Origin of the sequence: Pseudomonas rhodesiae (assembly GCF_007858255.1) — a bacterium.
GTDB lineage: Bacteria > Pseudomonadota > Gammaproteobacteria > Pseudomonadales > Pseudomonadaceae > Aquipseudomonas > Aquipseudomonas rhodesiae.
Map to the genome: position 1 here is coordinate 173,014 of NZ_VFEU01000006.1, position 185,342 is coordinate 358,355.

The 185,342-nt window shown below is 61.3% G+C and carries 150 protein-coding genes, 2 pseudogenes and 2 riboswitches; of the genes and pseudogenes, 71 read left to right on the plus strand and 81 right to left on the minus strand.

The window, feature by feature from the left end; all coding sequences use genetic code 11:
• The first annotated feature begins 312 nt into the window (after positions 1–312).
• The 6 genes from FIV35_RS11510 to FIV35_RS11535 all read left to right on the plus strand — a co-directional run bounded on the left by FIV35_RS11510 (position 313) and on the right by FIV35_RS11535 (position 5,894).
• A complete protein-coding gene (locus FIV35_RS11510) occupies positions 313–762 on the plus strand; it encodes a hypothetical protein (RefSeq protein ID WP_052198948.1) in 450 nt (149 codons plus the stop codon).
• 128 nt (positions 763–890) lie between these two features.
• Positions 891–1,907, plus strand: coding sequence for an ABC transporter substrate-binding protein (locus tag FIV35_RS11515; RefSeq protein ID WP_034137890.1), 1,017 nt, complete (start codon positions 891–893; stop codon positions 1,905–1,907).
• 84 nt (positions 1,908–1,991) lie between these two features.
• Complete coding sequence (locus tag FIV35_RS11520; protein ID WP_034137891.1) at positions 1,992–2,429, plus strand: DUF3995 domain-containing protein; 438 nt, start codon at positions 1,992–1,994, stop codon at positions 2,427–2,429.
• Between the two features lie 147 nt (positions 2,430–2,576).
• Complete coding sequence (locus FIV35_RS11525) at positions 2,577–5,066, plus strand: TonB-dependent siderophore receptor (RefSeq protein WP_034137892.1); 2,490 nt, start codon at positions 2,577–2,579, stop codon at positions 5,064–5,066.
• 141 nt (positions 5,067–5,207) lie between these two features.
• Positions 5,208–5,537 carry a hypothetical protein gene (locus FIV35_RS11530; RefSeq protein ID WP_034138000.1) on the plus strand — a complete coding sequence of 110 codons (330 nt, stop codon included), beginning with the start codon at positions 5,208–5,210 and terminating at the stop codon, positions 5,535–5,537.
• A gap of 96 nt (positions 5,538–5,633) precedes the next feature.
• Positions 5,634–5,894 carry a hypothetical protein gene (locus FIV35_RS11535; RefSeq protein WP_034138001.1) on the plus strand — a complete coding sequence of 87 codons (261 nt, stop codon included), beginning with the start codon at positions 5,634–5,636 and terminating at the stop codon, positions 5,892–5,894.
• 270 nt (positions 5,895–6,164) lie between these two features.
• On the opposite strand, the gene FIV35_RS11540 is transcribed toward FIV35_RS11535, so the two are convergent.
• Positions 6,165–7,103 carry a sensor domain-containing diguanylate cyclase gene (locus tag FIV35_RS11540; RefSeq protein WP_034137893.1) on the minus strand — a complete coding sequence of 313 codons (939 nt, stop codon included), beginning with the start codon at positions 7,101–7,103 and terminating at the stop codon, positions 6,165–6,167.
• A 151-nt stretch (positions 7,104–7,254) separates the two neighbouring features.
• Complete coding sequence (locus FIV35_RS11545) at positions 7,255–7,617, minus strand: NUDIX hydrolase (RefSeq protein WP_034097015.1); 363 nt, start codon at positions 7,615–7,617, stop codon at positions 7,255–7,257.
• Positions 7,618–7,741: 124 nt separating this feature from the next.
• On the opposite strand from FIV35_RS11545, the gene FIV35_RS11550 reads away from it, so the two are divergent.
• The 4 genes from FIV35_RS11550 to FIV35_RS11565 all read left to right on the plus strand — a co-directional run bounded on the left by FIV35_RS11550 (position 7,742) and on the right by FIV35_RS11565 (position 11,827).
• Positions 7,742–8,722: a Gfo/Idh/MocA family protein gene (locus FIV35_RS11550; RefSeq protein ID WP_034137894.1), complete on the plus strand. Its 981-nt coding sequence runs from the start codon at positions 7,742–7,744 to the stop codon at positions 8,720–8,722.
• Between the two features lie 36 nt (positions 8,723–8,758).
• Positions 8,759–9,388 carry a ribonuclease T2 family protein gene (locus tag FIV35_RS11555; RefSeq protein WP_034137895.1) on the plus strand — a complete coding sequence of 210 codons (630 nt, stop codon included), beginning with the start codon at positions 8,759–8,761 and terminating at the stop codon, positions 9,386–9,388.
• Between the two features lie 78 nt (positions 9,389–9,466).
• The gene (locus FIV35_RS11560; protein ID WP_034137896.1) at positions 9,467–11,155 is read left to right on the plus strand and encodes a phospholipase D-like domain-containing protein; all 1,689 of its coding nucleotides are present in this window, start codon (positions 9,467–9,469) and stop codon (positions 11,153–11,155) included.
• Positions 11,156–11,239: 84 nt separating this feature from the next.
• Complete coding sequence (locus tag FIV35_RS11565) at positions 11,240–11,827, plus strand: LysE family translocator (protein ID WP_034137897.1); 588 nt, start codon at positions 11,240–11,242, stop codon at positions 11,825–11,827.
• Here FIV35_RS11565 and FIV35_RS11570 read toward each other — a convergent pair.
• From FIV35_RS11570 to gloB, 9 genes are all read right to left on the minus strand, one after another.
• On the minus strand, positions 11,769–12,644 hold the full coding sequence (locus FIV35_RS11570) for an AraC family transcriptional regulator (protein ID WP_034137898.1): 876 nt from the start codon (positions 12,642–12,644) through the stop codon (positions 11,769–11,771). The genes FIV35_RS11565 and FIV35_RS11570 overlap by 59 nt on opposite strands.
• Positions 12,645–12,707: 63 nt before the next feature.
• Positions 12,708–16,142 carry a hypothetical protein gene (locus tag FIV35_RS11575; protein ID WP_034137899.1) on the minus strand — a complete coding sequence of 1,145 codons (3,435 nt, stop codon included), beginning with the start codon at positions 16,140–16,142 and terminating at the stop codon, positions 12,708–12,710.
• A 102-nt stretch (positions 16,143–16,244) separates the two neighbouring features.
• Positions 16,245–17,873, minus strand: coding sequence for an ABC transporter ATP-binding protein (locus FIV35_RS11580; RefSeq protein ID WP_034137900.1), 1,629 nt, complete (start codon positions 17,871–17,873; stop codon positions 16,245–16,247).
• Position 17,874: 1 nt separating this feature from the next.
• Positions 17,875–18,894 carry an ABC transporter permease gene (locus FIV35_RS11585; RefSeq protein WP_034137901.1) on the minus strand — a complete coding sequence of 340 codons (1,020 nt, stop codon included), beginning with the start codon at positions 18,892–18,894 and terminating at the stop codon, positions 17,875–17,877.
• 1 nt (position 18,895) lies between these two features.
• Complete coding sequence (locus FIV35_RS11590) at positions 18,896–19,969, minus strand: microcin C ABC transporter permease YejB (RefSeq protein ID WP_034097024.1); 1,074 nt, start codon at positions 19,967–19,969, stop codon at positions 18,896–18,898.
• On the minus strand, positions 19,970–21,805 hold the full coding sequence (locus FIV35_RS11595) for an extracellular solute-binding protein (protein ID WP_034137902.1): 1,836 nt from the start codon (positions 21,803–21,805) through the stop codon (positions 19,970–19,972).
• Positions 21,802–23,631 carry an extracellular solute-binding protein gene (locus FIV35_RS11600; RefSeq protein ID WP_034137903.1) on the minus strand — a complete coding sequence of 610 codons (1,830 nt, stop codon included), beginning with the start codon at positions 23,629–23,631 and terminating at the stop codon, positions 21,802–21,804. The genes FIV35_RS11595 and FIV35_RS11600 overlap by 4 nt, the downstream gene beginning before the upstream one ends.
• Positions 23,632–23,841: 210 nt before the next feature.
• Positions 23,842–25,254, minus strand: coding sequence for a lytic transglycosylase domain-containing protein (locus FIV35_RS11605; RefSeq protein WP_034137904.1), 1,413 nt, complete (start codon positions 25,252–25,254; stop codon positions 23,842–23,844).
• A gap of 98 nt (positions 25,255–25,352) precedes the next feature.
• Positions 25,353–26,120, minus strand: a complete 768-nt coding sequence (gloB, locus tag FIV35_RS11610; protein WP_034137905.1) for a hydroxyacylglutathione hydrolase — start codon at positions 26,118–26,120, stop codon at positions 25,353–25,355.
• Positions 26,121–26,185: 65 nt separating this feature from the next.
• Between gloB and FIV35_RS11615 the strand changes: the two genes are divergently transcribed.
• The 5 genes from FIV35_RS11615 to FIV35_RS11635 all read left to right on the plus strand — a co-directional run bounded on the left by FIV35_RS11615 (position 26,186) and on the right by FIV35_RS11635 (position 31,195).
• On the plus strand, positions 26,186–26,944 hold the full coding sequence (locus FIV35_RS11615) for a methyltransferase domain-containing protein (RefSeq protein WP_034137906.1): 759 nt from the start codon (positions 26,186–26,188) through the stop codon (positions 26,942–26,944).
• A 31-nt stretch (positions 26,945–26,975) separates the two neighbouring features.
• Positions 26,976–27,428, plus strand: a complete 453-nt coding sequence (gene rnhA, locus FIV35_RS11620) for a ribonuclease HI (RefSeq protein ID WP_034097030.1) — start codon at positions 26,976–26,978, stop codon at positions 27,426–27,428.
• 69 nt (positions 27,429–27,497) lie between these two features.
• A complete protein-coding gene (dnaQ, locus tag FIV35_RS11625; protein WP_167389906.1) occupies positions 27,498–28,238 on the plus strand; it encodes a DNA polymerase III subunit epsilon in 741 nt (246 codons plus the stop codon).
• A gap of 111 nt (positions 28,239–28,349) precedes the next feature.
• Entirely contained in the window at positions 28,350–30,605 is a 2,256-nt protein-coding gene (locus FIV35_RS11630; RefSeq protein WP_034137907.1) for an arginine/lysine/ornithine decarboxylase, read from the plus strand.
• 8 nt (positions 30,606–30,613) lie between these two features.
• Positions 30,614–31,195 carry a GNAT family N-acetyltransferase gene (locus tag FIV35_RS11635; RefSeq protein WP_034097033.1) on the plus strand — a complete coding sequence of 194 codons (582 nt, stop codon included), beginning with the start codon at positions 30,614–30,616 and terminating at the stop codon, positions 31,193–31,195.
• Here FIV35_RS11635 and FIV35_RS11640 read toward each other — a convergent pair whose 3' ends face one another.
• Entirely contained in the window at positions 31,196–32,086 is an 891-nt protein-coding gene (locus FIV35_RS11640) for a LysR substrate-binding domain-containing protein (protein WP_034137908.1), read from the minus strand.
• Between the two features lie 180 nt (positions 32,087–32,266).
• Here FIV35_RS11640 and FIV35_RS11645 point away from each other — a divergent pair, with 180 nt between their 5' ends.
• Positions 32,267–32,611, plus strand: a complete 345-nt coding sequence (locus FIV35_RS11645; RefSeq protein ID WP_034137909.1) for a hypothetical protein — start codon at positions 32,267–32,269, stop codon at positions 32,609–32,611.
• Positions 32,612–32,671: 60 nt separating this feature from the next.
• On the opposite strand, the gene FIV35_RS11650 is transcribed toward FIV35_RS11645, so the two are convergent.
• A complete protein-coding gene (locus FIV35_RS11650) occupies positions 32,672–32,908 on the minus strand; it encodes a hypothetical protein (RefSeq protein ID WP_016979714.1) in 237 nt (78 codons plus the stop codon).
• A gap of 227 nt (positions 32,909–33,135) precedes the next feature.
• On the opposite strand from FIV35_RS11650, the gene FIV35_RS11655 reads away from it, so the two are divergent.
• Entirely contained in the window at positions 33,136–33,693 is a 558-nt protein-coding gene (locus FIV35_RS11655) for an NADPH-dependent FMN reductase (RefSeq protein WP_034097035.1), read from the plus strand.
• Positions 33,694–33,748: 55 nt separating this feature from the next.
• Here the strand turns inward: FIV35_RS11655 and poxB are convergent, their stop codons facing one another.
• Positions 33,749–35,473: a ubiquinone-dependent pyruvate dehydrogenase gene (poxB, locus tag FIV35_RS11660; RefSeq protein WP_034113166.1), complete on the minus strand. Its 1,725-nt coding sequence runs from the start codon at positions 35,471–35,473 to the stop codon at positions 33,749–33,751.
• 77 nt (positions 35,474–35,550) lie between these two features.
• A complete protein-coding gene (locus FIV35_RS11665; protein ID WP_034137910.1) occupies positions 35,551–36,783 on the minus strand; it encodes an NADH:flavin oxidoreductase/NADH oxidase family protein in 1,233 nt (410 codons plus the stop codon).
• Between the two features lie 71 nt (positions 36,784–36,854).
• Between FIV35_RS11665 and FIV35_RS11670 the strand changes: the two genes are divergently transcribed.
• Positions 36,855–37,259: a MerR family transcriptional regulator gene (locus FIV35_RS11670; protein ID WP_034137911.1), complete on the plus strand. Its 405-nt coding sequence runs from the start codon at positions 36,855–36,857 to the stop codon at positions 37,257–37,259.
• Positions 37,260–37,300: 41 nt separating this feature from the next.
• Here FIV35_RS11670 and FIV35_RS11675 read toward each other — a convergent pair whose 3' ends face one another.
• A complete protein-coding gene (locus FIV35_RS11675) occupies positions 37,301–37,795 on the minus strand; it encodes a DUF934 domain-containing protein (protein ID WP_083377879.1) in 495 nt (164 codons plus the stop codon).
• Positions 37,779–39,437: a nitrite/sulfite reductase gene (locus FIV35_RS11680; RefSeq protein WP_034137913.1), complete on the minus strand. Its 1,659-nt coding sequence runs from the start codon at positions 39,435–39,437 to the stop codon at positions 37,779–37,781. The genes FIV35_RS11675 and FIV35_RS11680 overlap by 17 nt, the downstream gene beginning before the upstream one ends.
• 423 nt (positions 39,438–39,860) lie before the next feature.
• Between FIV35_RS11680 and FIV35_RS11685 the strand changes: the two are divergent.
• Positions 39,861–40,034, plus strand: a pseudogene (locus tag FIV35_RS11685) (LacI family transcriptional regulator); the annotation flags it as partial.
• A 160-nt stretch (positions 40,035–40,194) separates the two neighbouring features.
• Here FIV35_RS11685 and FIV35_RS11690 read toward each other — a convergent pair.
• A complete protein-coding gene (locus FIV35_RS11690) occupies positions 40,195–40,404 on the minus strand; it encodes a DUF2970 domain-containing protein (RefSeq protein ID WP_034097042.1) in 210 nt (69 codons plus the stop codon).
• A 67-nt stretch (positions 40,405–40,471) separates the two neighbouring features.
• A complete protein-coding gene (gene metH / locus FIV35_RS11695) occupies positions 40,472–44,182 on the minus strand; it encodes a methionine synthase (RefSeq protein ID WP_034137915.1) in 3,711 nt (1,236 codons plus the stop codon).
• Positions 44,183–44,347: 165 nt separating this feature from the next.
• Here metH and FIV35_RS11700 point away from each other — a divergent pair, with 165 nt between their 5' ends.
• Both FIV35_RS11700 and nfuA read left to right on the plus strand, forming a co-directional pair.
• Positions 44,348–46,642, plus strand: coding sequence for a fatty acid cis/trans isomerase (locus FIV35_RS11700; RefSeq protein ID WP_083377878.1), 2,295 nt, complete (start codon positions 44,348–44,350; stop codon positions 46,640–46,642).
• Between the two features lie 93 nt (positions 46,643–46,735).
• On the plus strand, positions 46,736–47,320 hold the full coding sequence (gene nfuA, locus FIV35_RS11705) for a Fe-S biogenesis protein NfuA (protein ID WP_034137917.1): 585 nt from the start codon (positions 46,736–46,738) through the stop codon (positions 47,318–47,320).
• 338 nt (positions 47,321–47,658) lie between these two features.
• Here the strand turns inward: nfuA and cobM are convergent, their stop codons facing one another.
• The 4 genes from cobM to FIV35_RS11725 all read right to left on the minus strand — a co-directional run bounded on the left by cobM (position 47,659) and on the right by FIV35_RS11725 (position 49,757).
• Positions 47,659–48,405 (minus strand): precorrin-4 C(11)-methyltransferase, encoded by a 747-nt coding sequence (gene cobM, locus FIV35_RS11710; protein WP_034137918.1) that lies wholly within the window; start codon positions 48,403–48,405, stop codon positions 47,659–47,661.
• 70 nt (positions 48,406–48,475) lie between these two features.
• The gene (locus FIV35_RS11715; protein WP_034097047.1) at positions 48,476–48,868 is read right to left on the minus strand and encodes a cobalamin biosynthesis protein; all 393 of its coding nucleotides are present in this window, start codon (positions 48,866–48,868) and stop codon (positions 48,476–48,478) included.
• Positions 48,865–49,557, minus strand: a complete 693-nt coding sequence (locus FIV35_RS11720; protein WP_034137919.1) for a CbtA family protein — start codon at positions 49,555–49,557, stop codon at positions 48,865–48,867. The genes FIV35_RS11715 and FIV35_RS11720 overlap by 4 nt, the downstream gene beginning before the upstream one ends.
• An 11-nt stretch (positions 49,558–49,568) precedes the next feature.
• Complete coding sequence (locus FIV35_RS11725) at positions 49,569–49,757, minus strand: CbtB domain-containing protein (RefSeq protein WP_034097049.1); 189 nt, start codon at positions 49,755–49,757, stop codon at positions 49,569–49,571.
• A 98-nt stretch (positions 49,758–49,855) separates the two neighbouring features.
• Positions 49,856–50,063, minus strand: a riboswitch (cobalamin riboswitch).
• Positions 50,064–50,104: 41 nt separating this feature from the next.
• A riboswitch (cobalamin riboswitch) is annotated at positions 50,105–50,303 on the plus strand.
• Positions 50,304–50,396: 93 nt separating this feature from the next.
• Here FIV35_RS11725 and cobW point away from each other — a divergent pair.
• From cobW to FIV35_RS11745, 4 genes are read left to right on the plus strand one after another with little or no spacing between them, the layout of a single operon-like run.
• Positions 50,397–51,458 carry a cobalamin biosynthesis protein CobW gene (cobW, locus tag FIV35_RS11730; protein WP_034097050.1) on the plus strand — a complete coding sequence of 354 codons (1,062 nt, stop codon included), beginning with the start codon at positions 50,397–50,399 and terminating at the stop codon, positions 51,456–51,458.
• A 3-nt stretch (positions 51,459–51,461) separates the two neighbouring features.
• Entirely contained in the window at positions 51,462–55,226 is a 3,765-nt protein-coding gene (gene cobN, locus FIV35_RS11735; RefSeq protein ID WP_034137920.1) for a cobaltochelatase subunit CobN, read from the plus strand.
• Positions 55,223–56,221, plus strand: a complete 999-nt coding sequence (locus tag FIV35_RS11740; RefSeq protein WP_034137921.1) for a magnesium chelatase ATPase subunit I — start codon at positions 55,223–55,225, stop codon at positions 56,219–56,221. Before cobN ends, FIV35_RS11740 begins: the two co-directional genes overlap by 4 nt.
• Positions 56,222–56,274: 53 nt before the next feature.
• Positions 56,275–56,877, plus strand: coding sequence for a vWA domain-containing protein (locus FIV35_RS11745; protein ID WP_034138002.1), 603 nt, complete (start codon positions 56,275–56,277; stop codon positions 56,875–56,877).
• 126 nt (positions 56,878–57,003) lie between these two features.
• On the opposite strand, the gene FIV35_RS11750 is transcribed toward FIV35_RS11745, so the two are convergent.
• On the minus strand, positions 57,004–57,951 hold the full coding sequence (locus tag FIV35_RS11750) for a DUF1853 family protein (protein WP_034137922.1): 948 nt from the start codon (positions 57,949–57,951) through the stop codon (positions 57,004–57,006).
• Between the two features lie 144 nt (positions 57,952–58,095).
• Between FIV35_RS11750 and FIV35_RS11755 the strand changes: the two genes are divergently transcribed.
• The 10 genes from FIV35_RS11755 to FIV35_RS11800 all read left to right on the plus strand — a co-directional run bounded on the left by FIV35_RS11755 (position 58,096) and on the right by FIV35_RS11800 (position 67,697).
• Entirely contained in the window at positions 58,096–58,986 is an 891-nt protein-coding gene (locus tag FIV35_RS11755; protein ID WP_034097054.1) for an NAD(+) kinase, read from the plus strand.
• Positions 58,983–59,957: a metallophosphoesterase gene (locus FIV35_RS11760; protein WP_162276718.1), complete on the plus strand. Its 975-nt coding sequence runs from the start codon at positions 58,983–58,985 to the stop codon at positions 59,955–59,957. The genes FIV35_RS11755 and FIV35_RS11760 overlap by 4 nt, the downstream gene beginning before the upstream one ends.
• Entirely contained in the window at positions 59,954–60,826 is an 873-nt protein-coding gene (locus FIV35_RS11765; protein ID WP_034137923.1) for a rhomboid family intramembrane serine protease, read from the plus strand. Before FIV35_RS11760 ends, FIV35_RS11765 begins: the two co-directional genes overlap by 4 nt.
• Positions 60,827–60,839: 13 nt before the next feature.
• Positions 60,840–61,100, plus strand: coding sequence for a YeaC family protein (locus tag FIV35_RS11770; protein WP_034097057.1), 261 nt, complete (start codon positions 60,840–60,842; stop codon positions 61,098–61,100).
• Positions 61,097–61,927 (plus strand): DUF2797 domain-containing protein, encoded by an 831-nt coding sequence (locus FIV35_RS11775; protein WP_034113190.1) that lies wholly within the window; start codon positions 61,097–61,099, stop codon positions 61,925–61,927. Before FIV35_RS11770 ends, FIV35_RS11775 begins: the two co-directional genes overlap by 4 nt.
• A 13-nt stretch (positions 61,928–61,940) precedes the next feature.
• A complete protein-coding gene (pepN, locus tag FIV35_RS11780) occupies positions 61,941–64,598 on the plus strand; it encodes an aminopeptidase N (protein WP_034137924.1) in 2,658 nt (885 codons plus the stop codon).
• A gap of 210 nt (positions 64,599–64,808) precedes the next feature.
• The gene (locus FIV35_RS11785) at positions 64,809–65,525 is read left to right on the plus strand and encodes a helix-turn-helix transcriptional regulator (protein ID WP_034137925.1); all 717 of its coding nucleotides are present in this window, start codon (positions 64,809–64,811) and stop codon (positions 65,523–65,525) included.
• A 52-nt stretch (positions 65,526–65,577) separates the two neighbouring features.
• The gene (locus tag FIV35_RS11790; protein ID WP_034137926.1) at positions 65,578–65,913 is read left to right on the plus strand and encodes a nuclear transport factor 2 family protein; all 336 of its coding nucleotides are present in this window, start codon (positions 65,578–65,580) and stop codon (positions 65,911–65,913) included.
• Positions 65,914–65,928: 15 nt separating this feature from the next.
• Complete coding sequence (zapE, locus tag FIV35_RS11795) at positions 65,929–67,041, plus strand: cell division protein ZapE (RefSeq protein ID WP_034137927.1); 1,113 nt, start codon at positions 65,929–65,931, stop codon at positions 67,039–67,041.
• Positions 67,042–67,205: 164 nt separating this feature from the next.
• Positions 67,206–67,697 carry a GNAT family N-acetyltransferase gene (locus FIV35_RS11800; protein ID WP_034097063.1) on the plus strand — a complete coding sequence of 164 codons (492 nt, stop codon included), beginning with the start codon at positions 67,206–67,208 and terminating at the stop codon, positions 67,695–67,697.
• A gap of 88 nt (positions 67,698–67,785) precedes the next feature.
• On the opposite strand, the gene FIV35_RS11805 is transcribed toward FIV35_RS11800, so the two are convergent.
• The 4 genes from FIV35_RS11805 to FIV35_RS29580 form a co-directional block, all read right to left on the minus strand.
• Complete coding sequence (locus FIV35_RS11805; RefSeq protein WP_034137928.1) at positions 67,786–68,010, minus strand: hypothetical protein; 225 nt, start codon at positions 68,008–68,010, stop codon at positions 67,786–67,788.
• Between the two features lie 142 nt (positions 68,011–68,152).
• On the minus strand, positions 68,153–70,381 hold the full coding sequence (locus FIV35_RS11810) for a TonB-dependent siderophore receptor (RefSeq protein WP_034137929.1): 2,229 nt from the start codon (positions 70,379–70,381) through the stop codon (positions 68,153–68,155).
• A gap of 114 nt (positions 70,382–70,495) precedes the next feature.
• A complete protein-coding gene (locus tag FIV35_RS11815; RefSeq protein ID WP_034137930.1) occupies positions 70,496–72,253 on the minus strand; it encodes a phosphoethanolamine transferase CptA in 1,758 nt (585 codons plus the stop codon).
• 164 nt (positions 72,254–72,417) lie between these two features.
• Entirely contained in the window at positions 72,418–72,597 is a 180-nt protein-coding gene (locus tag FIV35_RS29580; RefSeq protein ID WP_256203854.1) for a DUF6026 family protein, read from the minus strand.
• A gap of 271 nt (positions 72,598–72,868) precedes the next feature.
• On the opposite strand from FIV35_RS29580, the gene gnd reads away from it, so the two are divergent.
• Genes gnd through FIV35_RS11830 form a run of 3 tightly spaced genes read left to right on the plus strand, consistent with a single transcriptional unit; the run spans position 72,869 to position 76,202 of the window.
• Positions 72,869–73,852: a phosphogluconate dehydrogenase (NAD(+)-dependent, decarboxylating) gene (gene gnd / locus FIV35_RS11820; protein ID WP_034097067.1), complete on the plus strand. Its 984-nt coding sequence runs from the start codon at positions 72,869–72,871 to the stop codon at positions 73,850–73,852.
• Positions 73,849–75,372 carry a glucose-6-phosphate dehydrogenase gene (gene zwf, locus FIV35_RS11825; protein WP_034137931.1) on the plus strand — a complete coding sequence of 508 codons (1,524 nt, stop codon included), beginning with the start codon at positions 73,849–73,851 and terminating at the stop codon, positions 75,370–75,372. The genes gnd and zwf overlap by 4 nt, the downstream gene beginning before the upstream one ends.
• Complete coding sequence (locus FIV35_RS11830; protein ID WP_034137932.1) at positions 75,369–76,202, plus strand: Cof-type HAD-IIB family hydrolase; 834 nt, start codon at positions 75,369–75,371, stop codon at positions 76,200–76,202. Before zwf ends, FIV35_RS11830 begins: the two co-directional genes overlap by 4 nt.
• A 61-nt stretch (positions 76,203–76,263) precedes the next feature.
• On the opposite strand, the gene FIV35_RS11835 is transcribed toward FIV35_RS11830, so the two are convergent.
• Entirely contained in the window at positions 76,264–76,524 is a 261-nt protein-coding gene (locus FIV35_RS11835; protein ID WP_034137933.1) for a hypothetical protein, read from the minus strand.
• A gap of 344 nt (positions 76,525–76,868) precedes the next feature.
• Between FIV35_RS11835 and FIV35_RS11840 the strand changes: the two genes are divergently transcribed.
• On the plus strand, positions 76,869–78,191 hold the full coding sequence (locus FIV35_RS11840; RefSeq protein WP_034097071.1) for a sigma-54 dependent transcriptional regulator: 1,323 nt from the start codon (positions 76,869–76,871) through the stop codon (positions 78,189–78,191).
• A 65-nt stretch (positions 78,192–78,256) separates the two neighbouring features.
• Here the strand turns inward: FIV35_RS11840 and FIV35_RS11845 are convergent, their stop codons facing one another.
• The 7 genes from FIV35_RS11845 to FIV35_RS11875 form a co-directional block, all read right to left on the minus strand.
• Positions 78,257–79,555, minus strand: a complete 1,299-nt coding sequence (locus tag FIV35_RS11845; RefSeq protein WP_034137934.1) for a hypothetical protein — start codon at positions 79,553–79,555, stop codon at positions 78,257–78,259.
• 49 nt (positions 79,556–79,604) lie between these two features.
• Positions 79,605–80,351: a hypothetical protein gene (locus FIV35_RS11850; RefSeq protein ID WP_034137935.1), complete on the minus strand. Its 747-nt coding sequence runs from the start codon at positions 80,349–80,351 to the stop codon at positions 79,605–79,607.
• Positions 80,352–80,393: 42 nt separating this feature from the next.
• Positions 80,394–81,074: a C39 family peptidase gene (locus FIV35_RS11855; protein WP_034137936.1), complete on the minus strand. Its 681-nt coding sequence runs from the start codon at positions 81,072–81,074 to the stop codon at positions 80,394–80,396.
• A 60-nt stretch (positions 81,075–81,134) separates the two neighbouring features.
• Positions 81,135–81,884, minus strand: a complete 750-nt coding sequence (locus tag FIV35_RS11860) for a hypothetical protein (protein ID WP_034137937.1) — start codon at positions 81,882–81,884, stop codon at positions 81,135–81,137.
• A gap of 66 nt (positions 81,885–81,950) precedes the next feature.
• A complete protein-coding gene (locus tag FIV35_RS11865) occupies positions 81,951–82,499 on the minus strand; it encodes a hypothetical protein (protein WP_034137938.1) in 549 nt (182 codons plus the stop codon).
• Entirely contained in the window at positions 82,499–82,948 is a 450-nt protein-coding gene (locus FIV35_RS11870) for a hypothetical protein (RefSeq protein ID WP_034137939.1), read from the minus strand. Before FIV35_RS11870 ends, FIV35_RS11865 begins: the two co-directional genes overlap by 1 nt.
• Before the next feature lie 328 nt (positions 82,949–83,276).
• Positions 83,277–84,272: a FecR family protein gene (locus tag FIV35_RS11875; protein WP_034137940.1), complete on the minus strand. Its 996-nt coding sequence runs from the start codon at positions 84,270–84,272 to the stop codon at positions 83,277–83,279.
• Positions 84,273–84,425: 153 nt separating this feature from the next.
• Between FIV35_RS11875 and FIV35_RS11880 the strand changes: the two genes are divergently transcribed.
• Positions 84,426–84,695, plus strand: coding sequence for a PepSY domain-containing protein (locus tag FIV35_RS11880; RefSeq protein ID WP_034097081.1), 270 nt, complete (start codon positions 84,426–84,428; stop codon positions 84,693–84,695).
• Positions 84,696–84,716: 21 nt separating this feature from the next.
• On the opposite strand, the gene FIV35_RS11885 is transcribed toward FIV35_RS11880, so the two are convergent.
• Complete coding sequence (locus FIV35_RS11885; RefSeq protein WP_034137941.1) at positions 84,717–89,879, minus strand: dermonecrotic toxin domain-containing protein; 5,163 nt, start codon at positions 89,877–89,879, stop codon at positions 84,717–84,719.
• A gap of 169 nt (positions 89,880–90,048) precedes the next feature.
• Here FIV35_RS11885 and FIV35_RS11890 point away from each other — a divergent pair, with 169 nt between their 5' ends.
• Positions 90,049–91,083: an Ldh family oxidoreductase gene (locus tag FIV35_RS11890; RefSeq protein WP_034137942.1), complete on the plus strand. Its 1,035-nt coding sequence runs from the start codon at positions 90,049–90,051 to the stop codon at positions 91,081–91,083.
• Between the two features lie 42 nt (positions 91,084–91,125).
• Here the strand turns inward: FIV35_RS11890 and FIV35_RS11895 are convergent, their stop codons facing one another.
• Positions 91,126–91,446 carry an ElaB/YgaM/YqjD family protein gene (locus tag FIV35_RS11895; protein WP_034097086.1) on the minus strand — a complete coding sequence of 107 codons (321 nt, stop codon included), beginning with the start codon at positions 91,444–91,446 and terminating at the stop codon, positions 91,126–91,128.
• 163 nt (positions 91,447–91,609) lie between these two features.
• Between FIV35_RS11895 and FIV35_RS11900 the strand changes: the two genes are divergently transcribed.
• Complete coding sequence (locus tag FIV35_RS11900; protein WP_003190904.1) at positions 91,610–91,864, plus strand: hypothetical protein; 255 nt, start codon at positions 91,610–91,612, stop codon at positions 91,862–91,864.
• On the opposite strand, the gene FIV35_RS11905 is transcribed toward FIV35_RS11900, so the two are convergent.
• Positions 91,857–92,765: a LysR family transcriptional regulator gene (locus tag FIV35_RS11905; protein ID WP_034137943.1), complete on the minus strand. Its 909-nt coding sequence runs from the start codon at positions 92,763–92,765 to the stop codon at positions 91,857–91,859. The genes FIV35_RS11900 and FIV35_RS11905 overlap by 8 nt on opposite strands.
• Before the next feature lie 86 nt (positions 92,766–92,851).
• Here FIV35_RS11905 and FIV35_RS11910 point away from each other — a divergent pair, with 86 nt between their 5' ends.
• Positions 92,852–93,778: a carbon-nitrogen hydrolase family protein gene (locus tag FIV35_RS11910; protein ID WP_034137944.1), complete on the plus strand. Its 927-nt coding sequence runs from the start codon at positions 92,852–92,854 to the stop codon at positions 93,776–93,778.
• Positions 93,779–93,972: 194 nt separating this feature from the next.
• Here the strand turns inward: FIV35_RS11910 and FIV35_RS11915 are convergent, their stop codons facing one another.
• A complete protein-coding gene (locus tag FIV35_RS11915) occupies positions 93,973–94,434 on the minus strand; it encodes an LEA/WHy family protein (RefSeq protein ID WP_034137945.1) in 462 nt (153 codons plus the stop codon).
• Between the two features lie 10 nt (positions 94,435–94,444).
• On the minus strand, positions 94,445–95,872 hold the full coding sequence (locus FIV35_RS11920; protein WP_034097093.1) for a nucleobase:cation symporter-2 family protein: 1,428 nt from the start codon (positions 95,870–95,872) through the stop codon (positions 94,445–94,447).
• A gap of 233 nt (positions 95,873–96,105) precedes the next feature.
• Here FIV35_RS11920 and FIV35_RS11925 point away from each other — a divergent pair, with 233 nt between their 5' ends.
• On the plus strand, positions 96,106–97,731 hold the full coding sequence (locus FIV35_RS11925; protein ID WP_034137946.1) for a methyl-accepting chemotaxis protein: 1,626 nt from the start codon (positions 96,106–96,108) through the stop codon (positions 97,729–97,731).
• 63 nt (positions 97,732–97,794) lie between these two features.
• Here the strand turns inward: FIV35_RS11925 and FIV35_RS11930 are convergent, their stop codons facing one another.
• From FIV35_RS11930 to FIV35_RS11950, 5 genes are read right to left on the minus strand one after another with little or no spacing between them, the layout of a single operon-like run.
• Positions 97,795–98,772, minus strand: coding sequence for a 2-hydroxyacid dehydrogenase (locus tag FIV35_RS11930; protein ID WP_034137947.1), 978 nt, complete (start codon positions 98,770–98,772; stop codon positions 97,795–97,797).
• Positions 98,769–100,067: an MFS transporter gene (locus FIV35_RS11935; RefSeq protein ID WP_034137948.1), complete on the minus strand. Its 1,299-nt coding sequence runs from the start codon at positions 100,065–100,067 to the stop codon at positions 98,769–98,771. The genes FIV35_RS11930 and FIV35_RS11935 overlap by 4 nt, the downstream gene beginning before the upstream one ends.
• Positions 100,068–100,115: 48 nt before the next feature.
• Positions 100,116–101,057 carry a sugar kinase gene (locus FIV35_RS11940; protein WP_034137949.1) on the minus strand — a complete coding sequence of 314 codons (942 nt, stop codon included), beginning with the start codon at positions 101,055–101,057 and terminating at the stop codon, positions 100,116–100,118.
• A complete protein-coding gene (locus FIV35_RS11945; RefSeq protein ID WP_034137950.1) occupies positions 101,050–101,832 on the minus strand; it encodes a sugar phosphate isomerase/epimerase family protein in 783 nt (260 codons plus the stop codon). Before FIV35_RS11945 ends, FIV35_RS11940 begins: the two co-directional genes overlap by 8 nt.
• Positions 101,833–101,880: 48 nt before the next feature.
• Positions 101,881–102,900 carry a LacI family DNA-binding transcriptional regulator gene (locus FIV35_RS11950; protein ID WP_034137951.1) on the minus strand — a complete coding sequence of 340 codons (1,020 nt, stop codon included), beginning with the start codon at positions 102,898–102,900 and terminating at the stop codon, positions 101,881–101,883.
• Positions 102,901–103,127: 227 nt separating this feature from the next.
• Between FIV35_RS11950 and FIV35_RS11955 the strand changes: the two genes are divergently transcribed.
• The 3 genes from FIV35_RS11955 to FIV35_RS11965 all read left to right on the plus strand — a co-directional run bounded on the left by FIV35_RS11955 (position 103,128) and on the right by FIV35_RS11965 (position 109,785).
• Complete coding sequence (locus FIV35_RS11955; protein WP_052198949.1) at positions 103,128–105,107, plus strand: hypothetical protein; 1,980 nt, start codon at positions 103,128–103,130, stop codon at positions 105,105–105,107.
• A 196-nt stretch (positions 105,108–105,303) separates the two neighbouring features.
• Entirely contained in the window at positions 105,304–107,313 is a 2,010-nt protein-coding gene (locus FIV35_RS11960; protein ID WP_083377877.1) for a hypothetical protein, read from the plus strand.
• A gap of 198 nt (positions 107,314–107,511) precedes the next feature.
• Positions 107,512–109,785 (plus strand): autotransporter outer membrane beta-barrel domain-containing protein, encoded by a 2,274-nt coding sequence (locus FIV35_RS11965; RefSeq protein ID WP_034137953.1) that lies wholly within the window; start codon positions 107,512–107,514, stop codon positions 109,783–109,785.
• A gap of 52 nt (positions 109,786–109,837) precedes the next feature.
• Here the strand turns inward: FIV35_RS11965 and FIV35_RS11970 are convergent, their stop codons facing one another.
• The 5 genes from FIV35_RS11970 to FIV35_RS11990 form a co-directional block, all read right to left on the minus strand.
• Positions 109,838–110,437, minus strand: coding sequence for a LysE family translocator (locus tag FIV35_RS11970; RefSeq protein WP_034137954.1), 600 nt, complete (start codon positions 110,435–110,437; stop codon positions 109,838–109,840).
• A 54-nt stretch (positions 110,438–110,491) separates the two neighbouring features.
• Positions 110,492–111,331, minus strand: coding sequence for an AraC family transcriptional regulator (locus FIV35_RS11975; protein ID WP_034137955.1), 840 nt, complete (start codon positions 111,329–111,331; stop codon positions 110,492–110,494).
• Positions 111,332–111,401: 70 nt separating this feature from the next.
• Positions 111,402–112,043 carry a DUF1345 domain-containing protein gene (locus FIV35_RS11980; RefSeq protein ID WP_034137956.1) on the minus strand — a complete coding sequence of 214 codons (642 nt, stop codon included), beginning with the start codon at positions 112,041–112,043 and terminating at the stop codon, positions 111,402–111,404.
• 114 nt (positions 112,044–112,157) lie between these two features.
• Positions 112,158–115,250, minus strand: a complete 3,093-nt coding sequence (locus FIV35_RS11985) for an efflux RND transporter permease subunit (protein ID WP_034137957.1) — start codon at positions 115,248–115,250, stop codon at positions 112,158–112,160.
• A 2-nt stretch (positions 115,251–115,252) separates the two neighbouring features.
• On the minus strand, positions 115,253–116,407 hold the full coding sequence (locus FIV35_RS11990; RefSeq protein ID WP_034137958.1) for an efflux RND transporter periplasmic adaptor subunit: 1,155 nt from the start codon (positions 116,405–116,407) through the stop codon (positions 115,253–115,255).
• Positions 116,408–116,634: 227 nt separating this feature from the next.
• On the opposite strand from FIV35_RS11990, the gene FIV35_RS11995 reads away from it, so the two are divergent.
• From FIV35_RS11995 to FIV35_RS12010, 4 genes are all read left to right on the plus strand, one after another.
• Positions 116,635–117,336, plus strand: a complete 702-nt coding sequence (locus FIV35_RS11995) for a response regulator (RefSeq protein WP_034097114.1) — start codon at positions 116,635–116,637, stop codon at positions 117,334–117,336.
• A gap of 3 nt (positions 117,337–117,339) precedes the next feature.
• Positions 117,340–118,644 carry an ATP-binding protein gene (locus tag FIV35_RS12000; protein ID WP_034137959.1) on the plus strand — a complete coding sequence of 435 codons (1,305 nt, stop codon included), beginning with the start codon at positions 117,340–117,342 and terminating at the stop codon, positions 118,642–118,644.
• Positions 118,645–118,710: 66 nt separating this feature from the next.
• Positions 118,711–119,481: a class I SAM-dependent methyltransferase gene (locus FIV35_RS12005; RefSeq protein WP_034137960.1), complete on the plus strand. Its 771-nt coding sequence runs from the start codon at positions 118,711–118,713 to the stop codon at positions 119,479–119,481.
• A gap of 92 nt (positions 119,482–119,573) precedes the next feature.
• Positions 119,574–120,359 carry a sulfite exporter TauE/SafE family protein gene (locus FIV35_RS12010; RefSeq protein ID WP_034097119.1) on the plus strand — a complete coding sequence of 262 codons (786 nt, stop codon included), beginning with the start codon at positions 119,574–119,576 and terminating at the stop codon, positions 120,357–120,359.
• A gap of 45 nt (positions 120,360–120,404) precedes the next feature.
• Here FIV35_RS12010 and FIV35_RS12015 read toward each other — a convergent pair whose 3' ends face one another.
• Positions 120,405–121,643 (minus strand): acyl-CoA dehydrogenase family protein, encoded by a 1,239-nt coding sequence (locus tag FIV35_RS12015; RefSeq protein WP_034137961.1) that lies wholly within the window; start codon positions 121,641–121,643, stop codon positions 120,405–120,407.
• Positions 121,644–121,909: 266 nt separating this feature from the next.
• On the opposite strand from FIV35_RS12015, the gene sfnG reads away from it, so the two are divergent.
• Positions 121,910–122,995, plus strand: a complete 1,086-nt coding sequence (sfnG, locus tag FIV35_RS12020) for a dimethylsulfone monooxygenase SfnG (protein WP_034137962.1) — start codon at positions 121,910–121,912, stop codon at positions 122,993–122,995.
• A 295-nt stretch (positions 122,996–123,290) separates the two neighbouring features.
• Here the strand turns inward: sfnG and map are convergent, their stop codons facing one another.
• Together map and FIV35_RS12030 are read right to left on the minus strand one after the other, a co-directional pair.
• The gene (gene map / locus FIV35_RS12025) at positions 123,291–124,058 is read right to left on the minus strand and encodes a type I methionyl aminopeptidase (protein WP_034138004.1); all 768 of its coding nucleotides are present in this window, start codon (positions 124,056–124,058) and stop codon (positions 123,291–123,293) included.
• Positions 124,058–124,258, minus strand: a complete 201-nt coding sequence (locus FIV35_RS12030; RefSeq protein ID WP_034137963.1) for a ParD-like family protein — start codon at positions 124,256–124,258, stop codon at positions 124,058–124,060. Before FIV35_RS12030 ends, map begins: the two co-directional genes overlap by 1 nt.
• A gap of 273 nt (positions 124,259–124,531) precedes the next feature.
• On the opposite strand from FIV35_RS12030, the gene ilvA reads away from it, so the two are divergent.
• Entirely contained in the window at positions 124,532–125,554 is a 1,023-nt protein-coding gene (ilvA, locus tag FIV35_RS12035) for a threonine ammonia-lyase, biosynthetic (protein WP_080761423.1), read from the plus strand.
• Between the two features lie 245 nt (positions 125,555–125,799).
• Positions 125,800–126,069: a DUF1652 domain-containing protein gene (locus FIV35_RS12040; protein WP_034137964.1), complete on the plus strand. Its 270-nt coding sequence runs from the start codon at positions 125,800–125,802 to the stop codon at positions 126,067–126,069.
• Positions 126,070–126,165: 96 nt separating this feature from the next.
• Here the strand turns inward: FIV35_RS12040 and FIV35_RS12045 are convergent, their stop codons facing one another.
• From FIV35_RS12045 to FIV35_RS12090, 10 genes are all read right to left on the minus strand, one after another.
• Entirely contained in the window at positions 126,166–127,104 is a 939-nt protein-coding gene (locus tag FIV35_RS12045) for a carbohydrate kinase family protein (RefSeq protein ID WP_034137965.1), read from the minus strand.
• A 12-nt stretch (positions 127,105–127,116) separates the two neighbouring features.
• On the minus strand, positions 127,117–128,598 hold the full coding sequence (gene xylB / locus FIV35_RS12050) for a xylulokinase (RefSeq protein WP_034137966.1): 1,482 nt from the start codon (positions 128,596–128,598) through the stop codon (positions 127,117–127,119).
• Between the two features lie 138 nt (positions 128,599–128,736).
• Positions 128,737–130,218, minus strand: a complete 1,482-nt coding sequence (locus FIV35_RS12055; RefSeq protein WP_034097130.1) for a mannitol dehydrogenase family protein — start codon at positions 130,216–130,218, stop codon at positions 128,737–128,739.
• Positions 130,219–130,236: 18 nt separating this feature from the next.
• Entirely contained in the window at positions 130,237–131,340 is a 1,104-nt protein-coding gene (locus FIV35_RS12060) for an ABC transporter ATP-binding protein (RefSeq protein ID WP_034097132.1), read from the minus strand.
• Between the two features lie 22 nt (positions 131,341–131,362).
• Positions 131,363–132,193, minus strand: a complete 831-nt coding sequence (locus FIV35_RS12065) for a carbohydrate ABC transporter permease (RefSeq protein ID WP_034137967.1) — start codon at positions 132,191–132,193, stop codon at positions 131,363–131,365.
• Positions 132,194–132,203: 10 nt separating this feature from the next.
• Positions 132,204–133,094, minus strand: a complete 891-nt coding sequence (locus tag FIV35_RS12070; protein WP_034097137.1) for a carbohydrate ABC transporter permease — start codon at positions 133,092–133,094, stop codon at positions 132,204–132,206.
• Positions 133,095–133,248: 154 nt separating this feature from the next.
• Positions 133,249–134,571, minus strand: coding sequence for an ABC transporter substrate-binding protein (locus FIV35_RS12075; protein WP_034137968.1), 1,323 nt, complete (start codon positions 134,569–134,571; stop codon positions 133,249–133,251).
• Between the two features lie 267 nt (positions 134,572–134,838).
• Entirely contained in the window at positions 134,839–139,473 is a 4,635-nt protein-coding gene (locus FIV35_RS12080) for a hypothetical protein (RefSeq protein ID WP_146374981.1), read from the minus strand.
• Positions 139,474–139,785: 312 nt separating this feature from the next.
• Positions 139,786–140,691 carry an AraC family transcriptional regulator gene (locus tag FIV35_RS12085; RefSeq protein ID WP_034137970.1) on the minus strand — a complete coding sequence of 302 codons (906 nt, stop codon included), beginning with the start codon at positions 140,689–140,691 and terminating at the stop codon, positions 139,786–139,788.
• Between the two features lie 72 nt (positions 140,692–140,763).
• A complete protein-coding gene (locus FIV35_RS12090) occupies positions 140,764–142,053 on the minus strand; it encodes a glycosyltransferase (RefSeq protein ID WP_034137971.1) in 1,290 nt (429 codons plus the stop codon).
• A 159-nt stretch (positions 142,054–142,212) separates the two neighbouring features.
• Here FIV35_RS12090 and tpx point away from each other — a divergent pair, with 159 nt between their 5' ends.
• From tpx to FIV35_RS12125, 7 genes are all read left to right on the plus strand, one after another.
• Positions 142,213–142,713: a thiol peroxidase gene (gene tpx / locus FIV35_RS12095; RefSeq protein WP_034137972.1), complete on the plus strand. Its 501-nt coding sequence runs from the start codon at positions 142,213–142,215 to the stop codon at positions 142,711–142,713.
• A gap of 234 nt (positions 142,714–142,947) precedes the next feature.
• The gene (locus FIV35_RS12100) at positions 142,948–144,246 is read left to right on the plus strand and encodes an MdtA/MuxA family multidrug efflux RND transporter periplasmic adaptor subunit (protein ID WP_034137973.1); all 1,299 of its coding nucleotides are present in this window, start codon (positions 142,948–142,950) and stop codon (positions 144,244–144,246) included.
• A complete protein-coding gene (locus tag FIV35_RS12105) occupies positions 144,243–147,335 on the plus strand; it encodes an MdtB/MuxB family multidrug efflux RND transporter permease subunit (RefSeq protein WP_034137974.1) in 3,093 nt (1,030 codons plus the stop codon). The genes FIV35_RS12100 and FIV35_RS12105 overlap by 4 nt, the downstream gene beginning before the upstream one ends.
• Positions 147,336–147,447: 112 nt before the next feature.
• The gene (locus FIV35_RS12110; RefSeq protein WP_034137975.1) at positions 147,448–150,555 is read left to right on the plus strand and encodes an efflux RND transporter permease subunit; all 3,108 of its coding nucleotides are present in this window, start codon (positions 147,448–147,450) and stop codon (positions 150,553–150,555) included.
• Positions 150,552–152,003 (plus strand): efflux transporter outer membrane subunit, encoded by a 1,452-nt coding sequence (locus tag FIV35_RS12115; RefSeq protein ID WP_034137976.1) that lies wholly within the window; start codon positions 150,552–150,554, stop codon positions 152,001–152,003. Before FIV35_RS12110 ends, FIV35_RS12115 begins: the two co-directional genes overlap by 4 nt.
• A 172-nt stretch (positions 152,004–152,175) precedes the next feature.
• A complete protein-coding gene (locus FIV35_RS12120) occupies positions 152,176–154,272 on the plus strand; it encodes a putative bifunctional diguanylate cyclase/phosphodiesterase (RefSeq protein WP_083377876.1) in 2,097 nt (698 codons plus the stop codon).
• A gap of 56 nt (positions 154,273–154,328) precedes the next feature.
• On the plus strand, positions 154,329–155,075 hold the full coding sequence (locus FIV35_RS12125) for an SDR family oxidoreductase (protein WP_034137978.1): 747 nt from the start codon (positions 154,329–154,331) through the stop codon (positions 155,073–155,075).
• 122 nt (positions 155,076–155,197) lie between these two features.
• On the opposite strand, the gene mapR is transcribed toward FIV35_RS12125, so the two are convergent.
• From mapR to FIV35_RS12140, 3 genes are all read right to left on the minus strand, one after another.
• On the minus strand, positions 155,198–156,607 hold the full coding sequence (gene mapR, locus FIV35_RS12130; protein ID WP_034097154.1) for a GntR family transcriptional regulator MpaR: 1,410 nt from the start codon (positions 156,605–156,607) through the stop codon (positions 155,198–155,200).
• A gap of 91 nt (positions 156,608–156,698) precedes the next feature.
• Positions 156,699–158,108, minus strand: coding sequence for a cytochrome c oxidase accessory protein CcoG (gene ccoG, locus FIV35_RS12135; protein WP_034137979.1), 1,410 nt, complete (start codon positions 158,106–158,108; stop codon positions 156,699–156,701).
• A 184-nt stretch (positions 158,109–158,292) separates the two neighbouring features.
• Entirely contained in the window at positions 158,293–158,532 is a 240-nt protein-coding gene (locus FIV35_RS12140) for a DUF3203 family protein (RefSeq protein WP_034137980.1), read from the minus strand.
• A gap of 122 nt (positions 158,533–158,654) precedes the next feature.
• Here FIV35_RS12140 and FIV35_RS12145 point away from each other — a divergent pair, with 122 nt between their 5' ends.
• Positions 158,655–159,146: an MgtC/SapB family protein gene (locus tag FIV35_RS12145; RefSeq protein ID WP_034137981.1), complete on the plus strand. Its 492-nt coding sequence runs from the start codon at positions 158,655–158,657 to the stop codon at positions 159,144–159,146.
• Positions 159,147–159,205: 59 nt separating this feature from the next.
• Here the strand turns inward: FIV35_RS12145 and FIV35_RS12150 are convergent, their stop codons facing one another.
• Positions 159,206–160,657, minus strand: coding sequence for a M10 family metallopeptidase C-terminal domain-containing protein (locus tag FIV35_RS12150; RefSeq protein WP_123479712.1), 1,452 nt, complete (start codon positions 160,655–160,657; stop codon positions 159,206–159,208).
• Between the two features lie 207 nt (positions 160,658–160,864).
• Complete coding sequence (locus FIV35_RS29585; RefSeq protein WP_170245402.1) at positions 160,865–161,041, minus strand: hypothetical protein; 177 nt, start codon at positions 161,039–161,041, stop codon at positions 160,865–160,867.
• A 202-nt stretch (positions 161,042–161,243) separates the two neighbouring features.
• Here FIV35_RS29585 and FIV35_RS12155 point away from each other — a divergent pair, with 202 nt between their 5' ends.
• The 4 genes from FIV35_RS12155 to FIV35_RS12170 all read left to right on the plus strand — a co-directional run bounded on the left by FIV35_RS12155 (position 161,244) and on the right by FIV35_RS12170 (position 170,182).
• Positions 161,244–163,229, plus strand: a complete 1,986-nt coding sequence (locus tag FIV35_RS12155; RefSeq protein ID WP_034097159.1) for an alpha-1,4-glucan--maltose-1-phosphate maltosyltransferase — start codon at positions 161,244–161,246, stop codon at positions 163,227–163,229.
• A 71-nt stretch (positions 163,230–163,300) separates the two neighbouring features.
• Complete coding sequence (gene treS / locus FIV35_RS12160) at positions 163,301–166,648, plus strand: maltose alpha-D-glucosyltransferase (protein WP_034137982.1); 3,348 nt, start codon at positions 163,301–163,303, stop codon at positions 166,646–166,648.
• A complete protein-coding gene (glgB, locus tag FIV35_RS12165) occupies positions 166,645–168,876 on the plus strand; it encodes a 1,4-alpha-glucan branching protein GlgB (RefSeq protein WP_034137983.1) in 2,232 nt (743 codons plus the stop codon). Before treS ends, glgB begins: the two co-directional genes overlap by 4 nt.
• 139 nt (positions 168,877–169,015) lie before the next feature.
• Entirely contained in the window at positions 169,016–170,182 is a 1,167-nt protein-coding gene (locus tag FIV35_RS12170; protein ID WP_034137984.1) for a GGDEF domain-containing protein, read from the plus strand.
• A gap of 8 nt (positions 170,183–170,190) precedes the next feature.
• Here FIV35_RS12170 and FIV35_RS12175 read toward each other — a convergent pair whose 3' ends face one another.
• The 3 genes from FIV35_RS12175 to FIV35_RS12185 all read right to left on the minus strand — a co-directional run bounded on the left by FIV35_RS12175 (position 170,191) and on the right by FIV35_RS12185 (position 174,684).
• Positions 170,191–172,377 carry a GAF domain-containing hybrid sensor histidine kinase/response regulator gene (locus FIV35_RS12175; RefSeq protein WP_034137985.1) on the minus strand — a complete coding sequence of 729 codons (2,187 nt, stop codon included), beginning with the start codon at positions 172,375–172,377 and terminating at the stop codon, positions 170,191–170,193.
• 159 nt (positions 172,378–172,536) lie between these two features.
• Positions 172,537–173,394, minus strand: a complete 858-nt coding sequence (locus FIV35_RS12180) for a CAP domain-containing protein (RefSeq protein WP_034137986.1) — start codon at positions 173,392–173,394, stop codon at positions 172,537–172,539.
• 81 nt (positions 173,395–173,475) lie between these two features.
• Positions 173,476–174,684: an MFS transporter gene (locus FIV35_RS12185; protein WP_034137987.1), complete on the minus strand. Its 1,209-nt coding sequence runs from the start codon at positions 174,682–174,684 to the stop codon at positions 173,476–173,478.
• Positions 174,685–174,796: 112 nt separating this feature from the next.
• Between FIV35_RS12185 and FIV35_RS12190 the strand changes: the two genes are divergently transcribed.
• Positions 174,797–175,678: a LysR family transcriptional regulator gene (locus FIV35_RS12190; RefSeq protein ID WP_034137988.1), complete on the plus strand. Its 882-nt coding sequence runs from the start codon at positions 174,797–174,799 to the stop codon at positions 175,676–175,678.
• Positions 175,679–175,735: 57 nt separating this feature from the next.
• Complete coding sequence (locus tag FIV35_RS12195; RefSeq protein ID WP_034137989.1) at positions 175,736–176,416, plus strand: GNAT family N-acetyltransferase; 681 nt, start codon at positions 175,736–175,738, stop codon at positions 176,414–176,416.
• Here FIV35_RS12195 and FIV35_RS12200 read toward each other — a convergent pair.
• Positions 176,397–176,999, minus strand: coding sequence for a TetR/AcrR family transcriptional regulator (locus FIV35_RS12200; RefSeq protein ID WP_034137990.1), 603 nt, complete (start codon positions 176,997–176,999; stop codon positions 176,397–176,399). The two genes, FIV35_RS12195 and FIV35_RS12200, sit on opposite strands and share 20 nt — an antisense overlap.
• A 71-nt stretch (positions 177,000–177,070) precedes the next feature.
• Between FIV35_RS12200 and FIV35_RS12205 the strand changes: the two genes are divergently transcribed.
• The gene (locus tag FIV35_RS12205) at positions 177,071–177,670 is read left to right on the plus strand and encodes an NAD(P)H-dependent oxidoreductase (RefSeq protein ID WP_034137991.1); all 600 of its coding nucleotides are present in this window, start codon (positions 177,071–177,073) and stop codon (positions 177,668–177,670) included.
• Position 177,671: 1 nt separating this feature from the next.
• Here the strand turns inward: FIV35_RS12205 and FIV35_RS12210 are convergent, their stop codons facing one another.
• From FIV35_RS12210 to FIV35_RS12220, 3 genes are all read right to left on the minus strand, one after another.
• Entirely contained in the window at positions 177,672–178,061 is a 390-nt protein-coding gene (locus FIV35_RS12210; protein WP_034137992.1) for a hypothetical protein, read from the minus strand.
• 31 nt (positions 178,062–178,092) lie between these two features.
• On the minus strand, positions 178,093–179,349 hold the full coding sequence (locus FIV35_RS12215; RefSeq protein WP_034137993.1) for a 3-phosphoshikimate 1-carboxyvinyltransferase: 1,257 nt from the start codon (positions 179,347–179,349) through the stop codon (positions 178,093–178,095).
• 91 nt (positions 179,350–179,440) lie between these two features.
• On the minus strand, positions 179,441–179,995 hold the full coding sequence (locus FIV35_RS12220; RefSeq protein WP_034137994.1) for a UPF0149 family protein: 555 nt from the start codon (positions 179,993–179,995) through the stop codon (positions 179,441–179,443).
• Between the two features lie 185 nt (positions 179,996–180,180).
• Between FIV35_RS12220 and FIV35_RS12225 the strand changes: the two genes are divergently transcribed.
• Both FIV35_RS12225 and nudC read left to right on the plus strand, forming a co-directional pair.
• Positions 180,181–180,993 carry a crotonase/enoyl-CoA hydratase family protein gene (locus FIV35_RS12225; RefSeq protein WP_034097182.1) on the plus strand — a complete coding sequence of 271 codons (813 nt, stop codon included), beginning with the start codon at positions 180,181–180,183 and terminating at the stop codon, positions 180,991–180,993.
• 5 nt (positions 180,994–180,998) lie between these two features.
• Complete coding sequence (gene nudC, locus FIV35_RS12230; RefSeq protein WP_034097183.1) at positions 180,999–181,832, plus strand: NAD(+) diphosphatase; 834 nt, start codon at positions 180,999–181,001, stop codon at positions 181,830–181,832.
• On the opposite strand, the gene FIV35_RS12235 is transcribed toward nudC, so the two are convergent.
• From FIV35_RS12235 to FIV35_RS12255, 5 genes and pseudogenes are all read right to left on the minus strand, one after another.
• Positions 181,800–182,579 carry a TSUP family transporter gene (locus FIV35_RS12235; RefSeq protein WP_034137995.1) on the minus strand — a complete coding sequence of 260 codons (780 nt, stop codon included), beginning with the start codon at positions 182,577–182,579 and terminating at the stop codon, positions 181,800–181,802. The two genes, nudC and FIV35_RS12235, sit on opposite strands and share 33 nt — an antisense overlap.
• Before the next feature lie 169 nt (positions 182,580–182,748).
• The gene (gene pcsA / locus FIV35_RS12240; RefSeq protein WP_034137996.1) at positions 182,749–183,465 is read right to left on the minus strand and encodes a phosphatidylcholine synthase; all 717 of its coding nucleotides are present in this window, start codon (positions 183,463–183,465) and stop codon (positions 182,749–182,751) included.
• 148 nt (positions 183,466–183,613) lie between these two features.
• Positions 183,614–184,528 carry a class I SAM-dependent methyltransferase gene (locus FIV35_RS12245; RefSeq protein WP_034137997.1) on the minus strand — a complete coding sequence of 305 codons (915 nt, stop codon included), beginning with the start codon at positions 184,526–184,528 and terminating at the stop codon, positions 183,614–183,616.
• 92 nt (positions 184,529–184,620) lie between these two features.
• A complete protein-coding gene (locus tag FIV35_RS12250; protein ID WP_034137998.1) occupies positions 184,621–185,109 on the minus strand; it encodes a DUF1289 domain-containing protein in 489 nt (162 codons plus the stop codon).
• A gap of 87 nt (positions 185,110–185,196) precedes the next feature.
• Positions 185,197–185,342, minus strand: a pseudogene (locus FIV35_RS12255) (ribonucleotide-diphosphate reductase subunit beta); the annotation flags it as partial.

The window sequence follows — 185,342 nt, forward strand, 5'->3', positions numbered from 1 at the left end:
CGGTTCCATGCCAAGTAATTTTTGTGTGAGCTGTCGGAAACTGCGTTTTTGATTGGGGTTATTCTCTGAAGCGGTGCGACCCGTATTCTCGGGTCGTTGAACCTGTGATTTCCTGTCAGTCCCGGTGACCTTGCATAAGGTCCATCGTGTGCGCCCGTACGAGGCGTGCAATACGACAGGAAGTTTCTTCAGTTTTTTCATTAAGTGCATCAGGTGATCGTGCCGTATTGGCCGTTTTAGTGTGCTGCCTGTTTCTGCAGGCCGCACTTTTTTCGATGTGGGGGCTTTTCCTTGGCAGTCAGTAATCTGGATATGCACGCATTGTTCGTGCTGGGTGATTTGCGCGCAAAGTTGGTCAAACAGTTCCAATCCCGTTTTGTTTACATCACTGAGCAGACGCCGGAAGGCATCTACATCGCCGAGATCGATACCGAAACGGCGCTGGTGGTGGATGACAAACAGCGTCTTGAACTCAAAGTAGGCGACCATTTTCGTGCGGCGGTATTGCCCAGCCGCGAAGGCGGTAAGTTCGAGTTGAAGTTTCGCGACATCAAGTTGACGGTGTATGGCCTGGGCGATTACGCCTTTGTTTCGTCGGCCGAAGGCGAAGGTATCGTGTTCAAGGAAGGCCACAGTGTGATGCTGGTGTTCGCCGCCCATGAACAACTGCAGGAAGGCCTGACCAAAACCCTGAAAGCCGTGACCGGCAAGGCCGCCAAGTGGCGCAAGGGCGAACTGGTGACTTTCAAGGCCAGCGAGTAACGCGTCCTTGACGTCTGCGTGTATCGTCTTGCGGAACCTCTACTACAGTTGAGTGGACTTAACTATTCAGAGGCTTCGCGCGTTCGCGGCAAAGCCATCCGCTATGGCTGCAGTACGCGAGGTAAGGCATGAAAGGTTTGAGAACCCTGTTGGTGGCGTCCCTGACGAGCCTGAGTCTATCGATGGCTTCGTTGCCGGCGGCGGCGGGGCAGACGCCGGTGCATTTCGCCGACTTGAATTGGGAAAGCGGCAGCCTGATCACCGAAGTGCTGCGGTTTATCGTCGAGAAGGGCTATGAATTGCCCACCGACACCTTGCCCGGCACCACCATCACCCTGGAAACCGCCCTGGCCAAGAATGATATCCAGGTGATCGGCGAAGAGTGGGCCGGCCGCAGCCCCGTGTGGGTCAAGGCTGAGGCCGAAGGCAAGGTGGCCGGCCTGGGCGATACGGTCAAAGGCGCGACCGAGGGCTGGTGGGTGCCGGAATATGTGGTCAAGGGCGACCCTGCCAAAGGCATCAAGCCCCTGGCTCCGGACCTCAAGAGTGTAAAAGACCTGGCGCGCTACAAGGATGTGTTCAAAGATCCGGAATCCCCCGGCAAGGGGCGCTTTCTCAACAGCCCCATCGGCTGGACCTCGGAAGTGGTCAACCAGCAGAAGCTCAAAGCCTATGGCCTGGACGACAACTACGTGAACTTCCGCAGCGGCTCGGGTGCGGCGCTGGATGCCGAAATCGCCTCCTCGATCCGGCGTGGCAAACCGGTGCTGTTCTACTACTGGTCGCCGACTCCTTTGATGGGGCGCTACAAACTGATCCAGCTCGAAGAGCCGCCATTCGATGCCGAGGCCTGGAAAACCCTGACCGACGCAGACAACCCCAATCCAAAGCCGACTCGTTCGCTGGCGTCCAAGTTGAGCATCGGGGTGTCTACGCCGTTTCAGAAGGCGCACCCACAGATCGCCGGGTTTTTCGAAAAAGTCGAGTTTCCTATTGAGCCGCTGAACAAAGCCTTGGCCACCATGAGTGAAAACCATACTCCGCCAAGGGAGGTGGCTCAGGCGTTTCTCAAGGCCCATCCCGAGGTCTGGAAGGCCTGGCTGACCGTAGAGGTGGCGCAGAAGGTTGAGGCGAGCCTGAAGTAGCAGGCCGTTCGCTCCCCGACGAAATACCTGCAAAAACCCCTCGGACGACTATCCTTTCCCGGACCTTTTCAGGGAGAGCCCGTCATGAGTTTCGTGATCGCACGCTGGATCGTCGGGATATTCACCGGAATCAGTGTGATCCACCTGTACTGGGCCGCCGGCGGCAAGCTCGGCAGCCTGGCGGCCATCCCGCAGTTGCCCGGCGAATTTGCCAGCGGCCCGCGCCCAGCGTTCAAACCGTCGGCCCTGGGCACCTTTTTGGTGGCGATGGGGCTGGTGGGGATTGCTCTATTGGTTTGCCTGCGCGCCGGCCTGTATTTCCCTGCGGTATCCCACCGTGCGTTGCAATGGGGTATCAGCGCCATCGCCGTGCTGATGTTCGCCAGGGCGATCGGCGACTCAGAGCTGGTGGGTTTTTTCAAAAAAGTCGGAGGGTCGCGGTTCGCGCGTTGGGATACGTACTGCTATTCACCGTTGTGCCTGGCCTTGGGGGTAGGGTTGTTGGTGGTGGCCTGGGCCTGAGCCGCACCCGGAAAGCCCCGTGTGCTTGTTGGCAAGCAGCTGTCAGCCAGCGCTGATTGATTCTCAAATAAAAACCCCTCGCATCCTTACCCGATTTTCCAAGCTGGCCGTCATGGTAGATAGAACCTCAATTACGCAGGATTTATCATGTCGCGCCTTGCTCGTCCCTTGCATCCGCTGGCTTTGTCGGTGGCGATGGCTCTTGCCGCAGTGCCATTGTTGACCGTCCAGTCCTCCTTCGCCGAAGAAAGCAGCGCCCAGCGCGGCTTCCAGGTGCCGGCCGGTGATTTGAGCCAGGCGCTCAATAACCTGGCCGAGCAGGCGGGGCTGGTGCTGGCGTTCGATGCAGAGCTGACCCGAGGCAAGCGCAGCCCGGGCGTGAGCGGGCAGTACGATATCGATGGGGCGTTGAACCAATTGCTGGCCGGCACCGGTTTGCAGGCGCTGAAACTTTCCGGCGACCGTTATCGCTTGGAGGCGATCCCGGACAGCGGCGGGGCCATGCAACTGCAGGCCACCACCATCAATGCGGCTTACCAGGCCGAAAGCCCCACCGGTCCGGTGCCCGGTTATGTGGCCACGCGCAGCCTGTCGGCGACCAAGACCGATACCGCGCTGATCGAAACCCCGCAGTCGATCTCGGTGGTCACTAAAGACCAGATGCGTGCCCAGAACGCCGAAAGCCTCAATCAGATCCTGCGCTACAGCGCCGCCGTGGTGCCGGAAACCCGTGGCGCTACCGCGTCGCGCCTCGACCAGTTGACCATTCGCGGCTTCTTGCCCACCACTTACCTCGACGGCCTGCGCATGCCGTCCAGCCGCGATGCCTTGCCGCAGAAAGATGCGTTTGATTTGGAACGGGTCGAAGTGCTGCGTGGCCCCGCCTCGGTGCTATACGGCCAGGGTTCGCCCAGCGGTGTGATCAATATGGTTACCAAGCGGCCGCTGGATGTGCCGTTCCATGAAGTGGGCGTCGAATACGGCACCTTTGATAAAAAGCGCACCACCTTCGACCTCAGCGGCCCGCTTGATGATCAAGGGGTGTATTCCTACCGTGTCGCCGGTCTTTTCGACGATGCCGATGGCCAGGTCGAACACACCGAGACCCGTCGTCAGTCGTTGTCCAGCGCCTTTACCTGGCGCCCGGACGAGGACACGTCGCTGACCTTGCTGGGGCACTTTCAGAAAGACCCCAAGGGTGCTTCCTACGGTTCGGTGCCGGCTTGGGGTTCGGTGCTGCACAGCCCCACTGGGCGCAAGATCGACGTGGACTACTACGACGGTGAAAAGAACTTCGAGAAAAGCGATCGTGAGTATTACTCCATCGGCTACGCGTTCGAACACCATTTCAACGACGTGTGGACGCTGCGCCAGAATGCACGCTACCTGCGTGCCGAGGGCATCTATCGCAGCATCTACAACAGCTATCTGCAGGCCGATTACCGCACGTCTACTCGCTCGACCATTGCCACCGATGTGGACATGGATGCCTACAACCTCGATAACCAGGTGCAGGCCAAATTCGACACCGGGCCGTTGCAGCATACGCTGTTGATGGGCGCCGATTACCAGAACACCAGCACCGATACCAAGGCGGGTTACGGCTCGGGGCCTTCACTGGATATCTTCGATCCCGTTTACGGCGCCCCTGTGACCACGCCGGCCTTCGCCACGGACGCCACTTCACGCAGCGAGCAAACCGGGGTTTACCTGCAAGAGCAGATGAAGTGGGACAACTGGGTGCTGCTGCTGGGCGGCCGGTATGACTGGGCCAGCACCGATGGCACTACCAAGACGCTGCGCACCGGTGCCAAGAGCAAGTCCTCCTTGGACAGCGAGGCTTTCACCGGGCGTGTAGGGCTGGTGTATCTGTTCGATAACGGCCTGGCGCCGTATGTGAGTTACGCGGAGTCCTTTAACCCGCAATCGGGGACCGGCTACGGCGGTTCGGTGTTCAAGCCGACCGAGGGCAAGCAATATGAACTGGGCATCAAGTATCAGCCGCCGGGCAGCAACAGTTTTATCACCGCGGCGATTTTCGACCTGCGCCAGAGCAACGTGCCGACCATGGACCCGGATCCGACCCATCTGTGTGGTAACGGTCGCTGCCAGATTCAGGATGGCGAACAGCAATCCCGCGGCTTTGAACTGGAGGGCAAGGCCAGCCTGAGCGATAACCTCGATATCACCGCCGCTTACGCTTACCTGGACAACCGCGCCTCCAAGTCCAACAGCACCGTGCGCTATGCGCCAATCAGCGATATTGGCGTCGGCCCTGCGGTCCCGGTGGAAGGCACCACCACCTACGGCGTGCCACGGCATACCGCTTCGGCATGGGCCGACTACACCTTCCGCGACGGCCACCTCAAAGGCTTCGGCGCGGGGGCGGGTGCCCGCTATGTCGGCTCTTCCTGGGGCGATACCGCCAACACGTTGAAAGTACCCGGCTACACCTTGTTTGACGCTGCGGTGCATTACGACATCCCAAATATCGTCAACCTCAACGACAAGCTGCGCCTGGCATTGAATGCCACCAACCTGGCCAATAAAGAGTACGTCGCGTCGTGCTACTCGTATTCATGGTGCTGGTATGGCTCGCAGCGCACGGTACAGGCGAGTGCCACCTACCAGTGGTAAAGACGTGACGTGTGCCAAGCTCGCGCACCACAGGGAAGTGGGCGGGCCGATGAGCCTGCGATAAGGCATTTTAATGGCCCCTTTGTAACAAAATCCTCGCCAGAATCGCGTTTATTTTCAGGTGGTTAGGTGGGGATGCAAATGCGCAATGTTGGAATCATGCTGATCGCCTGCTCCCTGGCAGGCGGCGCGACGGCCGTGCAGGCACGTGAGTTGCGTGAGGGTGACAAGTACATGTGCAGTTGGGGCGCCGGCACCGCCGCCAGGGCCCAAGAGCTGAAACTGGCGGGTGTGTCGCTGTATGCCGCCCGTCAGAAAATCCAGACCCTTAAATTCAGCAAATCGTGGATGCGCATGATGGCCATGGGCATTACCGAGCAAACCTACGACAGCCGTTCGCGGCTCAAGCCTGACGCCATTCGCCAGAGCTTTTATCAGGACTGCGTGCGTTACAAAGTGGCGCGTAAGTAAATACGCGCGGCCAAATTACAAATCCACCACAAATCCAGTGTGTCCGTTTGCATACAATTGCGCAGTGATTGCCACGAGAGCAGGGCGCGAATGGTCATGCAGCCGCCAGAACACTCCTCATCCAACAGCGTGCGCTACCTGGTCGCCGGCGTGGTCGGCGTGGCGCTGATGCTCGGCGCCTATTTCATGCAGATCAACGCCGAAGCGGACCGTCAGCGACAGAGCGCCGCCGAGCGCCTGACCCTGTGTCGGCAGGTGGCGCGGGTGGCCAGTGCGACGGCATTCGGCGGGGCGGATGTGCGCGATACGTGCGAACAACTGAACGAAGAATCGAACAAAGGCAACCCACCGTTATAAGTAATAACCCTTGTTTATAAGTGGAATAGTCGTCGTTAGTTGCACCAAAAGAAGGCATTTAATATCCCTGATCACATAAAAAACATGTGGATATTGAATGACTTACGACGTTTTTAATCCGACGAAAGGACGTAAATAATGTTGTTACAGGTTTTTTCAGTGGTTACTATAGCCGGGCGTTCACCTCCCACGGTTTATGCATTTTTAAATCCCAAGTTTCCATCAGCTACTTGGGATTTTTTTTGTCTGGGATTTGGCCGCAGGCCGGGCTCAATCGTCGGCAAACGCCGCACGCATGCGGCCATCATGCTTGGCCTGATACAGCAACTTGTCGACCTCCTCGACGAATTCCAGCGCTTCGCTACCCGCTGTGACCAGTCGCGTGCCGACACCCAGGCTCAACGTTAACAGGTGGGACACGGCGGAATGCGGATGTTCGATCTCCTGTTGGCAGATCAGGTGCAGGCAGCGTCGTGCCACTTGCCGGGCGGATGCAGCGTCGGTTTCCGGCAGCAACCACACAAACTCTTCGCCGCCGATCCGCGCGATAAAGTCCCTTGGCCGATTCGCGGCCAGTGCCAATGTGCGCGCTACTTGGCGTAGGCAGTCGTCGCCTTTGATGTGGCCGAAGTGGTCGTTGTACTGCTTGAAAAAATCGATATCCAAAATGATCAACGACAGCGGCAATTGGCTGCGCTGGGCGCTGGCCCATTCGCGTTCCAGCACGGTGTCGAACATGCGCCGGTTGGCGATGCCCGTCAGGCCATCCTGATAGGAGTATTCCTCAAGTTGCTTTTGCAGGCGGATCAAGTGCTCTTCGGTCTGCTTGCGCTCGCTGATATCGAACATAAAACCAATCAGTGCTTCGACTTCGCCGTGCTTGCGTATCACATGCACCACATCGCGAATCCACACGTAATCGCCATTCACCGTCAGGGCGCGGTAATCGGCCTCATGGTCGACGCCGGCACGGGACTGCGAGACGCAGATGTTCACCACATACTCCCGGTCGTCCGGGTGCATGCGCTCGACCCAGTCGTCCACGCTGACCCAACTGTGCTGGCTCCAGCCCAGCAATGTTTCGATCTGCGGCCCGATGTAGCTGAAGGTCATGCTCTGCCAGTCGATACGCCAAGGAATGGCTTTAGTGGACTCCAGCAGCGTTTTGTAGACATCACTGTCGGTTTGGCTCGAAGGGACATGGCTCATAACGGACTGCTCGGAATGATGGCTAAGTGCCAAGAGCCTCTTGTGATCCACGCCGGGAGTCAAGCGTTGCGCGAGGCAACGGACGGGAGGTCGCTCAGGAGTTCAACGGTGTGGACAACGAAGGCTGTTCGAAGGCGACCAACGCCTTGAGTCACAGGCGCCGCAGAAAGGATTTGACGATATGACGCGTGGCATCCGTAGTGTCCAGCTGATCCATGGCGGTATAGGCATGCCACTGGCAATCGACGATCTCGTTGCATGGCCGCGCGTCTTCAATGTTCACCACCGAGGCTTCGAACACATGGTGCACGGTGTCGCGGGCCTTGAGTTCCTGCAGGTACAGCAAGCCATCCACATTCAACCCGGTTTCTTCTTCCAGTTCGCGTTCGGCGGCGCCTACCGGGCGTTCGTCGCGTTCGACCTTGCCGCCGGGCAAGGCCCATTTTGATCGGGCTTTGCGCACGAAGAGGATATGCCCCTCGTGTTCGCAAATGACCGTTGCCCGGATTTTCATGGTCTGTGCCTCGTAAGAATCAACTGTCATAAAAGTGTAATGCAATTGTCATGCTAAGGGGTTATGGCGCGTGGCCGTGGGTATGTGGATACTGCCCGATTGATCAGAACGCACGAGGTAAACCATGACGACCGTACGCTGGGGCATGATCGGCTGTGGCAGTGTCACTGAAGTAAAGAGTGGACCCGCCTTCTACAAAGCGCCAGGTTCGGCCTTGGTTGCCGTGATGGGGCGCCGTGAGGAGGCCGTGCGCGATTATGCGGCACGTCATCAGGTTGGCCGCTTCTACACCGATGCCCAGGCACTGATCAACGACCCCGACGTGGACGCCGTGTACATTGCCACGCCCCCCGACAGCCACTTGGAATACAGCCTGATGGTAGCCGCCGCCGGCAAGCATTGCTGCGTCGAAAAACCCATGGCCCTGAATGCCGAGCAAAGCGCGCTGATGCAGCGCACCTTCGAGCGCGCCGGGCTGCACCTGTTTGTTTCCTACTACCGGCGTTCCCTGCCGCGTTTCCAGCAGGTGCGGCAGTGGCTACAGGAGGGGCGTATTGGTGAGCTGCGTCACCTTACCTGGACCCTATGCAAGCCACCGGGTGCCGAGGATGCCAGCGCCGCCAACTGGCGCACCGACCCGCTGATCGCCGGCGGTGGCTACTTTGCCGACCTGGCCAGCCATGGGTTTGATCTGTTTCAGTACCTGGCCGGGGATATCGTCGAAGTGTCCGGTTTTACCGCGCGTCAGGCCGGGCGCTATGCAGCGGAAGATGCTGTGACGGCCTGCTGGACTTTCGACTCGGGCGCGCTGGGCATGGGCTGCTGGAACTTTGTCGCGGATCGCAAGGAAGACCGGGTCGAACTGATCGGCAGTCGTGGGCGCATTGTGTTCTCGGTGTTCGAGGAGCAACCGCTGCGCCTGGAAGGCGAATTCAACGAAGTGCTGGATGTGCCGTGCCACGCGCATATCCAGTGGCACCATGTGCTGGCCATGAATGCCCATATTCGCGGCGAGGCCGAGCACCCTTCGTTGGCCATCGAGGCGCTGAAGACCGATCGAATCCTGGATAAGGTGTTGCAACGTAACCCCAATCACCCTGGCTGAACGCGGTACACCTGGTTTTTTTCAAGGAATCGGTAGATGAAATACTGGATGTTGATTTGGCTGGTGCTCGCCACGTGCGCATCGGCGGCACCGCGTGATCAAGGCACGCCGGGGCAGTTTGATTTTTATGTGCTGTCGTTGTCGTGGTCGCCGACGTTTTGCCTGACCCACCCGGACAACGAACAGTGCTCGGGCAAGGGCTATGGTTTTGTACTGCACGGTCTGTGGCCGCAATACGCACGGGGCGGTTGGCCGGCGTCGTGTGCGCCGCAGTCGCAACTGAGCCGTGAGGCGCTGGACAAGGGTGCCACGTTGTTTCCGACCCGTGCGCTGCTCAAGCACGAATGGGCCAAGCATGGCACCTGCAGCGGCCTGGAACCGTTGGCGTATCTGGACAAAACCGACGCGGCATTAGGGGCAGTGGTGATCCCCGAGCAATTGCAGCCATTCAACACGCCGCCGACGCTGCAGGCCCGCGATATCGAGACGCTGTTTCGCGAAAGCAATCCACGCATGGGTAACCACGGGCTGGCAGTGATTTGCAAAGGTAAGGTGCTGTCGGAAGTGCGCGTGTGCCTGACCAAGGACCTGGCCTTCGCCGGCTGCCCACGCAGCGTGAAAAGCCAATGCCACGGGGGCGATATCCGCATTCCGGCGCAACGCTAGAATGTCCCGGGCTCACTGGCTGGAAGTGATACAGGCGCTAAACTTTCAAAGACTGCCTTCAGGCAAAAGGAACATCGCTTGGACACTGACTTTGAAAGTAAGACAACCTTTCAGGGACTGACCTTCAAGTTGTATCGCGCAGAGGGTAGCGCACTACTGGCATTCGACTTGGCGCCAGACCTCGCTACCCGTGATTTTGTCGGCTTCAGCATCGAAGTGCGCTACCCCGGTGCCGACCACTGGGGTGCACTGCACAATCGCCTGCATTTCGACTACCCACCCACGCCGGAGCGGCCGCGCAGCTTTGCTTCTACCGAGGCGCCGTTCCAGAAATTCCGCTGGATTCACGTGCCCAGCCAGATCCTGCCGGGTGTCTATCGATACCGGGTCACCGCCTGCTACATGGGCGCCGACGGCGCGTTGCGCAAGGGCGTGGCGGTGGAAAACCAGATTTGCCTTGAGGCCCAGACAATCAGTGGCTTCCTGAATGTCGGATTTACCCGCGGTTTCGCTTCGTCCCAGGCTTACGGTGATCGGTTCGACAATGAGACCCGCATCCTGCCGCCGGCAGGGGCTGCCCCCAGGGCGTCTCTGGATCTGGATATGGCGCCCTTCGAAGCCCATTACCAATGGCTGGGTTTCGAGGCGCGACGATTGATTTTGCACGTTCTGGATCAGGTCGCCAACGACCCGCAGTTAACCCTCGATGCGCTGATTTACGAAAGCAAGGAACCCGACATCCTGCGCCGCCTGGAGCAACTCGGCCCGCGCCTGCGCGCGATCATTGACGACCACGGCGAGCAGGGCGCCGCCGACAGCTGCGAAAGCCTCAGCGCCGCGCGCCTCGCCAGTGCGGGGGCCCAGGTCAAGCGCCTGCATTTTTCCAGCCAGCAACACCATAAGGTGTTGATCGTAAGGCGTGACGGGCGGGCGATACGGGTGCTCGGCGGCTCCACCAACTTTGCGCTGCGCGGCCTGTATATCCAGGCCAACAACGTGCTGCTGTTCGACGATGAGCGCGTGGCCGGCAAGTTCGCCGAGGTGTTCGAGGCTTACTGGGCCGCGCCCATGGCCTTTCGCAAAAACCCGCTGTCGCAACGCTGGTGGGTGGTGCGCGACCAGCCGGGCTCCAAGGTCTCACTGTGTTTTGCGCCCCATGCCGACAGTGGGTTGTCCCTGGACCCGATTGCCGCCAGCATTGAGCAGGCCAGCAGTTCGGTACTGTACTCGGTGGTGTTTCTCAACCTGATCAACGGCAAGGTTCGTACTGCGCTGGATGAGTTGATGCAGCGCGCGTTGTTCTCCTACGGTGTTGCCCAACGCCAGGGCCGGTTGGCCGTGCGCAAGCCGGATGGTTCGGTGGGCCTGCTGCCGTTCGCTTATCTGGCCAGCAATGCCACGGCGCCGTTCAAGGCCGAGTGGTCAGGCAATGCCGGGAACATGGTGCATAGCAAGTTCGTGGTCACGGATTTCAATGGTGCTAACCCCACGGTGTACACCGGTTCTTCCAACCTCGCCGGGGGAGGGGAGAAAAACAACGGCGACCACCTGATCCGCATCGAAGACCGCAGGATCGCCGTGGTGTACGCGGTTGAAGCGTTGCGCCTGTTCGACCATTTCCACTTCCGAGTCAATGCCAGTCAACCTGGCGCTCTGGATACCTTGCGCCTGGCCAAACCACCGGCACCCGGGGACAAACCCTGGTTCGATGCCTATTACCGCACCGGTCATGTGAAGATGCGGGACCGTGAGTTATTCGTGAAATAGCGCTTTACGGGGGGCATTTTCTTCAATACCAGAGGCGTTCGTGCCTTTACCGTGACGTTATCTTCACTGTCACAGGGATTCGTCATGAGCTTGATTCTTTCCATGGCCGCTTTCGCGCTGGCCACCTCCATCACCCCCGGCCCGGTCAATGTGGTGGCGCTCAGTTCGGGCGCGCGCTTCGGTTTTGCCGCCAGCCAGAAACATGTATTCGGCGCCGCCGTGGGCTTTACCGTGCTGTTGGTGCTGATTGGCTTGGGCCTGCATGAGGTGCTGCTGCGCTGGCCGATCCTGACTCAGCTGATTAAGTGGGGCGGGGTCGCCTTCCTGCTGTACATGGCTTGGAAACTGGCGGTGGACGATGGGCGCCTGGACGCCCAAGGCCGCGCAACCGCGCCATCGATGCTCTACGGCGCAATCATGCAATGGCTCAACCCCAAAGCCTGGCTGGCTTGTGTTGCGGGGATGGGGCTGTTTGTGGCGGACGGCGCCAGGGCGCAGGTCTGGGTGTTTGCCGGCCTCTATCTGGTGATCTGCTACCTGTCGGTGGCGTGCTGGGCCTACGCCGGCACCTTTTTGCGCCGCTACCTGAGCAACCCCCAGGGCGTGCGGGTGTTCAACCGTTCAATGGCCGCGTTGCTGGTGGCCAGTGTGGGTTATTTGCTGATGGCTTGAGACGGTCGCGATATTGCCCCGGCGTGGCGGCGAAGTGCTGCTTGAACGCGCGCTGGAAATGCGCCTGGTCGGCAAACCCGGCGGCCAGGGCCACATCGGCGATCAGCTCGCCCTGGCGCAATTGGGCGCGGGCAAACTGAATGCGTTGGTTCACCAAAAAGGCATGGGGCGTCAGCCCGTAATACTGCTTGAACGCACGGATCAAGTAAGAAGGCGACAGCTCGGCCGCCTGGCAGATATCTTCGAGCTTCAACGCTTGAGTGCAGTGCTCCCGGATGTATTTGGCTGCCCGTTCCAGCTTGTGGTTCACCTCACGCACCGGCGTCGGCGACGGGTTCAGGCGTTGCTGCACGTCGCTGAAGTAACTCACCAGCGCGCTCTGCTTTTGCAGGTGTTCGGCCTGCTCATCCACCACGATGCGGTACAGCTCCAGCAAGCCACGGTACAGCAGTGGGTCGCGGGTATACGGTGTGTCGAATGGCCGGTAGCCCTGATCGGTGCTGAAACCCAACTGATATTGCAGCTCGGTGAGCCAGGGCGTGTCGATATACAGCATCTGGTAGGACCATGGCTCGTTGGCGATGGGGTTGCAGGCATGGACATCGCCGGGGTTCATCAACACCACGGTGCCAGCGCTGATTTCAAACGTGTCGGCACCGTAGTGGTAATAGCTGCGTCCGGTGGTGATCGCACCGATGGAAAAGTGCTCGTGGGCGTGCCGTGCATAAGTGACTTTGCGCCCGTCGGCGATGGTGCGCGCTTCGATAAACGCCAGCGCTGGGTCGCGCCAGAAAACAGGGGCGGTCGCGGTGGTCATGGGCAGGGCTCCTGGCGCAGATCGAGTGAGCAACTGTATATCAAAGCGCCGACTGTTCAAGTGTCAGTCCGCCTTGAGCGCCATTTCCAGCAAAAAGTCGGCCCATGGGTCGGTGCCGCTTGCGGCTTCAAGCAGCGTCAGTGGACGCTTGGCTTTTTCGCGCAAAGCCAGGCCGTCGTGCAATGGGTGCTCCAGGATAATGTCGGCCACTGCATGGCTGCGCGGTGAATCCAGCGTGCGTGGCACGCGTCTGCCCAGGCTATCCAGTGGCGGCACTTCGGGCGCCTGGGGCAGGTCATTGCCGAGCGGGGTGAGAATCATATCGGTGGTCGCTGTCGACGACCCTGGGTCTTGTGGCCACGCACCCTGTGCATAGGCTGTCCAGTCGAAGTGGCTGGCGGTGTCGACGCCGTGCGGCAATTGCCGGGCATCGAGGTCGAGGCGAGGGCGTATAAGCAGTTGCCTGGGGAAGCATTCGTAGACATACGTGGTGCTGACATAGGTGACGGCCATCAGCACGCCGAACCGTCCCACTTGGGCGGCGGCACGGCTTGAGGCGCTGGGGCGGCTGAGCTGGAAAAATCGCACCTGACCGTATTCCAGCGCCTCTCGGCGCGGCAGGGTCAGTTGCGACAACCCAAAACAGATGGACTCGCGGTAAGCCGCCTTGAGCTGTTGCAACTTGTGATCGAAGGCTTGGAAAAATACCTGGCTGACCGACCCCAGCAAATGAAAGCGCTTGGCCATCTGTCGATATTTGACGGCTGGCTGGGACGAGTGCCAATGCTGGGAGGTGGCGTCCAGGTCGCCGGCCATATGCAGATCGGTGAACGAATATTTAGGGCCGGTGTGGATACCTTCGAAGCGCTTGTCTTCAGAAAATGGCGAGTCAAGCGGCAGCCACATCAGGATGCGCGCCTCCAGCCAGCCGTTGTCGGGATACACGCGGCGCAGGTCGTTCAGGGCGGTCTGGCGCAGCCATACCACGGGTTCGGCGAACGCCTCCAGGGTGCTGCGCAGGCGTGTGCGCTGGGCATTGATCGCATCGACCGCGTTTTTCACGGACTGTGTGCCATAGCGCCGTTGAGGCGCCAGCACGCCGTTGACCACGGCCCACTCCAGCACCGCCGTGGTGGCCTGAGGGCTGTCAAGAAAGGTCTGCCAGCGATCTTCGGGTGGCAGATACGCGAGGGCCATGATCTGCGCGTGGGTCAATTGACGGGACGAGCCCGGCAGGCTTTTTTCCAGATACATAACGTACTGACAGAACAGCGTCCAGGTATGTGAGCCCAGGTAGGGCTCGTCTTCGGGGATGTCGCGCACCAGCAACTGCGGGCCTTTTTCACTGAGGATCAAGTGCGCCGCCAGGGCCGCCGTGGGTCTGTCCAACACACCCATAGCGGTTTCGATGTCCCGGCGCACGAACGGTATGGACTCGCCCCAATAGAAGTCGCCGTGCCAGTCCAGCACCTGGATACCCGTGGGATGTGCCTCGAACCTTGGGTCCAGGCTCAGGATCAGCGCGGCCAGTATCAGCGCGTTGCGGCTGCCGCTTTCGCCCCGTTCGCTGGCGTGGCTACCATGCCAGTGCAGGGTGTTGGACAGCACTTCGCCCAGTTGTTGGGCCAGGGGCGATGCGAGCAGGCACGGGATCAGGTAATCGGCTTCGGCTCTGACGTCAGCCACAGTCTTGCCGGTCAGCAGGGGCTGGCTCAGGTATTCGAACAGCGTGCCGGGCTGGCCCTGCATAAAGTCGAGGCTGAGCGCGACGAGCTGTTCACGCTCCTGCGGGGACAGGGTCCACGCCGAAGGGCGCGCGTCGCGCGGCTTGAGTGCACGCCAATACGATCCCTGGCTTGACCGTTGTGGCAGGCTGACTTCCAGGCGTTGCAGCACCCGCCGAGCATCCGCCAGGCTTTGCGGCACACGAAAACCGTACAGCCGCAACGCCTGCTGCAGGCTCACCGTGTCGTTGGTGCGCAACTGGCCACCCGTTCGGGCGGCCAGCGGCCGCAATTGCGATACCCGCTCCATCAGGTGGTCATGCTCGGCCACGGCATCGTTCAGGGACTTCCAGACGCCGTCCAAGTCGCGGGCCTCGATGTTGCCGGATTCGCTCAGCAGCACGTGGCTGGCGGGATCGATGCGCAGGCGGGTACGCAGGGCCAGAAAGGCCGGATCGTCGGTCACCAGGCGTAAGTGGCGGTAGGCACTCTTCACCGTGGCCCGGAGCGCGTCCGGGTCGCCACTGATCACCCGATCCAGGCCGTCGGGCCCTTGTAACTGGCCGCTGTCGAGCACTTGCGCCAGCACGGTACGCAGGCGGTGGCGGTCATTCAACATGCCCACATAATGGCGAAAGCGTCTGAGTGTTGCCGCGGTGCGCACAGCCTTGAGCACCACCGGTTGCGCGGGCGTCGGCCATTGGCGCAAGCGCTGGATCAACGCACCGATATGTGCGGGCCCTTGCACAGGTTCGAAGCCGTAGGCTGTCAGGGCGTCGGTGAGGTCGACGGAGTGATCGGGGTAGATGCACACCCCCAGTTGCGCACCCAGCAGCACTAACCGCTCCCAATGTGGCGTCGGTGAGGGCAGCAGCGTGCGTTGTTCCTGGGCCGTATCGCGCTCGGTCACACAGATCAACTGGCGCGCGAAATCGTAGTGGGCCTGGGCATCGACGAGGTGGTGCTCATCCAGGATCAAGTACAACAGCAGCGCGGCTTCCTTGACGCTTTTGGCCAGCGTCGAGTGGGAGGTCAGGTCGACGCGGGTGTGGCTGAGCTCGGAAGGTGTTCCGTCACATTGCTCCAGGGCAGTGGCCAATCGCTGAAAATCGAGCCGCTGTTGCGTCAGTTCCGCGTGGATGATCGATTTGCTGCGGCCGTTATCGTCAAACGCCGGAAAGGCTTGCAGCGCACGCAATTCCTCGATGATCGCCAGTGCCGCGAGGCGATTGGTTGGCATAGGGTAACCATGGAACGCCAGTACGAGGTTCAGCGTCAGGGTGGTGATGCCGTCACTCGATTTGGTGCCGATGTATGGCATGCCCAGCGCGAGCGGGTCGAGCAGTTGGCTGATGAAAATGATGGGTTTGGCCAACGTCCACCATTTGGACGTGCCTGCCAGGGTAAACACCTTGGGCACGCCGTGTGCGGTGACGTGAAGGTTGCTGTCATGTACCCGCAGCGTGCTCAGCACCATGCCTTCTGTAGCGGCCCAGGCGATAAAGTCCTTGCTGTTGACGGCCTTGCTGAACGCCGCGCACCACTGACCCAGCAGGGATAGTTCGGGGATGGGTACCGGCGTGGTTGCGGCGGGCAAGGCTGCGTCTGTCGTGCCGGAGAGCAGGCTGATCAACCGCGCGATCAAGGCGGCGTCGCCGCTGGGGTGTGTCTGGGGCTCAAGCGGCGTGGCGCTGGAGGGACCGACGGTGACTGACATCGCAATGCCATCGTGCGGGTCGGCCCCGCTCAGGGCCAGGCTGGGGAAATCGTCCATGAAGAGTGCTCCGGGTGGCTAAACCCGGATCATCCCTCCGTTGGCGGTCGCTTCAGTAGCAGGGCTTTCCGCACCGGTTGTGGTGTGGTTCCGCCAGGGCAGTCAGGGAGCGCTATGCGTCGGGCAGTCGTCGGGCGCCGCCAGAAACGCGGCTTTGAGCAATTGCTGGGTATAGGCATGTTGTGGATCGGCAAAGATCGCCTGCGCATCACCTTGCTCCACCACTTGGCCCTGCTTGATCACCATCAATTGGTGACTCAGCGCCTTGACCACCGCCAGGTCGTGGCTGATGAACAGGTAGGTGAGGTTGTACTTGGCTTGCAGGTTGCGCAGCAGCTCCACCACTTGGCGCTGCACCGTGCGGTCGAGGGCGGAGGTGGGCTCGTCGAGCAGGATCAAGCGCGGCTTGAGCACCAACGCGCGGGCAATGGCGATGCGCTGGCGCTGTCCACCGGAAAATTCGTGGGGGTAGCGATGGCGCGAGTCGGGGTCCAGCCCGACTTCCTTGAGCGCCGCGATAATCGCCGCTTCCTGCTCGGTCGGGGTGCCCATCTTATGGATGCGCAATCCTTCGCCGACGATCTCGCTGACGCACATGCGTGGGCTCAGGCTGCCGAACGGGTCCTGGAACACCACCTGCATTTCCCGGCGCAGCGGGCGCACCTGCTGCTGGTTGAGGGCGTCCATTTGCTGACCTTCGAAACGAATGCCGCCGCGGCTGCCGATCAAGCGCAGAATCGCCAGGCCCAGGGTGGATTTGCCCGAGCCGCTTTCGCCGACGATGCCCAGGGTTTGGCCCTGGGGCAGGCTGAAGTGGATGCCGTCCACCGCTTTGACGTAATCGACGGTGCTGCGCAAAAAGCCCTTCTTGATCGGGAACCACACTTTGAGGTCATCCACCACCAGCAACGGCGGCCCGACGGCATTGGTCGCCGGCCCGCCGCTGGGCTCGGCGGCCAGCAGTTCCTGGGTATAGGGGTGCTGCGGGGCCTGGAACAGCGTCTGGCAATCGGCCTGCTCGACGATGCAACCTTGCTGCATCACGCACACGCGATGAGCGATGCGTCGCACCAGGTTCAGGTCGTGGCTGATCAGCAGCAAGGCCATGCCCAGGCGCGCCTGGAGTTCCTTTAGCAGTTCGAGGATCTTCAACTGCACGGTGACGTCCAGAGCGGTGGTGGGCTCGTCGGCGATCAGCAGTTCCGGCTCGTTGGCCAGGGCCATGGCGATCATCACGCGCTGCCGCTGGCCGCCGGACAATTCATGGGGCAGGGCCTTGAGGCGCTTGTGCGGTTCAGGGATGCCCACCAGCTCCAGCAGCTCCAAGGTGCGCTGGGTGGCGACTTTGCCGGTGAGGCCCTTGTGCAGGCCAAGCACCTCATTGATCTGCTTTTCGATGCTGTGCAGTGGGTTCAGCGAGGTCATCGGCTCTTGGAAAATCATCGCGATGCGGTTACCGCGAATGTGCCGCAGGGGCTTTTCCTTGAGGGTCAACAGGTCCTGCCCCGCGTACTGGATGGTGCCGGACGGATGCCGCGCCAGCGGGTAGGGCAGCAGGCGCAGGATCGAGTGGGCGGTCACCGATTTGCCGGAACCGCTTTCGCCCACCAGCGCGAGGGTTTCGCCGCGCTTGATATCGAAGCTGACGTTGCTCACCACCCGGTGATGATGCTCGCCGGTCACAAACTCGACGCTGAGGTCGCGGATTTCGATCAGATTGTCCTGATTCATCTCATTTCCTCGGGTCGAAGGCATCGCGAGCGGACTCGCCGATAAACACCAGCAAACTCAACATGATCGCCAGCACGGCAAAGGCACTCATGCCCAGCCACGGCGCTTGCAGGTTGGATTTGCCCTGGGCCACCAGTTCGCCCAGGGACGGCGAGCCGGCCGGCAGGCCAAAGCCGAGGAAGTCCAGGGCGGTGAGGGTGCCGATGGCGCCGGTGAGAATGAACGGCATAAAGGTCATGGTCGAAACCATGGCATTGGGCAGGATGTGGCGGAACATGATTGCGCCGTTCTGCATACCCAAGGCCCGCGCCGCACGCACGTATTCAAGGTTGCGCCCGCGCAGGAACTCGGCGCGCACCACATCCACCAGGCTCATCCACGAAAACAGCAGCATAATCCCCAGCAGCCACCAGAAGTTAGGCTGCACGAAACTGGCGAGAATGATCAGCAGGTACAGCACCGGCAACCCGGACCAGATTTCCAGAAAGCGCTGCCCGGCCAGATCGACCCAGCCGCCGTAGAAGCCCTGCAACGCGCCGGCGATCACGCCGATGATCGAGCTGAGTACGGTCAGCGTCAGCGCGAACAGCACCGACACGCGAAAACCGTAGATCACCCGCGCCAGCACATCGCGCCCCTGGTCGTCGGTGCCCAGCAGGTTGACGCTTGAGGGCGGTGCCGGCGCCGGCACCTTGAGGTCGTAGTTGATGCTCTGGTAGCTGAAAGGGATCGGCGCCCACAGCGTCCAGGCGTCCTTGGCCTTGAGCAGTTCCTGGATATACGGGCTCTTGTAGTTGGCCTCCAGCGGAAACTCGCCGCCGAACGTGGTCTCCGGGTAGCGCTTGAGCGCGGGGAAATACCAGCTGCCGTCGTAGTGCACGGCCAAGGGCTTGTCGTTGGCGATCAGCTCGGCGCCCAGGCTGAGCACAAATAGAATCAAGAACAGCCACAGCGACCACCAGCCACGCTTGTTGGCCTTGAAGCGTTCGAACCGACGGCGATTGAGGGGGGACAGGTTCATCTCAATGCTCCCGGCTGGCAAAGTCGATACGCGGATCGACCAGGGTATAGGTGAGGTCGCCGATCAGCTTCACGATCAACCCCAGCAGGGTGAAGATAAACAGCGTGCCGAACACCACCGGATAATCGCGGTTGATGGCGGCTTCGAAGCTCATCAGGCCCAGGCCATCGAGGGAAAAAATCACTTCCACCAGCAACGAGCCGGTGAAGAAAATCCCGATAAACGCCGAGGGGAACCCAGCGATCACCAGCAGCATCGCGTTGCGGAATACATGGCCGTAGAGCACGCGGTGATTGGTCAGCCCCTTGGCTTTGGCGGTGATCACGTACTGCTTGTTGATCTCGTCGAGGAAACTGTTTTTGGTGAGCAGGGTCATGGTGGCGAAGTTGCCGATCACCAGCGCCGTGATCGGCAACGCCAGGTGCCAGAAATAATCGAGGATCTTGCCGCCCCAGCTCAGCTCGTCGAAGTTGTTGGACGTCAGCCCGCGCAACGGGAACCAGTCGAAATAGCTGCCGCCGGCGAACACCACGATCAGCAGGATTGCAAACAGAAACGCCGGGATCGCGTAGCCGACGATGATCGCCGAGCTTGTCCACACATCGAAATGGCTGCCGTGCCGCGTGGCTTTGGCGATCCCCAGCGGGATCGACACCAGGTACATGATCAGCGTGCTCCATAAACCGAGGGAGATGGACACCGGCAGTTTTTCCTTGATCAGGTCGATGACCTTGGCGTCGCGGAAAAAGCTGTCGCCGAAATCCAGGCGCGCGTAGTTCTTGACCATGATCCACAAGCGTTCCGGCGCCGATTTGTCGAAGCCGTACATCTTCTCGATTTCCTTGACCAGTGCCGGGTCCAGGCCCTGGGCGCCGCGGTAGCTGGAGCCGGCCACGGAGACTTCGGCACCGCCGCCGGCAATCCGGCTGGTGGCGCCTTCGAAGCCTTCGAGCTTGGCGATCATCTGCTCCACCGGGCCACCGGGAGCGGCCTGGATGATGACGAAGTTGATCAGCAGGATTCCGAACAGCGTCGGGATAATCAGCAACAGGCGGCGAACAATATAGGCCAGCATTCAATCGCCTCCGCTTGCCGAGTCGGCGCTGGGGGTGGTGTCGTCGGGGGTTACCGGTTTGACCTCGGGTTTGGCCCACCAGGTGGCGGTGCCGACGTCGTAGCGCGGCGGTGTTTTTGGATGGCCGAGGTGGTCCCAGTACGCCACGCGGAAGGTTTTGATGTGCCAGTTGGGGATCACGTAGTAACCGAACTGCAGCACCCGATCCAGGGCCTTGGCATGGGCCACCAGGCTTTTGCGCGAATCGGCGTCGATCAACGCTTCTACCAGTTGGTCGATGGCCGGGTCCTTGAGGCCCATGTAGTTACGGCTGCCAGGCTTGTCGGCACTGGAAGACTTCCAGTACTCGCGTTGTTCGTTACCCGGCGAGGTCGATTGCGGGAAGCTGCCCACCAGCATGTCAAAGTCCCGCGAGCGCAGGCGGTTGATGTATTGCGACACATCGACGCGGCGAATCACCAGGTCGATACCGAGGTCCGCCAGATTGCGCTTGAATGGCAACAGCACGCGCTCGAACTCGGTCTGGGCCAGCAGGAACTCAATGGTCACCGGTTTGCCTTGGGCGTCGACCATCTTGTCGTCGACGATGCGCCAACCGGCCTCTTGCAATAGCTGATAGGCCTCGCGTTGCTGTGCGCGGATCATGCCGCTGCCGTCGGTCTTGGCCGGTTCGAAGGCCTGGGTGAAGACTTCGGGAGGGATTTTGTCCCGCAACGGCTCAAGGATGGCCAGTTCATCCGGGCCCGGCAGGCCGGTGGCGGCCATTTCCGAGTTTTCAAAATAACTGCGGGTGCGGGTGTAGGCGCCGTTGAACAGCTGTTTGTTGCTCCATTCAAAATCCAGCAGCAGGCTGATGGCCTTGCGCACCCGCACATCTTGGAACATCGGTCTGCGGGTATTGAACACAAAGCCCTGCATGCCGGTGGGGTTGCCGTTGGGGATCTCTTCCTTGATCAGCCGGCCCTGGGTGACCGCCGGAATGTTGTAAGCGTTGGCCCAGTTCTTGGCGCTCATCTCTTGCCAATAATCGAACTGCCCGGCCTTCAGGGCTTCGAGTGCCACCGTGTTGTCGCGGTAATAGTCGGTGACGCGGTAATCGAAGTTGTAAAAGCCCTTGGCCACCGGCAGGTCCTTGGCCCAATAGTCCTTGACCCGCTCGTAGCGAATCATGCGTCCGGCCTTGACCTCGGCGACCTTGTACGGTCCGCTGCCCAGGGGTATCTCAAGGTTGCCCCGGGAAAAGTCGCGAGTGGCCCACCAGTGCTTGGGCAATACCGGCAGTTGGCCGAGGATCAGCGGTAGTTCGCGATTATTGGTTCGCTTGAACTTGAACAGCACCCGCAGCGGGTCTTCGGCCACCACGTCGTCGACATCGGCGTAGTAGGTGCGGAAGATCGGTGCGCCGTCCTTGATCAGGGTCTGGAAGGTGAACACCACGTCTTCGGCACGGATAGGGTGGCCATCATGGAAGCGCGCTTCGGGGCGCAGGTAGAAGCGTACCCAGCTGTTGTCCGGGGCTTTTTCGATCTTGCCGGCCACCAGGCCGTACTCGGTGATCGGTTCGTCCAGGCTTTGCATGGCCAGGGTGTCGTAGATCAGGCTGATATTATCGGCCGGCACGCCCTTGCTGATGTACGGGTTGAGGCTGTCGAAGCCGCCCATGCTCGATTCGCGGAAAGTGCCGCCTTTGGGCGCATCCGGGTTCACGTAATCGAAGTGTTTGAAATCGGCGGGGTATTTCGGCGGTTCGTTATACAGCGTCAACGCATGTTGTGGCGCGGCGTGGGCCGCGGTGCACAGCAACAGGCTGACGAGTGCAGTACGCAAATACATCATTGGGCTTTCTCCGAAGCTTTCAGCCACCACGCGCTCAGGCCCAGGCTATAGGGCGGCGTGGTGACAAAGGCGAACCGGTTGCGGTAGGCCAGGCGATGATAGTTGAGGTACCAGTTGGGAATGCTGTAGTGCTGCCACAGCAGCACCCGGTCAAGGGCGCGTCCCGCGGCCAGTTGTTCTTCGCGGGTCTGGGCCGCCAGCAGCTGTTCCAGCAGATGGTCGACCACCGGGTTGGCGATGCCCGCGTAGTTCTTGCTGCCTTTGATAGCGGCCTGGCTGGAGTGGAAATACTGCCATTGTTCCAGGCCCGGGCTGAGGGTCTGGTTGAGGGTGATCAGGATCATGTCGAAGTCAAACTGATCCAGGCGTTGCTTGTATTGCGCACGGTCGACGGTACGCAGGCGCGCATCGACACCGATGCTGATCAGGTTCTCGACGTAGGGCTGCAGAATCCGCTCCAGGTTCGGGTTGACCAGCAGGATCTCGAAGCGCAGCGGCTGCCCGTCCTTGTTCAGCAGGCGCTGCCCCGACAATGTCCACCCAGCCTCACCGAGCAGGGCCAGGGCATGGCGCAAGGTCTCGCGCGGGATTCCGCGACCGTCGGTGTGGGGCAGGCTGAAGGCTTGGGTGAACAGGTTAGGCGGCAGTTGATCGCGATAGGGCGACAGCATCAGCCATTCATGCCCGACCGGCAGACCGGTCGCGGCGAACTCGCTGTTAGGGTAGTAACTCAAGGTGCGTTTATAGGCGTTGCTGAACAGCGTGCGGTTGGTCCATTCGAAGTCGAACATCAGGCCCAGGGCCTCGCGAACCTTGATCTGGCTGAAGGTCGGGCGCCGCGTGTTCATGAACAGGCCTTGGCTCTGGGTCGGTATCTGGTGGGCAATCTGTGCCTTGATCACCTCGCCACGGTTGACCGCCGGGAAGTTGTAGCCATTGGCCCAGTTTTTGGCCTGGTGTTCGATATAAATGTCGAACTCGCCGGCCTTGAACGCTTCGAAGGCCACGTCGCTGTCGCGGTAGAACTCTACGTCGACCTTGTCGTAGTTGTAGAACCCCCGGTTGACCGGCAAATCCTTGCCCCAGTAATCCTTGACTCGTTCGAACACCAGCTGCCGGCCCGGCGTGACCTTGCTGATACGGTACGGACCACTGCCCAGCGGCGGTTCGAAGGTGGTGGCCTTGAAATCGCGATTTTTCCAATAGTGCTGGGGCAGTACCGGTAACTCCCCCAGGCGCAGGATCAGCAACGGGTTGCCGGCGCGCTTGAACACAAAGCGGATTCGATGGGGGTTGAGCACATCCACCCGCGCCACTTCCTGCAGATTGGTGCGGTATTGCGGGTGGCCTTCGGTCAGCAGGGTGCGATAGGAAAACGCCACATCGTCGGCGGTGATCGGCTTGCCGTCATGGAAGCGCGCTTGCGGACGCAGATTGAACACCACCCAACTGCGGTCCTCGCTGTATTCCACCGACTGCGCAATCAGGCCGTAGCTGGAGGTGGGTTCATCGCCGGACGGCGCATATTCGCCGGTGCCGACCATCAGCGGCTCGTTCAGCTCATTGATGCCGTATTGCGAGAAGTTGGGCGTGGAAACCGGGCTTGAGCCCTTGAAAGTATAGGGGTTGAGCGTATCGAAGGTGCCAAACCCCATCACCCGCAAAGTGCCGCCTTTAGGCGCCGCAGGGTTTACCCAGTCGAAGTGGGTGAATTTGGCCGGGTACTTGAGCGTGCCGAACTGCGCATAACCGTGGCTTTCGGTAATCGTCGCGTTCGCAGCGAAGCTCAAGGCCAGACTTATTAGTAGAAGGAGGGGACGCTTCAAGTCAGAGATCCGATCCAGGCGGCTTGGGCTTTATGGTCGGTACAGTAACAGCTTGTTCCGGTTGGAAAAAGACAGTCGCAAACACTGGAGAGCAATGTGGGAGGGGGCTTGCCCCCGATGTTGGTGTGTCAGCCAGTGAATCTGGTGACTGGCACACTGCCATCGGGGGCAAGCCCCCTCCCACATGGTTTCTGCGGCGTTCTTCAGGCGTTAGCGCGGCCCAGACACCACCAGCATTTGCCCTGGCTTCAGTGCCTGGCCGGTGCGCGGGTTCCAGCGCTTGAGATGCTGCATCTCGACGTTGAAGCGCTTGGCGACGATGTACAGCGAATCACCTTTCTTGACCTTGTACTGCACCGGTTTCTTGCTGTCGGCCTTGGCCACCACCTTGCGGTTGTCCTGCATCACGAGGATCTGGCCGACCTTGAGGGCCTGGCCGTTGAGCTGGTTCCAGCGCTGCAGGTCGTGCACATCGACTTTATTGGCTTTGGCGATCAGCGTCAGGTTGTCGCCACTGCGCACTTTGTAGGTGCGGGTGCGGCCGGCCACCCGCGTGGTCTCGACTTCGTCGAACACCTGTTTTTTCGGACGCATCGCCAGCAATTCTTCAGGCTTCATCGTCGACAGGGTGCTGGTGAGCAGTTGCGCCTTGGAACTGGGCACCAGCAAATGCTGCGGCCCATCCAGGGTGGTGCGTTGTTTCAAGGCCGGGTTGAGCTGGAACAGCTCGTCTTCGTCGATTTCAGCCAGCGCGGCGACCCGGGACAGGTCCATGCTTTGCTTGACTTCCACCACTTCGAAGTACGGCGTGTTGGCAATCGGGTTCAGGTTGACGCCGTAGGCTTCGGGCGCCAGCACCACTTGGGAAAGCGCCAGGAACTTGGGCACGTAGTCCTTGGTTTCCTGGGGCAGCGGCAGGTTCCAGTAATCGGTCGGCAGGCCGAGCTTTTCGTTGCGTTCGATGGCGCGGCTGACGGTGCCTTCGCCGGCGTTATACGCGGCCAGGGCCAGCAGCCAATCGCCGTTGAACATGTCGTGCAGACGGGTCAGGTAGTCCAAGGCGGCGGTGGTGGAGGCGGTGATGTCGCGACGGCCGTCGTAGGCACGGGTTTGGCGCAGGTTGAAGTAGCGCCCGGTGGAGGGGATGAACTGCCACAGGCCGACCGCGTCACTGCGCGAATAGGCCATTGGGTTGTAGGCACTTTCGATCACTGGCAGCAGTGCCAGCTCCAGGGGCATGTTGCGTTCTTCAAGACGTTCGACAATGTAATGAATGTAGAGGCTACCGCGTTCGCCGGCGTTTTCGAGAAAGGACGGATTGCTGGCGAACCACAAGCGCTGTTGCTCGATGCGCGGGTTGACGCCTACACCCTCCTGCAATTGGAAGCCTCGGCGCATCCGCTCCCAGACGTCCTGGGGTACTTCAGGGCTGGGCTTCTCGGAGAGCCAGATAGGTTTCTGTTTGATTTTGGCGGCAAGATTGGGTTTGGGTTGCACGGTGGATTGTGCGGCGAAATTCGTCGATTGGCAGCCCGCCAGTGTGGCGGACACGGCCACCGCCACAGCTTGAGCCAGGCGGGTCAATGCGTCTGAATGGTTGGATTTACGAATAGATGACGACATTGGCTGGAAGTAAGTTCCGGGCAAAAATGTCGGGCGATTCTAGAAAGCACTTAGGTTCCGGTCAACCATTCAGAAATTGCGTATCAGATTGCATCGACTTAGAACTTATCTTTCCATGCCCTCAAGCTGGCAAACACCTCGGCCCCAGAGCGGTTGTCGCGTCCGTTCCGTTCGTCCGCTTTTTGTTTAACGGATGTTTCAGCGGTGCGCAAAAAGGGATTGGTACGCTTTTCCAGGGCCAGATTGGACGGCAGCGTCATTTCATTGAGAGACCGTAGCTGGCGCACATGCTCCACGCGTTCGGCAATGTCGGTGTTATCCGGCTCCACCGCCGCGGCAAACTTGAGGTTGCTCTGGGTGTACTCATGAGTGCAGTACACCTGCGTGTCGTCGGGCAAGGCGGCCAGGCGTTGCAGCGAGGCGTGCATCTGCTCGGGGGTGCCTTCGAACAGACGCCCGCAACCGGCGGCAAACAGGGTATCGCCACAGAACAGCACGCCCTCATGGTAGTAGGCGATATGGCCGAGGGTATGGCCGGGTACGGTATATACGTCGAAATCCCAGCCCAGCACGCTGACGCGGTCGTTGTCGCGCAGCGCGACGTCCCGTGCGGGGATATTCTCATCGGCTGGGCCGTAAACGGTGGCATCGGTTGCACTCTTCAAACGCTCGACACCGCCGACATGGTCATGGTGATGGTGAGTGATGAGGATATCGGTGAGGGACCAGCCTGGATGCTGCTGCAACCAGGCCAGTACCGGCGCGGCATCGCCGGGGTCGACTACCGCGCAGCGCTGGGTGCCGGGGTCTTGTAACAACCAGATGTAGTTATCGGTGAAGGCGGGCAGGGCACTGATCTGTATCATTCTTCGATTCGCCAAGCTGAACACATTGGTGCATCTTAGAACGTCTAGGCAAGTTGGAGAATGCAATGACTGATAAAGCGTTCGCCCAGGCCGATCCTGAGTGGCTGGCTCTGATCAGCGCGGCCCGTGAATGGTTGTCCGGACCGGTCGGGCAATTTTTGCTGGATGAAGAACGGCGCATGCTCGAAGACGAGTTGGGCCGGTTTTTCGGTGGTTATCTGGTGCATTACGGCCCCTCGGCCCAAACACCGCCCGCCGCGCCGCAGGTGCAGCGCAATGTGCGTCTTGGCGCGCCATTGCCGGGCGTGGAAATTGTCTGCGAGGAACAAGCCTGGCCGTTGAGCGAACACGCCGCCGATGTGGTGGTGTTGCAGCATGGCCTGGATTTCTGCCTGTCACCCCATGGCTTGCTGCGCGAAGCGGCGAGCAGCGTCCGCCCTGGCGGGCATCTGCTGATTGTCGGCATCAACCCCTGGAGCAGTTGGGGCCTGCGCCATGTGTTCGCTCACGATGCCCTGCGCCAGGCGCGCTGCATCTCACCCTCGCGGGTGGGGGACTGGCTCAACCTGCTGGGCTTCGCGCTGGAGAAACGCCGCTTCGGGTGCTATCGTCCGCCGCTTGCCTCGGCCAAGTGGCAGGCTCGCCTGGCGGGCTGGGAGCGCAGGGCGGGTGCCTGGCAGTTGTCGGGCGGCGGCTTCTATTTATTGGTGGCGCGCAAGATCGCGGTCGGGTTGCGACCGGTACGCCAGGCGCGACGCGAACCCCTAGGCAAGCTGGTGCCAATGCCGATGGCCAAGGTCAACCGCAAGCAAAGCCAACCGTAAATACTTCTTTTGATTTCAGACCGAGCAACCGATGACCGATAGCGTAGAACTCTTCACCGATGGCGCCTGCAAAGGCAATCCCGGCCCAGGCGGCTGGGGCGCCTTACTGGTTTGCAAGGGTGTCGAGAAGGAATTGTGGGGCGGCGAAGCCAACACCACCAACAACCGCATGGAACTGATGGGCGCCATTCGCGGCCTCGAAGAACTCAAGCGTCGCTGCAACGTGTTGCTGGTGACCGACTCGCAGTACGTGATGAAGGGCATCAACGAGTGGATGGTCAACTGGAAGAAGCGCGGTTGGAAAACCGCCGCCAAGGAGCCGGTAAAAAATGCCGACTTGTGGCAATTGCTCGATGAGCAATGCAATCGCCATGACATCACCTGGAAATGGGTGCGCGGGCACATCGGCCATCCCGGTAACGAACGCGCCGACCAACTGGCCAACCGGGGGGTCGATGAAGTGCGTGGCTACAAGCAGGGCTGATGCCGGTTGACATGTTAATATCGCGCGCTTTGAACCACCCACACCGTTGAGAGCTGAACCCTGATGGCCATTCGATCTGTTGTACTCGATACCGAAACCACCGGCATGCCGGTGACCGACGGCCACCGGATCATTGAAATCGGCTGCGTCGAACTGATGGGGCGCCGCCTTACCGGTCGTCATTTTCACGTCTACCTGCAACCGGATCGCGACAGCGACGAAGGCGCGATTGCCGTTCACGGCATCACCGACGAATTCCTCAAAGGCAAACCACGCTTTGCCGAGGTGGCCGATGAATTTTTCGAATTCATCAACGGCGCCCAGTTGATCATCCATAACGCGGCGTTCGACGTAGGCTTCATCAATAACGAGTTCGCCCTGATGGGGCAGACCGACCGCGCTGACATTTCCCAGCACTGTTCGATCCTCGACACCCTGATGATGGCCCGTGAACGGCATCCGGGGCAGCGCAACAGCCTGGATGCCCTGTGCAAACGCTATGGCGTCGACAACTCCGGCCGTGAACTCCACGGCGCCTTGCTCGACTCGGAAATCCTCGCCGACGTTTACCTGACCATGACCGGCGGGCAGACTAGCCTGTCCCTGGCCGGTAACGCGTCCGATGGCGCCGGCTCGGCCGAAGGTTCAGGCAACCGCCCTTCGGAGATTCGCCGCCTGCCAGCCGACCGCAAGCCCACCACTATCATTCGCGCCAGCGAGCAGGACCTGGCAGAGCACGCGGCACGCCTGGAAGCCATTGCCAAGTCCGCCGGTGCACCGGCGTTGTGGACCCAACTGACCCAACAGTAATGCGCAAGGGGGCCTCGCTCCCTTCCATCGCTGGCCGTCAAAATCTTCATTCGCCACATCCGCTCCCAGCTTCTACCCTTGAGTGCATAGCCCTCAGGACTACAAGCTCTCATGTACAAAGACCTGAAATTCCCCATCCTTATCGTGCACCGCGACATCAAGGCCGACACCGTTGCCGGTGATCGGGTCAGGGGGATTGCCCAGGAGTTGGAACAAGAGGGTTTCAGTATTTTCTCCGCCGTGGACTACGCCGAAGGTCGGCTGGTGGCGTCTACCCATCATGGCCTGGCATGCATGCTGATCGCCGCCGAAGGTGCCGGTGAAAACACCCATCTGCTGCAAAACATGGTGGAACTGATCCGTCTGGCCAGGCTGCGTGCGCCGAACTTGCCAATCTTCGCCTTGGGTGAGCAGGTCACTCTGGAGAACGCTCCGGCCGATGCCATGAGCGAACTCAACCAATTGCGCGGCATTCTCTATCTGTTCGAAGACACCGTGCCGTTCCTGGCCCGGCAAGTGGCCCGTGCGGCGCGCACTTACCTGGATGGGTTGTTGCCGCCGTTCTTCAAGGCGCTGGTGCAGCACACCGCCGACTCCAATTATTCCTGGCACACCCCCGGCCATGGCGGCGGCGTGGCCTATCGCAAAAGCCCGGTGGGGCAGGCGTTCCATCAATTTTTCGGGGAAAACACCCTGCGCTCGGACTTGTCGGTCTCGGTGCCCGAACTCGGGTCGTTACTGGACCACACCGGCCCTCTGGCCGAAGCCGAAGCCCGTGCCGCGCGCAATTTCGGCGCCGACCATACCTTTTTCGTGATCAACGGCACCTCCACCGCCAACAAGATCGTCTGGCATTCCATGGTCGGTCGCGATGATCTGGTGCTGGTGGATCGCAATTGCCATAAATCGGTACTGCATTCGATCATCATGACCGGCGCCATTCCCCTGTACCTGTGCCCAGAGCGCAATGAGCTGGGGATCATCGGCCCCATCCCGCTCAGCGAGTTCAGCCCCGAGTCGATCCGCGCCAAGATCGATGCCAGCCCGTTGACCCGAGGTCGGCCACCCAAGGTGAAGTTGGCGGTGGTGACCAATTCCACTTACGACGGCCTGTGTTACAACGCCGAACTGATCAAGCAGCAACTGGGCAGCAGCGTCGAGGTGCTGCATTTCGATGAAGCCTGGTACGCCTATGCGGCGTTTCACGAGTTCTTCGCCGGACGTTACGGCATGGGTACCTCGCGCACCGTAGACAGCCCGCTGGTGTTCACCACCCATTCCACCCACAAGTTGCTGGCGGCCTTCAGCCAGGCGTCGATGATCCATGTACAGGACGGCGGTGCGCGCCAGTTGGACCGCGATCGGTTCAACGAAGCGTTCATGATGCATATCTCCACCTCGCCGCAATACAGCATCATCGCCTCGCTGGATGTCGCCTCGGCCATGATGGAAGGCCCGGCCGGCCGCTCGCTGTTGCAGGAAATGTTCGATGAGGCCCTGAGTTTCCGCCGGGCCCTGGCCAATCTGCGTCAGCATCTGCCGGCCGAGGATTGGTGGTTTTCCATCTGGCAACCGCCCTCGGTGGCCGGCATCGACCGTGTTGCCACGGCGGATTGGCTGTTGCATCCCGAAGATGACTGGCATGGCTTCGGCGACGTGGCCGAAGACTACGTATTGCTCGATCCGATCAAAGTCACCCTGGTTATGCCCGGTCTCACGGCCGGCGGTGCGTTGAGCGATTGCGGGATTCCCGCCGCAGTGGTCAGCAAGTTCCTCTGGGAGCGTGGGCTGGTAGTGGAAAAGACTGGGCTGTATTCCTTCCTCGTGCTGTTTTCCATGGGCATCACCAAAGGCAAATGGAGTACCTTGCTCACCGAGTTGCTGGAGTTCAAACGCAACTACGACGCCAATGTCAGCCTGGCCAGTTGCCTGCCTTCGGTATTTGCCCAGGGGCCGGTGCGTTATCAGGGGCTGGGGTTGCGCGACCTCTGCAACCAATTGCACAGTTGCTACCGCAGCAACGCCACGGCCAAGCATCTCAAGCGCATGTACACGGTGTTGCCGGAGATCGCCATGAAACCAGCCGACGCCTACGACCAGTTGGTCCGGGGCGAAGTCGAGGCCGTTTCCATCGATGCCTTGCCAGGGCGCGTCGCAGCGGTGATGCTGGTGCCGTACCCGCCGGGCATCCCATTGATCATGCCGGGCGAACGCTTTACCGAGTGCACCCGGTCGATCATCGACTACCTGGCATTTGCCCGCACGTTTGATAGCAGTTTCCCAGGGTTTGTCGCGGATGTTCACGGGTTACAACACGAAGACGGCGGCAGTGGTCGTTGTTACACCGTCGATTGCATCAAAGGTTAAGGATGTCTATGCAAGCTGTAACGAACCCGAAGTATCCAGGGCTCAGTGTGCGGGTCGCCGATGCAGGCTTTGACGCTTATGTCTGGGGCAATGATTTCAGCTTCGAAGTCAGTGGCTATGGCGTGCCGCAGATGGGTAAGCGGGTCGATCAATGGCCGGTGGAGCGCATCCTGCCGTACCGCAAGTGCTATGGCATTGACCCGGAGGAGTTCGCCAGTTTCCGCGACGCCCCCGACAGCGCCATCTTTATGGCCTACCTAGATGACGAGCCGGTGGGGCACATCGTCGTCAGCACCAATTGGAACGGCTTTGCCCATGTCGACGAGCTGGCGGTGGCGCTGCAAGCACGCCGGCACGGGGTGGCCAAGGCGCTCCTGGATGTGGCGCAGTTCTGGAGCCGCAAGAAAAGCCTGCCGGGCATGGTGCTGGAAACCCAGAACAACAACCTCGGCGCGTGCCGCCTGTATGAGCGTTGCGGCTATGTGATGGGCGGGATCGACCACCTGCGCTATCGCGGCATCGACCCACAGACCCGCGAAGTGGCGATTTTCTGGTATCGGCTGTTCAAAAGCGAAGTCGACAAGGCTTAGTCAGCCCAGCAGGGCTTGCGCCTTGTGCGTGACGATCTCCAGCAAAGCATTCAAGGCCGGGGCGGGTGTGGCGTCCTTGAGCGTCAACGCATACAGACTGACCATGATCGGCGGCGACACCGGGCAGGCATCCAGTCCGGCCTCCCGAGCGCCGTATGCGGTGAATGGATCGACGATCGCCAAGCCTTCACCCGCCTCTACCATGCTGCGCATCATCTGATAGGTCTGGACCCGCGTCTGCACCACCGGCAACGGGCGCAGGGCTTGCAGCTTGGCGTCCAGCAGCCGACTGAGCGGGTCTTGTCCTTCAAGGCCAATCATTGACTGGCCGGCCAGTTCCTGCAGTGCGATGTACTTCTGCTTGGGCTTGAGCCAGCCATGGGGCGCGAGCAGTTGCAGCTTGCCTTGGGCCAGCACACTGCATTGGATCTGCGGGTGCTCGGGGTCGTGCAGGCTCAGGCCGACTTCGGCCTCGCGCAGCAACAGGCTTTTGACGATCTCCCGCGTCGGCTGGCTGGACAGATTGCACGGCGTGTCCTGAAAGCGCCGGCGCAATGCGGCAATGCTTTGCGGCAGTAGTTGATTGGCCAGGGGCGGAGTGCACAGGGCGCGCAGGGTGGGTGCGTGATGGAGTTTGAGGCGGCTGGCCAGGCGTTGCACCGGCTCCAGGGCTTCGTAGAGCAAGGCGATGTCGGCTTGCAACTCCAGGGTTTCGCGGGTGGCCTGCAAGCGCCCGCGCACGCTGGCAAACAACATGAAGCCCAGTTGATGCTCGGCATCCTTGAGCGTTGCGTCCACATCGCCCACGGGGAGTTGCAACCACTCGGCGGCCGTGCCGAGGTGTCCGGTCTGCAAAATGGCCTGAATCACTTCGATATGACGTAAACGCATCGCCGGAGTCTATGTGCAGCGCCGTGGGGTTTCAATGGCGCGGGCCTCGATGCGCAAAAAAGACTGCGCGGGTCGCTCACACCTATGGCGTTCGGCCATGGCCTCACTAGAATGGCGCGTCCGAACATTGATGACCAAAGCCGCCAACGGCACTTACAACAAAAACAGGTCGGGTCTCACATGCCAATCCCCTCGCGCTTTTTCGGGGCAACGGCCAAGCAACTCCTGGTGCTTCTGACCGTGGGGTGCGCGGCTGCTTATCTCTTGAGTAATCACGACGAACCCTTGCCGGAGAGTCTGGCGCTGGAAACCTTTATCCGTTCCCAGGAGCAGGTGAGCGAGCAGGTGGGGGCGGTGCTGGGCATTGCCCTGGTGCGTCAGGTACAGGCATATCCGGCCTATGGCGCGCCGGGTTATACGCGTTCACTGTATGCGGTCGAAGGGGAGCGAGGGCAATTGATGGTCACGCTCAAACAGGTCGAGGGTGAAGCTGATGCCGAAGTGACGGAGATCCGCCGACCGTGATCGCCCAGCCCAGTCAATGCCATCATTGGCCAGGACTGAGCAGGCAGAAACGGCGAGATCTTATGAAGCGAGGGTGGTTTGCGATTCGCGGACCAGAATCGTCCCCGATTGAATCAGTTTGAATTCGTCGCCTTCCAGTTTTTCTACACGATCGCCAATGGCCAGCTTGTAGGTGGTGGTAGGCGCCGAGCCAGCCAGGTCGCCTTGGGCCGGGTTGGATTCCTGGAACTCATGCACCGAATACACGCGTCCTTCTGCGTCTCTGGCATGGAACTGTCCGACAAGTACTGCTGCCATCTGTTTAGAACCTCTGGAGATAAACACTCGATTTACGGTTGTGTAGACCGTCAGGGAGCGGGGTAGTTTACCTATAAGAAAAAAATACTATTCGTAGGCTTTCTCAGAAGCTTCCTACGCTGTGTGGCGTCATACAAACCTATAAAAACGCTGCAAAACCTGCTGGTGAACGCGCGGCGAAGACTCTATAACTACAAGCTCCTTTAGTCAGACGTCGGGAAACCTCAATGAGCAAGGTCTACACGATTGCCGTCCTGGTTGGCAGCTTGAGAAAAGACTCCATCAACCGCAAAGTCGCGTTGGCGTTGGCCGAACTGGCCCCTGCCAATCTGAAGTTGAACATCGTGGAAATCGGCGATCTGCCGCTCTACAACGAGGACATCGATGGTGCTTCACCGCCGGCAGCCTACAGCACTTTCCGCCAGCAGGTGAGTTCATCCGACGCGGTGCTGTTCGTGACCCCCGAATACAACCGCTCGGTGCCGGCACCGTTGAAGAACGCGATTGACGTAGGTTCGCGCCCTTACGGTAAAAGCGCCTGGAGCGGCAAGCCAGGGGCGATTATCAGTGTGTCGCCAGGGGCGATTGGCGGGTTTGGCGCCAACCACCATTTGCGCCAGTCGTTGGTGTTCCTGGATGTGTGGTGCATGCAGCAGCCGGAAGCCTACCTGGGCGGCGCGGGCAGCGTGTTTGACGACAGCGGTAAGGTGTCGGAAAAGACCAAGCCATTCTTGCAGGCGTTTATCGATGCCTACGGCCAGTGGGTAGAAAAACAGCGGGGCTGAATTACGCGCCTGAGGGGTGTGCGGGATTGGTCCCACACGCCCCTACAGATACGGCTTATCGCAACCAGTTGGTGCGCGCCAACTCGATCACCTCATCGCCACGCCCGCTCATCACCGCCTTGAGCATGTACAGGCTGAACCCTTTGGCCTGTTCCAGCTTGATGCTGGGCGGCATTACCAGTTCCTGGGTCGCGGTGACCACATCCACCAGCACCGGGCCATCATGGGCCAGGGCACGGCGCAACGCCGGCTCCAGGTCTTCGGATTGCTCCACGCGAATACCGAGAATGCCCATGGCGTTGGACATGGCGGCAAAATCCGGGTTTTTGAGATCGGTGCCGGCCTCCAGGTAACCGGCGGCCTTCATCTCCATGGCGACAAACCCCAGCGACGCGTTATCGAACACGATGACTTTGACCGGCAGCTTCAATTGCGCCAGTGAAATAAAATCCCCCATCAACATGGCAAAGCCACCGTCGCCGGACATTGAGATCACTTGGCGTCCAGGGAACGCTGCCTGTGCGCCGATGGCCTGGGGCATGGCATTGGCCATTGAGCCGTGGTTGAACGAGCCGATCAGGCGGCGCTTGCCGTTCATCTTCAGGTAACGCGCGGCCCACACGGTGGGCGAACCGACGTCAGCGGTGAAGATGGCATCGTCGTCCGCCAGTTCGCTGAGCAGGCGTGCGACGTATTGCGGGTGAATCGGCCGATTGGCTTTGGACGGCTGCGCCAGATCGTCCAGACCCTGGCGGGCTTTTGCATAGTGCTTCAACGACGTGTCGAGAAAGCTGCGGTCGGTTTTGCGGGTCAGGTGCGGCAGCAGGGCGTCCAGGGTCTCGCTGACGTCGGCGGCGATGCCCAAGTCCAGGGTGGCGCGTCGGCCGAGGGCCTGGGGGTCGCGGTCGATCTGGATGATCGTAGCGTCAGTGGGGTAGAACTGGCGATAGGGGAAGTCGGTGCCGAGCATGATCAGCGTGTCGCAGTCGAGCATGGCGTGGTAGCCGGAGCTGAAGCCGATCAGGCCGGTCATGCCCACGTCGAACGGGTTGTCCCACTCCACATGCTCCTTGCCACGCAACGCATGCACCACCGGCGCACCGAGGGTGTCGGCCAGGGCGACGACTTGGTCGTGGGCGCCGGCGCAGCCGCTGCCGCACAGCAGGGTGACTTTCTGGCTGCTTTGCAGTATCTCGACCAGACGTTGCAGGTCCTGCTCCGCCGGTAAGGTGCGCGGCGCGTGCAGGGCCGGCCAGGGTTTGAGCTTGTCCTCGACTTCCAGCAGCGATACATCCCCCGGAATCACCACCACCGCCACGCCGCGATTGAGAATCGCCGAACGCATGGCGCGGTGCAGCACCTGGGGCATCTGCTCAGGGTTGCTGACCAGCTCGATAAAGTGGCTGCATTCCTTGAACAGCTCTTGGGGATGGGTTTCCTGGAAGTAATTCAGGCCGATCTCGGACGATGGGATTTGCGCGGCAATCGCCAGCACCGGTACGTGGTTGCGATGGCAGTCGAACAGACCGTTGATCAAATGCAGGTTGCCCGGCCCGCAACTGCCGGCGCATACGGTCAGCTCCCCGGTGGCGGCCGCTTCGGCGCCCGCAGCGAACGCGGCCACTTCTTCGTGACGTACGTGCATCCACTCAATGCTGTCCATGCTGCGCAAGGCGTCGGTCAGCCCATTGAGGCTGTCACCGGTCAAACCCCAGATGCGCTTGATGCCCGCCTGTTCCAGGGTGGTCGCCAATTGCTGGGCCAGGTTGATTTTCGCCATGAAGAACTCCAATCGTCAGTGAGGTTAAAAGCTGCTGATCAATAGGGGACAGTTCGATCACGGCGAATGCTCCGCCTTTAATGTGAAGATTGCTTCATGCTTGCGCGGTACTGCCGAGTGCGCCGAGCGATAAACCACTGATCACGCACCAGCGCCAGGCACGGTGTAACCTTGGGCTTGGGCAGGTGGCCGCGGCTGAGGCGGCGCATCTGGTCGCGTACCACGGCCAGGGTGGCGAGGGCGGCAAGCGGCTTGCGCTGCCACTGGATCGGTTTGAGTTGCGGGTTGGGGTCGCGGCCTTCGCGCCAGTGCTTGAGCAACTGCGGCTCCAGGGTCAGCGCGGTGGCGATGCCCGCCATGGCGATGCCGCTGTCGAGCACTTGCTGCACGATGGGCAGGCGACGAATGCCGCCGGGCACCATCAACGGCATGGTGGCGATGCTGGCCAGTTCCTTGGCAAATTCCAGGAAGTACGCTTCGCGCGCCAGGGTACGCCCGTCCCGCGCTTCACCCTGCATGGCCGGCGCTTCATAGCTGCCGCCGGACAATTCGAGCAAGTCGATGGGCAAGGGGTTGAGCATCTCCACCACGCCCCGCGCATCCGCTGCATCGAAGCCGCCGCGCTGGAAGTCCGCCGAGTTGAGCTTGACTGCCACACAGAACGACGGGCTGACACTGGCGCGCACGGCGTGGATCACTTCCAGCAGCAGGCGTGCGCGGTTTTCCAGGGAGCCACCCCAGCGGTCGGTGCGGTGGTTGCTCAGTGGCGAGAGAAATTGGCTGATCAGGTAACCGTGTGCGCCGTGGATCTGCACGCCGCTGAACCCGGCTTTCTCAGCCAGGCGCGCGCTGGTGGCGAAGCGCTGGATCACCTCCTGGATATCCTCCTCGGTCATGGCCCGAGGGGTGGCGAACATCTTCGAGAAACTGCCCAAGTCCATCGCGATGGCCGACGGCGCCAGGGCTTGCTGGCCGAGGTTGGCCATGGTCTGGCGCCCCGGGTGGCTGAGTTGAACCCAGAAATGCACGCCCTTGGCCCGTGCCACATCGGCCCACTCGCGGAAGCTGTCCAGGTGTTCTTCGTTTTCCAGCGCGACGCCGCCAGGGCCGGTCATGGCGCGGCGATCAATCATCACGTTGCCGGTCAGCAACAGGCCCGGCTCGCCGTCCGCCCAGGCTTTGTACAGTTGCTTGAGTGCTCGGGAGGGTGCTTGGTTGAGATCGGCCATGTTTTCTTCCATCGCGGCTTTGGCGATGCGGTTGGCGATGATTTGGCCGTTGGGCAGGTGCAAGGGTTCAAACGGTGACATGGGTTGACTCCTGAGCGGGGGAGGCCTCAGGCTAAGCTTAAAGTTAACTTTAATGTCAAGCAGGCATCGCAATGAATATCGGAGAACTGGCAAAGCAGAGTGGATTAGCCGCGTCGCGCATTCGTTTTTACGAAGCCGAAGGGCTGATCAGCCAGGTCGGGCGTCAGGCCAACGGCTATCGGCGCTATGCACCGGAAGCCTTACAGACCTTGCAGTTGATTCAGAGCGCGCAACAGGCCGGGTTTACCTTGCAGGAGCTCAAGGCACTGATGCCGGCGCCGGGGGAACACAAGCGCGAGGAGTTGATCCAGGCGCTGGAACGCAAGGTGCAACAGATCGAAGAGATGCAGGCCCATTTGGCCCACAGCAAAGCGCAGTTGTTGGGGGTGATCGAAGCGGTACGGGCGCAGCCGGAAGGCGTGCCGTGTTCGATGGGGCAGAAGCAGGTGCTGGCGTCGATCAAACTCAACCGATAAAAAAAGCCCTGGCATGCCAGGGCTTTTTCATGTGCGCCAACTCAGCGGCGACGGAACAGCGGCAGCGGCTCGTCAGTGGCGGCCTGGTAGGTCACCGAGAAGTCCTTGAGGCTTTCCAGCGCTTCGTACGGGTCTTTGTCGGCGCGCAAGGCGAAGGCATCGAAGCCGCAACGGTGCAGGTAGAACAGCTGATCGCGCAGTACATCGCCAATCGCTCGCAGCTCGCCCTTGTAACCGTAGCGGTCACGCAGCAGGCGGGCGTTGGAGTAGTTGCGGCCATCGGTGAAGGCCGGGAAATTCAGGGCGATGACCTGGAAGTGTTGCACGTCCGCACCGATCTCTTCGGCTTCTTCATCGGCGTCCAGCCACACGCCCAGGCCGCCGTCGTGAGCCTTGAGGGCGTGGCCGTGTTCGCGCCACAGCGCCAACGGCACGATCAGGTCGTCGCAGTTGGGAATGCCGTCGAAGCTCGCGTCCTTGGGCAGCAGGTGCCAGGTTTCGTCGACGACTTCGTTGTTCTTAATGATTCGCTGCATAGACGCGCTCCTTGAACAGGTCGATGCCGATGCGCTGATAGGTGTCGATGAAACGCTCATCTTCGGTGCGCTGTTCGATGTATACGTCGATCAGTTTGCCGATCACCTCAGGCATGGCTTCCTGGGCGAAGGACGGGCCGAGGATCTTGCCCAGGCTCGCATCGCGGCTGGCGCTGCCACCCAGGGACACTTGGTAGAATTCTTCGCCTTTCTTGTCCACGCCCAGGATGCCGATATGGCCGACATGGTGGTGACCACAGGCGTTCATGCACCCGGAGATGTTCAGGTCCAGCTCACCGATGTCGAACAGGTAGTCCAGGTCATCGAAACGGCGCTGGATTGATTCGGCGATTGGGATCGACTTGGCGTTGGCCAGGGAGCAGAAATCCCCGCCCGGGCAGCAGATGATGTCAGTCAGCAGGCCGATGTTCGGCGTGGCGAAACCGCTCTCGCGCAGCTCGCCCCACAGGGTGAACAATTGGCTCTGCTCAACGTCCGCCAGGATGATGTTCTGCTCGTGGGAGGTGCGCAGCTGGCCGAAGCTGTAGCGCTCGGCCAGGTCGGCAACGGCGTCCAGCTGTTTGTCGGTGATGTCGCCTGGGGCCACGCCGGTCGGCTTGAGCGACAGGGTCACCGCCACATAGCCTGGCTTCTTGTGCGCCAGGGTGTTGCGGGTACGCCAGCGGGCGAAGCCAGGATGCTGCTGGTCGAGGGCGGCGAGTTCGGCGTCCTGATTGCTCAGGGCCTTGTACTCGGGGTCGACGAAATGTTTGGCGACGCGGTGCACTTCGGCGTCGGTCAGGGTGGTCTGGCCGCCGCGCAAGTGTTCCATCTCGGCGTCGACCTTCTGGGCGAACACCTCAGGGGTCAGCGCCTTGACCAGGATCTTGATCCGGGCCTTGTACTTGTTGTCGCGACGGCCGTAGCGGTTGTAGACGCGCAGGATGGCGTCGAGGTAGCTCAACAGGTCCCGCCACGGCAGGAACTCGTTGATAAACGCGCCGACGACCGGGGTACGGCCCAGGCCGCCACCCACCAGAACGCGGAAACCCAGTTCGCCAGCGGCGTTGTACACCGGCTCCAGGCCGATATCGTGAACTTCGATGGCGGCACGGTCCGAGGTCGAGCCATTGACGGCGATCTTGAACTTGCGCGGCAGGTAGGCGAATTCGGGGTGGAAGGTGGTCCACTGGCGAATGATTTCACACCAGGGGCGCGGGTCGATCAGCTCATCGGCGGCTACCCCGGCGAACTGGTCAGTGGTGACGTTGCGCAGGCAGTTACCGCTGGTCTGAATCGCGTGCATCTGCACGGTGGCCAGTTCCGCCAGGATGTCCGGCACATCTTCCAGGGCCGGCCAGTTGAACTGAACGTTCTGGCGGGTACTGATGTGGGCATAGCCTTTGTCGTAGTCGCGGGCAATCTTGGCCATCATGCGGGTCTGGCGCGAGGTCAGTTGGCCGTAAGGCACGGCCACGCGGAGCATCGGCGCAAAGCGCTGAACATAAAGGCCATTTTGCAGGCGCAGAGGGCGGAACTCTTCTTCGCTCAGTTCACCTGCCAGATAGCGTCGGGTCTGATCACGGAACTGCTTGACGCGGTCCTCGATGATGCGCTGATCGTATTCGTCGTATACGTACATATAGGTCCTGTTCTCGGCAAATCTGCGCGCACGGCCGCGCACTCCCAACGGAGCCGGCGCACGATACCAGTTTGCGTTTATGCGCAAAAGTGATGTTTGAGTATATGCACATAACCAAAATGACTAATGAGACGGGTTATCACGATATCCACATTTGTCATGCGGGCAATCATCGACTTTACTGTCGTCGAGTCTTAGTGCAATCACCTATAAAACCGACAAGAGGCGATGCGATGAGCAATCCTACAAAAGCCCGTAAACCCGACAGCACCGTGGATGCCTGGGCCATTCTATTTCTGATCATCCTGGTGGTGGGCACTGCGGTGTTCTGGGTCAGCCACCAATAAACCCTGTTGATTGAGCCTCGATTGTCGGTCGCATCGCCTTTATCCTAGGCGGCTTATTTTCAAGGCTCAAATCACCATGTTGAAGGTTTTGCTGGCGTGTGTGTATTTGCTGGGTTCTGCGTATGCGGCGACGGCTCAAGCCACGTCCGTGGTATTCCTCAACCCTGGCAAGTCGACGGAAACCTTCTGGGTCGATTACGCGCAATTCATGCAGGCCGCCGCCAAGGATCTGGGCCTGGCGTTGCGCGTGCATTGTCAATAGCTCACCGCAAATCCTTCGGGCGCGCCTGGACGGGCGACTGAGCACGCTGGTGGCCGGGCATTTCACCCTGGGTGGATTTCCGTGCGCTGTCCGCCCAGGGCAAACCGGCGTCCTACCGTTACCCGTTCAGCCCGCAGTGGCTGCTGCGTTAAACACCGGCCAGGTGTAGCACCAGCTTGACGATACCGAACAGGGTCAAGGCAAATACCACCGTGAACAGGATGCCCAGGACCACAAAGTGGCTGGGCTTGCCGTGGGTGAAGTCACGGGCGCGGTTCTTGCCGCTTTGTACGCCAAAAGCGGCGGCCACCACGCTGTGCAGCATTTGCCAGAAGGTCGGCGGTTTGTGCTCGTCCATAGGTCCCTCGACACTCAGTGTGTGAGGGACAGCATAGACAATCGGCCAAATTTGAAAGCACGCCAGGTTAGCTGTCGTAGCCCAGGTTCGGCGCCAGCCAGCGTTCGGTCACGGTCAGATCCTGGCCCTTGCGTGCGGTGTAGCTGGCGACTTGGTCTTTATCGATCTTGCCCACGGCAAAGTACTGGGCCTGGGGATGGGCGAAATACCAGCCGCTGACGGCCGCTGCCGGGAACATCGCGTAGTGCTCGGTAAGGAACACACCACTGCGCCCGGCGTGCATTTCGCGGGCTTCGGGGTCCAGCAGTTGGAACAGTTGGGCTTTCTCGGTGTGGTCCGGGCACGCAGGGTAGCCGGGGGCAGGGCGGATGCCGCTGTACTGCTCTTTGATCAGCGCCTCGTTGTCCAGTTGTTCATCCTTGGCGTAACCCCAATGCTCCTTGCGCACCTGCTGGTGCAGCCACTCCGCACAGGCTTCGGCCAAGCGGTCGGCGAGGGCTTTGACCATGATCGAGTTGTAGTCGTCGCCGGCGTCCTGGTACGCCTTGGCTACTTCTTCGGCGCCGATGCCAGCGGTAGTAATAAAGCCACCGATGTAGTCGGTCACGCCGCTGCTCTTGGGGGCGACGAAGTCGGCCAGGGAGAAGTTCGGCTTGCCGTCGGTCTTGATGATCTGTTGGCGCAAGTGATGCAGCTTGGCGAGGGGCTGGCCATCGTCGCCGTAGACCTCCAGGTCATCCTCGTCGACCTGGTTGGCCGGCCAGAAACCGAACACCGCACGGGCGCTGATGAGTTTTTCGTTGATCAACTTATCGAGCATGGCCTGGGCATCGGCGTACAGCGCGGTCGCCGCTTCGCCCACCACTTCATCGGTGAGGATGCGCGGGAATTTGCCCGCCAGGTCCCAGGAAATAAAGAACGGCGTCCAGTCGATGTATTCGGCCAGCACCCTCAGGTCGATATTGTCCAGGACCTTGGCGCCAGTGAAAGTCGGCGTCACCGGGGTGTAGTTGGTCCAGTCGAACTGCGGCTTCTTGGCGATGGCCGCCGCGTAGCTCAGGCGCTCGGTGCGCGCACTGCGGTTGGAGGTGCGTTCGCGCACTTCGATGTAGTCCTGGCGGGTCTTCTCGACAAAACCAGCCTTCAATTCTTTGGACAGCAGTTGCGTGGCTACGCCCACGGCGCGCGAGGCGTCAGTCACATAGATCACTGCATCGTTGCTGTACTTGGGTTCGATCTTCACCGCCGTGTGTGCCTTGGAGGTGGTGGCGCCGCCGATCATCAGCGGCAGGTGGAAGTCCTGGCGCTGCATCTCGCGCGCCACATGCACCATCTCGTCCAGGGAGGGCGTGATCAGTCCCGACAGCCCGATGATGTCGCACTTCTGCTCTTTGGCCACCTGCAGGATTTTCTCCGCCGGTACCATCACACCCAGGTCGACGATGTCATAGCCGTTGCAACCCAATACCACACCGACAATGTTCTTGCCGATGTCGTGCACGTCGCCTTTGACGGTGGCCATCAGGATTTTGCCCTTGGCTTCCGGCTTATCGCCTTTTTCCAGCTCGATAAAGGGGATCAAGTGGGCCACGGCCTGTTTCATCACCCGGGCGGATTTCACCACCTGGGGCAGGAACATTTTGCCGGCGCCGAACAGGTCGCCGACGATGTTCATGCCGGACATCAGCGGGCCCTCGATCACTTCGATCGGGCGCGCGAACGACAGCCGCGATTCCTCGGTGTCTTCGACGATATGGGTGGTGATGCCCTTGACCAGCGCATGCTCCAGACGCTTGTTGACGTCCCAGCCGCGCCATTCTTCGGTCTCGGCTTCCTTGACGCTGCCATCGCCCTTGTATTTGTCGGCAATGGCGAGGAGGGCGTCGGTGCCGTCCGGGGTGCGGTTAAGGACCACGTCTTCCACCGCGTCGCGCAGCTCGGCGGGGATCTGGTCGTAGATCTCCAACTGGCCGGCGTTGACGATGCCCATGGTCAAGCCATTGCGGATCGCATGCAGCAGGAACACCGAGTGGATCGCCTCGCGCACCGGGTTGTTGCCGCGGAACGAAAACGACACGTTGGACACACCGCCGGAACTCAGCGCATACGGCAGCTCATCGCGGATGTAGGCGCAGGCGTTGATAAAGTCGACCGCGTAGTTGTTGTGTTCCTCGATACCGGTGGCGACCGCGAAGATGTTCGGGTCGAAGATGATGTCTTCCGGCGGGAAACCCACTTCATTGACCAGAATGTCGTAGGAGCGTTTGCAGATTTCTTTCTTGCGCGCTTCGGTGTCGGCCTGGCCGGCTTCGTCGAACGCCATCACCACCACCGCCGCGCCGTAGCGCTTGCACAGTTTGGCGTGGTGAATGAACTGCTCGACGCCTTCCTTCATGCTGATGGAGTTGACGATGCCCTTGCCCTGGATGCACTTGAGGCCGGCTTCGATCACTTCCCACTTGGAGGAGTCGATCATGATCGGGACGCGCGAAATGTCCGGCTCGCCGGCAATCAGATTGAGGAAGGTCACCATGGCCTTCTTCGAATCGAGCATGCCTTCGTCCATGTTGATGTCGATCACCTGGGCGCCGGCTTCCACCTGCTGCAGGGCGACTTCCAGGGCTTCGGTGTAGTTGTCCTCACGGATCAGTCGGGCGAACTTGGCGGAACCGGTGATGTTGGTGCGTTCGCCGACGTTGACGAACAGCGAGTTGCGATCGATGGTGAACGGCTCCAGCCCCGACAGGCGGCAGGCCTTGGGAATGTCCGGGATCACGCGCGGCGCATAACCGGCCACGGCCTTGGCGATGGCTTCGATATGGCCCGGCGTGGTGCCGCAGCAACCGCCGACGATATTGAGAAAGCCGCTCTGGGCGAATTCTTCGATGACCTTGGCGGTCTGCGCCGGCAACTCGTCGTACTCGCCGAATTCGTTGGGCAGGCCGGCGTTGGGGTGCGCGGACACATGGGTGTTGGCCTTGTTGGACAACTCTTCCAGGTACGGGCGCAGTTCGCTGGCCCCGAGGGCGCAGTTCAGGCCCACGGAAATCGGCTTGGCGTGGGCTACCGAGTTCCAGAACGCTTCGGTGGTCTGGCCCGACAGGGTCCGGCCGGAAGCGTCGGTGATGGTGCCGGAGATCATGATCGGCAGCTCAAGGCCCAGTTCCTCGAACACCCCTTGCACGGCGAAGATCGCGGCTTTGGCGTTGAGGGTGTCGAAGATGGTTTCGATCAGGATCAGGTCGGCGCCGCCTTCGATCAAGCCCTTGGTGGCCTCGGTGTAGTTCTCCACCAGTTCATCGAAGGTTACGTTGCGGTAGCCGGGGTTGTTCACGTCGGGCGACAGCGAGCACGTGCGGCTGGTCGGGCCGAGTACGCCGGCGACGAAACGCGGCTTGTCCGGGTTCTCGGCGGTCTTGGCATCGGCAATCTTGCGCGCCAGGCGTGCGCCTTCGACGTTCAGCTCATAGGCCAGTTCTTCCATGCCGTAGTCGGCCATGGAAATCCGCGTGGCATTGAAGGTGTTGGTTTCGAGGATGTCGGCGCCGGCATCCAGATAAGCCTTTTCGATCCCGCCGATCACGTCGGGGCGGGTTATCACCAGCAAGTCGTTGTTGCCCTTGACGTCGCTGGGCCAGTCGGCGAAACGTTTGCCACGGTAGTCGTGTTCTTCCAGTTTATAGCTCTGGATCATCGTGCCCATGCCGCCGTCGAGGATCAGGATGCGTTCCTTGAGGGCGTGGTGAAGAGCTTGCAGACGAGCGCTACGATCGGACATGGGACTACTCTGGTCAGGCATTACGGAGGGCGTGGATCATAGCAAACCTGTGCGGATTTTGAGCATGCCTGGGATTTGCATGAATATCGTTCATGTTGCCGGCAGGCATGGCCCGGTAGAATCACCGGCAATTTTTCAGCGTACCCCTTGAATCGGGACCGATCCATGTTACTTCGTTCACTCGTCGGCGCCGCATTGGCCTTGCTCGCCAGCACCGTCCACGCCCAGAGTCCCGTTCCTGCAATCTCCTACACCCGCGATATCCAGCCGATTTTCACCGAGAAGTGCGTGGCCTGCCATGCGTGCTACGACTCCGCCTGCCAGTTGAACCTGGGCAGTGGCGAAGGTGCGGCGCGGGGCGCGAGCAAAGTACCGGTCTACGATGGCGAACGCAGCCAGGCAACCAAGCCGACCCGTCTGTTCTATGACGCCTTCGGCAAGGCCGCCTGGCAGCGCGAAGGGTTCAGTTCGGTGCTGGATGCCCAGGGCAGTCAGGCTGCCTTGATGGCGCGCATGCTGGAGCTGGGACATCGTCGCACGCCCTTGCAGCCCAATGGCAAGCTGCCTGACGACATTGTGCTGGGCCTCAATCGTGAAAACATGTGCCCCTTGCCGGGGGAGTTCGACGCCTATGCCGGCGCCCATCCCAATGAAGGCATGCCGCTGGCGGTCACCGGGCTGACCGACCAGCAATACCAGACACTGCAACGCTGGCTGGCCTCCGGGGCGCCCATCGACGAGCAAGGCGTGGCACCCAGTGCCCGCGAAGCGGCGCAGGTGCTGCAATGGGAAAACCTGCTCAACGCCCCTGGCGCCCGCGAAAGCCTGGTGGCGCGCTGGCTGTTCGAGCACCTGTTTATCGCCCATCTGTACTTCGAGGGCGGTGAGCCGGGGCATTTCTTTCAGTGGGTGCGCTCGCGCACGCCCAGCGGCCAACCGATTGACCTGATCAACACCCGTCGCCCCAACGACGACCCGGGCACGCGGATTTACTACCGTTTGTGGCCGATCCAGGGCGTGATCGTGCATAAAACCCACATCACCTATCCGCTCAGCGCGCAGAAAATGGCGCGGATCAAAGCTTTGTTCTATGGCAGCGACTGGCAGGTCAGCGCGTTACCGGGCTACGGCCCAGGGCGGCGTGCCAACCCGTTCGAGACCTTTGAGGCGATCCCGGCCCAGGCGCGCTATCAGTTCATGCTGGATAACGCCGAATACTTCGTGCGTACCTTTATTCGCGGGCCGGTGTGCCGTGGGCAGATCGCCACGGACGTGATCCGCGACAACTTCTGGGCCTTGTTCCAGGCCCCGGACCATGACCTGTACATCACCGATGCGCGCTATCGCGGCCAAGCCACACCGTTGCTGGCGATGCCGGGGCAGAACGATGACGTGGGCAGCGTGCTTAGCCTGTGGCTCAAATACCGCGACAAACGCAACCAGTACGAAGCCCTGCGCCGCGACAGCTACGCAGACCTGCCGGCGCCCAGTTGGTCGACCCTGTGGGCCGGCAATGACAATGCGCTGTTGAGCATCTTCCGGCACTTCGACAGTGCGTCGGTCAATAAGGGCCTGATCGGCGAGGTGCCGCAGACGATGTGGCTGTTCGATTACCCGCTGCTGGAGCGCACCTATTACCAGTTGGTGGTCAATTTCGATGTGTTCGGCAACGTCTCGCACCAAGCCCAGACTCGCCTGTATTTCGACCTGATCCGCAATGGCGCCGAGCAGAACTTCCTGCGCTTGATGCCGGCGGACTCACGCGAGGACTACCTCGACGACTGGTACCAGAACAGCGGCAAGCTCAAGCTGTGGCTGGACTACGAAGCCATCGACGACGATGAACCCACTGGCCTGCACTTGGATAAGAAGGACCCGAAACGCGATTTCGCCCAGCAGTTGCTTGCCCGCTACGGCGACTTGAACGTCAGCCCCGACCCGATCAACCGTTGTACCGGTGCGTACTGCTCGCGTGAGGGCATCGATCCGGCGCTGCAGGACGTCGACCAGGCCCTCAGCCGCCTTGCGTCGCGCCCGGCGGCTGGGCTCAAAGTGATCAATCAATTGCCTGAAGCCACGATGCTGCGCGTGGAAACCCCAAGCGGCAAACGTGAGGTCTACAGCCTGTTGCGCAACCGTGCCCACAGTAACGTGGCGTTCCTGCTAGGGGAGGCGTACCGCTACCAGCCGGGGTTGGACACGCTGACGGTCTACCCTGGGGTGCTGAGCAGCTACCCGAACTTTATGTTCAATATTCCCGCCGGGGACGTGCCGGAGTTCGTTTCCCGCATGGAGCAGGCCCAGGACGCCGAGAGCTTTGAGAAGATCGTCGATCGCTGGGGCGTGCGTCGCAGCCATCCGCAGTTCTGGGCGTATTTTCACGACCTGTCGCGCTACCTCCACGAGACCACTCCACTGGAAGAGGGCGTGCTGGACATGAATCGTTATCAAAACCTCTGATCTGCGTGACGGGCTTTTCCGACAAAAATACTAGGACTTTGTAACTCTGTAATGATTTGGCGTAAACTGCCGGCAAGCCTGTGAGGAGTTTCCATGACTGCCATAACCATTACCGACGCCGCCCACGATTACCTGGCCGACCTGCTGTCCAAGCAGAACACCCCGGGCATCGGCATCCGCGTCTTTATCACCCAGCCCGGCACCCAATACGCCGAGACGTGCATTGCCTACTGCAAGCCCGGTGAAGAGAAACCTGAAGACACTGCCCTGGGGCTCAAAAGCTTCACCGCATACATCGATAGCTTCAGCGAAGCGTTTCTCGACGACGCGGTGGTGGACTACGCCACCGACCGTATGGGCGGCCAGTTGACCATCAAGGCGCCGAACGCCAAGGTGCCGAACGTCAACGCCGACAGCCCGGTGAACGAGCGCATCAACTACTACTTGCAAACCGAGATCAACCCAGGACTGGCCAGCCACGGCGGTGAGGTCAGCCTGATCGACGTGGTCGAAGATGGCATCGCTGTGTTGAAGTTCGGCGGCGGCTGCCAAGGCTGCGGCCAGGCCGACGTAACCTTGAAGGAAGGCATCGAGCGCACCTTGCTGGAGCGTATCCCGGAGCTCAAGGGTGTGCGTGACGTGACCGACCATACGCAGAAAGAAAACGCCTACTACTGAGTAAGGCGTTCGCTGCGAACAAAAAACGGCGCCCGTGAGCGCCGTTTTTTTGGTTTAAATTCAGTTGGTTGAGATATTTATCTCATAAATCAGATTAAGTGATGAAAAGGCTTGCCTAAGATTGTAGTGAGTCAGCGTGGCCTTCAACTACTGGAAGTCCCTATCGGGGGCAAGCCCCCTCCCACATGAAGCAACCTCACAGCGTCCAGTGAACGCGGTCTACTGTGGGAGGGGGCTTGCCCCCGATAGCGCCGGATCAGTAACTAAGCTGCCAACTGATACGCCCCTATAAAAATAAACTAAATCAAAAGCTTATATCTAATTTATAAAGTTATTTATCAAGTTCGATAAAGGTGCACATGCCCCGCCCGATACAACGAGGATTCACTGAAACCGTCACTGGCCAACACCCGACCCACTAAAATCAACGCCGTGCGCCGAAACCCTTTGGCGACGACTTTCCCGGCAATATCCCCCAGCGTCCCTGTCACCCAATCCTGATCCGGCCAGGTTGCGCGATGCACCACGGCGATCGGGCAATCCGCACCGTAGTGTGGGAGCAGTTCGGCGACAATCTTTTCCAGATGCTTGACCCCCAGGTGAATCGCCATGGTGGTGCCATGTCGAGCCAGGCTGGCGAAGTCTTCGCCGGCAGGCATGGGGGTCTTGTCGGCGTAGCGCGTCAGGATCACGCTCTGGGCGATGTCCGGCAGGGTCAGTTCGGTTTCCAGCAAGGCCGCGCAAGCGGCAACGGCAGTCACGCCGGGGATGATCTGGAATGGGATGCCCAGTTCACGCAAGCAGCGAATCTGCTCGCCGATGGCTCCATACAGGCTCGGGTCGCCGGAGTGGACTCGCGCCACATCGAAGCCATTGACGTGGGCGGTCTTAATCAATTCGATGATCTGTTCCAAGTGCAGCTCAGCGCTGTTGACCACCTGTGAGGCTTGATGGCCCTCCAGCACCGCCGCCGGCACCAGTGACCCCGCGTAGATAATCACCGGGCAACTGCGGATCAACCGCTGGCCTTTGACAGTGATCAATTCCGGGTCGCCGGGGCCGGCGCCGATAAAGTAGACGGTCATGGAGCGCTCCTGTGAAAAAACGGACGAGCATGAAGATTGTTCATGATCGGGGAGGGCGATTATCGGGTTTTTAACCCGTGCAGGCCAATGCCACGGTGGCACGGGCGTTTTTGCGGCGGGTGATCAGCAGTCTGGCAGGGGCTGCGTCGAGCTGTTCGGCCGCTGCCAGCGCGGCGCTTTCGGCAATGCCGTAACAGCCGGTATGGGCAAAAGCCACGGCAGATTTGTGGCTCAGCCGACCTTCATATGCCGCCAGGTGCTGGGCGTTAAAGCAGCACAAGGGCAGGTCCAAGGCTGTGGCCAACGCCAGCAGCCCTGGTTCAGCGTGTTTCAGATCGATACTCGCCAGTGCAGTGAGCTGCCGGCGCTCGACGCCTGCTTCGGCCAATGCCTCATCCAGCAACGCCAACAGGCTGTGAACCTCACAACCTCGCTGGCAGCCCAGGCCGGCGACGAGGCTCATGCCGCGTAATGACTGTCGCGGTTACGCCGGAACAACCACGCGCTGATCAGGCCCAACGCCAGCCAGAACGCCATGTTGGTCAGTTGCGAAGCGATTTTGAACTGCGCTTCCAGCGCCTCCGGCGCCAGCATCGAATGCACTGCCGGCTGTGGCGCGCCAATCACATGGGGCACTACAAGGATGGCCACGCCAAGGACTTTGAGCAGCGCGTTGCGACCGAACACCAGCAGGGCGATACCTGCCGCGGTGGACGCGGCGGTGCCGATCCACCAGGTCTGACGCAGCGCCAGGTCAGCCGCTGCGGTGCCCGGCAGTTCCGGCGGCAGGCCCAGGGTGGGTGCCAGCACGAAAGTCGCATAACCGGCCAAGCCCCACAGCAGGCCCTGAGCCGTGCGGGTCGGGGCGCGCAGGGTGTAGAGACCGGCCAGCATCAAGGCAAAACCGACGGCCACCACCAGGTTGCCGGCGGTGGTCGACAGCACGCGCTGCCAGCCATCTTCCGGCTCCCAGGCCTCTGCGTCGTGGGTATGCGCGGCCGTACCGGCGGCGTGTTCATGGGCTGCCGGTGCCTGCTCGAAGGTCTCGGCCTGCAAAATCAGCGGAGCCACCCAGAAGCTTTGCAGCAGTGTCAGCAGCAGGGCGGCCAGCAGGCCGGTGAATCCTGCGGTTTGCGCAATACGCTTAATCATCTCGGCAGGTCTCAGTGGCACGGGAACGCGGCGCTGTGGCGGGTATCGTGAGCGGCGTTATGCACCGCCTCGATGTGCGAAAAGCCGGCGAAGTACACCAGGCACGCGCCGAGGATCGACGCACCGATGGCGGCGGTCAGGCGTTGGCTCAGGGTAGTGGTGCCGCTGGTGGCGGGCGAAGTGCTGCTGATGATCGACATGGCGCGTCCCTTTCAGGTGTCTGGGGTGGGGACGTGCGCATAAAAACCCCGCGAGCCGGACCCGCAGGGTTTGAACAGCGCCCGCCCACCGCGGGTTTGTTATCTGATTTTTTCGGGCCGGTCTCCGGGCTTGCGAGGGGGCTCTGCCAAGAACCCTTAAAGCGTCGCCTTCCCATGCTCAAGCACAGTGGCCGTGACGCTTCGCTCGCTTACCGTTGCGGGGGCAGCACCGGACTGACCATCGCAAGATGGCGCACCGGTTTCCCGTTTCACCCTGTGAAGGGCACCCGAAACAAGGCCTGTAGGAAAGCATGCAGAGCAGCGGTAGTCAAATTCACCATCCCCCTGTAGCCTTGCACCTTCGAGGTTCTTCGGCCCAGGTCGAAGCTAAGAAGGGAACGCGGTCCAAGCCGCGGCTGCCCCCGCAACTGTGAAGGGTTCAGTTGACTGCCATGCCACTGCCATCAGGCGGGAAGGCGCAGTCAGCGCCGGTCTTGCGACCCGAACGCCCCAAGCCAGGAGACCTGCCTCGTCACCGATTTTTTAATTCAACCGGGCGGGGTGATCCGGTGACGAAATCCGCTGCTGCGCGCCTGCGCAGGGCCTATCGTCCCGTATGCCCGCCCCCAAGGGCATCCGATGAAAACACTGGCCAAACTTCCCGTCACCATCGTTACCGGCTTCCTCGGCTCGGGCAAAACCACCTTGCTGCGCCATATGCTCGACAACGCTCAGGGCCGTCGCATTGCGGTGATCGTCAACGAGTTCGGCGAGTTGGGCATCGACGGCGAGATCCTCAAACAGTGCTCCATCGGCTGCACCGAGGAAGAAGCCAACGGCCGCGTGTATGAGCTGGCCAACGGCTGCCTGTGCTGCACCGTGCAAGAAGAGTTCTTTCCGGTGATGCGCGAATTGGTGGCGCGCCGTGGCGACCTCGACCATATCCTGATCGAAACCTCGGGCCTGGCCTTGCCAAAACCCTTGGTCCAAGCCTTCCAGTGGCCGGAAATCCGCAGCGCCTGCACGGTTGACGCGGTAATCACCGTGGTCGACAGCCCAGCCGTGGCCGCCGGCACTTTTGCTGCGTTCCCGGATCAGGTCGATGCCCAGCGCAAGCTCGACCCGAACCTGGACCACGAATCGCCGCTGCACGAACTGTTCGCCGACCAACTGGCCAGCGCCGACCTGGTGATCCTCAACAAGTGCGACCTGATCAGCCCCGATGACCTGGCCCGTGTGCGCCTGGAAGTCGCCGAAGAACTGCCGCCGGCGGTGAAGATCGTTGAAGCCAGCAGCGGTCGCTTGCCCCTGGAGGTGCTGATCGGCCTGGGCGCAGGCTCTGAGGAACACATCGACGCGCGTCACAGCCATCACGATCATCACCACGAAGGTGAAGACGATCACGACCACGACGCGTTCGACTCCATCTCCATCGATCTGCCACAGGCCGACGAAGCGTTGCTGCTCGACGCCCTGACGCAATTGGTGGTGCAGCACGGCATCCTGCGCGTCAAAGGTTTCGCCGCTATCCCCAACAAACCGATGCGCCTGCTGATCCAGGGCGTGGGTACCCGTTTCGACAAACACTTCGACCGCGCCTGGACGGCCGACGAGCCGCGCACCACGCGCCTGGTGCTGATCGGTCAGGACCTGGACGCCGCCGGACTCGAAGCGCAACTGCGCGCCGCGCTCAGCGTTTAACCCATGCACCTGCTCAGGACTCAGCCCGGCGGTTTTGTCGCGGACGACAATATCGCCGACCTTGGCCAGACGCCCGCCGAACTGGTGGTCCTGTGCAGTGGCGATTCCAGCTTGGCGCTACTGGCCGAAGCAGCCCGGCAACTGCCCGACGACTACCCCAGCCTGCGCCTGGCCAACCCCATGCAGGTGCAGAACCATGCCTCGGTGGACCTGTACGTCGACGAGGTACTGCGCCACGCAAAAGTCATTCTGATTTCGCTGCACGGCGGTATCGGTTACTGGCGCTATGGCGTCGAGCGCCTGGTGGAGCTGGCCGAACGTGGGGTGACGTTGATTCTGGTGCCGGGGGATGATCGCCCGGACCCGGAGCTCAGCGGCCTGAGCACGGTTGACGCCGAACAGCGCGACCGCTTGTGGCAGTTCCTGCGCCAGGGCGGGTTGGGCAATGCGCTGGATTTCTATCGCTGCCTGGCCAGCGCTCACCTGGGCCGTGACTATGCCTGGGCCGAGCCCCACACTTTGCCGCGCACGGCGATTTATCACCCGCGCCACGCCAACCCGCGCTTGAGCGATTGGCAGGCGGATTGGCGCGCCGAGTGGCCGGTGGCGGCGGTGCTGTTCTATCGCTCCCATCTGCAGGCGGCCAATACCGGCTTTATCGATGTGTTCTGCCAGCGTCTGCAAGCGGCGGGGCTTAACCCGTTGCCAATGGCGGTGGCGAGTTTGAAGGAGCCTGGCTGCCTGACGGTGGTCGAGGACCTGCTGGACGAGGTCGGCGCGGCGGTCATTCTCAACACCACCGGCTTTGCTCAATCCAGCCCGGAGGCGCCGCATTTACGCCCGTTTCGGCGCAATATCCCGGTGATCCAGGCGATCTGCGCCCAGGACAACCAGCCCGGCTGGGCGGCCAGCGAACAGGGCCTGGGGCCCCGTGACCTGGCCATGCACATTGCCTTGCCGGAGCTGGACGGGCGCATCATCAGCCGGCCGATCAGCTTCAAGGATTTGGCCTGGCGCAGCGAGCGCAGCCAGTCCGACGTGGTGTGCTATCGCGCCGCGCCCGAGCGCATGGATTTCGTCGCCGAACTGGCGCGGCGCTGGGTCGAGCTGGCGCGGGTACCGAATGCGGAAAAACGCATCGCCCTGGTGCTGGCCAACTACCCGACCCGTGATGGTCGCATCGGCAACGGCGTCGGCCTGGACACTCCGGCGGCGGCGCTGAATATCCTGCGCGCGCTGCAAACCGAGGGCTATCCGCTGCCGGATCGACTGCCCGATAGCGGCACGGCGTTGATCCATGAACTGCTCGGTGGCGTGACCAACGACCTCGACAGCCTGGACCTGCGCCCTTGCCACCAGAGCCTGGGCCTGGACGAGTACGAGGCGTTGTTCTTGCGCTTGCCCGAAGCCAACCGCCAGGCCGTGTTGCAGCGTTGGGGCGCGCCGCAGCAAGACCCGATGTGCCGCGATGGCCGCCTGATGATTGCCGGCTTGCGCCTGGGCCTGACCTTTGTCGGTATCCAGCCGGCGCGCGGTTATCAGGTGGACGCCAGCGCGGTGTACCACGACCCGGACCTGGTGCCGCCCCATGGCTACCTGGCGTTCTACTTCTGGTTGCGCCATACCTATGGCGCCCATGGCGTGATCCACGTCGGCAAGCACGGCAACCTGGAATGGCTGCCGGGCAAGGGCGTGGGCCTCTCGGAGCATTGCTGGCCGGATGCATTGCTGGGGCCGCTGCCGAACATCTATCCGTTTATCGTCAACGACCCGGGCGAGGGCGCCCAGGCCAAACGTCGTACCCAGGCGGTGATCATCGATCACCTGATGCCACCGCTGACCCGCGCCGAAACCTACGGTCCGCTGCGCGACCTGGAGCTGCTGGCGGACGAGTATTACGAAGCGCAATTGCTCGACCCGCGCCGCGCCCGCGAGTTGCAGAAAGACATTCTCAAACTGGTGCGCGAAACCCGCATCGACCAGGAACTGCAGCTGGACGGCGATGCCGATGCCGCGATTTGGCTACCGCGCCTGGACACCTACCTGTGCGACCTCAAGGAATCTCAGATTCGCGACGGCCTGCACATCTTCGGCGAATCGCCCCAGGGCCGTTTGCGCATCGATACATTGCTGGCCTTGCTGCGCATTCCGCGCGGCGACGGGCGTGGCGCGCAATCGAGCCTGCTGCGCGTGTTGGCCAAGGCCTTCGCGCTGGGCTTCGACCCGCTGGACTGCGCCCTGGCCGAACCCTGGACCGGCCGGCGCCCCGAGGTGCTGCAAGGCATTGATAGTCAGCCGTGGCGCACCGCTGGCGATACCCGCGAGCGCCTGGAGCTGTATGCGGCGCAGTTGATCGAGCAAGCCTTGGACGGCCCGCTGGCGGTATTGCAGGCACCGGGCTGGGAAGAGGTGAGTGCGGTGATCGACAACCTGCGCAGCGTCGTCGCGCCACGCCTGGACGCCTGCGGCCCGGCGGAAATGCGCGGCTTGCTGGATGCGCTGAGCGGTCGCTTCGTGCCGGCGGGGCCCAGCGGTGCGCCGAGTCGCGGGCGCCTGGACGTGCTGCCCACCGGGCGCAATTTCTTCAGCGTGGATGTGCGCAACCTGCCCACCACCACGGCCTGGCGTATCGGCTTCCAGTCGGCCAACCTGATTCTGGAGCGGCACCTGCAAGATCATGGCGATCACCTGCGTCAGCTCGGCCTGTCGGTATGGGGCACCGCTACGATGCGTACCGGCGGCGACGATATCGCCCAGGCCATGGCGCTCATGGGCGTGCGCCCGGTCTGGGCCACCGGCAGCCAGCGGGTGGACGACTTCGAGATCCTGCCGATCAGCCTGCTGGACCGCCCGCGCGTCGATGTGACCTTGCGCGTGTCGGGGTTCTTCCGTGATGCCTTCGCCAACCTGATCCGCCTGTTCGACGCGGCGGTGCAGGCGGTGGCAGCGCTGGACGAACCGGACGATATGAACCCGCTGGCCGCCAAGGTGCGCAGCGAGCGTGAGGCATTGCGTCAATCCGGGCTGGACGACGACGCGGCAGCCAAGCAGGCCGGTTGGCGCATCTTCGGTGCCAAGCCGGGGGCCTATGGTGCGGGGGTGCAGGGCGCGATTGATGGGCGTTTGTGGCAAAGCCGTGCGGACCTGGCCGAGGTCTACCTGAACTGGGGTGGCTACGCCTATGGCGGGTCCGACGAGGGCACCGCTGCCCGCGAGCAATTCGCCCAGCGCCTGAGCCAGGTGCAGGCGGTGGTGCAGAACCAGGACAATCGCGAACACGACCTGCTTGATTCCAACGACTATTACCAGTTCCAGGGCGGCATGCTCGCCGCCGTGGAAACCCTGAGCGGCGACAAGGCCGCCAGCTACCACGGTGACCACAGCCAGCCGGACCTGCCGAAGATTCGCACCTTGAAGGAAGAGCTGAACCGGGTGATCCGCGCCCGCGCCGCCAACCCCAAGTGGATCGAAGGGGTGAAGCGTCACGGCTATAAAGGCGCGTTCGAGATGGCGGCCACCGTGGACAATCTGTTCGCCTTCGACGCCACCACGGCGCTGATTGACGATCATCAATATGCCTTGCTTGCCGATGCCTACCTGCTCGACCCTGACACCCGGGCGTTCGTGCAGCAACACAACCCCGACGCATTGCGCGACATGACCGAGCGCATGCTCGAAGCCCAGCAGCGCGGCCTCTGGCAGGCGCCAGGTGCTTACCGTGACGCCTTGGAAAACCTGTTGCTGGATATAGAAGAAGACAGTCAATGACCGATATTCCCCATTTCCCGCTGTCCGCCGTGGTCGGCGCCGATGACCTGAAACTGGCGCTGTGCCTGGCGGCTATCGATCCCAAGATCGGCGGCGTGCTGATCGAAGGTCCGCGCGGCATGGCCAAGTCCACCCTGGCCCGTGGCCTGGCCGATCTGTTGGCCAGCGGTCAATTCGTGACGTTGCCGCTGGGGGCCACCGAAGAACGCTTGGTGGGCACCCTGGATCTGGACGCCGCGCTGGGCGAGGGGCGTGCGCAGTTTTCCCCGGGCGTGTTGGCCAAGGCCGATGGCGGTGTGCTGTATGTGGATGAAGTGAATTTGCTGCCCGATCATTTGGTGGATCTGCTGCTGGACGTGGCCGCCAGTGGCACCAACCTGATCGAGCGCGACGGCATTTCCCACCGCCATTCGGCGCGCTTTGTACTGGTTGGCACCATGAACCCGGAGGAGGGCGAGTTGCGCCCTCAACTGCTGGACCGCTTCGGCTTCAATGTGGCGTTAAGAGGGCACACCTTGCCGGCCGAGCGCGGGCAGATCCTCCGGCGCCGCCTGGATTTCGACAGCGATCCCGCCGCCTTCTGCACCGAGTGGGCCGAACAGCAGGCAGCGTTGCGCGAGCGCTGCACTCAGGCGCGGGCGCGGTTGGACAGTATCGAGCTGGATGATCAGGCCCTTGCGCAGATTACCGAGCGCTGCTTTGCCGCCGGTGTCGATGGTTTGCGTGCTGACCTGGTCTGGCTGCGCGGCGCCCGGGCCCATGCGGCGTGGCGGGGCGCGAATGAGATTGCCGAGGAAGACATCGAAGCCGTCGCGGAACTTGCCTTGCGCCATCGTCGCCAGGAGCCATCTCCACCGGCCAGCCCGCCCAGCCAGGCACAGTCGCCGAAACCTTCGGACAGCTCGCCCGCTCAAGGCCAATGGGGCGATATGCCCGCGCCGGCCCTGCCCATCGGCGCTCGCCGAGACGTGCCCGCCTGGCCAAAAAAGCCCTAGGCATCCGCCCCCGACCTGACGCGGGGACGGATGCCCGCCCCAAGGTCGGGCGACTGGACAACGGCAGGCAAGGCAAGGCGCGCAGTGCCCGGCAGGGTTCGATCAACTGGCCCGGTACTTTGCTCGGCGGCCGGCCGCATTCCCGTGAAGACCTGTGCTACCACCTGCGCAGCCGCGCGGCCCACGAGTTGTGGCTGGTGATCGTCGATGCGTCGGCGTCCACCCGGCGGCATCGTGCATTAACCGACGCAAAGGGGTTGCTCGCCCAGCTGTTTGACGACGCCTACCGGCAACGCGCACGCATGGTCTTGTTGACCGCCAGCGGCCAGGCGCCGAAGTGGCAGGTTCAGGGGTTGAAAGCAGCCAAAAACCTGGCCGGCTGGCTGGACCAGTTAGGCGCGGGCGGTGGTACACCATTGCTGGCGGCGCTGACGGAGGCCGGGCATTGGCTGGCGGTGAGACGCAAGCGTCATCCCGCTGAGCAACAGCGTTTATTAGTGATCACGGATGGGCGGCTCAAGGACATTGCGGGGTTGCCGCCGTTGGACTGTGCGGGGTTGCTGGTGGATATCGAGCGCGGGCCGATCAGACTGGGGCGGGCCCAGGAGTTGGCGGCTGGGTTGCAGTTGGATTATCGGCATATCGATGAGTTGTAGTGCCGGTGTCGCCGCTATCGGGGGCGAGATCCCACCCACACTCGACAGCATTCCAAAGGGTGTACTCGGTCAAATGTGGGAGGGGGCTTGCCCCCGATGACGCACTCACATACACCAGCCCCTCCATCAGCCAGCCCCCGGCACATTTGGCCAAAGGTCGGCCACCAGAAACAAGCGCTCGGCTTCCTCCCAATCCCCGCCGTTCCGCACCATGCGCACGAGCAACTGCGCGGGCGCCATCGGATCAAGGTCGGCCAGCCAGGCCTGCATCTGTTCCTCGCTCCACACCTCGTCCGCCGGGTAGTGCGCCGGCGCCAGCCACGCATGGCGGGGCAGGGGTTGCCAGCGTCCGGGCGCGCTGACCGCGACAAAATCCCGCCAATCGCGCTGATGCAACCAACGTCCGCGCAGGTGCTGAGGGTGCGCGCCCGTCGGTGGTTCGGCCAGGCCGGGCCAGGGGTAGAGCAAATACCCGCCCAGCCACAAGTGCGCGTCGAACTGCTGAATATCCAGCGCCGCCAAAGCTTCGCGGCTCTCGGCCCGTGCTGAAATCGGCAGTTGATGCTGGGCCAGGTGCGCCAGTTTGCGGTCGAGGCGGTCGTGACAGCCGGGGCCCAGCCATTGTGCGGTGTCCTGGCCGTTGCCGTGCTGCGGGCCGAGATAGAGCTTGATCGCCAATTCCAGGTGATGCACGCCGTCGCGGTCGCGCAGCAGCATGTCCAGCTCACCGAGGGTATGCCCGGCGCGGCGGATCGGCAGGTTGGCGGCCAGCAATTCCACGCCCGGCGCATGCTGCACGGCAAATTGCCACAAGCGTTCGTAGTACAGCCCCAAGCGCCGCGTGCGCGACAGGCTCAACCAGTGCTGCAAGGCCCGGCTGTCCTGGTCTAGGCTGCGCAACCAGTGGGCGAGCCGATCCGGTGCTTGCACCCAGTCACTGCCGGCCAGCGGGTGACGCTGCGGCCAGGGCGCGCGGGCTAGCATCGGCGGGGCGAGGATCACCCACGCCAAGTCGCGCACCTCCGGGTGGCGCAGTTGGCGGGGCAGGTTGAGTAGATCGGGGAACACAGTCATGGTCCGAGCATAGCCGTTTAACCGCGCAGAAGGGGGTTGAGAACCGTTGTCATCAAGGCTTCGCGGCGACAAAGGATTTTGCCTGGCGCGGCCTTTCGCCCATAATCGGGGTTTTTCGCCACACCCCAATCCCGCAGGAGCCCCATGGAGCAATTTCGCAATATCGGCATTATCGGTCGCCTGGGCAGTACCCAGGTGCTGGACACCGTCCGCCGGCTTAAGAAGTTTCTGCTCGAGCGCCACCTGCATGTGATCCTCGAAGACACCATCGCCGAAATCCTGCCGGGCCACGGCCTACAGACCTCATCGCGCAAGATGCTCGGCGAAGTATGTGACATGGTGATTGTGGTCGGCGGCGACGGTAGCCTGCTGGGTGCGGCCCGGGCGCTGGCTCGGCATAACGTGCCGGTGCTGGGGATCAACCGGGGCAGTCTGGGGTTTCTCACCGATATCCGCCCCGATGAGCTGGAAGTCGAAGTGGCCAAGGTGCTCGACGGCCAATACCTGGTGGAAAACCGTTTCCTGCTGCAAGCCGAAGTGCGTCGCCATGGCGAAGCCATCGGTCAGGGTGATGCGCTCAACGATGTGGTACTGCACCCTGGCAAGTCCACCCGCATGATCGAATTCGAGTTGTATATCGACGGCCAGTTCGTGTGCAGCCAGAAAGCCGACGGCCTGATCGTCGCCACGCCCACCGGCTCCACCGCGTATGCGCTGTCCGCCGGCGGCCCGATCATGCACCCCAAGCTCGATGCCATTGTGATCGTGCCGATGTATCCCCATATGTTGTCCAGCCGACCGATTGTGGTCGATGGCAACAGTGAGCTGAAAATCGTGGTGTCCAAAGACATGCAGATCTACCCGCAAGTCTCCTGCGACGGGCAGAACCATTTCACCTGCGCCCCCGGTGACACCATCACCGTGAGCAAAAAGGCACAGAAGTTGCGCTTGATCCACCCGCTGGATCACAACTACTACGAAGTGTGCCGTACCAAGTTGGGCTGGGGCAGCCGCTTGGGGGGTGGAGGCGACTGATGCTCGATCCCGCGCGTAGCTACGACCTGATTGGAGACGTGCACGGATGCGCGCATACCCTTGAGCACTTGCTCGACCAGATGGGTTATCACAAGCAGGCCGGCACCTGGCGCCATCCGTCGCGCATGGCGGTGTTCCTCGGCGATATCATCGACCGTGGCCCACGCATCCGCGAAGCGCTGCATATCGTCCACGACATGGCCGAAGCCGGCCAGGCGCTGTGCATCATGGGCAATCACGAGTTCAATGCCCTGGGCTGGGCCACACCGGCGCCGCCTGGCAGTGGCAAGCAGTACGTGCGCGAGCACACCCCACGGCATGAGCGCTTGATCCACGAGACCTTGACCCAGTTCGAGCAGCATCCGGCCGACTGGCACGACTTCCTCGGCTGGTTCTATGACATGCCGCTGTTTGTCGATGCCGGGCGTTTCCGCGTGGTGCATGCGTGCTGGGACGACAGCTTTATCCAGCCGCTGCGCGCCACATTCCCGGATGGTTGCATCGACCCGCACTTCCTGCAGGCCGCCGCCGTGCCTGGCAGTTTTGCCTGCAATGCCTTTGACCGCCTGCTGCGCGGCACCGATATGCGTCTGCCCGACGGCCTGACGCTGACCGGCGGCGACGGCCTGACGCGCTCGTTCTTCCGCACCAAGTTCTGGGAAGACGACCCCAAGACCTACGGCGACATCGTGTTCCAACCCGATGCGCTGCCCGAGCCGGTGGCGCGCACGCCGTTATCGCCCCATGAAAAGAACTCCCTGCTGCGCTATGGCGCCGACGAGCCGTTGCTGTTCGTCGGCCACTACTGGCGCAGTGGCAAACCGGCGCCGATTCGCCCCAACTTAGCCTGTCTGGATTACAGCGCGGTGCTGTATGGCAAGTTGGTGGCCTATCGATTGGACCAGGAAACTCGATTGGACCCGCATAAGTTCGTGTGGGTCGATGTAGAGCGGCCGGAGGTGATCCTATGAGTACCGTGGCCGTATTACGCTTGCCGCTGAGCGTCGACCTGGGTGGTTTCGTCAAATTGCTGCAACGCATGCAAGTGCCCCATCGCGTGAGTGAAGAGGCCGGTGAGCAGGTGTTGTGGGTGCCGGAAAGCATCAGCGATGACGTGCGCGTGTTGTATCAACGCTTTCCGGCCGGCGATCCAGACCAGCAGTTGGACATTCCCGAACAGGCTCCCGTGACCCGTCCCGGTTTCCTCCAGCAAGTGCGGCATAGCCCGGTGACCGCGTTGGTGCTGCTGGCGAGCCTGGTGGTGGGCGTGCTGACCCTGCTGGGCGACAACCTGCAGGCCATGAGCTGGCTGAGCTTTCTGCCGTTCCGAGTACTGGGCGACTACATTCAGTTCACCCCTTTGGCCGACAGCCTGGCGTCGGGGCAGTGGTGGCGGTTGGTCACGCCGATGCTGTTGCACTTCGGCATCCTGCACCTGGCCATGAATGGCATGTGGTACTGGGAACTGGGCCGGCGCATCGAAGCGCGCCAGGGCAGTATCAACCTGCTTGGCCTGACCCTGCTGTTCAGCCTGGTTTCCAACTACGCGCAATACGCCTACGGCGGCCCGGGCCTGTTTGGCGGGTTGTCCGGCGTGTTGTATGGCCTGCTCGGTCATTGCTGGATCTATCAACTGTTGTCGCCCAACCCAGCCTATCGCTTGCCCCGTGGGGTATTGGCGATGATGCTGGTGTGGCTGGTGCTGTGCCTGTCGGGGTTGGTCTCGATGATCGGCTTCGGCGAAATCGCCAACGCGGCCCATGTGGGCGGGCTTGTGATCGGTTGCTTCACCGGCCTGCTGGGCGGGCTCTATAGCCGTCGTAAAACGCCAATTAATTAAAGGAAGAGCCTCCATGTCCTCTTTTGCTGAAATGATCGAAAACATCACCCCGGACATCTACCAGAGCCTCAAGCTCGCCGTGGAAATCGGTAAATGGTCCGACGGCCGCAAACTCACCGCCGAGCAGCGCGAGTTGTCGTTGCAGGCGATGATCGCCTGGGAAATCCAGAACCTGCCGGAAGACCAGCGCACCGGTTACATGGGCCCGCAGGAATGCCAGTCGAAGTCGACCACCGTGCCGAATATCCTGTTCAAGTCGGACGCGATCCATTGATTGAAATCGGTCGCGGTGCAGTCAGCAAAATGTCGGCGAAACTCGGTGAGCCGACCGTTCAATATGCGTTTCGTCTGGGCGATACCGAAGTGCCGGTCAACCCGTTGATTGGCACCCACGTGCGCCTGGAATACCTCGGTGCCATTCATTGCAGCCATTGCGGGCGCAAGACCAAGACCAGTTTCAGCCAAGGTTATTGCTACCCGTGCATGACCAAACTGGCCCAGTGCGACCTGTGCATCATGAGCCCCGAGCGCTGCCATTACGACGCTGGCACTTGCCGCGATCCGAGCTGGGGCGAGCAGTTCTGCATGACCGACCACGTGGTGTACCTGGCCAATTCCTCCGGGATCAAGGTCGGCATCACCCGCGCCACCCAGCTGCCGACACGTTGGCTGGATCAGGGCGCCAGCCAAGCGTTACCGATCATGCGCGTGGCTACGCGCCAGCAGTCCGGTTTTGTCGAAGACTTGTTTCGCAGCCAGGTGGCCGATAAGACCAATTGGCGGGCATTGCTCAAGGGCGACGCCGTCAGCGTGAACCTCAAGCAGGTGCGCGACGAGCTGTTCGCCGCCTGTGCCGAGGGCTTGCAGGGGTTGCAGGAACGCTTTGGCCTACAGGCCATCCAAACCATTGCCGACATCGAACCGATCGAAATCCGCTACCCGGTCGAGCAGTATCCGGCCAAGATTGTCAGCTTCAACCTGGACAAGAACCCGATTGCCGAAGGCACGCTGCTGGGGATCAAAGGCCAATACCTGATCTTCGACACCGGCGTTATCAATATTCGCAAGTACACGGCCTACCAGCTCGCCGTGCATCAGTAGAAGGATGCCCACCATGCGCACCGAACAACCCAAGATGATCTACCTCAAGGACTATCAGGCGCCGGACTACCTGATCGACGAGACGCACCTGACCTTCGAGTTGTTCGAGGACCACAGCCTGGTCCATGCGCAATTGGTGATGCGCCGCAATCCCGAGCGCGGCGCCGGCCTGCCGCCGCTGGTGTTGGATGGCCAGCAACTGGAGCTGTTGAGCGTCAATTTGGGTGACAAGGAACTGACCGAGGCTGACTACCAGCTGACCGACAGCCACCTGACCCTGCACCCGACCCACGACAGCTTCACGCTCGACACCAGCGTGCGCATCCACCCGGAAACCAATACCGCGTTGGAAGGCCTGTACAAATCCGGCGGCATGTTCTGCACCCAATGCGAAGCCGAAGGCTTTCGCAAGATCACCTACTACCTCGACCGTCCGGACGTGATGAGCCGGTTCACCACCACGGTGATCGCCGAACAGCACAGCTACCCGGTGCTGCTCTCCAACGGCAACCCGATCGCCAGCGGCCCCGGTGAAGACGGCCGTCACTGGGCGACCTGGGAAGATCCGTTCAAGAAACCCGCGTACCTGTTCGCCCTGGTGGCCGGCGAGCTGTGGTGCGTCGAAGACAGCTTCACCACCATGACCCAGCGTGAAGTGGCGCTGCGCATCTACGTCGAGCCGGAAAATATCGACAAGTGCCAGCACGCCATGACCAGCCTGAAGAAATCCATGCGCTGGGACGAAGAAACCTACGGCCGCGAGTACGACCTCAACATCTTTATGATCGTGGCGGTCAATGACTTCAACATGGGCGCCATGGAGAACAAGGGCCTCAATATCTTCAACTCCAGCGCCGTGCTGGCCCGCGCCGAGACCGCCACCGACGCCGCGCACCAGCGGGTCGAAGCGATTGTCGCCCACGAGTACTTTCACAACTGGTCGGGCAACCGCGTGACCTGCCGCGACTGGTTCCAGTTGTCGCTCAAGGAAGGTTTCACGGTGTTCCGTGACTCGGGCTTCTCCGCCGACATGAACTCGGCCACGGTCAAGCGCATCCAGGATGTGGCCTACCTGCGCACTCACCAGTTCGCCGAAGACGCCGGCCCCATGGCCCACGCTGTGCGCCCGGACAGCTTTATCGAGATTTCCAACTTCTACACCCTGACCGTGTATGAAAAGGGTTCGGAAGTAGTCGGCATGATCCACACCTTGCTCGGGGCCGAAGGCTTCCGCAAAGGCAGTGACCTGTACTTCGAACGCCACGACGGCCAGGCCGTGACCTGCGATGACTTCATCAAGGCCATGGAAGACGCCAACAACGTGGATCTCAGCCAGTTCAAACGCTGGTACAGCCAGGCCGGCACGCCGCGCCTGGCGGTGAGCGAGTCCTACGATGCCGCCGCCCACACCTACAGCCTGACCTTCCGCCAGAGCTGCCCGCCGACTCCGGACAAGATGGAAAAACTGCCCTTCGTGATCCCGGTGGCACTGGGCTTGCTGGACGGCAAGGGCGCCGACCTGCCGCTGCGCCTGGCAGGCGAGGCCGCAGCCGCTGGCACCTCCCGCGTGCTGTCGGTGACGCAAGCCGAGCAGACCTTCACCTTCGTCGATATCCCAGAGCAGCCATTGCCATCGCTGCTGCGCGGCTTCTCGGCGCCGGTGAAGCTGAGCTTCCCCTACAGCCGTGATCAACTGATGTTCCTGATGCAGCACGACAGCGACGGCTTCAACCGTTGGGATGCCGGGCAGCAACTGTCGGTGCAGGTGTTGCAGGAGCTGATCGGCCAGCATCAGGCCGGTCAGCCGCTGCAGTTGGATCAGCGTCTGATTGACGCGCTGCGCACGGTGCTGACGGACGAAACCCTCGACCAGGCCATGGTCGCGGAAATGCTCTCGTTGCCGAGCGAAGCCTATCTCACCGAGATCAGCGATGTGGCGGACGTGGACGCCATCCATGCCGCCCGCGAATTTGCGCGCAAGCAACTGGCCGACCACTTGTTCGACACCCTGTGGCTGCGTTATCAGGCCAATCGCGAATTGTCGCGTCAGACCCCTTATGTGGCCTCGGCCGAACACTTTGCGCGACGCGCCTTGCAGAACATTGCGCTGTCCTACCTGATGCTCAGCGCCAAGTCCGAAGTGCTGGCGGCAACCCTGGAACAGTTCGACGCCTGCGACAACATGACTGAGCGGCTGACGGCGTTGGCGGTGCTGGTCAACTCGCCGTTCGAGGCGGAAAAAGCCCAGGCGCTGGCGGTGTTCGCCGAGAACTTCAAGGACAACCCGCTGGTCATGGACCAGTGGTTCAGCGTGCAGGCGGGCAGCACACTGCCGGGCGGGCTGGCGCGGGTCAAGGCGTTGATGGAGCACCCGGCGTTCACGATCAAGAACCCGAACAAGGTGCGTGCGCTGATCGGCGCCTTTGCCGGGCAGAACCTGATCAACTTCCACGCAGCGGACGGTTCCGGTTACCGCTTCCTGGCGGACCTGGTGATCCAGTTGAACGTCCTCAACCCTCAAATCGCGTCGCGCCAATTGGCACCGCTGACCCGCTGGCGCAAGTACGACAGCGCGCGCCAGGCGCTGATGAAGGCCGAGCTGGAGCGCATCCTCGCGTCCGGCGAGTTGTCCAGCGATGTGTACGAAGTGGTCAGCAAGAGCCTGGCGTAAGGGGCCGGCGCGTTGTCATCCCCGTTCGCTCACCCCTTAATGAGATGAGCAGGCTTTTTTTGTGGTGAGCGGGCTTGCCCCGCGCCGGGCTGCGAAGCAGCCCTATCAAAACACCGCAACACCTCACCAAACCGCAGGCATTTGCTACTGACAAGTTCTGTCAGTAGCAGGTGCTAAACTGCGGCATCTTTTCCCGCCTGAGTCATCAACGTGTCCCGCACCACTCGTTTACTGACCTTGCTGCAGGCTCTGCGTGGGCGCAAGCGCCCAGTGACGGCGGCCGCGCTGGCGGCGCAGCTGGAGGTATCCGAGCGCACGCTGTACCGCGACATCGCTGAGTTGACCGCACTGGGCGCGCCGATTTTCGGCGAGGCCGGGGTAGGGTACGTGTTGCGCAGCGGCCTGTTCTTGCCGCCCTTGATGCTCAACGCCGAGGAAACCGAGGCGATCGTGCTGGGTTTGCGCTATGTGGATCAGCGTGGCGATGACGTGCTCAGTCGCGCCGCCGCCAACGCCTTGGCGAAAATCGCCGATGTGCTGGACCCTGCCGCTCAAGAAGCCTTGCGCAACCCGACCCTGTTGCCGGGTCCGCCGGGGTTCGGCTATCCGGAAAACCGCGTGCCGCTCAATGTGTTTCGCCAGGCGATCAGCCAGCAGAGCAAGCTGCACATCGATTACGCGGACGCCAGTCAAACCCAAAGCCAGCGCCTGATCTGGCCGCTGGCCCTGGGCTTTCTGAATGAGGTGCGGGTGATCGTCGCCTGGTGCGAGTTACGCGGCGCCTATCGCACCTTTCGCACCGACCGTGTGGCCAGCGCCGAGGCCCGGGGCGAACGCTATCCGGGCCGCCGCAGTGACTGGTTGCGGGCCTGGCGCAAGCTGATGGAGCAGGATGAAAGCGGCCGTTTCACTCCTGACAAAAACTGACACAACGCTGGCTTAGCATGGCCTTACAAAATCAACCGACAGGAGTTGTGCCATGCCCCTTACCGAACTGGCCCCGGCTATCGCCACCTATATCGAAGCGACCAATAGCCGCGACACCTCAGCGGTGGCCCAATGTTTTGCCGAAGACGCCAACGTGTTCGATGAAGGCCAGCATCAGGTCGGCACCGCCGCCATTGCGCGCTGGATGGAGGACACGGCCCAGCGCTACCAGCCGCGGGTCGAGGTACTTAAGGTGCAGCATCGCACGGGGAAGGTGCTGGTCAGCAACGTGGTAACCGGTAATTTTCCGGGCAGCCCGCTGGAGTTGCGCTACACCTTTCGCTTGAATGAGCAGGGCAAGATTTCACGCCTGGATATTTCCGTGTAGGTCATACTGGCGGGCATGACTTTCGACTCGCCTCTAGCGGCCTACCAACACGCCATCACCCAGCAGGGCTTTGTGACCGACGCCGCCCAGCGCCGCGCGGTCGAGGCCCTGCAAGCCTGCCATCAGGCCCTGCATCAGGGCCGCGCGCCGATCAACGGGGTTTACTTATGGGGCCCTGTGGGGCGCGGTAAAACCTGGCTGATGGACCAGTTCTATCAAAGCCTGCGTGTACCCGCGCGGCGCCAGCATTTTCATCACTTTATGGGCTGGGTGCATCAGCGTCTGTTCCAATTGAGTGGCACACCCGACCCGTTGCAGGCTCTTGCGCATGAGCTGAGTCGTGAGGTGCGAGTACTGTGCTTCGATGAATTGTTCGTCAACGATATCGGCGATGCGATCATCCTGGGCCGCTTGTTCCAGGTCATGTTCGAGGCGGGTGTGGTGATGGTCTGCACCTCCAACCAGCCGCCCGATCAGTTGTATGCCGAGGGTTTCAACCGCGAGCGCTTCCTGCCGGGCATCGCCGCACTCAAGCGGCATATGCAGGTGGTGGCGGTGGACGGTGAAGAGGATCACCGTCTGCACCCTGGCGTCGGCCTGCAGCGTTACTGGGTCAACCAGCCGGAGGCGTTGGCCGAGGTATTTGGGCGTCTGGCCGAAGGGCAGGCGGTGGTCAGTGGGCCGATTGACGTCGGGCATCGCCGCATCGTCGCGGTGCGCGCCAGCGACCGTGTGCTGTGGTGCCGTTACGCCGATCTGTGTGAACAACCCTTGGCGGCGATGGACTTTATGCTGCTGTGCGATCGCTACAGCGCGATCCTGCTCGGCGAAGTCCCTGAGTTGAGTGCCCGCAAGCGGCCTGGCCGGATTGCCCGTGGCACCGAAGATGCGGCCCAGCGCGTGCTGGCCGGTGATCGCGAACTGCCGGCGTTGTCGGTGCACGATGACAGCGTGCGGCGTTTTATCGCCCTGGTGGATGAATGCTACGACCGCAAGGTGCCGCTGTTCATCGAAGCCCGCGTCCCGTTGGAGCGCCTTTACACCGAGGGCTACCTGGAATTTCCGTTCCGTCGAACCTTGAGCCGCTTGCGGGAAATGCAGCTACAGCGTTTCGGCGCGACCTCGTAGGAAAAGCCCCCGAAACCGCCCGGCAGACGCTTTTGATGGGTAAAACCTTCGCGCTTTCATGCGCGGATTTGTAGTTAATCTCCTTCATCTGCGGCTGACGCCGTGCGTACAATCGTGCCTCTCAAAGGGAGCTGATTCCCTTGTTGTTGCTATCGAGGACGGAAATGGACACCCCTGACATCCTGGTGCTGCAAGCCAGCTACACCAATCCCGTGCATGCCGAGGCGATCGCCACGTTACTCAACCATTACGCCGAAGACCCCATGGGTGGCGGCCATGGCCTGCCCGCTGACTTGCTGGAGCAATTGCCGGCGGAACTGGCCAAGCGGCCCCATGCATTCAGCGTGCTGGCATTTGTCGGCGGTGAGCCCGCAGGGTTGATCAACTGTTTTGAAGGGTTCTCCACGTTTGCCTGCCGACCGTTGGTCAATGTGCATGATGTGGCGGTGATGGAGCGTTTTCGCGGGTTGGGGTTGAGTCAGAAAATGCTGCAAAAGGTCGAGGAAATCGCCCGCCAGCGTGGCTGCTGCAAGATCACCCTGGAAGTACTTGAAGGCAATGCCGTGGCGCAGGCGGCTTATCGCAAGTTCGGCTTTGATGATGCGGTGTTTGATCCGGCCCATGGCCGCATGCTGTTCTGGAATAAACCGCTGTAATAAAAAAGGCGCCATTGAATGGCGCCAAGTTAACCATTGCCAAAGGAGCGAAATGGCAAAGGGCGCTGCGGATTAACGCCCGATTAAATTAACCCTTGGGTTGCTGTTCAATGCCGGATTGTTCGACAGGCGTGTTCTTCAAGTCTCTACCGTCAGCAGCTGCGGTTTGTTGTTGCAGAGGGCCGTGAGTCTGTTCCTGAATAAAGGCGAAGTTGTTGTAGAACTCCTTCGAGCGCTCTGAACCGCCCTCGGCAAAGGCGGCGGCGGAGGTCAACGTCATCAGGCTGGCGAGCATCAGGGTGGAAAGTTTCATGGTGGTGTTCCCATTAAGTGTGATCGGTATTCGTTCGCTCCCTGATCGAATGGATGGGGCAACTATGGGGGCGGGTCATTAAGTGGGAATTAACCTGAGGCACACCCGAAGTTAACTTTTTTATTAACTTCGGGCGTCGAGCTTAAAGCTTCCAGTCCAGGGCCAAGGTAACCGCGCGAGGGTCGCCCCAGTACACGCCGTTATAGAAACCGACGCGCTCGTAGTACTTCTGATCGAATAGATTGTTGATGTTCAACGATGCCGATAGATGCTTGTCGACTTGGTAGCGCGACATCAGGTTGACCACGGTGTAAGCCTGCTGCGTGATCTTGTCGCGGGTAGTGATCAGCTCGCCATCGGCATTCCGTTCCCCCGTGGGCCGATTACCGAAATCGTAAATGTCGCTCTGCCAATTCACCGCGCCGCCCACGGTAAGCTTGCGCCATGCGCCTGGCAGGCGATAAGCGCTGGACACCTTCAGCAGGTTCAGGGGCTGGCCGGTGTTGTTGCGTGTGCCCGCGCCGTTCACCGAGTGGGTGTAGGTGTAACCCGCCGTAAGGTTCCAGTCCGGCATGATCTCGCCGGCAACCTCCAGCTCGAAGCCGTTGACCTTGTTGCCTTTGCCGCCGGACTTATAGTACTCCTCGCCGGTGGCCGGGTTCGGCGCCACCGAGTAGTCGCGTTCCGCGACGTTATCCTGGGTGCTCCAGAAGTACGCGGCGGCCAGGTTCACGCGCTCATTGAGCACGCTGCCCTTGAGGCCGACTTCATAGTTACTGCCCACCACTGGCTCCAGGTATTTCTTGTTGGCGTCCCGCAGGCTTTGCGGTTTGAAGATATCGGTGTAGCTCGCGTAGACGGTGTACTCCGGCGTCAAGTCATAGAGCAGCCCGGCGTAGGGCGTCCACATATCGTTGTGGGTCTGGCGGGTCTTGTCGTTGGCGGTCAGTTGGTTGTTGGCGTCGTAGCTCGGGGCCGCGCTTTCCAACTCCCAACTGCCGTAGCGACTGCCCAGTACGGCGTGCAGGCGCTCGGTCAGGCTCAGGCGGGTGGCCAGGTAACCGGCCTTTTGCTGTTTGCTGCTGTGTTCGCCCTTGAGGTCGGTGACCGTGTCGGTGAACTTGGGGATGCCGCCCATGTATTTCCAATCTTCAATGGTGTAGTAGCTGTCATCCAGGCGGCTGCGCATAAACGGCGACACGTCGCGCTGGGCCGCTTCGCCGTAGCCCATCATCAGTGCATGTTCGCGCCCCAACAGCGCATAACTGCCGGCCAGATTCAGGTCAACGGCTTCCATTCTCGAAGTGCCGCGCATGTGGCTGGCCCAGGCGCTCATGCCGCTGCGGTCGTCGTTGGGGAAGCCCGCGCCGCCGTAGTACACCTTGCCGTCCGTGTCGCTCTGCCGATGGGTATAGGCGGCTTTCAGGTGCCAGTCGCCTGCCAGGCGATGATCCAGGGTCGCGAAGGTGGTTTTGTCGGTCAGCGGCCAGGAGCTCCAGTGCGCCGCCATATTGGTCGAGCGCGGCAGCCTGGCCTTTTCGCCCCGGCTGTTCCAGTAGGGCACGGTGCCCCAGGAGGTGCCCTGAACCTGCTTGTCCTGGTAATCGAACCCCACGGCCAACACGGTATCGTCTGACAGGTCACCTTCAAGAATGCCGTAGCCGACCGAGCGCTGCAGTGCATAGTTATCTCGGAACGACTGGCTGTCGCGGTAAGCCAGCACCGTGCGCCCGCGTAGGCGACCGTCGAACGCCAGCGGACCGCCGACGTCCAGGTAGCTGTAGTAATTGTCATGGCTGGCACCGCTGACGCCGGTTTTCGCCTGCCATTGGGCGGTAGGGCGCTTGCGCACCATGTTCACGGTGGCCGAAGGATCGCCCGCACCGGTGGTCAAGCCCGTTGCACCGCGCACCACTTCGATACGGTCGTAGATGATGGTGTCGGCGTCGGATTTCATATAGCCGAACGTATTGAGCATCCCGTCGATCTGGAAATTGCTGATGCCATAGCCACGGGAAGAGTAGGCCACTCGGTCGGAGTCGTTGTGCTGCACGTTGATGCCGGTGGTCTGGCGCAGCACGTCGGTCAAGGTATTGAGGTTGAAGTCGTCCATCTGCTGGCGAGTGATTACCGAGATCGACTGCGGAGTGTCCTTGACGGACAGGTTCAGGCGCGTGGCGGTGTTCATCGAGCCGGTGGTGTAGGACCCGGTGTGCTCGGTGGTGGCGCCGAGGCCATCCGCGGTGATGCTGGTGGCTTGCAACTCCAGCGGTGTTGGGTCGCTATCGGTTTCAGCCAGCAAGTCAGGACTCAGCAACACACCAAACACGCTGAGCGAAAAGGACATGGAACGGGTGAAAGGCGCGATCATCGCGGAAGACTCCTTGTCGTCTTTGCGGCCTTTTCGGTATGAAAAGGCCATGGCTCAAAGACGAAAGGAGCAGGGCAACTTTAGGCTTAAACGAGAATGATTGTTATCTTTCTGTTACAAGGCCGGTGTTTCCTGTAGCACCACTTCGGTGGCGGCGGCTTTCTTCGGTTTGATCAGGCTGAAGTCGATCAGCGGCTTTTGCTGGCGTTGATAGGGGTCGCCAATCAGCAGCGGGCGCGGTTTGAAGCTGTCACTCACCAGGCTTTTGCTGCGGTCCAACTCAGTGGAGCTCAACCCGGCCAAGTCGGCCCAGGTGTGAATCAACTGTGAGCTGCTGTAGGGCCGCTGCAGGTCGCCGGCAAAATTCCAGCTGTGGCTTTCGCGCCATTTCGGCGAGGCGTAGGCCATGAACGGAATGGTGTACATCGGCGCCGTCGGCTTGCCTTCATTACGGCCCAAAGTGCTGTGGCCGGCGGAGTCGAATACGTCTTCGCCATGGTCCGACAGGTACAGCAGGAAGCCGTTAGGGTCGGTCTTGGCGTAGTCCTTGATCAGGCTCGACACCACGAAGTCGTTGTACAGCACCGCATTGTCGTAGCTGTTGTAGGTCGGCAGCTGATCGTCGCTGATGCCCGCAGGCACACCTTCACGGTCGGTGAACTTGTCGAAGCTCGGCGGGTAACGGTACTGGTAGCTCATGTGCGTGCCCAGCAGGTGCACCACGATGAACTTACGCTCTGCCGGATCGGCCAGGGCCATGGAAAACGGTGCCAATACATCGCCGTCGTACTGACGGGCGTTCTGGTTGCGGTTGTTGTTCAAGTACACCTGCTCGTCGGCCTGTTCGGAAAAGGTCGTGAGCATGGTGTTGCGTTTGGTCATGGTCTGCTGGTTGGTGATCCAGTAAGTCTTGTAGCCGGCCTGTTTCATCATGCTGACGATGGATGGCGTCTTGAGGTACAGGTCAGGGTTTTCTTCATCGGCGAAGGTCAGCACCTGCTGCAACGCCTCGATGGTGTAGGGGCGTGGGGTGATGACATTGTCGAACACGGCCAATTGGTCGCGCAGCTTGTCCAGCTCTGGTGTGGTTGCGCGTGGATAGCCGTACAGGCTCATGCGCTGGCGGTTGGTCGATTCGCCGATGACCAGCACCAGTGTCGACGGCTGGCCGGCGGCGGCGTCCTTGAGGTTGGTCAGCGGCGGGATCTGGCTGGCGCTGTGCAGCATGCCCTGCATGTTGTCCAGTTGTTCGGTGTAACGGCGGTAGGCCACGATCATCTGCCAAGGCACGGCCGGCTCGATGCGGGTTTCGAAGCGGTCGATGCCGTCGGCCAGGGTCTCGCTACGGGCAATCTGCTTGACCAGCGGGTAGCCGACAATGGCCACCAGGATCGCGGTTGCCGCCAGCAACGCCTGACCGCGCGGCAGGTAGACCGGGCGCACCCGGGTCCATAGGAAGATGGCTAAGGCAGTGTGGGCAATGAACGCCAGTACGATCCACCAGGCGAAGTACTGGGTGAGGTATTCACCGGCTTCGGAGATGTTCGACTCGAACATGATAAAGATGACGCTCTGGGAAAATTCCTGCTGATAAACGAAGAAATATCCCAGACTGGCCATGGAACAGGCCCACAGCACCACGCCGATCACGGCGGCGAGTACACGGGTCTGGCGTGGAAAGACCAGCATCGGCGCGAGCCACAGGGCGCTCATGAAAAAGGCTTGGCGAAACCCGCTGAAACCCGAGGTGCCGCTGAGTTGGATCAGCAGTTGGGTAATACCCGAGAAGTACCAGAAAAACAGGAACAGCCAGCCAAGGCCAACCCAATCAAAGCCTTTCGCAGACTTAGTGCTGCGTTTGAACATTGCCATCCGGCGCTCCAACCCAAGAGTTTTCCAGTTGACGCGCAGGGCTGCACGCAACACCGGCCACCCTGGTTTTAAGGGGCGGCCTTTGGGGGCGGGAGTATCGGGATGGGCGTGTGAAAACTTTGTGAGATTTTTGTAGGGGTTATCTTACAAAGCGGTGACAGGGCTCAGCAGAGTGCAGGTTGCGCGCCGGCCGGCTGATCCAGTTGAGCCTGGATGATGTACGAGCGCAGGCGCATGACTTCCTGCTGCAATTGTTCGCGCTCGTCTTTCAACTGACGCAACTCATCGCGACGGATATTGACGTAGAGAGTCTGGGGAGGGCGGGTCATCTGTGCTGTGCTCATTGCTTGCCTCGCAAATAGCCGGTGTGTCGCGGTGTGCCAGAACGCTTGAGTCGAGGTTCTCGGCATCAGTCGGAAGCAATTCTGAATTCTTTTTCACAGCAATGGAACTTTTTTATTTTTGGTGGTCGTGTGACTTTTACCGCGGTGATGGTGAAACGATGGCATCTTTTTTGGCATGAAACTACACGGATCCGCTCTGGACTAACCCTCATTAGCCTCATTGCGCTATAAACTATGTCACACATTTTTTAGTAGTTAGGAGCATCAGCACATGCAACTGGGGATTATCGGACTAGGCCGCATGGGCGGGAATATTGCACGGCGCCTGATGCTCAATGGGCATACCACCGTTGTTTACGACCGTAACGAAGCATTTGTCAAAGGCTTGAGCGAAGAGGGCGCCACTGGCGTTGCCGATCTCAAAGCCCTGGTCGCCGGGCTGCAGCAGCCTCGCGCCGTGTGGGTCATGTTGCCGGCGGGCGACCCCACCGAGAACACCATTCAAGAACTCAGTGAACTGCTGGACAGCGGCGACGTGATCATCGATGGCGGCAACACCAACTACAAGGATGACGTACGCCGCGCCAAGGCCCTGGCGGAAAAAGGGCTTCACTATGTCGACGTCGGCACGTCCGGCGGTGTCTGGGGCCTGGAACGCGGCTATTGCATGATGATTGGCGGCGATACCGAAACCGTGCAGCGTCTGGACCCGATTTTCGCCAGCCTGGCGCCAGGCCTGGGCACCATCCCGCGAACCAAGGACCGTTCCGCCGCCGCCGACCCGCGCGCCGAACACGGTTATATCCACGCTGGGCCGGCCGGTTCCGGGCACTTCGTCAAGATGATCCATAACGGCATCGAATACGGAATGATGCAGGCGTTCGCCGAGGGTTTCGACATCCTCAAAACCAAGAACTCGGAGAACTTGCCCGAAGATCAGCGTTTCGACCTGAATGTGGCCGATATCGCCGAAGTGTGGCGCCGTGGCAGCGTGGTGTCGTCGTGGTTGCTGGACTTGACCGCCGATGCCCTGGCCACCGACCCGAAACTCGACGGCTATTCCGGCTCCGTGGCCGACAGTGGCGAAGGCCGCTGGACCATCGAAGCGGCCATGGAACAAGCCGTGCCGGTGCCGGTGCTGTCCACCTCGTTGTTCGCCCGTTTCCGCTCGCGCCAGCAGAGCACTTACGGTGACAAGATGCTGTCGGCGATGCGCTTCGGCTTCGGTGGTCACGTGGAGACTTCCAAAAAATGACGGCTAACGGCAAAAAACTGAAGGCCGAACCCGCTCCACCCACCACTTTGTTCCTGTTTGGCGCCCATGGTGACTTGGTCAAGCGCCTGCTGATGCCGGCGCTGTACAACCTCAGTCGCGACGGGTTGCTGGGCGACGGCTTGCGCATCGTCGGGGTGGATCACAACGCCATCAGCGATGCCGACTTCGCCAAGAAACTCGAAGATTTCATTCGCACCGAAGCCGCGAGCAAGGTCAAAGGCAATGCCGAGAACGCGCTGGACCCGCAGTTGTGGGCTCAGTTGGCCAAAGGCATCAGCTACGTCGAGGGCGACTTCCTCGACGACAGCACCTACACCGACATCGGCAAGAAAATCGCCGAGAGCGGCACCGGCAATGCGGTGTTCTATTTGGCCACCGCGCCGCGTTTTTTCAGCGAGGTGGTGCAGCGGTTGGGCAGCGCGGGCTTGTTGACGGAAACTGACCACGGTTTCCGTCGCGTGGTCATCGAAAAACCGTTCGGTTCCGATCTGGCCACTGCCGAAGCGTTGAACGCGTGCCTGCTCAAGGTGATGAGCGAGAAGCAGATCTACCGCATCGACCATTACCTGGGCAAAGAAACGGTACAGAACATCCTGATCAGCCGCTTCTCCAACGTGCTGTTCGAAGCGTTCTGGAACAATCACTACATCGATCACGTGCAAATCACCGCCGCCGAAACCGTCGGCGTGGAGACGCGGGGTAACTTCTTCGAAAAAACCGGCACGTTGCGGGATATGGTGCCCAACCACCTGTTCCAGCTGTTGGCCATGGTCGCCATGGAACCGCCAGCGGCGTTCGGCGCCGACGCGGTGCGCGGGGAAAAGGCCAAGGTGATTGGCGCGGTGCGCCCCTGGTCCCTGGAAGATGCACGGGCCAACTCGGTACGGGGCCAGTACACCGCTGGTGAGATCGGCGGCAAGGCATTGCCGGGTTACCGCGAAGAGGCCAACGTCGCGCCGGACAGCAGCACCGAGACCTTTGTGGCGCTCAAGGTGATGATCGACAACTGGCGCTGGGTCGGCGTGCCGTTCTACCTGCGCACCGGCAAGCGCATGAGTGTGCGCGATACCGAAATCGTGATCTGCTTCAAGCCGGCCCCCTATGCGCAGTTCCGCGACACCGATGTGGATGAACTCAAGCCTACCTACCTGAAAATCCAGATCCAGCCGAATGAAGGCATGTGGTTCGACCTGTTGGCGAAAAAGCCTGGGCCGACCCTGGATATGGCCAATATCCAACTGGGTTTCGCCTACAAGGACTTTTTCGAGATGCAACCGTCGACGGGGTACGAAACCCTGATCTACGACTGCATGACCGGCGACCAGACCTTGTTTCAGCGCGCCGACAACATCGAGAACGGCTGGCGCGCGGTGCAGCCATTCCTCGATGCGTGGAAGGAAGATGATGGCATCCAGACTTACAAGGCAGGTGAAGATGGTCCGGCGGCGGCTGACACGCTGCTGGCCCGGGATGGTCGTACCTGGCACACACTCGGATGAGTGATGCCGCGATCCACCCCGTCCGTTTTATCCTCAGCGACGTGGATGGCACGTTGCTGCATCCCGACCACAGCCTCAGCCAGCGCACGGCGGACGCGGTTCGTGCCTTGCGTGACGCCGGTGTGCTGTTCAGCCTGGCCAGCGGGCGACCGCCCAAGGCCATGTTGCACCTGATTGAAACGTTCGGTATCGATGTTCCGGTGGCGGGCTTCAATGGCGGCACGTTGATCCATCCGGACGGCAGGGTTTTGATAGCTCATCACCTACCTGCTGAAGCCGCGCTGATCGCCTTGGCGCTGTTTTCGGCCGAGCCGGAGGTGGAAGTCTGGATGTTTGCCGATGGCGATTGGCTGCGCCGTGGTTCGCCCGGCCCGATGGAACCGCGGGAAACCGCTGGGCTGGGTTATGGGCCGCAGGTGGTGGAGAGTTTTGAGCCCTATCTGGATCGGGTCGACAAGATTGTCGCTGCCAGCCTTAACACGCAACTGCTGGTGGAACTGGAGGCGCGTTTGCACCCCAAGGTGGAAGGGCTGGCGCAGGTTTCGCGGTCGCAGCCGGTTTATCTGGATGTGACGGCCATGCTGGCCAATAAAGGCGAGGCGTTAAAAACGTTGGCCGAGCATCTGGGCGTGGCGCTTGAGCACACTGCGGCCATCGGTGATGGCGGCAATGACCCGGCGATGTTTGAGGTGGCCGGGCTGGCGATTGCCATGGGCCAGGCGGAAGAAACCGTCAAACGTCGCGCCAATGTGGTTACGGGCACTAATATTGAAGACGGTGCCGCAGAAGCTTTCGAGCGGTTTATTCTGCCGTCACACGCAATACGCTAAGTTCGACGGCACAACTTACGATCACGGTTTGTACGGATCGAAAGTTGTGCCGTCGATTTATTTACTTAGGCATTGCCCAGGATTGCAACTTATAGCCGCTTTTATCCAGTTCGGCACGCGCTTGCAACAGCAGGTTTTCCAATTGCGCGGGATCTGTGTAGGCACTCGACGAGAGTTGCTTGCGGCCGATGCGGTTGTTGGTGCGGTCGACGACGCTGAGGCTGAGGGCGCCATTGCCATCGTGCCAGGCCACGCACTGAAAGGGCTGGAAGGCACGGTCTGCGATCAAAAGAGCTTCGTTGATGCGGAGCGGGGCGTTCATTGGGGTCTCTCTCTAAATGCCCAATCAAATGAGTGCCGTCGGTTGGGCGAGCCAGGCGGCGAGTTACTTGTACTGATGCGCGATGGCGGGGTGCGGGTCACATGTTAGAGCAACAAATTTCAACTTTCCGTGATTGAGGTCATGTAAGCGCCTGTTTTGAAAGCTGATTGAAAGTTTCAACGGTCGGCAACTTTTTAATCGCTGAAGCAAGAAGATGGCTTTTTGCCCCGACTTATAGCGAAACGGTACAAGGCGCGCGTCAATATCTTGCTAGGGTTAGCACCAGTCGTTACAACTGGTTGTTTCTAAATAACTTTAACGATTTTTGACGCCAAGGATCAGTCATGGGTGTGCCTCTCGTCCAACGCCGTTTGCTTGTGGTCGATCCGTGCGATGACTGCCATGGGCTGTTGCCCGGGCTGCGTACGGCGGGGTGGGAAGTGGACAGCTGTGCGCTGGAGGACGTGGGGGATCGCTCCTGCGATGTCGGCCTGCTGCGCTTGCAGCCCGAACACCTGAAGAGGCCCGAAGCGGTCAAGGAGCTGATCGGTCGCAGCGGCACTGAATGGATTGCCGTGCTCAGCCAGGATGTACTGCGCTTGCAGAATGTCGGCGACTTCGTTTGCGAGTGGTTTTTCGACTTCCATACGTTGCCGTTCGACGTCTCGCGGGTGCAGGTCACTCTGGGACGCGCATTCGGCATGGCGCGCTTACGCGGTAAAGGCCACACACCGGTGGATGAGGGGCACGAACTGCTGGGCGACAGCCGGCCCATTCGTGAACTGCGCAAGCTCTTATCCAAGCTGGCGCCCACGGAGTCCCCCGTCTTGATTCGCGGTGACAGCGGCACTGGCAAGGAGCTGGTGGCCAAGACCCTGCATCGTCAGTCCCAGCGCCATGCCAAGCCTTTCGTGGCGATCAACTGCGGTGCCATCCCTGAACACCTGATCCAGTCCGAACTGTTCGGCCATGAGAAAGGTGCGTTTACCGGCGCGCACCAGCGCAAGATCGGGCGTATCGAAGCGGCGAACGGCGGCACGCTGTTTCTCGATGAAATCGGCGACCTGCCGATGGAGCTGCAGGCCAACCTGCTGCGGTTTTTGCAGGAGAAGCACATCGAGCGCGTCGGCGGCAGCCAGCCGATCCCGGTGGATGTACGTGTGCTGGCGGCGACCCACGTCAATCTTGAAGCGGCGGTGGCCAAGGGCGCCTTCCGCGAGGATTTGTACTACCGCCTCAATGTGCTGCAGGTGGTCACCGCGCCGTTGCGCGAGCGCCATGGTGACGTGGCGATGTTGGCCAACCACTTTGCGCGTTTCTACAGCCAGGAAACCGGACGCCGCCCGCGCAGTTTCAGCGAAGACGCGCTGGCGGCCATGGCGCAGCATCCGTGGCCCGGCAATGTGCGCGAGTTGGCCAACCGCGTGCGCCGTGGCCTGGTGCTCGCCGAAGGGCGGCAGATCGAAGCCGTTGATCTGGGATTGCAGAGCGAGCAGGCAATCGCGCCACCCTTGGCTACACTCGAAGACTACAAGCACCGCGCCGAACGTCAGGCGCTGTGCGATGTGCTCAACCGTCATAGCGACAACTTGAGTGTCGCTGCCCGTGTGCTCGGCGTGTCCCGGCCTACGTTCTATCGGTTGCTGCACAAACACCAGATCCGCTAGGGCGGGTAAACCGAAAAGCCCCGCAACGACCCTTATCGTTGCGGGGCTTTTCCTTGTGCGTCTGGTTAGAAGTAGTACGGGAATTTCAGGCTGAAGGTGAAGTCCGGCGCGTCGTCGGTCATACCGATCGCCAGGTTCGGTACGATCGTCAGGTTATCCGAGGCGGCAATGGTCATGCCCACGTTGAAGTAGCCGGCGTTGGCATCGCTGGAGACCACCGATTGCCAGTCCCCGCCATTGGGTTTGAGGCGGCTTTTACGCTGGACCAGGTCAGACACCGAAAACGACATACTCATTTTCTCGTTCAGCGCGAACGCTACGCCCATGCCGACCTGGAAGCTGTCACCCAGGCTGACCTTGCCGCCGACCTTTTGGTTGACGTCGCTGCTGATGTCGTCGAACGAATCTTCGAAGTTATGGGTGTAGGACAACGAGCCAAACAGTACGGCTGGGTCGAAGGTCTTGACCAGGGAGATGCCCGGCGTGATCGACCAGACCCCGTTGCCGGTGGGCAGGCTTTCAGGTACGAACAAGTTGTCGTTGCCGGGTGCGTTGATGAGCTTGATGCCGAACGGTTCCTTGCCCGTCGGCGCCTTGACCCGCACCGACACCACGGCATCCGGCAAGGTGGGGGTCTCGTCGAGGAACTTGTAGGCCACACCGAAGTTGACGTCGCCGATGGTCGGGTCGCGGGTTACCGATGCTTCCGATGTTGCCGTGCCGTTGTTGCCTGCACCGGCCGATTGGTACGTCGATTCGCGGTACACCACCGGCACGTTGACGTCGAACTGCCAGCGGTTGTCGAGGTTGTAGCGGCCGGTCAGGTCCAGGGTCCAGTTGTCCGACTTGATGCGGTCGAGGTTGATATTGCCGAGGAAAATCGAGTCCAGGGCCAGGAACCCATTGAGGGTCAGTTGGCGCGCGTCGTAGCGAGCGTAGGTCACGCCGGTTTCGAAGCTGAACTTGCCATTGCCGAAGAAGCCACTGGCTTCGTTATAAAGGTTGCTGACACTTTGCGCAGGCGCCGAGTCGTCCTTGAGGGACTGCCCATAGGAACTGCCGCCGCCCGCGCCACCGGAGGCCGCAGCGGCGCCGGTGCCGGCCACGGTGGTGCTGCCTTTCTGGAAGTCGGCGGGGGATTTGGCTAAGCGTTTGGGCGCCGGCGTCGCCGGTTGATCTTCGACCTGACGCACTCGCTGTTCCAGCACCGCCAAGGCCTTTTGCTGCACTTCGTAACGTTGCTTGAGTTCCAGGAGTTCTTGCTTGAGTGTTTCGATATCGGCATCTGGCGCGGCATACAACACGGATGCGGGCAAGAGCGTACTTAAACAGACCACCGCACGAAGCGATAACGATCGATGCATGAAATAAGCCGTCCTTTTTTAATGCGTAAGTGTCGAGGGTCAGCGTAGTTCAATAACCGAGCGTACGTAGGCCTTTGAGTTGGTCCAGGTTGCAATTCAACGCCGGGTTGTTCAGCCCGTTATTGCCCATCACGACGTTAAGTTGAGTGATGTTGTTGACGAAGTTGGTATTGCCGGTCAAGACAGTGCCTTGCAGCACCGTGCCACCGCCAATCTGCTGCAGGCTGTTGCCTTGGTTATGGTTGGCCTGGATCGCCATTTGCAGGCCGCCGTTGTTGGCCGACACGCTCACTTTGCCGGCCGCGCTGTCACCGGTCACGGTGCCGCCGGCCACCAGCACTTGCCCCGATTGCGCGAGATTGGCCGGCGCCAGGCCGTCCTGACTCACAGTGATGCCGACATTGTTGTACGCGGTGTTGCCGTCGCCGGCCGCGCGCACGCTTTGCGTCACACCCTGGCCGCTGCCCAGACCGGCGCCGCCGACGACATTGCCGGTACCGGTGCTCTGGCCGGTGACGCTGCCTGCCGAGCCGGTGGTCTGCACATAAAATTGCGGGGTGATCGTGGTTTTATCGACCTGCATGCTGGCTTTGCCGGTGATGCTGTCGCCCATGGCATTGGTCCAGGTGCTGCTCATCACGATACCGAAGCTGATGATGCGCCCCGGCATTACATAACGACCGCGCAGGTCGGCCATTTCCGAGTCTCTCAATTCGATCGGTTTGAAACCCGATGAAGCATAAGCGGGCATTGCGGCTGCCAGACACAAAACCGTCAGCCAACGGGAAGTGTTCATCTTCTGCTCCTGGAGCATCCTGGCCCCTTATGGCGCTTCTTATTAAAAGAAGTCGCTCTGGATAAAACCGAAATCCATCAATTCGGCGTCGCCCACGGGCCTGAACTCATTCAACTGGTTCTTGGCGGTCAGGGGCGTAGGAGGGGCGAGCAAGGCGTTGGTCTTGTCGTAACCCTCACCCAATACGGCGAATACGATGCCATTCCAGCCTTTGACAAAGTCGTCGCGGGTGTAGCGCTTATGGCCCAGCACCGGGTCGCCGATGTAGACCCAGTCTTTGTCGGCACGCTGCATCACCACGAAGTGCTTGTAACCACGGATTTCCAGCAGCACCACGACCGGGATCTTCACGGTCAGCAGGGATTCCGGCGAGATCTTGTAGCCCCGCGCCCGCATGCCGATGCTTTCCAGGTAGCGCTTCATGTCCAGCATGGAAAAGCCCTGGGTGCGCACCAGGTCCTGATCGGCGTTGATCAGCATGCCTTTGATCACATGGTCTTCGTCGACGTCCAGCCAATAGCCCTGACGCAGGATGGTGGCGAGGGCGGCGGCGCCGCAGCTGAAATCGGTTTTCTGTTCCACCAGGTTGGCGAACCGGCGCTCGCGGATACTCTCGACCTTCTTGTAGATCACTGCACCGCCAGGCATGGCGGAGACCGCCATGGTGCCTGCCCAGGTCGGGCCGGTGAGGAGCATCAGCAGGGTGAGGGTCGCGAGGCGCATGATCGAAGGCCGGGTGGACACTGGAATAGGAAAGGGCCTTGTTGCCAAGGCCCCGTTGGATCAGAAGCGCACGCCGCTGGCGCAGGTGGTGCAACCTTGGCTGATTGACAGGGCGTTGCCGGCCATGTTGCCCTGACCTGCTTGCAGGGTATTGCCTACGTTGCCGGAGTTGCCGTTGAGCGAGCTGTCCAGGCTGGCGTTGTTGGACACGTACTGAGGCTTGCCGCCATAGCCATGACCATAGCCGTGGCTGGTTGCGGCGGTGCTGAGGTAGCTGTTGCCAAGGGAGTTTTGCACGGTGCTGGCGGTGGCTACGATGCTCTTGCCATCGGCAGTGACGATGGCCACGCTGTTTGCAGCTTGGTTGGCCTGGCCGGCCTGACCGATACTACCCACGTTGCCGGAGTTGTTGTTAACCGAGCCGTCCAGAGACGCGTTGTTCTGGGTGCCTTTGGTGACGGAAGTGTTCAGCAAGCTGTTCTGAGTCACGTCGGTCCCACCGAATACGGTGGCAGCATCGCCGCTGGCGCTGGCGATGGCGACACTGTTCTGAGCCTGCTGAGCATCGCCGGCTTGCGCGATGTTGCCTACGTTACCGTTGTTGCGGTTGACCGAACCATCGGCGGAGGCGTTGTTTTCTGTCTTAGTGTTGTCGAACCGGTTGCCAACGCTGTTTTGTTCGCCGCTTACTGCAGCGGCAATAGTGCCGGTAGGCTGAGGCGCAGGGTGCCAGCTACCTGCTTGAGCAGCAGCAGCCATGAGCGCGGCGAGAGCGAAAACCAGAGGTTTCAGAGCCATTTGAGGTTTCATGGTGTTTCTCCTTGCTTCTATTAGTTGGTTAAGTGTTGGTACGGTCTTGCGAGTACTACCAAGTCGTTACTTGATAGTGATGCCCAGGGTGTTAGCCATTCGGTTCCCCACCCCAGCACTCTGGTTCACCTGAATCACTCCTCGGCTGCCTGTGAAGGCCTGGTCGCTGGTAACGACCAGGCGGCTGCCAGTGGTGGGGGTGAGCCCTGAGTCGGTTAATTGCGTCGTGTTCTGTTGCAACAAGACGCTGTCGTCGATGCTTTGCGGGCCAGGGTTGAGGCTGATCCGCACGGCGTTAACAGTTTGGTTATTGGCCCCAGCGGCTTGGTTGACGCCCAACATGCCGTTGCCATTGGTAAAAGAAGCGCCCTGAATCGCGGCCTTGGCATTCAGAGACGGATCGACCTGACCGTCGAGCCGTTGGATATTCACCGTGGTGGCCTTGCCGCCGAGCGCGATGGCACGGTTGTTGGCTTGTTGCTGCTGATTGCCTGCGGCTTGGTTGATCGAAAGGTTGCCGCGGTAGTCTTTGCCGCTGTTGTTGATCACAGCGTTGTTGTCGGCCATGGCCGAGGCACTGCCCAGCAGGGCGAGCAAGAGCAAGCTACGGTTCATTATTTGCCCCCCATCATGTTGCCGAGGTTATTCAGAGGGGCCATGCCGCGTTGGATCGAGTTACTGATCTGTCCACCCATGCTGCTGCCGCTGCCATGCCCGGCGGTGGCGCCGGTGCCGAGGGTCGACATGCTGTTCTGCGTGGCATGCACGCCGGTCAACGTGCTATCGATCTGGCTGGCGCGGGCGAAACTTGAACCGCTGCTGACACCGCTGATAGCCAGGTCACTGAGCTCGCCGGTGGCGCCAAGAACCTCTTGAGTGGGATTGGCATTGGCGGTGGTGGGGTAGGGGTCTTTACCGAAAGCGGCGCGACCGTACATGTGTGCCTGTACGTTGCGGCCCGTCACGATCACACCATCACCGGCAAAGGCTGGTGCACTGATGCCGAGGCTGAGTACACAGCTGGTCAGCAGTACCTTCATCGAGTGTTGTGTGAGTGTGTTCACGGCGGCATGTCCTTATTCTCAGCACTGACCCTAAACAGTGCTGTGAGGGATAGAGCAGATGCCGTGCCGCTTTTTGAATTGTCTTTATATTCAATGGCTTGTGAAAAACTGGCGGCGCGTCGACGATGCCGGTGTCTCAGCGCTGAAACACCTGCCCTTCAAGCGCGTGTAGCCCGCTGTGCCACAAACGATTCACCCCTGTGTATCACCGGCGTAACACCGCACATGACAAAAGCATGAACCCACGCTGTACACGGGCTTCAGGGCAGGCAGGTGTTTCAAAAATGGACACTGCGGGCGCGAACACGCCCGCACGAATCGGCCGGGCTCAGCCTTTAGGGTTTTTACGCGGGATGGAATTGAGAACGGGGTTGCCGTCCTGGTTCTGCGTCAGATAGACCGGCAGTACCTTGGGCAGTGAGGGGATGAGGTTGTTGACCTCGGTGAGGTTGTAGATGCCGCCGATTCGAATCGCCCCGGTGCTGGCGTCGGCCAGCATCACCGGTTTGCTCAAGTAGCGGTTGATCAGCGGTAACGCGTCGACCAAGGCCAGGTTATCGAGAATCAGCTTGCCCTGGCGCCAGGCCAGTGCGCTGTCATTCGGGCTGAACGGCCTCACGCGCGGAGTGGCATCGCCCGCTTGGTAGCTGGCCTGCATGCCCGGAGTCAGGGGCACGCTGCCATGCGTGGCATCGCTGGCGATCTGCACCGAGCCTTCGAGCAGCATCACGCGGACCTGATCGCCATATTTCCATACATTGAATTGGGTGCCTGTCACGCGCACCTGGCCTTCGCCGGCGCGCACCACAAACGGATGGGCGCTGTCGTGGCTGACATTGAAAAACGCCTCGCCTTTCTTCAGCGTGACGCGGCGCTGATCCTTGTAGTTGCTATAGACCAGTTCGGTGCCCAGGTTCAGCTCTACCTGGCTGCCATCGCTCAAGGTCACCTGACGCAAGCCCTGGGTCGCCTCGAAACGTTCATAGGAATTGGGCAGCCACCCGGCCTGCCACCCGGTGAACGCGGCCAGCGGCAGGGCCGCCAGGCATAGCGCCGCCGCCACGGCATAACGACGTACGCGGCGGCGCGGTTTGAACGCCAATACCGGTGCGGTGGGCGCGGTGCGCGGCAAGTGATCGGCGACGTCCCAGATTTCCAGCATCGCGGCGTATTCAAAGGCATGCAGGGGATGGGCGTCATGCCATTGTTGAAAAGCCTGACGTTCAGCCGGTGTGCAATCACTTGCATGCATGCGCATGCACCAGTGCGCTGCGGCATCGGTGATGGTGTCGTATTCGGCTTCTGAAACAGACTTTTCGGTCATTTACGCATCCTGATTTCCCACATTCTAACCTCCGCGGGCCGATGGGGAGAACAGCCATCATGGCGATTGCACATCAATTGGAACTTATTCTTATTTGTCAGTACCTAAAAATTTCAGGACACGCGTCCGTTATTTCCACTATGGAGTTCCGTCATGTTGAAGAAAACCTTAGTCGCCCTGTGTGCAACCTCCGCGCTGCTCAGTGCCGGTGCCGCCCTGGCCGATAAGCCGGGCGCAGGCTGGATCACTATTGAAAAGGCCATCGAAGTGGCCAAGACCAAGGCCGGCTACGTTGAAGTCTATGCCGCCGAAGCCGACGATAACGGCTACTGGGAAGTCAAAGGGCGCAAATCCGACGGCACTGTGTATGAAGCACGCATCGACGGCGCCTCGGGCAATATCCTGCGTGACCAGAAAGACTGACGTCTCGCGCCGGGAGCCGGTTCAGGCTCCCGCATCCAATTCCCTGCCGAGCTGGCTGATCAGGTAAGTCACCGAATCGGCGTTGGCCAAAATCGTATCGATTCGCTTGTTGGCGTCACTCATAAACACCGCCCGCGCATCGTCCAGGGTTCGCGTCCCGGTAGTACTCAACACCTTGTCCTTTTGCGGCGAAGTCCCACGACTGGCTCCAAAGTCTTCCCATTGCTGGGTGAACTCGTCCCACGTTCTGAACAGCATGGTGGCCGGGGTGAGTGTGGAGAGCGCGGTATCGCGCAAGTCGGCCAGATCCGTGTGCATTCGCCTGGCGCCACTGATGTTGAGGTTAATCAGGTCGTGGAACGGCCGCATGCTGTCCAGGTACGCCAGGTCTTCAGTCAAGGACTTGAGGTGGGTGATCTCATGAATCAACGTGGTGGCGCGGGCATGGGCAGAGATGTTGAAGGGTGTCGTGAGGCGATTCTGATAGATGTCCAGCGGCGGATCGAAAAAGCGGTCGACCAGGTAGATTTTCTGTTCCCGGTCCTCGGGTAGCACGAAAGCGAAAGTGTTTTGCGGGCTGTAGCGATGGGTGCCGCAGACGAAGCGCTGGGAGTCAGGGCCGACCAGGGTATGGTTGATCAGCTCATCGAGCACTTCGTCGACGCGTCGCTCAATTCGTTGCACCTGCTCGCCGGTCAGCGTGACCACGCCGAACAACTCACTGAAGAACCGTCCCAGCCGGCTGCCGGGTTCGCGCAGCGGTGCAAAGTGCAGCAGGTTGCGTTTGCAGGTCACCGCGTAATAGGTCGCGACGTTGAGCGCTTCGTCGATGCACTGGGCCTTCCAGCTCGACAGGGCGGCAATTTCGCGCATGCCCACCGCCTCGATATTGATAGCGTCGCGCTCCGCCGCCCAAGTTTGCATTTTGCCCGCGTAGCGGCTCAAGGTTTTGCCGTAGCGCGGATGATGGCGGTCCAGGTCCAGGGTCCATTCGCCCTGGGCGTTGGCTCGCACATAAGGGCCGTGCTGCTCGTCACGGCTCAGGCGCCAGCGTTCCCCGGCTTTTCTCACCGAATAGACCTTTCCCGCCAATGGCACGAAATGCGTGCGCGTGTCGTTGTCGGTGTACACGAAGGGTGGCGCGCTGCGCTCCAGGTCGCTCAGGGCAACCTGGTGATTTTCGAAGGTTTGCAAGGCGGTTCGCCCAGGTGCGGTCAGGTCCAGCTCGTCCAGGCTGGCGGCCACGGGGGCAGGGGCATCTAGCCAGTCGTCAAAGGGCAGCGGTTGTTCGCTGGGTGGGGTTGGCGGCAGCCACTGGTCCAGCGCTTTGCGCAACGAGGCCAGTTCGGCCACGCCCGCGACAAAGGTTTTGAGCGAGTGCTGCCAGCGGTGTTCCTGTAAGTCTTCGGCCGATGTTTTGAACAGTTGGTAGCTGCGCCATACCGTCAGCGGGTAGGTCAGTTTGCCCGCCATAAATTGCAGGCTCTTGGGAATGCCCTTGCTCAACAGGCTGGTCACCGCGTCCCAATGTGTCTTGCCTGACGCGCAAAACTGGCCGGCCAGCATCTGCAGCAGCATCTGGGTATTGTCGTCGAACAGTCGGTTGAGCAGATTACCGGCGATGGGCGAGTCACCCAAGCGGATGTCCGAGAGATCCGGGCGCCAGCGCTCACTCAGCAGATTGCGGTAAGTGGCTTGATGGGGCGCTTGCAACTGCCCGATCACCCATTCCTGTAGCGCGCCAGGGCTGGTGAATTCGTGTAGGAGCGCCGCCTCGCTGGGGAACTCTTTCAACAAATGTTTGGGGCTGTACGGTGCATACAGCACCAACGGCCCGGACGCGCCGGGCTTGGGGCCGATCAGGTAACAGCCCAATACCTTGGCGTGACTGGCGCCGGCGGTGGCGATCAGCTCCAGCGGGCGGATCATCGCCGTAACCCCATGCACCGCCGCACGGGCCACGGCGTCGGGCATGTCGAAGACTTGCCGAATAAAACCCCAGGCCGTGGCGGACAGCCGTTCAGTGAGGGTTTGTTCATGGGCGTACTGCAACAATTGCCACGGCAGCTGCCGGCAGAATAGGCGGCGCCGCTCACGCGCGTCGTCGCTCTGCCCCTGGAGCAGGCCGCTCAACACTTGGCGGTACAGCGTTTTCAAATCCAGTTGTCGCACCAATTGCACGATGGCCGCGCCGTCGAGTTTCTCCGGCAGTGGGACGCTGGTGCGCGAGCGCGGGCGGATCGTCTCGGCGCGCAGATCGGGCAGGTGCCGCAACGCGAAGTCCGTCAGGGTCTGGGTGTGGCCTTCGAGGTCGATACGTCCGGGAATCAGCACGTGATCCGGGTTGTACACCTGGCCTGGGAACCGCGCGCCGAGCAGGGTTGAGAGGGTACTGAAGATGTGTTCGCGCAGGGGCACGATGCTGTGCAGATAGTCCCGTTCGTCAGGCGCACTGACGCGATATTGCTCAAGCAGCTCGGCCTGCAGGATCTGTTCGTGGGGCCGCGCCATGCCCAGCCAGACTGGCAGCGCTTGTTGGTGGATCAGGGCGCGCGCCAGGGTGATCGACCTGGGCAGATTGGACGGGGTTTGACGCCGGATCAGGCGGTCCATGCAGTCCTGGAAGCGCGTGGCGCTGAGCCCCATCGCCAGCACCTGGTCGATTTCGTCGCGGGTGAAGTCGCTGTAGCTCTGCTGACGGTTGTGCAGCAGGTGTTCGTCGATTCGCTGCAAGGGCCCCAGGCGACAGGCATGGTGAGGGATGCGCCGCGACACCGGCAGGTTCTCCAGCAGGGGCAGACGCTGCACGGGGTTTTGCAAGCGCTGTTCGAGCTTGTCGCGCAGGGCCTGGATCGACGCAAACGCCTCATAGCCACCCCGTGGGGTCCACAGCAGGGCGGTGCCCGAGTGGATGGGGTCGATGCCACCGCGCTCGGTCAGTACAAAGGCATTGGCCAGGGGCTGAGGCTCGGTAGCGGTGCCCAGGAACAGGCTCAGGCTGAACGCATCCGGGATAAACCCATTCAGGCCATGGCGGGTCAGCCGGCTCATGCCGTCGGCATTGAGGGCGCTGTCGAGTAACGCCAGGGCAGAGGGCGGCAGGCTATGGTCCAGGCGCCTCAATTCGGTTTCGCCGCGCAGCCCCTGCAACATGCCCTGGCTCAGGTGCGCCCGGTTATTCTCCAGCAGCAGGTGGGGCAGGGTACGCAGGTCCCGTTGCGCGAACGTGCTGAGCACCTGTTCGATGACGGCGTTGAAACTGTCGATGGTCAGGTTGTGCAACTGGTAGGCCACGCCGGCGCTCTGTTCCGTGTAGAACCAGGTCAGGGCCGACTCGGTGAGCCGATCGGCTTGCCCGGCCAGACGCGCGATAAAGTGCTCGACCATGCTCAATGACGTATGGGGCGCACGCTCTTCGCGCTCTGCGGCGGGGGTGACATAGGTATTGATATAGACGTGCTCGGCCTTGAGCTCGAGCAGACGCTTGGCCAACTCGGTGTCCAGTGCATGGGCGACCAGGCTGCGCAAGGTCGGCTGCCGGTTACGTTCCAGCACCATGGCCGCGTCCACCGCCTGCAAACGTTCCAGGTGCACCTTGGCCTTCTCCGATTGCACGGTAGTAGGGCGGCCATTGCCGCTGGTGATGGGGTGAAGGGTCCAGCGCCCATCGGCCTCCTGCTCCAGCAGCCGCGTGTCGAGCATGCTGCGCACGTCCAGTGCAGTGTCGAGCAGCGCGGCCAGGTCGATTACGCCGTTGCTGCGCCGATAGAGCCCCAAGGCATAGTCCAGATTGTCGGACTGCTTGGTGACAATGTCCTCGATCATTGCCTGGAACACATCGCCCGCGATGGGCTTGCCGGTCACTTGGATATGTTCCATGCCCACGAACGCACTGCGTTCATCCACCGACAGAAAGTGCAGCAGTTCGTCCTCGTGGCCCGCCGTCCTGAGCATCTGCAACAAGGCATCTTTGAGGTCGTCCAGGTTTTTGAGTACCTGCAATCCCCGCGATTGGGTGTAGAGGTAGGCCTGGCTATCGCTGATCATCAGCGTGCTGGCCAGCTCCACATAGTGTTGGAACGGGGCATGCACACGGACCTTTTCTATTCTCAGATGGCTGGCATAGGCGCTACGCGCCGCCTGGTCGGGAAGGAACAGCGCACGCAGGTCCAGGCTTTCCTGGCTGGACAGGACCAGGCCCTGCTGCTTGAACAGCAGGTCGGCGCGAAACTTGTCGCTCATGACCCGCGCAAAAAAACGCAGGCGCGACTGACCGCGGTTGAAATCTTCATTCCAGTAGGTTTGCAGCAGGCTGTTCAACAGCTTAGAGAGGATGCCGCTGGTCTGTTCGACCAGACTGTCCCAGCGCTGGTGGTCCTGGGCCCTCTGTTGTGCGGTGTGTGCGCTGTCGTCATGGCCCACATTGAAATACGTGTGAGTCTGGTTCGCCGGCCAGGCTTGCTTGACGTAAAACTGCAGCAGCGCATCGCGCAATGACTCGGAGGCCACCCAGCGACTCTCATCCATCGGCGTGGGCTGGGTGAAAAAATTCACCCGCGTGTCGCGCTGGTCCAGCCCCGGAAAGTACGAGCGGGCCATGATGCCCAGCAGAGTGTCGAGCATGCCGCGCAGGTCGGGGAGCTTGCGCAGTTCCTCCAGCATCGTCGTGACGTTGTGTTGTTGGCCGGCCAGGATGGTTTGTTCCTGGTCTTGCATCACCGCGCCTGGAATCACCGTGCCCGTTGTCTTCAGCGGTTCTGTGCTGGGCAAGCCGTCGCGTTCGACAATCGCCAGAAATTGCAGGAGTTCGGCGCGCCGGCTTGGCTGCGTCAGGCGTTCGTCCACCTCATGGAGCAGCGCGGCGCGGCTGTCGAACTGTTCCAGGCCGCCGTAGGGGGTAAACAGCACGGCTTTGTGGTCATCGGGTGTCGGGCTCATCATGAACACACCCGCCAGGGGCACGGGGGCGTGGTCGGGCCGGTTGACCGACAAGCGTTCGACGTGCATCGGGTAACGCTGCACGCTGGGGTCGATACGCGCGGCATGGGTGGCGTAGTACAGCGTGTGCAGCCAATCGAGGTCCCTGACCGAGAACCCGAGCGCGCGCTCGCGGGGCGTGGGGGTCTTGCGTTTGACGTTTTGCAGGAACTCATCGAAGAAATACGGGGGCGTGAGGTTCGCCATGGTGCGCTCTCCAGCAAGGCGGCGGGATGAGGCTTCACGGTAGGCGGCGCGGCGGCGCGGATGGCGGTAGATAACTGGGGGCGCCCGTTGACAGCAGACACATGGGGCGTTGTTTAATCGAGCGTCTGGATTCTTGTTGTCTCTTCCAATTCTAAAATCGGAGCTACAGATGTCTGCCCAGTCCCCGATCGTCGACAGTCCCCATACCCTTATCGGCTTCACCGAACTGGTGGCGTTGCTGCACAGGGTGTTCGTCCAGCACGGCACGTCGCCGGAAGTGGCCGCGATCCTTGCGCACAATTGCGCCAGTGCCGAACGCGACGGCGCCCATAGCCACGGCATCTTCCGTATCCCCGGTTACCTCAGCACCCTGGCCAGCGGCTGGGTCGACGGCAAGGCCATTCCGGTGGTCACGGATGTGGCGTCCGGTTTTGTGCGGGTGGATGCCGGCAATGGGTTCGCCCAGCCGGCACTGGCGGCGGCCCGGCCACTGCTGGTGAGCAAGGCGCGCAGTGCCGGCATCGCCTTGCTGGCGATTCACAATTCTCATCACTTCGCGGCGCTGTGGCCGGATGTCGAGCCGTTCGCCGAAGAGGGGCTGGTGGCGCTGAGCGTGGTCAACAGCATGACCTGCGTGGTGCCCCACGGCGCCGATCGCCCGTTGTTCGGCACCAACCCTATTGCGTTCGCGGCGCCGCGCGCCGACGGCCCGCCGATTGTCTTCGACCTGGCCACCAGCGCCATCGCCCATGGCGACGTGCAGATCGCCGCGCGCAAGGGCGAACGTTTGCCGCCGGGCATGGGGGTGGACAGCCTCGGTCAGCCCACCACCGATCCCAAGGCCGTGCTGGAAGGCGGTGCGCTGTTGCCGTTCGGCGGGCACAAGGGCTCGGCGCTGTCGATGATGGTCGAGCTGCTGGCGGCGGCCCTGACCGGCGGGCACTTTTCCTTCGAATTCAACTGGGCCGAACACCCTGGCGCGCGTACGCCATGGACCGGGCAACTGTTGATTGTTATCGACCCGAGCAAAACCGCCGGGCAAAGTTTTGCCGAGCGCAGCCAGGAACTGGTGCGGCAGATGCATGCCGTAGGGTTGCGGCGGTTACCGGGGGATCGGCGCCATCGCACTCGGGCGAAGTCGCTGGGGCAGGGGGTTGAAGTGGAACTTCAGGCGTTGAATCAGTTGCGTGACTGGGCCAACTGATATTGAAACGCCGCTGCGTGGCAGCGGCGCGACGGGCGACGTTTAGTTGCGACGACCCAGCAACAGGCCAACCACCAGGCCGAAGCCTGCCGAGATGGCGACGGTCTGCCACGGGTGGCCACCGATATAGGTTTCGGTCGCATCGACCATCGGTTGGGTGCGCTCACGTACGTTGGTCACGGAGTCCATGGCTTGTTTGAGCTTCAGGGCGACCTGCTCACGCAGGGTCTCTCCTTCTTCGCCCACCAGGTTGGCGCTGCTCTTGAGCAACTTGTCGGACTCTTCGATCAGCGCGGCGAGCTCACTGAAAGCTTGGTCCTTGATTTGGTCGGCGGCGGTTTGCGCGGCGGTTTTGCGGGCCATGGGGTGACTCCTTGCAAGTGAATGTAACAGTGAACAATGGAGTACCCGGCGCCCTTAAAAGTTGCTTTTTTTTTGCTGGGGCGCAGTGCCGGGCAAAATCCGAATCAGGAAATTTCGACCTACAGTGTAAGATGCCACCTATTTGTGCAGCAGGTAATTCAACATGAGCTTCAATCTCGCCAACAAGACCCTCGCCGAACGCGCCGAGCTGGAAGATGAAAAGTCGCGCCTCTACGACCTGTGGCAAACCAATCTGGGCAAGGCCAAGGGCGAAGCCGCGCGGTTGTTCGGCGAGCGCGCTAAGCGCAAGGGCAAATGGGCCGAGTGGGTCCGTGCGGAACTGGACGGCATGTCGCCGCCGGAGTTTTCCAACATGGTGCGCAGCGAAGTCAACAAACTGATGGCAGCAGCTAAGTAAAGCTCGCCACAATCGCTTCGCGGACTTTCAGCAACATCGGATCGAGCTGAGCCTGGGTGCGCCATCCCAGTTCCACCGGGTAGCGCGGCAGCGCCAACGGGCAGCTCAGCACGCGCAGGCCGGTCATCTCGGCAATGGCCTGCGCCGCATGTCCGGGGATGGTGGCAACGGCCTGGCTGCCTTTGAGTAGAAACGGCAGCGCGGCGAAGTGGCTGGTGGAGGCGCACACATGGCGGCTCAGCCCCTGCGCCGCCAGCCCCTCGTCGGTGATCCCGATAAACCCGCCGGACGACACCAGCACATGGGCGCGGCGCACAAACTCATCCAGGTCGATACTTTGCTGACCGGGCGCCAGGCTGTCCGGGTCCACCAGGCAGCGGTAATCCCCTTCGCCCAACACCTGTCGGCTTAACCGGCCCTGGGCAAAACCGCCGGCGGTGATCGCCAGGTCCAGTGTGCGGTCGAGCAGCGCGCCGGCGACAATCTGGCTATGGGTCTGGCGAAAGATCACGCGCAATTGCGGCAGGCGTTGTGCGATCTGCGTCATCAACCGACGGCCATAGGCGATTTCAAAGTCATCGGACAAACCCACCACCACCGAACGCCCCTGGTACTGCTGATTGACCGGGTCGACCATGGCCAGGCTCTGGCGGCAACGGTCCAGTGCTTCACTGATCACCGGTTTGAGTTGGTTGGCCCGCAACGTCGGCGCCAGGCCACGACCGGTGCGCACAAACAACGGGTCGCCGTACACCTGGCGCAAGCGCCGCAGCCCAGCGCTGATGGCCGATTGGGTCACGCCCAGGCGCAAGGCGGCGCGGCTGGCGCTGGACTCGTCATGGAGTGCTTCGAAGGTTTTGAGCAGGTTCAGATCGACCTGGGCGATATTCATTTGGCTCATATCATTCAGTACTGAAGTGGGCTTTATTCATGATCCGGGATGGCGGGAGAATGGGCAACCCCCAGCCAATCATCGGAGTGAACGTTATGCCTATTTCTACCGTCGCGGCCTTGCAAATCGGCTCCCTACCGGGCGGCAAGGCCGACACCCTGGAACAGATCCTCGGTTATGAAGACCAGATCCGCCGCAGCGGCGCGCAATTGGTGGTGATGCCCGAGGCGCTCCTCGGTGGCTACCCCAAAGGCGAAGGGTTCGGTACGCAACTGGGTTATCGCCTGCCCGAAGGCCGCGAAGCCTTCGCCCGTTACTTTGCCAATGCCATCGATGTACCTGGCGCGGAAACCGACGCCCTGGCCGGGTTATCGGCGCGCACGGGCGCCAGCCTGGTGCTGGGCGTGATCGAGCGCAGCGGCAATACCTTGTACTGCACGGTGCTGTATTTCGAACCCGCCGGCGGCCTGGTGGCCAAGCACCGCAAACTGATGCCTACCGGCACCGAGCGGCTGATCTGGGGCAAGGGTGACGGTTCCACCTTGCCGGTGATCGATGCCGCGGTGGGCCGTATCGGCGGCGCGGTGTGCTGGGAAAACATGATGCCGCTGCTGCGCACCGCGATGTACGCCAAGGGCGTGGAAGTCTGGTGTGCACCCACCGTGGACGAGCGCGAGATGTGGCAGGTGAGCATGCGCCATGTAGCCCATGAAGGCCGCTGTTTCGTGGTCAGCGCTTGCCAGGTGCAGGCGTCGCCCGAAGCCCTCGGCGTGAAGATTGCCAACTGGCCTTCTGACCGCCCGTTGATTGCAGGCGGCAGCGTGATTGTCGGCCCTATGGGCGACATCCTGGCCGGGCCGCTGGTGGGCGAAGCGGGGCTGCTGACGGCGCAGATTGATACCGACGACCTGGTGCGCGCGCGGTATGACTACGACGTGGTGGGGCATTACGCACGGCCGGATGTGTTCGAGCTGGTGGTGGATGAACGCGCCAAACCCGGCGTGCGCTATATCACGGACTGAAGCAGTGGCGGGAAGGCTGGGGAGGGCTCGTCCCGATGGCGCAGAGCCAGCCAGTCGATATGTTGACTTTGCCACTGCCATCGGGAGCAAGCTCCCTGCCACAGGGGGGCTGTGTGCGTCCAAATTTGCCCATGGGCCAACATGTGGGAGGGGGCTTGCCCCCGATGGCGGGGTATCGGTCGGTTGCGCAGGCTTTACCACGTCGCGCCGTTAGGCATATCCAACGTACCCCGGTCAACGAAACGCATGGTGCCGAACAGCCCCCCGGCCAGTTTGCCCCGCAGCACATAGGGCAGGTTGTTCAAACTCTGGGTCTGGCTCAGGCCCAGGGTTTGACGCAACACCGAAAATGCCGAAACGCTGACCGGCACCGTCAGAACGGTCTCCGAGAAGCGTGGGATGCTGCCGGCCTGGTCGCTCACGCCTGAGGCCAACGGCCGGCCGTTGACTTCCAGATCGAGAGCCACGCCGTTGTAATCAATCGCCGTTTCGTTGGGGTTCTGCACCCGCAGTTTGACGGCGAAGCGCACTTCCAGATCCTGGCTTTGCAGCGGTTCGATGCCCACCACGTTGATGTTCACCGGGTCGCGGTTCGGAAACAGCGCGCAGGCGCTCAGGGTCAGTAGCAGCAGCGATAACACCATGAGCTTGCGCATGTGAGGGCTCCTAGTTCGTGACGTCCGGGTCTTGCATCACCTTGAGGGTAGAGGACTCCGGATCGAATTCATCTTCTTCCAGCTCTATGAACTCTTCGGGCAGGAAAATGTTCAGCAGGATGGCACAGAACGCTCCTACGGTGATCGGCGATTCGAAGATGTTATGCAGCGCCTTGGGCAACTCGCGCAGCACTTCCGGCACGGCGGCGACGCCCAGGCCCATGCCCAGGGAGATCGCCACGATCAGGACGTTGCGCCGGTGCAGGCCGGCCTCGGCGAGGATCTTGATACCGGCCACCGCCACGGTGCCGAACATGATCAGCGTGGCGCCGCCCAGCACCGGTTTGGGCATCAGTTGCAGCACCGCGCCGATCATGGGGAACAGCCCCAGCAGCACCAGCAGGCCGGCGATGAAGTACGCCACATAGCGGCTGGCCACGCCGGTCAGTTGGATCACCCCATTGTTCTGGGCAAAGGTCACCATCGGCAGGCTGTTGAACGTGGCGGCCATCGCCGAGTTGAGGCCGTCGGCCAGCAGGCCGGACTTGATGCGTTTGATATACAGCGGGCCCTTGACCGGCTGCTGGGAAATCATCGAGTTGGCGGTCAGGTCGCCGGCGGCTTCCAACGGCGAAATCAGGAAGATCACCGCCACTGGAATAAACGCCACCCAGTCGAACGAAAACCCGTACTTGAACGGCACCGGTACGCTGATCAACGGCACCTGGGGCAGCGCCGCCATATCGACGCGGCCCAGCCACCAGGCCACCACAAAGCCCAGGGTCAGGCCGATCACGATCGAACCCAGGCGCAGGAACGGGTTATTGAAGCGGTTGAGCACCACGATGGTCAGCAACACCAGGGCCGCCAGGCCCATATTGCCGGCCGCGCCGAGGTCGCTGGCGCCGAAGCCGCCGGCCATGTCGGTGACGGCCACCTTGATCAAGGACAGGCCCATCAAGGTGATGATGGTGCCGGTCACCACCGGGGTGATGAGTTTGCGCAGTTTGCCGATGAACTGGCTGAGCACCACTTCGATAAACGCTGCAAAGAAGCAGATGCCGAAGATCGTCGAGAGAATTTCATCGGTGCCGCCGCCGCGGGCCTTGACCATAAAGCCGGCGCTGAGAATCACGCTGATAAACGAAAAACTGGTGCCTTGCAGGCACAGCAAGCCCGAGCCGATGGGGCCGAACGTACGCGCTTGGACAAAGGTGCCCAGGCCCGAGACGAACAGCGCCATGCTCACCAGGTACGGCACTTCGCTTTCCAGGCCGAGTACACCGCCGACGATCAGGGTCGGGGTGATGATGCCGACAAAACTGGCCAGCACATGCTGCAGCGCAGCGAAGATCGCCGCGCTGAAGTGCGGACGGTCTTCCAGGCCGTAGATCAGGTCGGATTTATAGCGGGGGCGGGGGGCTTGAGCGTCAGACAAAATATGGGCTCGGGTCGGAAAAGGGAGGCGCAGGATGCCAGAAAGCGCCGATGCTCAGAAGTGTAAAAAAATATTTATAAGCGCCCTGCATAAATTCCCAATCCTTGCCGATACTGCTTACAGGCCCACCTATTAAAAACAACAGTGGCGTCCAAGGTCAGGCAGCGCGTTGCCGCTGATTGATCGTTTCGCGGCAGGGATTGCGCGCAGGCACTCACTTCGAGAACACGTCTATGTCGCTTCGTCATTTGAATATCGCCCCTCGCGCTTCGCTGGGTTTCGCCTTTATCGCGTTGTTAGTGGTGCTGTTGGGTGGGTTCGCGGCCAACCGTATGACCTTGATTCGTCAAGCATCGGTGGACATGAATACCAATCAACTGCCCAGTGTGACCTTCCTGGGGCAGGTGACCGAGAACGTGTTGCGCATGCGCATTCTGTCGTTTCGCGTATTGGTCAACCGCGAACCTGCGGCGCTCAAGGAAGCCGAAACCCGCATTGGGGTGTTGGTCGACAAGGCCAAGACGGCCCAGGCCGCCTACGCGGCTTTGCCTGCAGGACCGGATGAAGCGGCGCTGTTCAAGACGTTCTCCAGCACGCTGGACAACTATCTGAAAGCCCAGGCCGATATGCTCAGCCTGTCCCGGGACGGCAAGGTCGAAGAAATGCGCACCCTGATCAACACCCGGATCAAGGACGGCACCGACCAGATGGGCGAGCAACTGAACAAACTGATTGCGATGAACGGCGCGGCGGCCAAGCAAGCCAATGATGTAGCGGGCCAGAGCTATAACAGCGCCATCACCGGCATTGTGGTGGTCTCGGTCGCCGCCGCACTGTTGACGGTGCTGCTGGCCTGGCTGCTGACCCGCAGCATCGTCACGCCGCTGCGCAAAGCCGTGCAGGTGGCCGAGACCATCGCCGGCGGCAACCTTAGTGGCATGATTGAGGACGACGGCAAGGACGAGCCGGCACGCCTGCTCGGCGCGTTGTCCACCATGCAGACCAACCTGCGCCAGACCATCCGGCATATCGCCGGCTCGGCCACTCAACTGGCCTCGGCGGCTGAAGAGTTGAGCGCGGTCACCGAAGAAGCCTCCCGCGGCCTGCAGCAACAGAACGACGAAATCGACCAGGCCGCCACGGCGGTCAATGAGATGACCGCCGCGGTGGAAGAAGTGGCGCGCAACGCGGTTTCTACTTCCGAAGCCTCGCGCCAGTCCAACCAGGCGGCGCGCGAAGGTCGCGACCGCGTGGTGCAAACCGTCGACGCGATCCAGACCATGACCCACGACGTGCAAAGCACCGCTGTGATGATCGAGGGTCTGGCCACCCAGGGGCGTGACATCGGTAAGGTGCTCGACGTGATCCGCGCGATTGCCGAGCAGACCAACCTGCTGGCCCTCAACGCCGCGATCGAAGCGGCCCGCGCCGGTGAGGCCGGGCGCGGTTTTGCGGTGGTGGCCGACGAAGTTCGGGCCTTGGCCCATCGCACCGCGCAGTCGACCCAGGAGATCGAGAAAATGGTCGCCGGCATCCAGAATGGTACCGGCGAGGCCGTGCAATCGATGCAGCAGAGCAATCAGCGCACCCAGGACACCCTGGAAATGGCGCGCGCCGCCGGCGTGGCGCTGGAGCAGATCACCCAGTCCATCAGCCTGATCAACGAGCGCAACCTGGTAATCGCCAGCGCCTCGGAAGAACAGGCCCAGGTGTCCCGCGAAGTGGACCGCAACCTGGTCAATATCCGCGACCTGGCGTCCCAGTCCACCTCCGGCGCCAACCAGACCAGCGCCGCCAGCCATGAACTGTCGCGCCTGGCGGTGGACTTGAACGCGATGGTGGCCAAGTTCGTGATCTGACGCCGCTCTGTGGGAGGTGGCAAGCCCCCTCTCACAGGTGATCTGTGTTTGCCTTCGGTGTGGCTATTGCTTCCAGGCGGTCGGGTTGACCAGGTTTTTCGGCTTCTCGCCCGCCAGGGCGGCCAACAGATTATCCACCGCACAGGTGGCCATCGCCTCGCGTGTTTCGTGGGTCGCCGAGCCGATGTGGGGCGTGGCCACTACGTTATTCAACCGCAGCAGCGGCGAGCTGTGATCCAGCGGTTCCTTCTCGAACACATCCAGCCCCGCCGCGCGGATCGTGCGTTGCTGCAACGCCTCGATCAGCGCCGCTTCGTCCACCACTTTGCCGCGGGAAATATTGATAAAGATCGTGTCCGGGCCCATCAGCGCGAACTGCTCGGCGCCGATCAGCTTTTCGGTCTCGGCGGTGAGCGGCAGGGTCAGGCAGACAAAATCGGCCTGTTGCAGCAAGTCTTCAAGGCTGCGGTACTGCGCGCCGAAGCGCTCTTCGACCCGTGGCTTGGGCGAGTGGCTGTGGTAGAGCACCGGCATGCCGAAGCCGAAATGCCCGCGCTGGGCCAGGGCTTCGCCGATGCGGCCCATGCCGATGATGCCCAGGGTCTTGCCGTGCACATCGCTGCCGAAATGCGCCGGGCCAATGTTCTTATGCCATTGCCCGGCGCGAACCATATCGGCCAGCTCCACCACGCGGCGGGCGCTGGCCAGGATCAGCGCGAAGCCGGTGTCGGCGGTGGTTTCGGTGAGTACGTCCGGGGTGTTGCTGAGCAGGATGCCGCGTCGGGTGAGGTAGTCGATGTCGTAGTTGTCGACCCCCACGGAAACGCTGGCCACCGCTTCCAGTTGCGGCGCCAGGTCCAGCAAGTGCGCGTCCAGGCGCAGGCTGGCGCCCAGCAGGCCATGGGCGTTCGGCAGGGCGTCGCGCAGCTTGGCCAGGCCTGTGTCATCCAGAGCTTCGATCAGGGTGACGTCCACCTGCTCGTGCAGGCGCGCCATCAGCGGCGCGGAGAGTTTTTTGTACAGCACCACAGACTTTTTCATTGGGCTTTTACCTTCAATTCAAGGGGGGGCAATGGCGCGCGTTGACGGTCGCTGGCGCCGGGCTTGAGGAAAATCGTCAGCACCACCGACAGCATCAGCGCGCCGCTCATCAAGAGGTACGAGGCGCCAGGCGAGCCGGTGCTGCTGTTGAGGTAACCCACCAGGTACGAGCCGCCGAACGAGCCGAGGGCGCCCATGCTGTTGATCAGCGCCATGGCGCCGCCGGCGACGTTGGCCGGCAGGATTTCCGGCACGATGGCGAAGAACGGGCCGTAAGGCGCATACATGCACGCCCCGGCAATCACCAGTAGGGTGTAAGACCACCAGAAATGTTCGGCGCCGAGCACGTAGGAGGCATAGAACGCAATGGAGGCGATCAGCAGCGGTGGCCACACAAAGCGTTTACGTTTTTGCAGCTTGTCCGAGCCCCAGCTCACCAGCAGCATGCCGATCACCGCCGCCAGGTAAGGCAGTGCCGACAGCCAGCCGGCCTCGACCATGTCCATCTGCAAGCCTTGTTTGAGGATCGACGGCAGCCACAACACAAACCCGTACACCCCGATGCTCCAGCAAAAGAACTGCAAGGCCAGGATGATCACCTTGGGTGAGCGGAAGGCTTCGGCGTAGTTCTTCACTGCCTTGATGCCGACCTGTTCGGCGGCCAGGGCAGTTTCCAGTTCCTGCTTTTGCCCGTCGCTCAGCCAGGTGGCGTCCTTGGGACGTTCATCGGCCAGCTTCCACCAGATAAACGCCCACAGCACCGCCGGCAGGCCCTCGATGATAAACATCCAGCGCCAGCTGAAATGCTGCACCAGGTAGCCCGACACCACCGACATCCACAACATGGTCACCGGGTTGCCGAGGATTAGAAAGGTATTGGCCCGCGAGCGTTCGGCGCGGGTGAACCAGTGGCACAGGTACACCAGCATCGCCGGCATCACTGCCGCTTCCACCACGCCGAGCAGAAAGCGGATGGCGACCAGCATATAGGCGTTGGACACCACGCCGGTGAGGGTGGCCAGGCCGCCCCACAGGATCAGGCTGACAAAAATCAGTTTCTTGACGCTGCGCTTTTGCGCATAGATCGCCCCCGGCACCTGGAAGAAAAAGTAGCCGAGGAAGAACAGCGCTCCCAGCAGTGACGACATGCCGGGGGTGATCATCAGGTCTTCGGCCATCCCGGAGGCGGCGGCGAAGCCGTAGTTGGCGCGGTCCAGGTACGCCAGGCTGTAGGTGATAAACACGATAGGCATGATGTACCACCAGCGGCGGGTGGCGAGTTTCACGGTTTCCATGGGCTTGCTCCTGAGCTTGTTGTAGTTGTGGCAACAGGTAGTTGGGGGTCAGGCGACGGATCGACCGAGCAGTTCGGCGCGGGTGGGCAGGCCCTCCATGTCACCACGACTTTGCACGGCGCGGCTGCCGACCCAATTGCCGCGACGCACGGCCTCGGGGAAGCTGAGTTTTTCCAGCAGGGCACTGATCATGCCCACGGCAAAACCGTCGCCGGCACCCACGGTGTCGACGACTTTTTCCACCGGCACGGCGGCGATAAATCCTTGGTCCAGCTGGGTGCGGTAGTAGGCGCCGTCCGCACCGAGCTTGATCGCCACGGCTTCGGCACCCTGGTCGAGGTAGAACGCGGCAATGTCGGCCGGGTCATCGAAACCGGTGAGCAAGCGACCTTCGCCCAGGCCCGGCAAAACCCAGTCGGCCAGGCCGGCGAGGGCGTTGACCTCGGCAATCATCTGCGCCTGGCTGGCCCATAGCGAAGGGCGCAGGTTGGGATCGAACGACACGCTGTGCCCGGCTTGGCGCATTTGCGTCATTAGCGCGCGGGACAGCTCGCCGGTGGCTGCGGATAACGCTGGCGGGATCCCGGTGGCATGCAGATGGCGGGCCTGTAGCAGCGCGGGACTGATGTCGGCGACGGACAGATGGCTGGCGGCGGAGCCCTTGCGGAAATATTCCACCTGGGGATCGGCACCGGCTTCTTCGCGGGATTTGAATTGAAACCCGGTGGGGTGCAGCGGGTCGACGGCCACGTGCCGGCAGTCCAAGCCTTCGCGGCTGAGGGTATCCACCACAAAGCGGCCCAGGGAATCGTCGCCCACCCGGCTCAGCCAGGCCACGTTGAAGCCCAGCCGCGACAGGCCGATGGCGACGTTGCTGTCGGCCCCGGCGATGCGTTTGTGAAACTGGCTGACCTGGGCCAGGTCGCCGGTATGTTCGGCGACGAACATCGCCATGGTTTCCCCAAACGACAACACATCGATCTCAGACATGGGCGTTCTCCGCGAGAGGTTGGCCAAGCACGGCGAGGCTGGCGACCTGGCGTGCGGTGACATCGAGCAGGTCGTCGCCTTGCAGCGGAAATTCCACTGCCCGTGTAATGCCTTGAGTCATGTGGGAGAGCAGTTGTTCCCACTGATGCAAATCGGTGGCGCCAGGCGGCAGCGCCACCAGCTTGCCGTCCGCGCGACGGCTCACGGCCTTGCAGTGCAGGTAGTCCACATGCCGGCCCAGCAGGCGCGCGGCGGTAAGGGCGGACTGGTCCTGCCATTGCCAGTTGCCGATATCGAAGGTCATTTTGATTGGCAGACCCAAGCGTTCGACTTCGCTGAAAAAGCGTTGCATGGGTTCGATACGGCCGCCGTGCAGGGTCTGGTCGTTTTCCACCAGCAAGCGCACCGGGTGACGCCGCAGCAGTGCGTGCAGGCTTTCCAGGTCGTTGGTGTCGGTGAAGTAGCCCAAGGAGACTTTCAGCCAGCGCGCGCCGAAGGCCTGGGCGCGATCCAGCGTTGCGCTCAGTTCAGCATTCGGCTGGGCGCGACCGGCGACCCACAGTTCCAGCGGCGATGAAAACACCGCTTCCAGGCCCAATGCCGCGACGGCCTGGGCCAGCTCGGCGGGTTGCTCGACGGTCAGCAGTTCTTCACGCCACTCGATGCGCCGCGCGCCGGCCTGGGCCAGCAATTGGACGAAACTCAACTGGCCTTGCTGGCGCACCAGCTCGGCGCCGTAGCTGGAGAGGCTGATGGAAACGGGGTATGTGTGCATTGTTTTTGTCCCTCTGAAACCGGTTTCATTTTTGTTCAAAAAAAACACTCATCCCTGTCGGCGCGTGGTGGAGCCGCGGATGATGAGTTGGGGCAGGAAATCCAGGGTGCGGGTCGGCTCGGTGTCGCCGCGCAAGCGCTTGAGCAGGCAGTCGAACGCGCTGGCGCCGATGGCTTCGGTGGGTTGGGCGAGGGCGGTGATGCCGTTGCCTACCAGCGGGTACCAGTCCAGGTCATCCAGGGCGATCAGGCCGATGTCGTCAAATAGGTGGCAGCGCAAATTCTTGAGCGCGCGGGTGCAGGCCAGCGCAGCAACGCCGTTGGCGCAGAACAACGCCTTGGGGCCCGGCGTGGCGAGAAAATTGCGCAGGTGGGTTTCAAGGGCGTCGTCCAGCTCCAGCACGGCGCCGCGCAACGCCGGGCGGCGGGCGATCTCGGCTTTGAAACTGGCCAGGCGCTCCAGGCGCGAGCTGGTGCCATCGGTGGCTTCGCTGACCAGCAGCAAGTCGCGGTAGCCCTGTTGTTCCAGGTGCTCCACCGCCATGTGCACCGCCGCCGGGTTGTCCAGCCCCACCAGGTCGCTGTGCAGCGGCTCGACCTTGCGGTCCACCAGCACCAGGGGCATTTCCCGTTGCAATTCCAGCAGTTGGTCGATGTGATGGCCGAGGGTGTTCACGATCAGGCCTTCGATGTTGTACGAGCGCAGGGCCGCCAGGTGCTGGCGCTCCTGCTCATCGTCGCGGTCGGTGTTGCACACCACCAGGCTGTAGCCATGCTGGCGGCAGGCGGTTTCGACGCCGTGCATCACCGCAATGGAATAGGGGTTGCGAATATCCGCCACCAGCATACCGATCAGGCGCGTGCGGCCACGTTTAAGGCCACGGGCCATCTGGTTGGGACGGTAGCCGAGTTGGTCGATAGCCTGCTCGATGCGCAGGGCTATGGCATCCGAGAGCAGGGCGCGATCTTCACCGATAAAACGCGAGACGCTGGCCTTGGACACGCCGGCGTGTTGGGCAACATCGAGCATAGTCACGCGGCTGCGTTGGGCGGCGGAGAATGAAGTCACGGTGTTGGACCTTTTTATTGGAGTCGAGGGATTCAGAAGCGCTGATGCAAGGCGTTGAAACCGGTTTCAGGAAACACCATTACCGACCGTCCCGTCAAGGGCGTTTGTCCAACCCGTTCAACTGAAGAATCAGACGAGCGGAACGTGATACCTGTTACTTCTGACAGTATCCGTACCGAATATTTGAGCGCTTAATTCTTGCCAGGACTCTCGTGAGGAAATTGAAAATGGCCCGCTCATCAAAACCATTTACACCACCCGGGGTATTGTCTACCCGCGGAGGGGCGGCCAGGACACTGCCGAAATTCGATGAAGTAGTGGGCGTCGATCCTGATGATCCTGAAGGGTTGATACCCCTGGCGGTGTCGTTGAGCCCCCTTGAGTGTCGTATTCCCCAGTGGATACCTGGTCCCGGGGTCGGCAGGACCCATACCCTCACTCTGTGGTGGCGGGTGCGCGGCGTGGACGTCCAAGCGGACTCCGAGTCGTTTACCGGGCCGCTGAATCCGGCGCATTTTCCTTACCCTTTATATGTTCCTATCGATTTCATGCGGGAAATCGATGCGGAGGTGGAGGCTTTTTATACGGTGGCAGATCAGGGCGGTAGCCTGACGCCATCCCTCCCTTGGACATTGACGGTTGATAACAACCCGCCGAGGTTTCAGCATCCAGACGACAAGGCTCGCTTTGTCGACCCGGCAATAGAGTTGTCCGGTATCACCGAAGCCGTACTGGCAGCCAACCCGTTTATCGAGGTCGAGATACCGGCTTATGTCGGTCGAGCTGGCCGTGATCGCGTCGGGTATTACCTGAGCAATATCACGCCACCGTTTCCGCCCGTTCAGAAGGGCAGCCAGGAATTTCCGCTGGTCACCGACCCTTTGATTCTCAGCATTCCCGCCGAGCACTTTCGCGGCCTCATTAACGGCACCGCCTATTTGCAATACCGCTTATATGATCGCGCCGGAAACTTTACATTGGCGTTCAGTGCGCCGATGGATTTTCAGGTCAACCTCATTTCTGATCCTAGCAACTTGCCTCCGCCTGATATTCGTGTTCCGGCCTACCTTGATTCTCTGATCAAGCGTGACGATGCGCGTGCGATTGTCGCGGCGCGGATTCCGAGTCAGTACGACGATTTTGCGCCTGGCGACAGTGTGGTGATGATCTGGGACGGTCGTCCTGTATTGCCTGCGCAGCCTATTACCAGTTTCCCGTTTCCGGTGGATATACCCTGGGACATTTTGCGCGGTCCTGACCCTTTGGCACTTACCGAGGCGGACGTCAGGTATGAGATTCATCGCCCGGGGCGCCCACCGGTGCCGTCTCCATCAAGCTTTTTCTGGGTCAACTTGACCATCGCCGGGCAGGACCATGCCGATGCCCCCGCACTGCTCAATGCTACGCTGGCGTTGGTGGATGTGGTCGGTAAAGGTTCTGGCTTACACAATGAACTCGATTTTCGCGATGCTACTGCGGGCGCTGAGGTGTGGGTGCGTCTCTATCAGGACCCCATGCCGGGAGAACGGCTCGAACTGTATTGGAATGGCACAGGGCCCGTATCTCACTATGAAGTTCAGCCAGGGGATGTATTCGGCCAGTTGGTTCAGTTCACGGATGTGCCCGGTAACATCATTGTCGGCGGTGGCGATCGTCCGGACTTACCGGTTTATTACACCACCAGTAACCAAGTAAACGAACAACAGTCAGGCGATACTCTCGTCAATGTTCACGCCGCGCCGTTAATTCTATTTGATGCGCCGCTTATACAGCACAGCCTGCATGGCGGAGGTCAATACCTTACTTGTCAATCCCAACCTGCTATTTGTCACGGTGTGTATTGGTTTATACGCGATGACGTTCGGTTTCAAGCAGGTGATCAAATTCAGTTCTTCTGGCAAGGATTTTCAAAGTCTAATTGGGCGGACCCCATTGATGGCACGGACTTCACCGTGACTGTTAGTTATATAACGAACGGTCAAGCGATCAGGGTGTGGCCGTGGGATACGAAGATCGAGCCGATGCGCCGCTACGCGTCGGCGACTGCTGAGTTTTTCGTGTTTCGTGGAGGTCAAGTAGTTGGTCAATCTAAAGTGGGCTACGTACGAATCGATCGTGTATTCCCTGGTTCCGTAGAGCCTTGCCAACCTGGCGATGCCAACTTCTGTGAGTCATTGGACGATGAGTGCTCGGGCAGTAGTGGATGATTGATGGGGCGTAGTCTCAGCAATGTTATTTCAACAGTTTCTTATTTATAACTCGGTTATTGATTGCCTTTAGTTGCAGTTTTGCTTGGGTTTTTCAGTTATTGGATTAGATGCGGGAATATAAGCTTTCAGTGTAATTTCAAAGGTGTTGTCGGCAGTAAATATATAAGAGTGTTTACACGAAGAGGTGGCTAATATGAGAAAGAAAATTTCCAAAACTCCAGAGTCGGGTATGGCGGAAGAAGAGATTCCCATTGTATTGCCTGCTCCAATAATCACGGGGCTTGTCGATCCGGCGCAGTACGAGGGGCTGATATACAGGGAATACGCCGATCAAGAGGAATTGGTCGTGGAGATTCCAATGTGGTCCCCCGTCCCAACCCTGGCCAGCCGACCTGATACGTTTACTCTTTACATGGATGATACCGGTAATTTTCAGACCGGCTTGGTCATCCATGAACCTGTGCATTTTCCTGGCGTCGTGCCGGCAACTTATAAGACCAAGATCGCGAGGCGGCACCTGACTGAGGGCAGCCACAAGGTTACTTACAAGATCAGCCAGTTCTCCGGAAATGATTCAGGCTCGTCTGCATCGCCTTTGCTCGTTGACCGCACCGCGCCCTATGACAGTATTCCTGACGGGCCTCGGCGGTTGACGCTGCCGCCAGGATGGACGGGTAGTCTCACGCAAGCACTGCTGGATGCGAACCCCGGCGGCGTGCCATTTGGTATCCCGGCGTATGCCTCGGAAGGTTCACATATTGCTGACAGGTGGCGCTTGTCTTTCGGGGACTCGACCGAAATCCTCGCTGAGGGGCCGGTGTTCCCTGACATGGTGGTGCGCTTCACCCAGGCTTTGGCCGATGTGGGTGATGGGCCACGTAAGTTGGTGTATCGCCTCGTGGATGTGGCGGGGAATATCAGTGATCCTTCATTCGAACTGCCGATTTCGGTGGCGCTCAGGCCTGAGCCAGTATTGAACCCTCCCGGTGTAAGGGATGCGCTCTCGTTAACTGGCGTGGGTGATCGTCTGATTGATCGCTTCGATACCGCAGCGTCTTCTGGGATGTTTGTGATCATTCCGACCTATGACGCGGATCGCGCCATAGACCGACTGATTGTGCGGCTTACCACCATACACGGCGCGCGAGACGTGGGACCTTACCCGCTGGGGGGAGCGGCGCTGCCTTTCTCTTTCCATGTGGACTTTACGACGCTGGCCGCCTTGTATGGCACGAGCGTCGGACGCATCAACCTCAGAGTGGAATATGCGGTGGACCGAGCTGGAACGCTGCATTGGGTGCAGACAGCCACCAATATCGACTTGGAGCTTGAGGTGGGCGGTCCGGTCAACCCATGGGAACCTGACTTGATCAACCCCAATCTGCCGTTGCCGATTCTGACGGGACGAGGTTCAGGGTTGACCAATCAGTTGGATGAACGCGATTCAGAGATGGATGCCGACGTCGTGGTGCGCCTGTGGGCTGGTTCACCACCGCCTTCCGCGCAACCGCTCGATATCGTGCTGAAATACATGAACGACGAGGTCGATCGCAAGACGGTGGGGCCCAACCCCATGCCTGGGGATGAGATTTTTATGGTCGTGCCGTGGCCTTTCATCCGCAAGCATTCCAATAATCTAATCCCATTGCACTATGAAATTGTAATCAGTGGTACCCATAACCGAGCTTATTCGCCACACCAGGACATCAACGTCAATGCCAATGTGATTTCGTTTCTTAAACCCAGGGTTATCGGTGCCATACCTGAGGAGCCAGGCATACGTGGAGAAATCGTGTGCTCTACGTTGCAAGGGCCGGGTCGAGAGGTGCATGTCTTTGTGCCGACTCACCAAGACCTGCAGATTGGGATGATTGTTACAGTGAATTGGATCGGCTGCAGCGATGATGATGGCACCGTACCCATTCCCGGTGCGACCGGAACCTTCCCGTTCGGCCCGTTGAACTACGAGCAAACCAAATCGGGCTTTACTGTCGCTATCCGGCCCTATGAAGATTACGTAAAACCCATCAATCAGGCCGCTCTGGATCACGGATCGGTGCATATCACCTATTCCGTACCGATCTTAGGTGCTCCGACCCCCATCACCTCGGCCGAAGCCATCCTGTGGATGAGAGGTGTTCGGCCTGGTCCGGTCTACTGTGACGGTACACCCTGGCCAAGCGGAACGCTGGGCGGCTTATGATGAGACGAAAAAAGAGGAGCCCTGCTCCTCTTTTTTTCGGTTCAAACGTTGCTGAGTGGGCGTAACAAGCACAGATAAATCCTACATACCTATTCATTCCTGCTCACTAATCTGCGCCCCGTCATGACCTGGGCCTATCTCGCTTGGTGCCGGTCAATTCATTCCCATCCGGGAAGGTTCTTAACGGGTATTCACGCAATGACTATTCATACACGGTTCAAAAAACATCCTCTGGCCCTGGCGCTTCAGATTCCTGCGTTGGGCCTCCTGGCGCTGGGTGCCTCATTCGCCCACGCTACCTCGATACTGCATCCGGGTCTTGAGCGCACCATTGATTCGAGTACGCGAGTTGACGACTGGATCATCAGCGAAAATGCCCACTTGACGTCCAATGGCGCCCAACTGCGCCAGTCGCGTGTGACTGCCGGTGCCCTGACGCTCAATGCAGGCACAACGGCACAAGACATCTATGCGAGCCGGGGCTCGCAAATCAACCTCACTGGCGCCAAGGTAGAAGCCCGCAGTTCGGCCGGTTTTGCCATCAACCTTCAAGGCAGTGATGCGCAAATCAGGGGCAGCCAAGTCATCAATAACAATGGTGTTGGCCTCCTGGCTGCGCGCGACTTTCTGACTGAGAAAGGTTCGACAGCGAATGTTTTCGACAGCGCCATCGTGGGCTCCACTGAAGGGGCGCGTACCACTTCATTCAGCCAAATCAACTTGTTTGGCTCGGAGGTGATTGCCACTCGTGAGGACGGTTTCGGTGTGTACTTGTTGGGCGGTGCCGTCAACGCTGTTGAGAGCACCATTAGCGGCGGTGAGAATGGTGTGCGCCTGAGTTACGAAAATGCAGACCTGAACAATAGTAGCCTGGTATTGAGCGGCTCTCATGCAGAGGGGCGTAATGGCGCGGCGCTGTTGGTGGAAGGCGACAGCTACAGCACGACCAATGCGGACATCCAGATACTGAATGGCTCAACCCTCACCGGCGGCAACGGCAATATCCTGGAAGTCACCGGCGGTTCCATCGCCAATATGAACGTCGACAATAGCCGTTTGTTTGGTGATGTGGTGGTCGAAGAAGGCTCCACTGCCAAAGTGCAGCTCAACAACGGCTCCTCGCTCACCGGCCAGCTGAAAAACGTTGCCGAGTTGAGTGTGAACAACGCCTCCCAGTGGAATCTGGTAGGTGACAGCAATGTCGACGCTTTGAAGATGGGCGGCGGTGCCGTGCACTTCGGTGGGCCGGATGAGTTCTACCAGTTGGACGTGAAGAGTCTGGAAGGCAATGGCACCTTTGTCATGCACACCGACTTCTCCACGCACCAGACCGACTTCCTCAATGTGGAAGGCAAGGCCGAAGGCAACCACAGCCTGTTGCTGAACGCCACCGGCTCGGAACTGGCCAGCGGCCAGCCGATCAAGGTGGTGCATACCGAGGGGGGTGACGCGCACTTCTCTCTGGTGGGCGATACCGTGGATATCGGTGCATACGCCTATGGCTTGCAGAAGGACGGCGGCGACTGGTTGCTGGACCCGACGCGCAAAGGCACCAGCACCAGTGCTCACTCGGTACTGGCGTTGTTCAACAGTGCGCCGACGATCCTGTACGGTGAGTCGTCCATCCTGCGTACCCGCATGGGTGAACTGCGCTTCAGCGATCGCCGCGACAATGGCCTGTGGATGCGCAGCTACGGCAACAAGCACGAAGTGGCGGCCAACAAGAATGGCGCCGGTTATTCGCAGACGCAAAAAGGTTTCACCATCGGTGCTGACACGCCGTTGTCCAGCGGCGACGGCCAATGGCTGGCGGGCGTCATGGCCGGTCACAGCACGTCGGACCTGAGCCTCAACCGGGGTAGCAAAGGCGAGGTCAAGAGCTACTACCTGGGTGCCTACGCCACCTGGCTGGATGACGAGAGCGGTCTGTACTTCGATGGTGTCGCTAAGCTCAACCGCTTGCACAACGATGTCGATGTGACCATGAGCGACGGCAAGAAAGCCAAGGGCAGTTACACGCAGAATGCTGTGGGTGCGTCGGCTGAGGTCGGTCGCCACATCAAGTTGGATAACGACTTCTTCGTCGAGCCTTATGGCCAGTTGGCGGCGACGATTACCCAGGCGCAGAGCTACGAGCTGTCCAATGGCCTGAAGGCCAAGGGTGATCGTTCCAGCTCGGTGGTCGGTAAGGTGGGCGTCACCGCTGGTAAGGACATCCAGCTGGAAAGCGGCGGTGTGTTGCAGCCGTACCTGCGCACGGCAGTTGCCCACGAGTTCGACCAGAGCAACAAGGTGTTCATCAACGATCAGAGCTTCAACAACGATCTGTCGGGTTCGCGTATCGAGCTGGCGGCCGGTGTGGCTATGTCGGTCTCCAAGAACCTCAAGCTGCATGCGGACTTCGAAACCAGCAAAGGCAAGAAGATCGACCAGCCATGGGGTGTCAACTTCGGCGTGCGCTACGATTTCTAAGGCGCTCGTTCACTTCAACAGGGGAAGCTTCGGCTTCCCCTTTTTTTCATCTTCAGATCAGTACGCTCAGCCAAGTCGACCCCAGCAAGAGGAGGGCCATGCACCGGTTGAAACGCTGTACTGCCGTCGATGAGCGCAGGACCCGGTTGGATCCGGCACCCAGCAGTGCCCAGGCACCCAGGCAAGGCAGGGCAATCAGGAAGAACACCAGCGACAGGGACAGCACCTGGTGCTGGCGATCGGCACCATTGCCGGCAAATACGCTGACTACCGCCAGTGCCATCATCCAGGTTTTCGGGTTGATCACTTGCAGGCTGGCGGCACCGATCAAACCGAGGCGTTTTTGCGTCGACTGTGGGTCGATCGCCTCGGCCGGCGCACGGTAAATCTGCCAGGCCAGATAGCTCAACCATGCTACCCCGGCCCATTGCATGACGGCTTGCAGCTTGGGGGCCTGTGTCAGCGACTGGCCGACCCCTGAACCCACCACCAGCACAAGCCCTGCCGCGCCGGCGCATGCGCCGAGAATGATCGGCACGGAAGCCTTGAAGCCATAACGCGCGCTGTTGCTCAGCACCAGGATATTGGTGGGCCCCGGGGTGATTGACGCGACAAAGGCAAACAGCATGAACGGCAGCAAGGTGGACAACATGGCGAGTGACTCCGATAAACCCGATTAAGGCCTCGATCTTCACCAGCCGGGGCGTTATCTGTCTGGAAGATTTGTGCAGCGCTTGCGGTACGCCGCCGGTGTCAGGCCATAGGCGCGCACAAACCAGCGGCCCAGGTGGCTTTGGTCGGCAAAGCCCAGGGTAATCGCCACATCGGCCGGCAGTTCACCCTTGGCCAACAAGTGCCGCGCACGCGCCAGGCGCAGTTGCACCAGGTAGGCATGGGGCGGCAGGCCGAACGCGCTCTTGAAGGCGCGGCTCAAGCGAAAGCGGTCAACCGCGCAGGCCAGTGCCAGCTCGTCCATGCCCACGTCGTGGTGCAGATGGGCATGCAGGTATTCCCGGGCCTTGTGTGCCACCCATGGCAGGCGCGGGTCCTCGCCATAGCGTCGGCGCCAGTGCAATTGGCCAGTGAGGCGTTCGAGCAATTGATCCATGGCGCGCTGACGCACAATGCGCAGTTCGCCGCTATGCAGGGTGCGAAAGGCATGGCTGGTGGCCACGGCCAGGCGCGGATCGTCGGTCAAGGTGCGGGCGAAACTCAGCTGGCTGTTGACTGGTGCTTCTTCGAACACCGCGCTGACTTCCCGTGTCAGCCATTGCGGGTCGAGGTAGAGCATGTGGTAGGTGAACCCGTCTGCCGTGGGCGCGTCGCCGTCATGCAGCTCGCCGGGCTCCACCAGGAACACCTGGCCCGGCACGCTGTTGTGACGGGCGCGGCGGCAATTGAATTGCTGCACGCCTTGCTCGGTAACGCCGATCAGGTAGCTGTCATGCCAGTGGGGGTCATAGGCGTGGCCCTCGAAATGCGCGCGCAGCGTTTCGATGCCGGTGTCGGCGTCCTGGGCCAGGTCGATCCAATTGTGCGTGGCCATATCCCCCTCGGCGACGATAAAACCCTATTAGCGCCCCTCGCGGTGTGAGCGTCTAGAAGGTTTGTGCAATCTAGCCGAACAGGCCGGCGGCGATGTTGATCGAAAACCCCAGGATCGCCGTGTTGAACAAGAAACCGATCAGCGATTGCCCCAACACCACTTTGCGCATGCCTCGGGTCGCCACGCCCACGTCGGAGGTTTGCACGGCCACGCCGATGGTGAAGGAGAAGTACAGAAAGTCCCAGTAGTTGGGCGTGAGCAAGCCCTCGGCAAAGCGCAACGCCGGCTCCTTGCCGGTCCAGGTGTAATACAGGCGGGCGTAATGCACGCTGAAAATCACCCCGATCAGCAGCCACGAACCAATCACCGTCAACCCGGTAAACCCGTAGTGCAGCAGGCGCTCCGAGGTGGCCAGGTCTTTGCTGCCCACCAGCTCGAACGTGATGGTGGCCAGACTGGCGATGGCGGCGATGCACACCGTGAACAGCACCAGCCCGGCATTCTCGTCCTCTACCTCGGCGATGCGCTTGACGTCCTGGGCCTTGGCCCGGCTGGTCAACCACAGCATCAGCAGCAGGTAGGTCCAGACGCCGGCATTCCAGCCGATCAGAATTTTGCCGGTGACGGTTCCGGACGGCGCCAGGATACCCACCGCAAGGCCAAGGACGGCGGCGGCGGAGAGACGCGGATGGGTGCGGGCAAGGAAGGGCATGGCGCTCACGATTCGGGGGAATAGTGAGCAACATAGGTTGAGCAGCTGCAGGCTGCAAGCTTCAAGCGGCAAGTTGAAGCAAGGGTGCTCTGGCTGGCCGCTTGAAGCTGATAGTCAGCGACTGCGCTTGCGCACCAGCTTCATGACCACCACAAAGAACACCGGTACAAACACCACCGCCAAGGTCGCAGTGATCATGCCGCCGATCACCCCTGTACCAATTGCCTGCTGGCTCGCCGAGCTGGCCCCGGTGGCAATCGCCAGCGGTACCACGCCGAGGATGAAGGCCAGCGAGGTCATGATGATCGGCCGCAACCGCAGGCGCGCGGCCTTGAGGGTGGCGTCGATCAGGTCTTCGCCCTGGTCATACAGGTCCTTGGCGAACTCGATGATCAGGATCGCGTTCTTCGCCGATAGGCCGATGATGGTGATCAGGCCCACCTTGAAAAACACATCGTTGGGCATGCCGCGCAAGCTCACCGCCAGTACCGCGCCGAGCACGCCCAGCGGCACGACCAGCAATACCGAGGTCGGGATCGACCAGCTTTCATACAGCGCCGCCAGGCACAGGAACACGATCAGCAGCGACAGCCCCAGCAGTATCGGCGCCTGTGAGCCGGACAGGCGTTCCTGCAGCGACAGGCCGGTCCATTCCTGGCCCAGGCCCGCCGGGAGTTGGCCGACCAGGCGCTGGATCTCGGTCATCGCTTCACCGGTGCTGTAGCCTGGCGCCGCCTCGCCGGAAATCGCAATGGCCGGGTAGCCGTTGTAGCGCGTCAACTGCGCCGGGCCTTGGGTCCATTTGGCCTGCACGAAGGCGGACAGTGGCACCATCTTGCCGGCGTCGTTGCGTACGTGGATCTTCAGCAGGTCCTCGACCTGGCTGCGCCGGTCGCCTTCGGCTTGCACCACTACGCGCTGCATGCGGCCTTGGTTGGGGAAGTCGTTGACATAGGCCGAGCCAATCGCCGACGACAGCACATTGCCCACCTCGGCGAAGGACACCCCCAGCGCGTTGGCTTGTTTGCGGTCGACTTCCAATTGCACCTGGGGCGCCTCGGCCAGGGCGCTTTCGCGCACATTGGCCAGGATCGGGCTTTTCTCCGCCAGGGCCAGCAGTTCGGTGCGCGCCGCCATCAATGCCGCATGGCCGACGCCGCCGCGATCCTGCAGGCGGAACTCGAAACCGCTGGAGGTGCCCAGGCCATCCACGGGCGGCGGCAGGACCGAGTAGGCAATCGCATCTTTAAGCTCGCTGAACGCGCCATTGGCACGTTCGGCAATCGCGGCGGCGGCATCCTCGCTGCTGCGCTCCGACCAGTCCTTGAGCGTGGTAAACGCCAGCGCCGCGTTCTGCCCGGAACCGGAGAAACTGAAGCCCATGATCATGGTGGTATCGCCCACCCCCGGCTCGCCGGCGTTGTGCGCTTCGATCTGCTCGGCCACCTGCACCGTACGGTTCTTGCTGGCGCCCGGCGGCAGTTGGATATCGGTGATGGTGTAACCCTGGTCTTCCACCGGCAGGAACGAGGAGGGCAGCCGCGTGAACAACAGCCCCAGGCCCACCAGCAGCACCAGATAGATCAGCAGGTAACGGCCGCTACGCTTGAGGGCGTAGGCCACCCAGCCGGTATAGCGCTCGGTGAGCCGCTCGAAACGCTGGTTGAACCAACCGAAGAAGCCGCCTTTGGCATGGTGCTCGCCCTTGGCGATTGGCTTGAGCAAAGTGGCGCACAGGGCCGGGGTCAACGTCAGGGCGAGGAACGCCGAGAACAGAATCGAGGTGGCCATCGACAGTGAAAACTGCTGATAGATCACCCCCACGGACCCGGCCATGAACGCCATCGGCAGGAACACCGCCACCAGCACCAGGGTAATGCCGATGATCGCGCCGGTGATCTGCCCCATGGCCTTGCGCGTCGCTTCCTTGGGCGGTAGCCCCTCGGTGACCATGATCCGCTCGACGTTCTCCACCACCACGATGGCATCGTCCACCAGGATACCGATGGCCAGCACCATGCCGAACATAGTCAGCACGTTGATAGAGAAACCCAGCAGCAACATGGTGGCGAAGGTGCCCATCAGCGCAATCGGCACCACCAGGGTCGGGATCAGCGTGTAGCGCACGTTCTGCAGGAACAGGAACATCACCGCGAACACCAGCGCCATGGCCTCCAGCAGGGTGTAGACCACCTTGGTGATCGAGACTTTGACGAAAGGCGAGGTGTCGTACGGGATCTTGTATTCCACATTGGCCGGGAAATAGCGCGACAACTCGTCCATCTTCGCCCGCACCAGGGTCGCGGTGTTCAGCGCATTGGCGCCCGGTGACAGTTGCACACTCACGGCGGTGGAGGGCTTGCCGTTCAGGCGCGTGGAGAACTGATATTCCTGGCTGCCGATTTCCACCCGCGCCACATCGCCGATGCGCACGGTGGAACCGTCCGGGTTGGCCTTGAGCACGATGTCGGCGAATTCCGCCGGGGTCGACAACTGGCCCTTGACCAGGATCGCGGCGGTGATTTCCTGGGTATTGGTGCCTGGCAAGTCACCGATGCTGCCGGCCGAGACCTGGGCGTTCTGTGCAGCAATGGCGGCATTCACGTCGGCCGGGGTGAGGTTGAAACCGATCAGCTTCTGCGGGTCGATCCAGATGCGCATGGCGCGCTCGGCCCCGTACAGCTGAGCCTTGCCCACCCCGTCCAGGCGCTTGAGTTCGTTCATCACGTTGCGCGCCAGGTAATCGCTGAGCGCAACGTCATCAAGCTTGCCGTCGTTGGAAGTGAGGGTCACCAGCAGCAGGAAGCCCGCGGAGACTTTTTCCACCTGCAGGCCCTGCTGAGTCACGGCCTGGGGCAAACGCGGCTCCACGGCTTTGAGGCGGTTCTGCACATCCACCTGGGCCATCTCCGGGTTGGTGCCGGGTTGGAAGGTGGCCGTGATCGTCGCCGACCCCAGGCTGCTCTGGGACTCGAAATACAACAGATGATCGGCGCCGTTGAGTTCCTGCTCGATCAGGCTTACGACGCTCTCATCCAGTGTCTGCGCCGAGGCACCGGGGTACACCGCGTAAATCTCGACTTTCGGCGGCGCGACGTTGGGGTATTGCGCCACTGGCAACTGGGGGATGGCCAACAGGCCGGCCAGCAGAATGAACAGCGCTACCACCCAGGCGAAGATCGGGCGGTCGATAAAGAACTGCGGCATGCTCAGGAATCCTTGTTGGCCAGCTTGGCTGGGCTGTCGTCCACCTGGACTTTCTCACCGGGCCGCGCGTGTTGCAGGCCTTCCACGATGATGCGGTCACCGGGTTTGAGGCCATGGCTGACCACCCAGCGATCACCGATCACCGCGCCCAGCTCCACCGGTTGCTGGCTGACGGTCTGTTCGGCGTCCAGCAGTAGCACCATGGGGACGCCGGCGCTGTCGCGGGTGATGGCGCGCTGCGGCACGCTCAGGCCCTGGGTATCGACTGCCTGCTCCAGGCGTACGCGCACGAAGCTGCCGGGCAGCAGGTCGAGGTCCGGGTTGGGGAACTCGCTGCGCAGAACGATTTGCCCGGTGCCGGGGTCGACGCTGATTTCAGCGAACAGCAATTTGCCCGGCAGCGGGTAGAGGCTGCCGTCGTCCTGGATCAACGTGGCCTTGGCCTGGTCCTGGCCGACCTGCTTCAGGCTGCCGGCGCGGAAGGCGCGGCGCAGGTCGTTCAGCTCGCGGGTGGATTGGGTAAGGTCGGCGTGGATCGGGTCCAGTTGCTGGATGATCGCCAGCGGTGTGGCCTCGTTCTGGCCGACCAGGGCGCCTTCGGTGACCAACGCCCGGCCGATGCGCCCGGAAATCGGCGCGGTGACGGTGGCGTAGCCGAGGTTGAGCTTGGCGCGTTCAACGGCGGCTTTATTGGCGGCGACTTCGGCGTTGGTCTGGCGCACGGCGGCGCGGGCGTTGTCGTAGTCCTGGCCGCTGATGGCGTTGCCTTCCACCAACTGGCTGTAGCGTTGCTCTTGCAGGCGCGCCTGGAACGCGTTGGCCTCGGCCTTGCTCAGGTTGGCCTTGGCGCTGTCCAGATCGGCCTTGAAGGGGGCCGGGTCGATGCGAAACAACACGTCGCCCTGTTTGACGTCATGGCCTTCCTTGAACACCCGCTGCAGCACCACGCCGGCTACCCGCGCGCGCACTTCGGCAATGCGTGGCGCGGCGATGCGCCCGCTCAATTCGCTGCTGATGGACAGGGGCTTGGCTTGCAAGGTCTCGATGCGAACCTTGGCCAGCGGCATTTCCGGCGCTTCGACGGCCGACTGGTCACAGGCACTCAGTGCCAGCGTCAGGGCCAGCAGGCAAAACGGCGCAAACAGATTCTTCGACATGCTCTTATCCCAATAATGACTGGCGCATCCTAAAGTCACCGGCGCCTCGGTGCTGTGAAGCTGTGTAGCAGGTGTGTGAAGAAATGTAAGGTGCGGCGCGCGAGGCACCGAGGGCGTATATCCTTGCACAATCTTGCAACACTCAGTATCCAATGCCGGAGGGCGTTTGCACCCTCCGGCATTGGGTGTGTGTACGACACATCACTGTATTTTCTGGAAACACCTTCATGCCCAACATCCTCCTGGTCGAAGACGACGCCGCGCTCTCCGAGCTGATTGCCAGCTACCTGGAGCGCAACGGCTACCACGTCAACGTGCTCAGTCGTGGCGATCTGGTGCAGGAACGCGCGCGCCGTGATCCCCCGGACCTGGTAATCCTCGACCTGATGCTGCCCGGGCTTGATGGCCTGCAGGTGTGCCGCCTGCTGCGCGCCGACTCGGCCTGTCTGCCGATCCTGATGCTCACCGCCCGCGACGACAGCCACGATCAGGTACTTGGCCTGGAAATGGGCGCCGATGACTACGTCACCAAACCCTGCGAACCCCGCGTGCTGCTGGCACGGGTGCGCACCTTGCTGCGCCGCAGCAGTTTGTCCGAACCCCAGGTGGCCAACGATCAGATCCTGATGGGCAACCTGTGCATCGACCTGTCGGAGCGCACCGTGACCTGGCGCGACCAGGCCGTGGAGCTGTCCAGCGGCGAATACAACCTGCTGGTGGTGCTGGCGCGGCACGCCGGCGAAGTGCTCAGTCGCGACCAGATCCTGCAACGCCTGCGCGGTATCGAGTTCAACGGCACCGATCGCTCGGTGGACGTGGCCATCTCCAAGCTGCGGCGCAAGTTCGACGACCATGCCGGCGAAGCGCGCAAGATCAAAACGGTATGGGGCAAGGGTTACTTGTTCAGCCGTTCCGAGTGGGAATGCTGACCCATGCTGCGCGTGCTGATTCGCCTCTTTCTGATCACTATCGTCACCTATAGCGCCGCGATCTACCTGATTCCCAAGCTGGTGATCCAACTGTTCGAACACCGCTACCTGAATTACAACATCGAGCAGACCCGCGGCCAGCAACACCTGATCGTCAAGCAATACCAGCGCGCGCCGGTGGAGCGCTGGTCCCAGGTAACCGAGCAACTGGGGCGGGAGTTCGCGCCGCTGCATGTGCAACTGCTGCTGCGTCAGGATGCCAGTTATACCCTCGAAGAAGCGCGCTTGCTGGAGCAGGGCAAACCGGTGGTGCGCCTGGGCGAGTGGGGCTGGATGGAAGAAATCAGCTCGCCGATCAACGATCAGTTTGTGGTCAAGCTGACCATCCCGCCGGACCCGCTGGACATGAACTTGCTGTACTGGGCCATCAACGTGCTGATTGTCGCCGCGCTGCTGGTGTGCCTGCTGACCTGGCTGCGGCCGCACTGGCGCGACCTTGAGCGCTTGAAAAGCACCGCCGCGCAGTTGGGCCAGGGCAATCTGACGGAGCGCACGGGAATCTCGGCCCGCTCCAGTATCGGCAGCCTGGCCGCGGTGTTCGACACCATGGCCGACGACATCGAGCACCTGCTCAACCAGCAGCGCGACCTGCTCAACGCGGTCTCCCATGAACTGCGCACCCCCCTCACGCGTCTGGACTTCGGCCTGGCCCTGGCACTGTCCGAAGACCTGCCCCAGGCCAGCCGCGAACGTCTGCAGGGCCTGGTAGCGCACATCCGCGAGCTGGACGAGTTGGTGCTGGAGTTGTTGTCTTACAGCCGTTTGCAGAACCCGTCGCAACTGCCGGAGCGGGTGGACGTGGTGCTCGATGAATTTATCGACAGCGTGCTAGGCAGCGTCGATGACGAACTGGAAAACCCCGAGATCGTCATCGATGTGGCGCTCGATTGTACCGTCGAGCGCTTCAGTCTCGACCCACGCCTCACCGCCCGCGCGTTGCAGAACCTGCTGCGCAACGCCACGCGCTACTGCGAAAAACGCATCCAGGTGGGCGTCAAGGTATGCCCCAAGGGCTGTGAGATCTGGGTAGACGATGACGGCATCGGCATTCCGCTGGAGCAGCGCGAGCGCATCTTCGAACCCTTCTACCGTCTCGACCGCAGCCGCGACCGTGCCACTGGCGGCTTTGGTCTGGGCCTGGCGATCAGCCGGCGTGCGCTGGAGGCTCAGGGCGGGACGTTGACCGCCCAGGCTTCACCGCTGGGCGGCGCGCGGTTTCGGGTGTGGTTGCCCAGCAGCGCGAGCTGATCGGCCTGCAAGCAGGCGGGCAAAAGAGCATACTGTGGCCCCGTTTTACCCGAGGAGAGATTGACCATGACCGCCGTTCACGCGTCTGCTCAACTAGGTTTCTCAACCCAGGCCGCCACTTACGCCCAGGGGCGGCCAGATTACCCCCGCCAGCTCACGGGCTGGCTCAGCGAGACGCTGGGGGTTACCGGCCAGTCGACGGTGGTCGACCTAGGCGCCGGCACCGGCAAGTTCACCCGCTTGCTCAGTAGCCTGGCGCCGACGCTTATCGCCGTGGAACCCGTGGCGCAGATGGGCGAGCAACTGCTCAAGGCATTGCCCGGTGTACGTCTGGTTTCCGGTACCGCCGACGCCATGCCCCTGGACACGGCGAGTGCCGACGTCGTCGTGTGCGCGCAGGCCTTCCACTGGTTCGCCACACAGCCGGCATTGGCGCAAATTCACCGTGTACTCAAGCCCGATGGGCGCCTGGGCCTGGTGTGGAATGTGCGCGACGAGTCGGTGGACTGGGTGGCGGCGATCACCGAGATCATCACGCCTTATGAAGGCGATACCCCACGGTTCCATACGGGCCATTGGCGTGATGCCTTTCGCGGCGAGTATTTTTCCATGCCCGAACTGACCTGTTTTGCCTACCAGCACGTAGGCAGCCCCCAGGAAGTGATCATTGATCGCTTCCTCTCGGTGAGTTTCATTGCGGCGCTGCCGGACACGCAAAAGGCCAGCGTCACCGCGCAACTGCGCACCCTGATCGACACCCATCCCGAACTGCGCGGGCGTGAGACCGTAGCGTTTCCTTACCAGACACAGGCTTACGTGTGTCACCGGCTGGCGTAAAAGGCATAAAGTCAGATCATATTGGTATAAGTGGTTATAAGAAAAATCGCTATCCTGCGGCCAGTAATTTATATGGCCGCAGGTAGCTGTTAATGGAAGTGGGTAACTTTGGTTTTGTCATTGCCGGCCTGATCGTGGGTTTTATCGTCGGTATGACCGGCGTCGGCGGCGGTTCTTTGATGACGCCGATCTTGTTGTGGTTCGGTATCAACCCGGCCACGGCCGTAGGCACCGACCTGCTGTACGCCGCTATCACCAAGTCCGGCGGCGTGCTGGTGCACAGTAAGAACAAGAACATCGACTGGACCATCACCGGCTGGCTCACCCTCGGCAGTGTGCCCGCCGTGCTCCTGACCCTGTGGTTCCTGGCCACTTTGCACACCGACCCCAGCGCAATGAACGCGGTGATCAAGCAGGCCCTCGGCGTGGTGCTGCTGTTGACGGCTTTGGCGATTCTGTTCAAGAAAACCCTGTTGGCTTTCGCCCAGCGTCATGCCGGCGACAGCTACCACATGAACCCGCGCAACCTGAACGCCTTGACCGTGCTTACCGGAGCGATCCTCGGCACAATGGTCGCCCTGACCTCCATTGGCGCCGGCGCCCTGGGCACCGTGGCGCTGTTTATCCTCTATCCGTTCCTGGCCACGCGCCGGCTGGTGGGCACCGAAATCGCCCACGCCGTGCCGCTGACCCTGGTGGCGGGCCTGGGCCATGCCGGTATGGGCAATATGGACTGGCACCTGCTGGGCTTTCTGCTGATGGGCTCGCTGCCGGGGATCTACATCGGCAGCCATATGACCGGCAAGATCCCGGACGGTGTATTGCGCCCGTGCCTGGCGGTTATGTTGATGGCCGTCGGTTACAAATTGGCGTTCTGAGGTGGGAGGGGCAAGCGCCTCCCACAGGGTTCGGCCCATTCTGTTTTAGTCTTTCGCCGGGCCATTGCCGATCTGCCAAACGAACGGCGGTTCGGTGCCATTGATCACCCAATCCCCCACGATCCGCGCCTTGTAGATCACCGGGTTGTGCGAGGACACGGTCCGCGCGTTGCGCCAATGCCGGTCCAAACCCTTGCCTTGGCGCACATCCGAAGCTCCCAGCGCATTGAACAGTTCGCTGGTGGCCCGCTGAATCAATTCCGACACCACCACCTGCGCCGTGGCCGATTCGATTTCGGCCGCCACATTGGCCTCGCGCTCGGCCACTTCATCCCCGCCGAACCGCGCCAGGTACGCTCGTTGCGCCGGCTCCGCAGCCTTCAACGCGCTGGCTTCGGCGGCATACACCAGGGCGGCGACTTCGCCCACCACCTGCTGAATCTGCGCGTCCTGGCTGACATGGGCGGCATTGCCGTGGCTGTAGATGCGCTTGCGGCTGCGTACGTGCTGCGCCACGTCCTTGAGCGCGGCGCGGCCGATCCCGGCGAGACTGGCCAGCAACACCAGTTGATAAAACGCCGTCTGGTATTTGAAGCGGGTGGCAAAGTCGATGAGGTTTTCCGCCTCCACCACGGCATTGGTAAAGCGCGACGTGCCGCTGCCGGTGGTGCGTTGGCCAAAGCCGTCCCAGTCATCGCTGTGCACCACCCCAGGCTGGCGCGCGCGGGTGGCGGCAATCACGTCGCCGCCGGTGTCGCTGCGTTGGGCGTACACGTCAATCCAGTCGGCAAAAATGCTGCCGGTGCTGTAGAACTTCTCGCCATTGAGCGCCCACTGATCACCGTTCGGTGTGACTTGGGTGATCACCTCGCCGATGGCCACTGCGCCGATTTCGGTCCAGGCGCAGCCGACGATGTCGCCGTCGACGAAGCGCTTGAACCACAGGTCACGGCCGGCGCCGGGCGCGGCATTCAGGCGGTCTTCGACAAAGGCGAAGTGCCCGCGCAGGGCCTGGGGCACGTTGGAGTCGGCTTCGGCCAGTTCGATCAGCAGCGCGAACAACTGCGGCAGCGAGGCGCCGCCACCCCCGTATTCCACCGGCACGCGTACGGCGCCAAAACCGGCCTCTTTGAGCCATTGGATCGGCGCGTGGGGCAGGGTGCGGGTGTTTTCCCGTTCCAGCGCGCCCTCGGCGATGCGTTGGAAAATCGGGCGAAAGCGCGCCGCCAGGGCGGCATAGTCGGCGCCGGTAGCCAGCGGATTGATGATGTGGTGTTCGGTCATGGGACGGTTCCTGGGCAGTGATCGGTGCAAGGGCAATTGCACACTCCGTGCCGGGCGCCGAGCCCAGTGTTTATGGGGATTGAAGGGTTAGAACTGTTGCCCTGGCAACAGCGATCCGACAAAACGGCGCGAAGCCCGACACTCGCCGCCAAGGGATCCCCGCCGGTAATATCCCGCGCAACCGCCCTGGCTCGGGGGCTTTGCCCAGGCTGGCACGCTTGCTGCTCAACCCTTCGGTACATCCCTTTTGTGCGAGGTACCGTTCGATGAGTCAGCAAGCCGTGAAATTTGCCTATTGGGTGCCCAACGTCAGCGGTGGGCTGGTGGTCAGCAAGATCGAGCAACGCACCCACTGGGGCATCGACTACAACCGCAAACTGGCGCAACTGGCCGAAGCGGCGGGCTTCGAGTACGGCCTGACCCAGATCCGCTTCACCGCCGGTTACGGTGCCGAGAACCAACATGAGTCCGTGGCGTTCAGCCATGCCCTGCTGGCCGCCACCACCCGACTCAAGGTTATCGCCGCGATCCTGCCAGGGCCCTGGCAGCCGGCGCTGGCGGCCAAGCAACTGGCGACCATCGACCAGCTCACCAACGGCCGCATCGCGGTGAATATCGTCAGCGGCTGGTTCAAGGGCGAGTTTCAGGCCATCGGCGAGCCTTGGTTGGAGCACGACGAGCGCTATCGTCGCTCCGAAGAATTCATCCGCGCGCTCAAAGGCATCTGGACCCAGGATGATTTCACCTTCAAGGGCGACTTCTACCGCTTCAACAACTACACCCTCAAGCCCAAGCCGCTGGGCCGGCCGGAAGTGTTCCAGGGCGGCAGCTCGCGGGCCGCGCGGGATATGGCCGCGCGGGTGTCGGATTGGTATTTCACCAATGGCAATACCCCGGAAGGTATCAAGGCCCAGGTCGATGACATCCGCACCAAGGCTGCGGCGAACAACCATTCGGTCAAGATCGGCGTGAATGCCTTTGTGATTGCCCGCGACACAGAGGAAGAAGCCCGCGCCGTGCTGGCCGAAATCATCGACAAAGCCGACCCGCAAGCGGTGAACGCCTTCGGTGACGCCGCCAAACAAGCCGGCAAGGCCTCGCCCGAAGGCGAGGGCAACTGGGCCAAGTCCAGTTTTGAAGACCTGGTGCAGTACAACGACGGCTTCAAGACCAACCTGATCGGCACGCCGCAACAAATCGCCGAACGCATCGTCGCGCTCAAGGCCGTGGGCGTGGACCTAGTGCTGGCGGGCTTTCTGCACTTCCAGGAAGAAGTGGAGTACTTCGGCAAGCGGGTATTGCCGCTGGTGCGCGAATTGGAGGCCAAGGCAGGGATCAGGCAGGTGGCGTGAGGACCAACGGGGCCGCTTCGCAGCCCAGCGCAGGGCAAGCCTACTCACCACGTGGCTGGGTGTCAGCCTCTGAGAGTTGTGTAGGCATCCCCGATGAGCATCGGTATCTACATATCTCCGGTAGAAACATCACCTGAGCACATGAGCATTTTGTGGTGAGCGGGCTTGCCCCGCGCCGGGACGCGCAGCGGCCCTTTCTCCAATCACTGCGGTGTGCCTGGCATGAACGGTCGTCAGGTCTTGGGGCCGCTTCGCAGCCCAGCGCGGGGCAAGCCTGCTCAACACTGGTTGGGGTTCAGCCTCTGAGAGTGGGCGGTCGCTGGAGGGTCAGGACTTCGTAGCCGTCGGCCGTCACCGCCACGGTGTGTTCCCATTGCGCCGACAGGCTGTTGTCTTTGGTGACGACCGTCCAGCCGTCCTTGAGGCTGCGCACCTTGGCGCTGCCCTGGTTGAGCATCGGTTCGACGGTAAACACCATACCTTCGCGCAGCTCCAGCCCGGTGCCGGGGCGGCCGAAGTGCAGAATCTGCGGGTCTTCGTGCATCTGCCGGCCGATGCCATGGCCGCAGTATTCGCGCACCACACTGTAGCCATTGGCTTGGGCGTGGCTTTGGATGGCATGGCCGATATCGCCCAGGCGTGCCCCAGGCTTGACCTGGCGAATACCGGCCCACATTGCCTCGAAGGTCATCTCCACCAGGCGCCGGGCTTTGGGCGCGACGGTGCCGATCATATACATCTTGCTGGCGTCGGCGATAAAGCCGCCTTTTTCCAGGGTGATGTCGATGTTGATGATGTCGCCGTCCTTGAGCACGTCCTTGGCGCTGGGCATGCCATGGCACACAACTTCGTTGATTGAGGTGTTGATGCTGAACGGGTAATCGTACTGGCCGAGGCTGGCGGGGCGGGCCTGCAAGTCGTTGCGGATAAACGCTTCGACGGCGGCGTCCAGCTCCAGGGTCGAGCGGCCGGCGGCGACGAAACCGTCGAGCATGTCGAACACTTGGGCCAGTAGGCGACCGGATTCGCGCATCACGGCCAGTTGGGCGGCGGTCTTGATCATCATTCACGCCCTCGGATCAATTCGGGTTTGTCCAGCAACAGTTTGTTGATCAAGTCGTTGTAGGTCAGGGTGGGGTTCAGTTCGGCGAGCAGGCCGACCTTGATCCAGAACTCGGCCTGAGCGTTGATGGAGCGGTCCATCGTCGCACTGGCTAGGCGTAATTGTTCGTGCAGTTGGTCGGTGATCTTGACGATGCCCATGGTGTTCACTGTGTGGGGTGGATATACAAAGCGTATATGTTTCGTATATTTGACGTAAACCCCCAATAGCAAAATCCCATAAGCCGATTGACGGGTAACACGGTAGGCGGTTAGTTTCGTTTCATGACATTTCATACCTTCTTTCGCCAGCCAAGCATTATTACCGCCATTCCTCAGTTGGCGGGATAGCGCACGGCTGCACCCAAACCCGCCCTAGAGGCGGGTTTTGTTTTTCCGTCTCCTGGGCCCTACACACACCGCCAGGAGACACCGATGAGTACCCCCACAGCCCCCGCGACGTCCGATACACGTTTGCTTGAGCACTATGTAAAAAAGATCCTCGCCGCGCCGGTCTATGACTTGGCCGTGCGCACGCCGTTACAAGCGGCCCCGGCGCTGTCGGCGTTGCTCGGCAACCAAGTGCTGCTCAAGCGCGAAGACCTGCAGCCGACCTTTTCCTTCAAGGTGCGCGGTGCCTACAACAAATTGGTGCAACTTCGCGACGCGCAGCGCACTCAAGGGGTGATCACCGCTTCAGCAGGCAACCACGCCCAGGGCGTAGCACTGGCGGCGCGGGAACTGGGGATCAAGGCGCGCATCGTGATGCCTTGCAGCACGCCGGATTTAAAGGTGCAGGGCGTGCGCTCCCGAGGCGCCGAGGCGGTGCTGCATGGGCCGAGTTTTCCGTTTGCCCTGGCCCATGCGCTGGCCTTGGCCGAGGCCAGCGGTGGCACCTTTGTCTCACCCTTCGACGACCCGGATGTGATCGCCGGTCAAGGCACGGTAGGGATGGAGATCCTGCGCCAGCAACAGGGCCCGCTGCACGCGATCTTCGTGCCGGTGGGCGGCGGCGGGCTGATCGCGGGCATCGCGGCGTATGTCAAATACCTGCGGCCCGAGGTGCGCATCATCGGGGTCGAAGCCGAAGGCTCCAGTTGTTTGCTGGCGGCGTTACGTGCCGGCGAACGGGTGGTGTTACCCAGCGTCGATGGCTTTGCCGACGGCACCGCGGTGGCGCAGATCGGCGCCTACGGTTTTGAAATATGCCGCGACTGGGTGGACGACGTCATCACCGTGAGCAACGACGAATTGTGCAGCGCCATCAAGCTGATCTACGACGATACCCGCTCCATCACCGAGCCATCCGGTGCGTTGGCGGTGGCGGGAATGCGCAGGTTTGTCGTCCAACGCGGCGTGCAGGGGCAGACCCTGGTAGCGGTAAATTCCGGGGCAAATATCAACTTTGATAGTTTGCGATATGTTGCTGACAGAGTGGGTGCCCAGTTAGCCGTTTAAACGTAAACCGCCGGTTAAACGTTTAATCGATGCTATTCGCCGATATTTTAAACAGCGGCGAAAAGTTCAAGTTTTAGTTATATAAAACCCAGGGTCGCTTATGAGGAAAGGTTACAACGCAACTCGATTTTGCCGGGTACGCTTGCTCAGTGAAGGCGTCTTCCAAGGCTGGTAAGACGTCGCAGGCGTATGCCTGGCATAAACACAACAATCTGTTGGCAGTCTATAAAAAGGAGAGGTTGACCATGCTTTCGGAACTTGAATTACGCAGCATTATTGAAGGAAGTTTCCTGCCTAAACGGTGCGAATGCACCAAAGCCGAAGATGCTTCGCTGACGATCAAGGTGTACGACGACTGCGACCGTGACCGGGTGGACTTGGAAGTCAAAGGCATCAACGCAGACAAACTCGACAGCAGTCGCGCCATCTGCAATCTGATCACCGGGTTGCGTGAAGACCTCAAGCATACCCATGCACCTGTACTGCAACGCGCCGGGGCGCGCGGCTACTACTAAGCCGTCGTCTGCGGTTGAACCACCGAAGAACTGTGGGCCTGGATTAACGCCAGGCCCAAAACGGTGGTATGTCCTTGCGCAATTCCCCCTATGCTTTCAACCCAATTGCTGGCGATACGGTAGGTCCGGACCGGTCTTGGTGCAGGTCAATGCCGCTGCGCGAATGGCAAAGCCGAGCATGGCGTCGATCTGCTCGCGGCTGAGCTGTTGCAGACCCGCCACCGAATCCAATTGATGCTCCGTCAGCCAAGCAATCAATGCTGCCTGGAAGGTATCGCCGGCGCCCACTGTGTCGGCCATCACAACGTCCACCGCCGGTTGCGACCAGTTGCCGTGCTGGCGACTGAATACACTGGCGCCATCGCCGCCGCGGGTAAGGAACACCAACTGGCAACGGTGCTGCAACCAGCCCTGCAGAACGCTTTCCGGTGATTGGCCGGGGTAGAGCAGGTGCAGGTCTTCGTCGCTGACCTTGATCAAGTCGGCGTGCTTGACCAGTTCCGCTACGCGATCGCGCCACAGTTGGATATCCGGCTGCGGGTTGAGGCGCACGTTGGGGTCGAGGCTGATCAGGCGCTTGCCGCTTTCACGCTGGACCAGGCTCAGCAGGGTGTCGCCAATCGGTTGCACCACCAGCGAGAACGAACCCACATGCAGTCCGCGCACGCTATCGTCCAGTTGCGGCAGGTGACTCACCTGCAATTGGCGGTCGGCGCAGCCTTCGCCGCGAAAGCTGTACTGCGGTGAGCCGTTGGCGCCCACGGCGACCATTGCCAGGGTGGTCGGCGCGGCGAATTCCACCAGGTAATCCTCGCTGACGCCTTCATCCCGCAGCACTTGCAGCAGGCGCCGGCCAAGAAAATCGCTGGAAAGCCCCCCGAACAGGCCGGCCTCGATGCCCAGGCGACGCAGGCCAACGGCCACGTTGAACGGCGAACCGCCGGCAATCGCCGTGTAATTGACCTTCGACGCCTTGCCGCCGGCGCCTTCCTCGCTGAAGAAATCGAACAGCGCTTCACCACACACCAGATACATAATCGCTCGCTCTTAAAGGGTTGCCACGAGCTGCTGATAGCGCTCGTAAGCCTGTTGATAGGCGCTGACATGGGCTGCCACCGGCACGGTACGGCTGGCCGGGTCGACGCTCACGCATCTGTCGCAGAGGCTGGCCAGGGATTCGCCGGTCTGGCTCCACGCCGCCTGGATCGCCGCGCCCAGGGCGGCGGCTTCGCTTTGTTCGGTGCAGACCACTTCGGTGTGCATGATATCCGCGACCATCTGCCGCCACACCGGGCTTTTCGAACCGCCGCCGATCAAGCGGATGCTCTGGCTTTGTAGGCCGGTCTGGCGCAGCAGGTCGAGGCCGTAGCGCAGGCCGAAGGTCGTGCCCTCGACCACTGCGCGGCACAGGTTGGCGCGGGTCAGGTTGGTCATGGTCAGCCCATGCAGGCTGCCGGTGGCGTGGGGCAGGGCGGGTACGCGTTCGCCGTTGAGAAACGGCAGCATGCTCACGCCGTCGGCGCCGATGGGCGCGCGTTCGACCAAGGCATTGAAGGCAGGCAGGTCCAGCTCGAACAGCTCGCGGATCACCCCGGTGGCGTTGGTCAGGTTCATGGTGCAGATCAACGGCAACCAGCCGCCGCTGGACGAGCAGAACGTCGCCACCGAGGCCTGGGGGCTGACGTTGGGCTGGTCGGCAAAGGCATACACGGTGCCCGACGAGCCCAGGCTCATGGTTATCACCCCCGGCGCGATATTGCCGGTGCCGATGGCGCCCATCATATTGTCGCCGCCGCCGCTGGAGACCACGGCGTTGGGGTTGATGCCCAGGCGTTCGGCGATGGCCGGCAGGATAGTGCCCACGCTTTGATCGGCCTCGATCAACGGCGGCAGGGCCCGCTCCAGGCGGCCACTCGGGTCGATGTGCCGCAGCAGGGCCGTATCCCATTCACGATTGCGCACATTGAAGTAACCGGTGCCCGACGCATCGCCATACTCGGCGACGGCGCGGCCGGTGAGCCAGTAGTTGAGGTAATCGTGGGGCAGCAGGATATGGGCGATGCGGGCGAAGAGGTCCGGGTGTTGTTCGCGGGTCCATAGCAGTTTGGAGACGGTGTAGCCGGGTGCAATGGCCACGCCCAGGCGTTCCAGGGAGCCACGCTCGCCGCCGAGGTAGGCCAACAAGCGGTCGTTCTCGGCGGCGGTTTCGGTGTCGCACCACAGCTTGGCCGGGCGCAGTACCTCTCCGTGCTCATCCAGCAGCACCAGCCCATGCTGCTGGCCGGATACGCCAATGCCAAGGATGTCCTGGCCGTCGACGCCGGCCTGTTGCAGGGCGCGATGGGCGGCTTCGGTGAACGCGTCCAGCCATTCCTGGGTGTACTGTTCGCGGCGGCCATTGGCAGCGCTGATCAGGGTGTGGGCCGCAGCACCGAGGCCCAGCACCTTGCCGCTGCTTGCGTCGAGGACGATAGCCTTGGTGCCCTGGGTGCCGCAGTCGATGCCGAGGAACAGGTTTTGCTGGGTCATGAGGGGGTGCTCAGCATTATTGTTGGAAGTTAAATGCTATCCCAATGTGGGAGGGGGCTTGCCCCCGATAAGGGGAGGTCAGTTGATGAATAAGTTGACTGACCCAGCGCCATCGGGGGCAAGCTCCCTTCCACATTTCTAAGCCGGTTTTTTCAGTAACTGCTGCAGGGTTTTGGTCACGCCGTTATCCCGCAAGCTGACAAAACACCGCTCGAACGCTGCCACAAACGCAGGCGAATTGGGAATAGCCGTGCCGAAAATCTCTTCCACCCCCAGCAGGCGTACGCTGATCAGCGCATCGTCAGTGACCAGGCTCTGACAGAACGCTGCGCGCGGGTCGGGAATGTTGTAGCGCGCGCCGTTCTCATCCACACCTTTGAGATACAGGGCCCAGGCGGCCACTACCAGCGCCGCGCGCTCGGTCTCGCGACCATCGGCAATCAGACGGTTGACGGTCGGCACAGTGAACTTGGGAAACTTCGACGAGCCATCCGAACAAACCCGCTCCAGTTGGTCGGCGATGGCCTGGTTGGAGAAGCGATCCACCAAGGTCTGCTTGTACTCGGTCAGGTCGATGCCCGGCACCGGCGCCAGGTTCGGTGTGACGTCCAGGTCCATATAGGCGCGCATATAGGCCACGAACAGCGGGTCGTTCATGGTTTCGTGGACAAACCGGTAGCCCTTGAGAAAGCCTAGGTAAGTCAGGGCCAGGTGGCTGCCATTGAGCAGGCCGATTTTCATTTCTTCGTAAGGGGTAACGTCATCGGTGAACTGCACGCCTACCTTTTCCCAGGCCGGTCGGCCGTTGACGAACTTGTCCTCCAGCACCCACTGCACAAACGGCTCGCACACCACCGGCCAGGCATCGTCGATGCCGTGTTCGTCATGCAGTTGCAGACGGTGCGCGGTGCTGGTCATGGGGGTGATGCGGTCGACCATGGCATTGGGGAAGCTCACATTGGCGGCGATCCAGTCATGCAGCTCGGCATCGCGCAGGGCGGCGAAGGCCAGCAGCGCCTTGCGTGTGACCGCGCCGTTGTGCGGCAGGTTATCGCAGGACATCACCGTGAAAGCCGGCGTGCCGGCGGCGCGGCGCTGGGTCAGCGCAGCGCAGATAAAGCCGAACACGGTTGTCGGCGCTTGCGGGTGTGCCAGGTCATGCTGGATCTGCGGCAGGTGCGCCATGAATTCGCCGGTGCTGTCGTCGATGCAATAGCCGCCTTCGGTGATGGTCAGCGAAACGATGCGAATCGCGGGCTCGGCTAATTTGTCGATCAGCGCCTGGGCGCCGTCTTCGGCCAGCAGCATGTCGCTGATCGAACCGATCACGCGCACTTCGGTGTCGTCGGTGTCGCCCAGTTCGTACAGGGTGAATAGAAAGTCCTGGCCGGCCAGGTCGTCGCGGGCCTTGCGGTCTTCGGCGCGCAGGCCGACGCCGCAGATGCTCCAGTCCAGGCCCTCGCCGGTGTTCATCAGCGCATCGGTGTAATACGCCTGGTGTGCGCGATGAAAGCCGCCGACCCCGATATGGGCAATACCCTGGGAGGTGCTGGCAATGGCGTAGGCCGGCACTTGGATCTCACGCGGCAGTTGGGTGAGGTTCTGTTTATTCAGCTTCATAGCGTAATACTCGCGAAATCAGGCGGCGGCGCGCAGTGGGCGGGCCACGGCGTTGCCATCGGTATCGAACAGGTGGCAGTGCGTCGGGTCCAGGTGCAGTTGCAGCGTCTCGCCGTACTGGCTGGCCATATCGCCACGGATACGCATGGTCAACGGCTCGCCGTTGGCGGTGATGACGTGGCAGAACGTGTCGCTGCCCAGGCGCTCGCCAACATCGGCGGTCACCGTCAGGCTGGTTTGCCCCGGCGTGGCGATTTCCAGGTGTTCCGGGCGAATGCCCAGGGTCACCGCGCTGCCGACGCTCAGGCTGGCGCCGCTCAACGGCAACGTGACCAATGTCCCGGCGTCCAGCTGCACGTCGCAGTCCTGGCCGCTGACCCGGCTGACCTGGCCTTTGAGGAAGCCCATCTTCGGCGTACCCAAAAAGCCCGCCACGAACAGGTTGGCCGGCTGGTGATACAGCTCCAGGGGCGAGCCGACCTGTTCGATGCGGCCACTGTTAAGCACCACGACTTTGTCGGCCAGGGTCATCGCTTCGACCTGGTCGTGGGTCACGTAGATCATGGTCGCTTGCAGCTCTTTATGCAGGCGCGCCAGCTCCAGGCGCATCTGCACGCGCAGGGCGGCGTCGAGGTTGGACAGCGGTTCGTCGAACAGGAAAATCTTGGGGTTGCGCACAATGGCCCGGCCGATGGCCACACGCTGGCGCTGGCCGCCGGAGAGTTGCTTGGGCTTGCGCTCCAGCAGCGGGCCCAGTTCTAGGATGCGCGCCGCTTCGCTGACTTTGCTCTCCACCAGTTTCTTATCGACACCGGCCAGGTCGAGGGCGAACGACATGTTCTTGCGCACGCTCATGTGCGGGTACAAAGCATAGGTCTGGAACACCATCGCCAGGTCGCGCTTGGCCGGGGTCACTTCGGTGATGTCGCGCCCGTCCAGTTCGATGGTGCCGTCGCTCACTTCTTCCAGGCCGGCGATCAGGCGCAGCAGGGTGGATTTACCGCAGCCTGACGGGCCGACGAAGACTACGAACTCTTTGTCATTCACTTCCAGGTCGATGCCTTTGATGATCGAGAAACCTTCGAAGCCTTTTTGCAGATTCTTGATTTTCAGGTTGGCCATGACGGGCCTCCGCTAGGAATTATTATTTAACTGCACCGAAGGACAGGCCGCGCACCAGCTGTTTCTGGCTGATCCAACCAAAGATCAGGATCGGCGCGCAGGCCAGGGTCGAAACGGCGGACAATTTGGCCCAGAACAAGCCTTCGGGGCTGGAGTAAGAGGCGATCAGCGCGGTCAATGGCGCGGCGCTGGACGAGGTCAGGTTCAGCGACCAGAACGCTTCGTTCCAGCACAGGATCAGCGACAGCAGCACGGTGGACGCCAGGCCGCCCTTGGCAATCGGCAGCAGCACGCGGACCATTTCCTGCCACAGGCTGGCACCGTCCAGGCGCGCGGCTTCGAGGATGTCCTTGGGGATGTCTTTGAAGTAGGTGTACACCATCCACACCACGATCGGCAGGTTGATCAGGGTGTAGATAATGATCAGCGCAATGCGCGTATCCAGCAGGCCGAAGCTTTTGGCCAACAGGTAGATCGGCATCAGTACGCCCACCGGCGGCAGCATCTTGGTCGACAGCATCCACAGCAGCGTGCGTTTGGTGCGCTGGGTTTCGTAGAACGCCATGGAGTAGGCCGCGGGCACCGAGATCAGCAGGCACAACGCGGTGGCGCTGAAGGAAATCAACACCGAGTTCCACGCGTAGCTGAAGTAGTTGCTGCGCTCGTTGATGTGCAGGTAGTTCTCCAGGGTCGGCGTGAAGATGAACTGCGGTGGCGTGGCGAAGGCGTCGATTTCGGTTTTGAAGCTGGTGAGCACCATCCAGAAGATCGGGAAGAAAATCAGGATCGCGATGGCCCAGGCCAGGGTGCCGAGCAGCAGGCTTTGCAGGCGACGGGATTGTTGAAGCGTCATGGCGCGGCCCTCAAGGCTTGTCAGTCAGGTTTTTGCCGATCATCCGCACCAGGATGATCGCCGCGATATTGGCGATGACCACGGCGATCAAGCCGCCAGCCGAGGCCATGCCCACGTCGAACTGCACCAGTGCCTGGTTGTAGATCAGGTAGGCGAGGTTGGTCGAGGCGTAGCCCGGGCCACCGTTGGTGGTGGTGAAGATTTCCGCGAACACCGAGAGCAAAAAGATGGTTTCGATCATCACCACTACGGCAATCGGCCGCGCCAGGTGCGGCAGGGTCAGGTGCCAGAAAATCGCGATGGCGCCGGCACCGTCCAGGCGCGCGGCTTCCTTTTGTTCCTGGTCGAGGGACTGCATGGCGGTCATCAGCAACAGGATCGCGAAGGGCAGCCATTGCCACGACACAATGATGATGATCGACAGCAACGGGTAGTGCGCCAGCCAGTCCACCGGCTCGGCGCCGAACAGTTTCCACACGGCGGCGAGCACCCCGGATACCGGGTGGAAAATCAGGTTTTTCCAGATCAGCGCACCGACGGTGGGCATGATGAAAAACGGTGAAATCAGCAACACCCGCACCAGGCCGCGACCGAAGAACTCACTGGCCTCCAGCAGCGCACTGATCAACACGCCGAACACCACGCTGATCAACAGCACACTGCCGACCAGCAGCAGGGTATTGGTGGCGCCGGGCAAAAAGCCGGAGTCGGTGATGAAGTAGGTGAAATTCTCCAGCCCCACGAATTCATTCTCGCCGGGGTAGAGCAGGTTGTAGCGAATCAGCGAAAAGTACAGGGTCATGCCCAGCGGCACGATCATCCATAGCAACAGCAGGGCGACCGAGGGGCTGACGAGAAACCAGCCGGGGTTGGCCAGGCGGTTTTTGGCAGGTGTATTCATGGTAATTAACGCCAATGCGGAGCGAGGATCGGAGTGCGGTCAGTGTGGGAGGGGGCTTGCGCCCGATAGCGGAGTGTCAGTCGATGAATCAGTTGGCTGATCCACTGCTATCGGGGGCAAGCCCTCGACCACCTTGACGATGGTGAGGCTCAGGTTATTTGGGATAACCGGCCCGCTTCATTTCCCGCTCGGTGGTGGTCTGCGCCGCAGTCAATGCTGCATCAACCGTCTGCTGACCGGTCAGCGCACCGGAGAAGAACTTACCGACCTGGGTACCAATCGCCTGGAACTCAGGAATGGTCACCAGCTGGATCCCGATGTACGGCACCGGTTTCTCCGTCGGCTTGGTCGGATCCGCGACTTTCAACGATTCCAAGGTCACTTTGGCGAACGGCGCGGCTTTCATGTACTCATCGCTGTAGGTCGATGTGCGCGTACCTGGCGGTACGTTGGCGATGCCATCGGTCTTGGCCACCAACTGGCTGTATTCCTTGGACGTGGCCCAACTGGTGAATACTTTGGCGGCGTCCTTGGCCTTGGAACTGGTCGGGATCGCCAGGGACCAGGAGTACAGCCACGACGTGCCTTTGTCCGTGGTTTCATGGGGCGCGAAGGTGAAACCGACGTGGTCGGCCACTTTGCTTTGGGTTTTGTCGGTGACGAACGAGCCGGCGACGCTGGCGTCGACCCAGATCGCGCACTTGCCGCTGTTGAACAGCGCCAGGTTTTCGTTGAAGCCGTTGCTGGATGCCCCCGGCGGACCGGATTTCTTCATGTTGTCGACGTAGAAGTTCAGCGCGTTCTTCCATTCCGGGCCGTTGAATTCAGGCTGCCACTTTTCGTCGAACCAGCGCGCACCGTAGCCGTTGGCCAGGGTGGTGATCAGCGCCATATTCTCGCCCCAACCGGCTTTGCCGCGCAGGCACAGGCCGTATTGCTCTTTGCTCTTGTCGGTGAGTTTGCTGGCGAATTCGCCGATCTGGCTCCAGGTCGGGTGCTCAGGCATGGTCAGCCCGGCGTCCTTGAACAGGTCGGTGCGGTAGTAGGTGATCGAGCTTTCGGCGTAGAACGGCAGGGCGTACAGCGAACCCTTGACGGACAACCCGTCACGCACCGAAGGGAACACATCGTCGAGGTCGTAGGACGCCGGCAAGTCCTTCATCGGCTCCAGCCAACCCTTGGCGCCCCAGAGTGCGGCTTCGTACATGCCGATGGTCAAGACATCGAACTGCCCACCCTGGGTGGCGATGTCGGTGGTCAGGCGTTGGCGCAGCACGTTTTCTTCGAGCACCACCCAGTTCAGCTTGATCTCCGGATGCTCGGCCTCGAAGGTCTTGGAGAGCTTCTGCATACGGATCATGTCGCTGTTGTTGACGGTGGCAATGGTCAGGGTCTGCGCGCCAAGGCTGACGGCGCTGAGGGTCATACATGCAGTCATACACGTAGAGGCAAGCAGAGCTTTTGCTGGGAACTTCATCGCGCACTCCATTTCCGCGCCCAGGGGCTACGGAAGGACAGTTATTGTTGTTGTGTCTTCCTACAGGGAGTCAGGAAGAGTGTGCGTTGATTACAGCCTTCAATTGGCGGTGTGACAAATCCTTGGGAACACTGGGACTGATACTTTTTTGCACTGTACGGCGTGTTCCTCGGCTGGCGGCCGGACGCCGCGATCGTGGCTGCTCTCGACGCCGGGTGACGCAGCAGCCACCACTGTCGGCTGCTGCTGCGCCTGGAGATGTCCGGATTAATCGGCGGCGAAGTCGAAGACGTCTCTGATCATGGGCTTGGTGAAGACACCTTTACCTGTGCCATCGATCAAGTTGAACGAGCCATCGGGTTTGATATCAACGCCAAGTGAGCTGGCAATCGTGACGTCCACGCCCGGTTTCTTCAGAAGGTCCAATAGCGGTTTCTTACCGTTGTGCTCTTGTCCCAATACCACCCCCATACCCACCGGTGATTGAGAGTCCACGCCGCCGACAAATATGACCTTGCCACCCTCGGCCAAGGATCTGTTGAGTTCATCCAGCACCTGATAAGTGTCTTTGTCGAACAACCCGAATTCCAGATTGCTGCCGGTCAAGTGCATCAATGTCCGTTTCTGATAGACGCCATCCTTCAAGTCGGTCAGCACCGCCAGTGCAGAACAGTCGGTCAGGCTGCGCGTCGACAGAGGTGTTTGAGCGTCCTGGACGGTGTGGGAGTAACCCATTTTCACATCCACCGGCGTAGGCGTAGGTGAAGTCTTGGCAGTGCCGAATGTGCGGGGTTTATAGTCCACCTTGGTTTTATAGAACACAGGCTTTTCGTCGCTGCCTATGTTGAGTTCAATCTCCGTTCCCGTGTCTTTCCTCACGTTGAAAGCAACGTCGCGCCCGGCAAGGGTGTTGTTCATCTCTTTTTCGGCGAGCAGGTGGATGTCGTTGTCGCTGAGGGTTCTGTACTCGTCGCGGTAACGTGCCCGTGCTTCCTCATAGAGGGTGAATGGATCCTTATCGTTGACGCCGTTGTAGTCGACAATGATCTCCTGCTCAAACCCTTTCACCTGCGCGCCGGTGAGCGCGTTGAGTTGCGACGCGAGGGACGCCTGGCCACCGCTGGCGGAGTAACAGGCCAAAAGACGAACGTCTTCGTAGTCTCGAATGTTGATACCGCGCGCCAACAACTCGCGGTCCACATCAACGGCTGCGTAACGCTTGCCGTTTTCGCCCAAAATGAACGACGGTTTGTCGCCTGCGGGCTTTTCACCGTGGCCCATGATATTGAGGCGTTGGCGACCGTCGTACGTGTCGACGAAGACTTGAATGTCGCCGGCAAGAGGTTTGATGTCCACCGGGCCGCCCAGGACAATCCGGTTGCTCGGCGGTGTGGCAGGGGCGTTTACCTCCTCGACCAGCACGGCGCCAGTACGGGTACCTGCCGTTGTCGTCCGGGCGCCGGAGGCAGGTTCATTCAATGCGCGCGCCTTGAAGTGAATCAGTAACGTCGCCACGTTGAGCAACATATCTGCCAAGGCTGTTTCTTTGAGTCTCATATCGTCGCCGCGCAGAACCTCAAGGTCCTTGACGATGCCGGCGCCTTGCATGGCCAGGCCGAGTAAAGCGCCGGGGCCGCGCAATGCGGGCAATAGCGCATTGAGCAACAGGAACCCCCCTTCCTGGAGGGTCGCCCAACGGCTTTCGTCATTGGAGACTGTCTTTTCTTCGGCAAGCGTGGTCAGGGCCTGTGCGTTGGCGTCGTACAGGTGGTTCATCAAGTGCCCGGCTTGCAGTTGCGCCTTCAGCGCATCGGCGGCGGCATAACCACCTGCGGCCAGTTTGGGTTCGGCAGGTACCGTTTCGCCGTCCCCCACACCAAACCAGTTAAGGGTATTGGCATCGGGCTCCTTGAAACTCCAGTTCTTGTAATACTCTCGGGTCGATTCATCCGGAAGCCAGGCCAGGATGTCAGATTGCAAACGCCCTGGGTTCTGGATGGCCTCCAGTAATTGCTTGCGGCTTTGAAATTGCAGCAGCGGGGCATCGGCGATCAGTGGGCGATAGAGAATATGAGGGCCGGTTTCGCTGTCCTCGGGTTCGATCAGGTACATGTTGTCGACGATGTCGGGGGCTTTGCCGGGGCCGGGTATAAAGGCCAGCGGACGCACGACAATCTCCTGGCCATCGACGATCTTGGCTCCGGGCTTTGGATCGAGCACGGCCTGGATATACCTGAAACCGGTGGTGTCGAGGCCGGACTTTTTCTGAATGGCCAACTCCAAGGCTTTCATTTCCAGTTCGATGGGGACTTGCTGCGCAAAAAGGGACTGGCGTTCGGCCTTTTTATCGGAATTTTCCAGCAGTTCACGCTTGAGCAACGCGGGGTAGTTCTTGCCCACATTGGCGTCCTGGATGAGCTTTTGCAGTACACCGTCTGTTTCCAGTTCGGGCACTCGTGTATTGCCGGGCTTGACGTAGACTTCCACGGACCTGCTCGGTAGCCCCGACAGGTTTCTCAGCAGGGCGTCGGTCATGCTCATGCGTTCACGCTTGATATTTCCGCTGACGATACCGTTGTACGATGCGCCGCCCACGGGCACTTTGAAGACGATCTCCAGATTCTTGGCTGGATGACTGGTCGCCTTCAGGGTATCGAACGAACGCTCGGCAAAAGTGCGAATGTCCGGGATGTCGCTGCTGTACGTGCGGCCTTTGTTCAGTTGTATGAAGCCCGCCAGCCTGAGATGCAGTTCCTGCAATACAAAGCGTTGCGACTGGTCGGCGTTGTTCATCCAGTCGGGCAACGTGGTTGTGGGCTGGGTAGGGGGCAGCATGTCTGTGAGGGCAGGCGCGTTGGAGAGTTGTTCGCCTTTATGCTGTTGGATCAACCGATCAGCCTGGAGGTCGAACACATTTGCGTCCACTCGCTGTGCAGGGCGCCTCGACTCAGGAAGGTCATCCCAGGAGTCGTAGGGGGTGACCTTGCCACTGGTCTCCACCAGCAGGAGTAGCTGGCGACTGGGTGATGACAGGGATCGTGTGATTAACAGTTCCGGCTCGGGGCCTGTGGTGGTATAGACGTCGGCGCCCGACGAATTCGCACCCAGCGGCATAGGGCGCGTCGCCCCATTGGGCTGTGATGCGACCATGGTCAGGGTTTTACGCTGTTCATCATCCAGTCCGGTTTGTTTCAGCGCCGCCTGTTGCAGGTTGCTGCGCAGGATACTGCTGACCAGTGCCCGATGACTGCCGGAGAAGGCGTTGTCGGCGCCGCTGAATGCGGGCTTGCTCCAGTAGGCCCTGAACTCAGAGTTATAGACCTCGTCAAGCCGGCTTGGCAGCGCACCGATGGCGGAGCTCAAGCCTGCCAGATCAAGGTGCAAGGGTACATCGACCGGGCTGCCCAAGGTTGTCCGCGGCACGCGCGGGCGGGTATCAAACGCTTTGGCGTCCTGGGTGAAATTCGGCGCAGGGCCGCCTGCCAGATGATCCAGGGCCAGTGTGATCAGTTGTGTTCGCTTGAACTGCCCCGGTTGATCCGGATCAGGTAATTCGATGGCGAGTTGGTTGACGTCGACATCCAATCCAGGGGCGATGGTCTGGATCCTGTCGTTGAGCACTCGCGCGACCGCTGTGAACAACGTCGGCTCACCGGCAAACTGGCTGCGCGCCAGTGTGACCAACGGATTGGCCGCCGGTGATGCCGTCGCGCGCGGTTGCGTTGTGTGTGGCTGCTCAAGCCGTTGCGCGACTGCGCGTTGCCGCTCCTGGACGCCAACGGAGCGTCTATCGGTACGCGGATTGTTTTTGCGCAATGCGGCAAAGCCGTCGCGAGTCAGCGATGAGGCGTTTTTAAGTTGCCATGTGGTGCTGCCATCACCGGTCGGTTCACCATAAAACCTGCCTATCCAGTCGAGGCTAATGGGCTGGTTCATGGCGGGCGGCACCGCAGAGTTGCGCAATGTCTGCCCGAGTGTCGAGCGTTCAGGGATTTCGGACACTAACAAGTGGCTGCGTTTGTTCAAAACAACACCCAATCCCGAAATTTCGCTAAACCGACCGGTGCTGTACATCCTCGCCATCTCCAGGTCGGCTTCTTCAACCGATGGTTTCTGGTCGCGTCGAGAGGCGGGGATCAATGAGGGGGTCAAGGTGATTTGCGTCGATAAGACCTCGATGGCGTCTTGTTGCTGTTGCCGAATCACAGAGTCGTGGGCGTCGTTTGACCCTGACGCGTCAGCATTGGCTGAGGGTAACGATACGAACGTTCCGTGTCGTTTTTGCTCGGCAATATTAATCACTAATCCTTCGGGTATATACATACCTCCCACTTCGTAAAAGTTACCTATCACTTGAGCAGGTGCTCGGGTTGGGCCGAGGTACTCGATAACCTGTCGCGTAGGGGCCAGCGCTTGAGCGGCAGCGGTCACCGCTGCGGTGGCCTGCCACCAACCTTCATCATATTTGGAGAAGCTAGCGGGCTTCCCATCAGCGATACATTCAAGTTCCCATCCATCAACCGTATTCAACTTCAGTGTTGAAGTGTCGATCTTGTGTTTCCTGGCGAAACTTGCAAATGGCTCGCTTTCAATAGCGTGGGTAAGTTGGGCCCAGGCCATGCCGAACGTCGAAAAGCGAGGGATGTCGTCGATGACCTTGGCCGCCGCACTTACGGGGGTGCCAGTTCGAAGGGCAATGAGCTGTTCCAGCAATGCGGCGCTGTACTTTTCTGAGAGAATCGCGTCATCTGCCTTGACCACGCGGGTGGCGAGGCTTTGGGTTTCTAGATCGACAACCGCCACGTTGCGCTTACTCCGCGCGTTAGATACAGAAGGCACGGACTGGGCATTCAAAGCAGATGCCGAAGAAAACGCACTGGTGCGCAAGGGATCGATGTTCATGCAGATAAAGTCCGTTAATAATGAATGGTTTATATATCTTCGCTGGAAAATAGATATTGGACTTGTGCGCGCTCCATAGTTAAAGGAGTGCGCCCATCGCATTGTTTTTTGGATTTCTATTTTAAAGCGTCTGTCGGTGAGGGTTATGAAGTGCGCAGGTATTTAATGCGTGTATTAAGTGGTGATACTGGCGGGTTGGTTTCCTCTGTACATGTTGCAATTCATGTAAGGGGCTAACGATTTTTTCAAGAAAACACTGTGCGACACCGCACTTGGGTTTAATAAGCGCAGTGCAAATAGATTCGATGTTTTTTATGCCAAGTTCTGCTCGGTCAATCGCTGCACTACCAGGCGCCGATAGTGCGAAGGGGTCATGCCCTTGAGCTGCTGAAAGCGCCGGTTGAAGTTGGAAATATTGTTGAATCCCGACTCGAAGCACACATCCGTCACCGCTTTGTCGCCATCGGCCAGCAGCTCGCAGGACTTGCTGATGCGCAACCGATTGACGAATTCGATAAACGTGCGCCCGGTGGCCTGTTTGAACACGCGGGAAAAATAAGTGGGTTTCATGCCCAGGTGTTCGGCCACTTCTTCCAGCGGCAACTCCCGTGCGTAGTGGGCGAAGATGTAGTCCACCGCGCGGTTGGTGCGGTCGATGCTGTGCTCGTCGGCCGTTTGCGGTGCGGTCACGCCGGACAGCAGTTGGTAGTCGTCACACGCGCTCAACACGTCCAGCAGGATAAAGAAATGCCCCAGGCGCGCCATGCCCTGGGCGTCCTCGATGCGCTGCATCAAGGTCACGGCCTGGGCGATGGTGTGCTTGCAGCGAAACTCGATACCCGACTGCGCGCGCTCCAGCAGCGGCGCGAGGTTTTTGAGTTCGGCGAAAATGTGGCTGCCCTGTTCAAGCAGTTCATCGGTGAAGTTCACCAGCATGTCGCGCTTGGGCACCACTTCGTCTTCCTCCACCTGGCTGATCCAGTTGTGAGGCAGATTGGGGCCGGTGAGGAACAGGCTTTCCGGGTAGAAGTTGCCGATGTAGTCGCCGATAAACACCTTGCCGGAGCTGGCGACGATCAGGTGCAGTTCGTATTCCTTGTGGAAATGCCAGCGCACCAGTGGGCAGGGGAAGCCATGCTGGCGATAGATGATGGACAGACCGTTGTGATCGTCCATCAGCTCGTAGGAAGGGTCGGTGATGCGCGTTGCTCGGGTCATGCTGCCGTCGCTTTATTGTGGTTGCTGCGTAGGATAATGCCCCCTCGTGCACCCACTCGCCAACGTCTGTGTTTACCCGTTGCGGTTTTTTGCCTCGATCCACTGCGCCATGTACTGGGTACTCTTGTGGGCGTGATGGCGCAACATGCTGCCGGTGAAGTTGTCCCGGCGATGGGCCGTGAGGCGGCTGCGGCACTGTTGCAGGCACTCGATCAGCGCCGGGCCGTGGATTTGTTGGGCGTAACGCCGAGCCAGCAGGTGGCGCCCGTGTTCCTGCGCCTTCGTCCAACGGTCGTGGTCCTGATACAACGCCACGGCGGCAGCAGCCAGAGCGTCGGCGTCTGCCGCGATGGCTCCCGGCCAGGGCTGCTCATCGCCCATGGCTTCGGCGCCGATCGGTGTGGTGACATTCGGCGTGCCGCACAGCATGGCATCGGCCAGCTTGCCCTTGATTCCGGCGCCAAAGCGCAACGGCGCCAAGCAGATACGCGCGGCGCTCATCACGCGCAGGGCATCCTCGGCCCAGTTCATGACATGAAAGCCCTGGGCCGGGTTGTGCAGGGCAGTGGCCTTGGGCGGCGTATAAGCCCCGTAGATATGCAGCTGGGCTCCTGGCAGTTGCTGGCGGATGCGTGGCCACAGGCTGTTCTTCATCCACAGCACCGCATCCCAGTTGGGCGCATGGCGGAAGTTGCCGATGCTAAGGAAGTGCGCACGCTCCTCAAACGACGCGAACGCCTCGCTCGGCGGCGTCAGCATCAGCGGGCACCAGTGGAGCAGGGCGGCCGGCACCTTGAATTGTTCGGTGAGCAGGCGGATTTCCACATCGGAAATCATCAGGCTGATGTCACAACGGTAAATTGCTGCGATCTCGCGCTTGGCCAGGTCGGTGTCGGCCATGCGCTGGAACTCCTCGGTCAAGGCCGGGGCGAACAGCGCGGTGAAGTCATCGCTATCGGGCTCGACTTTGAGGTGTTCCTTGAGGCGCTGATGGCGGGCGTCGCGCAGGCTTTGCAGGTCGGAGGTTTCCAGCACGCGCAGGGCATTCGGGCAGTGCTTTTCAACGCGCCAGCCGAACTGTTCCTCCATCATGAAACGGTCGAACAGCACGATATCCGGGGTCAGTTCGCGGACAAAGTCATCGAAACTGCTGTTATTCAGCTCGATGGCGCACTCGGCGATACCCAGCGCCACCAGGTCGGCCTTGTGTTCGCCGAGCGCGGCGGGGCTGCTGAAGGTGATGTCCCAACCTTGTGTCAGAAAAGTTTCGAGAATCTGCATCATATGCCCGCCCGCGGCCGAGGAGCGCGGCTCCGGCCAGACGTAACCAATGACCAGGACTCGGGTAGCAGGCGGCTTCATCGACAACGGGTTCCTTGCAGGGCAGGGCGAAAGGCGCGCAATTAAACCACAACCGGCGACATGACAATTTGTGTCTGGCGGTAGGTGGTCATCGTACTTTGTGGTTAACTTCCGCCTCTCGCATTCGTTTAAACCAAACCCAGCATAAGGATTCCGTTCATGGCTCAAGTCACCCTCAAAGGCAACCCTGTCCAGGTTGAAGGCGAACTGCCGAAAGTTGGCGCCAAGGCCCACGACTTCACCCTGACCGCCGGCGATCTGTCGGACGCAACCCTGGCGACCTTCGCCGGCAAGCGCAAAGTGCTGAATATCTTCCCAAGCGTCGACACCCCAACCTGCGCCACTTCGGTGCGCAAGTTCAACGCTCAGGCCAGTTCGCTGAACAATGCCGTGGTGCTGTGCATCTCCACCGACCTGCCATTCGCCCAGGCGCGCTTCTGCGGTGCCGAAGGCCTGGAAAACGTGAAAAGCCTGTCGGACTTCCGTGATTCGGATTTCGCGGTTGATTACGGTGTTTCCATCGCTGAAGGCCCGCTCAAAGGCTTGACCGCCCGTGCGGTGGTCGTGCTGGACGAGAACGACACCGTGCTGCACAGCGAGCTGGTATCGGAAATCGGCCAGGAGCCGAACTACGAAGCTGCCCTGGCAGTATTGAAGTAACTGTTTCGGCGCATTGCTGTCGTTTTGCAGTAACACGCTTGATACATGATTGCGGCCTGGCCTAGTCCAGGCCGTTTTCATTTGTGCTTCAAATGCTTAGCTGGAATAGGCCGATGGACTAAGATCCTCAAGTCACATGTTGTAAGCCCAAGGTAAATAGCCGGTAAAGGCGCTTTTCTAAATGCGCCCCAGTGCTTATCTTTCAGCCTCCCAAAGAAGATGCTCTCGCGCCCAATGGTTGATCACTCCATGCAATCCTCCCCCCGTCACTCCCGTCGCTGGCTGTTTGGCCTGCTTGTGCTGCTGGTTATCGCCGGCCTGTGCTGGAAATTCTGGCCAAGCGGCGCGGCCCATAAAGACGCACCGGCCGGGCACACCGGCAAAACCGGTATGGCGCGCCCGGGCTTCGGCGGCTCCACCGGCCCGGTGCCGGTGCGTGTGGCGCCGGTGGTGCAGGGGGAATTCCCGGTCTACTACAAGGCGCTGGGCACGGTTACCGCGCTCAATACCATCAATGTGCGCAGCCGAGTGGGCGGGGAGCTGGTGAAAATAGCCTTTGAAGAAGGGCAAATGGTCAAGGCCGGCGATCTGCTCGCCGAGATCGACCCGCGCAGCTACCAGAACGCCTTGCTCCAAGCCCAGGGCACCTTGCTGCAGAACCAGGCCCAGTTGAAGAACGCCCAGGTCGACGTGCAGCGCTACCGTGACCTGTATGCCCAGGACAGCATTGCTAAACAGACCCTGGACACCGCCGAAGCGCTGGTCCTGCAATACCAGGGCACGGTCAAGACCAACCAGGGCGCGGTGGATGACGCCAAGCTCAACCTCGAATTCACCAAGATCCGCGCGCCCATCAGTGGCCGTGTGGGCTTGCGCCAGCTCGATGTGGGTAACCTGGTGGCGGCCAACGACACCACCGCCCTGGCTGTGATCACCCAGACCCAGCCGATCAGCGTGGCCTTCACCTTGCCGGAAAACACCCTGGACACGGTTCTGGCCCGTTACCACGCCGGCAATAAATTGCCCGTGGAAGCCTGGGACCGTGGCGATGCGAAGATTCAAGCCACCGGCGTACTGCAAAGCCTGGATAACCAGATCGACGTCACCACCGGCACCCTGAAATTCAAGGCGCGCTTCGATAACAAGGACCAGGCGCTGTTCCCCAACCAGTTCGTCAATGTGCACCTGCTGGCCGACACCTTGCACAATGTGGTGCTCGCGCCCTCGGCGGCCATTCAGTTCGGCAACAACGGCACCTTCGTCTACAAGCTCGATGGCGACAAGAAGGTTAAGGTCCAGCCGTTGGTGGTGGGCGACTCCGACGGCGACAACACTGTGATCAAGCAGGGCCTGGTCGCCGGCGACCGGGTGGTGCTGGAAGGCACCGACCGCCTCAAGGACGGCAGTGAAGTGGACGTGGTCAACGACAGCAGCGAAGTGCCGACCACGCCGACCGAACACCTGCAAGGCAAGCCTGCGGCCAAAGGGGAGACCGGCAGCACTGCCGGCAAGGCGCAAAAGGTCGGTTCATGAACCTGTCGCGGCTGTTTATTCTTCGCCCGGTCGCTACCACCCTGAGCATGCTGGCCATTGTCCTGGCCGGCATCATTGCGTACCGCTTGCTGCCGGTGTCGGCCTTGCCCCAGGTGGACTACCCGACCATCCGCGTAATGACCCTGTACCCCGGCGCCAGCCCGGATGTGATGACCAGCGCGGTCACCGCGCCCCTGGAGCGCCAGTTCGGGCAGATGCCCGGCCTGACCCAGATGGCCTCCACCAGCTCCGGCGGCGCCTCGGTGCTGACCCTGCGCTTCAACCTCGACATCAATATGGACGTGGCCGAGCAACAGGTGCAGGCCGCGATCAACGCCGCCACCAACCTGCTGCCCAAGGACCTGCCGGCGCCGCCGGTGTACAACAAGGTCAACCCGGCGGACACCCCGGTACTGACCCTGGCCATCACCTCCAAGACCATGCTGCTGCCCAAGCTCAATGACCTGGTCGATACGCGCATGGCGCAGAAAATCGCGCAGATCAGCGGCGTCGGCATGGTCAGCATCGCCGGCGGTCAGCGCCAGGCCGTGCGCATCAAGGTCAACCCCGAGGCCCTGGCGGCCAATGGCCTGAACCTCTCGGACGTGCGCACCTTGATCGCCGCGTCCAACGTCAACCAGCCCAAGGGCAACTTCGACGGCCCCACGCGGGTTTCGATGCTCGATGCTAACGACCAGTTGGTCTCGCCCCAGCAATACGCCGAACTGATCCTGGCCTACAACAATGGCGCGCCGCTGCGTCTCAAGGACGTCGCGCAGATCGTCGACGGCGCCGAGAACGAGCGCCTGGCCGCCTGGGCCAACCAGAACCAGGCCGTGCTGCTCAATATCCAGCGCCAGCCGGGTGCCAACGTGATCGAGGTGGTCGACCGCATCAAGGCGCTGCTGCCAAGTATCACCGATAACCTACCGGCCGGCCTCGACGTCACCGTCCTCACCGACCGCACCCAGACCATCCGCGCGTCGGTCAAGGACGTGCAGCACGAACTGCTGATCGCCATTGCTCTGGTGGTGATGGTGACATTCCTGTTCCTGCGGCGTGTCAGTGCCACGATCATCCCGTCCATCGCCGTGCCGCTGTCCCTGGTGGGCACCTTCGGCGTGATGTACCTGGCGGGGTTCTCCATCAACAACCTGACGCTGATGGCCCTGACCATTGCCACCGGCTTTGTGGTGGACGATGCCATCGTGATGCTGGAGAACATTTCCCGCTATATCGAAGAGGGCGAAACGCCGCTGGCTGCCGCGCTCAAGGGCGCCAAGCAGATCGGTTTCACTCTGATTTCCCTGACGCTGTCGCTGATCGCGGTGCTGATCCCGCTGCTGTTCATGGCCGATGTAGTCGGGCGTTTGTTCCGCGAGTTCGCCATCACCCTGGCGGTGGCGATCCTGATTTCCCTGGTGGTGTCCCTGACTCTCACGCCGATGATGTGCGCGCGCCTGCTCAAGCGTGAGCCCAAGGAAGAAGAACAGGGCCGTTTCTATAAGGCCAGCGGCGCCTGGATCGACTGGTTGATCGAAGGCTACGGGCGCAAGTTGCAATGGGTGCTCAAGCACCAACCGCTGACCCTGCTGGTGGCCATCGCCACCCTCGGCCTGACCGTGGTGCTGTACCTGGTGGTGCCCAAGGGGTTTTTCCCGGTGCAGGACACCGGCGTGATCCAGGGCATTTCCGAAGCGCCGCAGTCGATTTCCTTTGCGGCGATGAGCCAGCGTCAGCAGGAGTTGGCCAAGATCATCCTCGCCGACCCGGCGGTGGAAAGCCTGTCGTCCTATATCGGCGTGGATGGCGACAACGCCACACTCAACAGCGGCCGCTTGCTGATCAACCTCAAGCCCCACGGCCTGCGCGACCTGAGCGCGGCCCAGGTGATCACGCGTCTGCAACCGCAAATCGACAAGCTGGTGGGCATTCGCTTGTTTATGCAGCCGGTGCAGGACCTGACCATCGAAGACCGCGTCAGTCGCACACAGTATCAGTTCAGCATGTCATCGCCGGATGCCGAGTTGCTGGCGTTGTGGAGCGACAAACTGGTACACGCCCTCAGCCAGTTACCGGAACTCACCGACGTGGCCAGCGACCTGCAGGACAAGGGCCTGCAGGTATACCTGGTGATCGACCGCGATGCCGCCTCGCGCCTGGGCGTCAGCGTCTCGAACATCACCGATGCGCTGTATGACGCCTTCGGCCAGCGGCAGATCTCGACCATCTACACCCAGGCCAGCCAGTACCGCGTGGTGTTGCAGGCCCAATCCGGCGAAACCCTCGGGCCGGACGCGCTGAACCAGATCTACGTCAAAACCACCGACGGCGGCCAAGTGCGCTTGTCGAGCCTGGCCAAGGTGGAACAGCGCCAGGCCCAGCTGGCCGTTGCGCATATCGGTCAGTTCCCGGCGGTGATGATGTCGTTCAACCTCGCACCCGGCGTGGCGCTGGGCAAGGGCGTGGAACTGATCAACCAGACGCAGAAAGACATCGGCATGCCGGTGGGCGTGCAGACCCAGTTCCAGGGCGCGGCCCAGGCGTTTGAAGCCTCGTTGTCGAGTACCTTGCTGCTGATCCTGGCGGCGGTGGTCACCATGTACATCGTGCTGGGCGTGCTCTACGAGAGCTACATCCACCCGATCACCATTCTGTCCACCTTGCCCTCGGCGGCGGTGGGGGCTTTGTTGGCGTTGCTGCTCAGCGGCAATGACCTGGGCATGATCGCGATCATCGGCATCATTTTGTTGATCGGTATCGTCAAAAAGAACGCCATCATGATGATCGACTTCGCCCTCGACGCCGAACGCAACCAGGGCCTGGACCCGCAGACCGCGATTTATCAGGCGGCGCTGCTGCGTTTCCGGCCGATCCTGATGACCACCCTGGCCGCGCTGTTCGGCGCCGTGCCGTTGATGCTGGCCAGCGGTTCCGGCGCGGAGCTGCGCCAACCCTTGGGCTTGGTGATGGTCGGCGGGCTGCTGGTGAGCCAGGTGCTGACGCTGTTCACCACGCCGGTGATCTACCTGTATTTCGATCGGTTGGGACGCCGCTGGCGCAAGACCGACATTGAGGACGTGGTGTGATGGGCGTGGCGAAAGCAGTGGCAAGCGGCAAGCAGCACGCTGCAAGGGAACGGCAGGGGCAGCCTACGTCTTTTGCAGGTAGCTTGAAACTTGCCGCTTGGAGCTCCCCCCCATGAACCTGTCCGGACCATTCATTCGCCGGCCGGTAGCCACCATGCTGCTGAGCCTGGCGATCATGTTGCTCGGCGGAGTGAGCTTCAACCTGCTGCCGGTATCGCCGTTGCCGCAGATCGACTTCCCGGTAATCGTGGTGTCGGCCAGCCTGCCTGGCGCGAGCCCCGAGGTGATGGCGTCCACCGTGGCCACGCCCTTGGAGCGTTCGTTCGGCTCGATTGCCGGCATCACCACCATGAGCAGCAGTTCCAGTCAGGGCTCGACCCGGGTGATTCTGGCCTTCGACTCCGACCGCGATATCAACGGCGCGGCGCGTGAAGTGCAGGCGGCCATCAACGCCTCGCGTAATCTGCTGCCCAGCGGCATGCGCAGCATGCCCACCTACAAGAAGATCAACCCGTCCCAAGCGCCGATTATGGTGCTGTCGCTGACCTCGGACGTGTTGCAGAAGGGCCAGCTCTACGATCTGGCCTCCACCATCCTGTCCCAGAGCCTGTCCCAGGTGCCGGGCGTGGGTGAAGTGCAGATCGGCGGCAGCTCCTTGCCGGCGGTGCGCATTGAACTCGAACCCAAGGCTCTCGATCAGTACGGCGTGGCCCTGGACGATGTGCGCAACACCATCGCCAATGCCAACCAGCGCCGGCCCAAGGGCTCGCTGGAAGACAGCGAGCGCAACTGGCAGATCCAAGCCAACGACCAACTGGAAAAGGCCAAGGACTACGAGCCGCTGCTGATTCGCTACCAGAACGGCGCGGCCTTGCGTCTTGGCGATGTGGCCAGGATCAGCGACGGCGTGGAAGACCGCTACAACAGCGGTTTCTTCAACAACGATGCGGCGGTGTTGCTGGTGATCAACCGCCAGTCCGGGGCCAACATTATCGAGACCGTGCGCCAGATCAAGGCACAGTTGCCGGCGCTGCAGGCGGTGCTGCCGTCCAGCGTCAAGCTCAGCCTGGCCATGGACCGCTCGCCGGTGATCACCGCCACCCTGCACGAAGCGGAGATGACCCTGCTGATCGCGGTGGGGCTGGTGATCCTGGTGGTGTACCTGTTCCTCGGCAATTTCCGCGCCTCGCTGATCCCGACCCTGGCGGTGCCGGTGTCGCTGGTGGGCACCTTTGCGGTGATGTACTTGTACGGGTTCTCGTTGAACAACTTCTCGTTGATGGCGTTGATCCTGGCCACTGGCCTGGTGGTGGACGATGCCATCGTGGTGCTGGAGAACATCTCCCGGCACATCGATGACGGCGTGCCGCCGATGAAGGCGGCGTACCTGGGGGCCCAGGAAGTCGGGTTTACGCTCTTGTCGATGAACGTGTCGCTGGTGGCGGTGTTCCTGTCGATCCTGTTTATGGGCGGGATCGTCACCAACCTGTTCCGCGAGTTTTCCATCACCCTGTCGGCGGCGATCATCGTCTCGCTGGTGGTGTCGTTGACCCTGACGCCGATGCTCTGCGCGCGTTGGCTCAAGCCCCATGTCAAAGGCCATATGACCGGTTTGCAACGCTGGAGCCACAGGATCAACGAGCGCATGGTCGCCGGCTACGCCCGCAGCCTGGACTGGGTGCTGCGCCACCGGCGTCTGACCTTGCTCAGCCTGTTGCTGACCATCGGCGTCAATGTGGCGTTGTATATCGTGGTGCCGAAAACCTTTATGCCGCAGCAGGACACCGGGCAGTTGATCGGCTTTGTGCGCGGCGACGACGGGCTGTCGTTCAGCGTGATGCAGCCGAAGATGGAAATTTTCCGTCAGGCGGTGCTCAAGGACCCGGCGGTGCTCAGCGTCGCCGGCTTTATCGGTGGCAACAACGGCACCAACAACGCGGTGATGCTGGTGCGGCTCAAGCCCATCGACGAGCGTAAAGTCTCGGCCCAGGCGGTGATCGAGCGTCTGCGCAAGAACGTGCCACCGGTGCCGGGCGGGCGCCTGTTCCTGATGGCCGACCAGGACCTGCAATTCGGCGGCAGCCGCGACCAGACCAGCGCACAGTATTCCTACATCCTGCAAAGCGGCGACCTGGCCGCGTTGCGTCTGTGGTACCCGAAAGTGGTTGCCGCATTGCGTGAATTGCCGGAGCTGACCGCCATCGACGCGCGCGAAGGCCGTGGTGCGGCGCAAGTGACACTGATCGTCGACCGTGATCAGGCCAAGCGCCTGGGCATCGACATGAACATGGTCACAGGGGTGCTGAACAACGCCTACAGTCAGCGGCAGATTTCCACGATCTACGACAGCCTCAACCAGTACCAGGTGGTGATGGAGGTCAACCCCAAATATGCCCAAGACCCGATCACCCTGAACCAGATGCAGGTGATTACGGCCGACGGCGCGCGGGTGCCGTTGTCCACCATCGCCCATTACGAAAACAGCCTGGCGGACGACCGCGTCAGTCATGAGGGCCAGTTTGCCTCGGAAAACATTGCGTTCGACATCGCCCCCGGGTTCACGGTAGAGCAGGGTACGGCCGCCATTGAGCGGGCGATCGCCAAGGTGGGGCTGCCGGAAGATGTGATTGCCAAAATGGCCGGCACCGCCGATGCCTTTGCGGCGACTCAGAAGGGTCAACCCTTCATGATTCTTGGCGCGCTGGTGGCGGTGTACCTGGTGCTGGGGATTTTGTACGAAAGCTATATTCACCCGTTGACCATCCTGTCGACCTTGCCCTCGGCCGGCGTCGGTGCGCTGCTGTCGATCTACCTGCTGGGCGGCGAATTCAGCCTCATCTCGCTATTGGGGTTGTTTCTGCTGATTGGGGTGGTGAAGAAAAACGCGATCCTGATGATCGACCTGGCGCTGCAACTGGAACGCCATGACGGCATGAGCCCGCTGGAATCGATCCGCAGCGCCTGCCTGCTGCGCCTGCGGCCGATCCTGATGACCACCCTGGCGGCGATTCTCGGTGCTTTACCGCTGCTGCTCGGCACCGGCGACGGTGCGGAAATGCGCCAACCTTTGGGCCTTACCATCATTGGCGGCCTGGTGTTCAGCCAGATCCTGACTCTTTACACCACCCCGGTGGTTTACCTTTACCTCGACCGCGCGCGCCATCGCTTCAATGCCTGGCGCGGCGTGCGGACCGATGCCGCCCTGGACACTGCGCTATGACCGATTCAACCCACGCCCCCCAAAAACTGTTGGCAGCGGCACTCTGCGGTCTGATGCTCAGCGCTTGCGCCATCGGCCCGGATTACCAGCGCCCGGAGGTCATCGAGCCCGCGCAGTTCAAGCAAGCCCACGGCTGGCGCCAGGCTGCGCCGAGCGACGCGCTGGCCCGCGGCTCCTGGTGGGAGTTGTATGGCGACCGTCAGCTCAACGACTTGGTCGCGCGGCTCAATAATGCCAACCAGACCGTGGCTCAGGCCGAGGCACGTTTTCGCCAGGCCCAGGCGTTGGTGCGCAGCTCCCGCGGTGCGTTCTACCCCAGCGTCGACCTCAGCGTGGGCAAGACCCGCGCCAGCCAGGGCACCGGCAGCAGCAGTGCCAGCCTCAGCAGTTCCAGCAGCGGCATCCGCGACACCCTCAACGCGCAGTTAGGCGTGAGCTGGGAGGCGGATGTCTGGGGCAAGTTGCGCCGTGGCCTGGAGGCCAACGAGGCCAGCGCCGAAGCCAGCTCGGCGGACCTGGCCGCGATGCGCCTGAGCCAGCAATCGGAACTGGTACAAAGCTACCTGCAACTGCGGGTGATGGATGAACAGACGCGGCTGTTGCAAGCCACCCTGGACACCTATCAACGCTCCCTGCAAATGACCGAAAACCAGTACCGCGCCGGCGTGTCCGGCAAGGACGCGGTGGCCCAGGCGCAAACCCAACTCAAGACCACCCAGGCCAGCCTGATCGACCTCATCTGGCAGCGCGCCCAACTGGAAAACGCCATTGCGGTGTTGATCGGCGAGGCGCCGGCCAACTTCAGCCTGGCGGTGAGCAAGGACATTCCGCAGCTGCCACAGATCCCGGTAGGCCTGCCGTCGCAGCTGTTGGAGCGCCGCCCGGACATTGCTTCGGCCGAGCGCGCGGTGATCGCCGCCAATGCCAATATCGGTGTGGCCAAGGCCGCGTACTACCCGGACCTGACCCTGAGCCTGGCCGGTGGCTATTCCAGCAGCACCTATGCCGACTGGATCAGCCTGCCCAACCGCTTCTGGTCGGTGGGGCCGAAACTGGCCATGACCCTGTTCGACGGTGGCCAGCGCTCGGCGGAAGTTGACCGCACCGTGGCGTCCTACGACGAAACCGTGGCCAAGTACCGCCAGACCGTACTGGACGGTTTCCGCGAAGTGGAAAACTACATGGTGCAACTCAAGGTGCTGGAGGACGAAGCGGCGGTCAGCAACGAAGCATTGGCCGCGGCGCGCGAGTCGCTGCGCCTGACCGAGAACCAGTACAAAGCGGGGCTGATAGCCTACCTGGACGTGGTCACCGTACAGGCCACCGCCCTGAGCAACGAACGCAGCGTGTTGACCTTGCTGCAATCGCGCCTGGTCGCCAGTGTGCAACTGATCGCCGCCTTGGGCGGGGGCTGGGACGGGCAAACCCAAATCAGCGCCAACGACTAGAAGAGTGCGGGCGTGCAAGCGCCCGATGGCGATGTTGAGCCGGTGGATTGACGTCAAAAAGCCCATGATGGCCTTGTGATAATTATTCAACTGCCGCCGAATATTTATCGCTACAATCCGCCGCTTTGCCACTCGGTACGGGCGTTCCAGCTCGTAGCTCGCGAGACTCTGCATGCTTATCGGTAGCTATTCCCCTTCGTTGGTCGTGATCTCGCTGTTCGTTGCGATTCTGGCTTCCTACACCGCACTCGACCTGGCCGGCCGCATCGCGACCGCCCAGGGACGGGCCGTCTACCTGTGGATAGTCGGCGGCGCGTTGGCGATGGGGGTGGGGGTGTGGTCGATGCACTTTATCGGCATGCTCGCGTTGCGCTTGCCGTTTGCCCTGGGGTTCGACGTGGGCATCACTGCGTTGTCGCTGTTGATCGCTGTATTGTCTAGTGGCTTTGCCTTGTGGCTGGTCAGCCAGGCCCGCTTGCCCGCCTGGCAACTGCTGTTCGGCGCGCTGGTGATGGGGGCCGGTATCAGCTGCATGCACTACACCGGCATGGCCGCCATGCGCATGACCCCCGGCATCGACTACGACCCGACGTTGTTTGGCGCGTCGTTGTTGATCGCCGTGGCGGCGTCGGGCGCGGCCTTGCTGATTGCGTTCAACCTGCGGCGCAACACCCCGCATGTGCGCCTGCTCCGGGGCGGTGCCGCGATGGTGATGGGCGTTGCCATTGTCGGCATGCACTACACCGGAATGGCGGCCGCCAGCTTTGCCGATGACAGCTACTGCGGCGCCGCCCTGGACGGGTTGAGCGGCAATGGCCTGGATAACCTGGTGCTGGTCACTACCCTGGCAGTGCTAGCCATCGCTTTGCTGACTTCGTTGCTCGACGCGCGCCTGGAAGCCCGCACCGCGGTGCTCGCCGATTCGCTCACCCAGGCCAACCAGGAACTGTCCCACCTGGCTCTGCACGACATGCTCACCGGCCTGCCCAATCGCAGCCTGCTCGCCGACCGCATTCAACAGGCCATGCAGGCGGTGCAGGAGCAGGGCGGTTGCTTTGCGCTGATGTTTATCGACCTGGATGGCTTCAAGCCGGTCAACGATGCCTTTGGTCATCACCTGGGCGACCAATTGCTGCGCGAAGTGGGCTCGCGCCTGCGCGAGGATCTGCGCAGCCACGACACCCTGGCGCGTATCGGTGGTGACGAGTTTGTACTGTTGGTGCAGCTGAACCAGCCGGACGATGCCCTCGGCCTGGCCGAGCGCCAGGTACAACTGATCAACAGGGCGTTCCTGGTGGCCGAGCATGAGCTGAACATCTCCGCCAGCGTCGGTATCGCGTTGTTCCCCGGCAACGGCGCCACACCCCAGGAATTGTTGATGAACGCCGACGCCGCCATGTACCACGCCAAGGGCTTGGGCAAGAACGGCTACAGCTTTTTCGATGTGTCGATGAACACCAACGCGCGCAAGCAACTGCAACTGTTGCAGGACTTGCGCAACGCCGTGGAGCAGCAGCAATTTCGCTTGTACTACCAGCCTAAGTTCGACGCGGCCAGCGGCATTGCGGTGGGCGCCGAGGCGTTATTGCGCTGGGAGCATCCGCAGCAGGGCCTGTTGATGCCGGCGACGTTTATTGAACTGGCGGAGAAAACCGGGCTGATCATCCCCATCGGCGAATGGGTGCTCAATGAAGCTTGCCGCCAGATGCGCCTGTGGTACGTGCAGGGGTATGAAGAATGGCGCATCGCCGTGAATCTTTCTGCGTTGCAGTTCTGCCATGCCGGGCTGGTCAACAGCGTCGCTGCCGCGCTTGAACGCCACCAGTTGCCGGCTAACAGCCTGACCCTGGAAATCACCGAAACCACGGCCATGCGCGATGCCGACGCGAGCATGAACGTGTTGCAGCAGCTGTCGGACATGGGCGTCGACCTGTCCATCGATGATTTCGGCACCGGTTACTCCAGCTTGATGTACCTCAAGCGCCTGCCGGCCAATGAGCTTAAAATCGACCGTGGCTTCGTGCGCGATCTGGAGCACGATGGCGACGATGCCGCCATCGTGTCGGCCATCGTTGCCCTCGGCCAGGCCCTGGGGCTGCGCATTGTGGCCGAAGGCGTGGAAACCGATAAACAGCAGGATTTTCTTACGCGCCTGGGTTGTAACTCGCTGCAAGGTTACCTGCTGGGGCATCCACTGCCGGCCGAGGGTTTTATGGCTAATATCCGCCGCGCCGAAGAGGCGGCCGCCCCTGACAAGGTCAGCGAGTGACGGTTATTCTTGACACGACCCATTAAACCTACAGGTTGAAACAGGAGAGAGCAGGCATGGACAAAGTCGTCATCATCACCGGGGGCAGTCGCGGGATTGGCGCCGAGACGGCCTTGCTGGCTGCGCGTCAGGGGTATCGCATCTGCATCAACTACCAGGCCGACGACGAGGCCGCCCACCGCGTGCTGGAACAGGTGCGTGCCCTCGGCGCCCAGGCGATTGCGGTGCGCGCGGACGTAAGTAACGAAGACGAAGTGATCGCGCTGTTCCACCGTGTCGATACCGAATTGGGCCGGGTCACTGCGCTGGTGAACAATGCCGGCACCGTGGGGCATAAATCCCGGGTCGATGAGATGTCGGAGTTTCGCATCCTGAAAATGCTCAAGACCAACGTGCTCGGCCCGATTCTGTGTGCCAAGCATGCGCTGTTGCGCATGTCGCCCCGGCATGGCGGGCAGGGCGGCAGTATCGTCAATGTGTCATCGGTGGCGGCACGCCTGGGTTCGCCAGGTGAATATGTCGACTATGCCGCCTCCAAGGGCGCGCTCGACACCTTCACTATTGGCCTGTCGAAAGAAGTCGCCGGTGAAGGTATCCGCGTCAATGCGGTGCGCCCGGGTTATATCTACACCGACTTTCATGCCCTGAGCGGCGATCCGGACCGGGTCAGCAAACTGGAGTCTGGCATCCCCATGGCCCGTGGCGGCCGTCCGGATGAAGTGGCCGAAGCGATTATCTGGTTGCTGTCGGACAAGGCGTCCTATGCCACCGGCACGTTTTTGGATTTGGGGGGCGGGCGCTAGGGATGCAGTGCCCGCACCGACGTCATCGGGGGCGGGCCCCCTCCCACACTTGAGAGTACTCACAGCTCAAAATGTGGGAGGGGGCTTGCCCCCGATGGCGTCAGAAAGCGCAACACCATCACTTAGAACGACCGCACAATCCGCCCCAACGTTTCCATAGCTTTTTCCGACGCCTCGGTCCACGGGCTACCGTAGTTCAGGCGAATACAATTTCTGAAACGTTGAGTTGCCGAGAAAATCGGCCCCGGCGCGATGCTGATGCCTTGGGCCAGGGCCATCTGGAATAGCTTCAGCGAATCGGTCTGCTCGGGCAGTTCCAGCCACAGGAAATACCCGCCGGCCGGTTGGCTGACGCGTGTTTGCGCGGGGAAGTAGCGGCCAATGGCGGCCAGCATGGCGCTTTGCTGTTCTTCCAAGGCATAGCGCAATTTGCGCAGGTGCCGGTCGTAGCCGCCGTGTTGCAGGTAGTCGGCAATTGCCGCCTGGGCCGGCATCGACGGGCACAACGAGGTCATCAGCTTCAAGCGTTCGACTTTCTGCGCATAGCGCCCGGCTGCGACCCAGCCCACGCGATAACCCGGTGCAAGGCTCTTGGCGAACGAGCCGCAGTGCATCACCAGGCCCTCGGTGTCGAACGCCTTGGCCGGTTTGGGCGCGTGCTGCCCGTAGTACAACTCGGCGTACACATCGTCTTCGATCAAGGGCACCTGATGGCCGCGCAACAGTTCCACCAGCGCTTGTTTCTTGGCTTCAGGCAGGGTGGCGCCCATGGGGTTCTGGAAGCTGGTCATGGTCCAACAGGCCTTGATCGGGTAGCGCTCCAGGCTTTGCGCCAGGGCATTGAGATCGATGCCGTCGCGTGGGTGCACCGGGATCTCCACCGCCTTGAGTTTTAAACGCTCCAAGACCTGCAAGCAGGCATAAAACGCCGGAGCCTCGATGGCCACCAAATCGCCTGGCTCGGTCACGGCCTGCAGGCACAGGTTCAGCGCTTCCAGGGCGCCGTTGGTGATCAGCAACTCTTCCATAGGCAGCATCAGGCCGCCGACCATATAGCGCAGGGCAATTTGCCGGCGCAGTTGCGGGTTGCCCGGCGACATGTCGGTGACCACCATGCGCGGGTCCATCTCACGGCTGGCGCTGGCCAGGGAACGGGCCAGACGCGGCAACGGGAACAGCATCGGGCTGGGGAACGCCGAACCGAAGGGCACGGTGGTGGGGTCCTTGATCGAGTCGAGCACCGAAAACACCAGCTCGCTCACATCCACCTCGGTGGATTCGTGTACCTGTTCGCTCACCACTGGCTCGGAAAACGGGCTCGGCGCATGGGTGTTGACGAAGTAACCGGAGCGCGGCCGCGCGCGGATCAGCCCGCGGCGCTCCAGCAGGTAATACGCCTGGAACACCGTGGAGGGGCTGACGCCGTAGGTCTGGCTCGCGTAGCGCACCGATGGCACGCGTTGGCCGGGGCCGAGGACGCCGGAGCGGATCAGTTCAGCGATGTCGTCGGCGAATTTTTCGTAGCGTTTCATGGCGGCCTTAAACAAGGTTTTTGTAGGAGAGATACCCTCGGGGGCAAGCCCCCTCCCACATTGGGCTTTCATCGTTTTAGATAGCCAAGTATCAGCGGTTGAGCGGTGCGACGAAGCGGCTCTCGGCCTCGCTGTACACCCACGGCTCGTCCACATCCGTCACTTTGAAGCGCAGTGTCTGCGAACTGCTCGCCGGTTTATCCGCCAGCAGTGCCACCGACACCGGTACATCCACGATTTCCCCCGGCGCCAGGCTGATCCCGGTCTTGCCTTGCAATTGGAAACCCTCGGCCTCTACCAGCTCCAGCCGATAATCTTGGCGCTGCTGGGTCTTGTTGATGACCTTGAGACTGTAGATGTTTTCAATCAAGCCCTGGCTGTTTTCGCGAAACATGCCCCGGTCCTTGGTCACGTCCAGCGACACCATCGGCCGTTGCACCAAGGCCAACACCAGCGCGGCGATCATCACCAACAGCACGGCACTGTAGCCGATCAGTCGCGGCCTTAGCAGGTGAGTCTTGCCGCCTTGCAGTTGATGTTCGCTGGTGTAGCGCACCAAACCGCGCGCGTAGCCCATCTTGTCCATGATCGAATCGCAGGCATCGACGCACGCCGCGCAGCCGATGCACTCCATTTGCAGGCCGTCGCGAATGTCGATGCCGGTCGGGCACACCTGTACGCACAGCTGGCAATCGATGCAATCGCCCAGGCCGACGTCGGCCGGTTTAACCTCGCGTTTGCGCGGCCCACGGTGTTCGCCCCGGGCGGCGTCGTAAGAGATGGTGAGGGTGTCTTTATCGAACATCACACTCTGGAACCGTGCGTAAGGGCACATGTGCATGCACACCGCTTCGCGCAACCAACCGGCATTGAGGTAGGTGGCGGCGGTGAAAAACAGCACCCAGAACAGGCTGACGCCGCCCATTTGCCAGGTCAGCAGTTCCGCCACTAGGGGGCGAATGGGGGTGAAGTAACCGACAAACGTCAGCCCGGTCAGCACGCTGATGCCCAGCCACAGCGTGTGCTTGGCCGAGCGCCGCGCCAGCTTGTTGAGACTCCATGGCGCCGATTGCAGCTTGATGCGTTGGTTGCGTTCGCCCTCGGTGACCTTTTCACACCACATAAACAGCCAGGTGAACGAGCTTTGCGGGCAGGTGTAGCCGCACCAGACCCGCCCAGCGAAGACCGTGATGGCAAACAGGCCGAAGGCACAGATGATCAACAGCGCCGACAACAGGATGAAGTCCTGGGGCCAGAACGTCGCGCCGAAGATGTGGAACTTGCTTTCAGCCAAGTCCCACAGCACGGCTTGCCGACCGCCCCAGTTCAGCCACACGGTGCCGAAAAAGGCCAGGAACAGAAAGCCTGCGCCCAGCACACGCAAGGTGCGGAACAAGCCGGTGAAACTGCGGGTATGGATCAGGGTGTCGCTGGATTTGGCCTTCACCTTCTTTGGGTGCACGGGCTCAAAGATTTCCACGGTGGGGATTCGTTCGCTCATGGTCGTTCGCTCATCAGCCTCCATCAGGCCAATGGACTATGCGCGGCGAGCTGTTTGCATAACAGACTCAGCTATGACGATAAAAGCCGGATCAGATCGCTTGAAATCGCGGCCCTGCGACATTGTGCTGCACCCCGTTGCGCTCGGGGTGCAGCCTTCTGCGGCGTCAATAGATACAGATCAGTCAAATCGCCGAATCCGGCGTGGTGACCTTCTTGTGCTGACGCCCATCGGTGGCGCCGGCCACGGTGAGGGCATCGGCTTCCTGCTCGGTGATGTAGACACGCTCGGCGCCCACGTCCACATAAGACATGGCTCTGGGGACGTCAGTGCTGACGGTGACTTCAGCGGCGGGCAGGCTGTATTCCCGTCCCTCGTCGTTGACCTTGAAGAAACAGGTGCGGTTTTCGATGCGGATTGGCATGGCGCTCTCCTTTTTATCAGGCTGATAAGCGTTAGGGCGCATGCCCACGCGCGGCGTTCCAGGCAACTGACTGACGGTCGCCGTTGTCAACCCATTATCCATCTCAATAAAGGACAGGGTTTATGGACGCTTGGTGGCACGAAGTATGGGTGACCCTGCAGGCCGAATTCGCCGATCTCGGCGATGCCAGACAGCTCACGCAGATCACCGTGCGCCTGCTGATCGCTGCGCTGCTGGGCGGGATCCTCGGTTTTGAACGGGAGCACAAGGGCAAGGCCGCCGGGGTGCGCACCCATATGCTGGTGGCGATGGGCGCGGCGCTGTTTGTATTGGTGCCGCAGATGTCCGGCAACCAGGCCGATGCCATGAGCCGGGTGGTGCAGGGGGTGATTGCCGGGATTGGTTTCCTCGGCGCCGGGACCATTCTTAAAGGTAAGGAAGACGAAGAGGGTCAGCACGTCAAAGGCCTGACCACCGCCGCCGGGCTATGGATGACCGCCGCCATCGGCGTGGCGGCGGGCATGGGGCGTGAGTCCACGGCGGTGTTGAGTACGTTGCTGGCGTTGGTGGTGTTCAGCGTAATGCCAAGAATCGTGCGGATGCTCGAAAAATAACCTTCACCAAGGACACGGCGTCGAATCATTTCCACCAACGCCGCTGTTGACGGCCGGGGCTACAGCACCACGTCACTCTGCTCCAGTTTGCCGTTTACGCTGACCTTCAGAACCTGGCCGTCTGTTTGCCGGGCGTACAATGTGCTTTGGTGAGTGTCGGGGTTGTAGTCGATAAACGCTTCGCCAGACTCGATAACAGGGGACTTTTTGAACGTAAACGGCTTGCCGCCGTTCTGAACCTGCATGCCCGACACGTCGATCTTGTCGTTGCCACTCTCGAAATCCATGATCTCGTCGTGCGAACGCTGATCCTGGCGCCCAGCGTCGAAGGATTCTGACGCGCTGCCGTACACAAAGGTGTCTGCACCTTTGCCGCCCCACAATTTGTCGGCTCCTTTGCCGCCATAGATGACGTCGTTACCGTCACCGCCGTTGAGTTCGTTGTTGACGTCGTTGCCTATTATCAAATCATTGCCCTTGCCGCCTATCGCGTTCTCAATCACAGCACCTTTGGCAATCGCGACATTCCCCTTAAGGCCGCCGACGTCAGAAAAGGTTTCTTCCCTCAAGCTTATTTGCTGATCTTGCGTGTACCCGGAAAAATCCAATGTGTCGTTGCCCCCGCCGTCCCAAATGGCCGCCACCATTTTATCGTGAGGGGTTTTGACCGTCAGAAAGTCTCGATCCGTGTTCGAGTTGAAACCGTAGGTGGTGTCATCCTTGCGGGTTTCATAATTGGCGCCGTATTTCGCTTGGTAGGCAGCAATGTCGTCAAGTTGCGGGGCTGACGAACGGAATTTCTGGTGGTTATGATGCCCGGTGCGCTCTCCCCGGTAACTCATGCCGGAATGGCTCTGAGAGTCTTCGTGATGAGATACATTTGATTCACCGAGCTTGTCAGCGCCACTTCCATTGTAATTGCCAGGGTGGGTCAGCCCCATGGCATGACCGAGTTCATGAGTAATGGTGTGTCGACCCGCGTTACCTAGCGCTGCTCGGGGTACGGATTTCTCTGTGTCGGTGTCAACAAACCATACGTCAACGTCAGCCTGATTCTTGGAGGGCAGGGTAGCGTGGTGCTCGCCTTTATAAGGGTTGCCTTTAGAGTCAATCTCTTGGCCATAATTGCCGATCTTGATATGGCCTTCACTGTCAGCTGTTTTGGGCCCGCGGGTAAACTTGATGTTTGCCACATCTTCAATGGATTGCAGGCTGAGTCGGGTTTGTTTTCGCTGGTTGTCGAGGATAGGCGTAAACCCGGTTTTGCCGAATTTCCGAGTGTTCTTGTCGTCTGGCGCGGACCGAAACTCGTAAGTCACATTAACGGTGCCGTCACCATTCTTGTCTGACCAACCTGGGCTATGACGCCAGAGTCGTTTGACAGCGTCTTCGGTTGACTTGGACTGCAAGCCGTTGTGCTGGATGTCCCCGCCACGATCATCTCGATGTTTGAACTGCTCAACCCTCTGGTAGATCGGGCTGCCGTGTAAACCAACGCTGCTAATGGACATGAATTCTCCTGCTGTGAATGTTGCTTGAAGATAGGCGTTGGCGCCGTCTCAACTACGGTGCACATGCGTCGCAGTTTAGGCATGGGCAAAATCACAGGCGTTGCGAGTTATCTAGGTGGGGCGCAGGAAGAATCACCAAAAGCACCGGGAAAGGAGTAGCCCATCCGTCAGACAGGCTTAACTCCGCTATCGGCCTTACCACCATCGTCAAACGGTTGAAAAAGGTTCGGCAATGACCGGTGGCATTGTTGTTGGCGGTTCCTGGACCGGCGGTGGCTGATTTTCCGGCGGTTCCTTTTCTGGAATCGGTTCCGGTTCGGTGGGCGGCAGGGTGGGTTTGTCGATATTCGGGTCCGGGGTTTCCGCCGGGATCGGGATATTCATCGGTGTGGCCTCCTTTGTGCTTTGCTCTAGCGGTGGACATTCCCAAGGGGCATTTGATTCCCGCTCAATGGCGGCATATCCACCTGAACTTTTAACCCAGGCACAGGCTCGGACCTTATGCGTCACCGCTCAGGGAGAGTGCTGGCGTATTGGATTCGGATCTAGCAAAGGGCGTCCACTGGGCGTAAGGGGAAGATGCTCGATGACTGCTGAAACACAGGTTCCAGACACTGCCGTACTGCCGCTGTCCCAGGCACTGCTATTGCCCCGGATCGCGATCGAAAGCACCAGCCCCGTGATTGACGGCGGTGAATTCGCGGTCAAGGCGGTGATAGGCCAGCGCATTAATGTCACCAGCAAAGTGTTTGCCGATGGCCATGACAAATTGGCCGTATTGATCCGCTGGCGCCCGCTACGCGACGAAAGCTGGCACAGCGTGGTCATGACCGATGTCGGCAACAACGGTTGGGAAGGCGCGTTCACGGTGGCTCATCAGGGGCCCCATGAGTACTGCATCGAAGCCTGGATCGATACCTTCGCCAGCTTCTGCTACGAATTGCGCAAAAAACACGAAGCCGGCGTACCGGTCAGCCTGGAGTTGCAGGAAGGTCGCAGCCTGGTGCTGCAAGCCGCCGAGCGTAGCGACAACGAGCTGCGCGACCGCCTGATGCTGTTGCACCACGAACTGTCCGGCCTGCTGGAAACCGAGCAGGTGGCGTTGTTTCTGCACGAAGACAGTGCGCATCTGATGACCCAGGCCGACCACCGCGCCTACCTGAGCATCAGCACGGTGTACCCGATTGACGTCGAGCGCGAACGTGCGCAGTTCGCCAGCTGGTACGAGTTGTTTCCCCGTTCGATCACCGATGATCCGGCACGCCACGGCACCTTTAACGATGTACACGCGCGGCTTTCGATGATCCACGACATGGGCTTCGATGTGCTGTACTTCCCGCCGATCCACCCCATCGGCCGTAGCCATCGCAAAGGCCGGAACAACTCGCTCACCGCCGGCCCGGACGACCCCGGCAGCCCGTACGCCATCGGCAGCGAGGAGGGCGGTCACGAAGCCATCCACCCGCAGTTGGGCAGCCGCGATGACTTCCGCCGCCTGGTCAAGGCCGCCGCCGACCATGGCTTGGAAATCGCGCTGGACTTTGCCATTCAATGCTCCCAGGACCATCCGTGGCTCAAGGAGCATCCGGGCTGGTTCAACTGGCGCCCGGACGGCACGATCAAATACGCGGAAAACCCGCCGAAGAAATATCAGGATATCGTTAACGTCGACTTTTATGCCGCCGATGCGATCCCTGGCCTGTGGACCGAGCTGCGCGATATCGTGGTGGGCTGGGTGGAAGAGGGCGTGAAGACCTTTCGCGTCGACAACCCCCACACCAAACCGCTGCCGTTCTGGCAATGGCTGATCAGCGATGTGCGTTCCAAGTACCCCGAGGTGATTTTCCTCGCCGAAGCCTTTACGACCCCGGCGATGATGGCCCGCCTGGGCAAGGTCGGCTATTCCCAGAGCTACACCTATTTCACCTGGCGCAACACCAAGGCTGAGTTGAGCGAGTATTTCACCCAGCTCAACCAGTCACCGTGGCGCGAGTGCTACCGCCCGAACTTTTTCGTCAACACGCCGGACATCAACCCCGCGTTCCTGCATCAATCCGGGCGCCCGGGCTTTTTGATCCGCGCCGCGCTGGCCACCATGGGCTCGGGCCTGTGGGGTATGTATTCCGGGTTTGAACTGTGCGAAGCCGCGCCGGTGCCGGGCAAAGAGGAATACCTGGACTCGGAGAAATACGAGATCCGCCCCCGCGACTTCACTGCGCCCGGCAACATCATTGCCGAGATCGCCCAGCTCAACCGCATCCGCCGCCAGAACCCGGCGCTGCACACGCACTTGGGTTTGAAGATCTACAACGCGTGGAACGACAACATCCTCTACTTCGGCAAACGCAGCGAGGACGGCAGCAACTTCATTCTGGTGGCGGTCAACCTGGACCCTTTTAACGCCCAGGAAGCTCATTTCGAACTGCCCTTGTGGGAGATGGGCCTGCCGGACGATGCCCAAACCCAGGGCGAAGACCTGATGAACGGCCATCGTTGGACCTGGTACGGCAAGACCCAGTGGACGCGTCTGGAACCGCAGATGCCGTTCGGGATCTGGCGCATTACCACCTGATGGGGAAGAGGGGGTTAACCCCCCTCCGACATTGAGTCTGCACGATTTATCGAGTGTTTCAGGAGTGTCCAATGGCGAAGAAACCCAAGGCTGCCACCTTTATCAAAGACCCGCTCTGGTACAAGGACGCGGTGATCTATCAGGTTCACGTCAAATCCTTTTTCGACTCCAATAATGACGGTATCGGCGATTTTCCTGGGTTGATCGCCAAGCTCGACTACATCGCCGACCTGGGCGTGAACACCATCTGGCTGCTGCCGTTCTACCCTTCACCACGCCGCGACGACGGCTATGACATCGCCGACTACCGCGGTGTCCACAGCGACTACGGCACCATGGCCGACGCCAAGCGCTTTATCGCCGAAGCACACAAACGTGGCCTTCGAGTGATCACCGAACTGGTGATCAACCATACATCCGACCAGCACCCCTGGTTCCAGCGCGCACGCAAGGCCAAGCCCGGTTCGGCGGCGCGGGATTTCTATGTGTGGTCCGATGACGACCAGAAGTACGACGGCACCCGCATCATTTTCCTCGACACCGAAAAATCCAACTGGACCTGGGACCCGGTCGCCGGCCAGTACTTTTGGCATCGCTTTTATTCCCACCAGCCCGACCTCAACTTCGACAACCCGCAAGTCATGAAAGCGGTGCTGGAAGTCATGCGCTACTGGCTGGACATGGGCATCGACGGCCTGCGCCTGGACGCCATCCCGTACCTGATCGAGCGCGACGGCACCAACAACGAGAACCTTGAAGAAACCCACGGGGTACTCAAGCAAATCCGTGCCGAGATTGACGCCAATTACCCCGACCGCATGCTGCTGGCCGAAGCCAACCAATGGCCGGAAGACACCCAACTGTATTTCGGTGACAAAAAGGGCGATGACGGCGACGAATGCCATATGGCCTTTCACTTCCCGTTGATGCCGCGCATGTACATGGCCCTGGCCCAGGAAGATCGCTTCCCCATCACCGATATCTTGCGCCAAACCCCGGAAATCCCCGCCAATTGCCAATGGGCGATCTTCCTGCGCAACCACGATGAATTGACCTTGGAAATGGTCACCGACAAAGAGCGCGACTACCTGTGGAATTACTACGCCGCCGACCGTCGCGCGCGGATCAACCTGGGTATCCGCCGCCGCCTGGCGCCGTTGTTGGAGCGTGACCGTCGCCGCGTAGAGTTGCTTAACAGCCTGCTGCTGTCGATGCCGGGCACGCCCACCTTGTACTACGGCGATGAAATTGGCATGGGCGACAACATCTACCTGGGCGACCGCGATGGCGTGCGCACACCGATGCAGTGGTCCATCGACCGCAACGGCGGCTTCTCCCGCGCCGATCCGGCCAGCCTGGTGCTGCCGCCGATCATGGACCCGCTCTACGGCTACCAGTCGGTGAATGTGGAAACCCAGACCCAGGACCCGCACTCACTGCTCAACTGGACCCGGCGCATGCTCGCAGTGCGCAAGCAGTCCAAAGCGTTCGGTCGCGGCAGCCTGAAAATGCTCTCGCCAGCCAATCGCCGCATTCTGGCGTATACCCGCGAATACACCGGTGCCGATGGCCGCACGGAGATCATTTTGTGCGTGGCTAACGTGTCGCGTAGCGCCCAGGCGGCCGAGCTGGACCTGTCGGGCTTTGCTGGCATGGTCCCCGTGGAGATGCTCGGCGGTAACGCCTTCCCGCCTATTGGTCAGCTGAATTTCCTGCTGACCCTGGCACCTTACGGCTTCTATTGGTTTGTGCTGGCGGCGGAAAACCAGATGCCCAGCTGGCATGTGGAACCGGCACAAAGCATGCCCGACTTCACCACATTGGTATTGAAAAAACGCATGGAAGAACTGCTCGAAGCACCTTGTCGCACCACCCTGGAACAGACCTCACTGCCGGCCTGGCTGCCCAAGCGGCGTTGGTTCGCCGGCAAGGACACGGCCATCGATAGCGTGCGGATTGCCTATGGCGTGCGGTTCGGCGACGCCGAGCACCCGGTGTTGCTCAGCGAACTGGAGGTGAGTGCCGGTGGGCAGGTCAGTCGTTACCAGTTGCCGTTCGGCTTCCTCGGCGAAGACCAGTTCACCAGCGCCTTGCCCCAGCAATTGGCCATGGCCCGCGTACGCCGAGCGCGCCAGGTGGGCTTGGTGACTGACGCGTTCAGCCTTGAGCCTTTTATTCGCGCGGTGATCCAGGGCCTGCAGGCCGGCACGCGTTTGGCCAGCAGCGACGGCGAGTTGCGTTTCGACGCCACCGAACACTTGGCTGCGTTGCAACTGAACGACGAGTCCCCGGTGCGTTATCTGTCCGCCGAGCAGTCCAACAGCTCGGTGGTGGTGGGTGAGAGCCTGGTGCTCAAGTTGATCCGTAAAGTCAGCGCCGGTGTGCATCCGGAACTGGAGATGAGCGCGTACCTCACCGCAGCCGGTTACGCCAATATCTCGCCGTTGATGGGCGCGGTGGTGCGTCATGACAGCGAGGGCCAGGACAATCTGCTGATGATTGCCCAGGGCTACCTGAGCAATCAGGGCGATGCCTGGACGTGGACTCAGAACAATCTGGAACGGGCAATCCGCGACGAACTGGCCGAAGCCCTGTCCGAACAGGAACAGCACTACAACGCCTTGGGTGAGCTGGCCGATTTCGCCGCGCTGCTCGGCCAGCGCCTGGGGGAAATGCACCAAGTGCTGGGCGCCACCACCGCCAATAAAGACTTCAAGCCCGAAGTCACCGGTGTCAAAGACACCCAGGCCTGGGCCAAGGATGTGGGCGCGCAGATCACCCGCGCGCTGCAACTGCTGGACCTGCATCAAACCCAATTGAACCCTGCCGATCAGGCGCTGGTCAGTGAATTGCTGGCGCAAAAAAAAGCCATTGCCACCCATGTGAACAGCCTGGCAAAGGCCACCTTGGGCGGCTTGCGCATTCGCGTCCATGGCGATCTGCACCTTGGGCAGGTTCTGGTGGTCAAGGGCGATGCCTATTTGATCGACTTCGAAGGCGAGCCGGCGCGACCGCTGCATGAGCGACGGGGCAAGCACAGCCCGTACAAAGATGTCAGCGGGGTGCTGCGTTCTTTCGACTATGCAGCGGCCATGGCCTTGAATCTGCAAGGCGTGGATCAGTCGCCGCAAGCCGAGCAGGCACGCCGACGGGTTACCGAGCGCTATGTGAAGGAAGCGCGCCAGGCATTTATCCAGGCTTATCAGCAAGCTACGTCTACACTGGCGCATGACTGGCAGGATGCCAACGGCCAGGACGCCGCGCTGACGTTGTTCAGCCTGGAGAAGGCTGCGTACGAAGTGGCCTACGAAGCGGAAAACCGCCCGACCTGGTTGCCGGTGCCCCTGCAAGGGCTGCACGGCCTGCTAAGCGGGCTTACACCTATATCCAAAACTGCACGCGGTGGGGAGACGTCATGAGCTATACACATAAAGAACCGCTGCAGCCTAAGTTGACTGCAATGCCGGCGTCCAAGGACGTCGAAGCGCTGGTGCGCGCCGAGCACCACGACCCGTTTTCGATTCTCGGGCCTCATGACGACGAGCAGGGCGGCCAATTCATTCGCGCGTTCCTGCCCGAGGCGTTGAGCGTGCAGGTGTTGAGCCGCGATGGCGGCGAAACCCTCGGTAGCCTCGACGCGACCCAAGTGCCGGGTTTGTTTGTCGGGCACTTTGCGACGCGCCAGCCTTACTTATTGAAGATCCAGTGGGCCGGCGGTGAGCAGATCACCGAAGACCCCTACAGCTTCAGCCAACTGCTGCTGGGCGAGATGGACTTGTACCTGTTTGCCGAGGGCAATCACCGCGACCTGGGCAGTTGCCTGGGCGCTCAGGTCACCAGCGTCGACGGCGTGCAAGGCGTGCGCTTTGCCGTATGGGCGCCAAACGCACGGCGTGTGTCGGTGGTGGGCGACTTCAATATTTGGGACGGCCGTCGGCATCCGATGCGCCTGCGCCATCCCTCGGGTGTGTGGGAGATCTTTATCCCCCGTCTGCAACCGGGTGCCGCTTACAAATACGAGATTCTCGGCGCCCACGGCATTTTGCCGCTCAAGGCCGACCCGATGGCGCTGGCCACCCAACTGCCGCCGGACACCGCCTCGAAAGTCGCCGCGCCGTTGCAAGTCGACTGGCAGGACCACGATTGGATGCAGGCCCGCGCCGACAAGCAGAAATCCACCGCGCCGCTGTCGATCTATGAACTGCACGTCGGCTCCTGGCAATGCGAGTTGGACGAAGCCGGTGAAGTGGCCCGCCAGTACAGCTGGCGCGAATTGGCCGAGCGCTTGATTCCTTATGTGCAGCAACTGGGCTTCACTCATATCGAGCTGATGCCGATCATGGAACACCCATTTGGAGGGTCCTGGGGGTATCAGGCCCTGTCGCAGTTCGCCCCAAGTGCGCGCTTCGGCTCGCCCGAAGACTTTGCCTACTTTGTCAATGCCTGCCATCAGGCCGATATCGGTGTGATCCTCGACTGGGTGCCGGCGCACTTTCCCACCGATACTCACGGCCTGGCCCAGTTCGACGGCACCGCGCTGTACGAATACGCCAACCCGCTGGAAGGCTTCCACCAGGACTGGGATACGCTGATCTACAACCTGGGCCGCACCGAGGTGCACGGCTTTATGCTGGCCTCAGCACTGCACTGGCTCAAGCACTTCCATGTCGATGGCCTGCGGGTGGATGCGGTGGCATCGATGCTCTACCGCGACTATTCGCGCAAAGCCGGCGAATGGGTGCCCAACCGCCATGGTGGTCGCGAGAACCTGGAAGCCATCGATTTTCTGCGCCATTTGAACGATGTGGTGGCGCTGGAGGCGCCGGGCGCCCTGGTGATCGCTGAAGAATCCACCGCCTGGCCCGGTGTCAGCCAGCCAACCCAGCAAGGCGGCCTGGGCTTCAACTACAAATGGAACATGGGCTGGATGCACGATTCGCTGCATTACATCCAGCAGGACCCGGTGTACCGCGCCCATCACCACAACGAGCTGAGTTTCGGCCTGGTGTATGCCTGGTCCGAGCGATTTATCCTGCCGATCTCCCACGATGAAGTGGTGCACGGCAAGCATTCGTTGATCGACAAAATGCCCGGCGACCGTTGGCAGAAGTTCGCCAACCTGCGCGCCTACCTGGCGTTTATGTGGATGCACCCGGGTAAGAAATTGCTGTTTATGGGCTGCGAATTCGGCCAGTGGCGCGAGTGGAACCACGACCAGCAACTGGACTGGTACCTGCTGCAATACCAGGAACACCAAGGTGTGCAAAAACTGGTGGGCGACTTGAACCGCCTGTACCGCGAAGAACCGGCCCTGCATGAACAGGACGACGCGCCCCAGGGCTTCCAATGGCTGATCGGTGACGATGCGATCAACAGCGTCTACGCCTGGCTGCGCTGGAGCAAGGACGGCAAACCGGTGCTGGTGGTGGCCAACTTCACCCCGGTGCCTCGCGAACAATACGCCGTAGGTGTGCCGTTTGCCGGGCGCTGGAGCGAGGTGATCAACACTGACGCCGACACCTACGCCGGCTCCAATTTCGGCAACGGTGGTGAAGTGTTCACCCAGGAGGAACCGCGTCACGGGCAGCCGGTGTCGCTGTCGTTGAATCTGCCGCCGCTGGGCGTGCTGATTCTGCGCCCGGACTGAGCATAAGCGGCTGGCGAATGGGGGGCGATCTGCAATGATCGCCCTTTGTCGTTATGTCTGGCGTGGTTTGGCATCGCCCCTCAAACAACCGCTCTAACTAGGCCGATTCAGTTGTTCAGATTGCTGGCAGGATGCCACAATGGCGCCTTTGTCGCGGCAGTCGGATCAGGCGAATTTCATGAATGGCCTTGGGCGTGGGCAGGACCAGGATGACGTTATCGAACAGCACGTGCGCACCGATCGGCTGCACCAGCTGTTCCGGCAGTCGTTTGCCGCGATTTTCGGCAGCTACCTGGCCGCCGCCATGCTCTGCTGGCTGTGCTGGGACCGTCTGGATCAGCGCATCATGCTGGTATGGCTGGTGACGCTGGGCGTTTCGTCACTGCTGCGCATAAAGATGTTCATGGAATGGTTCCGCTGCCCCAACAGCGAGCGCACGCCGGAGCGCTGGGAACGGCGTTACTGGATCACGCTGGTGCTGTCGGCCGGTATCTGGGGGGCGGGCGCATTTGCGCTGATCCCCACCGATGATCGACTGTCCCAGGTGTTGGTCATGTTGTTTACCGTGGGCATGTCGGTCAGCGCGGTGTCGTGTTATTCGGCTTATCGCGCCATGACCGTGACGTCCATCAGCCTGGTGCTGATGCCTTGCACCCTGTGGCTGTTGTGGCAACCCTCGTCGATGCAAGTGGGGGTCGCCATCGCGGTTCTGGTGTTTTCTACCTTTGTATTTAGCGCTACGCGCAAATTGTCCGAGGCGCTGGAGAAAGCCTTTCGCCTGACCCGGCAAATGGAGCGTGCCCACACCATTTCTACCCGCGCCGCACAAACCGATGAATTGACCGGGCTGATGAACCGTCGTGCATTTTTCGAGCGTGCCCAGGTGCTGTACGCGCAATGCAGGCATAACCAGCAACCGCTGTGTGCGCTGATGCTGGACATGGATCACTTTAAACAGATCAACGACACCTACGGTCACCAGGCCGGCGATCAGGTGTTACGCCAGATCGGCGGGGTGATCAGTGCCTCGTTCCGTCAGGCCGACGTGTATGGCCGCCTGGGCGGCGAAGAATTCGCGGTGTTGCTGCCCAATACCTCTCTGGACACTGCACGCGCGATTGCCGAACAACTGATCAAGGCGATCTCCGGGTTGGCTGCCGAGCCGGTCAAGGGCTTGTCGGCCAGTCTCGGTCTAGCCTCCACCCATGATCACGACCAAGACCTGCACGGCCTGATGAACATGGCGGATAAAGCGCTGTATCGGGCCAAGGCCCAGGGTCGTAACCAGGTGGCGCTGGCGGAGTAAGGCGCGGCTCAGTCCCGGAGTATTGCCTTGATCAGTACCCGCGAGACCTGGTCGGCCGAGTAGGGCTTGGGCAGGAACTCAAAGCCTTCGTAGCCGCTGTCAGCCAGCTCCTCGCTATAGCCGGAGGTCAATACCACCGGCAGGTCGGCACGACGTTGGCGCAGCTCCTTGGCCATGGCCACGCCGGTCATGCCAGGCATCACCACGTCCGAAAAAACCGCATCGAAGGCCAACGCCTGCGGACCCGCCAGGCGCAGGGCGTGTTCGGCATCGGTAGCCCACGTGGTCTGGTAGCCCAGATCCTGCAGGATCTGGCTGGCAAAGCGCCCCACCTCCAGATTGTCTTCCACGATCAACACATGGCATTGCGTGGTGTCATGCACAGTTGCCGGTTCGTCCTGTGGGCTGCGCTGTGCCGAGTCCTGGGCCGCGACCTGCGGCAGGTACAGGGTAAACACCGAGCCCTGGCCCAGGGTGCTGGCCACATCGATATTGCCTCCCGACTGCTTGGCGAAGCCGAACACTTGGGACAGCCCCAATCCCGTGCCTTTGCCCACGGCCTTGGTGGTGAAAAACGGCTCGAAGATGCGCTCGACGGTGTCGCCGGGAATGCCGGGGCCGGTGTCGGCCAGGGCAATGGCGATATGCGGCTGGCGCGAACCGGCCTCGCCGCGTATGCGCGGCAGGGGCTGTTGACCGGTCACCCGCAAGGTCAGGGTGCCATGACCGTCCATGGCATCCCGGGCATTGAGGGCGATGTTGATCAGCGCGGTTTCGAACTGGCTTGAATCAATCCGCGCAAAACACGGCTGCGTCGGTAACTCCACCCGCACCTGGATGCGCGCACCGGTGACGCTTTCGAGCATTTCGCCAATATTTTGCACGCGCTGGCCTACATCGAAGACTTCCGGGTTCAGCGGTTGGCGCCGAGCGAAGGCGAGCAACTGGCTGGTCAACTTGCTGGCGCGCTCGACGGTGTCCGAGACCGCGCCCATGTAACGCTGGCGGCGTTCTTCAGAGAGTCCTGGCTGGCGCAGAAAATCCACCGAGGAGCGGATGATGGTCAGCAGGTTATTGAAGTCGTGGGCCACACCCCCGGTTAACTGGCCGATGGCCTCCAGCTTCTGCGATTGGCGCAGGGCGGCTTCGGTCTGGGCCAGCGCCAGGGTGCGTTCTTCGACGCGCTGCTCCAGGGTGGTGTTGAGTTCGGCGTAGGCGGCCAGGCCGGCGCGCACATCGGCATCGGCACGCACGCGCTCGATATAGGCCCAGGAGCGCTCGGTGACTTCCCGCAGCACCGCCAGGTCGTAGTGCGACCACGGCCGCGCAACTTTGTCATGCACCGCCATCAGGGCGGTAAGGCGGCCGTTACGGATCAGCGGCATGCAGATGGTGGCGGTCACCCCCAGCGTCTGGAATTGCTCAGCCTCGTGGGGCGGCAATTCGCGCAAGTTGTTGTGGATCACCAGCGGCTCACCGGCGCGTAGGCACTTGACCGCGCGCTCACCGAACGCCGCAAGGCTATAACGACCGACGATGCTCGGCGAGCCGGGGGCGGTCCAGTTGTCGCGGATGGTGAAGCCGTCTTCATCGGCATCCATATCGGCGTAGGCGCAATTGCTCACCTGCAAGTGCTCGGCCAGCAGGCGGGTGGTGTCAGTCATGATCGCCTGGGCGTCGTTGGCGTTGGCCACCGCGTTGCCGATGGCGTCCAGCAACGCCAGGCGGCGCGCGTGAAACACCGTGGCGGTGGTTTCGGTGACGGTATCGAGCATGCCGACCACTTTGCCTCGCGGATCGCGGATCGGGCTGTAGCAGAACGTGAAATACGCCTGTTCCGGTGCGGGCCCGCGTTCGATTACCAGCGGGAAATTCTCGATATAGGTGGCATGCCCTTCGAAGGCCGCGTTGGCGATGGGACGCACTTCGTCCCACACCTCGCTCCAGATTTCGCTGAACGGACGGCCCAGAGCGTAGGGCTTGTTGCCCAGGATCGGAATAAACGCATCGTTGTAGAGCGTGATCAGTTGTGGCCCCCAGACGATTGCCTGAGGGAAACTCGACGCGAAACACAACGCAACGGTGGTCTTCAAGACATCCGGCCACTGCTCCAATGGCCCTAGGGGCGTACTTGCCCAATCATGCTGACGAACCTGTTCGGCCATGTCGCTGCTGCTTTGCAGCCAATTCATCATCGGGGTCACACCTTGTTTGCCACAGTCTGTCGTCGCCTGGAGAGCCCAGGCTGCCAAGCTACAGACCGGAATGCCCGCCGCCAGTTCAGCGGATTATCCACGAGATGGCACTTTGATGCTCTATTCGTTTGAAGGGCGACGAGGGCGGTCAACCACCCTCTATTGCTGCGGTGTGCCGAACATGGCGGTCCAATAGATGCCCGCATCGCTCTTGGGGTCCATGGCATAGGCCGCGCCCAGTTCGCGAAACTGCGGATTCATCAGGTTGGCGCAATGGCCGGGGCTGGCGAGCCAGCCGTCCACCACCTTGCGCGGAGTATCCAGGCCGGCAGCGATGTTTTCACCAATCGCCTTGGCGGTATAGCCGGCCAATTCAGCACGGTCACCGGGGGTTCTGCCATCGTGGTCCAGGTGATCGAAGAAGTTGCCGTTGGCCATGTTGCGCGTGTGGCTATTGGCGGCGCTGGCCAGGGTGTCGTTCCAGGCCAGCGGGGTAGTGGCGGTAAACGCTTGGGTGCCGCACTGGTGCGCTTGGGCGCGGGCGGCATTGACCAGACTGAGCAATTGCTTGCCTTCGGTCTGCCAGTCGCCCCGGCCGCTGGACAGCAGCGGGCGCGCCAGCACGATGCGCCAGTCCTGGCCCGTGTTGCTCACGCCGATATCGACATACTGCGGGTCCAGCACCACTCGGCAAAAACTCTCGCTCACCGCCTTCATGGCCGCGGCGGCATCCTTGGGCCCGGACAGGCTGATGGCCTGCACATTCACCATCGGGTACGCCGCCCGCGCCAGCGCCTGCTGCAGGTCGCCGGCGTTATTGGCTGGCAGCACCAGGCGCGCGTCGCTGGTCAGCGGCGGTAATTCCTGGGAACCCTGATCCCCGCAGCGTTGCACCTGGCTGCGGTAGGCATTGATCTGTTGTACCAACTGACTTTCTTCATTCGCCATCGCGCTGGCGCAGAACACCGTACTGGCGGCCAGCGTCGTAAGACCCATCATCAATGACAGAACGCGCATGGACGTTACCCTTGAGCTTGAAAGTGCCCATGATGCGCGAAGTAACCCGGTCCGGCGCAACGCCTTTTTTGTTTTTTTGCCTCAACGGGTGTTCAGCGGCGGCGTAACGCTGGCAATGCGGCACACTGCCATTGCAGCGGCCAGAACGATCAGCCCCACCGCGACGCTGAACGTGACGTGCAGGCCAAGGGTGACAGATTCAGGCGTGGCGTGGATGACATCCGGACTGGCCCAGGCGAATACCGCGCCCAAGGCTGAGGTGCCGAGGATCAGGCCCAGGTTGCGTGACAGGTTGAGCAGGCCCGAGACCGTGCCGCGGCGGGAGGCGTCCACGTCGCTCATCACTGCGGTGTTGTTGGCGGCTTGGAACAGGCTGTAGCCGCAGGTCAGAATTACCAGCGCGCCCAGATAAGCCATCAGCCCCGACGCCAAGGACAGCAGCAGCGCGCCGCCCAGCAGTGTGCTTAGCCCGAGCAGTGTGACGCGGCGGCTGCCCAGGCGGTCGGTCAGGCGTCCGGCCGGCACGCCGGTGAGCGCGGCGACACCCGGCCCGACAGCCATTGCCAGGCCCATCCATTCAGGCGCGAGGCCCAGACCGCGTGACAGGTAAAACGGCCCGACCACGAAGGTGGCCATGATCACCGCCGATACCAGCGCGCTCATGGCCAGGCCGGCGCGTAACGGCGCGGCTTTCAAGGGCGACCACAGGCTGCCGGGTACGCGTGCGTGCGGCAGATCCACCGGTAGATAGCGCCAGGCCAGGGCGGCGGCCAATACCCCCAGTGGCGTGCCCACCATAAATAATGCGTGCCAACCCCATAGGCTGAGCAACACGCCGCCGACACTGGGGCCCATCGCCGTACCGAGTGCCGACATGGTGCCCAGCAGGCCCATGACTCGGCCGATACGCTCCTTGGATACGGTATCGCCTACCAGACCCATGGCCATGGCCATCATGCTTGCCGCGCCGAGGCCTTGCAGCACACGCGCGGCGATCAAGCCATTCAATGAGGGGGCAACGCCGCACACGGTGCTCGCCACCGCGAACAGCAACAGCCCAGCGATCAACACCCGACGGCGCCCCAGGCGATCACCCAAACGACCCGCACTGACGATCACTGCCGTGATGCCGAGCAGGTACGCCAGCACCACCCACTGCACCGCCGGGAATGCTGCATTGAAGGTCTGTGCCAGCGTCGGCAGGCCGACGTTGGCGATGCTGGTGCCCAGCGAGGCCAGCAGCATGGATAGGCACAGGCTGACTAGAGCGCCGCGCGAAGAGATGGGCATGGGAACTCCTTGACTGAAGATGACTGACAGAACTCTACGGCCTGGCCTAACATGGCGGAAGACGCATGGATTGCATTAAATACCTGCATAAAACGCCTGCTTGGGAGCGCTGATGCCTGATCTGAACCTGTTGATCACCCTGGACGTGCTGCTCGCCGAGGGTAGCGTGGAACGTGCGGCCAAGCGCCTGCACTTGAGCCCTTCGGCCATGAGCCGGGCCTTGGCGCGTCTGCGGCACACCACGGGCGATCCGTTGTTGGTGCGTGCCGGTCGTGGCTTGGTGCCGACGCCTCATGCGTTGGCGTTGCGCGAGCAGGTCAGCCGCTTGGTGCAGGAGGCACAGGCGGCCCTGCGCCCGGCGCAGGCGGTGGACATGGCCCTGGTCGAGCGCACCTTTACGTTACGCACCAGCGAAGAGTTCATCGAGTGTTTCGGCGCCGCGTTGCTCAGGCGTATCGCTCAAGAGGCGCCAGGCTTGCGTCTGCGTCTGCTGAGTAAAACCGACAAGGACACCGCACCGCTGCGCGACGCCCGTGTGGATCTGGACATCGGCGTGGTCGACCCCAGCGCCGGCCCCGAGGTGCTGACCCAGACGCTGTTCCGCGATCGCTTGATCGGCGTAGTGCGCAACGGCCATCCCCTCAGCTGCGGCGCGGTCAGCCTGCAACGCTACGCCGAAGGCCAACACCTCTATGTATCGCGGCGAGGCCAGGACCGTGGCCAGATCGACGATGCCCTGCAAGCCCTGGGCGTTACGCGGCAGATCCACACCATCGTCGCCGGGTTCGCCACGGCCATCGCCCTGGCACGGGACACCGACCTGATTGCCAGCGTCCCCGAACGCTATATTGCCCAGCGCAACGAGCTGTTCTGCTTTGAACTGCCGCTGAGCCTGCCCACCTTCAGCGTGGCAATGCTTTGGCACCCGCGACTGGACGCGGACCCGGCCCACCGCTGGCTGCGCAGTTGCCTGCGTGAGGTGTGCGGGCCATGAACCGGGTGTAACAGGTACAATCGCCGCTGCCTTGAAGCCCAACCCCCAGGAATGTGCATGTTCAGCCTTACCCGTTACACCACGCGGTGCCCCGAGCCTATCAATGGTCAGATCCTGCAGATGGTGGTGGACAACCTCACCGATATCAGCAGCGTCGCGCTGCCCCCCAGCAACCTGCTGTACAACATCTATCAATACGCCATCGGCTTCGAGGTGCACTTGTATCTGGAGGCGTTGAACGGTGAGAAGGGCATCGCGGTGGAGCTGGTGGTGGCGACGGATGCCGAGGATCCGGAACAGGTGATCGGGTTTCTGTTGTGTTTACCGGTCAAGGATGACCCCGAGGCCTGTGGCATTCCCTTTATGGCCGTGCAGGCCGGTTCGCGGCGCCACGGGGTAGGGCGCGCCATGATGCAGGACGTGCTGGCTCGCTACCCCCATGCGGAGCTGGCCTGCTCGGTGGAAAAGGTGCCGGCCTTCGAGGCCATGGGGTTCCAGGTGCGCGGCGCACGCGACACCCAGGTGCTGATGAACACGCGTAGCTACGGCACCGACGGGCTGATGGGCGTGCTGGACGTGGCCGCGATCTACCGCTCGCTGGAGGTGCAGCAGATCCATGCCTACCTGCTGCAACGACACGGCAAACGCGCAATGGTCGACGCCGAGCGCCAGCGCGACCGCCACCTGGATCAGCTGGCGCGCAAGGTGCAGGCGTTCGTCACGGGCGAGCGCGGTTGATCATCGCTGAAATGATCGCCTGCAATTCCTGCTGAGCTTCTTCACGGCTGACTTCGCCATTGGCCGCTGCGTGGGACAACGCTTCGGCCGCCCCGAGCATGGCCCTCAAGCCGGCTTGAGGCACTGTGCCGGAGGGAGCGAAGGGCGCCAGAGCATCGCGGCATTTGTCGAGGAAGATCGCTTCGTACTTGCGCTTGAGGGTTTCCAGTTCCGGGGAACTGTTCAAGGCCGCAATCACGCCTGGGATTTCCCGGCCCTGCAATAGCACACAATCGATGTAGCACGCGGCAATCACTCCGGCGCGGCCTTCGAGGGTGGTGTCGCTGGTGTCGAGTGCGTCGACAAACGCCTGGTTCTGGCGTGCGTCGAAATCTTCGTACAGCGCCGCCAGTAACCCCGCGCGGGTGACGAAATGGTCGTAGACCACCGGCTTGGTGACGCCCGCCAGTTCTGCCACCCGGCCCAGGGTCAGGGCATCGGTGCCTTCATCGCGCACCAGCTGCCAGGCCACCTCCAATAATTGTTGCAGGCGATCTTCACGGGACAGACGACGGCGGGGTGCAGGAGATTCGTGGCTTGACATGCTTATATACCAAAAGTAACTTACTGTTCGTAACTTAAGCCCAGAGCCTAAACCGAACCGGAGTGAATGTCATGCACGCACTGATCGTTGTTGCCCATCACGACCCACAATCCCTGACCCACAGCATTGCCGCCCAAGTTGCCCATGGCCTGCGCCTAGCGGATCACACCTCTGAAATCGCCGACCTCGCCGCCGAGGGCTTCGACCCGCGTTACAGCGCTGCCGACCATCGGGTGCATCGCGAACGCGCCGCACCACCGGCCGATGTGCTGGCCGAACAGGCCCGCATCGACCGCGCCGATGCGTTGGTTCTGGTGTTTCCCATTTATTGGTGGTCGATGCCCGGCCTGCTCAAGGGTTGGATTGACCGTGTATTCGTCAACGGTTGGGCCATCGACTACGGCCCGGACACCCCGGTGGTGAAAAAACTCGGGCATTTACACGTGCACCTGCTGGCGCTTGGCGCGGCGGACTTCAGCGCGTACGAACGGCATGGTTATGCCCAATCGATGCACACGCAGATTGACTACGGCATCTTTGATTACTGTGGCGCGAAGGTGCTCACGTCCGACCTGCTGCTGGACTCGGAAAGCGGCAGCGCAGAGGCCCATTTGAGCACCGCGAGAACCGTGGGCCAGGGGCTGTTCAAGGCCGAAACGGTGACGGGCTGACTTACCCGTCGCGAAACAGGTCGTGGGCGTCCAGCAGGCGGTAGGCAATCTCCGGGCGTTTTTCCATGCCCCGGCGAATCGCCGCCGGAATCGCTTGGCGGGTTTTGCGACATAACCCGGGCAGGTCGTCGATGACGATCTGAATGCCGCGCATGCTTTTGACTTCGGTGTGGCCCGGCGCGATGTGTACGCGGATGCCCAGCAGTTCATACATGCGTTGTTGCAGGCGTTCCAGGTCTTGCAGGTTTTGCAGGTTTTCCAGGCGTTCGAGCAGGCGCTTCTCTTCCTGGCGGGTGAGGCCGAGGATGCGCAGGTCCGCGTCGGGCGCTTGCAGCAATTGCTCGCGCTCGCATACGCAGGCGCCGGGTGGGCAGGGTTGGCGAATGTTCATGTTCAGTCCTCCCCATTCCGGCGCGCCGGGCTCAATAGGTCAGTGCGACACCCAGGCTGCTCAAGGCCTTCCAGTAGTCGGGATAGGTCTTGGCCACGCAGTCCGGGTCCTGGATGCGAATGCCCGCCACCTTCAAGCCGGCCAGGGCAAAGCACATGGCGATGCGATGGTCGGCGTGGGTGTCGATCAGCGCGGTGCAGGCGGTGCCGGCCAACGCCGGGTCGCTGGCCACCAGCAGGTCGTCGCCTTCGATGGTCGCCAGGCCGGGGCGGATTTCATTCAGGCCGTCATGCAGCGCCTGCACCCGGTCACATTCCTTGACGCGCAGGTTGGCCAGTTCGGTAAAGCGTACCGGGGTGTTGTTGAACGCCGCCAGCACCGCCAGGGTGGGGATCGCGTCCTGCATCTGCGAGCCCACCACCGTGGCCTGCATATCCGGGAACTGGGCGATCACCGCCTGCGCCTTGGCGTCCGGCTGGGTGAAATCCTGGGCCGCTACACCGATGTCGATACGCCCGCCAGTCAACACTTCGGCGGCCCACAGGTAGGTGGCGGCGGAGGCGTCGGGTTCGATCAGGTAGTCATGGGCGGTGTAGCCAGTGGGGGCGACGCGCCAGGTGGTGTCGTCGACGGCATCGACCTGCGCTCCGAAGGCGCGCATGCAGTCCAGGGTCAGGTCCACATAGCCACGGGCGCCAATGTCCTTGCCGGTCAGCGCCACTTCAATCGGCGCTTCACCGCAGGCGGCAAGCATCAGCAGGGCCGATACGTATTGGCTGGACAACCCGCCGTCGATCTCGAAGCGCTTGGCCTGCACCTTGCCCGTGCCGTGCACGGTGACTGGCGGGCAGCCGCTCGGGCTGTCGACCTGGATGCCGTTCTGCCCGAGGGTGGCCAGCAGCGGGCCAATGGGGCGCTTGCGCATGTAGTCGTCGCCATCGAGCACCACGGTGCCTTGCACGGTGGCCACGGCGGCGGTGAGAAAGCGCATGGCGGTGCCGGCGTTGCCGAGGAACAGCGGTTGCGCCGGCAACTGCAACTTGCCCTGACCGGTGACCACGAACGTGGTGTCGTCCGGCTCCTCAATGGTCACGCCCATCTGGCGCAAGGCCACCGACATGTGGCGGGTGTCGTCGCTTTTCAGTGCACCACTCAAACGGCTGGTGCCCTTGGCCAGGGCCGCCAGCAGCAATGCACGATTGGTAATGGATTTGGAGCCGGGGGGCGCGACCTTGCCGATGAGCGGGGCGTTGGGCGGGGTAACGGTCACGGTTTTCTGCGAACTCAAGGTACAAGGCTCCTGATTCAAGGCAAGGTGGCACGGAGTGGCCGACGGGGCGGACCCGAATAATCGGGCATTGATGCCGTGCTGTCGAGGCTTAGCGCTGGCTCGACCAGTAATCATGCAACGCCCGCGCTGCCGGTTCGATCTGGCCGGCGCGCTGCTGGTGGGCCTGGATATCCAGGTCGGCGGGCAATTCAAAGTTGTCCTGTTCGGCGCACCAGGAGATTTTCTCCAGATTCGCTGCCTGTTCGGTCGGCAGCGGCGGCCAGTTACCGATGGCAGCGCCACGGATGTAGCCAAAGCACCATTCTTCAGCCAGGGTCACCGTCTGTGCCCGATGCTCGGTTTCGTCAAAGCGCGGCGTGAAGCCCGGGGCGTCGCCGGCCAGTTGCGCCGCCAGGGTGTTGAGGTGGCGCACGCACAGGTCCAGAAACTGCTGCGCCTCGTCGGCGCTTTCCCACTCGGGGTTCTGGCCGCCCCAGATCGCCGGGAACCACTCGGCGATGTCTACCGGCGCCGGGCCGGAGACCAGCGCGGTGAAATAGCCGTCGAGTTCGGCCACGTTCAACACGGAGTGGTCATCGCCGTACTTGAGCAGGGTGTCTTCCAGGGCGGCGAAATCGGCGGGGGCGAGGGGCTGGGCGTGCATGGGCATATCCTTTAAACGTCGAACGCCGCACATTGCGCGGCTCAAAGCACGAAGGATGGCGTGTGCGCGGGGTTTTATCCAGCCTCTTTTCCATCCCGCTGGCCAGTCCCGCTTTTGGCCGATGCGCCGTCGCGCACCCTTGTTATAGTCTGGGCCTTCACCTTCGCCAGTCAGGGATCATGGCCATGTCCGAATACCAAGCCTTTGTCGTCGAACTCAACGGCAACGTTGCCCATGTGCAGATCAACCGCCCGGAAAAAATCAACGCGATGAACGCCGCGTTCTGGACCGAGATCATCGACATTTTCCAATGGATCGACGACACCGACGCCGTGCGCGCCGTGGTGCTCAGCGGTGCCGGCAAGCATTTTTCCTCCGGTATCGACCTGATGATGCTAGCCTCGGTGGCCAATGACCTGGGCAAAGACGTGGGCCGCAACGCGCGCTTGCTGCGGCGCAAGATCCTCGAACTGCAAGCCTCGTTCAATGCCGTGGACAATTGCCGCAAGCCAGTGCTGGCGGCGATCCAGGGCTATTGCATCGGTGGCGCGATCGACCTGATCAGTGCCTGTGACATGCGCTATGCCGCCGAAGATGCGCAGTTCTCCATCAAGGAAATCGATATCGGCATGGCCGCCGACGTCGGCACGCTGCAACGCCTGCCGCGCATCATCGGCGACGGTATGCTGCGCGAACTGGCTTACACCGGGCGCATGTTCGGCGCAGAAGAGGCGCGCAGCATCGGCCTGGTCAACCGTGTGTATGCCGATCACGACAGCCTGTTGGCCGGCGTGCTGGAGATCGCTCGGGACATCGCGGCCAAATCGCCGATTGCCGTCACCGGCACCAAGGCAATGATCAGCTATATGCGTGACCATACAGTCAATGACGGGCTGGAGTACGTTGCCACCTGGAACTCGGCTATGTTGCAATCCAACGACCTGCGTGTGGCCATCGCGGCCCATATGAGCAAGCAGACACCCGAATTCGTGGATTGATAGACATGACCCCAGGCTGGATTACCACAACGCTTCTGGACAACGACACCCCTGGCGGCTGGGCTGTCGCCCGCAGCCGCGAAGGCTTTTTACACGACGCCAATGGCCCGCTGTTTCCGCGGGAGTGGCTCAAGCGTCAGGACCTTTCGGTGTTCGCCGAACACGGTATCGGCCACCTCGACGGCGAGCCGGTGTACCTGCTGGAGCTCAACGCCCCCAGCGATGTGCTCGGCTGCAGTTGGCAGGGCTTGCGCGGTTTTATGCTGCAAGGCGATCACACCCTGTACAAAGTGCTGGGTTACGCCGCGCAGATCGGCACCTGGGCCCGCGAGCACCGCTTTTGCGGCAGCTGCGGCCTGGCCATGGTGCAAGTGCCACGCGAACGCGCAATGTATTGCCAGGCGTGCGACCTGCGCAGTTACCCGCGCATCTCGCCGAGCATGATCGTGCTGGTGACCCGTGGCGACGAAATCCTGCTGGCCCGTTCGCCGCGTTTTGTGACCGGGGTCTATAGCACGTTGGCCGGGTTTGCCGAGCCGGGGGAGTCGGCCGAAGACTGCCTGATTCGCGAGGTGCGCGAGGAAGTGCAGGTGGAAGTGCAGAATATCCAGTACATGGGCAGCCAGTGCTGGCCGTTCCCCCATTCGATGATGCTCGGCTTCCATGCCGAGTACGCCGGTGGCGACATCGTGCCCCAGGCCGACGAGATCGAGGACGCGCAGTGGTTCAACATCCATGACCTGCCGCCGTTGCCGGCGTCGCGTTCGATTGCGCGCTACCTGATCGACCTCTATGTGGCGCGCCGCTTAGGCCACGCTGAACCAGTGCTGCCAGGCTAAGCGCACGGTCAGGCCGAGGACCACGGTGATAAACACCGGACGAATGAATTTGGCGCCGCCGCTGATCGCGCTGCGAGCGCCAAAGAAGGCCCCGCCCATCACCGAAATCCCCATCGCCAGGCCGACTATCCAGTCCACCGAACCGTTGAAGATAAACACCGACAGCGCTGCCGCGTTGCTGACGAAGTTCATGCTGCGTGCCACACCGCTGGCCTTGACCAGGTCGATGGGGTGCAGCAGCAGGGTGCTGACGGTCCAGAACGCCCCGGTGCCCGGGCCTGCTACGCCATCGTAGAAGCCCAGGCCGAAGCCTTGGGTGGCCTGCCACTTTTTCTTGATCGGCGCGTCGACGTCCAGCGGCGCCTTGGGCGTGCCGCCGAACAACAGATACAGGCCGCAGGCGAATACGATCACCGGCAGCATTTTGTTCAGGGCCTCGGCTGGCAGGTAGTGGGCGACCACCGCACCGGCCAGAGCGCCCACCAGCGTGCCGATGATGGCGTGCATCCATTGACGCGGGTGAAAAAGCTTGCGGCGGTAAAAAGTAAAACTGGCGGTGGCCGAGCCGAAGGTGGAACTGAGCTTGTTGGTGCCCAGCACCAAGTGCGGCGGCATGCCGGCGGTGAGCAGCGCCGGGGTGGTCAACAGCCCGCCACCGCCAGCGATGGCATCGATAAAACCGGCAATAAAGGCCACGACGGCGAGGATGGCGAGGGTGGTGAGATCAACGCTGAGTTCGAAGGGCATGGGCAGGGCTTATGGTTGGCAGGGCGCTATGCGGAAGGTCGCCATCTTACCTGCCGAATGTATGCAGAACCAACTATGGGAGGGTGCTTACCCCCGATTGCGGTGTATCAGTGACAGATAAGCTGATTGACACATCGCAATCGGGGACAGCCCCCTCCCACCTATTTGGCTATTTGTGGTTGCCCAGCCACTCCAGCGCGGTGCGCCAGATGCAAATCCCCAGAAAGTATGCCGACATCAGCGACCACAAGCCGAATGTCCACGGATTGGTGTTGGGATAATCCACGACCATCAAAAAGCTGCACAGCAACCAGATGGTGGTCACCGCGATATTGATCGGCATAAAGCGCTTGACCCGAAACGGGTGCAGAAACTTCATCGGCGTGACGGTCAGCAGGGCCAAACCGATGACCGTCAGCAAGGTGACCCACGCGTCCGGCTGGATGATGTACACGCACAGGGCTACCACGTTCCAGGCGGCGGGGAAGCCGACGAAATAGTTGTCCTTGCTTTTCATGTTGACGTTGCAGAAGCAGAACAACGACGACACCAGGATCACCGACACGGTAAACAGATGGGTGAAGTCCGGCAGGTCGATGTAGCGGTAGATAAACAGCGCGGGGATAAACACGTAGGTGAGGTAATCGATCACCAAATCCAGCACCGAACCGTCGAAGCTCGGCAGTACCGTGCTGACATTGACGCGCCGCGCCAGGGAGCCGTCGAGGCCATCCACCACCAGCGCCAGGCCCAGCCACAACAGGCAAGCCTTGGGCGAGTTTTCCAGCAGGGCCAGGGTGGCCAGGAAGGCCAGGACCACACCGGTGGCGGTAAAGCCGTGGGCGCCCCAGGCTTTGATTCTGGCTACATGCAGGGTCGATATCACGGGCGGTTCTCCAAAGGTGGAACGGGGCAGCCGACAACGTGACGCGGTCGAGTCTGGCCGGGGAATGCAGGTATCGACCGGGAAGGGGGGGGATAAGGTTCACCGCCCGGCGTCTTGCTTAGGGTAGCAAGCGTAGGACGTTTCGGCATCAGCCCTGGCGAAACACCAGGGCTTTGAGGCCACTTTGTGGGTCGATGTCGGGAAATTCCGGCGGGTTCGCCAGGCGCTGCACGAAATGCAGCCCCGGCGCTTCGCGGGTCACGCCATCGATCAGGAAGTCTTCGCCGAAGGCCGGATCGTTCATGCACGCCAGCACCGTGCCCTGAGCGGTCAGCAGTTCCGGCAGGCGTCGCAGCACGCGCTGATAGTCCTTGGTCAGCAGAAAACTGCCTTTCTGGAACGATGGCGGGTCGATGATCACCAGATCATAGGGGCCGTTGTTGATCACTTTTGCCCAGGATTTGAACAGGTCATGGCCCAGAAACGTGACGCGGCTCAGGTCATGGCCGTTGAGCCGATGATTGTCGCGGCCACGGCTCAGGGCGCCGCGTGCCATGTCCAGATTCACCACGTGCTCGGCACCGCCTTCGATGGCCGCCACGGAAAAGCCGCAGGTGTAGGCAAACAGATTGAGCACGCGCTGGCCCTTGGCCTGTTCGCGCACCCATTGGCGCCCGTAGCGCATATCGAGGAACAACCCGGTGTTCTGCTTTTTACCCAGGTCGATCAGGTAACGCAGGCCACCCTCGGTGATGATCTGCTCGTCGATCGCTTGCCCCACCAGCCATTCGGTGGTGCTTTGTGGCAAGTAACGGTGTTGCAGGGCGATTGTGTAAGCGCTGAACTCGCTTTGCAGCAGCTGTTTCAGGGCTTCCAGCTGTGCCGCCTGCGGCTCCTTGAATAGCGAGACCAGCAGCACGCCTTGCAGCCAATCCACCGTCAGTTGCTCCAGGCCCGGCCAGCAACGGCCACGGCCGTGGAACAGGCGTCGGGTTTCACTGGGCGGGTTGGCCAGGGCCGTCAGCAGGTGAGCGTGGAGGGTAGCGAGTGCGTCTGGGGTCATCGTTGAGCGTCGGTGATTGAGCGGGCGGCATTTTAACCACACGCGAGGAATGGAGCGGTATGAAGTGACACACAACGGCCTGAATTCGAGCGCTACATGGCGGCAATCAGAGCAGGCCCAAAGGCGTCCTTGAGGAAATTCGGCGCGATATATCGCTGGTAATGCGCCTCGGACAACAGGAAAAACTCCCGATCGATGGCATCGCGCAAATCCGCCAGATGACGTTCGCGAAACTCCGGCAACAGCGCCAGACCGTAAGCGTCCAGGCGGGAGATCACCCGCGCACCGCGCGCGATCAACTGATACGCCCAGCAATATGGCGACTGCTGGGGCATAAAACGGATCTGGCGGTCCTGCAGCTGCTGACGCAAGCGCTGGGGGTCGAACACTTCCAACTTGCTGGCCATCACCTGCACCAGCAACTGCTCCAGACGCTGCCACACCGCGCGCTTTTCCTCGGCGTTGTAGCCATTCCACTGGATCACTTCATGGTGATAGCGCTTGCAACCCCGGCAGACCAGGTCACCGTACACGGTGGAGCACAGGCCGACGCAGGGGGTCTTGATGGTTTGGTTAGGCATAAAAGGCTATTGGCAAAGTCTGTAGCGCACCGCGGCGCCCATGTTGGGGCGGGCAAGCCCGCTCCCACATTGATGCGTGTTCGTGGATCAGTCCCAGCTCAGCGCTCCGCCGGTCTGGTACTCGATCACGCGGGTTTCGAAGAAGTTTTTCTCTTTCTTCAAGTCCATGATCTCGCTCATCCACGGGAACGGGTTGGTCGTGCCTGGATACTCTTCCTTCAAGCCAATCTGCG

Coding starts and splice junctions, on each gene's coding strand:
- FIV35_RS11510 (WP_052198948.1), top strand. CDS start 313: ATGCACGCATTGTTCGTGCTGGGTGATTTGCGCGCAAAGTTGGTCAAA.
- FIV35_RS11515 (WP_034137890.1), top strand. CDS start 891: ATGAAAGGTTTGAGAACCCTGTTGGTGGCGTCCCTGACGAGCCTGAGT.
- FIV35_RS11520 (WP_034137891.1), top strand. CDS start 1,992: ATGAGTTTCGTGATCGCACGCTGGATCGTCGGGATATTCACCGGAATC.
- FIV35_RS11525 (WP_034137892.1), top strand. CDS start 2,577: ATGTCGCGCCTTGCTCGTCCCTTGCATCCGCTGGCTTTGTCGGTGGCG.
- FIV35_RS11530 (WP_034138000.1), top strand. CDS start 5,208: ATGCGCAATGTTGGAATCATGCTGATCGCCTGCTCCCTGGCAGGCGGC.
- FIV35_RS11535 (WP_034138001.1), top strand. CDS start 5,634: ATGCAGCCGCCAGAACACTCCTCATCCAACAGCGTGCGCTACCTGGTC.
- FIV35_RS11540 (WP_034137893.1), bottom strand. CDS start 7,103: ATGAGCCATGTCCCTTCGAGCCAAACCGACAGTGATGTCTACAAAACG.
- FIV35_RS11545 (WP_034097015.1), bottom strand. CDS start 7,617: ATGAAAATCCGGGCAACGGTCATTTGCGAACACGAGGGGCATATCCTC.
- FIV35_RS11550 (WP_034137894.1), top strand. CDS start 7,742: ATGACGACCGTACGCTGGGGCATGATCGGCTGTGGCAGTGTCACTGAA.
- FIV35_RS11555 (WP_034137895.1), top strand. CDS start 8,759: ATGAAATACTGGATGTTGATTTGGCTGGTGCTCGCCACGTGCGCATCG.
- FIV35_RS11565 (WP_034137897.1), top strand. CDS start 11,240: ATGAGCTTGATTCTTTCCATGGCCGCTTTCGCGCTGGCCACCTCCATC.
- FIV35_RS11570 (WP_034137898.1), bottom strand. CDS start 12,644: ATGACCACCGCGACCGCCCCTGTTTTCTGGCGCGACCCAGCGCTGGCG.
- FIV35_RS11575 (WP_034137899.1), bottom strand. CDS start 16,142: ATGGACGATTTCCCCAGCCTGGCCCTGAGCGGGGCCGACCCGCACGAT.
- FIV35_RS11580 (WP_034137900.1), bottom strand. CDS start 17,873: ATGAATCAGGACAATCTGATCGAAATCCGCGACCTCAGCGTCGAGTTT.
- FIV35_RS11585 (WP_034137901.1), bottom strand. CDS start 18,894: ATGAACCTGTCCCCCCTCAATCGCCGTCGGTTCGAACGCTTCAAGGCC.
- FIV35_RS11590 (WP_034097024.1), bottom strand. CDS start 19,969: ATGCTGGCCTATATTGTTCGCCGCCTGTTGCTGATTATCCCGACGCTG.
- FIV35_RS11595 (WP_034137902.1), bottom strand. CDS start 21,805: ATGATGTATTTGCGTACTGCACTCGTCAGCCTGTTGCTGTGCACCGCG.
- FIV35_RS11605 (WP_034137904.1), bottom strand. CDS start 25,254: ATGTCGTCATCTATTCGTAAATCCAACCATTCAGACGCATTGACCCGC.
- gloB (WP_034137905.1), bottom strand. CDS start 26,120: ATGATACAGATCAGTGCCCTGCCCGCCTTCACCGATAACTACATCTGG.
- FIV35_RS11615 (WP_034137906.1), top strand. CDS start 26,186: ATGACTGATAAAGCGTTCGCCCAGGCCGATCCTGAGTGGCTGGCTCTG.
- rnhA (WP_034097030.1), top strand. CDS start 26,976: ATGACCGATAGCGTAGAACTCTTCACCGATGGCGCCTGCAAAGGCAAT.
- FIV35_RS11630 (WP_034137907.1), top strand. CDS start 28,350: ATGTACAAAGACCTGAAATTCCCCATCCTTATCGTGCACCGCGACATC.
- FIV35_RS11635 (WP_034097033.1), top strand. CDS start 30,614: ATGCAAGCTGTAACGAACCCGAAGTATCCAGGGCTCAGTGTGCGGGTC.
- FIV35_RS11640 (WP_034137908.1), bottom strand. CDS start 32,086: ATGCGTTTACGTCATATCGAAGTGATTCAGGCCATTTTGCAGACCGGA.
- FIV35_RS11645 (WP_034137909.1), top strand. CDS start 32,267: ATGCCAATCCCCTCGCGCTTTTTCGGGGCAACGGCCAAGCAACTCCTG.
- FIV35_RS11650 (WP_016979714.1), bottom strand. CDS start 32,908: ATGGCAGCAGTACTTGTCGGACAGTTCCATGCCAGAGACGCAGAAGGA.
- FIV35_RS11655 (WP_034097035.1), top strand. CDS start 33,136: ATGAGCAAGGTCTACACGATTGCCGTCCTGGTTGGCAGCTTGAGAAAA.
- poxB (WP_034113166.1), bottom strand. CDS start 35,473: ATGGCGAAAATCAACCTGGCCCAGCAATTGGCGACCACCCTGGAACAG.
- FIV35_RS11665 (WP_034137910.1), bottom strand. CDS start 36,783: ATGTCACCGTTTGAACCCTTGCACCTGCCCAACGGCCAAATCATCGCC.
- FIV35_RS11670 (WP_034137911.1), top strand. CDS start 36,855: ATGAATATCGGAGAACTGGCAAAGCAGAGTGGATTAGCCGCGTCGCGC.
- FIV35_RS11675 (WP_083377879.1), bottom strand. CDS start 37,795: ATGCAGCGAATCATTAAGAACAACGAAGTCGTCGACGAAACCTGGCAC.
- FIV35_RS11680 (WP_034137913.1), bottom strand. CDS start 39,437: ATGTACGTATACGACGAATACGATCAGCGCATCATCGAGGACCGCGTC.
- FIV35_RS11690 (WP_034097042.1), bottom strand. CDS start 40,404: ATGGACGAGCACAAACCGCCGACCTTCTGGCAAATGCTGCACAGCGTG.
- metH (WP_034137915.1), bottom strand. CDS start 44,182: ATGTCCGATCGTAGCGCTCGTCTGCAAGCTCTTCACCACGCCCTCAAG.
- FIV35_RS11700 (WP_083377878.1), top strand. CDS start 44,348: ATGTTACTTCGTTCACTCGTCGGCGCCGCATTGGCCTTGCTCGCCAGC.
- nfuA (WP_034137917.1), top strand. CDS start 46,736: ATGACTGCCATAACCATTACCGACGCCGCCCACGATTACCTGGCCGAC.
- cobM (WP_034137918.1), bottom strand. CDS start 48,405: ATGACCGTCTACTTTATCGGCGCCGGCCCCGGCGACCCGGAATTGATC.
- FIV35_RS11715 (WP_034097047.1), bottom strand. CDS start 48,868: ATGAGCCTCGTCGCCGGCCTGGGCTGCCAGCGAGGTTGTGAGGTTCAC.
- FIV35_RS11720 (WP_034137919.1), bottom strand. CDS start 49,557: ATGATTAAGCGTATTGCGCAAACCGCAGGATTCACCGGCCTGCTGGCC.
- FIV35_RS11725 (WP_034097049.1), bottom strand. CDS start 49,757: ATGTCGATCATCAGCAGCACTTCGCCCGCCACCAGCGGCACCACTACC.
- cobW (WP_034097050.1), top strand. CDS start 50,397: ATGAAAACACTGGCCAAACTTCCCGTCACCATCGTTACCGGCTTCCTC.
- cobN (WP_034137920.1), top strand. CDS start 51,462: ATGCACCTGCTCAGGACTCAGCCCGGCGGTTTTGTCGCGGACGACAAT.
- FIV35_RS11740 (WP_034137921.1), top strand. CDS start 55,223: ATGACCGATATTCCCCATTTCCCGCTGTCCGCCGTGGTCGGCGCCGAT.
- FIV35_RS11750 (WP_034137922.1), bottom strand. CDS start 57,951: ATGACTGTGTTCCCCGATCTACTCAACCTGCCCCGCCAACTGCGCCAC.
- FIV35_RS11755 (WP_034097054.1), top strand. CDS start 58,096: ATGGAGCAATTTCGCAATATCGGCATTATCGGTCGCCTGGGCAGTACC.
- FIV35_RS11765 (WP_034137923.1), top strand. CDS start 59,954: ATGAGTACCGTGGCCGTATTACGCTTGCCGCTGAGCGTCGACCTGGGT.
- FIV35_RS11770 (WP_034097057.1), top strand. CDS start 60,840: ATGTCCTCTTTTGCTGAAATGATCGAAAACATCACCCCGGACATCTAC.
- pepN (WP_034137924.1), top strand. CDS start 61,941: ATGCGCACCGAACAACCCAAGATGATCTACCTCAAGGACTATCAGGCG.
- FIV35_RS11790 (WP_034137926.1), top strand. CDS start 65,578: ATGCCCCTTACCGAACTGGCCCCGGCTATCGCCACCTATATCGAAGCG.
- zapE (WP_034137927.1), top strand. CDS start 65,929: ATGACTTTCGACTCGCCTCTAGCGGCCTACCAACACGCCATCACCCAG.
- FIV35_RS11800 (WP_034097063.1), top strand. CDS start 67,206: ATGGACACCCCTGACATCCTGGTGCTGCAAGCCAGCTACACCAATCCC.
- FIV35_RS11805 (WP_034137928.1), bottom strand. CDS start 68,010: ATGAAACTTTCCACCCTGATGCTCGCCAGCCTGATGACGTTGACCTCC.
- FIV35_RS11810 (WP_034137929.1), bottom strand. CDS start 70,381: ATGATCGCGCCTTTCACCCGTTCCATGTCCTTTTCGCTCAGCGTGTTT.
- FIV35_RS11815 (WP_034137930.1), bottom strand. CDS start 72,253: ATGGCAATGTTCAAACGCAGCACTAAGTCTGCGAAAGGCTTTGATTGG.
- FIV35_RS29580 (WP_256203854.1), bottom strand. CDS start 72,597: ATGAGCACAGCACAGATGACCCGCCCTCCCCAGACTCTCTACGTCAAT.
- gnd (WP_034097067.1), top strand. CDS start 72,869: ATGCAACTGGGGATTATCGGACTAGGCCGCATGGGCGGGAATATTGCA.
- zwf (WP_034137931.1), top strand. CDS start 73,849: ATGACGGCTAACGGCAAAAAACTGAAGGCCGAACCCGCTCCACCCACC.
- FIV35_RS11830 (WP_034137932.1), top strand. CDS start 75,369: ATGAGTGATGCCGCGATCCACCCCGTCCGTTTTATCCTCAGCGACGTG.
- FIV35_RS11835 (WP_034137933.1), bottom strand. CDS start 76,524: ATGAACGCCCCGCTCCGCATCAACGAAGCTCTTTTGATCGCAGACCGT.
- FIV35_RS11840 (WP_034097071.1), top strand. CDS start 76,869: ATGGGTGTGCCTCTCGTCCAACGCCGTTTGCTTGTGGTCGATCCGTGC.
- FIV35_RS11845 (WP_034137934.1), bottom strand. CDS start 79,555: ATGCATCGATCGTTATCGCTTCGTGCGGTGGTCTGTTTAAGTACGCTC.
- FIV35_RS11850 (WP_034137935.1), bottom strand. CDS start 80,351: ATGAACACTTCCCGTTGGCTGACGGTTTTGTGTCTGGCAGCCGCAATG.
- FIV35_RS11855 (WP_034137936.1), bottom strand. CDS start 81,074: ATGCGCCTCGCGACCCTCACCCTGCTGATGCTCCTCACCGGCCCGACC.
- FIV35_RS11860 (WP_034137937.1), bottom strand. CDS start 81,884: ATGAAACCTCAAATGGCTCTGAAACCTCTGGTTTTCGCTCTCGCCGCG.
- FIV35_RS11865 (WP_034137938.1), bottom strand. CDS start 82,499: ATGAACCGTAGCTTGCTCTTGCTCGCCCTGCTGGGCAGTGCCTCGGCC.
- FIV35_RS11875 (WP_034137940.1), bottom strand. CDS start 84,272: ATGACCGAAAAGTCTGTTTCAGAAGCCGAATACGACACCATCACCGAT.
- FIV35_RS11880 (WP_034097081.1), top strand. CDS start 84,426: ATGTTGAAGAAAACCTTAGTCGCCCTGTGTGCAACCTCCGCGCTGCTC.
- FIV35_RS11885 (WP_034137941.1), bottom strand. CDS start 89,879: ATGGCGAACCTCACGCCCCCGTATTTCTTCGATGAGTTCCTGCAAAAC.
- FIV35_RS11890 (WP_034137942.1), top strand. CDS start 90,049: ATGTCTGCCCAGTCCCCGATCGTCGACAGTCCCCATACCCTTATCGGC.
- FIV35_RS11895 (WP_034097086.1), bottom strand. CDS start 91,446: ATGGCCCGCAAAACCGCCGCGCAAACCGCCGCCGACCAAATCAAGGAC.
- FIV35_RS11900 (WP_003190904.1), top strand. CDS start 91,610: ATGAGCTTCAATCTCGCCAACAAGACCCTCGCCGAACGCGCCGAGCTG.
- FIV35_RS11905 (WP_034137943.1), bottom strand. CDS start 92,765: ATGAGCCAAATGAATATCGCCCAGGTCGATCTGAACCTGCTCAAAACC.
- FIV35_RS11910 (WP_034137944.1), top strand. CDS start 92,852: ATGCCTATTTCTACCGTCGCGGCCTTGCAAATCGGCTCCCTACCGGGC.
- FIV35_RS11915 (WP_034137945.1), bottom strand. CDS start 94,434: ATGCGCAAGCTCATGGTGTTATCGCTGCTGCTACTGACCCTGAGCGCC.
- FIV35_RS11925 (WP_034137946.1), top strand. CDS start 96,106: ATGTCGCTTCGTCATTTGAATATCGCCCCTCGCGCTTCGCTGGGTTTC.
- FIV35_RS11930 (WP_034137947.1), bottom strand. CDS start 98,772: ATGAAAAAGTCTGTGGTGCTGTACAAAAAACTCTCCGCGCCGCTGATG.
- FIV35_RS11935 (WP_034137948.1), bottom strand. CDS start 100,067: ATGGAAACCGTGAAACTCGCCACCCGCCGCTGGTGGTACATCATGCCT.
- FIV35_RS11940 (WP_034137949.1), bottom strand. CDS start 101,057: ATGTCTGAGATCGATGTGTTGTCGTTTGGGGAAACCATGGCGATGTTC.
- FIV35_RS11945 (WP_034137950.1), bottom strand. CDS start 101,832: ATGCACACATACCCCGTTTCCATCAGCCTCTCCAGCTACGGCGCCGAG.
- FIV35_RS11955 (WP_052198949.1), top strand. CDS start 103,128: ATGGCCCGCTCATCAAAACCATTTACACCACCCGGGGTATTGTCTACC.
- FIV35_RS11960 (WP_083377877.1), top strand. CDS start 105,304: ATGAGAAAGAAAATTTCCAAAACTCCAGAGTCGGGTATGGCGGAAGAA.
- FIV35_RS11965 (WP_034137953.1), top strand. CDS start 107,512: ATGACTATTCATACACGGTTCAAAAAACATCCTCTGGCCCTGGCGCTT.
- FIV35_RS11970 (WP_034137954.1), bottom strand. CDS start 110,437: ATGTTGTCCACCTTGCTGCCGTTCATGCTGTTTGCCTTTGTCGCGTCA.
- FIV35_RS11975 (WP_034137955.1), bottom strand. CDS start 111,331: ATGGCCACGCACAATTGGATCGACCTGGCCCAGGACGCCGACACCGGC.
- FIV35_RS11980 (WP_034137956.1), bottom strand. CDS start 112,043: ATGCCCTTCCTTGCCCGCACCCATCCGCGTCTCTCCGCCGCCGCCGTC.
- FIV35_RS11985 (WP_034137957.1), bottom strand. CDS start 115,250: ATGCCGCAGTTCTTTATCGACCGCCCGATCTTCGCCTGGGTGGTAGCG.
- FIV35_RS11990 (WP_034137958.1), bottom strand. CDS start 116,407: ATGTCGAAGAATCTGTTTGCGCCGTTTTGCCTGCTGGCCCTGACGCTG.
- FIV35_RS11995 (WP_034097114.1), top strand. CDS start 116,635: ATGCCCAACATCCTCCTGGTCGAAGACGACGCCGCGCTCTCCGAGCTG.
- FIV35_RS12000 (WP_034137959.1), top strand. CDS start 117,340: ATGCTGCGCGTGCTGATTCGCCTCTTTCTGATCACTATCGTCACCTAT.
- FIV35_RS12005 (WP_034137960.1), top strand. CDS start 118,711: ATGACCGCCGTTCACGCGTCTGCTCAACTAGGTTTCTCAACCCAGGCC.
- FIV35_RS12010 (WP_034097119.1), top strand. CDS start 119,574: ATGGAAGTGGGTAACTTTGGTTTTGTCATTGCCGGCCTGATCGTGGGT.
- FIV35_RS12015 (WP_034137961.1), bottom strand. CDS start 121,643: ATGACCGAACACCACATCATCAATCCGCTGGCTACCGGCGCCGACTAT.
- sfnG (WP_034137962.1), top strand. CDS start 121,910: ATGAGTCAGCAAGCCGTGAAATTTGCCTATTGGGTGCCCAACGTCAGC.
- map (WP_034138004.1), bottom strand. CDS start 124,058: ATGATCAAGACCGCCGCCCAACTGGCCGTGATGCGCGAATCCGGTCGC.
- FIV35_RS12030 (WP_034137963.1), bottom strand. CDS start 124,258: ATGGGCATCGTCAAGATCACCGACCAACTGCACGAACAATTACGCCTA.
- ilvA (WP_080761423.1), top strand. CDS start 124,532: ATGAGTACCCCCACAGCCCCCGCGACGTCCGATACACGTTTGCTTGAG.
- FIV35_RS12040 (WP_034137964.1), top strand. CDS start 125,800: ATGCTTTCGGAACTTGAATTACGCAGCATTATTGAAGGAAGTTTCCTG.
- FIV35_RS12045 (WP_034137965.1), bottom strand. CDS start 127,104: ATGTATCTGGTGTGTGGTGAAGCGCTGTTCGATTTCTTCAGCGAGGAA.
- xylB (WP_034137966.1), bottom strand. CDS start 128,598: ATGACCCAGCAAAACCTGTTCCTCGGCATCGACTGCGGCACCCAGGGC.
- FIV35_RS12055 (WP_034097130.1), bottom strand. CDS start 130,218: ATGAAGCTGAATAAACAGAACCTCACCCAACTGCCGCGTGAGATCCAA.
- FIV35_RS12060 (WP_034097132.1), bottom strand. CDS start 131,340: ATGGCCAACCTGAAAATCAAGAATCTGCAAAAAGGCTTCGAAGGTTTC.
- FIV35_RS12065 (WP_034137967.1), bottom strand. CDS start 132,193: ATGACGCTTCAACAATCCCGTCGCCTGCAAAGCCTGCTGCTCGGCACC.
- FIV35_RS12070 (WP_034097137.1), bottom strand. CDS start 133,094: ATGAATACACCTGCCAAAAACCGCCTGGCCAACCCCGGCTGGTTTCTC.
- FIV35_RS12075 (WP_034137968.1), bottom strand. CDS start 134,571: ATGAAGTTCCCAGCAAAAGCTCTGCTTGCCTCTACGTGTATGACTGCA.
- FIV35_RS12080 (WP_146374981.1), bottom strand. CDS start 139,473: ATGAACATCGATCCCTTGCGCACCAGTGCGTTTTCTTCGGCATCTGCT.
- FIV35_RS12085 (WP_034137970.1), bottom strand. CDS start 140,691: ATGACCCGAGCAACGCGCATCACCGACCCTTCCTACGAGCTGATGGAC.
- FIV35_RS12090 (WP_034137971.1), bottom strand. CDS start 142,053: ATGAAGCCGCCTGCTACCCGAGTCCTGGTCATTGGTTACGTCTGGCCG.
- tpx (WP_034137972.1), top strand. CDS start 142,213: ATGGCTCAAGTCACCCTCAAAGGCAACCCTGTCCAGGTTGAAGGCGAA.
- FIV35_RS12100 (WP_034137973.1), top strand. CDS start 142,948: ATGGTTGATCACTCCATGCAATCCTCCCCCCGTCACTCCCGTCGCTGG.
- FIV35_RS12105 (WP_034137974.1), top strand. CDS start 144,243: ATGAACCTGTCGCGGCTGTTTATTCTTCGCCCGGTCGCTACCACCCTG.
- FIV35_RS12110 (WP_034137975.1), top strand. CDS start 147,448: ATGAACCTGTCCGGACCATTCATTCGCCGGCCGGTAGCCACCATGCTG.
- FIV35_RS12115 (WP_034137976.1), top strand. CDS start 150,552: ATGACCGATTCAACCCACGCCCCCCAAAAACTGTTGGCAGCGGCACTC.
- FIV35_RS12120 (WP_083377876.1), top strand. CDS start 152,176: ATGCTTATCGGTAGCTATTCCCCTTCGTTGGTCGTGATCTCGCTGTTC.
- FIV35_RS12125 (WP_034137978.1), top strand. CDS start 154,329: ATGGACAAAGTCGTCATCATCACCGGGGGCAGTCGCGGGATTGGCGCC.
- mapR (WP_034097154.1), bottom strand. CDS start 156,607: ATGAAACGCTACGAAAAATTCGCCGACGACATCGCTGAACTGATCCGC.
- ccoG (WP_034137979.1), bottom strand. CDS start 158,108: ATGAGCGAACGAATCCCCACCGTGGAAATCTTTGAGCCCGTGCACCCA.
- FIV35_RS12140 (WP_034137980.1), bottom strand. CDS start 158,532: ATGCCAATCCGCATCGAAAACCGCACCTGTTTCTTCAAGGTCAACGAC.
- FIV35_RS12145 (WP_034137981.1), top strand. CDS start 158,655: ATGGACGCTTGGTGGCACGAAGTATGGGTGACCCTGCAGGCCGAATTC.
- FIV35_RS12150 (WP_123479712.1), bottom strand. CDS start 160,657: ATGTCCATTAGCAGCGTTGGTTTACACGGCAGCCCGATCTACCAGAGG.
- FIV35_RS29585 (WP_170245402.1), bottom strand. CDS start 161,041: ATGAATATCCCGATCCCGGCGGAAACCCCGGACCCGAATATCGACAAA.
- FIV35_RS12155 (WP_034097159.1), top strand. CDS start 161,244: ATGACTGCTGAAACACAGGTTCCAGACACTGCCGTACTGCCGCTGTCC.
- treS (WP_034137982.1), top strand. CDS start 163,301: ATGGCGAAGAAACCCAAGGCTGCCACCTTTATCAAAGACCCGCTCTGG.
- glgB (WP_034137983.1), top strand. CDS start 166,645: ATGAGCTATACACATAAAGAACCGCTGCAGCCTAAGTTGACTGCAATG.
- FIV35_RS12170 (WP_034137984.1), top strand. CDS start 169,016: ATGGCGCCTTTGTCGCGGCAGTCGGATCAGGCGAATTTCATGAATGGC.
- FIV35_RS12175 (WP_034137985.1), bottom strand. CDS start 172,377: ATGATGAATTGGCTGCAAAGCAGCAGCGACATGGCCGAACAGGTTCGT.
- FIV35_RS12180 (WP_034137986.1), bottom strand. CDS start 173,394: ATGCGCGTTCTGTCATTGATGATGGGTCTTACGACGCTGGCCGCCAGT.
- FIV35_RS12185 (WP_034137987.1), bottom strand. CDS start 174,684: ATGCCCATCTCTTCGCGCGGCGCTCTAGTCAGCCTGTGCCTATCCATG.
- FIV35_RS12190 (WP_034137988.1), top strand. CDS start 174,797: ATGCCTGATCTGAACCTGTTGATCACCCTGGACGTGCTGCTCGCCGAG.
- FIV35_RS12195 (WP_034137989.1), top strand. CDS start 175,736: ATGTTCAGCCTTACCCGTTACACCACGCGGTGCCCCGAGCCTATCAAT.
- FIV35_RS12200 (WP_034137990.1), bottom strand. CDS start 176,999: ATGTCAAGCCACGAATCTCCTGCACCCCGCCGTCGTCTGTCCCGTGAA.
- FIV35_RS12205 (WP_034137991.1), top strand. CDS start 177,071: ATGCACGCACTGATCGTTGTTGCCCATCACGACCCACAATCCCTGACC.
- FIV35_RS12210 (WP_034137992.1), bottom strand. CDS start 178,061: ATGAACATTCGCCAACCCTGCCCACCCGGCGCCTGCGTATGCGAGCGC.
- FIV35_RS12220 (WP_034137994.1), bottom strand. CDS start 179,995: ATGCACGCCCAGCCCCTCGCCCCCGCCGATTTCGCCGCCCTGGAAGAC.
- FIV35_RS12225 (WP_034097182.1), top strand. CDS start 180,181: ATGTCCGAATACCAAGCCTTTGTCGTCGAACTCAACGGCAACGTTGCC.
- nudC (WP_034097183.1), top strand. CDS start 180,999: ATGACCCCAGGCTGGATTACCACAACGCTTCTGGACAACGACACCCCT.
- FIV35_RS12235 (WP_034137995.1), bottom strand. CDS start 182,579: ATGCCCTTCGAACTCAGCGTTGATCTCACCACCCTCGCCATCCTCGCC.
- FIV35_RS12245 (WP_034137997.1), bottom strand. CDS start 184,528: ATGACCCCAGACGCACTCGCTACCCTCCACGCTCACCTGCTGACGGCC.
- FIV35_RS12250 (WP_034137998.1), bottom strand. CDS start 185,109: ATGCCTAACCAAACCATCAAGACCCCCTGCGTCGGCCTGTGCTCCACC.